Annotated in this window: 230 protein-coding genes, 2 pseudogenes and 1 other annotated feature (2 of these 233 cut by a window edge); of the genes and pseudogenes, 31 read left to right on the forward strand and 201 right to left on the reverse strand. The window is 42.7% G+C overall.

Annotated features, from left to right (window positions below; all coding sequences use genetic code 11):
• The 6 genes from NST74_RS17320 to NST74_RS17345 form a co-directional block, all read right to left on the reverse strand.
• Positions 1-238, reverse strand: the beginning of a protein-coding gene (locus NST74_RS17320; protein ID WP_341113512.1) for a carbohydrate ABC transporter permease. Its footprint begins 653 nt before the window's first position; 238 of the gene's 891 nt are visible here — the first part of the coding sequence; its start codon is at positions 236-238; its stop codon lies beyond the left edge, outside the window.
• Between the two features lie 103 nt (positions 239-341).
• On the reverse strand, positions 342-1,712 hold the full coding sequence (locus NST74_RS17325; protein WP_341113514.1) for an ABC transporter substrate-binding protein: 1,371 nt from the start codon (positions 1,710-1,712) through the stop codon (positions 342-344).
• A gap of 33 nt (positions 1,713-1,745) precedes the next feature.
• Positions 1,746-2,633 (reverse strand): DUF6923 family protein, encoded by an 888-nt coding sequence (locus tag NST74_RS17330; RefSeq protein WP_341113517.1) that lies wholly within the window; start codon positions 2,631-2,633, stop codon positions 1,746-1,748.
• A gap of 138 nt (positions 2,634-2,771) precedes the next feature.
• The gene (locus NST74_RS17335) at positions 2,772-3,626 is read right to left on the reverse strand and encodes an AraC family transcriptional regulator (RefSeq protein ID WP_341113518.1); all 855 of its coding nucleotides are present in this window, start codon (positions 3,624-3,626) and stop codon (positions 2,772-2,774) included.
• Positions 3,627-3,809: 183 nt separating this feature from the next.
• Positions 3,810-5,591, reverse strand: coding sequence for a methyl-accepting chemotaxis protein (locus tag NST74_RS17340; RefSeq protein ID WP_341113519.1), 1,782 nt, complete (start codon positions 5,589-5,591; stop codon positions 3,810-3,812).
• Positions 5,592-5,753: 162 nt separating this feature from the next.
• Complete coding sequence (locus NST74_RS17345; protein WP_341113520.1) at positions 5,754-7,865, reverse strand: glycoside hydrolase family 52 protein; 2,112 nt, start codon at positions 7,863-7,865, stop codon at positions 5,754-5,756.
• A gap of 173 nt (positions 7,866-8,038) precedes the next feature.
• Here NST74_RS17345 and NST74_RS17350 point away from each other — a divergent pair, with 173 nt between their 5' ends.
• Positions 8,039-8,953, forward strand: coding sequence for an AraC family transcriptional regulator (locus tag NST74_RS17350; RefSeq protein ID WP_341113522.1), 915 nt, complete (start codon positions 8,039-8,041; stop codon positions 8,951-8,953).
• A gap of 99 nt (positions 8,954-9,052) precedes the next feature.
• Here the strand turns inward: NST74_RS17350 and NST74_RS17355 are convergent, their stop codons facing one another.
• The 12 genes from NST74_RS17355 to NST74_RS17410 all read right to left on the reverse strand — a co-directional run bounded on the left by NST74_RS17355 (position 9,053) and on the right by NST74_RS17410 (position 22,839).
• Positions 9,053-9,883 (reverse strand): carbohydrate ABC transporter permease, encoded by an 831-nt coding sequence (locus NST74_RS17355; protein WP_042132262.1) that lies wholly within the window; start codon positions 9,881-9,883, stop codon positions 9,053-9,055.
• A 7-nt stretch (positions 9,884-9,890) separates the two neighbouring features.
• Positions 9,891-10,829 (reverse strand): carbohydrate ABC transporter permease, encoded by a 939-nt coding sequence (locus NST74_RS17360; protein ID WP_341113523.1) that lies wholly within the window; start codon positions 10,827-10,829, stop codon positions 9,891-9,893.
• 81 nt (positions 10,830-10,910) lie between these two features.
• Positions 10,911-12,260, reverse strand: a complete 1,350-nt coding sequence (locus NST74_RS17365; RefSeq protein ID WP_341113524.1) for an ABC transporter substrate-binding protein — start codon at positions 12,258-12,260, stop codon at positions 10,911-10,913.
• A 242-nt stretch (positions 12,261-12,502) separates the two neighbouring features.
• Positions 12,503-14,257: a cache domain-containing sensor histidine kinase gene (locus NST74_RS17370; RefSeq protein WP_341113526.1), complete on the reverse strand. Its 1,755-nt coding sequence runs from the start codon at positions 14,255-14,257 to the stop codon at positions 12,503-12,505.
• A gap of 20 nt (positions 14,258-14,277) precedes the next feature.
• Positions 14,278-15,891, reverse strand: coding sequence for a response regulator (locus NST74_RS17375; protein WP_341113528.1), 1,614 nt, complete (start codon positions 15,889-15,891; stop codon positions 14,278-14,280).
• 298 nt (positions 15,892-16,189) lie between these two features.
• Entirely contained in the window at positions 16,190-16,822 is a 633-nt protein-coding gene (locus tag NST74_RS17380) for a DUF4515 domain-containing protein (RefSeq protein ID WP_341113529.1), read from the reverse strand.
• 187 nt (positions 16,823-17,009) lie between these two features.
• Positions 17,010-17,567, reverse strand: a complete 558-nt coding sequence (locus NST74_RS17385) for an AAA family ATPase (RefSeq protein ID WP_341115918.1) — start codon at positions 17,565-17,567, stop codon at positions 17,010-17,012.
• Positions 17,568-17,860: 293 nt separating this feature from the next.
• Positions 17,861-18,628: a nucleotidyltransferase domain-containing protein gene (locus NST74_RS17390; RefSeq protein WP_341113530.1), complete on the reverse strand. Its 768-nt coding sequence runs from the start codon at positions 18,626-18,628 to the stop codon at positions 17,861-17,863.
• A gap of 213 nt (positions 18,629-18,841) precedes the next feature.
• Positions 18,842-19,348, reverse strand: coding sequence for a GNAT family N-acetyltransferase (locus NST74_RS17395; protein WP_341115919.1), 507 nt, complete (start codon positions 19,346-19,348; stop codon positions 18,842-18,844).
• A gap of 134 nt (positions 19,349-19,482) precedes the next feature.
• The gene (locus NST74_RS17400; protein ID WP_341113531.1) at positions 19,483-20,070 is read right to left on the reverse strand and encodes a chloramphenicol phosphotransferase CPT family protein; all 588 of its coding nucleotides are present in this window, start codon (positions 20,068-20,070) and stop codon (positions 19,483-19,485) included.
• Between the two features lie 650 nt (positions 20,071-20,720).
• Positions 20,721-21,461: a class I SAM-dependent methyltransferase gene (locus NST74_RS17405; protein WP_341113534.1), complete on the reverse strand. Its 741-nt coding sequence runs from the start codon at positions 21,459-21,461 to the stop codon at positions 20,721-20,723.
• An 802-nt stretch (positions 21,462-22,263) separates the two neighbouring features.
• Positions 22,264-22,839, reverse strand: coding sequence for a dihydrofolate reductase family protein (locus NST74_RS17410; RefSeq protein ID WP_341113535.1), 576 nt, complete (start codon positions 22,837-22,839; stop codon positions 22,264-22,266).
• A 362-nt stretch (positions 22,840-23,201) separates the two neighbouring features.
• Here NST74_RS17410 and NST74_RS17415 point away from each other — a divergent pair, with 362 nt between their 5' ends.
• Together NST74_RS17415 and map are read left to right on the forward strand one after the other, a co-directional pair.
• The gene (locus NST74_RS17415; RefSeq protein WP_341113536.1) at positions 23,202-23,963 is read left to right on the forward strand and encodes a TetR/AcrR family transcriptional regulator; all 762 of its coding nucleotides are present in this window, start codon (positions 23,202-23,204) and stop codon (positions 23,961-23,963) included.
• Between the two features lie 7 nt (positions 23,964-23,970).
• Positions 23,971-24,717, forward strand: coding sequence for a type I methionyl aminopeptidase (gene map / locus NST74_RS17420; RefSeq protein WP_341113537.1), 747 nt, complete (start codon positions 23,971-23,973; stop codon positions 24,715-24,717).
• 172 nt (positions 24,718-24,889) lie between these two features.
• Here the strand turns inward: map and NST74_RS17425 are convergent, their stop codons facing one another.
• From NST74_RS17425 to NST74_RS17435, 3 genes are all read right to left on the reverse strand, one after another.
• Complete coding sequence (locus NST74_RS17425; protein ID WP_341113540.1) at positions 24,890-25,090, reverse strand: integrase; 201 nt, start codon at positions 25,088-25,090, stop codon at positions 24,890-24,892.
• Positions 25,091-25,209: 119 nt separating this feature from the next.
• On the reverse strand, positions 25,210-25,638 hold the full coding sequence (locus NST74_RS17430; protein WP_341113541.1) for an SRPBCC family protein: 429 nt from the start codon (positions 25,636-25,638) through the stop codon (positions 25,210-25,212).
• A 176-nt stretch (positions 25,639-25,814) separates the two neighbouring features.
• On the reverse strand, positions 25,815-26,162 hold the full coding sequence (locus tag NST74_RS17435) for a VOC family protein (RefSeq protein ID WP_341113544.1): 348 nt from the start codon (positions 26,160-26,162) through the stop codon (positions 25,815-25,817).
• 348 nt (positions 26,163-26,510) lie between these two features.
• On the opposite strand from NST74_RS17435, the gene NST74_RS17440 reads away from it, so the two are divergent.
• Complete coding sequence (locus NST74_RS17440; RefSeq protein WP_341113547.1) at positions 26,511-27,323, forward strand: class I SAM-dependent methyltransferase; 813 nt, start codon at positions 26,511-26,513, stop codon at positions 27,321-27,323.
• A 155-nt stretch (positions 27,324-27,478) separates the two neighbouring features.
• On the opposite strand, the gene NST74_RS17445 is transcribed toward NST74_RS17440, so the two are convergent.
• The 6 genes from NST74_RS17445 to NST74_RS17470 form a co-directional block, all read right to left on the reverse strand.
• The gene (locus tag NST74_RS17445; RefSeq protein WP_042128665.1) at positions 27,479-27,733 is read right to left on the reverse strand and encodes a cold-shock protein; all 255 of its coding nucleotides are present in this window, start codon (positions 27,731-27,733) and stop codon (positions 27,479-27,481) included.
• Positions 27,734-27,900: 167 nt separating this feature from the next.
• A complete protein-coding gene (locus tag NST74_RS17450; protein WP_341113549.1) occupies positions 27,901-28,149 on the reverse strand; it encodes a hypothetical protein in 249 nt (82 codons plus the stop codon).
• 357 nt (positions 28,150-28,506) lie between these two features.
• Positions 28,507-29,421, reverse strand: coding sequence for a phosphotransferase (locus tag NST74_RS17455; protein ID WP_341113551.1), 915 nt, complete (start codon positions 29,419-29,421; stop codon positions 28,507-28,509).
• A gap of 234 nt (positions 29,422-29,655) precedes the next feature.
• Complete coding sequence (locus NST74_RS17460) at positions 29,656-29,883, reverse strand: hypothetical protein (RefSeq protein WP_341113552.1); 228 nt, start codon at positions 29,881-29,883, stop codon at positions 29,656-29,658.
• 563 nt (positions 29,884-30,446) lie between these two features.
• A complete protein-coding gene (locus NST74_RS17465) occupies positions 30,447-30,740 on the reverse strand; it encodes a hypothetical protein (RefSeq protein WP_341113553.1) in 294 nt (97 codons plus the stop codon).
• A gap of 39 nt (positions 30,741-30,779) precedes the next feature.
• A complete protein-coding gene (locus NST74_RS17470; RefSeq protein ID WP_341113554.1) occupies positions 30,780-31,508 on the reverse strand; it encodes a hypothetical protein in 729 nt (242 codons plus the stop codon).
• A gap of 760 nt (positions 31,509-32,268) precedes the next feature.
• Here NST74_RS17470 and NST74_RS17475 point away from each other — a divergent pair.
• Together NST74_RS17475 and NST74_RS17480 are read left to right on the forward strand one after the other, a co-directional pair.
• Positions 32,269-32,706 (forward strand): protein kinase, encoded by a 438-nt coding sequence (locus NST74_RS17475; RefSeq protein WP_341115920.1) that lies wholly within the window; start codon positions 32,269-32,271, stop codon positions 32,704-32,706.
• 27 nt (positions 32,707-32,733) lie between these two features.
• Entirely contained in the window at positions 32,734-33,171 is a 438-nt protein-coding gene (locus NST74_RS17480; protein WP_341113556.1) for a hypothetical protein, read from the forward strand.
• A 229-nt stretch (positions 33,172-33,400) separates the two neighbouring features.
• On the opposite strand, the gene NST74_RS17485 is transcribed toward NST74_RS17480, so the two are convergent.
• The 14 genes and pseudogenes from NST74_RS17485 to NST74_RS17550 form a co-directional block, all read right to left on the reverse strand.
• The gene (locus tag NST74_RS17485; protein ID WP_341113558.1) at positions 33,401-33,829 is read right to left on the reverse strand and encodes a hypothetical protein; all 429 of its coding nucleotides are present in this window, start codon (positions 33,827-33,829) and stop codon (positions 33,401-33,403) included.
• A 52-nt stretch (positions 33,830-33,881) separates the two neighbouring features.
• Positions 33,882-34,517, reverse strand: coding sequence for a hypothetical protein (locus NST74_RS17490; RefSeq protein WP_341113561.1), 636 nt, complete (start codon positions 34,515-34,517; stop codon positions 33,882-33,884).
• Between the two features lie 238 nt (positions 34,518-34,755).
• Entirely contained in the window at positions 34,756-35,208 is a 453-nt protein-coding gene (locus NST74_RS17495) for a hypothetical protein (protein WP_341113563.1), read from the reverse strand.
• A gap of 235 nt (positions 35,209-35,443) precedes the next feature.
• Positions 35,444-36,220, reverse strand: a complete 777-nt coding sequence (locus tag NST74_RS17500; protein ID WP_341113564.1) for a Cof-type HAD-IIB family hydrolase — start codon at positions 36,218-36,220, stop codon at positions 35,444-35,446.
• 56 nt (positions 36,221-36,276) lie between these two features.
• On the reverse strand, positions 36,277-36,501 hold the full coding sequence (locus NST74_RS17505) for a hypothetical protein (RefSeq protein WP_341113566.1): 225 nt from the start codon (positions 36,499-36,501) through the stop codon (positions 36,277-36,279).
• 408 nt (positions 36,502-36,909) lie between these two features.
• On the reverse strand, positions 36,910-38,070 hold the full coding sequence (locus NST74_RS17510; RefSeq protein ID WP_341113568.1) for a copper amine oxidase N-terminal domain-containing protein: 1,161 nt from the start codon (positions 38,068-38,070) through the stop codon (positions 36,910-36,912).
• A 208-nt stretch (positions 38,071-38,278) separates the two neighbouring features.
• Positions 38,279-38,620, reverse strand: coding sequence for a RidA family protein (locus NST74_RS17515; protein WP_341113570.1), 342 nt, complete (start codon positions 38,618-38,620; stop codon positions 38,279-38,281).
• 303 nt (positions 38,621-38,923) lie between these two features.
• The gene (locus tag NST74_RS17520; RefSeq protein WP_341113571.1) at positions 38,924-39,196 is read right to left on the reverse strand and encodes a hypothetical protein; all 273 of its coding nucleotides are present in this window, start codon (positions 39,194-39,196) and stop codon (positions 38,924-38,926) included.
• Between the two features lie 213 nt (positions 39,197-39,409).
• Positions 39,410-40,273, reverse strand: a pseudogene (locus NST74_RS17525) (phosphotransferase enzyme family protein); the annotation flags it as partial.
• Between the two features lie 204 nt (positions 40,274-40,477).
• Positions 40,478-41,278 carry an aminoglycoside 6-adenylyltransferase gene (locus tag NST74_RS17530; protein ID WP_341113572.1) on the reverse strand — a complete coding sequence of 267 codons (801 nt, stop codon included), beginning with the start codon at positions 41,276-41,278 and terminating at the stop codon, positions 40,478-40,480.
• 357 nt (positions 41,279-41,635) lie between these two features.
• Positions 41,636-42,157 carry a phosphotransferase-like protein gene (locus tag NST74_RS17535; RefSeq protein ID WP_341113573.1) on the reverse strand — a complete coding sequence of 174 codons (522 nt, stop codon included), beginning with the start codon at positions 42,155-42,157 and terminating at the stop codon, positions 41,636-41,638.
• A gap of 180 nt (positions 42,158-42,337) precedes the next feature.
• Positions 42,338-42,787, reverse strand: a complete 450-nt coding sequence (locus tag NST74_RS17540) for a DUF1569 domain-containing protein (protein ID WP_341113575.1) — start codon at positions 42,785-42,787, stop codon at positions 42,338-42,340.
• A 186-nt stretch (positions 42,788-42,973) separates the two neighbouring features.
• On the reverse strand, positions 42,974-43,420 hold the full coding sequence (locus tag NST74_RS17545) for a GNAT family N-acetyltransferase (protein WP_341113576.1): 447 nt from the start codon (positions 43,418-43,420) through the stop codon (positions 42,974-42,976).
• A 238-nt stretch (positions 43,421-43,658) separates the two neighbouring features.
• Positions 43,659-44,195, reverse strand: a complete 537-nt coding sequence (locus NST74_RS17550; protein WP_341113577.1) for a hypothetical protein — start codon at positions 44,193-44,195, stop codon at positions 43,659-43,661.
• Between the two features lie 288 nt (positions 44,196-44,483).
• Between NST74_RS17550 and NST74_RS17555 the strand changes: the two genes are divergently transcribed.
• A complete protein-coding gene (locus tag NST74_RS17555; protein WP_341113579.1) occupies positions 44,484-45,119 on the forward strand; it encodes a DUF3238 domain-containing protein in 636 nt (211 codons plus the stop codon).
• 927 nt (positions 45,120-46,046) lie between these two features.
• On the opposite strand, the gene NST74_RS17560 is transcribed toward NST74_RS17555, so the two are convergent.
• The 9 genes from NST74_RS17560 to NST74_RS17600 all read right to left on the reverse strand — a co-directional run bounded on the left by NST74_RS17560 (position 46,047) and on the right by NST74_RS17600 (position 55,530).
• Entirely contained in the window at positions 46,047-46,466 is a 420-nt protein-coding gene (locus tag NST74_RS17560) for a hypothetical protein (RefSeq protein ID WP_341113581.1), read from the reverse strand.
• 935 nt (positions 46,467-47,401) lie between these two features.
• Complete coding sequence (locus NST74_RS17565; RefSeq protein ID WP_341113584.1) at positions 47,402-47,536, reverse strand: hypothetical protein; 135 nt, start codon at positions 47,534-47,536, stop codon at positions 47,402-47,404.
• Positions 47,526-47,861 (reverse strand): hypothetical protein, encoded by a 336-nt coding sequence (locus tag NST74_RS17570; protein WP_341113587.1) that lies wholly within the window; start codon positions 47,859-47,861, stop codon positions 47,526-47,528. Before NST74_RS17570 ends, NST74_RS17565 begins: the two co-directional genes overlap by 11 nt.
• A gap of 262 nt (positions 47,862-48,123) precedes the next feature.
• Positions 48,124-48,996: an AraC family transcriptional regulator gene (locus NST74_RS17575; RefSeq protein WP_042128711.1), complete on the reverse strand. Its 873-nt coding sequence runs from the start codon at positions 48,994-48,996 to the stop codon at positions 48,124-48,126.
• A 369-nt stretch (positions 48,997-49,365) separates the two neighbouring features.
• Positions 49,366-50,931: a histidine kinase N-terminal 7TM domain-containing diguanylate cyclase gene (locus tag NST74_RS17580; protein WP_341113589.1), complete on the reverse strand. Its 1,566-nt coding sequence runs from the start codon at positions 50,929-50,931 to the stop codon at positions 49,366-49,368.
• A gap of 410 nt (positions 50,932-51,341) precedes the next feature.
• The gene (locus NST74_RS17585; protein WP_341113590.1) at positions 51,342-52,331 is read right to left on the reverse strand and encodes a glycoside hydrolase family 43 protein; all 990 of its coding nucleotides are present in this window, start codon (positions 52,329-52,331) and stop codon (positions 51,342-51,344) included.
• A gap of 29 nt (positions 52,332-52,360) precedes the next feature.
• On the reverse strand, positions 52,361-53,194 hold the full coding sequence (locus NST74_RS17590; RefSeq protein WP_042132268.1) for a carbohydrate ABC transporter permease: 834 nt from the start codon (positions 53,192-53,194) through the stop codon (positions 52,361-52,363).
• A 16-nt stretch (positions 53,195-53,210) separates the two neighbouring features.
• Entirely contained in the window at positions 53,211-54,107 is an 897-nt protein-coding gene (locus tag NST74_RS17595; RefSeq protein WP_341113592.1) for a carbohydrate ABC transporter permease, read from the reverse strand.
• An 85-nt stretch (positions 54,108-54,192) separates the two neighbouring features.
• The gene (locus tag NST74_RS17600; RefSeq protein WP_341113593.1) at positions 54,193-55,530 is read right to left on the reverse strand and encodes an ABC transporter substrate-binding protein; all 1,338 of its coding nucleotides are present in this window, start codon (positions 55,528-55,530) and stop codon (positions 54,193-54,195) included.
• 263 nt (positions 55,531-55,793) lie between these two features.
• On the opposite strand from NST74_RS17600, the gene NST74_RS17605 reads away from it, so the two are divergent.
• A complete protein-coding gene (locus NST74_RS17605; RefSeq protein WP_042128721.1) occupies positions 55,794-56,843 on the forward strand; it encodes a GntR family transcriptional regulator in 1,050 nt (349 codons plus the stop codon).
• Between the two features lie 216 nt (positions 56,844-57,059).
• Here NST74_RS17605 and NST74_RS30025 read toward each other — a convergent pair whose 3' ends face one another.
• Entirely contained in the window at positions 57,060-57,389 is a 330-nt protein-coding gene (locus tag NST74_RS30025) for an Ig-like domain-containing protein (protein WP_445668201.1), read from the reverse strand.
• Positions 57,390-57,755: 366 nt separating this feature from the next.
• Between NST74_RS30025 and NST74_RS17610 the strand changes: the two genes are divergently transcribed.
• Positions 57,756-58,508 (forward strand): YdcF family protein, encoded by a 753-nt coding sequence (locus tag NST74_RS17610; protein WP_341113595.1) that lies wholly within the window; start codon positions 57,756-57,758, stop codon positions 58,506-58,508.
• Here the strand turns inward: NST74_RS17610 and ybaK are convergent.
• From ybaK to NST74_RS17635, 5 genes are all read right to left on the reverse strand, one after another.
• Entirely contained in the window at positions 58,497-58,970 is a 474-nt protein-coding gene (gene ybaK / locus NST74_RS17615) for a Cys-tRNA(Pro) deacylase (RefSeq protein ID WP_339287053.1), read from the reverse strand. The genes NST74_RS17610 and ybaK overlap by 12 nt on opposite strands.
• Positions 58,971-59,066: 96 nt before the next feature.
• A complete protein-coding gene (locus NST74_RS17620; protein WP_042128738.1) occupies positions 59,067-59,318 on the reverse strand; it encodes a YolD-like family protein in 252 nt (83 codons plus the stop codon).
• A gap of 184 nt (positions 59,319-59,502) precedes the next feature.
• Entirely contained in the window at positions 59,503-60,321 is an 819-nt protein-coding gene (locus tag NST74_RS17625; RefSeq protein ID WP_341113598.1) for an SPL family radical SAM protein, read from the reverse strand.
• Positions 60,318-60,851 carry a methylated-DNA--[protein]-cysteine S-methyltransferase gene (locus NST74_RS17630; protein ID WP_341113599.1) on the reverse strand — a complete coding sequence of 178 codons (534 nt, stop codon included), beginning with the start codon at positions 60,849-60,851 and terminating at the stop codon, positions 60,318-60,320. The genes NST74_RS17625 and NST74_RS17630 overlap by 4 nt, the downstream gene beginning before the upstream one ends.
• A complete protein-coding gene (locus NST74_RS17635; protein WP_341113601.1) occupies positions 60,841-61,461 on the reverse strand; it encodes a bifunctional transcriptional activator/DNA repair enzyme AdaA in 621 nt (206 codons plus the stop codon). The genes NST74_RS17630 and NST74_RS17635 overlap by 11 nt, the downstream gene beginning before the upstream one ends.
• 212 nt (positions 61,462-61,673) lie before the next feature.
• Here NST74_RS17635 and NST74_RS17640 point away from each other — a divergent pair, with 212 nt between their 5' ends.
• Positions 61,674-62,213: a MerR family transcriptional regulator gene (locus tag NST74_RS17640; protein ID WP_341113602.1), complete on the forward strand. Its 540-nt coding sequence runs from the start codon at positions 61,674-61,676 to the stop codon at positions 62,211-62,213.
• A 111-nt stretch (positions 62,214-62,324) separates the two neighbouring features.
• On the opposite strand, the gene aspA is transcribed toward NST74_RS17640, so the two are convergent.
• Positions 62,325-63,749, reverse strand: a complete 1,425-nt coding sequence (gene aspA, locus NST74_RS17645; RefSeq protein ID WP_076119604.1) for an aspartate ammonia-lyase — start codon at positions 63,747-63,749, stop codon at positions 62,325-62,327.
• A 344-nt stretch (positions 63,750-64,093) separates the two neighbouring features.
• Positions 64,094-65,770, reverse strand: a complete 1,677-nt coding sequence (locus NST74_RS17650) for a hypothetical protein (protein WP_341113606.1) — start codon at positions 65,768-65,770, stop codon at positions 64,094-64,096.
• Positions 65,771-66,006: 236 nt separating this feature from the next.
• On the opposite strand from NST74_RS17650, the gene kduI reads away from it, so the two are divergent.
• The 3 genes from kduI to kduD are packed head-to-tail and all read left to right on the forward strand — an operon-like array spanning position 66,007 to position 68,430.
• Positions 66,007-66,840 carry a 5-dehydro-4-deoxy-D-glucuronate isomerase gene (gene kduI, locus NST74_RS17655; RefSeq protein WP_341113607.1) on the forward strand — a complete coding sequence of 278 codons (834 nt, stop codon included), beginning with the start codon at positions 66,007-66,009 and terminating at the stop codon, positions 66,838-66,840.
• Positions 66,841-66,874: 34 nt separating this feature from the next.
• A complete protein-coding gene (locus tag NST74_RS17660; protein ID WP_042128753.1) occupies positions 66,875-67,630 on the forward strand; it encodes a DeoR/GlpR family DNA-binding transcription regulator in 756 nt (251 codons plus the stop codon).
• A gap of 41 nt (positions 67,631-67,671) precedes the next feature.
• A complete protein-coding gene (gene kduD / locus NST74_RS17665; RefSeq protein WP_042128755.1) occupies positions 67,672-68,430 on the forward strand; it encodes a 2-dehydro-3-deoxy-D-gluconate 5-dehydrogenase KduD in 759 nt (252 codons plus the stop codon).
• A gap of 45 nt (positions 68,431-68,475) precedes the next feature.
• Here kduD and NST74_RS30030 read toward each other — a convergent pair whose 3' ends face one another.
• Both NST74_RS30030 and NST74_RS17670 read right to left on the reverse strand, forming a co-directional pair.
• A complete protein-coding gene (locus NST74_RS30030) occupies positions 68,476-68,784 on the reverse strand; it encodes a DUF5301 domain-containing protein (RefSeq protein ID WP_445668202.1) in 309 nt (102 codons plus the stop codon).
• Positions 68,785-68,861: 77 nt separating this feature from the next.
• Positions 68,862-69,383 (reverse strand): hypothetical protein, encoded by a 522-nt coding sequence (locus tag NST74_RS17670; RefSeq protein WP_341113608.1) that lies wholly within the window; start codon positions 69,381-69,383, stop codon positions 68,862-68,864.
• Between the two features lie 142 nt (positions 69,384-69,525).
• Here NST74_RS17670 and NST74_RS17675 point away from each other — a divergent pair, with 142 nt between their 5' ends.
• Both NST74_RS17675 and NST74_RS17680 read left to right on the forward strand, forming a co-directional pair.
• A complete protein-coding gene (locus tag NST74_RS17675) occupies positions 69,526-70,176 on the forward strand; it encodes an NUDIX hydrolase (RefSeq protein ID WP_341113610.1) in 651 nt (216 codons plus the stop codon).
• Entirely contained in the window at positions 70,173-70,718 is a 546-nt protein-coding gene (locus NST74_RS17680) for a GNAT family N-acetyltransferase (RefSeq protein WP_341113611.1), read from the forward strand. Before NST74_RS17675 ends, NST74_RS17680 begins: the two co-directional genes overlap by 4 nt.
• A 44-nt stretch (positions 70,719-70,762) precedes the next feature.
• On the opposite strand, the gene NST74_RS17685 is transcribed toward NST74_RS17680, so the two are convergent.
• Positions 70,763-72,838 (reverse strand): beta-galactosidase, encoded by a 2,076-nt coding sequence (locus NST74_RS17685; RefSeq protein WP_341113612.1) that lies wholly within the window; start codon positions 72,836-72,838, stop codon positions 70,763-70,765.
• 207 nt (positions 72,839-73,045) lie between these two features.
• On the opposite strand from NST74_RS17685, the gene NST74_RS17690 reads away from it, so the two are divergent.
• The 4 genes from NST74_RS17690 (at position 73,046) to NST74_RS17705 (ending at position 76,262) form a co-directional block, all read left to right on the forward strand.
• On the forward strand, positions 73,046-73,894 hold the full coding sequence (locus NST74_RS17690; protein WP_341115921.1) for an AraC family transcriptional regulator: 849 nt from the start codon (positions 73,046-73,048) through the stop codon (positions 73,892-73,894).
• A gap of 343 nt (positions 73,895-74,237) precedes the next feature.
• Positions 74,238-75,071 (forward strand): class I SAM-dependent methyltransferase, encoded by an 834-nt coding sequence (locus NST74_RS17695; protein ID WP_341113613.1) that lies wholly within the window; start codon positions 74,238-74,240, stop codon positions 75,069-75,071.
• 194 nt (positions 75,072-75,265) lie between these two features.
• Positions 75,266-75,718, forward strand: coding sequence for a MarR family winged helix-turn-helix transcriptional regulator (locus NST74_RS17700; RefSeq protein WP_341113614.1), 453 nt, complete (start codon positions 75,266-75,268; stop codon positions 75,716-75,718).
• A 25-nt stretch (positions 75,719-75,743) separates the two neighbouring features.
• Positions 75,744-76,262 (forward strand): GNAT family N-acetyltransferase, encoded by a 519-nt coding sequence (locus NST74_RS17705; protein ID WP_341113615.1) that lies wholly within the window; start codon positions 75,744-75,746, stop codon positions 76,260-76,262.
• A 64-nt stretch (positions 76,263-76,326) separates the two neighbouring features.
• Here NST74_RS17705 and NST74_RS17710 read toward each other — a convergent pair whose 3' ends face one another.
• The 8 genes from NST74_RS17710 to NST74_RS17745 form a co-directional block, all read right to left on the reverse strand.
• Positions 76,327-77,934 (reverse strand): S-layer homology domain-containing protein, encoded by a 1,608-nt coding sequence (locus NST74_RS17710; RefSeq protein ID WP_341113617.1) that lies wholly within the window; start codon positions 77,932-77,934, stop codon positions 76,327-76,329.
• 148 nt (positions 77,935-78,082) lie between these two features.
• A complete protein-coding gene (locus NST74_RS17715) occupies positions 78,083-80,650 on the reverse strand; it encodes a diadenylate cyclase (RefSeq protein WP_339287079.1) in 2,568 nt (855 codons plus the stop codon).
• 79 nt (positions 80,651-80,729) lie between these two features.
• The gene (locus NST74_RS17720; RefSeq protein ID WP_339287081.1) at positions 80,730-81,254 is read right to left on the reverse strand and encodes a YfiT family bacillithiol transferase; all 525 of its coding nucleotides are present in this window, start codon (positions 81,252-81,254) and stop codon (positions 80,730-80,732) included.
• Between the two features lie 217 nt (positions 81,255-81,471).
• The gene (locus NST74_RS17725; RefSeq protein WP_341113618.1) at positions 81,472-83,073 is read right to left on the reverse strand and encodes a putative ABC transporter permease subunit; all 1,602 of its coding nucleotides are present in this window, start codon (positions 83,071-83,073) and stop codon (positions 81,472-81,474) included.
• Positions 83,066-83,779, reverse strand: a complete 714-nt coding sequence (locus tag NST74_RS17730) for an ABC transporter ATP-binding protein (RefSeq protein ID WP_313642038.1) — start codon at positions 83,777-83,779, stop codon at positions 83,066-83,068. The genes NST74_RS17725 and NST74_RS17730 overlap by 8 nt, the downstream gene beginning before the upstream one ends.
• Positions 83,780-84,156: 377 nt before the next feature.
• The gene (locus tag NST74_RS17735) at positions 84,157-87,060 is read right to left on the reverse strand and encodes a glycoside hydrolase family 3 C-terminal domain-containing protein (RefSeq protein ID WP_341113621.1); all 2,904 of its coding nucleotides are present in this window, start codon (positions 87,058-87,060) and stop codon (positions 84,157-84,159) included.
• 559 nt (positions 87,061-87,619) lie between these two features.
• A complete protein-coding gene (locus tag NST74_RS17740) occupies positions 87,620-89,359 on the reverse strand; it encodes an ABC transporter ATP-binding protein (RefSeq protein ID WP_341113622.1) in 1,740 nt (579 codons plus the stop codon).
• Complete coding sequence (locus tag NST74_RS17745) at positions 89,356-91,092, reverse strand: ABC transporter ATP-binding protein (RefSeq protein WP_341115922.1); 1,737 nt, start codon at positions 91,090-91,092, stop codon at positions 89,356-89,358. Before NST74_RS17745 ends, NST74_RS17740 begins: the two co-directional genes overlap by 4 nt.
• 150 nt (positions 91,093-91,242) lie before the next feature.
• Here NST74_RS17745 and NST74_RS17750 point away from each other — a divergent pair, with 150 nt between their 5' ends.
• Complete coding sequence (locus tag NST74_RS17750) at positions 91,243-92,112, forward strand: LysR family transcriptional regulator (RefSeq protein WP_341113623.1); 870 nt, start codon at positions 91,243-91,245, stop codon at positions 92,110-92,112.
• On the opposite strand, the gene metG is transcribed toward NST74_RS17750, so the two are convergent.
• Entirely contained in the window at positions 92,109-93,752 is a 1,644-nt protein-coding gene (metG, locus tag NST74_RS17755; RefSeq protein WP_341113625.1) for a methionine--tRNA ligase, read from the reverse strand. The genes NST74_RS17750 and metG overlap by 4 nt on opposite strands.
• A 44-nt stretch (positions 93,753-93,796) precedes the next feature.
• Positions 93,797-94,058 (reverse strand) — a binding site (T-box leader).
• Positions 94,059-94,183: 125 nt separating this feature from the next.
• Between metG and NST74_RS17760 the strand changes: the two genes are divergently transcribed.
• Positions 94,184-94,648 (forward strand): DUF4362 domain-containing protein, encoded by a 465-nt coding sequence (locus tag NST74_RS17760; protein WP_341113626.1) that lies wholly within the window; start codon positions 94,184-94,186, stop codon positions 94,646-94,648.
• Positions 94,649-94,709: 61 nt separating this feature from the next.
• Here NST74_RS17760 and htpG read toward each other — a convergent pair whose 3' ends face one another.
• Entirely contained in the window at positions 94,710-96,590 is a 1,881-nt protein-coding gene (gene htpG, locus NST74_RS17765; protein WP_076119584.1) for a molecular chaperone HtpG, read from the reverse strand.
• A 283-nt stretch (positions 96,591-96,873) separates the two neighbouring features.
• On the opposite strand from htpG, the gene NST74_RS17770 reads away from it, so the two are divergent.
• Positions 96,874-97,284, forward strand: coding sequence for a VOC family protein (locus NST74_RS17770; RefSeq protein ID WP_341113628.1), 411 nt, complete (start codon positions 96,874-96,876; stop codon positions 97,282-97,284).
• Here NST74_RS17770 and NST74_RS17775 read toward each other — a convergent pair.
• Positions 97,267-98,142, reverse strand: coding sequence for a LysR family transcriptional regulator (locus NST74_RS17775; protein WP_341113630.1), 876 nt, complete (start codon positions 98,140-98,142; stop codon positions 97,267-97,269). The two genes, NST74_RS17770 and NST74_RS17775, sit on opposite strands and share 18 nt — an antisense overlap.
• Before the next feature lie 121 nt (positions 98,143-98,263).
• On the opposite strand from NST74_RS17775, the gene dapA (NST74_RS17780) reads away from it, so the two are divergent.
• Positions 98,264-99,160, forward strand: a complete 897-nt coding sequence (dapA, locus tag NST74_RS17780) for a 4-hydroxy-tetrahydrodipicolinate synthase (RefSeq protein ID WP_341113631.1) — start codon at positions 98,264-98,266, stop codon at positions 99,158-99,160.
• Positions 99,161-99,371: 211 nt separating this feature from the next.
• On the opposite strand, the gene NST74_RS17785 is transcribed toward dapA (NST74_RS17780), so the two are convergent.
• From NST74_RS17785 to NST74_RS18260, 96 genes and pseudogenes are all read right to left on the reverse strand, one after another.
• A complete protein-coding gene (locus NST74_RS17785) occupies positions 99,372-100,727 on the reverse strand; it encodes a DEAD/DEAH box helicase (protein WP_341113632.1) in 1,356 nt (451 codons plus the stop codon).
• Positions 100,728-101,005: 278 nt separating this feature from the next.
• Positions 101,006-101,578: a phosphate propanoyltransferase gene (pduL, locus tag NST74_RS17790; protein WP_042128797.1), complete on the reverse strand. Its 573-nt coding sequence runs from the start codon at positions 101,576-101,578 to the stop codon at positions 101,006-101,008.
• Between the two features lie 138 nt (positions 101,579-101,716).
• Positions 101,717-102,682: a dipeptidase gene (locus NST74_RS17795; RefSeq protein ID WP_341113633.1), complete on the reverse strand. Its 966-nt coding sequence runs from the start codon at positions 102,680-102,682 to the stop codon at positions 101,717-101,719.
• 148 nt (positions 102,683-102,830) lie between these two features.
• Positions 102,831-103,091 carry a stage V sporulation protein S gene (locus NST74_RS17800; RefSeq protein ID WP_019910496.1) on the reverse strand — a complete coding sequence of 87 codons (261 nt, stop codon included), beginning with the start codon at positions 103,089-103,091 and terminating at the stop codon, positions 102,831-102,833.
• Between the two features lie 200 nt (positions 103,092-103,291).
• Positions 103,292-104,086, reverse strand: a complete 795-nt coding sequence (locus NST74_RS17805) for a TIGR00282 family metallophosphoesterase (RefSeq protein ID WP_341115923.1) — start codon at positions 104,084-104,086, stop codon at positions 103,292-103,294.
• 142 nt (positions 104,087-104,228) lie between these two features.
• Complete coding sequence (rny, locus tag NST74_RS17810) at positions 104,229-105,770, reverse strand: ribonuclease Y (protein ID WP_042128807.1); 1,542 nt, start codon at positions 105,768-105,770, stop codon at positions 104,229-104,231.
• Positions 105,771-106,086: 316 nt separating this feature from the next.
• Entirely contained in the window at positions 106,087-106,818 is a 732-nt protein-coding gene (locus NST74_RS17815; protein ID WP_156114826.1) for a regulatory protein RecX, read from the reverse strand.
• A gap of 163 nt (positions 106,819-106,981) precedes the next feature.
• Positions 106,982-108,049: a recombinase RecA gene (recA, locus tag NST74_RS17820; RefSeq protein WP_042128809.1), complete on the reverse strand. Its 1,068-nt coding sequence runs from the start codon at positions 108,047-108,049 to the stop codon at positions 106,982-106,984.
• A gap of 300 nt (positions 108,050-108,349) precedes the next feature.
• Positions 108,350-109,636, reverse strand: a complete 1,287-nt coding sequence (locus tag NST74_RS17825; RefSeq protein ID WP_076119579.1) for a competence/damage-inducible protein A — start codon at positions 109,634-109,636, stop codon at positions 108,350-108,352.
• Positions 109,637-109,745: 109 nt separating this feature from the next.
• Positions 109,746-110,333, reverse strand: coding sequence for a CDP-diacylglycerol--glycerol-3-phosphate 3-phosphatidyltransferase (gene pgsA, locus NST74_RS17830; RefSeq protein ID WP_042128813.1), 588 nt, complete (start codon positions 110,331-110,333; stop codon positions 109,746-109,748).
• Positions 110,334-110,486: 153 nt separating this feature from the next.
• Entirely contained in the window at positions 110,487-110,978 is a 492-nt protein-coding gene (locus NST74_RS17835) for a YajQ family cyclic di-GMP-binding protein (RefSeq protein ID WP_042128814.1), read from the reverse strand.
• 204 nt (positions 110,979-111,182) lie between these two features.
• Positions 111,183-111,344: a hypothetical protein gene (locus tag NST74_RS17840; protein WP_341113634.1), complete on the reverse strand. Its 162-nt coding sequence runs from the start codon at positions 111,342-111,344 to the stop codon at positions 111,183-111,185.
• 80 nt (positions 111,345-111,424) lie between these two features.
• The gene (locus NST74_RS17845) at positions 111,425-112,381 is read right to left on the reverse strand and encodes a helix-turn-helix domain-containing protein (RefSeq protein ID WP_341113635.1); all 957 of its coding nucleotides are present in this window, start codon (positions 112,379-112,381) and stop codon (positions 111,425-111,427) included.
• Between the two features lie 42 nt (positions 112,382-112,423).
• Complete coding sequence (locus tag NST74_RS17850; protein ID WP_042128818.1) at positions 112,424-113,191, reverse strand: DUF3388 domain-containing protein; 768 nt, start codon at positions 113,189-113,191, stop codon at positions 112,424-112,426.
• A gap of 177 nt (positions 113,192-113,368) precedes the next feature.
• Positions 113,369-113,632, reverse strand: a complete 264-nt coding sequence (locus tag NST74_RS17855) for a DUF3243 domain-containing protein (RefSeq protein ID WP_042128820.1) — start codon at positions 113,630-113,632, stop codon at positions 113,369-113,371.
• A 137-nt stretch (positions 113,633-113,769) separates the two neighbouring features.
• Positions 113,770-114,498, reverse strand: coding sequence for an elongation factor P 5-aminopentanone reductase (gene ymfI / locus NST74_RS17860; protein ID WP_042132274.1), 729 nt, complete (start codon positions 114,496-114,498; stop codon positions 113,770-113,772).
• 39 nt (positions 114,499-114,537) lie between these two features.
• Entirely contained in the window at positions 114,538-115,818 is a 1,281-nt protein-coding gene (yfmH, locus tag NST74_RS17865; RefSeq protein WP_341113638.1) for an EF-P 5-aminopentanol modification-associated protein YfmH, read from the reverse strand.
• Positions 115,819-115,820: 2 nt separating this feature from the next.
• Positions 115,821-117,098: an EF-P 5-aminopentanol modification-associated protein YfmF gene (gene yfmF, locus NST74_RS17870; protein WP_076119577.1), complete on the reverse strand. Its 1,278-nt coding sequence runs from the start codon at positions 117,096-117,098 to the stop codon at positions 115,821-115,823.
• Between the two features lie 137 nt (positions 117,099-117,235).
• Entirely contained in the window at positions 117,236-118,102 is an 867-nt protein-coding gene (gene sleB, locus NST74_RS17875) for a spore cortex-lytic enzyme (protein ID WP_341113639.1), read from the reverse strand.
• Positions 118,103-118,730: 628 nt separating this feature from the next.
• A complete protein-coding gene (locus NST74_RS17880; RefSeq protein ID WP_341113640.1) occupies positions 118,731-121,391 on the reverse strand; it encodes an FtsK/SpoIIIE family DNA translocase in 2,661 nt (886 codons plus the stop codon).
• A gap of 78 nt (positions 121,392-121,469) precedes the next feature.
• Entirely contained in the window at positions 121,470-121,682 is a 213-nt protein-coding gene (locus tag NST74_RS17885) for a YlzJ-like family protein (protein WP_042128829.1), read from the reverse strand.
• Entirely contained in the window at positions 121,679-122,458 is a 780-nt protein-coding gene (locus tag NST74_RS17890; RefSeq protein ID WP_375103285.1) for a ClpP family protease, read from the reverse strand. Before NST74_RS17890 ends, NST74_RS17885 begins: the two co-directional genes overlap by 4 nt.
• A gap of 214 nt (positions 122,459-122,672) precedes the next feature.
• Positions 122,673-124,352 carry a ribonuclease J gene (locus tag NST74_RS17895; RefSeq protein ID WP_341113643.1) on the reverse strand — a complete coding sequence of 560 codons (1,680 nt, stop codon included), beginning with the start codon at positions 124,350-124,352 and terminating at the stop codon, positions 122,673-122,675.
• Between the two features lie 510 nt (positions 124,353-124,862).
• Positions 124,863-125,738 carry a 4-hydroxy-tetrahydrodipicolinate synthase gene (gene dapA / locus NST74_RS17900; protein ID WP_341113644.1) on the reverse strand — a complete coding sequence of 292 codons (876 nt, stop codon included), beginning with the start codon at positions 125,736-125,738 and terminating at the stop codon, positions 124,863-124,865.
• Positions 125,739-125,754: 16 nt separating this feature from the next.
• Positions 125,755-126,978, reverse strand: coding sequence for an aspartate kinase (gene dapG, locus NST74_RS17905; protein ID WP_042128835.1), 1,224 nt, complete (start codon positions 126,976-126,978; stop codon positions 125,755-125,757).
• Between the two features lie 357 nt (positions 126,979-127,335).
• Positions 127,336-127,932 carry a dipicolinate synthase subunit B gene (locus tag NST74_RS17910; RefSeq protein ID WP_042128837.1) on the reverse strand — a complete coding sequence of 199 codons (597 nt, stop codon included), beginning with the start codon at positions 127,930-127,932 and terminating at the stop codon, positions 127,336-127,338.
• A gap of 1 nt (position 127,933) precedes the next feature.
• Positions 127,934-128,830: a dipicolinate synthase subunit DpsA gene (dpsA, locus tag NST74_RS17915; protein ID WP_042128839.1), complete on the reverse strand. Its 897-nt coding sequence runs from the start codon at positions 128,828-128,830 to the stop codon at positions 127,934-127,936.
• Between the two features lie 194 nt (positions 128,831-129,024).
• A complete protein-coding gene (dut, locus tag NST74_RS17920) occupies positions 129,025-129,477 on the reverse strand; it encodes a dUTP diphosphatase (protein ID WP_445668145.1) in 453 nt (150 codons plus the stop codon).
• The gene (locus NST74_RS17925; protein WP_341113646.1) at positions 129,446-130,714 is read right to left on the reverse strand and encodes a M16 family metallopeptidase; all 1,269 of its coding nucleotides are present in this window, start codon (positions 130,712-130,714) and stop codon (positions 129,446-129,448) included. Before NST74_RS17925 ends, dut begins: the two co-directional genes overlap by 32 nt.
• A gap of 76 nt (positions 130,715-130,790) precedes the next feature.
• On the reverse strand, positions 130,791-131,774 hold the full coding sequence (locus NST74_RS17930) for a polysaccharide deacetylase family protein (protein WP_341113647.1): 984 nt from the start codon (positions 131,772-131,774) through the stop codon (positions 130,791-130,793).
• A gap of 246 nt (positions 131,775-132,020) precedes the next feature.
• Positions 132,021-134,123 carry a polyribonucleotide nucleotidyltransferase gene (gene pnp, locus NST74_RS17935; protein ID WP_341113648.1) on the reverse strand — a complete coding sequence of 701 codons (2,103 nt, stop codon included), beginning with the start codon at positions 134,121-134,123 and terminating at the stop codon, positions 132,021-132,023.
• Positions 134,124-134,508: 385 nt separating this feature from the next.
• Entirely contained in the window at positions 134,509-134,778 is a 270-nt protein-coding gene (gene rpsO, locus NST74_RS17940) for a 30S ribosomal protein S15 (RefSeq protein ID WP_036656390.1), read from the reverse strand.
• A gap of 148 nt (positions 134,779-134,926) precedes the next feature.
• A complete protein-coding gene (locus tag NST74_RS17945) occupies positions 134,927-135,874 on the reverse strand; it encodes a bifunctional riboflavin kinase/FAD synthetase (RefSeq protein ID WP_042128851.1) in 948 nt (315 codons plus the stop codon).
• 37 nt (positions 135,875-135,911) lie between these two features.
• Positions 135,912-136,826 (reverse strand): tRNA pseudouridine(55) synthase TruB, encoded by a 915-nt coding sequence (gene truB, locus NST74_RS17950; RefSeq protein WP_341113651.1) that lies wholly within the window; start codon positions 136,824-136,826, stop codon positions 135,912-135,914.
• Positions 136,823-137,800 carry a DHH family phosphoesterase gene (locus NST74_RS17955; RefSeq protein WP_341113652.1) on the reverse strand — a complete coding sequence of 326 codons (978 nt, stop codon included), beginning with the start codon at positions 137,798-137,800 and terminating at the stop codon, positions 136,823-136,825. Before NST74_RS17955 ends, truB begins: the two co-directional genes overlap by 4 nt.
• A 70-nt stretch (positions 137,801-137,870) precedes the next feature.
• On the reverse strand, positions 137,871-138,218 hold the full coding sequence (gene rbfA / locus NST74_RS17960) for a 30S ribosome-binding factor RbfA (protein WP_042128856.1): 348 nt from the start codon (positions 138,216-138,218) through the stop codon (positions 137,871-137,873).
• An 18-nt stretch (positions 138,219-138,236) separates the two neighbouring features.
• The gene (gene infB, locus NST74_RS17965; protein ID WP_341113654.1) at positions 138,237-140,882 is read right to left on the reverse strand and encodes a translation initiation factor IF-2; all 2,646 of its coding nucleotides are present in this window, start codon (positions 140,880-140,882) and stop codon (positions 138,237-138,239) included.
• Positions 140,877-141,198, reverse strand: a pseudogene (locus NST74_RS17970) (YlxQ family RNA-binding protein); the annotation flags it as partial. The pseudogene NST74_RS17970 and the gene infB, both read right to left, overlap by 6 nt.
• Entirely contained in the window at positions 141,191-141,499 is a 309-nt protein-coding gene (gene rnpM, locus NST74_RS17975; protein WP_042128861.1) for an RNase P modulator RnpM, read from the reverse strand. The gene rnpM and the pseudogene NST74_RS17970, both read right to left, overlap by 8 nt.
• A 28-nt stretch (positions 141,500-141,527) precedes the next feature.
• On the reverse strand, positions 141,528-142,625 hold the full coding sequence (gene nusA, locus NST74_RS17980) for a transcription termination factor NusA (protein ID WP_042128862.1): 1,098 nt from the start codon (positions 142,623-142,625) through the stop codon (positions 141,528-141,530).
• A 26-nt stretch (positions 142,626-142,651) separates the two neighbouring features.
• Entirely contained in the window at positions 142,652-143,119 is a 468-nt protein-coding gene (gene rimP / locus NST74_RS17985; RefSeq protein ID WP_042128863.1) for a ribosome maturation factor RimP, read from the reverse strand.
• Positions 143,120-143,318: 199 nt separating this feature from the next.
• Positions 143,319-147,647: a PolC-type DNA polymerase III gene (locus tag NST74_RS17990; RefSeq protein WP_341113655.1), complete on the reverse strand. Its 4,329-nt coding sequence runs from the start codon at positions 147,645-147,647 to the stop codon at positions 143,319-143,321.
• Between the two features lie 269 nt (positions 147,648-147,916).
• Entirely contained in the window at positions 147,917-149,365 is a 1,449-nt protein-coding gene (proS, locus tag NST74_RS17995; RefSeq protein ID WP_341113656.1) for a proline--tRNA ligase, read from the reverse strand.
• Between the two features lie 25 nt (positions 149,366-149,390).
• On the reverse strand, positions 149,391-150,665 hold the full coding sequence (rseP, locus tag NST74_RS18000) for an RIP metalloprotease RseP (RefSeq protein ID WP_076119569.1): 1,275 nt from the start codon (positions 150,663-150,665) through the stop codon (positions 149,391-149,393).
• A 247-nt stretch (positions 150,666-150,912) separates the two neighbouring features.
• Positions 150,913-152,052 carry a 1-deoxy-D-xylulose-5-phosphate reductoisomerase gene (locus NST74_RS18005; RefSeq protein ID WP_341113657.1) on the reverse strand — a complete coding sequence of 380 codons (1,140 nt, stop codon included), beginning with the start codon at positions 152,050-152,052 and terminating at the stop codon, positions 150,913-150,915.
• 20 nt (positions 152,053-152,072) lie between these two features.
• Positions 152,073-152,876 carry a phosphatidate cytidylyltransferase gene (locus NST74_RS18010; RefSeq protein ID WP_341113658.1) on the reverse strand — a complete coding sequence of 268 codons (804 nt, stop codon included), beginning with the start codon at positions 152,874-152,876 and terminating at the stop codon, positions 152,073-152,075.
• A 21-nt stretch (positions 152,877-152,897) separates the two neighbouring features.
• Positions 152,898-153,665, reverse strand: a complete 768-nt coding sequence (locus tag NST74_RS18015; RefSeq protein WP_042128874.1) for an isoprenyl transferase — start codon at positions 153,663-153,665, stop codon at positions 152,898-152,900.
• A gap of 78 nt (positions 153,666-153,743) precedes the next feature.
• A complete protein-coding gene (gene frr, locus NST74_RS18020; RefSeq protein WP_042128876.1) occupies positions 153,744-154,298 on the reverse strand; it encodes a ribosome recycling factor in 555 nt (184 codons plus the stop codon).
• Positions 154,298-155,026: a UMP kinase gene (pyrH, locus tag NST74_RS18025; protein WP_036688491.1), complete on the reverse strand. Its 729-nt coding sequence runs from the start codon at positions 155,024-155,026 to the stop codon at positions 154,298-154,300. Before pyrH ends, frr begins: the two co-directional genes overlap by 1 nt.
• 105 nt (positions 155,027-155,131) lie before the next feature.
• On the reverse strand, positions 155,132-155,782 hold the full coding sequence (gene tsf, locus NST74_RS18030; protein ID WP_042128879.1) for a translation elongation factor Ts: 651 nt from the start codon (positions 155,780-155,782) through the stop codon (positions 155,132-155,134).
• A 132-nt stretch (positions 155,783-155,914) separates the two neighbouring features.
• A complete protein-coding gene (gene rpsB / locus NST74_RS18035) occupies positions 155,915-156,616 on the reverse strand; it encodes a 30S ribosomal protein S2 (RefSeq protein ID WP_036688493.1) in 702 nt (233 codons plus the stop codon).
• A 161-nt stretch (positions 156,617-156,777) separates the two neighbouring features.
• Positions 156,778-157,422: an endolytic transglycosylase MltG gene (locus NST74_RS18040; RefSeq protein WP_341113665.1), complete on the reverse strand. Its 645-nt coding sequence runs from the start codon at positions 157,420-157,422 to the stop codon at positions 156,778-156,780.
• Complete coding sequence (locus NST74_RS18045; protein WP_341113667.1) at positions 157,419-157,997, reverse strand: hypothetical protein; 579 nt, start codon at positions 157,995-157,997, stop codon at positions 157,419-157,421. Before NST74_RS18045 ends, NST74_RS18040 begins: the two co-directional genes overlap by 4 nt.
• A gap of 46 nt (positions 157,998-158,043) precedes the next feature.
• Positions 158,044-158,358: a hypothetical protein gene (locus NST74_RS18050; protein ID WP_339287128.1), complete on the reverse strand. Its 315-nt coding sequence runs from the start codon at positions 158,356-158,358 to the stop codon at positions 158,044-158,046.
• 145 nt (positions 158,359-158,503) lie between these two features.
• A complete protein-coding gene (locus NST74_RS18055; RefSeq protein WP_042128888.1) occupies positions 158,504-159,907 on the reverse strand; it encodes a DUF342 domain-containing protein in 1,404 nt (467 codons plus the stop codon).
• Between the two features lie 28 nt (positions 159,908-159,935).
• Positions 159,936-160,724 carry a FliA/WhiG family RNA polymerase sigma factor gene (locus NST74_RS18060; protein ID WP_042128890.1) on the reverse strand — a complete coding sequence of 263 codons (789 nt, stop codon included), beginning with the start codon at positions 160,722-160,724 and terminating at the stop codon, positions 159,936-159,938.
• 188 nt (positions 160,725-160,912) lie between these two features.
• Positions 160,913-161,323 (reverse strand): hypothetical protein, encoded by a 411-nt coding sequence (locus NST74_RS18065; RefSeq protein WP_341113671.1) that lies wholly within the window; start codon positions 161,321-161,323, stop codon positions 160,913-160,915.
• Between the two features lie 2 nt (positions 161,324-161,325).
• Entirely contained in the window at positions 161,326-161,823 is a 498-nt protein-coding gene (locus tag NST74_RS18070; protein ID WP_042128892.1) for a chemotaxis protein CheD, read from the reverse strand.
• Entirely contained in the window at positions 161,816-162,409 is a 594-nt protein-coding gene (locus tag NST74_RS18075) for a chemotaxis protein CheC (protein WP_375105424.1), read from the reverse strand. The genes NST74_RS18070 and NST74_RS18075 overlap by 8 nt, the downstream gene beginning before the upstream one ends.
• Positions 162,410-162,445: 36 nt before the next feature.
• The gene (locus NST74_RS18080; protein ID WP_042128895.1) at positions 162,446-162,907 is read right to left on the reverse strand and encodes a chemotaxis protein CheW; all 462 of its coding nucleotides are present in this window, start codon (positions 162,905-162,907) and stop codon (positions 162,446-162,448) included.
• Positions 162,908-162,934: 27 nt separating this feature from the next.
• A complete protein-coding gene (locus NST74_RS18085; RefSeq protein WP_341113673.1) occupies positions 162,935-165,007 on the reverse strand; it encodes a chemotaxis protein CheA in 2,073 nt (690 codons plus the stop codon).
• 34 nt (positions 165,008-165,041) lie between these two features.
• Positions 165,042-166,373: a protein-glutamate methylesterase/protein-glutamine glutaminase gene (locus NST74_RS18090; RefSeq protein ID WP_341113675.1), complete on the reverse strand. Its 1,332-nt coding sequence runs from the start codon at positions 166,371-166,373 to the stop codon at positions 165,042-165,044.
• A gap of 33 nt (positions 166,374-166,406) precedes the next feature.
• Positions 166,407-167,288: a MinD/ParA family protein gene (locus tag NST74_RS18095; RefSeq protein ID WP_042128902.1), complete on the reverse strand. Its 882-nt coding sequence runs from the start codon at positions 167,286-167,288 to the stop codon at positions 166,407-166,409.
• Positions 167,285-168,676: a flagellar biosynthesis protein FlhF gene (flhF, locus tag NST74_RS18100; protein WP_341113677.1), complete on the reverse strand. Its 1,392-nt coding sequence runs from the start codon at positions 168,674-168,676 to the stop codon at positions 167,285-167,287. Before flhF ends, NST74_RS18095 begins: the two co-directional genes overlap by 4 nt.
• On the reverse strand, positions 168,673-170,706 hold the full coding sequence (flhA, locus tag NST74_RS18105) for a flagellar biosynthesis protein FlhA (protein WP_042128906.1): 2,034 nt from the start codon (positions 170,704-170,706) through the stop codon (positions 168,673-168,675). The genes flhF and flhA overlap by 4 nt, the downstream gene beginning before the upstream one ends.
• Before the next feature lie 18 nt (positions 170,707-170,724).
• The gene (gene flhB / locus NST74_RS18110) at positions 170,725-171,819 is read right to left on the reverse strand and encodes a flagellar biosynthesis protein FlhB (protein ID WP_042128908.1); all 1,095 of its coding nucleotides are present in this window, start codon (positions 171,817-171,819) and stop codon (positions 170,725-170,727) included.
• 22 nt (positions 171,820-171,841) lie between these two features.
• A complete protein-coding gene (fliR, locus tag NST74_RS18115) occupies positions 171,842-172,627 on the reverse strand; it encodes a flagellar biosynthetic protein FliR (RefSeq protein WP_042132278.1) in 786 nt (261 codons plus the stop codon).
• A 9-nt stretch (positions 172,628-172,636) separates the two neighbouring features.
• Complete coding sequence (gene fliQ / locus NST74_RS18120; protein ID WP_036688516.1) at positions 172,637-172,906, reverse strand: flagellar biosynthesis protein FliQ; 270 nt, start codon at positions 172,904-172,906, stop codon at positions 172,637-172,639.
• A gap of 21 nt (positions 172,907-172,927) precedes the next feature.
• The gene (gene fliP, locus NST74_RS18125; protein ID WP_341113681.1) at positions 172,928-173,689 is read right to left on the reverse strand and encodes a flagellar type III secretion system pore protein FliP; all 762 of its coding nucleotides are present in this window, start codon (positions 173,687-173,689) and stop codon (positions 172,928-172,930) included.
• Positions 173,686-174,213, reverse strand: coding sequence for a flagellar biosynthetic protein FliO (locus NST74_RS18130; protein WP_341113682.1), 528 nt, complete (start codon positions 174,211-174,213; stop codon positions 173,686-173,688). Before NST74_RS18130 ends, fliP begins: the two co-directional genes overlap by 4 nt.
• Before the next feature lie 9 nt (positions 174,214-174,222).
• Positions 174,223-174,588 (reverse strand): response regulator, encoded by a 366-nt coding sequence (locus NST74_RS18135; protein ID WP_036688523.1) that lies wholly within the window; start codon positions 174,586-174,588, stop codon positions 174,223-174,225.
• A 26-nt stretch (positions 174,589-174,614) separates the two neighbouring features.
• On the reverse strand, positions 174,615-175,916 hold the full coding sequence (gene fliY / locus NST74_RS18140) for a flagellar motor switch phosphatase FliY (protein WP_341113685.1): 1,302 nt from the start codon (positions 175,914-175,916) through the stop codon (positions 174,615-174,617).
• Positions 175,906-176,904, reverse strand: coding sequence for a flagellar motor switch protein FliM (gene fliM, locus NST74_RS18145; protein WP_042128918.1), 999 nt, complete (start codon positions 176,902-176,904; stop codon positions 175,906-175,908). The genes fliY and fliM overlap by 11 nt, the downstream gene beginning before the upstream one ends.
• Before the next feature lie 39 nt (positions 176,905-176,943).
• On the reverse strand, positions 176,944-177,411 hold the full coding sequence (locus NST74_RS18150; protein ID WP_042128920.1) for a flagellar basal body-associated FliL family protein: 468 nt from the start codon (positions 177,409-177,411) through the stop codon (positions 176,944-176,946).
• Complete coding sequence (locus tag NST74_RS18155; protein ID WP_042128923.1) at positions 177,408-177,632, reverse strand: flagellar FlbD family protein; 225 nt, start codon at positions 177,630-177,632, stop codon at positions 177,408-177,410. The genes NST74_RS18150 and NST74_RS18155 overlap by 4 nt, the downstream gene beginning before the upstream one ends.
• Before the next feature lie 88 nt (positions 177,633-177,720).
• Entirely contained in the window at positions 177,721-178,539 is an 819-nt protein-coding gene (gene flgG, locus NST74_RS18160; protein WP_042128925.1) for a flagellar basal body rod protein FlgG, read from the reverse strand.
• 104 nt (positions 178,540-178,643) lie between these two features.
• A complete protein-coding gene (locus NST74_RS18165; protein WP_042128927.1) occupies positions 178,644-179,027 on the reverse strand; it encodes a TIGR02530 family flagellar biosynthesis protein in 384 nt (127 codons plus the stop codon).
• Complete coding sequence (locus NST74_RS18170) at positions 179,024-179,518, reverse strand: flagellar hook capping FlgD N-terminal domain-containing protein (protein ID WP_341113688.1); 495 nt, start codon at positions 179,516-179,518, stop codon at positions 179,024-179,026. Before NST74_RS18170 ends, NST74_RS18165 begins: the two co-directional genes overlap by 4 nt.
• Positions 179,519-179,550: 32 nt before the next feature.
• Positions 179,551-181,029, reverse strand: a complete 1,479-nt coding sequence (locus NST74_RS18175) for a flagellar hook-length control protein FliK (protein WP_341113689.1) — start codon at positions 181,027-181,029, stop codon at positions 179,551-179,553.
• Between the two features lie 24 nt (positions 181,030-181,053).
• Positions 181,054-181,989, reverse strand: coding sequence for a MotE family protein (locus tag NST74_RS18180; RefSeq protein WP_341113690.1), 936 nt, complete (start codon positions 181,987-181,989; stop codon positions 181,054-181,056).
• 18 nt (positions 181,990-182,007) lie between these two features.
• On the reverse strand, positions 182,008-182,451 hold the full coding sequence (gene fliJ / locus NST74_RS18185) for a flagellar export protein FliJ (RefSeq protein WP_341113691.1): 444 nt from the start codon (positions 182,449-182,451) through the stop codon (positions 182,008-182,010).
• Between the two features lie 9 nt (positions 182,452-182,460).
• Positions 182,461-183,774 carry a flagellar protein export ATPase FliI gene (gene fliI / locus NST74_RS18190; RefSeq protein WP_179085815.1) on the reverse strand — a complete coding sequence of 438 codons (1,314 nt, stop codon included), beginning with the start codon at positions 183,772-183,774 and terminating at the stop codon, positions 182,461-182,463.
• Entirely contained in the window at positions 183,767-184,615 is an 849-nt protein-coding gene (locus NST74_RS18195; protein WP_042128933.1) for a FliH/SctL family protein, read from the reverse strand. The genes fliI and NST74_RS18195 overlap by 8 nt, the downstream gene beginning before the upstream one ends.
• A complete protein-coding gene (gene fliG / locus NST74_RS18200; protein WP_042128934.1) occupies positions 184,608-185,624 on the reverse strand; it encodes a flagellar motor switch protein FliG in 1,017 nt (338 codons plus the stop codon). Before fliG ends, NST74_RS18195 begins: the two co-directional genes overlap by 8 nt.
• 4 nt (positions 185,625-185,628) lie before the next feature.
• Complete coding sequence (gene fliF, locus NST74_RS18205; protein ID WP_042128936.1) at positions 185,629-187,215, reverse strand: flagellar basal-body MS-ring/collar protein FliF; 1,587 nt, start codon at positions 187,213-187,215, stop codon at positions 185,629-185,631.
• Between the two features lie 35 nt (positions 187,216-187,250).
• Positions 187,251-187,562, reverse strand: coding sequence for a flagellar hook-basal body complex protein FliE (gene fliE, locus NST74_RS18210; RefSeq protein ID WP_339287152.1), 312 nt, complete (start codon positions 187,560-187,562; stop codon positions 187,251-187,253).
• A gap of 90 nt (positions 187,563-187,652) precedes the next feature.
• Entirely contained in the window at positions 187,653-188,102 is a 450-nt protein-coding gene (gene flgC, locus NST74_RS18215; RefSeq protein ID WP_042128940.1) for a flagellar basal body rod protein FlgC, read from the reverse strand.
• Positions 188,103-188,108: 6 nt separating this feature from the next.
• Positions 188,109-188,516 (reverse strand): flagellar basal body rod protein FlgB, encoded by a 408-nt coding sequence (gene flgB, locus NST74_RS18220; RefSeq protein ID WP_042128942.1) that lies wholly within the window; start codon positions 188,514-188,516, stop codon positions 188,109-188,111.
• Positions 188,517-188,894: 378 nt separating this feature from the next.
• The gene (gene hslU / locus NST74_RS18225) at positions 188,895-190,295 is read right to left on the reverse strand and encodes an ATP-dependent protease ATPase subunit HslU (protein ID WP_076119549.1); all 1,401 of its coding nucleotides are present in this window, start codon (positions 190,293-190,295) and stop codon (positions 188,895-188,897) included.
• Positions 190,296-190,328: 33 nt separating this feature from the next.
• Positions 190,329-190,871 carry an ATP-dependent protease subunit HslV gene (gene hslV / locus NST74_RS18230; RefSeq protein ID WP_042128945.1) on the reverse strand — a complete coding sequence of 181 codons (543 nt, stop codon included), beginning with the start codon at positions 190,869-190,871 and terminating at the stop codon, positions 190,329-190,331.
• 16 nt (positions 190,872-190,887) lie between these two features.
• Complete coding sequence (gene trmFO, locus NST74_RS18235) at positions 190,888-192,279, reverse strand: FADH(2)-oxidizing methylenetetrahydrofolate--tRNA-(uracil(54)-C(5))-methyltransferase TrmFO (RefSeq protein ID WP_283936250.1); 1,392 nt, start codon at positions 192,277-192,279, stop codon at positions 190,888-190,890.
• Positions 192,279-194,378 carry a type I DNA topoisomerase gene (gene topA, locus NST74_RS18240; protein WP_042128949.1) on the reverse strand — a complete coding sequence of 700 codons (2,100 nt, stop codon included), beginning with the start codon at positions 194,376-194,378 and terminating at the stop codon, positions 192,279-192,281. Before topA ends, trmFO begins: the two co-directional genes overlap by 1 nt.
• Before the next feature lie 36 nt (positions 194,379-194,414).
• A complete protein-coding gene (gene dprA, locus NST74_RS18245; protein WP_341113692.1) occupies positions 194,415-195,533 on the reverse strand; it encodes a DNA-processing protein DprA in 1,119 nt (372 codons plus the stop codon).
• A gap of 221 nt (positions 195,534-195,754) precedes the next feature.
• Positions 195,755-196,684, reverse strand: a complete 930-nt coding sequence (gene sucD, locus NST74_RS18250; protein ID WP_042128953.1) for a succinate--CoA ligase subunit alpha — start codon at positions 196,682-196,684, stop codon at positions 195,755-195,757.
• A gap of 62 nt (positions 196,685-196,746) precedes the next feature.
• Entirely contained in the window at positions 196,747-197,907 is a 1,161-nt protein-coding gene (sucC, locus tag NST74_RS18255) for an ADP-forming succinate--CoA ligase subunit beta (protein WP_042128955.1), read from the reverse strand.
• Positions 197,908-198,258: 351 nt separating this feature from the next.
• Positions 198,259-198,747 (reverse strand): MarR family winged helix-turn-helix transcriptional regulator, encoded by a 489-nt coding sequence (locus NST74_RS18260; protein ID WP_212567874.1) that lies wholly within the window; start codon positions 198,745-198,747, stop codon positions 198,259-198,261.
• Between the two features lie 143 nt (positions 198,748-198,890).
• On the opposite strand from NST74_RS18260, the gene NST74_RS18265 reads away from it, so the two are divergent.
• Positions 198,891-199,319 carry an organic hydroperoxide resistance protein gene (locus NST74_RS18265; RefSeq protein ID WP_042128957.1) on the forward strand — a complete coding sequence of 143 codons (429 nt, stop codon included), beginning with the start codon at positions 198,891-198,893 and terminating at the stop codon, positions 199,317-199,319.
• 90 nt (positions 199,320-199,409) lie between these two features.
• Here the strand turns inward: NST74_RS18265 and NST74_RS18270 are convergent, their stop codons facing one another.
• The 11 genes from NST74_RS18270 to NST74_RS18320 form a co-directional block, all read right to left on the reverse strand.
• Positions 199,410-201,116 carry a YifB family Mg chelatase-like AAA ATPase gene (locus NST74_RS18270; protein ID WP_341113694.1) on the reverse strand — a complete coding sequence of 569 codons (1,707 nt, stop codon included), beginning with the start codon at positions 201,114-201,116 and terminating at the stop codon, positions 199,410-199,412.
• Positions 201,117-201,318: 202 nt separating this feature from the next.
• Positions 201,319-201,828, reverse strand: a complete 510-nt coding sequence (locus NST74_RS18275; protein ID WP_341113696.1) for a phosphoesterase — start codon at positions 201,826-201,828, stop codon at positions 201,319-201,321.
• A 38-nt stretch (positions 201,829-201,866) separates the two neighbouring features.
• On the reverse strand, positions 201,867-202,280 hold the full coding sequence (locus NST74_RS18280; protein ID WP_139328534.1) for a hypothetical protein: 414 nt from the start codon (positions 202,278-202,280) through the stop codon (positions 201,867-201,869).
• Between the two features lie 154 nt (positions 202,281-202,434).
• Entirely contained in the window at positions 202,435-202,821 is a 387-nt protein-coding gene (locus NST74_RS18285) for a YraN family protein (RefSeq protein WP_042128962.1), read from the reverse strand.
• A complete protein-coding gene (locus tag NST74_RS18290; RefSeq protein ID WP_341113697.1) occupies positions 202,818-203,126 on the reverse strand; it encodes an EscU/YscU/HrcU family type III secretion system export apparatus switch protein in 309 nt (102 codons plus the stop codon). The genes NST74_RS18285 and NST74_RS18290 overlap by 4 nt, the downstream gene beginning before the upstream one ends.
• Positions 203,123-205,303, reverse strand: a complete 2,181-nt coding sequence (locus tag NST74_RS18295) for a DNA ligase (protein WP_341113698.1) — start codon at positions 205,301-205,303, stop codon at positions 203,123-203,125. Before NST74_RS18295 ends, NST74_RS18290 begins: the two co-directional genes overlap by 4 nt.
• Before the next feature lie 72 nt (positions 205,304-205,375).
• Positions 205,376-205,987 carry a ribonuclease HII gene (locus tag NST74_RS18300; protein ID WP_339287169.1) on the reverse strand — a complete coding sequence of 204 codons (612 nt, stop codon included), beginning with the start codon at positions 205,985-205,987 and terminating at the stop codon, positions 205,376-205,378.
• A gap of 196 nt (positions 205,988-206,183) precedes the next feature.
• On the reverse strand, positions 206,184-207,044 hold the full coding sequence (ylqF, locus tag NST74_RS18305) for a ribosome biogenesis GTPase YlqF (protein ID WP_042128970.1): 861 nt from the start codon (positions 207,042-207,044) through the stop codon (positions 206,184-206,186).
• A 29-nt stretch (positions 207,045-207,073) separates the two neighbouring features.
• Positions 207,074-207,682, reverse strand: a complete 609-nt coding sequence (gene lepB, locus NST74_RS18310; RefSeq protein WP_042128972.1) for a signal peptidase I — start codon at positions 207,680-207,682, stop codon at positions 207,074-207,076.
• Positions 207,683-207,980: 298 nt separating this feature from the next.
• Entirely contained in the window at positions 207,981-208,325 is a 345-nt protein-coding gene (gene rplS / locus NST74_RS18315; protein WP_042128973.1) for a 50S ribosomal protein L19, read from the reverse strand.
• A gap of 156 nt (positions 208,326-208,481) precedes the next feature.
• Positions 208,482-208,772 carry a hypothetical protein gene (locus NST74_RS18320; protein WP_042128975.1) on the reverse strand — a complete coding sequence of 97 codons (291 nt, stop codon included), beginning with the start codon at positions 208,770-208,772 and terminating at the stop codon, positions 208,482-208,484.
• Between the two features lie 411 nt (positions 208,773-209,183).
• Between NST74_RS18320 and NST74_RS18325 the strand changes: the two genes are divergently transcribed.
• Positions 209,184-210,134: a hypothetical protein gene (locus tag NST74_RS18325; RefSeq protein WP_341113700.1), complete on the forward strand. Its 951-nt coding sequence runs from the start codon at positions 209,184-209,186 to the stop codon at positions 210,132-210,134.
• A gap of 55 nt (positions 210,135-210,189) precedes the next feature.
• Here the strand turns inward: NST74_RS18325 and NST74_RS18330 are convergent, their stop codons facing one another.
• Positions 210,190-210,417 carry an LSm family protein gene (locus NST74_RS18330; protein ID WP_042128979.1) on the reverse strand — a complete coding sequence of 76 codons (228 nt, stop codon included), beginning with the start codon at positions 210,415-210,417 and terminating at the stop codon, positions 210,190-210,192.
• A 178-nt stretch (positions 210,418-210,595) separates the two neighbouring features.
• On the opposite strand from NST74_RS18330, the gene NST74_RS18335 reads away from it, so the two are divergent.
• Positions 210,596-210,772 carry a hypothetical protein gene (locus NST74_RS18335; protein WP_156113147.1) on the forward strand — a complete coding sequence of 59 codons (177 nt, stop codon included), beginning with the start codon at positions 210,596-210,598 and terminating at the stop codon, positions 210,770-210,772.
• 321 nt (positions 210,773-211,093) lie between these two features.
• Here the strand turns inward: NST74_RS18335 and NST74_RS18340 are convergent, their stop codons facing one another.
• The 9 genes from NST74_RS18340 to NST74_RS18380 all read right to left on the reverse strand — a co-directional run bounded on the left by NST74_RS18340 (position 211,094) and on the right by NST74_RS18380 (position 217,656).
• Entirely contained in the window at positions 211,094-211,228 is a 135-nt protein-coding gene (locus NST74_RS18340; protein ID WP_269321964.1) for a hypothetical protein, read from the reverse strand.
• A 221-nt stretch (positions 211,229-211,449) separates the two neighbouring features.
• The gene (trmD, locus tag NST74_RS18345) at positions 211,450-212,232 is read right to left on the reverse strand and encodes a tRNA (guanosine(37)-N1)-methyltransferase TrmD (RefSeq protein ID WP_341115926.1); all 783 of its coding nucleotides are present in this window, start codon (positions 212,230-212,232) and stop codon (positions 211,450-211,452) included.
• Positions 212,232-212,756, reverse strand: coding sequence for a ribosome maturation factor RimM (gene rimM, locus NST74_RS18350; RefSeq protein WP_341113701.1), 525 nt, complete (start codon positions 212,754-212,756; stop codon positions 212,232-212,234). The genes trmD and rimM overlap by 1 nt, the downstream gene beginning before the upstream one ends.
• Positions 212,757-212,948: 192 nt before the next feature.
• Complete coding sequence (locus tag NST74_RS18355) at positions 212,949-213,179, reverse strand: KH domain-containing protein (RefSeq protein WP_042128982.1); 231 nt, start codon at positions 213,177-213,179, stop codon at positions 212,949-212,951.
• A 22-nt stretch (positions 213,180-213,201) separates the two neighbouring features.
• Positions 213,202-213,474, reverse strand: coding sequence for a 30S ribosomal protein S16 (rpsP, locus tag NST74_RS18360; protein WP_036688604.1), 273 nt, complete (start codon positions 213,472-213,474; stop codon positions 213,202-213,204).
• A 47-nt stretch (positions 213,475-213,521) separates the two neighbouring features.
• Complete coding sequence (ffh, locus tag NST74_RS18365; protein ID WP_042128985.1) at positions 213,522-214,907, reverse strand: signal recognition particle protein; 1,386 nt, start codon at positions 214,905-214,907, stop codon at positions 213,522-213,524.
• 21 nt (positions 214,908-214,928) lie between these two features.
• Positions 214,929-215,285, reverse strand: coding sequence for a putative DNA-binding protein (locus tag NST74_RS18370; RefSeq protein ID WP_341113702.1), 357 nt, complete (start codon positions 215,283-215,285; stop codon positions 214,929-214,931).
• A 149-nt stretch (positions 215,286-215,434) separates the two neighbouring features.
• A complete protein-coding gene (gene trhA / locus NST74_RS18375; RefSeq protein ID WP_042128988.1) occupies positions 215,435-216,082 on the reverse strand; it encodes a PAQR family membrane homeostasis protein TrhA in 648 nt (215 codons plus the stop codon).
• A 56-nt stretch (positions 216,083-216,138) separates the two neighbouring features.
• Positions 216,139-217,656, reverse strand: coding sequence for a carboxypeptidase M32 (locus tag NST74_RS18380; RefSeq protein ID WP_042128990.1), 1,518 nt, complete (start codon positions 217,654-217,656; stop codon positions 216,139-216,141).
• A gap of 163 nt (positions 217,657-217,819) precedes the next feature.
• Here NST74_RS18380 and NST74_RS18385 point away from each other — a divergent pair, with 163 nt between their 5' ends.
• The 4 genes from NST74_RS18385 to NST74_RS18400 all read left to right on the forward strand — a co-directional run bounded on the left by NST74_RS18385 (position 217,820) and on the right by NST74_RS18400 (position 219,661).
• Complete coding sequence (locus NST74_RS18385) at positions 217,820-218,155, forward strand: iron-sulfur cluster biosynthesis family protein (protein WP_341113704.1); 336 nt, start codon at positions 217,820-217,822, stop codon at positions 218,153-218,155.
• 21 nt (positions 218,156-218,176) lie between these two features.
• Positions 218,177-218,737: a beta-class carbonic anhydrase gene (locus NST74_RS18390; protein WP_042128995.1), complete on the forward strand. Its 561-nt coding sequence runs from the start codon at positions 218,177-218,179 to the stop codon at positions 218,735-218,737.
• Between the two features lie 199 nt (positions 218,738-218,936).
• Positions 218,937-219,368 (forward strand): hypothetical protein, encoded by a 432-nt coding sequence (locus NST74_RS18395; RefSeq protein WP_076119612.1) that lies wholly within the window; start codon positions 218,937-218,939, stop codon positions 219,366-219,368.
• Positions 219,369-219,376: 8 nt separating this feature from the next.
• Positions 219,377-219,661, forward strand: coding sequence for a YxcD family protein (locus NST74_RS18400; RefSeq protein ID WP_042132285.1), 285 nt, complete (start codon positions 219,377-219,379; stop codon positions 219,659-219,661).
• A gap of 63 nt (positions 219,662-219,724) precedes the next feature.
• Here the strand turns inward: NST74_RS18400 and NST74_RS18405 are convergent, their stop codons facing one another.
• From NST74_RS18405 to NST74_RS18435, 7 genes are all read right to left on the reverse strand, one after another.
• Positions 219,725-220,741 carry a S66 family peptidase gene (locus NST74_RS18405; protein WP_341113705.1) on the reverse strand — a complete coding sequence of 339 codons (1,017 nt, stop codon included), beginning with the start codon at positions 220,739-220,741 and terminating at the stop codon, positions 219,725-219,727.
• A gap of 128 nt (positions 220,742-220,869) precedes the next feature.
• The gene (locus NST74_RS18410; protein WP_341113706.1) at positions 220,870-221,226 is read right to left on the reverse strand and encodes a hypothetical protein; all 357 of its coding nucleotides are present in this window, start codon (positions 221,224-221,226) and stop codon (positions 220,870-220,872) included.
• A 79-nt stretch (positions 221,227-221,305) separates the two neighbouring features.
• Entirely contained in the window at positions 221,306-221,656 is a 351-nt protein-coding gene (locus NST74_RS18415) for an Asp23/Gls24 family envelope stress response protein (RefSeq protein WP_042129003.1), read from the reverse strand.
• Between the two features lie 38 nt (positions 221,657-221,694).
• Positions 221,695-222,798 carry an AI-2E family transporter gene (locus NST74_RS18420; RefSeq protein ID WP_341113707.1) on the reverse strand — a complete coding sequence of 368 codons (1,104 nt, stop codon included), beginning with the start codon at positions 222,796-222,798 and terminating at the stop codon, positions 221,695-221,697.
• A gap of 41 nt (positions 222,799-222,839) precedes the next feature.
• Positions 222,840-224,165, reverse strand: coding sequence for a sensor histidine kinase (locus NST74_RS18425; protein ID WP_341113708.1), 1,326 nt, complete (start codon positions 224,163-224,165; stop codon positions 222,840-222,842).
• A 70-nt stretch (positions 224,166-224,235) separates the two neighbouring features.
• Positions 224,236-224,940 carry a response regulator transcription factor gene (locus NST74_RS18430; RefSeq protein ID WP_341113709.1) on the reverse strand — a complete coding sequence of 235 codons (705 nt, stop codon included), beginning with the start codon at positions 224,938-224,940 and terminating at the stop codon, positions 224,236-224,238.
• A gap of 182 nt (positions 224,941-225,122) precedes the next feature.
• Positions 225,123-225,962, reverse strand: a complete 840-nt coding sequence (locus NST74_RS18435; RefSeq protein ID WP_341113710.1) for a DegV family protein — start codon at positions 225,960-225,962, stop codon at positions 225,123-225,125.
• Between the two features lie 171 nt (positions 225,963-226,133).
• Here NST74_RS18435 and NST74_RS18440 point away from each other — a divergent pair, with 171 nt between their 5' ends.
• Positions 226,134-226,358, forward strand: coding sequence for a hypothetical protein (locus tag NST74_RS18440; RefSeq protein WP_341113711.1), 225 nt, complete (start codon positions 226,134-226,136; stop codon positions 226,356-226,358).
• A 48-nt stretch (positions 226,359-226,406) separates the two neighbouring features.
• Here the strand turns inward: NST74_RS18440 and NST74_RS18445 are convergent, their stop codons facing one another.
• The 5 genes from NST74_RS18445 to NST74_RS18465 all read right to left on the reverse strand — a co-directional run.
• Complete coding sequence (locus NST74_RS18445) at positions 226,407-227,054, reverse strand: FusB/FusC family EF-G-binding protein (RefSeq protein WP_341113712.1); 648 nt, start codon at positions 227,052-227,054, stop codon at positions 226,407-226,409.
• A 228-nt stretch (positions 227,055-227,282) separates the two neighbouring features.
• Positions 227,283-228,077, reverse strand: a complete 795-nt coding sequence (locus NST74_RS18450) for a PHP domain-containing protein (RefSeq protein ID WP_341113713.1) — start codon at positions 228,075-228,077, stop codon at positions 227,283-227,285.
• Between the two features lie 34 nt (positions 228,078-228,111).
• A complete protein-coding gene (locus tag NST74_RS18455) occupies positions 228,112-228,945 on the reverse strand; it encodes an energy-coupling factor transporter transmembrane component T family protein (protein ID WP_339287189.1) in 834 nt (277 codons plus the stop codon).
• On the reverse strand, positions 228,932-230,677 hold the full coding sequence (locus tag NST74_RS18460; RefSeq protein ID WP_341113714.1) for an ABC transporter ATP-binding protein: 1,746 nt from the start codon (positions 230,675-230,677) through the stop codon (positions 228,932-228,934). Before NST74_RS18460 ends, NST74_RS18455 begins: the two co-directional genes overlap by 14 nt.
• Positions 230,670-230,686: the end of a cell division protein FtsQ gene (locus tag NST74_RS18465; RefSeq protein WP_341113715.1), read on the reverse strand. Its footprint extends 862 nt past the window's final position; only the last 17 of its 879 coding nucleotides appear in the window; the start codon falls outside the window, past its right edge; the stop codon is at positions 230,670-230,672. Before NST74_RS18465 ends, NST74_RS18460 begins: the two co-directional genes overlap by 8 nt.

The following is a 230,686-nucleotide window of genomic DNA, read 5'->3' on the forward strand; positions in this document are numbered from 1 at the left end:
CGAACCATATATTGTTGCTGAACACCTTCATAAATACATTGTCATGCAATAGATTAATGTAGTTGTCAAAACCGACGAACAAAGGCTCAGGAGTCGCTAAATTTTTCTCATAAAAGCTAAGCCAAAGCGATTTAAACATAGGGTAATAAGTAAACAAGCAAAGGAAGAGCAGCGAAGGCAACACAAGTCCCCAGCCGAATCCGTTTCGTCTAAGCCTCTCACTCCATCCGGCATTCATACCATTCAATCCTTCCATGATTAAGGTTTCTACGATTATTGAATAAAGGAAGGACGCCAGGACAAGCTATCAAGCTGTCCTGGCGTATCCCATACCTCAAAGACTACTTATTGAAGGGAGCAAGTGCCTGTTCTGCTTCTGCTTGCGCTTTTTTGAGCGCACCTGCTGCAACAATCTCTCCTGCCAATGCCGCTTGAATCTGATTCGTAATTGCCGTCGATACTTTACCATGATTATGAGTGGACAATTCTCGGAACGCGTATTCCAATTGATCTCTCGCCACCAAAGCTTGCGGGAAATCCGCCGTATATTTCTTCATTTCATCTGTATCGTAAGCGGATTTTCTTACACCAACATAACCGGATGAGCTGCTAAAGAGGGCAGCCTGTTCTGAAGCCGTCATGTATTTGGCGAATTCCCAAGCTGCGGCTTGTTTCTCTGGAGATGTTCCCTTAAAAATATACAAGTTACCACCGCCTGTAGGTGATCCAAATTGCTTTTGTGCGGGCGGGAACGCTACCCCGAATTCGAACTTCGCGTTATTTTTTACGTTGGTTAAGTTGCCGCTTGTATGCATCATCATGGCTGTTTTGCCTTGAATGAAATCTGTCGGAACCGTGGCCCAATCAATAACACCTTCCGGCATCGCCTTATATTTATGGGACAAATCTAACCAGAATTGCAATGCCTCCACATTCTCCGGCGTATCGAACATCGCTTTTTTGCCCTCGGAGGACATTATGTTTTGCTTCGGATCGGAAGCATTTTGCCGAGCAAGCATTTGGAACATCCAATACGAATCATCATTGCCCGGAATTTCCAGTCCTACATGACCGTCTTTGTTCAGCTTCTTAGCATAGGTTACAAGCTCACCCCATGTAGTGGGTGGTTTCTCTGGATCAAGTCCTGCGGCTTTGAACATTTCTTTGTTGTAATACATAACAATCGTGCTCCGCTGAAAAGGCAAGCTGTACGTTTTACCTTCAGACTGTGTATCCTCTACAAAGGCGGGATAAAAATCAGCCATCTGAATATCCGTGTCCTTTGCAATAAAATCATCCAACGGAATGATTGCATTCATATCGAGCATACTGTACAGCTCTGTTGACATCATGACCGCCACATCCGGTGGCTGTTTGGCCTGCACACCCGCTTGAATTTTTACGGTATTGTCACCGTAATTACCTGTGTACACGGGATTAACCTTAATTTCCGGGTGCTGCTCCATGAATGCACTAGCCATCCCATCGATTACTTTAGTAAGAGGGCCACCCACATTAACTGGATAATAAAATGTAATCTCCACAGGCTTAGCGGCTGGAGTCTCTGTGGATTCCGGAGTTGCAGCGATTGCTGTGGGTTGAGCGCTATTTTCTTTGGCTTCAGCCGTACTGTTATTAGATTGTCCACAGCCCGCTAATGCCAGCACTGAGATGGATAGTAGTGTTAGAATAGTTTTGGTTTGCTTAAGCATTTCTGTTAACCCCTTTTTTCGCTTGGATTTAAATTAAAATGCATAATGGCGAAAGTTCACACTAATGCGATTCGAGCCTACATCAAGAATATGGAGCTGTGCACCATCAGCGGTAGGCAATACAGCAATTCCTTGGGCTTCAGTACCACTAGGCAGATTGCGATCAAAGGCAACAGATACGTTTCCAGTCTCAGGATCAATCTGATAAACCGTTTGGGTTGCATTATCCGTAGAGGCATACAGAACACCGTTGTACACTTCGGCACCTTGAATTCGATCAATACTTTGGGAAAGTGGAACGGTTGTGATCACATGCATATCGTCAAGACTTAGTACATTCAAGACGCTTGCATTACTCCACTGAGCTGTGTAGACCTGACCACGAGCGGCATCAACAGCTACCCAAGGCACACCGCCAATATGCAGATTTAGCGGCAAAGCATAGGATGTACCCGTATATTTCAAAGTGTTCACATCATAGAGAGCGATGTAAGGATGCTGATAGTTTTTGCCGTCTTCAATAGGAGCGTATATTTTACCGTTATAGTAGGAAATATCACCGATATGGTCTCCACCTTGGGAAGCAATCTCCTGTGGAATAGCCAATTCATTTCGTGCTTTTACGGATTTCCCATCAAGTCCAGTCCGTAAGAGCCCATACGAGGAATTAAAGATCCATGAATACCCATCTGTAGCCACCCCTTGTCCCCGTTCCAGGGCATCAAGTAACCAGAAGGTTTGCTTGGATACTTCATGCCATCCAGCAGTGATCGCTGAAGCTGAAGTTGACTCTGCACTGAATTCTACCTCGGTGCTTACTAGGGTATCCGGCCCGACAGGTGTGGCAGATGCTACTAAAGATAAAGAACTGGTCGTAAGTACCCCCGCGCAAATCAGACTGAATAATCTCTTTAATCTCATGTTTTCTCTCCTCCTAATAAGGTTGTAGTTCGGCATTTGTGCGCCTTACTTCAACCTTATTATAGGAGCTGGCTCCAGTCCTCTAATTGAACAAAACACTTCTTTCCTTGAACAAAACTCTCATTTGCAAGAATAAAATCAATAAATCATATGATTAGGTTTGGAGGAGCTTTGATTCGCATACAGCTTTGGGGTTAGGCCGGTTTCCCGCTTGAACAATCTAGTAAAATGACCTTGATCGGCAAAACCAACCTGAGATGCAATTTCCTTCAAACCAATTTTTCCGGAACGAATAAGAAATTTAGAACGTTCGATTCTCAGGCGAATTAAATAATTATGGGGTGTATATCCTGTCTGTTGTTTAAAAATCCGAATAAAATGCGACTGGCTCATATTAGCCATGCCAGCGAGATCAGTCAGTTGAATCTCATCTTCTAAACGCTCACGCATAAATTGAATGACCTGAAATATTTCTTGATTGGCTGGCGTTTTACTGTTTGAATGCTGGGGAATCACTGAAGAATAGTGTTGTAACAAGTGAATAATTAACATGTTGGATAAAGAGTCGCTATATATTTTTCCTTTGGCACCGCCATTCTGTAATTCCTCCAGCATCCAAAGCCCTAATTGCAATAGCTTAGAATCCTTGACATGAAATTTGCGGTCCAACTGAATATGGCCTTCCTTCAGATAACCAGATTCACGGGCAATCTCTTCGAGGACTGATGGCGTAATTTCAATTTTCAAAAAATAGAGCGAGGTTCTGCCCCATGGGCACAGAAGGCTCTCATTACAAGGGGTAATATGAATGGTGTAATAATTTTCGTAGTAGGCTGTGCAGTGAATTCCTATTAAATATTTAGACTCCGAGGATGGGGTGAAGGCTTGCTGCGGGCTATACCATTGCGAAACTTGAAGCTTATCCCAACCAAAAGCATCGCTTGCAAGAACAGGCTGGGAAGCTCTAAAGGACAATTCTTCCATTTCTTTCATATTCATCCCCCTTTTTTCCCCTTCAATATAGCAAGCCTGTATACGCTCCGCGTCAATGAACTGTAAAAGCTATATTAACTTCCAAGTAGAGTCAGAAGGTGTACGTCAAAACAGCAAAAAAAGAGGGGGGTCCCCTCTTTAGTAATTTGCATATTCTGTTACTGCAACGTTATGTATGAATATCTATTCCAATTTAAACTGATTTACTAAAACACGCATCTCATTCGAACCCTCTTGCAGCTTGCGAGCAGATGCGGCAATTTCCTCCATAGATGCAAGCTGCTCTTCGACGGCAGCAGATACAGTCTGTGCAGCTGAAGCTGAGTGCAATGAAACCTGTTCGACCTCCATCACCGAAGCAGATATTTGTTCAGAACCAGTGTACATCAGTTGTGCAGCGGTCGAGGATTGTTCCACCTGATCAACGATGGTCCGGGTGGCCTGCAAAATGCGTTCAAATGCTTTACCCGAATCATCAATCGCTTGAACCCCTGCTGCGACTTCATTTTGCCCCTTACTCATCGAATGATGGGCATGGCCAATACTCGCAATAATTTCTTCTACCATGACTGAAACCCGCTCGGCTGCTTCACTTGTTTGTCCCGCCAGCTTACGGACTTCACTAGCTACCACTGCAAATCCTCTGCCTTGTTCCCCTGATCGGGCAGCTTCAATTGCCGCATTAAGCGCTAATAAGTTCGTTTGCTCAGATATTCCTTTAATGGTGCTAACGATAGTACCGATTTGTTGAGACTGCTCATTTAGACTAGTAACAGTGCTCCCTAAATCATCAACAGTGTTACTTACAGCGTTCATTTGTGCGGAAGAGTTAATGATTAGGTTGTTTCCTCTATCCGCCTCTTCCAGTGTTTGCATGGACAGCTGATAGGCATGGGTAGAAGCTTCAGCTACTCGATGAATCTCTTTTACCATCTCCTCCATCGACTGAGAAGTCTCTTGTGTTGAAATAGCTTGTTTCTCACTATTATTCGCCACTTCAGTCATTGAGGATGAAGTCTGAACAAGTGCTGCATGGGTTTCACCTAACGTCAAAGACAACTGTTTGGAGGAAGAAGCTAATAACTCCGAACTTACGGTTAGATTCCCGACTAATTGCCGAATATTTCCTGATAACTGATTGAAGCTGGTTCCCAGTTGTCCGATCTCATCCCGATTGCGCACAGTCAATGCTTTACCACTTAGATCCCCTTGAGCGATTCGTTCAGCTTCACGGGCTATGCGGACAATTGGCTTAGAAATATGTTGCGCAAAGATAAGAATGACCGCTATCCCAAGAACTAGACATAGGATTAATGTGATGATAATTCCCTTGAGTATGTTCTGTTGTCCGGTGTTATAGTCTTGCATATAAGAACCTGCCGCAACCACCCAACCCCAAGAGGGTGAGAGCTTGGCATATGATATTTTCAGCGCTTCGCCAACCTCATGCTTGGACGAATCGTCCGGCTTAGGTAAGGGCCATTTGTAGTATGTAGCCCCGCCGCCGTTCTGTGCAGCTTTAATCAAATCTTGTATGTAAAAGAAGCCGTTAGAGGTTTGTTTGTCCCAAATATTATCTCCCTCTAGTCTGGGATGAGCAAGTAATTCTCCTTTCTGATCTAAGATGAAAAAGTAACCATTAGGTCCCAAATCGATGGCTGGATTAATCGGGCGTGTCCCATCTTCATTTTTGGATCCAAGTAGTAAAGTTCTTGCCTGCTCCTGTGCTTCCAGTTCTGACAACATCCCTGCTTGAACCGAGCTTTCCAAATTCTCAATCATAGCAACTGCTAGATTTACACTGGAACTCAGTTTACTCTCAATAAGCTGATTCGTTTCTTTCATAGAGATCTGATAGGCAACCACTCCTAATATTCCGATAGGAAGAATTAGTAAGGTCAGTGACATCAACAGCAGTTTCTTCCGAATCGTCAGTCGCAACCCTTTTTCCGCAGATTTTAGCATCTGTTCCTCCATATCCCAATAATATAAATTACAAATTAATACTATAGTACTAGTTTTGGGAATATAAATCAAAAAAAGATATTCGTGTTTTTACATAAAAAAGCAAACGGCCCCTGCATCGAAGGTCCGTTTGCTTTTCATTTCTATATAAAACTGTCTTCCTTATTTCTCATCCAGCCACAAAATCGCCGTTACTCCACGTGGATAATATTTACTGCCCGTAATTTCACCGGAAATAATCTGATCACTCCAGCTGAAGATCGATAACTCTGGATGGGTAAGCCAAGCCACGTGAGCGCGATCCGCTGCCGCTCCGCGTTCATCCCATTTCAGCCCCAAAATGTTGCGGGCGATGAACTGCGAGAGATAGATTTTGCTAAGCCAGCTGTTGTTGCTAGTGGAGGAGATTTTCCAACCACCATCCTCAAATAAGCAAACGCCCGGCTTCAACACCGCCTGTAAGTGATTATCAAGCGCACCGATATATGCGGCGAACCGTCCATTGCGATCAAGCGCTTCCTTACAACCCGTATAGTAAGGGAATACAAGGCCTTCTATAGCCGGAATGATTTTGGAGTCATTCCCCTCTCCTATGACAGCCGGAATATATCCGTCTGCTGTAACACTTTCCACCATCGTTGCAGCGCATTTCTCTGCTTGAATCCCTGCTGTTGTGGACAACTCCGCACGCCCATACGCTGCAAATATTTTCTCCATGGCCAAGTAAGCCGCCCAGCATTTTCCTGCTAAATAAATATTATTGCGAGCCTGACCTAAGGAGACATCCAGACTGTCATACGTAGTAATCTCTGCGCCACCCATCGTACGAGAACTATCAAGCCCCATAACGCCATTTCTTTGTTCAGGATCTGGATGATCCCGATTTAACATACTATCCAGACACTTCTCCAGGATAGTCAGATTTCGTTCCATCCAGCTCCGGTCGCCAGTATGCTCCAGATAAGTTGCCGCACTCAGCACCCAGTTTACCAATTGTTCATGTGTCATATGTGAGAAGCAACCATCAATGCCATATAACTCATAAGCGGAATAGCCCGGACGTGAAATTACGTTGGCCACACCCATATCATGCGTGAAGCTGATTCCGCCCGGATACACTGTATCATCCCCAGGGAAACGCACCGTATCTTCATAGCTGAATCTTTCCACGAACATATCCAGCTCATTACGTACAGTCCAAGGATTCAGACGCAGCTCGTAGAATAACTGATCGACGGTAAGATCAAAGGTATTCATCATCCGGTATTCGCCTTCGTTGACGATCCAAAATGGCTTATTCTTATAATCCAGCAGTTGCGTGGAACCATAATAACTACGAATTGCATGCGCTAGCATAAAGGTTTGATCTTCGGATAGATTTGCATGATTAAACATCTCGTTAGCTTTCTCCGCTTCTTGTTTAAGAACGTCGAATTTAGCTAATGCATATTCGGCCACTGCCTCAACATTGTTGAAATAGCGATTATAGTAATAGGTAGCATCCATACCAGAGGTAACATAACCCGAACGGTGAAAACAAATTGCAAACCGGTACGTTTCTTTTACTCCGGCTGGAACATCCATGATCAAAGCACCCACGCGCCCCAGTCCAAAGGTCCAATTCTCCTGTAGCTCCTCACTTAGAATATCCTCCATCGTGAAATGAAGTGCGGACTTTGTAGTTCCTTTCTCGGCAGCAATCGCAATAAATCTTCCTTGTCCAACGCCTGTAATTTCAGATGATACATCATCCAGTCTTCTCATTCCGCTATAAACATCTGTTCCCTGAAAACCAAAGAACGCGCGACGTGAGGTAGCTGATGAGGTGTTATCCACTTCGAGCTCAACCAGTACTGCCGGCAGCAACACTTCCTTCATTTCTTCCACAGACGCAGTTTCAGGATCCGGTACTGATCGAACTGGCGAGAGAATTCGGAAGGTCAGATCCCCCGCACTCCAGCTGTCAGTGGCTACTCGGAAATCTCGAGAAATCTCATTTTCTTGAAAAGGGAACAGAATATTCTCCTTATCTGGATTAGGGTCTGGATTCTCGATGTCATAGCGTTTGCTCTCGTCATCTCCGCCTATCTCATGAAATGGTAGTGTGTCATACCCTTTCCCATCCGTGCGTTCTAATCCTATGAATATATTCTGTCTAGGAGGTTTGGCCATCTCCAAATCGAAACCACCACTAGCTCCTTTAAATCCTAAAGTAAAACTCGCAAATGCACCGATCGGTGAATGATGAGCATTAAAAAATTTATTATGTGACATAAATAAATGCACTCCCTCCAACATGATCCCGGATACCTCCGGGCTATATTTCCATGTTATCGATATTTCTAGAAGTGCAACAGGGTTAAAGCCTTCTATTATTTGGGCAAATCAAACATCGCTAACAACCTATGATATAATTAAGCCAAATTATATTGTAAAAGAGGATTGAAATGATTTCGAATGATCCCGCCTTCCATAATTCAATTGACGGACAGATGTCACCAGACATTCAAGCAGCCTTCCATATCTTTGCCGCGCATTGGAGAAAAGTAAATTCGGATTGGCAATATCCTGTACACACTCATCCGATGTTTGAGATTAATATTGTCCTTCAAGGTGAGCAGCAGATGACGGTCGGCAATAAGTGTTTTGTCCAACAAAGCGGCGATATTTTATTCATTCGTCCCGGTGTTGAGCATAGTAGTATGGGCTCAAATGCTGACTGTGACATGACTTATTACTGCTTGCATTTTGATATCGATGATCTGATTTTGCGGCGTGCCTTACTAACAGCAGATGCTGTTAGTCTCAGCGGGAACACCCCCGAACTGCTGGCCATCCGTTCCGCTCTAGATGTAATTATTAACTCTTCCATCTTATCCGAGTCTAAAGACACACATAGAAATCGCTTGATCACACTCCATGCTTCACTGCAGCTTCTGACCGCGCTCAGCGGTTGGGTGCTTTCGGAAATGCCTCTCCCAGCAGATACAGAAGCTACAGAAAATACAGTTGCCCTAGCTAACGCTATTGAAGGACTATTGCAAGAATCCGTCTCCACCGCTGACAGCACAGGCGAAAGAGGTGGCGGTATTGAGAATATTGCGGCAAAGCTTGGATACAGTACAACGCATTGCAATCGTGCTTTTCACCAAATCTATGGGATGTCACCAAGGCAATATTTATCCCGCTTAATCATTCGACACGCCAAACTGCTGCTGATGGATAATAGTCTGTCTGTCGAATCTATCGCCCACCGACTGGGGTACCGGGATGTTTCCCATTTCAGTAAGCAATTCAAACGTTGGACAGGTCTTCCACCCATGGGATACCGCCGTTTAACAGAAAATCCGAGCACGCATTAAGATCTTTACAGAAACAAAAAAGGATGTATCCCGCAACCCACCAGTTGGTTACAGGATATATCCTTTTTAAACGAATTTCATTTCTACCTTCACACGCCCTTAACCTTTCGTCGCACCTGATGCAATCCCCTTAACAAAATACTTCTGCAAGGCGATAAACACAATCAACACAGGTACAACCGACATCGCTGTTCCCGCAAAAATCATATCCCAACGTGAAGAGAATTCTCCGATATAACGGTAAATTTCAACAACCATAGTCTTAGCCTGTCCAGAGGGTAATACCAGCATCGGCATCAAGAAATCATTCCAGATTCCTAGCCCATTTAGAACAACCATACTTGCCGTAACAGGCCCTAATAAAGGAAAAACTATTCGCCAGAATATCCCGTAACGCGAGCAGCCATCAATCTCTGCCGCCTCTTCAATTTCTCTAGGGATTCCTTTGACAAAACTGGTATACAGCAGACATCCGAAACCTACCGCACCGGCTACATAAATAAGAATAGGTCCCGCAAGGCTACCGTACAACCCTAGCATTCTAAGTTCCTTGAACAAAGGAATCATGTACGCTTGAAAAGGAATCATCATTCCGGCCAAAAAGTATACGAACATGAAGCGGGTCCATCTAACATTTCTACGCTCAATCGCATACCCTGCCATCGGAATAATCAAGACCTGCGCAGCGATGGATACTGCTGTTAGAATCAGACTGTTCAGAATTGCCCTTGGAAACTCAGTTTCAGTTAACAGGTACTTAAAACTCTCCAAATAAAGGGTTTTCGGAAAAGCAATGGCATCCTTCATGATCTCTGCATTGCTCTTGAATGCTGACATCAAATTAAAGAAAATAGGAAAGAAAAATAGAATAGCCACTAATAATGTAACTATAAAAAGTGCGATTTGCCCAACTCTTCTGCGTGTCTGCATCGTCATTTTAGAGCTGCACCTCCCGCTTCTGGAGCACCTTCACTTGGAAGACTGTAATGATCAGTATGATTAAGAACAGAACCATCGCCAGCGCAGTACCAAAGCCTTGTCTTAATTCACCAAACCCAACTTTATAAATGATATACGTTAAAGTCTCCGTCTCAAAGCCCGGGCCGCCATCGGTCATAACCGCAATTTGATCAAAAATCTTCAGAGCACTGATCATAGAAAGCACCATACACACTGTCATCGCCCCTGCAAGCAGCGGGAAGGTGATATGCCGGAACTGCTGCCACCCCCCTGCTCCATCAATGCTGGCTGCTTCATTCAATTCCTGCGGAATCCCCTGCAATCCAGCGAGATAAATGATCATATAATAGCCCGCACCTTTCCAAACAGTAGACAATATAATCGACAGCATCGCATATTTAGGATTGCCCAGCCAGTCCACAATCCAGCTTCCAAGTCCGACAGACTCTAGGATCTGATTGAATACACCAAAGTTGTAATTCAAGATCATCGCCCACACAAAACCCATTACAATCCCACTAAGCAGTGTAGGGAAATAAAATACACTTCTGAATAAATTCCGGAACCAGCGTACCTTATCAACCATCATAGCCATTGCAATAGCAGCAATATTCTCTAGTACAACAAGTGAAATGGTCAGGATCATCGTATTTTTCAACGCATTATGCACCCTAGGACTATTCCATATTTCCACAAAGTTAGCAAAGCCGATATATCTCACGTCATCGCTGATGCCATCCCATGAAGTAAAGCTTAAATAAACACTCCCTACCGTAGGGACGATAACGAACAAGGTATATAGAATAAATGATGGCAGTATAAACAGCAGAGCATAAGACTGCCATTTCTTCTTTTTCTTTTTCTGCTGCACAGTGGCTATCAGTGACTTGTCAGTATTAACTGCGGATGTAGCCATAGCTGCTCTCCCTCCCCTGAGACAGGCTTGTTAAAAAGAGAACCTCTGCAGCAGCAGAGGTCGCTCTAACAGGCGCTGCTCTTACATCTGATTAGCCTTCACTTGGTTGTCATATTCTTTATCAGCATCTTGCATATATTTAGTTACGTCTCCATCTTTCACAACAAGATCCTGCAGCAATTTGTAATACCAGTTACGGAACTGTGGAGGAATCAAGTTATCACCCCACCAGTTGTTGATCGCTAAGGATTTTACTACATTCGTGTCAGCAATAAGATCCAATGCCACTTGCATTTGTTCGCTAGTATCATATGCTACTTTTTCTTTAGTAGAAGGAATTGCATTTATCGTCGCTAAATAATTCGAATATTGTTCTGGGGCGAAGAAGAAACGGATAAAATCTTTGATGGCTTCTGTTTTGTCTGCGTCTTTAACGGCTTCAGTGGATAAGGACCAGCCTGCTGGAGATGGAAGACCAATCACATTGGTTTTCCCTTCACGGTCAGGAAGACCATAGAATCCAAATTCAAAATTCGGGTCTGCTTCTGCAATTTGTGTAAACATCCACGTACCGGAGTACAATTGTGCTGCTTTCCCGGAAACAAGAATTGAAGCAGTTTGATTGTCGCCCGTACTCAGCCAGCCCTTATCTACATAATTCTTGAATAGCTCTTTGAAATCAGTAATGCCTTGAACAACATTAGCATCTGTGAAGCTGACTGTTTTTGCTGTACGCTTGGAGTTCCAATCCGGATCTTTCGAGTAGACATCATCGATCAGGAATTTATTCACCCAGAAGCCCATATGGAAAATATCTTTTCCGCCTACTACAATCGGAGTAATACCCGAAGTTTTTAACTTCTCTTGGATGGCTATGAATTCGTCATAGGTTTTAGGAAGCTCGGTAATCCCTGCATCCGCATATGCTTTTTTGCTGTAAATAATTCCTTGTGGTGCGTTGACCTGCAGTGGTGCATTCCACACTTTGCCATCCACTTGAGGTGGGGCTTCGAACAAATCTAGTAGATCGGAAGGCAGCTCTACAATTTTACCTGCATCAGCAAAGACTTCTGTATCACGCATTTCCACCAAATCCGGGAATTCTCCCACTGCATCCTTGGTTTTGAGCCAGTCAAGATAAGCTGCCGAGGAGGTTTCACTCAAATCTTTGATGGTAACGTTAGGATTTGCTTCTGTAAACTTTTTGACCGTATCTGCGATAGCTTTTTTGGTAGCCGGATCACCGGATGCGTAACCTATCGTAAAGGCAACCTCCTTCTTCGTCTCCTGCGGTGCATTTGCAGGTGCTTCGGATGCCGGTGTATTGCCTGCATTATTGCTGGCACTGTTATTATTGCCGCCGCAAGCAGTCAAAGCTGTCGTTGTGGCAAGCAGCAATACGGATAATTTCATCATTGTTTTTGTATACATCAGTTAGTAGCCTCCCCTTTTGTGTTTCACTGTGGAAACTGAAGCAAGATGTGCGCATCATCTCTCGAAAGCGTTTCCGTTGGTATTAGAATAGCATTCATTATTGATGGGTTGAATGAACTTTTTTAAGCGCGATATGCGGTGAATTTAAGATGTGTTCAAGTAATATTCCAAAAAAAGAACGAAAGACCTCAGTCTTCCGCTCATCACTTATCCCTTTTATATTCCTTCACCATCTGCGTCTATAACTTCTCGACAATTGGAAACGACAACAGAATCGATGTCCCAATATGCTCCCGACTGCTGATGGACAGTCCGTACTCTTTACCATACACTGTACGAATCCGCTCATGAACATTTTTTAAGCCGACATTTTTGCTTGGCGAACTAGCTTCTTCTAGATTTTCAGATAGCTGCTGAACCTTTTCCTTGCTCATTCCGATTCCATCATCATAGATCGTAACTAGCAACTTATCCTCTCGCTTCTCGATGGTTAACCCGACTGTACCTCTTCCTTGACTACGTAGTCCATGCTGAATAGCATTTTCAACAATCGGCTGAAGAGACAATTTCAGAATGTACCCATTCAAATTCACTTCCGGCGAGACGTCCGCGACAAGCTCAAACTTATTCTCATACCGTACAGAAATGATATAGAAATAATCCTGCAGATGATCCAATTCCTCTCGGATGCTTACTTTATCCTCCCCATAATCAATCACATATTTCAACTGGTTGGAGAGCGATAGAATCATATCAGCAACCTCGTCATTATCTTTATCCACTGCATTCATTCGAATAACTTCCAGGGTGTTGTATAAATAATGCGGACGAATCTGACTCTTCAAAGCATTCAGCTCCGTTTGCTTCTGCTTGATCTGGGCCACATAAGCTTCATCGATATAGGCCTGTAAACGCTCGACCATTCGGTTAAAGCCATGGCTAAGTCTACCCATTTCATCATTGCTGCTCACTACCATCTGAGTATCTAGATTACCGGATTCTACGATAGCCATTTGCTTAATTAAGTTTCGAATCGGGGCAGCCAATCGTCTAGAAAACCAGACTCCCATAAGGATCATTACCATCGCACAAATAAACATCGCAATAAACACGGTCGTACGGGCTGAAAAAAGCTGATCGAATAAATTCGCGCGATGAATTCTTGCAGTCACCTTACCGTTAAGAAAAGGAATATCTTCGCTAAGAACAATCATTTCCTCTTCTTTCCGAGCATGTAGACCCTCACCGTTCGCTGCTGCGCTCTCATTCGCGAAATATATTTTCCCCTCACCATCTTGAAGAAACAGATCATCTTGTTCGCCGAGATTCAGCTCCCTAAAAAACTGGTTGAATAGTGATGCATCTACGTCCATGAACAGGGTCCCTACGACTTTTGGCTCCTTAGCAACACGCCCAGAAATATCAATCAATGTACGGCCAATCGTGAACACGTTACGTTTTGATCCTATGAAATATTCCTCGGAGTGAGTCGGAAAAATAGCCACATGTGATGGGTTCGGAGCCATTACCGTCAACCATTCTTTATAGGGCAGCAGATCGAAGTTAATCCCTTTGTTCTCTTTTTCCTGATAATAAAGCTTATCGTCTGACTCCCTGTGAAAATAAACACTAGTAATGAAAGAGTCGCTGTACAGAACCGTTTTTAGAAAAGATTCTATAGGGATCGTATTGATTTGTTCTAGCTCATTTACGTTATAGGTTTGGTTCTGTGAATAGCTCTCGATAAAGCCTTCATAACGCCCTGTATACATCAGTTTGGATATCTCATTGTACTGATTAAACGCCGAATTCAAGTTATAACTCATATATAACACCATTTGCTGCAAGTTCCTTGTAGTATAACGCTCGACATACCCAGAGAAAGTCTGAACAGAGATATAGCTAAGCGCAAATAACGGAATCAGGCCGACTAGTAAAAATGAAGCGGAGAACTTAACAAATAGGCTTTTGGATCTTCGGCCCCAGATAAACATGAATGAAGGCATCTCCTTTGCTATCCATCTGACGATAGGCTTTTGAAGGATTGCTTATACTCTTGTGGCAGTTTCCCATATTTTTTCTTAAACATGTCGCTAAAATGCCGTGCATTGTTATATCCTACGCTGTCAGCAATCTCATAAACCATCATATCGCTTTGCAGCAACAGACGGAGGGCGTGATTCATTCGGACCTCAGTTACATAATTCTTAAAGTTCTGTCCGGTATGCTTTTTGAAGAAGCTACTGAAATAATAGGAGTTCATAAACATCATCCCCGCTATAGACTCCAGCGTAATATTTTCCGGATAATGCTCATCAATATAAGTCTTCACCTGAGACAGTAGCTTCAGTTCCTTGTTACCCATACGGCTGCTGATTTGCTCAGACATTTTGGTTAGAAGCATTTGGAAATCCTCCACCACCTCTTGGAAGGTAGAATGACTCGCCATTCGTTCCAGAATAGGACAAGTATCCGGTACGAAAGGATCTGCCTCCACACCAAATTGCATAAGCTCCTGTTCAAGTTGGAGGATCGTATTATAAACAGTAGACACTGCTTGATTTCTATTCCCGTCAGCCATGACTCGAATCTTCTGAAGCAGGCGCGCGCTCTCATGTGCTATTTGCTCTCTGTTCTGAGACTTCAAGGCAATGATTAGAGCAGATTGTATTTCTTGCAAAGGCGTTACGATTAACGATTCCTTTTCACACTCATTCTTTTTATAAGGAATGACTTGATTTAGACCTACGAAATATTTACAGTGTAGCGCTTTCAAAGCGTTGCGATATGAAATATCAGCTTCATCCATTCCGTCTACGATGTTGCCCACGCCGATGGAGACCTTCAATTTGAGAAAGCTATTAATCTTCCCGTGCAGATCCACAGCAAGTCTTTCCGGTTCCTCCGCATGTTCATGCTGGAGTAGAATACAAAAACGTTCACCTTTACGAAACATATAACTGTTTTCTCTTTGCTCTACGGTTTCTTTAATAATGTTGGAGAGCGCAAAATCAATCAGCTTACGTTCGCGTTCCTCCCATCTGGATGGCTGCCCTGAGGATTCATCCGTCTCTACAATACAAATACTAACGTAGCGGCTGAGCGCAATAATCCCCATATCTTGCAGGGTATCCGCTGTTCCCTTGTTCCCGTCCGTCAGCTTGTCGAGCAATTCTTCGATGGTTAATCTGTGGTTCCTCAATTCATAATGGTTCAGCTTTTCTTTGTTACGTTCACCTTCCGTCTCTTGACGAATAAGAGAAACAGCTTTAGTTACCACCTGCTCCAGCTGGTTCTTGTTCACTGGTTTCACCAAGTAATCCAGTGCACCATATTGCAATGCCTGCTGAGCGTATGTAAACTCCTGATAAGCGCTTATAAAAATAACCTTTACCGACCTGCCAGCTTCATGAATCTCGCGGATAATATCGATTCCTGTATAGCCAGGCATACTTATATCACTAATAATCAAGTCAGGATTATGTTCTTCGATCTGTTGCTTCAGTTCAAGACCGTCGTTGGCTTCTCCAACTATAGTAGTTCCAAGATTCTCCCATGAAATCAGTTTTTTTAAGCCGCGTAATATCACCGGTTCATCATCGGCGAGCAGTACCCGAATTGTCTTCATTCTGCAGTCCTCCTACCCTAGAAAAATCATCTCACAGCAGTACAATAAACTTATTCTAATGATAACAGACAAACAATCTTTAGTGCATCACCATGAGAATGAACTTTCTTAAGGAGAAAGTGCAGTTATTTAAGAATCTGATTTAAAGAAATATTATACGGTGACGGTCGTAACTTATTCTTTTTAGTGTCTGTAGAAAATAAAGTGTTAGACTGCCCGAATATAAAAACCAGCGGCAGTTTTGGACTTAAAAATAAAGCCCTAGACTGCCGCTGGTTTATTGAGCTCTCGTATCCCGTTAGCTTAATAAATCCAACACTTTGTTTGCATATGTAATCCATTCTTTTTTATCAGTATTTATTTCTATGGTCGGCAGGATAGATAAACTAGATTGTTTACGTAATTCCGTTTGGGTTTGGATAAAATCATCAGCTGAATTTCTGATTTCTTCTACTGTTTTGTTCGTCCATTCGTGGGGTGTTCGACTTTGGATTCTTTGCTCTACGTTGCCAGAAGATACGGTTAGTAAAACACACTTTGCACCGAGGTTAAACAATTCATTTTCAAGCGATTCGATTTCATGTGAAAGCTCGGTGGGAAATGCTACTCTATGATTCAAATGAAATCTTTCCAATATAAAAAAAATACCTCTTGATGCCTGTGATGCATCTGGACCCAGATAAGCTGCCCATTCGTTTAATTGTCGTAACATGTTTACCCGTTCCTTCAGCAACTGAAGGTGTTCATCACGATTTAAACGTTGAAAATCTCCTTGAACATTGTTTAACACTTGAGAATAATGTTCACTTAGAACAATGATACTGCGCTCAGATGATTCATTTTGTGCATGAACTTGCTTCAGCGCTTTTAAAACAGACGTTTTTCCAGCATGTGAAAAACCCTCTAGAATTACTCCTCTTATATGGCTCACTTAACACCCCGATCTTACAATTATTTGAAATAAATTATATCAAAGATCACTGAACAAAAGCTCGGAAAGTAGCCGGAACTTTCGAAAGAAACTACCACGCTAAACTGCCCGTTAGTTGAACAAAAAAAAGCAGCTGCCGAAGCAACCGCTATTCTACTAACGTGTCCCGTTAGTTAAACAAGAATCGTTATAAAGCGAATCTATTTTTTATGATTTCAGCAACTTCACGAGCGTTGATTTTCGTATTGTTTATTCTCAAATAGTTTTCTTTTTTAATTTCTCCCTCTAACGAGTTCAATCGATGTTGCTCCATTGTCTGTTTTAGATCCTGTTCAGAGAATGTGATATCTCTCTTTGTCGGTTTATGTTCAAGTCTATGGGGAGTCTTGTTACGCTCTATTCTCTCCTCAAGATCGGCTTCAAGTTCAACAAAATAGACATCCGCACCTTGAGCCTCAAATATTCCACAAATTTTATCGACATAATCCCAATCGCTCTGCAAATCGAATCCCCATACATATGTGAATATCATTCCATACAATTTACTGGCGGCGGTTGCTTCAAATATATCCTGACGGAATTTATCCGATAATCCCCACATTTCACTACTGAAGCCAAAATAAGGAGCCAGCAATTCTATCGTCATATGGTTATGGAACAATTTCAAATCAGAAATCATTTCCAGTTCATGCCCCACTGTCATTTTACCTACTGCCTGCGGACCAAATATCAAAACAAATTTCATGATTTCACCACTTTTGGAAGTTATTTTAATCATAGTACCACAATTGATCAAGTTATATTGCACTAACCTGCCCTTTAGCTTAAAGATAAAGCAGCCGATCGATCTGGACGGCTGCCTCTCTGTATTTATTGAACTATCGTTTCCCATTAGCTCAATAGTCTTATGTTTTAATTAGAGTCTCTGCTTATAGTTGTGAGGCTTGCCGAACACCTAACGCAGTGACGTCCCGACGGGCTTAGGGGGCTGGATGTGGTCACTCGCTTCTCAGAGTGACCCGGAGCGTCAATATGGTGTTATCCGAAGGAAGTTCTGGAAGCAGCCATTGCATTTATGGCGTTCTCAAAATAACTATATACTTCATCTGCAATTCCCAGAAACTCTTCAACAAGTACATTACTATCCAAGTAACAAGCATACAGATAATCAACTAAAGCGGAGTCAATCTCACAATAGTTTAAAATGGCATTCTTCATCTTAATAATGTCATCTTGCCATACACCTGTATCTTCTAAAACCAAAGAGTATAATGCACGAATTAATCTCTTAGAGTAACCTTTAATATATCTAGTTTTCATTGTGTTATCACTAGCATTAGAAAGTAAACTATGTATATGATCTACTTCCTCCTTGGTCTCTGTATTTAAGTCTAAAATGAACTTTGGAGAAATAATTATCGGTGGTACTTGTTCACCAACGTCATGACCATATATGCAAACACAAATTATCTTTACCCAAAACCCCCACTCATTTGGTTTACTTAATACATCGTCAATCGAGCAAATTATCGTATCTATCTTAGTTACTACTGGATATTCTTCCAAAAGCCTATCTTTAATATTTGACAATCTTTCGTAATCAATATCTTTGGGATTTACACATACAATAGTAAAGTCTGCATCTGACTTAAAAGGTTTAGCAGTTCCTTTTGGAATCGAGCCACACATATAAATGCTATGAATCTTACCTTTAAATTCGGTAAGTATATTATCTATGTACTTATCAACAAAATCCTTATATTCACTTTGTATTACAATTCTATTTATAACTTTTTCTAATATCATATAGACTCCTCCTAAACGAAGAACTTCTTTCGGCTGACGTCTTTTTGCCAACTTCGTAAATTCGTCATGACTTGACTTAAGTTATTCGCGAAATCATTCAACTATCCTGCCCGTTAGTAGAACGAGTTCCTGACTAATGAGTTACTTTCATTTCGTTTCGGATCCTTGGATCCAAATAATATATTGTTGTATTCGAGAATCGTCTCTATTCGCTTATGGAACTGGGATTTCTTTTTCCATAATAAAATCATCCATGACAAATCCATTCCCGATATCCGCAATTTGTTCCCGCACGGTTCGGAAGCCTTTTTTCTCATATACCGCAATACTGGCTTCATTATAACGATTGACCGTCAGCCAAATATGGCTTAGGTTTCGGTCTTTGCACAACTTCTCCAAGAATGCCAACGCTTGGCTGGCATAGCTGCGTCCTCTGTACTCCTTGCCAATATAAAACTTGCTCAGGAAGAGCTTCCCTTCTTCTTGTCTAGCTGAAATATATCCGACTGCGGAGCTATCGTTATGGATCAAGTAATATTCGTAGCCCTGTTGAAGGATCTGATCCTTAATCGCTGATACCGATTGGAACTTGCCAATCATGTATTCAATCTGCTCGATTGTAATAATGGAAACATAATATTCGCGCCATATTTCTGCCGCCAATCGAGCAACTTCAGCGGTTTCTTCCGCTGTATTCACGTGTGGAAACATAAGCCTCATGACATGTGCCTGCCTTTCTTGCATCTCTCGCTTCATCCTGTTTCAATAGAATATCATAAATTATTATAGAAGCTTAGTCGCATGTTAAACTGCCTGTTATGCTGGAATCTGGTGTTATCTGATGAATACGTCTTCTAGGAAACGCTAACCGTTCTTTTACTTAATTTCTTAAATACCGAGTATTCCTTATTGGACTTAATATAACTTAATATCTCTTCGGCACATTCTATTGGATTCATCTCTTCAGTATTTACTTCCAGGTCATATTCATCAATGCAATATACATTGCTGAACTGTGAAGCCGCAAGTCCAATTACTCTATCTCCTCTTGTTTGCTCTCTTCTTATGAGTTCTTCTTTCGAGCATAATACACCTACAAATAATGTAGGCTGATCGAAAAATATATCAAGACACTCATTAAACCACTTGTCATTTTCGATTACGGTATCTACTATTACATTCAAACCCATTTCTGAGTACAATTTAATTGTCGAAAAGTACATAGAGATTAAGGGATCAAACATTATCTGTGCGATAACTTGCTCATCGACTTCTCTCGCAGGTTCAATATCTGAGAATTTATTTTTAAAGAAATCCTTAACAAAATCATCTATTGATAAATGATGAAAAAGAATCTCTTTCTGATTCATCAGTTCAGTAGAAATACTAGTCTTTCCTGAACTTGAAGTTCCGTTCATCAACACAATAATTCCTTGCTTCAAACGAATCACCCTCACCTATAAGATTTACATATCTTTCAGATAACGTTACATTCACAAAGTTCATAAAATTATCCAACTTTTATAACATTCGAGAAACGATTGAACTATCCTTCCCGTTAGCTGCAACGATTCACTGTAATTAAAGGTCATACATCAAGTTATCCTGACCCAATAATCTTAAGAAAAGAACAAGAGGTTTTGTATGGAAAAGAAGATACCCAATTTCCTAATTGGATTTTCTGTAAATCAATTGCTACAAGCAAAGAGGGATGGGCTCCAACTTTTTGTTTATCTGAAATATAAATTCAATTATATAAATCAGGTTAAATACCTGATTTTTTGTTAATATTTTGTTTCGCACCTCCATTACATGCTTCTACTTCGTCTAATCTGTTAGGAGAGGAGGGATATTTGAAACAACATGAAAATAAGGAAGTATATTTGGCAGTAGACTGTAAGTCCTCAACAATATTCCTCAAATTCTATTACCTCGCTTTAGTATTACAAATTATACAATATTTTCAGGCAGGCTATTACGCTATCTTGCCGTCTAGTTGAATAAAGGCGGACTTTATGGGGGAATCTGCTTAGGATCACCAAAAATCCCCTCGACTTGAGGGGATTTCTTATTGCAATGCATTACGTCTCTCCTAACATTTCCTACAAACGCTAATGATAGATGAAGATGACGGAGAGAACGGCGTTTTATCCCAGTCAGCATATTGATGTTCGACGCGAAAGCCGTGACGGGTTAATAAAGATTGCAGTGTAGCCTGATCTGTAAACCGACAAGCAATTCGGGAAGTCGTTCGTATATCCCCCCAATCACGCATCGTGACCCAATGCATGATATGCTGGCTAGCATCGTAACATTGTGTACCTGATACCTTGACGTTTTTCCCATCCTTATCAATAAAGGATCCCCATTCTGTCTCCTCTTGATCGGATAAATCCGTTCCCTCTGGATTACGGGTCTCGAATACAAAGATTCCATGGAGTTGTAAATGTTTGTGAACGGTAGTAAGCAAATCGTTTTGATCTTGATCACTTAAGAATGCCTGAAATGCATTTCCAGTCAAATGGATCATCGAATATCGCTTGTCCAATTCGAGGGTACGGGCATCGCCTTCCATAAAAGTAACAGTCAACCCTTCCGCCTTCAGCCGCGCATATGCGAGCATCGCCGAAGAGATATCTACACCAGTCATCTTTACGCCGGCTTTCGACAGGGGTATCGTTGTTAAGCCTGTTCCACAAGCAAGTTCTAACACTTCGCCAGGACTCGATCTTGCAAGCTCAAGATAGAACTGATATTTGTCCATTTCACCGTCAAATTCAAGATCATAATTTACCGGATCCAAATATTCTTCAAGATTGCTATGTTCAATCAACGCCACTGCCCCCATTTCATTTCAATGTTACATTGGAGAAAAAATAATTTTCAAAAACAAAACATGTGCTTATATAAACGCAGAAAGGATAATCTAAATAAAAATCCTATCGAAAATCCTCGTACTTAACAGTATTATTTTACTATTTTTTCGATTTACCATTTGGTAATTCATAGTTATAATCAATTTTTATCGAACCTTACATAACTACTCTTTAAGTTGATAATCACTACTTTATCCTGCCACGCGGAGCTCGACAACTGGCGCGTCGATTCGGACTGGTGCTATACTGTCGGGAAGATCTCGCTGACGGCCGAGAAGCTGATTGACTTCTCTATCTCGCAGACGCAGCCCGGAAATGGCATCCCCAACAAGGAAGGCATGGTGTTCACACCAAGCATACGATCACCATCACGGTTGAAAGTCCACAAATCCTGACTGAGCAATAGAAAAATTAGAGGCCGACCAACAAAATGACCGTCTTTTTTTCATATTCGGCATAGCATCTTTCTTTATTCGATACAGGTGATCGAGTAAATGATATCTCATTCCCATCTTCAAACCAAAACTGATTCGCGGACAGCGTGTTGGGTCAATAACCGGGCCAGATGCCGCAATACAGTTCTCCTCCAGGATAGCCACGGGTGTCGTTAATCGAACAATTTTGTCCTTTATTTCGACTGCGGTCCCATTCCGATAACCTGCCCATAGATGAACAAAGGCAGCCGATCCATTGGCCGGCTGCCTTTGTGTCGTTATTAAGCTATCGTTCCCGTTAGTTTAATCACCTTAAGTGACAAGTTCATCTTACCGTCTGGTAAACGAGACCAATGGCTCCAGAATCAAAGGTCTTGTTTTCGATTAGCTTAAGATTGATCTTCTCCTTAAGACCTTGGAATAGCGGCAATCCCTTACCGAGCAAGACGGGAGAAACCGTAATTTTATACTCATCAATTAAATTAAGCTGCATAAGGTAGTGTGCGAACCTAGGACTGCCGAGGATGACCATATCCTTGCCTGGCTGCTGTTTGAGGTTATTAATCTCTTCCTCGACATCTTCTTTTACGAGTCTGGAATTATTCCATTCGACATTCTCCAGCGTCGTGGAAAAAACGATTTTAGCTGTCTTTTCGATCCACTCGGCATGATTCCGTTCATGCTGCGAAGCTGATGGGTCCGAAGGCACAGATGGCCAGTAACTGTGCATCATTTGATAAGTCCCTCGTCCCCAAATGACAGTGTCGGCAGTACTCAGAATTTCTTTCGCATGTTTCTCCAAATCAGCATCGTAGGAAACCCAGCCAATGTCCATTTCACCATTCGGCCCTTCTACAAAACCGTCAAGCGATGTGTGCAGAAAAAGAACGAGTTTTCTCATTTTCAGTTCTCCTTTTTTCATGAGAGATATCTACATTTTACATTAACTACATTTTAACAGAATTCAACTTGGGTTGTCTCTTATGGATTGCTAATCCCAAAACCTGCCCGTTATTTGATCAAATAAAAAACGGCTGCCGAAACAACCGATATTCCACTAACGTTCTCCGTTAGCGTAACTAACTACTATACGCCCAATGCTTAATTTATTAGTCTAAATGCTTATAAATTCCTTACTCCATTCTTCGGAAGTTAGTTGAACAACAAAGGGAAGCAGATTTTCTATTATCAAACTCTTTCTAAAAAAGTTGCAATTTTCAGTTTGTGTTTTTTTCAGTTTATAATTCCTTACTGGTTCGAATTATGAATATATTTTACGCCAGCGCCCAGTTTACAACTTTATTATTACGGTTTGATCCTTTATTTTTCAGTACTTTTGTCTCATCGAACACCTACAAACCTTTTGCATTTCTACACCCCAAGCGTTATTATCTTTATATCGACAAATTTGCAGGTCTATACAAGGAGGTTCACGCATCGATGTGCCCCCGTACTAAAGAACAAAATGAGCTTATTCGTATGCAGCGAAGAGAACATATCCTGGACGTCGCCGCTCGCGCCTACTTTCGCACAGGTGGCAGCTTTGATATTCGCGAAGTCGCCCGCGAGGCCGAGCTTGGTTACGGCACAGTATACCATTATTACCCTAACCGGCATTTATTAATAGAAGATGTATTGGGCAGCGGCTTCGAGCAGTGCGAGCAAGTTCTTGCCGATTGGGCGAATACCAGAGGCGGCCTCCCGGATAAGGGGCAACTGTTAACGTATTGCAAGGCACTGCTCCAGCTGTGGCTGTCAGACGCCCGCGCATATCTCGTCTACAAAATGGCGGCGGAACATTATGCAGGCCTGCCTGAGAAGGATCGATACTCCGCCAAGAGACGATTCATGGAACGCCTGTATGTTCCACTACAATCGATCGCTCAGTGCGAAGACGACAGCGTCGACCATATGTTTGCCGTGCTGGTCGGCTGCTGTGGGCTGCACTACTATGCGGGTAATTCCGACCTCGACGTCGACCGAATCGCCCAACTCGCTATGCAAGCAATTACGAAGGAGACCTGATACAAACATGATCATCTTAAAAAGCAAGCATGAAATCGAGGCCATCCGAAAGGCATGCCAAGTGGTGGCCGAATGCCATCGCACGATCGCCCCGCTCATTAAACCGGGCATCACGACTAACGAGATTGAGCGCATATTCGAGGACATTATTTTGAAGCAAGGCGCCAAGCCATACACTAAGGGATACAATGGCTATCAATATGCGACCTGTGCCTCCGTTAATGATGTAATTGCGCATGGCTTCCCTAGCAATAAGCCACTTGAGGAAGGCGATATCGTGACAATCGACACGGTCGCGGAGCTTGACGGTTGGCTCGGCGATTCGGCATGGAGCTATGCTGTCGGGAAGATCTCGCCGACGGCCGAGAAGCTGATACGCGTCACGAAGGAATGCCTTGACCTCGGTATCAAGCAAGCGCAGCCCGGCAATCGACTCGGCGATGTGACGAACGCGATTCAGCGGCATGCGGAAGCGCATGGCTTCGGCGTCGTGCGCGACCTTCTCGCCCATGGCATCGGCCGGGACCTGCATGAGGAGCCGACTTATATGCATGTCGGCAAGCCCGGAAAAGGGATCCGCATCAAGGAAGGCATGGTGTTCACGATCGAGCCCATGATCACCGAAGGCACCTATAACATGACAATCGATCCAGACGGCTGGACCGCACGGACGATGGACCGCAAGCTCGCCGCCCAATACGAGCATACGATTGCCATCACAGCTGAAGGTCCACAAATCCTGACCGCGCAATAGAACAAATAGAAGCCGACCATCGAAATGGCCGACTTCTTTTTTCGCATCACGTTCCATCTATACGCCGAAACAGTTCCGCGGACAGCATGTTCGGACAATAACCGGACCAGAGACGCGATACAGTTCTCTTCCACGATAGCCACAGGTATCGTTAATCGAGCGAGTTTGTCCTTTAGTTGCTAGGCTTCAAATGATTAGAGTGCTTCGCTAAGTACTCCTTAAGCAAGGTTAAAGTTATCTTGGTTATGTCCAGGTCACCGAGTGCCTTCATCAGCATTTTGTGCTGGAGAGCGTATACTTTTAATGTTTTCGGACTAGATCCTTGGATCCGTTTATCAGTCTCATACAGTCGCCACAACTCACTTAAGATCATAACAAAACCTCCTATTAGAGCTATTAAATCTGGTTTGCTGCTTATAGAAGGTTTTAAACTATCTAATTTTAACTAGTTTCCGTTACTTGAACGAATGATAGTCCGTGTCTTTAATGGTTCTAAAACTTCCGTTTATGATACGGAAGACCCTCGCCTTCTTCGCAATACTGTTTAAGACTGTACAAAAAAATAGCCCAGTTATAATTACATGCGCGATAAAATGGGGTCACTTCCTCCCAATTCATTTGACGGAAAACGATCGAAGTCTTCTTGTTTTTTTCCTCTATATCAAAAGAAATTGTCGTACCTATCCATTCTGGATCTGAATCAACACAATGCCACAAAATCTTTTTATCGGTAACAAGCTCATCAACTCGCATCTTTGTTAAGCCTTTGCCGCCGAATCGGAACTCATTTATACAACCGATCTGGTTATTGACTATTAGTTCAGTTGTCCATATTTCTGAAAGTCCTTTTGCAGTGGTCAATGCTTCGTATACCGTTGAAGCTGGAACATTTACGGTCTGTAAGTGCTCGATATTTGCCATATTACACATTCTCCTTCTTTATAAGGATTTAATTTATGTAATTATTTGTATACGAATATTATACCATGGACGATTGGAGTGATCTCTTTTCAATTGCTCACTTTTGAAATAACCTATTAAGGAAGATTGTTTAATTATGCCGCCCGTTTACTTCAATAGAAAAGAATTACAACTCGTTATTTTTCCCAAAGCTCGACCAGGCGACCTTCAGGATCTTCAATCCAAATAAACTTTCCATATTCACTAATCTCTTTTTTCTTTGCAAGAGGTACACCAATATGGTCAAGATGCTTAATAGTCTCGTCTATATTCTGCACTTGGAAATTTAACATCACTTGTTGTTCTGTTGGAAAATAATTATCATCCACTGTAAAGAAAGAAAAGATAGTCTCATTTCCCAGTTGGGGTGTTATCACAGTCCCGTTCCAATTTTCTATGTCAATTTTTAACGCCTCACTATACCATTTTTTCACAGCCTCAAGATTCTTAGTTCTCCAAAATATTCCTCCGAAACCTTGTATCATCGTATCTACTCCTGTCTATCCTCAAATTTTTAACTATCCGGTTACATTAGATATTCGAGATTTAAATTTAAGTTCCTTTTTCAACTATCCTGCCCAAAATTTGAACAAATAAAAAACGACTGCCGATGAAGCCGCTATTCCACTATCGTTCTCCGTTAGCACATTGATTCTGCGAGATCAACTGGAATCTGTCTGGAAGATTTTAGGTGGATGTATTCATAGAAAAATGGTACATTATTTTGAGATCAATAGCACAGCGTGTTCGTATTCGATATGTGTTATTGGTATAACTTGCAAGTCGGGATATATGATTAGACTCATATTTTTATATTGGGGGATGATACCGGCATGAACAAGAATTCTATTTATAGACCAAATATTATAGGTGCTGGCGAGGTTGGTAGCGCTATCTCGGTCGAAATGGACAAGAATGTTATTCATGAAACAAACAGCTTATTTTGGGATACAAAAGGAAATGATATTTTAGGAGCAACTGCACTTCCTTTATATGGAGCATTCGTCTCAGAAGAAAAATGCCAGCTTTTTGGCGATGTTTCAGGAAAAAAGGTGTTGGAGGTAGGCTGCGGAAGCGGTCAATCATTGCAATATCTCGGAGAACGTAAAGCATCTGAACTATGGGGTATGGATATTTCAGAAAACCAAATCGAAAAAACAAGAGAATATTTATCAAATCACGGACTTTCCGCAAAATTAATCTGTTCTCCCATGGAAGAAAAATGTGGCCTACCTGAGGATTATTTTGACTTTATTTATTCGGTTTATGCTATAGGCTGGACAACCGACCTTGAGGGTACTTTTAGCAGGATTGCTTCTTACCTAAAAAAAGATGGCGTATTTATTTTCAGTTGGTCTCACCCTATACATAAATGTGTGGTTGCAGAAAATGATATGCTTGTTTTTAAAAAATGTTATTTCGATGAATCCTGGTATTCGGTAACTCTTGACGAAAGTACGCTAACATTATCTGACCGTAAACTATCAACCTATGTAAATGCCCTTTCAAAAGCGGGATTTGTTATTGAGCAAATGATTGAGGAATCTGATGATGAAATCATTCAATCGCGGGACGATAACGACGATTTTGCAAAAAAAGCAAAGATGCTTCCTGTAACTTTTGTAATCAAAGCTAGAAAACTATAATTAGTAGTTGAAGATAAATGCCCGTTAATTGAACAAAGGCAGCTGATCATGTTGAATGATTGGCTGCCTTATCATGTTTATTGAACTATCCTCTCCTGTTAGCTTAATTATGATTTCCGAAAGTCCATACATTCATCAAGTACGGCTCTATTCCTTCATTCCTCTATTATTTGCACATTCTTAGCTGTCCTACGCTGAGAATCAACTATATTCGGAAACTCGAATAGGTCGAATTCAACTTTTTGACCTTCTTTAAGAAACCGAAAGCCGTTCGGTGACCTAATAGGATCTGGTAGTATTTCGCTAAAGTGTACAAAAACATGGTTACCTTCCTGCCCGTCTAACATTATCCGTCCGTAACCTTCATCTTCTTTGTACCATTTGACAATACCACATCTTCTTTCCGCCATCTAAGAACCTCCTCTATAACTTTATTAAGTATGATTGAGCTTTTGGGCCCCAGCGGTAAAAACATTAAAAACTTCTGAAGTGACCACTTTTTTCATTAACATTCTCCATTAGCATAGTGCTTCGCGGTACAATCCAAAGTGTGCTACATCGTGTTGAATGAGTTACCTCATTTGATTTTTTTCGGAAACCCATATACGAAAAGTATCATGCCGAGGAGCGCAAGGATTGGCACAAAGATATTATCGAAGAAGCTTGTAATATGAGTTTTAGGTAGGGCATTGAACATGTTTGCTTCATGCAACGCTGCAATTTCATGGCTGCGAGCTATCAAAGAGCCCACTCGTTCGATCGCATAGATTACTCCAGCGGAAATTAGAAAGGCTGCACCTAGTTTTCTATAAAAATCATTGCCCATGAAAGATTTGTCTCCTCTTCTATTTTTTGTTGAGTACATCTCCCATCATTCTATTTTACCACATTGTTCCAATTTTTCAGGTATCAAAATATCATTATTTAACCTAATTCTGATGATGTAACGCTATAGCGCCACAAATTGTAAGTATTTTGCCGGCTAATTGAACAATAAAAACGGTTGCCAAAGCAACCGCTATTCTACTAACGTGTCTCGTTAGCGCAACGACTTACTCTGTTGAATTTCGTGTTCCTCAACATAAAGCGGCATCAGAGAAGGCGGATCGTACCTTATCGCGGCCTTTAAACGACAAAATGGTGCCGATAGCCATAGCCCCATAGCCGCAATGAAATAATGAGCCTAATCCGACAGTGCCCGCATGATGTTGGATTTCGCCTCTGCCGCAATGGCTTCATTCCCGTCATCGACCGCTTGCATTAAGATCAGTATGGGGATGTATACCGCGATCAGCCGCGCCAGCAGCTTCGTTTCCTCGTCCGCTCCTCCGTACATTTCGAAAAACACGCCACGAGCGTAAGGTGGTAAAAAGCTATAAGCAACGCTCAAATCGCAAGCCGGATGGCCTACGCTCAGATCGCCCCAATCAATGATGCCGGAAACGATCCCGTTCTCATTCACAAGCATATTTTTGAAATGAAGATCGCCATGTAGCAGTGCATTCACCGCCTCGACACGGTCCTTTTGCAGCCCGCTAATATACGCTTCGATCACACCGGACTCCTCCGGCGACAAGTGTTCAACCACCTTCGATAGAAAGCCCTTCAATTTCACTTTGCGCGATGCTATGTCCGTCAAGTTTCGATGATCTTGCTGAACTCCGCACTTCAGCGCCGCCTGCACCGGAAACTCATGCAATCTCCGCAAAAATTTCGCCAGCGTCTCTGCCGATAAAGCCCGGTGTTCTTCCGTCAAACCGATTGGGAAATCTCCTGGCACGTAGGCATAGCCAAGAAATGGTGCCGGGTATTCGTCACTTGCTTCGCCATAAAACAACGGTTTTGGATAGGGGATGGTCATATATGCCTCCAGCTTCGGCAGCAGCTTCCCTTCCATACGAATCGAGCCAACTGCAATCGTTCTTCTTGGAAACCGGAATACGTAATCGTCACCGATGAGAAAAACCGTATTGTCCCAGCCCCAGCCCAATCGCTTCACTTGCTTCGATGACAGCTGAGGGAATTGTCTGCCGATCAGCGTCCGCGCCTGCTCTTCGTTAACCTCCCACTCCGCATCCCATACATTCGTTCCTCCCATAAATTGTCTGCCTCCTCGTTCCTTACGTTATTTAGATGTTTACATTCCCTGGAAGTTACGCATAACTGCCCGTTAGTTGAACAAAGGGCTACCTCTCGGCAGCCCTCTCATTATTGAACTATAGTGTCCCGTTAGGTTAACCGCTTTTTGCTTACTATTGAGAACAACCCTAGATATTATTTAAACAAGATTGAGGTATCACGAGAATCAAAAAAGTACAAACGGATGTTGATGCTAACTAAATATTAGGACTCCAAATATAATAGTCAGTACCACAATAACTGTCAATGAGGCTACTTTTGCATAACGAATTGCCCCCTCAGATACTTCAGGTTCTTCTTTATACATCCATCGTTTCCCCCATAATAAACTATCCTCAGGACAAAAATAAGTCCATATTAATACTCCATACATAGGAATCATAAAAAAAAAAAACAAAAAAATTCCAGCTATCTTTTCCACTACATCACGCTCCCTCTGCCATACCCCAATAATGGATTGGACAATTCTTATGGCCTCCAATAAGTAGGATTTCGTCTTATTTAAATATACCATATATTGGAACCGTCCTGCCCGTTCAATGAAAAAAGCAGGATACCGTAGCTCTTGCTCATCAATTTGTATTATTGAACTATCGTGTCTCGTTAGTTCAATGATTCGTGCTTCTACTTATGATAGGGCTCACCGCAATGTATCTAAACACAAAGTAAAGTTTGACCATAAGATTTACATTAGCATATAAGGGTAAAACCACTCCGATTCATGGAGTGGTTTCTTTGATACTTTTTCCTTACTAGTAACTCTTCATCCTAAGAAAATTCCTAGACTGACAATTGGGACAAGAAATACACCGTTCAATTTCAATTGGATTCAAAGCATTAGGCACGTCAGTAATTTCAAGATGTTCGTGTTCGCACTCTGGACACTTAACGCATTCATTGGAGTCTGCCCCTAAAATCTTTCCTACCTCGACCCACTTCAATACCTTATCTTTATTCACTATGAACACCTCGAAATTGCCCTCTTCAAATAATTGTTACAACTGCAATATCCTTTCCTGCCCAGAGATTAAAGCTATAGCCTATTACGAGCAATTGCCAAGGTGCTTCGTCAACTATAAAAGCAACATCAGCATATGTATCCCACGTATCATCAATATGTCTTGTTATCCTAACTAACACAGTCCATGTATCACCATAAAATGTCTTATCCTTGATTTCACCATAGTTTACAACAATGTCACGCATCCATTCGTTTACTGGAAACTTGCTCGGGTCTTTATTCCATTTAATGAGTGCTTTAATAAACCTACTCTCCACAATTCTCCCCCTATTGTACAGATTATGCGATCACATATTTTATTTATACGACTTTATCGCCCATTCTTCTTTTTTATACACAAGCCAATATTCTGAATTAGCCTTCGCCTTGTGTCTTTCCATGTTGTTATAAACATCATCAAAGTCCATAATTCTTCCAATTATATTGAAAGGAATTTCTATGCTGTTTCGAGATTTAATAATCCTATAAAAATTAATTAATATTCCATCTTTAGCGAATAACGTTAATTGTTCTCCCATGTCTTGACTTAATGGTGACACATTCTTTCGATAAGACTTCAATCTATCTGAAACCAAACGTCCTAATACATCAATGTATTGATTTTTGTCTTTATAGAAAATTTTATTGAACCAACCGTCATCATGTGCCAAATATGCAAACTTATTATTGAGTTTTTCAAAAAAAGGGCTATTAAGTGGTTGTTTATAATGACCTAAATACAATAACTCCGCTTTCTCATGAGGTGTGAGATCATCAAGGGTAATAATTTCATCAAAATCCACCCAACAAAAATCGCCATAAGAATAGACATTTTCTCTGTATAGGTCATTTAGATTTTCTCTTCTTACAAATTCTAACCTTAGTCCATAATGAAAGTCCTCACCTGTGTATCCAGATGCAAGGAGCAAGATGTTGTTTGGTTCAATGGTAAGACAATTTATAAAGTCAATAAATTCAATTCCCATTGATGTTACTGACTGTTCATTTTCGTTATAGATCATGTAAATAACATCTTTTGTTTTCATATGTAAACCTCCCTAAATTTATTAATTGCTCCTCATTTATTGGTCGTGTTTATCATCCTTGTTAGGATTCCTAACAAATTGTTATCTACAACGTTCTTCTTTTCACTATACCATATCTTGGAATAACTATTCTGTCGTATCGCTTCTAACTTTACTCATGGTCGCTGGCTGGAAGTGCTAACCCCTTTTCTGAGAAGGACAATTAACGAAGTGATGTAAACCACCCCCACCCTCAGAACCTCATCAGACGCACTACAATCCACCCTATCGGCTTGAAGGCTTATACCTAGCCTTTGGTTTAAGGTCAAAGAACAAAAGTATGTACGCTCCCATTCCTCACCCCCACATTGTCAATAACTATACTTTTTGACAAAGAAGTAATAGTAGGAGAAGGCTGTGTGGGATTCTGAACGGGCATTCAAAGGGGTGTGTTATATCGCGCCTTAGCCCCGTGTGATTCAAACATGCCTTAGAAGGCTGTTTAGGAGTTCTGAGGCTGTTATGTATTTAGAGGTGGGGGTGGTTTACATCAAAATGATTTTGTTTGAACGGTGGAAGGAGTATAGCACTTCCAGTCAGCGACCCATGAGTAAAATTTAGCGATACGATAAAGACGGTTGTTACAATTTATGGTATTGTTGCTTTGGTGAAAGAATGATTTTTTAGGAGTAGGTGGGTGATTATGCTAAGTTCCCTAACATCTCTAACTTATATTTATATGCTTGGGCTTGGTTGTGGCATTTGGAGCAAATAAGAAGTCATTGAGTGGTGTGACAAAGTAATTGAGGTAACGGACAATCCGCCATATGAGATTATTGAAGTTTCTTTAATGTCTAATGCAAGAATTGATGATATTGAAGGGAAGTTATTTTACTTTTGCAAGATAGCAAATGATAACCATTCAGCTAAGATATTGCTTGGCGTATTATTTGAAAAAATAAAACAAGAACAAATAGAGATTGAACAAGCGATTAGATGCAGTACCAGATTATTGGTTCAAACTGGACTGTATTTTGAAAAAGAATATTACAACCTATATGGCATTGACGACAGTTTTGATTTGGCTAAAGACAGGATTTTGGGTGATCTAACAGGCGTTGCAGATTCATATGTAAACGAAATCAGCGTATACAGTATTTTTTTTGACGAGTTCCAACGAATGTATTTGGCAGAAATGAAAAATGAATGGGACAGCTAAATATTACAAATATAAAGAGGTGATATTTTGGAAGCTGATTACAAAAAAAATGATGATTTGCAACTATATGATTCAGTAGTTGAAAAATTAGCAATTGACCATAAGTCAAAGACAGTTCAATTTAATATATTAAAGGTTGTTGGGCGTATTGACAGAAATGAAGGACGTAATTTTACCTACAAGGTAAAGGAAGGTTTGTTAAAATTTCATGGAGTGGTTTACGCTAACATTCCTTATGTGATGGAATGGAATGAATGGAGTGAGTTTTATCGTTCTGCAGTAGTTCCATCTTCAAAATTGTTGGAATCATTTAAGCAAAGGGTAAATGATAACGAACTGAAACACATTTATATAGGTATTGATAATGGTAATGAGTACAATGAGTTAGACATTATTTGCAAAGATTATTCAATAGAATTGAAGCCTAAAGAATACATTCTGCATGACGATTTTGATTGGTTATAACGAAGGAAGATAAGTTCTATCCAAAGAAACCACTCCATTGTCAGGAGTGGTTTTGCTTTATATGATAATGTATATTTTATGGTCAAATTGCACTTTGTGCTTAGATACATTACGGTGAACCGTTTCATAAATTCAAAGTATATTGGTTACGTTAAACTGCCCGTTAGTTGAACAAAGGGCTACCTCTCAGCAGCCCTCTCATTTTATTGAACTATAGTTTCCCGTTAGGTTAATGCACCTTTAGAAGAAGTATTGCTTCATGCTTATAATTCTCGAGATCATTTTCTTCATTCAACCAGGCAACTTCCTCCGGTCTTAGCTGATAAAAACGAGCAACAGCTTCTTTACCATCAGGTTCACAAGTAACTACAATATTAAATTCTTCCCCTGCAAAGTTACGACGGAGTGTCTTTTCCCATACGTCAATTAATTCTAATGCTATAGAGAGGTTCTCCAAGTGCAAGTGGTTTATCGATGTCTCGCACTCTGTACGGTCTGAGTAAGTTGTTTTATCGAAACTACTCGGTAAATCTCTTGCAAAACAACTAATTAAAATACAGCCATCCCATTCAACAAAATGGGCGTATTCATCGTTATTACTAGCCCCTGAAGGTTTGGTTTTAAGCAATAGTGTAGACATCGCTTCATTAGTTATCATGGTAATCTCCAAGGTAATTGAATGAATAAGTGTATTGAACAAACGTTCCTCGTTAGTTCAATCGTTGGATATGCCAAGGTTCTGTCCCCCATACGGTTTTTTTGGCAACATACATTACCTTTTCATTCTTATAAATAAAAATATCTTCTGGAAAATCCTTATATAAATCAAACAGGTGCACAGGTAAAATAGCAGCATCAAATGCCCAAAGTCCCTCTTTATTGCCTGACACTATTGCCTCCCAAGGAACTCCATCCATAACTTCATTTGTGAAAAATACTCCAGTTTGTTTAAACTCCTCAGAGAACTTTGTCATAATCCTCCAAATTAAGGATTGATGCTGGCTTCGTAATAGTCCTGTTCTGTAATCGAGTTCTATCTCTTCCGTCCAAAGCAAGATACTAATTTCCAGATATGATTCTTTTAATTCCTCAATAACTTCAGGTGTTAAACCTACTACATATGGCCGTAAATGGAGCTGGAATCCGTTATTATCATACAATTGAGGCTCAGCACCGCCACCAACGTACATGAAACCATTTTCCGAGACTTTCCATTCCAGCTCATCATTGAAGTATTTAGAATCAAGTTCTAACGAGTTTATTACTTCTGAAAAGAGCCTGATAACATCTTGGAAATTGAGATGATCACACTTTATATAAGTTTGGATATGAGAATATTCGGGCATGAGAACACACCTTTTGGGCTCAATTTTTAATCCTATTATACTCTATTTCGTTTGGCTTGCCTTCGCGCTAATCTGCCCGTTAATTGAACAAATAAAAAACGGCTGCCGAAGCAATCGCTATTCCACTATAGTGTCTCGTAAGTTTAATTCCTACCTCTTCGGGCGAACTGAGGAGTCGTCTGGCTTCGAAGCGTGAATGAAGTTCGTAACTTTTCAAATAGCATTCAAATATAGTCTTTCATTTCATATTAATACCACAATTTTTTAAATGATTTATTATGTCTTCATATGAATGATCGTCCCAAATAATAAGATAATATTTTTCCCTGTTTAATTTCTGTAATGCACCGAGTCGATGATTACCGTCATGTAATCCAAAAACTCCCATTCCATTTTCTGCAATCAACGGAGGCATGTCCCATCCAGATTCTAATCTACTGCAAATTTGATCAATGTTATAGTTCCACCATTTAATTTCCTCTACATATTCCAAATGTTCTTCTGGTCCAACTACTCTTTCCAGATATTTTATGTCAATTTCAATAGGTCCTAGCCAATATCGTTTTTTCTTTTTTAAGTCTTCTGACATGACTATATTGTCGCCTTCTCCATTTAAAAAAAATTGAACCCACGTTTCAATATCATTGGCCAGAGCATATTCATTAGCAGCGCTTAATGTAAAAGCATTCATCTGTCTTCCCCCTACCTTCAGTTCAAACTTCTAATGTGCAAATGATTATGCAATATAATCCTAATAAAGGAAGGTTGGTTTTAATTTAAACCGTTCTTTACTGCTCAATATTCATGCGGAGGCATCAGTCTACCACCACGCAATCCTGCCCGTTAATTGAACAAATAAAAAACGGCTGCCGAAGCAACCGCTATTCCACTAACGTGTCCCTTTAGTTGAATGATGGACAGTTGAATTATATTATTCCGAATTGGGTCAGAGCATAGTGTATACCATCTTCGCTTGCTTTTTTGGTGACGAAATCTGCTTTTTGCTTAAGCTTTTCATCACCGTTTCCCATAGCAATCCCCAAACCAACAAACTCTAACATATCCAAGTCGTTTCCACCATCTCCAAATGCAATTGAATTGCAAACGTCAATTTTGTAATAATCCAGCACTCTTTTAATTGCTTGCGATTTAGATACACTTTGAGTTTCAAGGACGTTCATTACATAACCATGGAAACGTACAAACTGAAGTTGCGGAAAGTGATCTATAAATTTTTCAGCTTCACTCTCATCAGCATACAAACATATACAGTAAATCTCCTCTGGAAGTGTGTTTAATTTGCTTGGATAATCAACAAGACCAAGGGTCTCTGTTAGAGCATTTCTAACACGTTTCTCTTCTACTCCGATACCGTTCATTGAAATCGAATCTGTAAAATAGGAAATACCGTGTCCATGTAACTCGGCAAAACTCGACAGTTCATGCAAAGTCTTTTGAGATATTACTGACTTATAAATAACTTCGGTTTGGTTTTTCACAAGAGCCCCATTAGATGAGATTAATGTATCAATACCTAGTGCAACTAGTTCTTCACATAAACTATGCGGTCTCCCTGTTGCAACTACGACCTTAATGCCTTCTTCATGAAGTCTCTTAATCGCCACTTTTGTACTTTTAGGGATTACTCTATCCACTTCACTGTATAACGTACCATCAACATCAAAAAACACTATTTCGTACATTCTGCACGAATCCCCTTTTTTAATTAAACACTTTATTTTACTATGCACACTATACATTACACCCTAGTGTAATTCCACGTTAATCTGCCTCCAGGAGTAGCCACTACAAGCCATTCATCGCCAGTATATCCCAGACCATCACCAACTTGCCAACACTCATATTTCAGATGATGTCCATTTACAAAAAGAGTTTTCCCCGACTCAAACTCAATATGTAAATGCGGGGCAAGCTTGCCAAGCTTAATGTTGGCTACTTTCTCTATGCGTAGTTCGAATATCATTTTATACTTATCCTCTTCCGAAAACTCACTCATTTCATCTTCGGAATTCGGAAAATCATTGTTGTTTTTAGGATATATCCTCCATTTCGACTCAATATTAAGCCAAAGTTGGTCGGGAGAATGGATTCCATAGTGTTAAAAGCATATTAAAAGCGCTGCAGGACCTAATCCGAATTTAATGCCATCTAGTTGACTCCCTATAAAAATATGAGTTAAAACTTTTTCTGCGTACTCTCTACATTCAACCTTCAACTGAATCACCTCGCATTTTATACTACACATAAATTAGGGTTTGCCAAACCAACTAAACTGCCTGATAGTTTAGCCAGTAATACCGACAGCTTGTTCGTCATGATGCTATCGTGTCCCGTTATCATAATCGTTCCTCTCTCAATGCTAAGCATTGATTTATTTAGTATCTAATTGATAGGTGAAAGCAGTCCTTATTTTTTTAGTATCTGTAAATTCGAATTGTAGTTCCGACTTGTTCTTGCCATTACCAGTAAAAATAATACCATCGTATTTGAACCCTGGCATATCGCTAGGATTAATGCCGAACTCTTTGTAGAGAAGTATCGCTTGTTTAGCTTCTATATCAATTAGCGTTAGTAGTCCTTCTTGAGAAGAGCGAGCGATTAAGTAACTCTCGCCTATTGCTTCAATAGAGTAACTAAAATCGGGTTCGCCTACTAACTTTGAGAGGTTCCAAGATTCCTTGACCGAAGCATCTGGTGCAATTAATCGAATAACGTGGCCATCGTTCATAACTGCGTTACCGTTGTAAATCTTCAGATCCTCAGGAGAAAACTGCCAGTAATGTCCTGTAGATTGCCTTAGAATAGCCCCCTTTTTCACAAATAGGTTAATTACAGTTAGGTTCATCGAAGGTTCTCCACTAGAATTTCGTATAGTCACTAAGTCCGTATCTTCTGTAATCTTCACGAAAGAAATTTGTGTATTACCAATATAACCTGGTTCAAGCTTAGCTGTGGATACCCCCAAAGAGCGGACAACTCCTGCTATGTCACGTTTATATAAAGTGCCATTCACACCATTTAAAAAATAAGCGCCATTACTTATTTTTCCTTCACCAACGAATTCAGGATAATTAATAATCGCTTTACGGCTTACTGCATTCCAATTCAATGTGCCTCCAATAGCATCATTCACGAAACGTAAAGGTATGTAGAGATATTTATCAATCAGCTGAGGACCTTCAGAATAGGTGACTACTTTGCCATTAACTGTTGCACTCCGACCCCCAACTTTCATACTTCCCTTCGTGAACATGTTCGCTATGGAAATCATTTTCGTACGTTCATCATATATAACGGTTGCACTACTGATATATAAGCCATCTAGCGGTAGCATGATAGATCCATTTAACAATGTCGGAACCCCAGAAGAAGATGTGATTTGCGTATTGTTTAGGTAGATCTGAATAACGGATGTTTTGGAGGACTGTACACTATCAGACGCGGCTGACACAATAGATGGAGTGATATAAACTAAACCAAGAATGATAAAGCTAAGCCCAATAATTCGAATGATCTTTTTTAATGTATTCAAAATGATCCCTCTTTTTGAGTATATTTTTTAACGTTTAGGCTATTACCTTCCATGTCCAATCGAGAATATACACCTAATTATTGTTAATTATATCAATATATAGAACAACACAGCTGTAACTTTCCTGTCCGTTAGCTTAACAACAGAAGGAGCAGCTGCCGCATAGGCAAACTGCTCACAGGGTATTTGGACTAACGTGTCCGTTTATTCAACCTTTGTAGGCTATTCCGTCAATCATCATAAGACAATCAGAGTCAATGAACTCTGTTGTAGATGTCATCCTAGCAGGGAACTTATCCTTTTCAAAATACTCGTAAAATACCTGTTCCATTTCAGGTAAGTCCTTAATGTATTTTAGGTATACATTCACCTTAACAAGATTATCCAGTGATACATCAAGTTGATTAAGAGTCTCTTTTAAGTGTGAGAAAGTATTGTGGATTTGTTCTGTAAAACTCTGTCCAAAACCCCGATGTAATCCGAGAAACACACAATCACCAACCGCAACAGCAGAGGAATAACTAAATGGTGTTGAAATTCGTTTTATCATATAATCGAACCTCCTATGTAATAAAATCCCAATTATATTCTAGAACTCATGTTCGCAAATGTAAATATATTTTTTCACTCTCTAATCTATCCTGCCCGTTAGTTGAAAAAAGGCAGCCAATCAATGGATTGGCTGCCTTTGTGTCGTTATTGAGCTATCGTTCTCCGTTAGCTTAATAAAAAACTGACTTAAATCCTCGAAATGCTATGGGAGAATCCAATGAATAGAAAGGCGAATATGGTGTTATACGATGTTGTACACTCCTTGAAATACGGGCAAAGCTTCTTAATATGATAACTCTTGTTAGAATAAAAATAGTAAGTGTTTGTTTTCTTTCATCTTCTTTATAAATTTAACGATTCCTCGAATAATAATTATTGATAAAATGATAATAATGATTGGAGCAATTTCTATAACAAAAACAGGAACTAATGCTGATAATGAGACGAAAATCTCGTAAATAAAAAAATAATCAACTATTCCAACAACTAAAAAAGACATTACAATCAATTGAAATTTCTGATAATAATAACTAAGCTTATAATAGGCTCTTCTTAAGTAATCAAAAGCTTTCATAACTTCACCTCAATGCATTTTTTTACAATATGATACGATTATGTTTAAAAATGGTTTCGAGTGTTTGTGTAATTTTGTATACCAATTAATCTGCGAACTCCGCAATTAATTCCATGCTCGTAATTATTCGCAAAGCGTTTGAACTATTCTGCCCGTTAGTTGAGAAACAGCAGCCCATCAACTCGGCTGCCGTTTATTCACGTTTATGCTCTATCAAGTTATAAAATTCAAAATATCATCGGGTTCAACCAGTGAAATATTGTTTTCCATATTATATCGGGCACGCTTTAAGAACTCCCTAGACCAACCATCGAGTGCTTCAATATTCTCGTTTCGATAGAGAGCTGAATAAAGGATTGCTTGTCTCAAATTTATAAATAGTGGTAAGTCTCTTAACAATCTTATATCAATCGTATTTTCCTTTTCGTAACCTTCCAAGAACGAAGTTAGATACCTTTTCACAAAAGTTGGAACATCTTCATCAGGACTAGGCACTGCAATACCATAGAATAAATTAATAGAAATATCTTGCGTGAACCATCCGTATTGACATTCATCAAAGTCAAATACAGTGATGCCTCCATTTGGTTGAACTGTATAGTTACCAAAACAAAAATCACCATGAATAAGTCCGAAATTTTCACTATCACGTGATAATTTATGGATACTCTGCATCAAGGATTCAAAATGAGCGATTACAAGGCTCTGGGAAGAAGGAATATAAGTTATGAATTCTTGAAGATAACTATTTTCGTGCCAGTCGTATCGTGTTATCTCGGCTGTACTAGGAACATATTTTTTAGCTAGTGCGTGCATTCTCCCTGCAATTTCTCCCAATTTATTAAACTCTTCATTTTGAGATATTTCATCACTCCATGAGGCACCAAGCCCTTTTTGGAATGCTACAACAAAAAAACCATCCATCTTTTCAATTAGCTCACCGTTACTTGATTTCACTGGAGTGGATACTGTAACACCGTTTTTCGCAAGATATTGTATCCATTCTAATTCACCATGTATAAGCTCCAGCGTCCTGTGAGATTCATGTATTATCCGAGAGGCTACTTGTCCGTGGGATTTTTGCGTCCAAAAACAACATTAAAGGAGCTAACAAAAAAATGCTTCGCAACTTTCTATTAAGTATGGCTCGGATATCTTCCACAAATATGGACAAAGATTGCTCAAGAGTTCCGTCTTCAAATGATTAGATAAACAATTCAATCGCTCCATTTTGAATTTCTATTTTCAGTAGCGTTCCCGCACACAATAACCCAGGAATGCTTATGGGTTGGTATCCGCTAAACTTTCGCCTTCTTTAGATTGTAATAGCATGACATGAGCATCTGCTACGGCATTACGAAACAACTTGTCTGCCAATTCGATGCGATTTACTATATCATCTACGGTTTTTACACCATATAGCTTTTCCAAGGTTAGTACCACTTCGACAGGAAAATCCCGAGACGCATGAACCAAGAAGCTGTCAGCTTGGAATGGTGTATAGATTATCCGAAGTACATCTACAAGTGGATTCACAACATACTTATGATAGTAAATCAACGACTCTAAAAAAAGCCCGCGTTTTGTATATTTGACAGCTCGGCTCCTTTGACTGTAAATACCCTGAGCACTAAACAATTGTGATTGAAGTTGTGAATGGTGAGTCGTGTGATCAACGTTTTGATACTTTACGATACCTGTCTTATCTATCAATATAACTGGTACGACAGTTTTGTCTTCGTTAATGAATAAAACAGGGACACTCTCACTTTGGATCGTCACGTCAACTAAGAGACTATCTGATGACTCCTGTAGGTGGTAAACCTTGTAGCGGTTATTTGTGGGTCGACCAGTTTCTTCATAGGCAATATCTACTTTTCCTAATCGATGCATACAGGCATCCAACCGGGTGAATGCAGCATCTATGCAGCCTTCTTTCGTATAGCACACCAAATCGATATCAGAATACTCGTCCAAAGTTTTAGTACCATCTGAACCCTCTAGCCAGATAGCTAAAATATAATCTTCAATTCCAAGGTCTGATACAATTGCGTTTAGAATGGTCTCACGGTTAATCGTCATAGCTAAACCTCCCATGTATTTTCATCTAATAATAGTTTTATCACCGGTTCACTCCTGTCATTACTGGAGGTAGGATTTTCGTTGTGATCAACAAACACTTTTCTAGATTGATTTCGCTCAATTATGGAATATGCAAACACAGGTTCATATGCTAGATTTTCCAACAGTGGCAGAACGTGTGCGTAGTTTTCTTTAGATAATTCTATCATTTCATCTCACCTTTCAAATTTCATCTTTATATAAGTTCCTTGTTAAATTAACCTGAACACAGTTGAACAAATAAAAACGGCTGCCGAAGCAACCGCTATTATACTAACCTTCCCCGTTACCGGAATGTGATACCTCGGGCATAGTAATTCAAACTTCATCTTCAAATATACTTTTTAAAATCAAATCTGCGCATTCTTCGGAAGTGTTCAAATGTGTGTTGACTGTACAATTATACTGGATATCTTTTGCCATGATTTTGTGTTGCCAATCAGATTGGTCTTCGGTTCTATTTTCTCGCGCAATATTTCTCTGACGGCAAATGTCTAAAGGGCAAAACACTTCAACAATGTATAATGGGTAACCAGAAAATATATTCTTCACTTTTTCATAATGCGGTTTCAACTCAGGTCTATCTACCATAATACCGTCAATAAGCACATTTTTACCATGGTCAGAAAATAATTTGGCTGTATGATACATCATGATAATTGCTTCACTTAAATACTTCCAATAATCTTCACGAAGATAACGTTCACCTATCATTTCTTCAAAAAGGTCATTGGCAACAACATAAAAAAATTCATGTGATTTTAACTGTAAAGCATCTACTATTGATGTTTTTCCAGAGCTCGTAACACCGTTCAAAAATACAATTCTACCCTTGTTCATCCTGTTAATGCCCCTTATTAATTCAATTAATCTCATTTTAATATTTAAACTGTAAGTCTGGAAATAAAAAACAACTATAATTGAACTATACTACCGTTAGTGAACTATCGAGTCCCGTTAGCACAGCGAAGTGTTGTTACTGCACTAAACTGAACAATTATTAATCATTGCGAAAAAATACTAAGCACCAAATTGTCTTAAATGATGGTCTAGATGTTTATAAATCCCTTTACCCCATTGCTCAGGAGTGAACTTTCCAAAAAAAGGATGGGGATGGGATGAACATTTCTCTGGACCGTTACTTTGGAAAGTTAAAATCTTTTGTTTCAGTTCTTCTTTTTCTGTCATAAAGTCTCTTTCATCTAAAATAAGTATGGTCGGAATAGTTGACATATTATGTGGTACCGGCTTGTCATTATAGAAAATAGAATTCACAAACCTTCCTATTAGCCTTCCTAGCCAATATCTGGGGGGAAAGGAATTTCCTAATGCGATCTCTTGAAATGCTGAGCAGTGAGCCAACATTTGAGCAACATTCATTGTTCCCCATTGTGGTTTTGAATTTGGACTCAAATTCTCGATACGATTCAGTATTTCCGCTGTATGCAATTCATTATATATATTTTTCATGAGCACGCTCCATTAAATTTAATCCTTCATAATCTAGAATCTTCTGGTTTGTCTATTATATTCATGACTGCATCCGCATAACTCGACAATATGCTGTCAAACTAATATTTACCATTTTCCATCATACACAATAAGAAAGGACCAAAGAATGGTCCTTTTGAAATATTCTATCCATCTGTCAATCGATTATATTTTAATAACTGCCATTTCCTTACCGAACCTATCGCCATTATCAATAAATCCCAAACTCGAGTATAAATTATGTGCTCCCAAATTTTCAGGATGATAACCAACAACAATTTTTTTTGAATTCGGTAATTTAACCATCTCTGAAATCATTAATTTAGTTGCAGCTTTACCTATACCCTTGCCTTGGAATTTCTTATCCACCATTATTCTATAAACCCAATAACCATCAAGTTCTTCTTGAACAGAATTGTACATAAAAAAACCAACCACTATCTCTTTAAAATAAATAGCGTATGGCTTTAAAGTAGGCTCAAACTTTGACTGAGCTATTGATATGGCATTGGGTTCCATGTATTCTTTTTGTTCTGTTGATACCTCTAATTTACAACAGTCGTACCAGTTTTCTGCATTTAATTCTACGATTTTTACATTTTCTTCAATCATAATTTTCCCCTTTCAAAATTTGGGGAAACACTAAACAACTTTGTTAATTAGTTGTTATCCCCTTGAAGTCATTAATAATATAAATTCTTTTATCTTTCATAATGAACGCCTCCTCTAACAACTATTTCCTAAAATTATATCAATGAATTTTAGACTTTTTAATTATACCATTTTCCCTATTAAATTCCTTCTTAAAATAATTTATGTATTCTTCAACTATCGTATCTCGTTAGTTCAATCAATTCCTACTTTCCTCTTCAAACTCCTTAATTAACTCTTGAGACCTTTTCATTGCTTCTTGCCTATCATTCGCTGGTGCTGTAATCATATGTCCGTTTGATGGGGACCACTGGTCATTATCATCCATAACTTTAATTGTAAATTCAGAAAATTTATCATCAGTATATACCCAACCGTAAGTGAAAATATTAGGCTCTATTCTACCTTTATCATCTATGATTCGAAAACCGGAGAAAATGGTTGTGAAATTATGCCCATCGTAATGCAATTTTAATTCTGTTCTATCTTTAGGAATTTGAGGAACCTTACTTCCTTCAAAATTAATAACGCCTGTAAAGGTTTTTTTTCCATTTATATGATTTTGCAATTTCCCATCAAGATGTACTTTTATGCGCTCGATTATGCCTTCCGTCCCTAGTTGATAATAAACACCATTTACTGTCTCTGAGTACCGCTTAGGTGTGAAGTACCAAATAGAAAAGATACTAACGAACATTGAAATCATCATAAGTAAAATAGCAATTTTCCGCTTCATTACACACCTCCTTTATCTCCCCAGTATCTTCCTTTAATAAACGTAATCCGACTAACTAAGTTGCACTATCCTGCTCTTTAGCTTAATGCCGTTCCCAATCTAGTTCTATATAAACGACTAAGAGCGTTGAGTGCTTTGCTTAAAAATTAAATTTTCTCGGTTGTATTCTAACCCTTTAAAACTCCTATTTTAGTGAAGGCAAGAATAGAAGGTTTGATTAGGGGTACTCAAATCTTCTCATTTTACCCCCTTGCCTAATAATTTATTTTAGAAAAGGAGTTTATTAATATGGCAGTTAACTTTAACATTCGATTGGTAACATTTATCCCTCATGACAAAGTAGATTCTCCAGTACAGTATGGTTTACCCGCCTACGTTGTATCATTTAAAGGAGATAATCGAGGTTTTGACAAGAATACTGCAAGCACCGAAAACTTTCGTACCGCACAGCAGATAAATGTACAATTTACGAATACTGGTGGAAGCTGGACCTCCTTTAAGAATATCGGAACAACTACTGCATATCACTTTAATAATACGACTTTAACCACAACGACTCACACTGCAAAAGCTTCTGATGCAGGTTTGAATGTCACGCGAACCGATGCAAGCTTGACAGGTAGTAGTAGCGATTACATGAAGTTTGTTTGCTCATGTAGTGTAGGCAATCCCTTCATTCCAAGTCCAGATGTCTTTAACGGTAACATTGATTATGAATTTACTCTCTACGTTTATAAAAATGGCACCATCTCAATTCAGGGAAGCCACGATGGTTTCCCAGCTTACGAAGTGTATGCTGAGGCCAATTCAGGCGGTTACCAAAATATCTATCTTTTCGATCCCCGTGATCACGGAAAAAATCAGCTCTCCTTGTTGCCGCCAATGGATGTTACTGGTGTATACAACTCTCGACAAATCTTATAATAAAAAAAGGCCCTACATCTTGTACAAAATCATTAAGTTAAGATACAGGCCCTAAAACTAAAGAAAAGCGTAGGTTATCAAAAAGATAGCCTGCGCTTTTCTTTGCACGTAACAATAAATAGAGCTTGACAAGAAGGTAGAAATGTATTCCGAAGCCCCTAAAAAATGAGGAGGCTACGCCAATGAATGAGTATGCGAATACTTTGAAAGAAACTCTAATATCACTAATGCGAGAAATGTCACCAACACCAGCACCTATGTCGAAAAGCACAATAAAGCTTTTACATGAACGAAGATGTTGCTCTTTGAGACGGTTAGGCAGTTTCTTATCTCCATGGAAGGTAACAGCATATATAATGAACTCTTGGATTCACAGGGTTACGATGTAAACACTGCAACGACTTCTGCTTTTATCCAGCAGAGAAATAAAATTCTCCCGTCTGCTGTAGAGTCCTTGTTCCACGAATTCACAGTGTCTTATATGAATATCAAGCATGACTGAGGTGATCGATTACTCGCTATTGAGGGTTCTGATCTAAATATTGCTACCGACTTTGTGGATACGGACACTTATTTTCAATGTCGCTTAAACTCAAAAAGAATAAACTTTTACATTTGATTGCAGTATATGACTTATGCAACAGAATCTATGTAGATACCCTTGTTCAGCAACGACGGTTATGCAACGAGGGAAGAACGCTGTCCATGATGATTGATTGTTCCACGCTCAAAGGGAAAATCATGGGTTCACATGAAGATTTTTTTAAGCGAATATTCTATTCGCTTGTTTACTGTACTCTTTTATGTATGCGCTCCCCGAAAAGAGCAAACGCCACTGGGCTTCTCCCCGAGCTGTTTTGAATTCATGTTTAATTTAAGTCTTGTCTTTGAGTTATCTTAATGATATTGACATCCTGTAGGGCCATTTTAAATTAATGAGTTTGCAGATTTTTTTTTGAAGAACAGAAGATTATAAATAAAACCTAGAATAAACGCTGATGGCATGAAGAAGCACAACAACAACTGTCCTTCAAGGGACCATACATGTCCGGCAGTGAATAGTAAAGGGAATATAAGACCTACAATAACGGAAATAAAGGCAGTAAGAAGCCATCTAAATATATTATTTAATGATGTTTCATTGATTACATAAGCGCCTAAAAATATCGCAGGCACCATAATGAGTAAATACAAGCTAAAAAAAGAAATAACAAGTCCTCTATATTCACTTTCATGGATGGTTTGATTGAAAAAAACTTGACTTCCTTTCTGATAAAGCCAAGCCCCCACGCCATAGGCAAGAATGATGCCAATTCCTGCAAGTATATACTTTATTATTTTGATCAAGTGCTTCACCTCAATTAAAGTTTATAGATATTACATAAGACGAAAAATTTGAGAAAAGTTTCTGTTTTCTTAATTTTAGTCTGCTTCAGGAACGAAGTAGCCGTCTTACCCTGAGGCGTATTCAAGCCATGTTTAAGAAAGCCAGCCGACACAAACTCTCCGTGGCGGTTTTCTTATGGTCAGAAATCAACAATAAGATTTAACATGGCCTTATACAAATAGATAGTAATAAGACCGGTCAACTGAGTCTGATCGGTCTTATAACGTATTTAACGCATTAACTTTACACAGTAGCACATCATTAATAACGAGCGAATATTTACAAATAGCCATCTGTGGTGTTTTCCCAACCCCAATATAAATATCATCATAGTAGATACTCCAAAAGAGCCCAGCACCAGAACCGCAAGGAACTAGCCGAGTCTTATCTGCGATAAGGGTATACCCGTGGCTCACAAAGAAGTCTGGAATTCCGCAAGTCCTCCTTATTTATATTTTTTAAGTACTTGGAGCGGGCTAACTCATACGCTTTCTTTTTGTTTTTGAATCTCAGTGTTCATATTTATTGACCCAACAAAGACCAGGGAATTAATCCTGGAGTCTGTCAGGTCACTTCCTCTTCTTTTATTTCGTTCGTTATAGGTGCTTATTCGTTTCCATCACTACGTAAAGGATGGTTCCGTATTTAAGAGCTCTTGTTTTTGTCTCGATTTCCCCCCGCTTCCGCCGCATAAAAAACAGATACCGTTCTGAATATGCATGTATCGAGTTCTCCCCGAACCTTTACATCGTTCACACGGCTCTTCATCAAGAGGAGCGGTACGCACCAGTTGAACACTACTATTCTTCTTATGATTAATTGAGTTAAACGTACTCGGAGAGGTTTTCTTCATAGGCAATGGCTTAGAACGCTGTAAGGCACTCTCTACCACGATCTATGGATCATAAGCTGGTTTCTCAGCGTACTGAAGTGCAGCTCTTCTTCTCTCAATTCTCACAACCACTTCTTGTCCGGCTGCTTCTTTACAGAGCAAACCCCATGCTAACCCTTCATAAGTTCTAAGAAACATCGCTTCCGGAAGATGCAGAGGACCCCTCCTCGAGCAAAGGCAAAATGGTCAGGCCAAAGTCCTCGACATGATTCTGGATCGAAACGATGACCATGTTCCAGAAGGTGCTCCAATCATCGTCCTGCTTGCTCAGTGACACCCATGCAACAAGCTTACCGCTTTGTTTGGCCCATTCGCTTAGCGCCGTCGTTTTCCCATAACCAGATGGAGCGAATAAGAGCGTAAGCTTCGCGTCCATACCCTCATCAAGCAGACGAAGCAGATCCGTACGAGCAACCAAGGTGTGCCGTACATAAGGGATGTGCATTTTAGTTGCGGTAATCATCGAAAGCCCTCCATAAGACAAAAAATGAGTAATTAGGAGTAACTTCGACATTCAAGTCGTAAATTCCTGTGCTTTCGGCTGTACAACACATGCCCCATAGCCGAATTTGCGTGGGATGACAATTGGGAAGAAGGTTGACTCGTTATTAATGACCGTTATAATTCGCCCTACTTGTGATACGGTTCACCGCTCTGTCTATAACGGCAAGTTTTAAGGCCATCCTTTGCGGTACGTCCTTAATTTTATGAACATAGTCTCTATACTATTTTTTCGTAACCGGTATCCAAATCTCGCTCCTGAAATTGGGGGAAGATACATCCTTGCCTTCATTCCATAATATTTCCGGTCCCCTTGCTACCTCATAACTTGCGGAAGGGAACCATTCCGAATAGATACGCCCCCAGACATTTTGTAAAGTATCGGGAAACGGTCCGACAGCTTCGAAAACGGCCCAGGTCAATGCGGGAACCTCTAATTTCGCAAAATTTTCAGGACACTCCTCGGATGTAGCTGCACCTATATAATGGTCAAGCTCTCCCTTCTCCTCCATTCGCCCTTCAGAAAAATTTGTCGATGCTGAAATCAACCCCTGTGGTTCAACATTAGAGAGCTTTTTCAATTGGTCGATGTCTAGGCTGGTTAAGCCTTTCCACATCGATGCAATTTCTGAACTCACGCCATTAAATTGGATAGGCACCTTTTTCGTAATACCTACAATACGGAACGATTCTTTCTCAACGATACGATAATTCATTTCGCTTCCTCCCTGAATAGTTAATTGGAAGGTCATTCGAGGATAGGCTTTTAAAGATGGGGCATGAGACCTAACCGAAGAGGGCGGAACCCCATGCAAGACTTGGAAGGCCCTAGAAAAGGCATCTGCCGAGCTATAACCGTATTTCACTGCCACGTCCACAATTCTTAAATCACCGGCTTGAAGCTCGAATGCCGCAAGGGTCAGGCGTCTCCGGCGGATGTACTCCGATAGCGTAATGCCTGCAAGGAAGGAGAACATTCTTGAAAAATGATAGTCCGAACAACAAGCCAGCCTCGCTGCTTCCTTCAGATCTATGTCTTCATCAAGATTCTCTTCAATATAGTGTAAGGCTCTATTCAGATTTGCAAGCCAATCCATTCAAATGACCTCCCTTCAGGTACAGAATAACAAGATTCGGAAGTACCCATCCGACATCTCATGCACAGTTTTGTTGGGTTACCCAAAAGAAACTTGCCGTTACTTATGATACGGCTCACCGTAACATCTATAGAGCGAAATACAGGTAATTCTCATCCTATACCGTTTACAATTCCTCTTTCTGTAAATTACCTAATAGCATCACTAGCATATGATCCTTCAATATCAGAATAACTGACTGTTATATCCTGTTGAAACAGTCACTCATAAGTATATTTTTTTCTTGATTGATAGGCATCTTGCTCTCAATCCACCAAGTTACTAAACTAAGCACGGCTCCGATGTACGCCTCTATTTTAATTTGCTGTACTATTCCACATATTCGTACTTTTCAATAAAAACCCGCACTTGATTTCGACCAGCTCTTTTGGCAGCATAAAGTGCTTCATCAGCTTTATGAAGAAGTTGATGTATTGTTTCCTCCACAGCTCCTGTCGTTACGGATACCCCAAAACTAGAGGTAATCGTTACCAATTTTTCATTTTCAACTAGAGGCTTCTGTTCAATGCAAAATCTAAGGTAATTAGCGAAGTTTTCCCCTTCCGCTAGTGTATAACCAGGTAAAGCGAGTACAAATTCTTCACCACCATATCTAGCAAATAGTATATGTTCTCCCATCTCAGCCTTACATATTTGAGCCACATGTACTAGTATTTGATCTCCGGTTTGATGCCCATAAGTGTCGTTCACTTTTTTGAAAAAATCAATATCAAATAGAATAATCACAAAGGATGATAATTCACCCTTTGCTTTCATTAAGCTTTGCTCACTTTTCTGGAAAAAGGCACGACGATTGTATATTTGTGTAAGATCATCATAATAGGCTTGATGCTCTAACTTTTGTTGTAATGTATGTAGCTCTGTTATATCCGTAAATATAATTAGTAAGCCAGAGTTATTATTAGATTGTTGAAGCATAGAAATACGTAGCTGATATATATAATTACCTTGATGAATCGTAACATTCAATTTATCTGAGATCGTATCTAATTGAACAGGGAATGATTGATCCGTTAGCATATACCAAACTTGATCAAATGGCTGCCCTAACGTTGATCGATCCAATTCACTAAACATATTTTTACAAGCTTGATTATATTCGATTAATTGATAGGTATCATTAAGCACAATGACACCATCGTTCATACTATTAAAGATCGTTTCCTTCGCAATTGGCATTATTGATAACATTCGAGAGGAGGTAATAGACCAAAGGTACAAAACAGAAGAAAACCAAATAACCATGGGTACAGGATCGATACCATCGGGTGTCACTCCTATGAATAATAAAAATGCAGTCACTATTGGAAGCAATTGACCGCAGATGAGGGCAAATAATTGAGATCGATATACACTAACGGTTTCCTTCCAGCGTGAAAGCAGCAATAAGAGCGCAGCTAACATACAACTGAAAATGTAAATATTATGTACGGCAAACCATGCCCCATACTCAATCTCACTATATGGAGCCCCAAGCACCGAATGGATATCATATATTCTATAGTAAAAATGATGGGATTCATTAGTTACATTGATGAGAAAAGTAATACAAGGCATTGTAAGTAGAGCGATTATTCTTTTTCTCGTTATTTTATAACCCAAATATTGCATGACAAACATTAATCCTAACGGAGGGAAAAAAGGCATCCCTGCATACTGTACAATATTCCAAAATCTAAGCTGTTCTAAGGAAGTCGATGTTAAGCTAAAGGCATAACCAAAGCAATAAATCATTGAAGTTAATGTATTCCACATGAACAAATTAGCGATATTTGTATAATAATGTCTCCTCCAATAAGTAAAGACAAGTATAGACAAATTCAGAACAGCCGAAGTACAAACTAATGTTATATATGCTGCTATCTTCGAATCCAATAGGTATACCCACTTTCATACAATACATATATATTTACGTTAACACGATTAATATAAGATGTTGATTTGTTCCTTGAACCACTACAGGATTCCGTTCACATCACTATTATGTCTGTACTACTCACATCGTATTGATTATTGCTTCATGAAATAGATTGTTTTTAACTTAGCATGACACTCATGACAGTAGCAACACATTTATCCAATCAGTAATGCTATGATTACTATTTCGTCTATACCGATCACCAAATAGTTAGTACAACATTACGTAATTCATCACTTCTATTGCATTGCAAACAAGTACCCATCGATTGGATGGGTACTTGTTTTTATTTCTAATTATAAAGGCTTCCCCGTGTACGACATAAGTTCAACTAATCCATTTAGAATTTTGTAAGGCGCTTGCAGATCTATTCGTATTGTACAGAACGTGCAAGTGCCGCAACAGAGCCGCGAAAATCAGGTCTGCCGTCATCCGTCCACAACAGCTCCGCTACAAATGTATGGCGATTCGGATCGTATAGCGGATCTCCTACAATATGCTTATACGTTCTTGCGTGGAACACAAACAGCGTCTTCTCGCCAGTCTCTGACACCGTGAAACTATTATGACCAGGACCATACATCAAGATGCTCTCATCAGTCGTGAGAACCGGTACTTTCGACTTGCGCCATGAGGCAGCATCGAGCAAATCCGAGTCCGCATCGGCTTCAAGCAAGCCCATGCAATAATTGAAATCAGTAGCGCTAGCAGAGTAAGTGAGGAATACCCGATTATCTTTGCGAACAAATGCCGCGCCTTCGTTCACTTTATACCCGATGATCTCCCAGTCATATTCGGGCATCGTAATCATCGTTTGCGCCCCAATCAACGTCCACGGATTGCTCATTTTAGATATGTAGAGATTAGAGTTGCCTTCGATTTCCGGATCCTTTTGTGCCCATACGTAATAGAGGCTACCATTGTGCTCAAAGGTAGTGGCATCGAGGGAGAAGCTTTCCCACGCGGTACGAACCTGTCCTCTTTCCGTCCAGCTGCCTTCGAGCGGATTTGCATTTTCATTCTCCAGTACATACATCCGATGGTCGAACAAGCCTTCTGTCGTTTCCGACGTATGCGCGGCAGCGAAATATACGTACCATTTTCCATCAATAAAATGCAGCTCTGGCGCCCAAATATTGGCGCTAAGAATGCCAGTCTCTCTCTTTCTCCAGATCACTATAGGAGCTGATGTAATAAGCCCTTCAAGGTCCTGTGCCCTACGGATTTCAATCCGATTATACTCTGGAACCGAGGCCACGAAATAATAATAACCATCTGAATGTCGGCATATAAAAGGATCAGCTCGTTGCTCGATCAATGGTTTAATGACGCGTAACTCCTCTTGTTGGACTCCCATCTTATCACCTATTTCATAAGTAATAGATACTAACCTTTAACAGCACCCGCAGTCATACCATCAATGAAATATTTCTGGAAAGCGATAAACAATATGAAGATTGGAATGATGGAGAAGAAGGAGCCCACGATCAGAAGGTCATAGTTATTCCCATAAGGAGTTAACAATGTTTTTAACCCGATTGGCAGTGTATATTTATTTTGATCTCCCAACACCATGAATGGCCACAATAGATTATTCCAGCTATTCATACCATTCAGAATGGCCATTGCCGCAAAGGAAGGCTTCATAATCGGCATAATCACTCTGAAATATATCGCATATTCGTTTGCTCCATCAACTCGCCCAGATTGAATAATTTCTTTGGGTATGCTTCTGAGATATTGCCTAAAGAAGAATATCGTCCCGGCATTAGCTATACCCGGCATAATGATTGCCGAATAGCTATTCACCATTTGCAAATCATTTATTAAGCTGTACAAAGGAACCAGCAATATTTCAAATGGCACCATCATAATGAGCAATACACATACAAAGAGGAAGTTCTTACCTTTGAAATCATACGCTGCAAAACCATATGCAACAAAAGCGCTTACAAACAGTGTTAAAGCAACCTGAATGATTGTTAACGTCATACTGTTCCAAAACCATACAAAATAATCATGTTGTCCAGTAAATAAATAGATAAAATTATCAAAACTCATTATTTCAAAATTCAAACTTAAGTTAAGACCATATCTTATTAAAGCTTCACCTGGTTTAAAGGAAGAGAGGGCCACTGCATAGAATGGAACCATAATTATAACGAATAGTATAATAAAGGTACTAATTATGACTATTCTAGCAATTAAGTTGTTCTTCATCTGACTAGTGTCCATTTTAATCCTCCTCCTTTTTGAACATTCCACTTAGTTTCAGCTGCGTTAAATTGATAATCATAGCAATGACTAATAGAACGATACCAACTGCAGCAGCGTAACCGAGCTTATTCTTCTCAATCCCTTGTCTATACAGATATCCGACTATAGTTAGGCCAATATTTTTCGGTGAATTGTTACCGTTAAACATCATTAAGCTCTCGGTAAACATTGCCAAGCCTGCATAAACACTAATTGTCGTAACATATATCGTGGTCGGCTTCAATAATGGCATTGTAATCGATCTGAACTTCTGCCAAGCAGATGCCCCGTCAATTGAAGCAGCCTCATAATAATCATTGTCAATGTTTTTCAAACCAGATAGATAGTACAGCATATTAACACCTGTCCATCGCCAACATGCAAGAATTAATAGTGCAGCCATACTCCATTCTGCATCTTTCAAGAATTTAGTAGGCTCTACACCAAATAGACCTAGAAAACTGTTCATTAATGAACCATCCATTTCGCCGAATGTTAGGCGAAAAATAGTACCCGCCACTGCGACAGATGTCAATGCAGGAAGAAAGAACGAAGATTTAAAAAACTCCCTCCCCAGCATTAAATTACTGTTTATCATAACTGCAAATAACATTGGGAAAGGGATTAACAGCACTAAGGTTCCTAGCATGTATACAACGCTATTTTTAATAGCCGTCAAAAACACTTTATCTGTGAATAACTTCGAATAATTCGCTTCACCAACCCATTTTGGATCCTGTCCCAACATCCTATCTTGAAAACTCATTACAAATGAATTTACAAGTGGATAAGACCAGAATATCAAGAATATGATTATGAATGGCAACACAAATACATAAGGTGCAACCTTTTGAGAGTATACAAATTTCTTTATCATAATCCCACTCTCCCTTGACTATGACTAAACCTGCCGAGCACCATTCTTGCCGACAGGCTTAATCATAACCATTTACTTATTATTTTTATTTCAATTCTTGTTCAATTGCTGCCTGTGCTTCATCGAGAGCTTCCTTCACGTCTTGGCCATCTTCAAAGATCGCATTCAGAGTAACCGTATTGAGCACATTGCCGATCGTCGGTGAAGCTTTTACGGATTTGATAGCTCTAATTTCGTCTTTGATTTCATTCAAAGTATCAAATGCATTTGTTTTAAAATACTGGACGTATTCGTTATCTGGGTTTTTCGTTACAGCCTCATCTTTCCATACTTCCATATTGATTGGGTCAAATCCAAGTGTATTCCAGATTTCAGTAGTAGCTTCTTTCGAAAGCTTAGCAAAAGCTACAAACTCTTTTGCCAACTGAACGTCTTTACCAGTCTTAGTAACAACTGTGCCAGTACCGCCTAAGCCAACGGAACGAGGATTACCTTCTTCGAATACAGGCAATGGAGCAATTGCATACTTACCTTTAAGGTCCTTCATTTCGTTTACAAAGCGGGACATGTACCACTCAGGCATCAATGCGCTTGCGTAGTTGCCTTTGTTGTATTCGCCTTTTGCTTCTTCTGTGTCGGGTTGTCCGCCTGGGATCGTATGAATAACATTATTCTTCTGCAGGTCGACTAACATTTCAAAAGCTTTAATCATCTCAGGTGAGTTAACTTTTGGATTGCCATTTTCATCTGTAAAATCAGAGTTTTGCTGAGCAAGTAACAGCGAGGCTTGCCAAGTAGCGGATGTATCAGCAGTACCTAAGTACTTACCAGTCTTTTCATAAACCTTGATACCTGCTTGTTTGTAATCTTCCCAAGTTTTGATTGTCTTGTAGTCAACACCTGCTTGTTCGAGAATTTCCGTGTTGTAGAAAGCAAGCGTAGCACCTACGTGATAATCAAAGCCATAAACCTGGTCAGCTTTGCTGTAAATATCGACACGTGAAGGAACGACAACGTCTTTGTATGGTGCAAATACATCATTCAAAGATTCCAGTGGAACGTTGTCCCCTTCCAAGAATTTAGGGAATTGACCAAGCTCGATATCCGCAATATCAGGAGCACCTTTTCCGCTTGTAACTGCCAATAAGAGCTTGTTGTGCATATCATCGTAAGGCATAACCGTTACATTCAACTTAATCTGTTTGTCTGGATTCTGTTGGTTCCATAACCCCAGCATTTTATCCAAATGCTTGCCATGCAAATCTACGAATGTCCAAAATGACATTTCTGTTGCATTCTCACCGGCATCAGCGCCTAACTGCTGTGTTTCCGTTGATGAACTGGAAGACTTACTACATGCCGACAAAACTAGTGACATCATAAGGATTGTAACGATGGAGATTAATGTAATGCGTTTTTTCATTTGTTCGTCATCCTCTCTTTTTTTGTTACTCATTTGAGATGCTGGGTGACTGGTCACTTCTGTTAATTTAAGCGGTTTCAATACGTCTCGTTACCAACCTTCTTAACATGATTCTAACCTTTCAATGAAAAGACCCCTTCGTGAAAAATTTCCTAATTCTGTATTGTAAGCGCTTTATAAATTGCATTATAATATATACGTAATATATTTTATATAACCAATTGATTATAAAAATCATTAAATTTTAAGGGAGATGTACTTATTTGAAAAAGTTGGTGCTCTACAAGCAAATTCAAGAAGATATTGTACAGAAAATTAAATCTGGGCAGCTCCGGCCAACGGACCGCGTCCCTTCTGAACAAGAATTAATGGACGAATTCAAAGTAAGTAAAATAACCGTCAAAAATGCCTTAACCCAGCTAGCTGATGAAGGATTAATTATACGCGTACAAGGCAAAGGCACATTCGTCTCTTCTAGCATTGATTCTCCATTATCTCCACACAGCGCGTCGTCCTTGCCGCTCATCGGCTTCATTATTCCGACGATGGTAACCCGTGTCATTCAGAAGCTCGTCGACTACACGGAACAATTCCTGTCTGAAGCTGGCCTCAGCATGGTACTAAGCATCACGCGAGAGTCCTCCTCTATCGAATCGAACGCCATTCGTACACTAACGGGGCTCGGTGTGAAGGGACTGATCGTTTTTCCAACAGAAGATGAGAAGTACAACGAATCACTACTGCGTCTGTCGCTCGATAAATTCCCATGTGTGTTCATCGACCGCTACCTGCGCAACATTGAGACATACACGATTACATCAGACAATTACGGCGGTGCGTATAAGGCTGTCTCTCATTTGCTATCCAAGGGTCATCATCAGATTGCGCTCATCTCACCTGAGAATGCCAATACAGCCATCGAGGATCGCACGCTCGGCTTCGAGAAGGCTTACACAGATCGAGGTATATCAATCGACAAGAGCTTGTGGTGTCACATCCCTCTCGACATTCTACGCGGTAAGCAAGCATTGGACTATGTAAGCGACTTCTTGCAGGGGCATAGTGGAATTTCGGCGGCTTTCTCCTTAACCGAAGAAACCGCACGCCTTACATCGGCTGCTATCAGCCGTCTGAACAATCACTCAAATATCGATTTGCTATCTTTCGATAATCCACATCTTTCATTCGTAGCTTATGTACAGCAGGATGAACAGGAAATGGCACGAACAGCCGTAAAGCTGTTACTTGAACAGATAGAGAATATTTATTCACCTAAGAACGCCGTCATTCCCGTGCAGCTCATCTTCCCCTAACTATTTCATTGGACTTTATCGACACTCTAGGAGCACCTTCAGTAGAAGTTGTCTTCTTTTGCGTTCCAGCGCATAGAGTATAACAATATATCATAAAGGTGCTAGCGGCCAAAATGGGAGATTCGCTCCACTTTGTTACGAAAACCGCTGATTCATACGGATGAAACCGATCTTCGGGTCGGGGAGTGAGTGTCAAGGAATCTCAGAGCATGACGATCATGAAGGAATATTCAAATGTCTCCAGGAACTCAATGAGGAAATGAATATGAAAATGTTTATATGAGCAAATAATTTTCTAGGCGCTGGATGGAGTAAGATTGAGTAGGGATGACATGCCGAGTGTACCGACTTGTACATCGACCGAGCCCCCACCATAGTAGATTGTAAGATATTCATACTGATTTGAGACCATATTTTATTCACGTTTTGTAGCCGACTATTTGTAGAATCTTTATAGTGATTATCGCCGCTGTAGCTTGCAGTAATAGTGTGATTACCAACCGTAAGATCTGACGCCTCATAGACCGCTAGTCCCCTAGCATACAGTCCCTAACTCTACTTTTCCGCCATAAAAAGTGATAGTCCCGCTAGGAACAAACGACTTACAGAGGGAACTTCTGCTATAAACGAGACCGTCTTTCCATAATCCGAAAAAAAGTCTTTTCGTTCTACTTGTGGTACGGTTCACCCCGATTTATCTTCACCGCGGTACATCTGTTCCAAGCTCTCAGTGAATGAACCATAACATAATTCTCATCAGTTGTATGGTTGTTATTACCTTCTTTCGAAGGCGTTGATTAGGCTTCTCATCAAATAAAAAAAGACCGTTTCGGTCTTTTGTGCAACTTCGAACACCCCAACTCATGTTACAATACAACCTGAACTCATACTTTACGAAGGCGGTTGATACTGTTGATTTACATCATCAAATTTGTATACAGCTTTGTGCTTCCTCCAGGACTTTTCATCCTACTTCTGCTCGGTCTTGTCATTTGGTTATGGAAAAAGAACCGTCGTCCTGCGCTTGTCTTGCTTGGCATTACACTGCTTATGTATTTCTCAATGACTTCCTTAGTCAGCGATGCGTTAATCGGAGGTTTAGAACGAAAATATCCTCAACCGGATACATTGCAAGGAGATGTCATCGTTGTGCTTGGTGGAGGTGCAAGCTCCGGGACACCGGATATTGATGGCGAGGGCAACTTATATGGATCAGCAGCGAATCGGCTAATTACAGCTGTACGACTACATAATGCGAGTGGTTTACCCATCCTATTCTCTGGTGGACAAGTCTTCTCCGACAGCGGCAATGAAGCGGATATCGCCAAAAGACAACTCCTCGGACTCGGTGTCCCCGAAGAGGATATCCTTACCGACAATCAATCTCTTAACACGGAGCAGAATGCTGAAAATACCGCCGCAATCCTACAAGAGAATGGACTTAAGCGTCCTGTACTAGTCACATCAGGGTTTCATATGCCCCGCTCAATGCAGCACTTCAAGAATGCAGGGCTAACAGCGCAAGCTTTTCCTACAGATTATATCGCCAGCGCTGAATTTTCGTTGCAACCCTCAAAGTTCACTCCTTCGCCAGGAGCCATCTCCACTACAGGCACAGCCTTGAAGGAGTATCTAGGTCTTCTTGTTGCTCATCTATTTCATTAGATCTGTGAATTTTGCATTGGTTACCCCTGCAAGAAGCTGCGGTGATACATCCATTTGTTGACCAATTTTTCCGGCGCTAACGGCTATCGTTTCCTGACTTTCTGCGCTGCTATCAATGAACGTTGGATATAGCTTTTTCATACCGACTGGTGAACATCCACCACGGATATAACCCGTCCACTTCTGCAAATCCTTGACTGGCAGCATCTCAATCTTTTTCTCTCCGGCGGCCTTGGCCGCCTTTTTGAGATCCAGCTCCTCAGCAACCGGTATAACAAATACATAAAGATTGGCTCCGCTATGAGCGACCAAAGTTTTAAAAACCGTCTCTGCCGCCTTTCCAATCTTCTCCGCAACTGCCGTACCATGAATTAGTCCATCCTCATTGTCATACTCAAACACTTCATATCCAATTTTCTTCGCATCTAGCATTCGCATCGCGTTGGTTTTGGTTACTGCCATATCTGATCTACCTCTCTTTAATCTATTCGATACTATATGGTCAAAGAGGCCCCAAAGCCAACATGGCTCACAGGACCTCTTATTGCTGCGTTCCCATTAATCTCTGGGATAATTAATTTGCATAATATCCATAAACGGAACTTTTTCGATACCTTCGTTTTTACTGACGTGTACTTTTCCAGTCCGCGAATCCATTTCTACAATCGTTCCGCGCACCTGTTCTTCTTTTCCCCATACAGTCAATAAGATCTCAGAACCTTCTTGCTTGGCTTCAACTAACTGATTGCCTAGCTCCTCAAGTACAAACTCATCTCTCGTGGGCCGTTTGGCCACTTTTGCTTTTGCCACTCTACTCCTCCAATAAGCAATTACGGGTATTAAGTATACAAGCATAAACGCCTTCGATGTCCTTATAAGGACACCATGCGTATATGCGAGAAATATAAGACATAAAGTATTGCGTGAATCTTATACGTTCTTATATTTTTAATACTAAGTATGAATGCTCCCGTTTATTATAACATGTTTCAGTTTAAGGCTCGAACCCCTTCTGACTCAAGAACAGCTCATCTTCAGAAAAAACATTCCGGAGTCCATCGTACACCCTACGATATGCCGCTGGATCATACCAATCTTCCAGTTGCAGCTCTTCATAAAGGGAATAAATACCTAATCTCCGTGTACGTTTCCCTCCACTGCCATCTCCCATAAAATAATCGTCGATACAGACTCTATCCACGAGTTCCCTAAGAATCTCAGGAAAAGACAGACTGCTTGGCAATACCGGAGCGATGGTAGCTTGAACAGGAATGCCCGCATTACGCAGTAATTTCAGTGTCTTTAATCTCGCAGAAATGGGCGGAGCACTTGGTGTGAATTTTTTGCGAATATCTTCACGATCTGTCTCTACAGTCATACTCACACGAACTTTATCTCCTAAGCGTATTAGCAAATCCATATCTCTGCTTACGAGCGGACTACGCGTCTGTACGAATAAAAAATCAGGCGGATTCTCAACCATAACCTCTAGTAAAGCTCTTGTTACTTGCTCCTTGTATTCTATCGGTTGGTAAGGATCTGTACTAGAAGACATAAAGATGGAGACCGGTCCTTTGGACTTTGCTTTTTGGAGTTCTTTGCGTAGGATAGCTGCAGCTTCTTGTTTGACATCTACCCACATCCCCCATTCCTCTTTACGGAACAGTGAAACGGGCATTTGACGCACATAACAATATGAACAGCCATAAGTACATCCGGTATATGGATTCAAAGAATGACTGTATCCATTCAGATAACCCGTCCCTTTATTAAGTAAGGTCTTTGGGGTTTTGTACTGGATCTCATTCTTCATAGTTCTTGAGCAAGCTTCCCGCTCTCCAAATGAAGCAGCCTCGTCTTCATCTCTAATCCCCCGCGGTATCCGGTTAATGTCCCATTCTTGCCAATGACTCGGTGACAGGGCACCGTAATTAATATCGGATTCGCACCAATCGCCGTCCCTACCGCTCGTACTGCAGCCGGTTTTTGGATATATGTGGCAATGTCCGAATAAGACCACGTTTGTCCATATGGAATTTCACATAACGCTTTCCACACCGCAAGTTGAAATGGAGTCCCACGATAGTCAAAAGGAATGTTGAATGCCTGCCGTTCCCCTTGCAAATATTCGATCAGTTCCTGTACAAATGGAACCATTTTCTCATCGTCCTGCACCAGTTCACTTCCAGGAAATCTTCGTCTGATCCAGTCACTCATTTCTTCGAATGGCTTCTGCTGCGACCCCACATAACTTAATCCTTTCTCCGATGCTGCGATATAGAAGCTCCATTCCTTATAAGCTAGCAATGTCCAGTATATGATTGCATTTGGTCTACTCTCCATTTTTCTGTACCTCCATGAATAATTCAGAATGATTCGTTAATTCTACTTTGTTAAGCTGTCGATACTGCGTTGGGGTGTGCCCCGTCTTTTTCTTAAATAAGGTAATAAAATACGACGAATTTGGCAGACCCACATGTGTTCCAATATCAGCTACAGCCCGATCCGTGGTAACCAAATATTCAGATGCCTGATCGATTCTCTTTTGCTGTATATAATCCACAGGAGTGATTCCCGTTACTTTCTTGAAGGTTCGATGCAGATGATAAGGGCTTCCATGACAGACTTCTGCCAGCATTTCAAGAGTAAGAGGTTCCTGATAATGCTTGTCGATATATTCAGTCATTACAGCCACCCATTCCTTATCCGGCAGCCGCTCACCCGTCGGTTTGCATCTTTTACAGGGACGAAATCCAGATTCTATCGCTTGTTCTGCATTTTGAAAGATACGTGTATTCTCTCGATTAGGTGCTTTGGACTTACAGGAAGGTCGGCAAAAGATTCCCGTAGTCTTCACAGCATAAAAGAATTTATCGTTATAAGCTGCATCATTTTGCAAAATCGCCTGCCATTGCTCCTCGGTCATCTTTTCCACATCTCCACTCCTATCCATACGCTTCACCTCTAAACCAAGTATACCCTGCTTCAGGGTCATCTGTACTCATTCTAGAATGTAAAAGCAAGATAGTGAAATACAAAAGTGGTGAGAATGCTCGTAATAACACTTTGTTTATCGAATCCGCACTTCCTTTGTCAACCGTGCAGGGAGCAGCAATTGAACAACGAATTACTCATAACAAGTCTACCTGAACTGGAGGAATCGAAATGGAAATTCTGAAAACAAAGGATGCCGCAGAGCTGTTGTCTGTTAGCCAAACAACGATCAAACGTTGGGCTGCTATGTTCCCTGACTTTTTTCCAAAGGACCGATTTGGCCACTATACATTCTCAGAGCAGCAAATTAGCTTGCTCAATCATATTAAAGATTGCATTAATCACGGAGAAGCACTAGAGGGTATTCAATTAACTGTCTCGAATGAGCATCAATTGTCGTCGTCACCGCAAGACCCAATTCATCCCACTGACGCTGAGCCTATGCAAGATATATTGTCCCGGATTCATTATATCGAACGTACACTCGATCAAAAAGCCGACGAAGTAGTCATGATACAGCTGCTTCAGCAGCGTGAAGAGCTTGAGGATCTACGGGTAATGATTAAGCAATTAGCGGCATCCCTTGAACCCATGCAAGTTACAAAAGGAAAAACCTTCACACCAAATGAAGCATCCTATCCCGTTACCACTTCAAGATTACCCTCTCCGCCAAGAAAGCGCGGGCTATTACGCTCATTCTTTTTCCTATAAGCCTGAAACGCAACGCAAAAGAACCTACTTCTAACTATCGTTGAAGTAGGTTCTAATTAAATAACGTAGAATACGGATGACAAAGGCAGTGACTAATGGTTAGGAAATCCCCTACTGTTTCTGCAATAAAGCTGAGCCTGCGATTCCCGGATGTGTCATTTCGTATGGGTCCAGAATCAGATTGAGCTCTTCCTCGGATAACACATTATACTTAAGGCACAATTCACGAACAGATTCTCCTGTCAAAATCGCCTCACGAGCAATACGAGAAACCACTTCGTAGCCCAAATGTGGGTTAACCGCAGTAATGATTCCGACACTCCGTTCCACATCCCGCTCCAGCTTCTCTTTATTGGCTTCAATACCAGCCAGACAGAAGTCTGTGAACACTTGGAAGGAGTTGTTCATGATGCTGATGGACTGAATGAGATTAAATACTAGAACTGGCTCCATAACATTCAGTTCCAGTTGACCCGCTTGGGAAGCCAGACAGATCGTATGATCATTCCCTATGACTTGAAAAGCTACCTGATTGATGACCTCTGCCATAACCGGATTGACTTTACCTGGCATAATGGAGGAACCAGGCTGGCGAGCAGGTAGTGAAATTTCATTAAACCCAGTTCGCGGGCCGGAGGCCATGAGCCGAAGATCATTAGCAATCTTAGACATGTTCATCATGCAGACTTTTAGGGCAGCAGATACTTCGGTGTATGCATCTGTATTTTGCGTAGCATCCACAAGATGATCTGCAGTAACTAGCGGCAATCCACTTATTTCAGCCAAATGCTCAACAACCACTTCGATATATCGAGGGTCAGCATTTAATCCAGTTCCTACAGCCGTTGCCCCCATATTCACTTCATATAAATGATGACGTGTATGTTCAATACGTTTGATATCTCTCTCAAGTACTCTGCGATAAGCCTCGAACTCTTGGCCCAGACGAATCGGCACTGCATCTTGTAGATGCGTGCGTCCCATTTTTATAACCGGATCGAATTCCTTGGCTTTAACTGCAAACACCTCATGCATTCTGCGCATAGTTACAAGTAGTTGTTCCAATAGAGAAAGCGTCGCAATATGAATAGCCGTCGGGAATGCATCATTTGTAGACTGCGCCATGTTCACATGAGAGTTGGGACTTAAATGACGATAGTCTCCTTTTTCATGACCAAGCAGCTCTAAGGCTCGGTTAGCAATGACTTCATTGGCATTCATATTTAATGAGGTACCTGCACCACCCTGTATAGGGTCTACAATAAATTGTTCGTGCCATTGACCTTCGATGATCTCATCTGCTGCTTTCACAACCACTTCTCCAAGCCCACGATAGAGCCTGCCGATTTCCATATTTGCAAGCGCAGCGGCTTTCTTTACGATCCCCATCGCTTTGATTAATTCATTGTGCACTCTATAACCCGTAATTGGAAAATTCTCTACTGCGCGTAATGTCTGAATCCCATAGTATGCGTTCTTATCTACTTGTTTGCTGCCTAGAAAATCATTCTCTACACGAAATTCAGTTCCTGTCACAGTAAATCCCTCGCATTCTTTGAGTTAGGTTTGATCGGATTTAAGAAAGCGCATTCATTCATATGTCTCACTTAGATATTAACCTTTATTGTGACAAATGTCTCTCATAAAATTAGAGATTAATGTAATTAATTTCAAATAAGATTACGAAAGCCTTGCCCTTAAAGGAAAGGTGGTTTTTATTAGGAGTAAATTTCCAAATGAAGCTACAGCATAGTATGTACATTAATTAAATTCTATTGCACTTCATGCCATCAAATCTCATCACATATTTACAAATTAAAAAAAGCCGACCTTAAGGTCGACTCCATCCAAACATTACTCACAACTATGTTGAGTTATTATTAAACCGTATAGTTCTCCAAGGAAATCTTCACATCATTCAATACAGCTCGCGGTCGCTCTAACTCACTCTCGATACTTAATTGCAATCTATCGCCATTACTGGTCGTATAATGAGCCGCCAATCCGTCTTCCATCTCGAACTGCGGTTCATTGTGGGCCATAGCTATAACGAAAGCATCTAGTCCGATGATTCCAAGCTCCGCAGACTCCTTAACACCTATCGCTTCAACGATTACCCCACCCGGCTTTCCTTGAACGGTTACCTCAATATATCCCGGCCGTTCCTGCAGTTGGTATGAATGTGATAAATAAATTGCGAAAAAGACATCCCCAACCTGACCAAACAAGGCGTTCGGGTCTTGCATCCACTCCCCATGAGGAAGAACACCGATGATCGTATTCTTTTCACCTTGAGGGATGGGAAATAAAGAAATAACAACATTCTTGTGATAGAGGACCTCCATATAACGACTCTGATGGCGAGGATCTCCCTCATTGTAGCCTTGACCTGGGTGGAAGAAATATAACTGGTTGGACCCTCCTTCTCCATTCACAGGCAGGGAGAACGCCCAACGGAGCTGCTCATTATCGAATTCCTCTACTCGCTCCCACATCCCGCCTGCGGCGAATTCCTCTGTAATATAGGCATAGGAATGAAGCAGCGGTTGAACGTTCGGATCTGCAGGAACTACTTTACGTGTAAGCTTGGTAGCTTCCACTGGTGTCTGGTGATTCATTGCAGCTGTTAAAGCCTCTTCGGGTGCTTTATAGAAAAGGAGTCCAGCATATTCCGTGCGTGGCATTGCCTCTGGAAGCTTGAAGTCCCCGAACTGAACATAGTCATGCAGCACATTAGCGTCACCTGGTACGTCATGAGGCCAACCTCTTGAATGTGCCCCTACCCAAGCTCCACGCAAATAAAATGCTGCTCTGACATTCCAAAGATGATCAAGCATTTCTTTAAGAGTAGTTATTAAATCCGTATCCTCTGTTGGGACAAGCTCCAAAGCGCAGGTAAACGCTTGCACCCAATGCCAGAACCACGGAAGACTGCCGTATTCAGGCATACCTTTGGAGCGAATATACGCTAGCGTACTCTTCAGACTTTGCCGACCATCTTCAAGCAATATTTCGTCTGCGAACATAGTACCAAAAATCAGCTTTGCTGCTGTATATTTCGCTTCATGATGTCCAAAGGTTACTACCGGCTTACGGAAGAAATCACTCCGATAAATGTGTCCAAATGCTGTATTCAGGACAATACGGAGTTGCGCATTTAGTGATCCGCCATATTTTTTGCAAAAGTAAGCCATCAGACTCCCCATAATTTCCACAGGTAACTCATGCGGAGATGCTTCACGTGGAATCGGATTCAAACCAAGTGGCCAGTGCCCGTAAAGCTCCGTGCCTGCTTGCCGATTCTGAAGCAATAAAGTCTCCAGCAGCACATCCTGTGCTTTCTGCTTCGCTAGTTCACGATCGAAAGGTAACACCAGAGAATCATCTACTGCTGCTGCAAAAAGATACGAGCCATAATAAAAGTTATTTCGCACATCATCGTGGAACCAGAGTCCACTCTCCAGGAGAGGTCGCCGCTCCGCTTCCAATGCGATTTTAAAAATAATTTCTTGCTGACGCTCCTTATAACTACTCTGAATACCATTTGACTCCAGCATTCAAGTTCGACCTCCCATATCTCAATTCTCAATAGTATGACAATAACCCTACGAATGAGAACAAAGCATTTTAGCTCTATTGTGCACACTTTTTGTTCATTTTGCAATTACAAAAACCTAATAATAAACTAAAATGAACATCAATAATAAAAATTACACTTGTAAAATGAACTTAAATGGAGTAAATTGTACCTATACGAACGAAAAATATGCTTGTTAAGGAGATTGAATATTCCATGGAAAGACGTTTCGCATCCCATCCTAATGAAGTTAAGCAGTTTGATACTGAGCGCCTCCGTAAGGAATTCCACATTCCTGTCATTTTTGCACCTGATGAGCTGAAGCTTGTGCTTACACATGAAGATCGTATGATCGTCGGTGGTGCTAATCCTGTTAAAGAAGAAGTAGTTCTTACTACAGACCTTAAAGAGCTTGGGGTTACTTACTTCCTCGAACGCCGTGAGCTGGGGATCATCAACGTTGGCGGTAAAGGGACGGTTGTTGTCGATGGTACAGAATATGAAGTAGATTTCAAAGAATGTCTGTATGTCGGTCAAGGTTCTAAAGATGTTATCTTCAAAAGTGCAGACGCTTCCAAGCCCGCCAAATTCTATTTGAATTCTGCACCTGCTCACCAGTCCTATCCAACTACCAAAACCACACTGGCCGAATCCGAATCCGGTGCGATGGGCGGTTTGGAGAACTCCAACGAGCGTACCATTCACCGATTCATTCATACAAATGGCGTACAAAGTGCTCAGCTAGTTATGGGTATGACTCAACTGAAGCCAGGTAGCATGTGGAATACGATGCCAGCACATACACATCCACGCCGGATGGAAGCTTATTTCTATTTCGATCTACCAGACGATTCCGTTGTGTTCCACTTGATGGGAGAGCCTAATGAAACTCGCCATATCGTAATGCAAAACGAACAAGCCGTTATTTCTCCAAGCTGGTCCATCCATAGTGGTGTCGGCACTCATAACTATACTTTTATCTGGAGTATGGCTGGTGATAATAAAAGATATGATGATATGGACCCCGTATCCATGAAAGAACTACAATAGAGATAAATCAATTACGGAAAGCTGAGGCAAGCGGATGAACCCGATACGAAGACACGAGATGATTATGGAAGTTATGCTGAACCAAAAAGATGTAACGGTGAATGAACTGAGCGATAAGCTGCAGGTTACCGGAAAAACAATTCGTGAGGATTTAAGCAAGCTGGAGGAACAAGGACTGATCGTTCGTGTTCATGGCGGAGCTGTGCTGGCACAAAGTGACCAGTTTGGTATTTTACCCTCCAAGGATCCCCTGGATAAGTATTCCGACGAGAAAACGGAAATCGCCTTGCGTGCGCTTGCTCATATTGAACAGGACGATATTATAGCTCTTGACGGTGGGAGCACAACGCTTGAAATTGCTCGACGCCTGGACAATATGCCTCTGACGGTAGTCACCAATGATGTATACATCATCAGCGAACTGGTTCCCAAAGATCATATTCGCCTGGTCGTTCCCGGGGGTTACCGTGTCCGCAATATGTTGGCCGGCCCTGAAGCCGTCTCCTATGTGCAACAGCTTAATATTCAAAAAGCATTTGTGTCCTCTACAGCTGTTCATATTGAACATGGACTTTCCATATATACAGGAGATTTAATTGAGTTTAAGCAAGCCCTTGTGTCTACAGCCCGTAAGGTGTTCGCGGTTGTCGATCATCATAAATTCGGTCAAACTGCGCTACGTACATTTGCTTCTCTGCAGGAGGTTGACGTTATCTTGACAGATAATGGACTCTCCCCCGAGACGACAAAACAGTTCCGCAATGCCGGCGTTATCATTGAATGTGAGTAATAACGGAATCATATCCATTTAAATCAAAGGAGCGTAATTATATGTCATCATCATTATTCAGCTTGGCAGGTAAAACAGCACTCGTAACCGGTGCAGCGCAAGGTCTTGGACAAGGGATTGCCCTTGCCTTCGCAGAAGCAGGTGCAGATATCGCATCCGTATCTCTTAATACAAGTGAAGAAACCGTAAACGCTGCAAAAGCTTTTGGCGTAAAAGCGGTTAGCATTGAATCTGACCTAAGTGATCATAGCAACCTGCAAAACACATTTGACCAAGCCCTTGAACTGACCGGTCATGTTGACATTCTCGTGAACTGTGCAGGAATGATCCGCCGTACTCCAGCAAAAGACCATAGTGAAAAAGACTGGTTCGATGTAATCAACTTGAACCTGAACACAGTGTTCCTTCTGTCTCAGATCGCTGGCCGTCACTTCCTGGAAAGAGGATCCGGTAAAATCATTAACATCGCCTCTATGCTCTCCTATCAAGGCGGTATCAATGTTCCTGGGTACACCGCAAGTAAGCACGGGGTTGCTGGTCTTACTAAAGCTTTTGCCAATGAATGGGCAGGCTCCGGTCTAAACATCAACGCGATTGCACCAGGCTACATGGCTACTGAAAATACAGCTCCAATCCGTGCCGACCAAAGTCGTTCGGATGCCATCTTAGATCGTATCCCTGCTGCACGTTGGGGAACACCTGATGATCTTAAAGGTCCTGCTGTATTCTTGGCTTCCGCGGCTTCTGACTACTTGAACGGCCACATTCTTAACGTTGACGGCGGATGGATGGCTAGATAAATAACCTGAAATATTTAACCCGCTGCCTGTGGCAGCGGGTTATTTTTACTTAAACAAGCATGTAATGGATTCCCCATCAAACTTACTTGTAATCTTAAAATTTCCAGAGTGATACTTACTTTTACTAGATTGATCGCTAAAATACAAGTAATCTGTGCCATAGAGTGTCATTCCAAAGCGCTGATCTTTATTTACATATATTCTTATCCAATAAGTCTCCGCAGGTCGTTCTGATGCATCACTTCTTTTTAATTTCACGTCAGAAAACTCATGTATGATCTTTTCAATTTCTTTTGGGCCATCCACTTTAATGTCTTGTTCATCAGAACTCTTAAGAACTCTAATGGAGGTGATTTAAGCAGCATCTATTCGATCCAGTACAAGATTTTGAAATGAATTATAACTATGATATTTACTTTTTTCCATAATGATTAGCCCTCTATCTGCACAAATTCTCCCGGATGTGCCCGAATATACTCGCCAATCAATCTGTGGCTATCTTCGGCTATGTTCTTAAATCGTTCAAATAAACCACTCATCTCTCTCAACAACTCAGGGTCACGATCAAGATCCGTGATGGTAACATCAACCCACTGTATTCCAAGATGATTGTTTCTTTCTTCGAGAAATGCCTTTGTCTCCTGAAGCAAAAGAATCATCGGATCATCGCCAAAAAATCGTATGCCTCCCATCACCCCTGTCCAATAGCCCGGCAGGTCTTGCATGTAAGAAATCCAAGCATAATATTCCCCTTCGGAATTACGGCTGTGATCATGCATTACTCTGAACATACAAAGAGCTTTCTGTCCATCTGTGAGCTTGGAGATCACTTCGGATTTGATCGATGGTGATTTTGCACGAATCTGCTGAAAGGTAGGCTCCATACAGGCCCATCCTAGTCTTTCATCACTTAAAGTGTCCAAATCCTTCTGCTTCATGGTTACTAAATTCATTTAACTCCTCCTTTGATTAACATCCAAAAATATACATTTCATTCTATCTGTTGTCAATAAGAACCACCCTAACATTTAGGGTAATTCGAACGGTTTTATGATAGGCTTTAAAAAGAAGAAATCATCACAAAGGAGCTTTTCTATGCATAATGAGATACTTACCATTTTTGATGAAGCAGGCAGCCGAACAGGTACGGCTCCACGTGAAGAGGTACATCGGTTAGGGCATTGGCATGAGACTTTCCACTGCTGGTTCATAAGCAAAGATCAGGAAATACCCTGTATCTATTTACAACTTCGGAGTGAACAGAAACATGATTATGCAGGACTACTGGACATCACGGCCGCCGGACATTTGCTAGCAAATGAAACTGTAGAAGATGGAATACGCGAGGTTCAAGAAGAACTGGGACTGGAGATTTCTTTTGAAGAACTGATCCCGCTAGGAACAATTCCTTACAGTATGAAAAAAGAAAACCTTATCGATAATGAACGAGCGCATGTCTTTATTTATATCAATTCCTATCGACTAGAAGATTTTCAGTTACAACAAGAAGAGGTCGCCGGCATTGTCAAAGCTAAGTTCTCTGATTTCCGCAGATTTTGGCAGGGAGAAATACATAGTCTACAAGTCAACGGTTTTCAAATCGATCCGCATGGACATAGAATTGCCATTGAGCAGGATGTAGACAAGACCCATTTTGTACCCCACGATACGGATTATTATTCTCGTATTATTGAGGGCATCGAAACAATATTTCTAAAATCACCAGAAGTAACGGAGGACAAATGATTATTGATCAACAAATATTTAGTGTGAGAGGAATCCAATACATCATTCGATCTGCAATCCCAACAGATGCTATGACATTGTCCAAATTAAGAGTACAAATTGATGGTGAGACCGAGAATTTAGACAGAGAACCAGGGGAAGCGTTCATTGACCAATTAGGCTTCAAGGAGCTTATTCAATCTGATTCGAAGGAACCCAGAAATTTGTTTCTTGTAGCGGTAGTTGAGGATCAAATCGTTGGGTTCTCCCGATGTGAAGGCTCTACTTTAAAAAGATTCGCTCATAAAATAGAGTTTGGAGTATGTGTGTTGCAGAATTATTGGGGATATGGAATCGGAAAGAATCTTCTAACAGAATCAATTGCCTGGGCCGACGCTAATGGTATCCAGAAAATCGCTTTAAATGTCCTGGAAACGAACGACAAAGCAATTAAACTTTATCAAAAGCTTGGCTTTGAGATCGAAGGCACATTAAAGAACGACAAGATCCTTTCGGATGGCAAATTCTATAACACGATTATGATGGGACGACTTATGAATTGATAGTAAAAAGGCAGAACCTGAATCCCTCAGGTCCTGCCTTCTTGTTATACTAGCGATTTACGCTTCAACATTACGAGATCATTTACCGCTAGATTCAACACAGCCGGAGCTGCAGAACCTGAGCTCAAATCTGTATAATCCGCTCCATCTATTTTGACCGCTTGAGGACTGCCACTGTAGTTTTGCACAAAGATATAATCGCTTTCTCCATCGGTACGAAGCTGCGCTGTCACACCAGTTGGAAGCTCACTATCAAGTGCACGCGTAATTCCTGCTTTAGCAGTGATCGCGGCATACAATTCAACGTAGAAAGAAGCGTCTTTCACACGAGTAGCGAGGTGATATGCATTTCCTTCACCGAAACGATTTACCGTAAGCGCTGGATGGCCAGCATAGAAATCACTGCGATAAGTGCCTAATGCTTCCGCACCTTCCAAATGGATCAGCTCAGCAATTTCATGCGCATCATACTCTCCACTAAGATTAAGTGCATTGCTCGCCTGCATGACAACACCATTCAAATCACGGCTATGCAGTCCTTCTGTCTCCTCCGCCCAGATACCGAGCGTTCTGCGCAGTGGTCCAGGGAATCCACCCAAATGGCATAAATCCGTTTCGTTAACGACACCAGACCAATAGGTTGCCAGGAAATTCCCACCCTGCTCCACAAACTTCTCGATGCGCTTTCCATTCTCTTCGCTGATCAGGTATAACATAGGTGCAATGACCAGCTTGTAGGAGGACAGATCATCTCCCGATCCGATCATATCAACCGGAATACCCAGCTCCCAAAGTGCCCGATAATGCTGGAGTACAGTCTCCTCATAACGTAATCCGGAATTACGAATACCTTGTGCATCTTTGATCGCCCAGCGGTTGTCCCAATCGAAAATAATCGCTGTTTTTACTGGAGTTGATGTACCTACTACTTCTGTCATTCCCGCCAGCGTCTTTCCTACCTCTGTAACGTCTTTAAACACACGAGTCTCGGAATGTCCGCTATGGTCAACAACCGCACCGTGGAACTTCTCACTAGAGCCCCGGCTTTTACGCCATTGGAAATATTGTACAGAATCCGAACCATGCGCTACCGCTTGAAGTGAAGACAGCTTGTGCATACCAGGACGCTTCAGCTTACTGACCGATTGCCAGTTCGTAAGAGATGGCGTGCTTTCCATGAGGAGGAATGGTTTCTTTTTAAAAGAACGCATTAAATCGTAGTGCATCGCCGTCCATGCCGCCAGTCTAGCATCGTCACCGTCTTCAGTATAATGCCATTCTGGATAAGCGTCCCATGAGACAACATCCAGAATTTTGGCTAGTTCGCGATAATCAATGCCATCGATCATATGCATATTCGTTGTAATTGGCAGCGCTGGATTGTAAGGACGTACAACATTAATCTCATGCTGACAGAAATCAATCGTCCGTTCGCTGACAAAACGCCGCCAGTCGAGGTTCAAGCCGTGTACTTGTGTTTCTCCATGTGGCGCTGGGGATTCAATCTGTGTCCATGAAGTGTAGTTATGACTCCAAAAAGTAGCCCACCAAGCATGATTCACCTCATCTAGACTGTTATTGTATTTGACCTTTAACCAATCTCTAAAAGCATTCTGACAAAGATCACAGTGGCATTCACCACCGAACTCATTCGAAATATGCCAACCGATAACAGCCGGATGCTGGCTATAACGTTCCGCAAGCTTCGCATTTAAAATCGCAGTTTTCTCCCGATATACAGGTGAGGTGAAGCAATGATTATGACGGAAGCCATGTAAATTGTGAACCCGATTACGTTCCACTCTTAGAACTTCAGGGTACTTCTCAGACATCCAAGCAGGCCGTGCTCCACTAGGTGTTGCTAGAAATGCGTAAATCCCATTCTCAGCAAAAGAATCCAATACACTATCTAGCCAATCAAAAGTGAATACACCTTCTTCAGGCTCTAGGGATACCCAAGAAAAAATTCCGACAGACATCACATTACAGTTTGCAAGCTTCATCAGACGAATATCTTCACGCAAAATTTCTGGATACTTCAGCCATTGTTCAGGATTATAATCAGCACCGTGCAGCATCACTGGAGCTTTGCTACTAATCGGGGAATGTTTTTTACTCATTGTGTAAGATCATCCTCTCAATTCTGCCCATTTTTGGAATGGGACTATTCTCTGATGAGACGTTAGATGCCGAAGCTATCTAAATCAAGAATCATCATTTATACTATTTATAATAAAAGAAAACTCACCTAGAACAGTAGGAATATACTCTCGAAGTGATAGTACAAAATGAATATGAGGTGAATCATCCTGCTTCCATTTTCTCTGATAGAGTTACCGCGTGACGCTGAGACGCTTCCCTTATATCCTTACTCTGTTGGACGTCATATCCAATTTCATCATGTGCGGCCTGCCGGCTTCCCTGTGCACCAGATTTTTCTGATTCGTACCGGAACTGGGCTCTTTCGTGATCTGGAGAGCGGTACTGAAATCATACTAGAACCTGGAATGGCTTTCGCCTTCCCACCGGATCGAGGACACGAATATTATCCTACCTCACATGAACCATGGCATGTGGGTTTCATCGGAATCGAAGGGAGTCAATCGCAAGGAATGCTGGAGGGGATTGGCCTTCTCCCTTCTCTCCCCTATCATCCTGATCGTTTTGAACAATGTTGGGAGGAAATCGGAAAGATCTGGCATACGGTGAACACTCAGACATCTAGTCGTCAAGACGAGCATGGGATGGAAGATCTATCTATAACCCTTTATCGTTTACTTCTGATGTTGCGTCGTTCCGAATCCACTCACACCTCAGGCAGTCGTTTAGAACTTGAGTCTGTGCGTAATGGAGCGTTGGCTAAAGCGGTTGGACTTATTAACGAACATTATACTGAGCCGCTCCTTATCTCCAATTTAGCAGCTGCTGTAGGGTATTCCGTCCAGCACTTCCAGCGCCTATTCGTACATGAATACGGCATAACTCCGCATAAGTATCTTCAAAATCTGCGACTAGAACGTGCGGTACAGTTAATGACGGAGAATGATGAGATTCTCGTTCAAGATATTGCGCTTCAGCTTGGCATGGAAACGAATTATTTTATACGGATTTTTCGAAATACTTATGGCTGTACGCCTGGGGTGATGAAGGAGAGACTGTTAGAGGGGAACAAATAAAATCACGTACCCTAAGCGACCTCACTGCTTCGATTGGCAGACCATTATTATCTTAGCATCAGTAGTACTCTGCAAATTCAAGAACTTTCCACATGCATTGTCTTTATCACAAAACCCACAGTCATCACTGTGGGTTTTATGTTCTTCATACAAATCCATTTTTGCATACATGAGATTGATATGCCGTTACTCTATCCTAACTTCATAAAATACGTCACACGAAGCTGAATTAATCCAACGAAGTAATAATTTATAATTATATCTATTCTTTAAATTGTGAAGGAAACATGTATTGGTTAGAGTAAAACGTGAGGACTTCAGAATCTCTAAATGAGGTGTTAATGTGCTAAATACTCTATTCCAATATCTAGTCAGACCTGTCATCTACACGCCAAGCACTACCGAATTTTGGAATCATCCACATATATCAAAAGGAATGCTAGAGGCGCATCTGGATAAGAATTGGGACGCGGCTAGTCGTAAAGAAGAATTCATTAATGAATCCGTGAACTGGATTTCAACAATGCTTCCCTCAAACCGCTATCCAGATCTACTTGATATAGGCTGTGGCCCTGGGTTATACGCAGAGAAATTTCATAATGCTGGATATTTGGTAACAGGAATAGATTTTTCACAGAGATCAATAGCCTATGCACAAGAGCAATCTATTCTTAATCGTTCCAATATTCAATATCTTTATCAAAACTACTTAGATATGAATTACTCTGAAAGCTTTGATATAGTTACTCTTATTTATTGCGATTATGGTGTATTATCTTCTAGAGACAGATCTCTATTATTAGACAAGATTTATAAAGCAATGAAACCGAATGGAAAACTTATTTTAGATGTATTTACACCCAGACAGCATGAAGGCAAGAATGAACAGAAAGAATGGGAAAATAATATTTCCGGCGGTTTTTGGGATGAGAATCCACATTTATGCCTGAACTCTTTTTATCGTTATGACGAAGATCTGACAGTTCTAAATCAAACCATTGTTGTTAGTGAACACTCGACTCAATGCTATAACATATGGGAGCATTGTTTCACAGAACATACCTTAATTAATGAAATAAGAAATGCAGGCTTTGGCCAGATCGAATTGTTTGCTGATGTAGCAGGAAAACCTTTCAATAATGAGGGGACTACCCTTTGTACGGTAATAACCAAATAAAAAGGACTGGATAAAAACATAGCTTCTTGGCTATGAGCATCCAGTCTCTTTTATTAGGGCTTCGAATAGTGAAGTACCAAAGAGATTCACTACTACCTCACCAATATTTTTATTGCAAATGCAATGAAAATAAGATAAATTAATACATATTATTTTATTGCATTTACAACAAAATACGCACTAAGGAGTTAACTATGAAGGAAATTCTTCGTGAAATTGGAATGATAGCAAGGGCATTAGATTCAATAAGCAATATAGAATTTATTGAACATAACCTTACAAAAGGACAATATTTATACCTTGTGCGAATATGTGAAAACCCTGGAATAATTCAAGAAAAGTTAGCTGAGATGATAAAAGTAGATCGAACAACAGCTTCACGTGCAATTAAGAAATTAGAAACTAATGGATTTATTGAAAAGAAAGATGACCGTCAAAATAAAAAAATAAAAAAACTATTTCCTACTGCAAAAGGGAATACTGTGTACCCTTATATAAAAAAAGAAAACGATCATTCCAATAAGGTCGCTTTAACTGGATTCTCTGAGAGTGAAGTAGAAACTATGTTTACCTTGCTGCAGAGAGTCAGAAAAAATGTAGAAAAAGACTGGGAGTTAGTAAAAAAAGGAAAGAAAAGAGATTATTGATTTAGTAAACGGAGGACAAATAAAAATGACCATTAATATAAAAAAGTGTACGTTTGAAGATCTGGACTTACTCCAAAAAATTAGTATAGAAACATTTAAAGATACATTTCAGAATCAAAACTCACCTGCAGCTATGAATGATTACTTAGATTCTGCCTATAATTTGAAACAATTAGAAAAAGAATTATTAAATAATTGTTCAGAATTCTATTTTATTTATTTGCATAAAGAAATTGCAGGGTATTTAAAGCTAAACCTTAATGATGCCCAATCAGAAAAAATGGGTAATGATTCGCTTGAAATCGAGAGGATTTATATCAGGGGGAAGTTTCATAAACAGGGACTAGGTAAATACCTATTAAATAAAGCTATAGGCATAGCAAGAGATCATAATAAAGAGAAAATTTGGTTAGGTGTATGGGAGAAAAATGAGAATGCAATTCACTTTTATGAAAAAATGAACTTCGTTCAAACAGGAGCTCACTCTTTCTATATGGGTAATGAGGAACAAATAGATTTTATAATGACTAAAACTCTTATTTAACCGGCAAACAAAAAAGACTAGATAAAAACATAGCTTCGTGGCTATGAGCATCCAGTCTTTCTTTTTAAAAAGTATAATCGTAAAATCTCTCTGCATTACTTAGGCTAGTCCATATATCAGAGCTTTCCCCACCTATATACCAATAGGCAACTCCAGCTAAATTGTTCTTAACGCTTAAATTGTATTTGGCTATTAGTGAACGGCCATCCTCAATCCAGATGGTGTGCTTTATGGACTGCTTTGTATAATTGGCAACATATTGTCCCAAAGACTCATTCCATACGGGCTTCATCCCATAGCTACTAATAATCTGATTTTGCTCCGAAAGCGACATGTACTTTGATGATGAAACCGTACCATTCTGATTCAACGTCCAGTCCCGATTATATAAAGGCAATGCCAATATAACTTTTTGGCTTGGTACTACTTTTAATACAGTATTCACAGCCTGTTGATCAAAAGGAATTGAGGCATTCGGCCCAGGAAGCTTACTCCCATCATAATGCTCGTCATAACCCATCATCACCATATAGTTCACTTGCTTACCTAGTGCAGCATAGTCAAAAGCATCTGTCCAATCTGTTCCAAGATCAGGAGAAACGTCTATCGACAGCTTAGCGTTAAGTGAATGCATTTTCTCCGCTAATAAAGTAATAAATGAGGTCAAATACGCACGATCATCAGGCCCAACATTTTCAAAATCAATATTTAGTCCATCTAATCCATATTTACTCACTATAGCAGCTAATTGATTTACTGCCGTAGTCCTTGTGCTTACACTCGACAACATTTGATGCGTTGCTTCTTGATCTGAACGATTGCCAACCATCGCCCATATTTTCTTATTATTCTTCTTTGCCCATGTAATCAGCGAAGCATCCGTTGAATCCGTTACTGCACCTGTTTTTCCTACATAATACCATCGTGGCGATAAGGTATTCACGTTGGATTTCAGAACCGTATTCTCATATTGTGCCGTCGTCTGCCCATATTGCCAGCCTATAACGATCTGATCCTCTGGCTTCTCCTCAAGCTCTGCTGCCCAGCTGTCATTTTGCAGAACCCGGTCAATGAGGACAGCTGTTTCCTGTCTAGTAATAGGATCAGAAGGACGGAAATTCCTGCTATTGTCCCCCATCATTAAACCTAGATCATTTACTTTAACAACAGCTGATCTTGCCCAACTAGCAATTTCATTTCGATCATTAAACGAAGTTAGAGCGGAAGTATGGTTTGTTTGCTTTAAAGCTTTGGCCATCCATACAGCCGCTTCCTGCCTAGTAACTGCTTTTACTGGCGCGAAAGTAGTTGCCGATGTGCCGTTAGCCAGCTCAAGCTGAACAGCTGCCTGTATCCAGCCGTAATACCAAGCTTTTTTAGCTACATCTGTATAAGGAGATACTGGACTAACTGCAGGATCTAGCTTTAGCAGACGATCAAGTACCGTTATGAATTCTGCTCTAGTAATCGATTTAGTAGGTGAAAAGCTTGTCTCCGATGTGCCAGTTAATATGTTTCGATGATATAAATCTATGATTTCTTTTTTAGCATAACTGTTACTTATATCTTTAAAAGGGGCTCCATCATCAGCCCATATATGTTGAATAAATACCCCAGCTACAAACAATACTACAAGTATAGTAATAACAAACCTACCAAATCTGTTGTTCACGAGATGATCCTCCTCGGATATAATCTTCGAATTATACCAAGGATAGAGCCAATAAACATTGCTAAAATATTGGTAGAGTGCGAAAAGATGTACTTTGTGAATCTCATCCATTTTCGAAATTATCTGTTACATTACAGCATAGAATCTCTTATTCCCCTTCAATATTAGGATCTTTTGGAGGGCTATTGTCCCCTTTTAATTCTTCAATAGCTGCGGCTACCTCTGGGTGCGCTGTAGCCCATTGCTCACCTAGCTCAATTAGCTGTTTGCCTAGTTTACTTTCTTCCCAATCATCCCCTATACGCTCGGAATAACGGGTAATGGCATGGATCAAGAGCTCCGAGCTCTTATCGGCCAATTTCATTATGCTTTTCAAATGGTTATCTGAAGATTTTTCGAGCTCGGCACTGATAAAGTCATCTAAAGCATCTTCAAACCTACCCATGGAGTTATTAAGACCACCTCTATTAGAGTACAACACCCATTTTTGGGAAGTTTTAAGAATGATTGATTGAGTATAGTCCTCTAGTGCTCTTTTATAATACCCATCCTTTTTTTTAGAATCCTCGCAATATATTCCTAAAGTATACTGGGCGATACCGCGCAGATTATAATCTTCATGCGTCAACTCCGTGCCACCGTAGTCAACAATGTAATTCGAAGTGTCCAGCATATTTTCTAACATAGGAATTCTTTCTTTTCCTTCCAACTCGAGGATGCATTTGTAATTTGCAGAGATTAGCTTTCTACGGTAAACAATATTTAACTGATTGCTCAGTTGAATTCCGTCTTGATAATACTCCACCGATTTAAAATAATCTTCATGCTCAAACCACGCATCACCCAAATGATACAAATAATCATCATCTATATCGACAGCACCTCGAGCTTGCTGCAAGCGTTCTTCGTAATCCTTCACTTTATTTTCCGTTGTGTTACCTTTCTCCGTCTCTTTTATGTAATCTACATATTCTTTGACGATCTGCCGTACCGTTCTATCAGTAATAGGCTCAGGAATCAGGTTCACCATCCCGTCTTCGGAAATGATAGCGATCACACAGGGTGCTTTATCTATTTTTAGCTTTTCCAGATACTTGTAAGCCGAATTGAACCTAGCCCCACGACTGGCATCACCCAAATGCTCTTGGGAAAGTCCATCCAGAATCACACCGATCGCATGGCAATTAGCGTCTGTATCACAATATAAGGCTCCATCGATGGCGGTCAAATGCTTAATGAACATAGGGTTAAGCTGGGTCTTAAGGATAGGTGTGGATTGCTTCTTCAGTCGCCTTACCTCATCCTTAGCCGTATCCGGTTCCGTAATGACAACCATGGTCCCGCTCTGCTGCTTAGTAGCCTCTTTGATCATTTTTCCCAGTTTGTCCAGGTTCTCCCCCAGAACAGTTATATCTTTGAACGTTGCTAAAGTAATGCGTTTGAATAGATCGAGATCGAACCTCTCCTGCCCAATTTCCGGATTCTTAAAAGAGACTCCTAGTAGTTTATCAGAGACAATACAAAGATTGGTGGTCATTTTGAAAATCTTCTTATCTTCATCCGACTCTACTCGCTTATCAGTGGGTTCCTCTTCTTTCATTCTGATCAGCATCAGATCGTATCGGGACAACCCTTTGAATTCCAGCTTAAATACGCTATCCGTCCCCAATAAGCTCCAATCGACTTCTCCGATTCCATAGATGATATGCTCATCGGCAATCAGGAACAAATCATTTTCATTGTTAGTCATCTCCAGTAATTTGCGGATCCGTCGACCGTCATCCAGAGATATCCCGTTTTCTCCTTCGAATTGAATAGCATACTTCACTAGTCCGGTCCGATCGTTCAGCAGCTTAGGGCTCATAAGCAGCATGCAGCCAAATGGGCTTTCTCCTTCGTACGTCTTGGTGGCAATACCTTCAATTTTCTCCATTAACATATTGATATAATATTGCTGGTTCATCTCTCTTTCTACTCCAGAAAAGGCTTGAGCTCCTTCTCCACCGTCGTCATTAATACACTGCTGAATCTTCCCCATGAACATGCGTGCCATACGCTGTAAAAAACCGGATACGTTCTCCTTATATTTGGATTCAAGCTCCTCGTTGATTCTATTATCCTTATCTTCTTTATAGTAATCAGAAAAATAGTAATCCAGTGTCATTCGTAAAAAGGATATTTGTGGCATTTCATAGAACATCTGGCTGACCTGAAGACTTGCGTAATCGATCGCTAGAATATAGATCAGTTCAAATTTTTCCCCCTTCAGCACCAGGTTTAACCTGTTCGGATATAAGATACTGGTTGTTGTATGCACCTGAGTAACCGTCAAATCCGCTTGATCTGTAGAACTTTCCCCTGTAGAAACCACTAGTGATTTCGCTGATGCAACTTCAGCAGATGTGCCATGGTCGCTCACCCTATTCCGAATATATCTATCCAGGTATTCTACATTGCCATCCCACTGCCAACCAGACAAACCAAGCTTAGAAAGCGCATCCTTAGGATCTTTCAGGTTCTCTAGTTTAACCTCTGTCTCTTCTCCTCGTTGCCTAGTTAGAACCCGCTTGATTCTTGATGTCGCCAAACAGCTATGATCTTCTTGCATTACGATAGCATACAGCTTGAGTTCCAGCCGTTCATCCAGCTTACGCACCATTTCCTCCAGTTGAGGATAAACGACTTTGTGGATATTCTCGATAAGTTTCAATGACATTTAGAAGGTCCATCTCCCGCTTGAATTATTTCCCATAATATTCTTAGCTTATCATATATTTCTTATGATCATAGTGACATTACTGCAAACTCTCACGTTCTTTAAGCGAAGCAATTTGTACGGTATGATGGCGACCATGCCAAGCGTATCTTTGGGTAGCAACATCAAGATTCATTTCACCGTGAGTGAGACTCATGAATTTCTTTTGAAAATCTGATAGATGTAGTGAACGAAGTAAGGCAACAAACCGACTGTGAATCGAATCTATGAGAACCAAAGAAGGTTCTATAGGTGTTCTATAATCACTTAATTCTGCCCACAAATCTTCACGGTAGGAACTTGCTATTGGATTATCCTCTGTTAGCGCTCTCTTAAATCGAATATATGCATTCATATCGTTATCTGCCATATGGTGAACTACCTGACATACAGTCCAACCTCCAGGACGATAAGGTCTATTTAGTTGCTCCTCCGATAGATCGTGCACTGTCCGGCGTAGAATTTGAGGCAAGTCCCGGATTTCCCCTATCCATCTGTTTCGATCTTCTGGTGTTGGATGCTCGATGCGTTGAAATTGCCCTATAGGATATCGAATCTGGTCCATTCCTTCACACTCCAAAGCGTATTTTTATCAAATTGAATTCGTTAGCTATCAGTTTATATCCTTCCATCGGTGTTGTAATATTGATGTTTTCAAAATATAAGTCCCCACTTATAACAAAAGACACCCCTAAAGGAGTGTCTGACAACAGTTATGATATTCGAAATTCATATTTATGAAGTTACGTTCTGATTGAATCAGAAGATAGTACTTTACTTATTCAAAGCGCCCGAAATAAAAGCTCACCTTTGGACTGAATATATTTATACATCGCACCACACACCACTAATATTAGTAACCCAATACCTAACAATACAAGATTACCATTCAGATCAGATAGCAGCAGACTCAAACCAAATGGGATCAGTAAGCTTATTAAGCCTATCAACATCGTCACTAAGACGGATGCGCTTTGTTTGATTACCGATACTTCATTTGTCCACTCCAGTTTAGGTAGCTTCAAGTTAACGATTACACCAGTCATTGCTGTAAGACAAGCATATAAGACGGGAATAACCAGTAATAGCAAGCTTTCGATCCACCCTGTGCCAAGAGATATCATGAGGAGCACACTACTGACAACTACAATCGGCACGGTAATCGTAAGATTCACTGCGATTTTACTTAGCAATATCGTTAATGTCGGCACAGGTGCGCTTTTTAAAATCCAAATATTATTACCTTCGAGCGAAATGGAACTGGATGTTGTGCAGCTTAACGTTACAAAAACAGAAACAAACAGCGGTGCCAATCGGCTTAAATAATTTGAAAGCTCTGGGACCTCAAGAATTTGTCCTAGTTGCTCTGCATTAACGAATAGCAAGGTGACAGCCATCACAAGTAACATCACCATACCAATACTAGTATTGAGCACATATAAAGTAGAACTGAAATAGCGGCGAAGCTCTTTTTTATACAGTGTATACAAGGGTGACGATACTTCAAGCGACTTCATTTGATACTTATTACTGGAAAAAGAGGTCGTCAGACCCGTGTGTATCGCTTTATATTTATTGCCAAGCAACATGGTAAACAGCACAAAAGAAATCAGTGAAATCGCAACAAACAATACTAGGGAATCCATCTGAAACGAGCAAACCGCATTTACATACATAAGCGTCAGAGGATACAAGTTGTATATTTGATCAGCGATTTGTGTGCTCATATCCGCAAGTAATTGTGGATTGTTCCCATTGATTTGACCGGAACCAACAATTATCCCGATAATCACAATAAAAGTTAGAATGAGAGTTATTATACGGCTTCCTTTAAATCTTGAGGAAAACCAGCTGATCAGCGCACCAATAATCGTTGCAGCAATGATCGGCACTAATGGAATAAATAACAATGTGATCAAGAAATACAAATAATATAATGCTCCTGGATTCACTTTTATAGCATAAACTATGCCTGCTGGTACCATCACCATCAATGAGAAAAACAGGTTTAACACATAGAGCTGAGCCACTCGACTTGCAACAATATGACTCGTTTTGATGGGTAAGGACATTACGAGATCATAGTCTTTGGAGCCAAATAATACACCACTTGCCTTATAGATCGTTGTAAAAAATCCGATTAAGCAAGTAACAGCCATCATAATCGCTAGCAACAGCTCAGGCCGGCCTATCTGTTCAAGGGTCTCTGCAATAATAAAGCTATATCCAAATGAAACGACTGCCATCATGACTATGCCTATTAAGATACCGAAGCTAAGCCAAAGCATTTTGCGTCTTTCTTTCACACCACGTGTGTGCAACGCTTTATTTAACCCAAAGGATGAGATCAGCTGAATCTTTGTCAATCTCCAGATATTAATCATGCTTAATCAACTCCAAAAACACATCTTCAAGGCTGCTGTCACCCTTCACCTCTTCTGTTTTCCCATGCGTAATCAATTCCCCAGCTTTGATAATGGCAATCTTGTTGCAAAGTTTCTCGGCTACATCCAGTACATGCGTCGAAAAAAAGATCGCACTGCCTTGACTGCAAATCTCCGTCATGATTCTTTTAAGCGTATGTGCCGCTTTTGGATCTAGTCCCACAAAGGGCTCATCCAGCACTAACAGCTTCGGTTTATGTATGAGTGCTGAGATGATCGCGAGTTTCTGTTTCATCCCATGAGAATACGAGGAGATTAAATCCCCCAAATGAGAGGTAATCTCAAATTCATCGCCATATTTCTTAATCAGTAATTCACGATCCGCTTTCGATACGCTAAAAAGATCACCAATAAAATTCAAGTACTGAATGCCTGTCAGATGATCGTATAGATCCGGATTATCCGGTATATACGCAGTAATTGCTTTGCAGGCTAAGGGATCTTTTTTAATGGAATATCCACCAATCTCGATGTCCCCCTCCTCAAAATCAAGAACACCCACCACTGCCCGAATCGTCGTTGTTTTTCCCGCACCGTTATGTCCGATAAAGCCGTAAATATCGCCCTTCTCTACCACTAAATTCAAATCATTTACTGCCTTCTTACCACCCTTATAGCTCTTCGTAAAATGCTTTATTGTCAACATCTTGGCACTTCCCTTCCGTTCCTATAAGTAATTTCCATCTTGTCGTGCGTACCGATTCATACGTTGTTAGGATAGTTTTACTATAGTACGTTTATCCTGTCCATTTAGTTCATTCCTTCATAGAAATTAGTCAATTTAAAAAAACTCGCCCCGATCTAAATCAGTTTCACTTCGAATGACTCTCTGATTCTTTCAAAATTCTGTGTCCATTTAAACATCATCTTTAGCATCCTCCACCGGGCTTATTCGAACAATGTTCGATGCCAAGCCTTTGTTTCAGGAGGCATTGCAATCTATTATTAAATTCGATGCAAGAGAAAAAGGACCTGTCCCCCGTGGGGAATCAGGTCCTTCCTCATCTATTTACCTCAGCCGGCTTACATAAACTGAAGCGTGCTAAGCGAAGCCTTACCGTTAAGTACAATGTACACGTCCTGACATCCGCTAACGCCGCTCAATTCAGCAGTGAAATCATGCCATATATGAGCACCGGTGCCTGCCAGCGTAAGCTGTGCTGCCAGCGGGCCTTCCGGGCTTTGCAGTCGGATTTCTGCTGTAGCAGCACCCGGACTTGCTGCACGCAGTTTGATGCTGTGCGCACCTGCTCCGAACTCGGCATCCTTGAAGGAGATCCAGCCGGACTGCTCCTTCACTTCTACGGCGCTGCCGCCTTCACGGCACTCGCCAATCAATACGCCTTCATATCCGTCATAGTTGATTGCCTTCACCAATTGCTTCAGGTCACGAGGTGGAATGACTTCACCTTGCACCTCAAGTGCTGCGCTTACTGGCAGATTGGATGATGAAGCCCCTGCCATTAAGGTGAACACGCCGTTTTCAATACAGAAGCGCTCACGGGTGACATCCCAGATTGCCAACTCGGAGAGTGGCAATCTGAAGCTTACGTCAACCGACTCGCCTGGCTGCACATGCACCCGGCGGAACGCAAGCAGTTGCTTCAGTGGACGTTTCACTCGTGACTCTTCCGCGTGTCCGTACAATTGTACCACTTCATCTCCTGCAAGATGACCCGTATTGGTGACACGAACCGTCAAGCTGATCTCATTATCCTTCGCTGCAGAAACCAGCTGCTGGTCGAGGGTCAGGCCATCATATCGGAATGTGCTATAGGATAGGCCATGTCCGAATGGATAGAGCGGTTCGCCGGTGAAATACTGATACGTTCTACCACTCTGGATCACGTCATAGTCCATAAATTCCGGCAATTGATCAACCGACTTGTACCAGGTCATATTCAGGCGTCCTGCTGGATTCACGTCACCGAACAATACATCAGCAACAGCATTTCCTAGCTCCTGACCGGCATGCGTAGTGTACATGATAGCCGGCACATGTGCATCTGTCCAGTTCAGGGCAAAAGGATAACTCCCCACAACTACTACGACCGTGTTCGGATTCACCGACATAACTTCCTTAATTAGTTGCTCCTGAGATTCCGGCAAAGTGATGTCTGGGCGGTCCATCGTTTCCTTGCCGTTGATTAACGGATGATTACCGACGAAGACAACCGCCAGATCCGCATCGCTGGCAATTTCCTTCGCAGCCTGGAATTTGTCCGTAACCGTCTCTACTTCAAATACATCGGCAGCAATCGCTTCTGCTTCCCCACCAGTGACCGATGCAGCCCCACTCACATTGATCTCATTGGCCGTCTCTTCAGCACTACCAGTACCGACAAGCAGCTCACCATTTTCGCTGCCCACTGTTACCGGTGTATCATTCCACGTCGAGAAAGTCACCTGATCCGCGCCTTCTTCGGATGGGCGAACTAGGAATACTTCTTTCGTGAACCATTCCCAGATTTGGTCCGCTGAAGCTTTCACAACGCGGTCATCTGTCGTCAGGTAACGACCATTGTCTTCGGCGATCAGGGTCTTGTTGTGCCAGCCCCAGTCCGTTGACTCAAACACCGCTGCATCCTCCGCAGCTTCGCCGATTGCAGCCAGCGCCGCTTGTTCGCCTTCAAGCAGCTGCACATAGCGGCCTGTGCGTTTGGACTTCAGTTTAATCCGGTTTGTGCCGCCGGCAAACGTAGTTTTACCGCCATGTGCATCAAGCTTCTCTTGAATCCCCTGAAGAGGTGTAATCGCATAAGGCAGTGAGCCGCTGTACCAGTCGCGATATACCGTTCCGCCCAGCGGTCCGATAACAGCAACCTTCTTCAGCTTGTCCGCTTGCAGCGGAAGCATGTTGTCTTCATTCTTCAGCAGGACAATCGCTTTACCCGCCGCTTCACGTGACAGCTTCGTATGCTCTGGATGCAGAATCGCTGACTCGTCAATCGCAGCATATGGATTTTCGGAATCGGGATCGAATTCGCCAAGACGGAAACGGACACGGAACGTATTGCAGAGTGCCACATCCAAGTCACTTTCAGTTAGCATGCCTTCTTCCAACGCTTCGCACAGTGACTGCTTCATCAGCTCATTATCGTCGGTAAGGCTGTCTATGCCGCCCTCACGTACAGAGCGGGCGACCGCTTCCTTATGTGTTTCCAAATAGCCATGATCACGCACCGTGCCGGATACATCAAACGCATCGCTGACAACAAAACCGTCCATCCCCCACTCCTGCTTAACGATGGCATTAACATCTGGGCTCAGGTTAGCCGGTACGCCGTTAATGGCGTTATACGCCGTCATCATCGACTGGGCGCCGCCTTCCTTAAACGGAATTTCAAATGCTTTCAAATAATACTCTCGCATATTGCGGGGATCGATACTGACCGATTGATCACCGCGGCCTACCTCATTGTTGTTGCCAATAAAATGCTTCAGTGTAGCAACCGCTTTCAAATACTTCGGATGATCACCTTGGATTCCTTTAACAAGAGCAGCTGAAAGTTTGCCCGTCAGTACTGGATCTTCGCCATAGGCTTCCTCAGTACGCCCCCAACGTGGATCACGCTCCATATCAACGGTTGGTGCCCATAACGTTAATCCGTTAATCTCTGGATTACGTTTATAAAATCCTCTGGCCTCGTCGCCAATAGCATCGCCAATTCGCTGCATCAGTTCAGTGTCCCAAGTACAACCAAGACCGATTGGCTGCGGATAACCTGTGGCTTCACCAAGCCAAGCCATACCATGTGCGGCTTCTGTGCCATGTTTATATGCTTTTACCCCAAGCCGTTCAACGGCTGCCTGATATTGCACCATTTGTTGAACCTTTTCCTCTAGTGTGAAGCGAGATACGAGATCATTGACCCGTTCATCAAGCGGAAGCTGTGTATTCTGGAATGGATAGTTAGTAGATGACATGTAAGAACCTCCTTGTAAACGTTTTCTCTGGCTTATTATAATGTAGATTGTCTTTGCCCGATACCCGTAAAATTAGAGGTATTTTCATATATAATTTGCACTTTCATTTGACTTAATTAAACATTTCAACCAGAAACAGCGTTCGTATGTCCTACCAAGCAGTCAAGCCACCAGCGAATACAGATTGTAATCGTCCGGTAAATGCTTGCAAATCCGCTTCGAAGAGCGCTCCGCTGCTTCCACTTCCATCTTCTTATCGTTCAACTCATTCAAGTTACGTATCTTAACGAATGCATATACGTCTTCAACCTACTGATCTACAACGGCCCCCCCTGAATTCGGACGCTACCACTGATCGTATCACCTGCATTCACAACATCTTAATGGAGCATGAGATCCACCTTGGCCGCTCCAATTCCAGCACTCGCGAGCATTCGTTTAAACGAGGGGAGCTATCTGAGATTTCATTTTCGGAACAGTAAATACCTTGCTACGGACAACAAAAAAGAAGCATCCTCACCCAAAATGGGATCGATTGCTTCTTTTTTACTCACTAAGTCTACGCTGTCGCGAACTGACTATTATACAATCTGGAGTAATATCCACCGCTAGCTAGGAGTTGATCATGCGTACCGCTTTCCACAATATCGCCATCCTTCATGAATAGAATGAGATCCGATTCACGAATCGTTGACAATCGATGGGCAATTACAAAGCTGGTTCGACCCGCGATCATAGTCAGGATAGCTTTCTGAATCCGCACCTCTGTTAGCGTGTCAATACTGCTCGTAGCTTCGTCTAAGATGAGCATAGGTGGATCTACGAGCATTACTCTTGCTATGGTAAGAAGCTGCTTTTGTCCTTGCGAAAGATTATCTCCTGAGCCGCTGATCTTCGTGTCATATCCTTCAGGCAGACGTTTAATGAAGCTATGTGCATTAGCAGCTTTAGCAGCAGCGATGACCTCTTCATCTGTAGCATCAGGCTTGCCGTAAGCAATATTTTCTCTAATCGTGCCGCCAAAAAGCCAAGTGTCCTGCAGCACCATCCCAAAATTACGTCGCAAGCTGTCTTGAGTAATGGTCTTAATGTCCACACCATCAATCTTAATGGATCCACTGTCTACGTCATAGAAACGCATAAGCAGATTAACCAGCGTCGTCTTCCCCGCTCCGGTCTGCCCAACAATCGCAACTCGAGTCCCCGGCTTCACTTCCAAGCTGAAATCATTAATCAGAGGACGTTCTGGATTATAAGCAAAGGATACCTTCTCGAAGATAATAGTTCCTTGGCTTGTATGCATGATTTTGGCATCCTTTGAATCAACCGGTTCTGGAGTCAAATCAAGAATGGCGAAGATCCGCTGTGCAGAGGCAGTTGCCGATTGCAGCTGCGTAATTACACCTGTAATTTCATTAAAAGGTTTAGCGAACAAGTTGGAGAAAATCAAGAAACTAGACAGATCCCCTACCGTGAAATGACCCCGAATGACCATAACACTACCGATCATTGCAATGACTGAGAACGTAACATTATTGACCAGCCGTGTTGTCGGGTTGGACAAGGAACCATAGAATTGTGACTTCACACCGGTCTGATATAATGTCTCGTTTTGTTTTTCAAACTGTGTCATTGCACGTTCTTCATAATGATAAGCAGTGACCACTTTTTGTCCGCCTATCATTTCCTCCACATACCCATTGAGACCACCCAGAATCTTCGCTTGCTCTTTGAACATCTTCTGAGACCGCATCGTAATAAATCTTGCTACAAAAAAGGTAACAGGTGCTGACAGAAGAACTACCAAGGTCATCACAGGACTTATGTACAGCATTAGCACAATTGCCCCAACAATGGTGATGATCCCTGTAAGCAGTGTGGAGAAACCTTGCAGCAGTCCATCAGAGACGGCATCCATATCGTTAACAAACCGGCTGATACTGTCTCCCTGCGGGTGGTTGTCATGAAACTTTAAAGGCAAAACATTTAATTTATCAAAAAGCTCTCTCCGTAAGTCGTATACCGTCCGGTATGCAATTCGGTTCGTTAAATAAGTAAGAAGCCATCCAAAAAAGCTGCCGACAATATATACCGCTGCCAGAATCAAAAGCAGTCTAAGTACAGCGTCAAAATCAACCTTTCCCGGTCCGATCATAAAATCAATGGCTTTACCAATAAGTAGTGGTCCGATTAAACTGGCGATCACACTGAGTAATGCGCATATAACCGCCCCTATAGCTATTTTTCTATAATGTCCTGTATATACAATTAGTCTTTTCCAAATGTTGTTTTTGTTCATTGGCCCGACTCCTCACTCGATAGCTGGGACAGGCAGATTTCTTTATACTCTTCACAACCACGCATCAGCTCCTCATGGGTTCCGACACCGGCAATCCGCCCTTCCTCAAATACCATAATTTTATCCGCTTGCCTTACAGTGCTTACCCTCTGCGAGACAACGAGTACGGTCACTTCCTGACTGCTATTTTTGAGTGCCTTACGAAGTGCCGCATCAGTAGCAAAATCCAGCGCGCTGGAAGAGTCATCCAGAATAAGAATCGACGGCTTACCTACCACTGCACGAGCTATGGTCAAGCGCTGCTTCTGTCCCCCGGATAAATTAAGTCCACCACGGGATACCTGCGTATTCAACCCTTCCGGCAATTTACGAATAAACTCTTCTGCTTGAGCAACAGAGGCAGCTTGCATGATTTCTTCCTCGGTGGCGTCTTCCTTCCCCCAACGAATATTCTCAGCGATTGTTCCTGTGAACAGCACTGCTTTTTGCGGGACAATCCCTATTTTCTCACGAAGCTGATGCAGCTTATAATCTCTGACATTCACTCCATCCACTTTAACTTCACCTTGCACCGCATCATAAAAACGTGGAATCAGGTTCACAAAAGTAGATTTACCAGAACCCGTACTGCCAATCAGCCCTACAGTCTCTCCGCGGTTAATGACTACCGATATATCCTCTAATGCCAATTCACCAGTTGTATTATAACCAAACGATACACGTTCGAATGAAATAGCAGGAGCGGTATGATTAGATTCAGCCATCATAACATTTCCTTCCTCAGACACGGATGCTTTGACACTCAGCACTTCATTCACGCGATTGGCAGAGGATGAGGCTTTTGTAAAAATAATAACCAGGTTAGAGACCACTATAAGTGCCAGCAAGATTTGAGTGACATAATTGATGAAGGCAATGATCTCTCCCTGAGACAACCGGCCCCCGTCAATATGAATTCCACCTACCCATAAAATAGCTATGATCGCCGCGTTTACTACAAGTGTCGTCATCGGTCCAAGTAAAGCGGAAATCCGCGAGACTCTGATCGCTGTAGTGGTTAAATCCTCAGACGAGGCATCAAAACGTTCTTTTTCCGTACGTCTCTTGGCAAAAGCACGAATGACCCGAATTCCTGACAAATTCTCACTAAGTACGAGTGCAAGTGCATCCAGCTTCTGTTGATACAATCGATACAAAGGAGCGCTTCGAGTGATAATGAAATATAAAATAATCCCAAAAATCGGCGTTGCCGCTATTAGGATCAGCGATAACCTAAAATCCAAGATCATCGACATTATGATAGCTCCGATGCAGATAAACGGCGCACGAATAACCAGGCGAATCAGCATGGCAACAGCAATCTGCAGCTGGTTTACATCATTAGTAATCCGGTTAATCAGCGTAGGCGTACCGAACGTATCCAGCTCAGCGTACGATAAGGATGTAATATGATTGAACATTTTATTACGAAGCGTCGTGCCGAATCCCTGAGATGCTCGTGCCGCATAGTATTGACATACCATAGAGCAGCCGAAGCCAAGTAGAGACATCAGCACCATCAAGCCACCCATGCGGTATACATAAGCACTGTCATGATTTCCTACCCCATTATTGATGATTAATGCGACAATGGTTGGCAGAATCAGCTCCAGAATCGCTTCCATCAGCTTAAAGATTGGACCGATGATGGCTTCTTTTTTGTACGATTTTAAATAAACTGCAATTTTGAACAACGTCATCCACACCCAACATAAGAAGTATTTAAGCATTTGAAATATGTATAATAACAGTTATGATTATGGCATATCTACTCACATATTAATAATATTTGATTCGTATCGCTCCCATACGATAAACATATCTCAATTTCGGAGGATTCTTTTATGGATATTAGACAACTTAAATATTTTATGGCTATCGCTGAGGAAGGGCAGATTACTTCCGCGGCCAGAAAGCTGCAAATGGCCCAGCCTCCGCTCAGTCAGCAGCTTAAGCTGCTTGAGGAAGAACTAGGCGTCAAGCTTGTAGATCGAGGTCCGCGCAGTGTGCAGCTTACCGAAGCAGGAGCCATTTTGCGTGACCGGGCTCAACAAATTCTGGAGCTGGCTGATTCCACTGCCCGAGAGCTCAATGATTTTGTCAAAGGCTTAAAAGGAACGCTCGCCATTGGTACGGTGTCTTCCTCAGGAGCGACCCTGCTCCAAGATCGACTTTGTGAGTTCCACAAAACTTATAAAGGCGTTAAATTTGAAATCCATGAAGGGAATACCTTCAGAATCATCGACCTTTTGAACAAGGGTATTGTCGAGATTGGCATTGTCCGGACACCCTTTAATGCTACAAATTTAGAATGTCTTTACACACAGGCTGAGCCTATGATTGCCGTAATGACTCCAGAGTATGACTGGAAAACAGATGAAAACTTCGCTGAGATCGGTGAGTTAAAAGATAAGCCGCTCATTATCTACCGCCGTTTTGAGCAGCTTATCCGGGAAACCTGTCTTGAGAACGGCTTTGATCCGCTAATTTTCTGCATGAATGATGATGCGCGAACAACACTGCTCTGGGCAAACGCTGGTCTTGGCATTGGAATCATCCCCAAATCCGCTTTCGAATTAACGAGTAATCGTAATTTAATCTATAAAGAAATCAGTAGTGAATCGCTTCGCACGCGTGTCGCCGCCGTCTGGATCAAGGATAAATACTTATCATCATTGGCTTCTAAGTTTATTGAGAGCTTCAAGAATGGTTAATTCACTTGTTGTTGAATGAGTCTTTCCTCTTCTTCTTTAATACGACTAATATCAATTCGTTCAAACAACAATTGTAAATCAGTTATTTGTTGATAAGGGGGAACTGCGCAGGGCTGCCAATTCGGTTGTTCAAGCGATAAGAACCCCCTGATCTTCTCACAAGAAAAAGGTAGAAACGGATGCAGCAAACTCGCCAAATTAGCGATAATCTGCACGCAAGTAAATATTGTAGAATCACAGGCTTCCCGATCCTCTTTTACCTGAATCCAAGGCTTTTGCCGATCAAAATATTGATTTGCCTTACGTACATAAGAGAAAATATACTCCAGCGCATCCTTTAAATCTCCCGCTTCAATTAGGCGCCCTGACTCCAGATACAAGAGATCAATGTTGTCCCTCCACCCCTGATCTAATCCTCCATTCGGCACTTTCCCTTCATAAAACTTATCCACAAAAGCCAATGAACGATTCACAAAGTTACCAAATGCTCCAAGCAGCTCACCATTATGACTATAAATAAACTCTCTCCAGGAAAAATCCGTATCCCGCTTCTCAGGCCCGTTGGCGATTAAAAAATAACGAATAGAGTCAGGATGATACCTTTCTAGAATATCAGGTACCCAGACCGCCCAATTACGGCTAGTGGAGAACTTCTGCCCTTCAAGGGTTAAATATTCGCTAGATATAATCCGGTCCGGTAAATGTAGCTCTTTTGCTCCTAATAAGACGGCTGGCCATATCAAGGTATGAAAAGGAATATTGTCTTTACCATGCACATAATAAGCGGTAATATCCTCATTTTCCTCTGACCAAAATTCCTCCCAGCCCCCCCCAGATTGAACGGCCCACTGCTTGCTGGCTGATAAATAACCACTTACCGCCTCAACCCAGACATAAATCTTCTTATCTTCAAATCCAGCTACGGGAACATTTACACCCCAAGATAAGTCTCTGGTTACTGCCCGATCCTGAAGCTTCTCCTTTAAATATCGTTTGGTCAGTTTTATTGCATTTTCTCTCCAGTGTACTGCTACGTCTACATAATCCGTTAATTCAGATTGAAATTTAGATAAGCTAAGATAAAAATGTTCTGTCGGCCGTTCTGTCGGTGTATTCCCACATAATTTACAGACTCTGTCCAATAAATCGGCAGGGTCTAGAATCGTAGAACAATAATCGCATTGATCTCCACGCGCCCGCTGTCCACATACCGGACAAGTCCCTTCCACGAATCTATCTGGTAAAAAGCGCTGATCCGCCTCACAGTAACATTGCGCAATGGTTTTTTTATATAAATGACCATTCTCTAGCAGCTTCGCAAACAACTCTTGCACGACCTTATGATGCTGCTGTTGATCCGTTCGAGTATATAGATCATAACTAAATCCCAGCTGTTCAAAACACTTCAGAAACTCTTCGTGGTATCGACTTGCAAAAGCTTCGGGTGTGATCCCTTCATTAGCAGCCTGAACCGCTACAGGTGTGCCATGACAATCGCTCCCCGACACATATAAAACGTTATCCCCCTTGCTGCGAAAATAGCGTGCCAGCACATCCCCAGGCAACACACTTGATAATCTTCCAAGATGTAAAGATCCATTCGCATACGGCCAAGCTCCGCCTATAAACACATTACTCATTAACCTTCTCCTCCTTTTTTTAGACAACAAAAAAACTCCCATCCACAAAGGACGAGAGTTCTACTCACGTGTTACCACCTAATTTTATAAATGCCTCATGACATTTACCTCTTCAGGTACGACGTTAATAAACGTTTATACCCTAGCACTGTAACGGATGCAGGTTCCGGCGCAGCCTACAACCCAAAAGGTTTCGATGCGCAGCTCTGAGACCATATTCCCAAGGTTTTTCTTTACTCCTTTTCAGCGACCGGAGCTCTCTGTAGAAAGAATTGCCGTGGTACTCTTTCTCTTCTTTGCTTTTACATATTCAAGTTACAGGAAATAATACTCAATTTGTTGTTTATTGTCAATGCGAAACATCAAGCTCACTGTAACTTTTCCAGTTAATCTCCGTCTTTTATATAAATAAGTTACAAGGAGGTCCCTCAGTGAAAAAAGTAAATTTACTTGTACTCTCTATTCTTTTACTAACAGGAGTATGGGGTTGTTCCGATAGTAAAGTTAATTCTGTTCCCAAAAGTGAACCCTATACTTCCAAAGAAGCCATCCGTAGAGGGGATATTGTTTCATTTGAAAAAGTGTACAACCTAGAAAAATTCGAGCAATTTATAACTAATCTCTCCAGCAAAAAAGCAGACAATATACGCGTTACAAGTTACACAGATGAAGGTGATCCCATATTTAAGGATTTGAAGTTTGATGGCAGCATAATTAATTACAGCTATGATACTTCTAATGATGCATTCGGTGGAAGCAACACAGGTGTCAGAACCGATACCTGCTCCGAAGTGACGAGTAAAAAAAGCACACAAGGTGAAATTATCTATTCGATCAGCGGTTGCACAAATAATGATTCTGAAATTGATTACTATCTTTTTCGCACAACAAAATGAAATACTGAAATAAAAAAGACCACCCAATCATAATACAATTGGATGGTCTCTGTACTTCATATTATTTCATGATTTTGCAAATATCATTGGTGAATTGAACAGGATCACTAACCTGTAGACCTTCGATCAACAGGGCTTGGTTGTACAGCAGGTTCGTGTATAAACCGAGCTTTTCTTTGTCGTTCTCTGCTGCCGCCTTCAAGGATTGGAACACTTCGTGATGAATGTTGATTTCGAGTACCTTGTCCGCTTGAACCTCTTGGCCATTCGGCATCGATTTCAAGATTTTTTCCATCTCGATGGTCAGTTCGCCTTCAGCAGAGAGACATACCGGATGAGTCTTCAAACGTTTGGAGGCTTTAACATTTTTCACTTTGCCGGACAGGATGTCCTTCATCGCTTCAAAAAGCTCCTTGTTTTCGTTCTCTTCCGCTTCCGTTGGCTTGTCCGCTTCGTCAGCTTCAATACCAAGATCTCCGCTGGATACAGACTTAAATTCTTTTTCCTTATAAGACATGATCATCTTGATTGCAAATTCATCAATATCATCAGTGAAGTAGAGAATTTCATATCCTTTATCCGAAACAAGCTCAGTTTGCGGGAGTTTCTCGATTCTGTCGATCGACTCTCCGGAAGCATAGTAGATGTACTTCTGATCTTCTGGCATTCTAGACACGTATTCGTCCAGCGTTACCAGCTTTTTCTCCTTGGAGGAGTAGAACATCAGCAGATCTTGAAGGGTATCTTTGTGCATACCATAATCGTTGTACACACCAAACTTAAGCTGTCTGCCAAAAGCATTATAGAACTGCTCATACTTCTCTCTTTCATCCTTCAGCAAGCTTTGCAGTTGGCTCTTCACTTTATTCTTAATGTTCTTAGCAATCAAAGTCAGCTGACGGTCATGCTGGAGCATCTCTCTGGAGATGTTCAAGGAAAGATCCTCTGAATCCACCATACCTTTTACAAAACTGAAGTAATCAGGCAAGAGATCCGCACATTTGTTCATGATTAACACACCGTTGGAATACAGCTCAAGACCTTTTTCATATTCCTTTGTGTAATAGTCAAACGGTGTATTTTCTGGGATGAACAAAATCGCATTGTACACTACAGCACCATCGGCACTGATATGAATATGTTTAAGCGGCTTGTCGAAGCCGTAACGCTTTTCTGCATAGAAGTTATCGTAATCTTCCGTAGTCAGCTCGCTTTTGTTCTTACGCCAGATTGGAACCATGCTGTTCACGGTTTGTTCTTGAATTACTTCTTCGAACTCGTTCTCCGTACCTTCTTTTGGCTTTGACTCCTTCACGTCCATCTTGATTGGGAAACGGATGAAGTCGGAGTATTTTTTAATGATGGATTTCAGGCGGTATTCTTCCAAATATTCATCATATTGGTCTTCTTCAGTATTGTCTTTAATTTTCAAAATTACATCAGTACCCACAGAATCCTTCTCGACAGACTCGATAGTATAGCCGTCAGCGCCCTTAGACTCCCATTTAAACGCTTCCTCGCTGCCTAGAGCCTTACTGATCACCGTTACATCATCTGCCACCATAAAAGCAGCATAGAAGCCAACACCGAACTGTCCGATGATATTATGACCATCTTTAGCTTCATTCTCTTTCTTAAAAGCAAGAGATCCGCTCTTCGCGATCGTTCCCAGGTTATTCTCCAGTTCCTCTTGCGTCATACCGATACCAGTATCGGAGATCGTCAGAGTTCTGTTCGCCTTATCGGCAGTCACTTTAATATAATAATCTTCTTTATTGAAGACCAGGCTTTCGTCAGATAATGCTTTGTAATAGATCTTATCAATCGCATCACTTGCATTGGAAATTAGCTCGCGCAGGAAAATTTCCCGTTGTGTATAAATGGAGTTAATCATCATTTCCAGCAATCTTTTCGATTCGGCTTTAAACTCTTTTTTGGCCATGAATAAATAGATCTCCTTTCAAAATAAACATCTTGTCCAACATTTCGTGATTAGCACTCTTGTTAGATGAGTGCTAATTCTTCTTTTTATATAACATAAACTGATTTTGAATGTCAATATTTACAGCGACTTTCTTTAAAGAATGCTATCTTTTACATACAAATTTAAGAATTTATTGATCATTAATGACCCACTTGCGCGCAGGCTGATTCTATGTTTTAAATAGACTAGATGCATAAGTTCCAAATAAAGGTTATCATTATCAGACCTAGGAGGAATTCGAATGAATAAACAAGCACAGTCCATTGTAAATCCCATAGCAAAAAGCCCCGTAAAAAACCTTATTGGCAGTGTATTTATTCCCGTATACGATATTGAAAAAGCCCGTAGCTGGTATTGCCATGTCCTAGGACTCCAGGAAGCAGATCATCCGATTATGAACGATCATTTATGCCCGTTAACTATGCAAGGAAGCACTGGGATCATTCTGGACACCATGCCCATGTGGGGAGGTTTAGAGCCTGAAGGGGCTCCTCCAATTCAAACACCTGCTCTTATGCTTATAACCGATGATTTGCAAGCCTCTTTCAACTATATGAAGGAGCTCGGTGTAGAGATAGTAACCGAAATTCAAGATCAACAATGGTTTGTGGTGAAAGACCCTGATGGGAATAAACTAATGATTTGCAAGTAACATTTGCGTTAGAAATTGCAATGGCTGAGACTTCCACTTCTTAGGATGCATCAAAAGCTGCAGATCAAAATGAATTTCTTGATGTGCGAAGGGCAGCTCAGCCAAGTTCCCCCGCTCAATTTCTTCCTCTGCAACAATTTTAGGTAATAATGCAATCCCTAAACCATTCATAACACATCGTTTTATCGCTTCTAGATTCGAAAGCTCAAAACCAATACGGAATATAATCCCGTGCTCTTTTAACAAGTTCTCGAACAGACTCCGGTAAATACAGCTCTCTTCAGAAACAATTAATTCACAGTTATTTAGATCCTGTAGCGTTACCGTTTCCATCTGGGCAAGAGGATGATTAACGGGGGCTATCAAGACGAGCGGTTCATCTCTAATGATCGTACGATCCAGCAAAGAATCCGTTGTGGTACGATCGAGCATCAGACCGATGTCTACTTCCCCATCTTTTATTTTGGCCACAAGGTTAGCTTCCTGCATCGTTTGTAGATGGATATCAAGTTTCGGGAATTTCGTCCTCAGCTGCTGTAGGTAGGGTGGCAAGTAGAATGCAGCTAAAGAATCAATCGTACCAATCGTTAGCGTACCTCCTATTTGCTGAGCGATGGTTTCTTTTGAACGGTCATACAGATCCAAAATCTCCACGAATAGCTTCAAAAGCTCTTCTCCAGGCGGGGTTAGACGCAGCACTCGACCATGCCTTTCTATTAAAGGCACTCCGTATTCCTTCTCTATCTTCTGTATTTGCATCGTAACACTCGACTGCGCGTAACCCAGCTCTTCAGCAGCCCGTGTAAAGCTCTGACGTTTAGCCACCTCGCGGAATGTTCGTAAATAGGTTAAATCCATAACCTCACCCTAACATCAATATTTTTGATGATACACATCATTTATTATAGCTAACGACGATGCAACATTCCATGGTAAAGTGTATGTAGAGGAATTAAAATATTATGGAGGCCGATAATTTATGCTTACAGAACAACAGATTTATGGAATTTATGTCCCCGTGGTCACCCCGTTCAATGCTGCTGATGAAGTCGATTTGGATTCGTATCAGCGTTATGTAAAGAACATTATTAACAACAGCATACAAGGTCTGGTCGTTAATGGAACCACCGGTGAATCGCCAACTGTAACCGTAAATGAAATGCAGCTTCTAGTAAACACTTCTCGTGAGCTTATACAATCCACATCTATCCCCTTAGTAGTCGGTACAGGAACCAATGACACAGCTTCTACGGTAGCACGCACAGAGATCGCAGCTAACCTTGGTGCTGATTGCGTGCTAGTAGTCGTCCCTTATTATAGTCGTCCTTCGCAAGAGGGCATCATTGCCCATTTCCGTAAAGCAGCAGAAGTAGGCATTCCAATCATGGCTTATGACATTCCAAGTCGTACGGGTACTGCTATGACCGTAGATACTGCACGTACAATCCTAGAAATGAATAATGTTGTCGGATTAAAAGACTGCTCAGGCAGCACCAAATTGGTTACTGAGCTAGTTCGTACGGGTACCAAACCGGTGCTCGGCGGCGACGATTCACTCTTTTACGAAATGCTTAGCTGCGGAGCAACTGGAGGTATGCTTGCTACTGCGAACGTTTATCCAGCAGAATGTATCCGCATATACGAAGCTTTCAAATCCGGACAATTAGACTTAGCTAAAGAAAACTTTGAACAACTGCTGCCGATCATCCGCCTCTTGTTCAAGGAATCGAATCCCGCACCAATCAAATGGATGCTTAGCCAGAATGGCCTAATCGATTCGGATACGCTTCGCCTCCCTATGACTTCCATCAGCACAGCGCTTCAACAAGAGCTTGGTTCTTATGTTCAGGACAACGCGATTGAAGCCACCGCATAAGAGAATATAACAGCCGTTATACAGTGAGGAACTGTTTAGCGGCTGTTTTTTTTGCCTCTCTCCATTTTAAAGGTGACGAATACATCTTTATCTGTGTCAAAAACTATACCCTCTCTTGTATTCACCTTATCATCAAATAACAAAAAAACCATCAGATTTCTTTGATGGTTTTGAAGTCTTACTATAAAATACGTCCAGCGTTCAAAATAACTTATCTGCTGCTCGTTTGTCTTCCTTTAGTGAACCACTCGGACTTTGGCTTTAGTGGAGGGTTAGACTTTGGCTTTGCTTTGGCTGGTTTAGATGCCGCTGGTTTTGAAGCTGATGGTTTAGCTGATGACGGTTTACCAGATGACGGTCTGGAATTCGCTGGTCTCGAACCTGACGTTTTCGAAGATCGTTCTGTCTTCATCTGCGTTTTACGAGACATCGGATACGGGTGATCCTTCACTTCTGGAATCGATTTCCCGATCAATTTCTCGATATCTTTAAGGAACGGAAGCTCTTCAGATTCGCAAAAAGAAATTGCAGTTCCACTCAGCCCCGCTCTACCCGTACGACCGATTCGGTGTACATAAGTTTCCGGAATATTCGGCAAGTTGAAGTTGATTACATGAGATAACTCATCAATATCAATTCCTCGCGCGGCGATATCCGTAGCGACTAGAACGCGGGTTGCACCACTTTTAAAATTCCGCAATGCATTCTGACGATCATTCTGTGATTTATTGCCGTGAATGGCTTGTGCAGAAATGTTCACCTTCGCTAGGTCACGTGTAACACGGTCAGCACCACGTTTGGTCCGAGTAAACACCAGAGCAGAGACAATCGATTTATCCTGTAACAAAAGATTCAATTGATTCTGTTTATTTCCGTTTTCTAATAAATAGATCGATTGTTCGATTCTATCCGCAGTAGAAGATACGGGAGTGATTTCAACTTTCACTGGGTTCACAAGCAAGGTTTTGATCAATTTTGAGATCTCAGTAGGCATCGTTGCAGAGAAGAATAATGTTTGTTTCTTCGTAGGCATTTTAGCGATTATTCGTTTCACGTCATGGATAAAGCCCATATCTAGCATACGGTCAGCTTCATCCAAGACAAGAATTTGGACATGCTGCAAATCCACACGTTTTTGATTGATCAGGTCGATAAGTCTACCTGGTGTAGCTATTAGAATATCAGCACCTTGATTCAGGGCACGCTCTTGCACTTTCTGTGATACACCGCCAACGATGGCAGCAGAGCGGATATCTGTATATTGGCTATACGCTTTTATGTTATCAGCAATTTGGATCGCTAGTTCTCTTGTCGGTGTTAAGATCAGCGAGCGAATGCGTCGCACATTGTTTGTTTTGTTGGAATTGGTTTGTTCGCTTAATAATTGAATAATAGGTACAGAAAATGCAGCTGTCTTTCCTGTTCCCGTTTGAGCACATCCAAGTAAATCTCTGCCTGCTAATACAGCTGGGATCGATTGTTCCTGTATAGGTGTAGGTGATGTATAGTTTTCTTTGGTTAAAGCCTTTAAAATCGCAGGCATAATATTCAGTTCGTTAAATGTCATTCTAGTCTCCTTAATTTCTAATACATATATTCTTAACATTAAATCCATTTTTCACGTCATAAACAATAATCATAACACAATTAGTCACATAATAATAGATATTCTTTATCATCACACCAATTTTCATTAAAAATCCATTTCAGGATACGATCCACTTTGCTATTCAAACAGTTTAGACATCTGCCAGTTTATCGGGCGTATCAGCCACATAACGGTTCTAGGCACACAACAAAAAAAGCGGAGGATTTCTCCCCCGCTTCCTATGATTGTTATGAAGACTAGTCTACGATTTCAGCAGTGTCGCCATTGTTGGCACCAGCAGCATTAGCTTCATCAGTATCAATATGCATATCAAGTTTGAAGCTGTCGGATACACGAGCAATTACGTTCTCCAATACAAGACCGCGGTCGCCACCGAGACGAACTTTAAGCAATTGCTTATCCGCAATGCCCCAAGCTTCAGCTTCGGAAGTGTGGAAGTGAATGTGACGAGCTGCGATAATAACGCCTTGTTCTAATTCAACTTCACCAGCAGGTCCTTTAAGCGTAATGCCAGGTGTTCCTTCAATATTTCCAGATTCGCGAACTGGAGCTTTCACGCCAAGTGCGAAGGAGTCAGTACGGGAAATTTCCAATTGGGAAGCCGGACGAGCAGGTCCCAAGATTCTTACTTTGTCAAATTTACCTTTGCTACCGATAACTGCTACTTGTTCATTTGCTGCAAATTGTCCTGGTTGGGAAAGTGGTTTGAACTCAGTTAATTGATATCCTGGGCCAAACAGAGCCTCCACGTGCTCTTGCGTAAGGTGAATATGTCTAGCCGACACACCTACGGGTACAGTCTTACTCATTGTAAAGTCACTCCTTGTATTTTCTCTAGTATCTGTACAAGCCATTAACCATTATACATCTTATTTCACCAAAATAAAAAGGGCTGTATCATAACGAAGGCCCTTTTTTCGACAATTTATGTTTTTTGGACAAGATTGTCATGGTTTAGACACCTGAGAGGGCAAGTTTACGCTTAAAAAAGATGTCGCATTCTCATACATCCAGCCTTTTACAGTATCCTCAGGATAATAACGAAGCAGTTGTTCAATAAGATCAGGGTATTTTCCCGGATGCTCCAACTTCTCAACCCAAGTATCAATGCCATCAAAATCTGAGCCAAACATCAGATGCTTCTCTCCGCCGAGACTGCATACCTGTTCAATATGCTTTAACAAATCATCCATACGAGCCTTTCCATGATCACATACAAACCACGGATAAAAGGTAAGCCCCATTCTCCCGTCCATCGCAATAAGAGCTTTTATCTGTTCATCATTCAAATTTCTAACGTGACCGCATATGGCTGCGGCATTCGAATGAGAAGCTATAAACGGACGAGAGCTTAAATCTGCCAGTTCCCAAAAACCTGCTTGCGACAAATGCGACACATCCAGCAGCATTCCACTGTGGTTGCACCATTCTACCAGCTTTCTCCCTTTCTCCGTAAATCCACCATTACGCTTCTCTAGCACACCATCTGCTGCCCAATTCGCATAATTCCAAGTGACACCTAGAAACCGCACTCCAAGTTCGAAACAGAGCTGAGCATAAAACAAGTTCCCTTCTAAGCCATCTACGCCCTCCAGAGAGAGCATTGCTTGCGGAGGTGCTCCAACTAATCGATTCCCCACTTCCTCCTTCCAGCGCAACCACTGAAGCCCATCTGTGCTCACTATCTTTTGCCTAAAGAGATCAATTTGTCCTAGAACATGTTCAAAGCTAGGTTTACCTCTCGTAGCTGAAAGATATATCGCAAAACATTGCAACTCCACTCCGCCAGATGCCAACCGTTCTGCAGTAACATCTAATCGAGGGTCATTCTCGAAATTAATATCCGGAGAGGCTTGCATTTTGCTTAGCACATCACAATGAAAATCTGCTACCTTAAACTTTTCAGCTCTCATTTAGCAACCCCACCTCCTCACAGTTCCAGCCGTACATTTTACTTCTAAGTGCCTATTTCAGATACTATGCAGAAAAACTCCTGACTATAAATCAAAAGCAAAAAACCTGTTTACAAAAGTAAACAGGTTCATTCATTCTATAGGTCTATTATCTGGGTTCAACAATCAGCTTAATCGCGGTTCGATCTTCTCCATCAATCACTATATCAGTGAAGGCAGGAATGCAGATCAAATCAACTCCGCTTGGTGCAACAAATCCCCGGGCAATGGCAACTGCTTTGACTGCTTGATTCAGTGCTCCAGCTCCAATAGCTTGTAATTCGGCCGATCCACGTTCACGAAGAACACCCGCTAATGCGCCGGCGACGGAATTTGGATTGGATTTAGCTGATACTTTTAATACATCCATAGTAAGTACCTCCCCTGGGAAAATAATGGTGTTCTTCCACTACTTTAGATGTTATTCGCGAGAGAAGAAATAATTCCTTCTTTTTACGGACCACGTCTTCCAAAAACGGTATTAAAGATACTCTTTTACGATATAAAAAATATCACACTTTACCCTAACTCAGCGAAATTACCCGGATTAAACGATACTCTATTCTACGTTTAGCTCATAACCCATTCATCTTCACGCAACCGTATCTTCTCCAGACGAGTTGCCGCACCAGTAGTTTCATCTAATTCTGCAAATAAACCGTGAAGCTGCCACTTACCTTCATCGACAACAAATCGTGCTGGAAGCTGAGTTGTGAACTTATAAAGTACTGCATCTCTTTCCATACCCAGAATACCTTCGCTTGAACCAACCATACCCGCATCGGTTAAATACGCAGTTCCTCCTGGCAAAATCACATCATCGTTAGTCTGAACATGCGTATGTGTCCCAACAACAATCGATGCACGGCCATCCATGAAATATCCCATGGCGATTTTCTCAGAGGTTACCTCTGCATGAAAATCGACGAGAATACATTTATGATCTCTACGAAGCTCTTCCACAATTTCATCCCCAACACGGAAAGGACAATCAATAGCAGGTAAAAACGTCCGTCCTTGTAAATTTACTATAGCCAGTTCTTTACCATTACCTTTAACAACGGTATAACCTCTTCCCGGTGTTCCTGGCGGAAAATTAGCTGGACGAATAATCCGAGCCTCATCATCGATGAACTCAAAAATATCTTTGTTGTCCCATGTGTGATTCCCCATAGTTATTCCGTGAACGCCCCAGTTAAAAAACTCATTTGCGATCGCCTTAGTGATCCCTCTACCGGCAGCAGAATTTTCGCCATTAACAATAATGATATGTGGCTGATATTTACTTTTTAGTGAAGGTAGCATCTCACGAAGAGCCTTTCTGCCAACATTTCCAACGATATCTCCAATAAATAGTACTTTAATGATTCTCTCCTCCTAATCTTAACCGCTATATCTAATGGATAAGAGCTCATATTCAAAAGAAAAAAGGCCCTGCTTAGGGGCCAATTCTCAACAAATATAAGAAAGTATAAGTTACATCTTATCCCTTAACCTTATATTCCACCTATTTAGCGTATTCAACAGCCCGTGTCTCACGAATAACGGTAACTTTGATATGTCCTGGATAATCCAGTTCACTTTCAATCATCTTCGTAATATCGCGAGCAAGACGGAATGCCTCTGCATCGTCAATCTTCTCTGGCTGTACCATCACGCGTACCTCACGGCCCGCCTGAATAGCAAATGATTTCTCAACGCCTTCGAACGACTCTGAGATTTCTTCCAGTTTTTCTAGACGCTTAATATACGTTTCCAGTGTTTCACGGCGAGCGCCAGGTCTTGCTGCTGACAATGCATCAGCGGCACCAACCAACATAGCAATAACCGAGGTAGCTTCGCAATCTCCATGATGAGACGCGATACTGTTGATAACAACCGGATGTTCCTTATATTTCTTCGCTAGTTCAACGCCGATCTCAACATGCGAGCCTTCTACTTCATGATCCAGCGCTTTGCCGATATCATGGAGCAATCCTGCACGTTTTGCAAGCACGATGTCTTCCCCAAGCTCACCGGCCATCAGTCCAGTCAAATAAGCAACCTCCATGGAGTGCTTCAATACATTTTGACCATAGCTTGTACGGAATTTCAGACGACCCAGAATCTTGATCAAGTCTGGATGCAATCCATGAACACCCACTTCGAAAGTAGCTTGTTCACCATATTCGCGAATTCTTTCATCCACTTCTTTGCGGGATTTTTCCACCATCTCTTCAATACGAGCAGGGTGGATACGTCCATCTGCCACAAGTTTCTCAAGTGCCGTACGGGCCACTTCGCGACGGATTGGATCAAATCCCGACAAAATAACTGCTTCCGGCGTATCATCAATAATGAGGTCGATACCTGTAAGAGTTTCGAGTGCACGAATGTTACGGCCTTCACGACCGATAATCCGACCTTTCATCTCTTCGTTCGGCAGGGTAACAACTGAAACTGTTGTCTCGGCTACGTGATCAGCTGCACAGCGTTGGATAGCGAGTGTGATGATTTCGCGGGATTTCTTATCCGCTTCCTCTTTCGCCTGCTGTTCAATTTCTTTGATCATTTGAGCCGTTTCATGGCGAACTTCTTGCTCAACATTGCTAAGAATAATACTTCTTGCATCTTCGATGCTTAAATTGGAAATGCGCTCCAATTCAGTGACTTGGTTTTTGTAAATAACATCAATTTGCTGTTGGGTTTCATCAATTCGTTTCTCTTTGTTAGCTACTTGTTCTTCTTTTCTTTCAAGCGATTCCATTTTTTTATCCAGAGATTCTTCCTTTTGCAGCAAACGTCTCTCTTGCCGTTGGATTTCATTCCGACGTTCACGAGTTTCTTTCTCAGCTTCAGTACGGATTCTATGGACTTCGTCCTTAGCTTCCAATACCGTTTCTTTCTTCAGCGCCTCTGCGTCCTTCTTCGCGTTCTCCACGATGACTACGGCTTCTCTTTCTGCGCTTTGAATTTTAGCTTCTGCAAGGGATTTACGAATAAAATAACCGAACCCAAAGAATAATGCAGCTACAACGAGAACGATAATGACCCAGATCCATGCTTGCATCTGTTCACCTCCTCGTTGGTTCCTCTCCAAGGTATACCCCTGGGAATTGTGCAGTTGTTAAACTATCCGTTCATCACCATACAAAAAACCGGTAAACAACCGATTGCCATACTGCACATGCTGCACATGCACACTGCCCGCCTTATCCGGCGATTACATTTCATATGAGTTGTACGCGAACCGTTTTAAAAAGTCCCCTTTTTGGGAAGGAAAAAGGATTCTTACTTTATGCCGATTCATGTTATATTTTATTATTTATAAAAAGACATTGTCAAGAGAGTCGATATGCGCATTAATGTCAAGAGAATCAGTGAGTCTAGTAAAATTCCTCATCTTCACCCTCATAATTGTCTTCTTCAAGTAAAGTATTGATCACTTGACGCACCATATCTCCTGAGAATCCACGCCGCATTAAGAAGGCACCAGTCTTTCTTCTCTTATCTGCAGCTTCACCTCGGATGAGATTCCATTTCTTACGCCCGGTCTGAAGTGCACTCTCAAGTTCTTGTTCTGGGCTGATATTCTCCAAGGCTTCCGAGATTAAAGATTTGTCGATTCCTTTCTCACGTAGCTCTTGGCGAATCCACATCTTTCCTTTGCGCTGGTTTGTAATGCGTTGCTCTGCCCATTGCTTTGCATACAAAGGGTCATCAAGAAGTCTTTCCTGCTGTAGCCGTTGCACCACTTCCGCAATAATAGTCTCCCCTATTTCCTTCTGCCGTAAACGGCGAGTCATTTCCATAGCGGTTCGTGGCTTTCGTTCTAGATAACGAAGTCCTTCTACATAAGCTCGTTGTCGCTCATCAGCAACAACAATTTCCTCCAGATCGGCTTTCATAAAAGAATTCCCAGTAATCATCCGATATTTAATCATGACGTCTTCGTGTACAGTCATGTTATAAGCTCCGAAATGTATGATATAGCGGTGATCCGATTTCTTCTGACGTTCTACCTTAGTGATTTCTAAAAGTTCTCCATCAGGAAAATCCGCCAGAACTTGTAAGTCCTGCTCATCCGATTCAAAATCCATATCCAGCTGTATTACCATAGTTGCTTGTCACCTCATAGCAATAAAATATCCCCACAAAGTGTAGCTTAAATTCGATGCGTACTCAGGTACTTTGCGGGGACCCCAAATAAATATTTCTGATGCGTTAAGAAAAGACACCCTGCAACAATGAATCACAGGGCGTCCTATTCCTTAATAAATTCTATTGTTCGATTTCGAGAAGTAGCTTTTCTTCTTCCTCTTGCTCTGCAATGATTTCCGCTTCATTTGGTGCAGCAACAATAGTGGAGAGATTACTTGCTTCACGAATCTTGTTCTCAATGATGAGCGCAATATCTTGATGTTCCTTCAAGAACTGTTTGGCATTCTCACGTCCTTGGCCGAGACGCTCGCCCTCATAGGAATACCACGCACCACTCTTATTCACGATGTCCATTTCAGTACCGATGTCTACAAGACTTCCTTCTCTGGAAATCCCTTCACCATACATGATATCAACATCAGCTTGTTTAAATGGAGGTGCTACCTTATTCTTCACAATCTTGATCTTGGTGCGGTTACCTACAACGTCGTTACCCATTTTGATACTTTCGACACGACGAACATCCAACCGTACGGAAGAGTAGAATTTCAGCGCTCGTCCACCCGGAGTTGTCTCAGGGTTACCGAACATAACACCAATTTTCTCACGAAGCTGGTTAATAAAGATAGCAATTGTATTTGATTTACTAATGGCACCAGAAAGCTTCCGAAGCGCTTGAGACATCAAACGAGCCTGTAGGCCGACGTGTGAATCACCCATATCGCCTTCAATTTCCGCTTTAGGAACCAAAGCAGCTACGGAGTCAACGACAATAATGTCTACTGCGCCACTTCGTACAAGTGCTTCAGCAATCTCAAGTGCCTGTTCACCCGTATCTGGCTGAGATAGTAACAATTCATCAATGTTTACGCCCAAGTTACGTGCATACTTCGGATCGAGCGCATGCTCAGCATCGATAAATGCAGCTTGTCCTCCTTGTTTTTGCACTTCTGCAATAGCATGAAGAGCAACAGTTGTTTTACCGGAGGATTCAGGTCCGTATACTTCAATAATACGTCCCTTTGGAAGTCCGCCTATACCTAACGCAATATCAAGTGCCAAAGATCCGCTAGGTACAACTTCCACTTGCATATGAGTGGATTCTCCCAGTTTCATGATCGAACCTTTACCAAATTGTTTTTCTATTTGACGAAGCGCCATATCAAGCGCTGCACGACGATCTGACAATCAGACCACTTCCTTCACTGTTTATAATAATATAATAACGTGTTTTTGAGGTCTTGCCAAGCTTTTTTTCGAACATACATTCGTTTTTTTTGTCTCAAGCGTTAATTATCCCTTTTATTGTAAGCCTCCCTCCGGATATAGAAGTTAACTGATTTCTCTACTTCACCGGACATCAACGACTTATGATCATAACCAAAAACATTGATCAAAATCTCTGCAGATATACAAAAAACCGCAGCAAAGAAATCTCAGTGCCACGGTTCTTCCGTATGTTCCAATTATAACTGGGCTAATCTCCCATTACAAGTCTGAACCCTCAAGTGGTGTCTCCACCTTGCGTTCCTCAAGTCTACGCCAAAGTCGATACAGTAGAGCTTTAACAGTACGCAGTCGTATATTCTCACGTGTCCCTTTAAGATTAAGCTCATATACCTCTGTCTTACGCCCGCGTTCAGCTAAACCAATAAATACAAGTCCAACTGGTTTACGTTCAGAATATCCTGGTCCTGCTACACCAGTTACAGATAAACCGAAATCACTGTCCGCAATCATTCTTACTTGATCGGCCAACACCTCGGCAACTTCACGACTTACCGCCCCAGGGGCATCAGGCCCCTCCAAATAAGCACTTGGCACATTCAGAAGTTTTTTCTTTAGATCGTTGGAGTAACAGACGATTCCTCCCGCAAACATCGAAGCGCTACCTGGTATGTTGGTTATACTCTCCATCAGCAAGCCTCCGGTACAGCTCTCCGCCGCACTTAAAGTCAGACCTGCATCCGCCATCCAATCTACAATTAGCTGTTCTAGCGGTACATCAATATTCGCATATAAATGCTCTGGTAAAATCTCTTTGATCTGCTTCTCCAGAATCTCCAGCTTCTTGAAAGCTTCATGCTCGGAAGGCGCCTTTGTCGAAATACGAACGGTTACCTCTCCCTCTTTAGCGTAAGGAGCTATGGTTGGGTCTGTCTGGCTGTGAATCAGATCTATGAGCTTATCCTCAAGCAGTGATTCTCCGATACCTGCAAATTTTAGCATTTTAGAATAAAGTGGCATTTCTGTCGTTAGAGCGTGCTGTTGGAGCCACGGTACAGCTTTATCTACGAACATTGGTTTCATCTCGCGAGGCGGACCAGGAAGCACAATATAATATTTCTTTTCATGCTCAAAAGCAATACCCACAGCAAGACCAATCTCATTTGGCAAAGGTGTGGTTCCCTCAATTATAAGTGCCTGTTTACGATTATTCTCTGTCATTACAATCTTACGATCATCAAAGAAACGTTGTACATGATCCATTGCCAAACGATCTATATGGAGTGTTCGACCCAATGAAGCAGCCAATGCATCTTTCGTAAGATCATCTTCTGTCGGACCAATACCACCTGTAAAAATGATAACATCAGCTCTGTTTTGAGCGATTTCAATAGCTTGCTGCAAGCGACTGCTGTTATCGCCAACTACGGTTTGAAAATATACATCAATCCCAATAGCAGCTAACTCTATAGATAGAAACTGGGCATTACTATTCACGATTTGACCGAGCAAAAGCTCCGTGCCTACTGCAATAATCTCCGCTTTCATCCCTGGCTTTCGCCTCCTTGTTATAATGTAGACACACTGCCTTTAGGGTTTAAAAAAGGTAATAGGTACTTTACCTATTACCTCTCCTATATGTAGCTACCTAAAATGCTTAAGCATTATGCAGCTGTAGCAGCTCTTTATTCTTCACAAAATAATCAATTCCAGAGTAAATAGTAATCAAAGCTGCAGCCCAAATGGCAATATCGTCTACAGGAATGCTGACGAATTGAAACGGGAAATTGTTTAACAACAGCAGTGAGATCGCTACAATTTGTACAACCGTCTTTATCTTGCCCCATTTGCTGGCGGCAACCACTTTCCCCTCTAACAATGCGATCTGGCGAAGTCCGGTTACTGCGAACTCACGACTTATGATAACAATTGCGATCCATGAATCACATCTGCCCAGTTCGACAAGTGAAATCAGAACAGCGGAAACTAACAGCTTGTCCGCTAACGGATCAAGGAGCTTACCGAGGTTGGTCACCATATTATATTTCCTAGCTATGTAGCCGTCTATTCCATCTGTGCTGGCTGCAAGCAAAAAGATTACAGCGGCTACCAAATGATTAACAGATAGCTGGAAAGAGCCCCAATGTATTGGTTCTGGGTAAAAGCTAAAATCCACCAGTAAGAAAAACATCATAATCGGGATCAGGCAAATACGTGCTAGCGTGATGCGGTTGGGCAAATTCACTGAAGTTCCTCCCCTAAATCGTTCATACAAATGACCTGAGTCAGGCTCATCTATTTCTACTTAAGCAAGTATATTATAGCTATAAATAGGTGTCAAAAAAAATACAAAGCACCCCGCATCATGGTGCTGATAAGCACTGCGGGGTACAAAACTCTATTTTAAGTTGTTGAACTGCAGGTCCAGCGGCAAATCAGCTTTACGCAAAATCTGGATAATTTGCTGTAAATCATCGCGACTCTTACCGGTTACGCGGATCTGATCTCCTTGAATCTGGCTCTTCACCTTCAATTTCGAATCACGAATCAGGATGTTAATTTTTTTTGCGTTCTCCTGATCTATCCCTTGCTTAAGACCTAAGCGCTGACGAACACTTCCCAGGGAAGCAGGCTCCACTTTGCCAAAATCCAAGTTCTTCAGCGTGATACCTCTCTTCACCATCTTCGATTGTAAAATATCGATAACAGCATTTAGCTTATATTCGTCCTCAGAGGCGATAATAAGTGCGTCTTTCTCAAGCTTCAGACTGCTTTTACTGTTCTTAAAGTCAAATCGGTTATCAATTTCTTTCTCTGTTTGGTGGATCGCATTAGTTAATTCCTGCATATCCATTTTAGATACGATATCAAATGAACTTTCTGAACTCATAACTCCACGTCCTTTGTACTTTTTAGTCTGCTACTATTATAAAAGAATGATCCCCTTAAGTCTAATTTTGGATAATATGTACCCCACCCGACACAGAAAACAGCCCCACAGAGTGGAGCTTTTCCTTCGAAATGAGTTCTGTTCAATGGTAGAAATACGTCTCCACAGGGAGTATCCCCTCGGAGACGCTCATTTCTTAGTTTTCTATCTGCTTCGGAGCGGGCTTCGAAACATATCCAGAATTCCAAGCACAATATGTGCAATACCGAAACCGAGAATTCCATAGCCCCAAGCACTTGGCGTCATATAGTATCCGATGAGACTGACAATAACCCCAAGTCCAGCTACAATCCAGCTAACGATCATAAGAATGTCACCTCACTTTGGCTAAGCACTGGAAACAATCTTATGTTCCCCGCGCAGCCAAAGTCTATACATCATATTTCTTATTGGCCTGTTTCATTAGTCTGGTCAGTAGTATCAGTGGTACCTTCATTCTGGGTCGTTTGACTTCCAGTACCATCATCCAGATTAATTAACAGACGAGATGAGGTCTTTTCATCTGTAATTACTTGTCCATTGACAGTAATCTCAGTAGCTGGTGAATAACCAGATTTAATATACATTCCTTCACTTCCGAGAACAAAGCTCATATGATCTCCTGCCGCTGTGTTACCAAATGAGAGCTTCTCACCTTTAGAGTTCTCACCTTTATACACCTCAAGCCAGCTTACTCCAGTAGCAGAAATCTCAACCTTCACTTCACTTCCAGCCGGAGCTGAAACCTTGAACTTGGTAGTTTTTCCTGATTTCCCATCCGGTGTAACTGTAATGGATTGCGGGGAAGGCGTAGGTGTTGGCGTAGGCTCTGCCGTTGGTTCAGTTGTTGCTTCTGTACCTGCTGAAGCCGTTGGCGCTACAACACCTCCTCCTGAAGCCGGTGGAGATGTCTGTGCTGTCGTAGGATCCTGCTGTTCATTCGTCAGATTCGTCTGATCAATTTGAGCGGGGTCCGGCTTGTTCAAACTGGAAGCATAAATGTAAATCACAACAATAATCAATATTGGAAATGTCCACATTAGCACTGTTGGCAGCCATTTTGCATTCCGTTCGGTTTCTGGTCTACGGCTGCGTTTTTGAATCACCGTTTCCATAGCTGTGTCTTCAGGAGGGGCAGGTACATTCCCATGCTCCTCTAGCAGCTCGTCTGGGCTCATACCTACTGCCTCTGCGTACGTTTTGATAAACGCCCTAACATAAAAACTTCCTGGAAGCACCTTATAGTCTCCAGACTCGATGGCTTCCAAATACTTTTTGCGAATTTTCGTTACTTCCTGGACATCGTCAAGACTCATCCCTTTTTGCAGACGCGCCTCTTTCAATTGCCGGCCCAGTTCCGACATACCATCACCTCCTGTAAGTTTCAATGAATCATCATTGGTGTTTTATAGATCATCACTGTAGCTCGTCGTGAACGACTCGTACAATATTTCTTCATTTGGATTATTGCGAAGCTCAATAATAATATCAAAATCATCAAAGGTGTACTCAGATTCCCGCACAAAAATATCTGGATGCTCGATCACTTTCGTACTTGGCATACTCATAACATTTTGTAATAAATTATAATGCTTCTCATTAGAGCGGATCGTACTAACAATACCATCAATAATAAATACATTATGTGGGTTCATCTCATCTTCTGCTAATTGACTTCGAACCGTCTGACGTAAAAGTGTCGAAGAGACAAATGTCCACCGCTTCATCGCGCAGACACTGCCGGCAATAATCGATTCAGTCTTTCCTACACGGGGCATACCTCGAAGTCCTATTACCTGATTTCCATCTTTTTTAAACAGCTCCCCGAGAAAATCGACCAAAAGACCGAGCTCATCGCGGGTAAAACGAAACGTCTTTCGATCATCTGAATCCCGTTCAATATATCGCCCATGGCGCACAGCCAGCTTGTCTACGAGTCTTGGAGACCGCAGAGCTGAAACTGTAATATTATCAACTTTCTTGAGCATTTCGCCCATCAGCATTATTTTGTCATCGTCATTGGTCTCCAGCAGCATTCCGCGTGTCTTTCCTTCAACGCCATTAATCGTCAGAATGTTGACTTCTAGCATCCCTAACATTGAAGCGATATCACCAAGCAGACCGGGTCTGTTCTTGTGAATCTTGTACTCCATATACCATTGTTTATATTCCACTTGTACACCTCATAGATTCCTTTTCCCTGCACTTTGATATCCATCAAAAAAATGCCGTTCAGACAAAGCGATCTGAAACACGGGTCATGTTAATGATATATAAAATAAAAATGAAAGGCAAGGTCAGTCCTGTAATAATTGCAGAAAAGCTCCCACAAGGGGAGCTTTTCCGCAAGCTTAGGCGTGATTTTTCGCCAATTTGACCATGAGTTTAGCAATCGTCTGCTTTTCTTCATCGTTACCGACGTCCCATAGCTCTTTGATTGCACGGTTTTGAGTGTTTGCTGGATCCACTTTTTCATCGAGGAATTCCCCGATTTCAAAAGCCAGCTTTGAGATTGTGTCTTCACTCATCCCAAGTTTCTCCGCCTGTACAACTCGTTTTCCCAGAAATTTTTTCCAGGTGTCAAAATTTTTGATTACGCTATCGCCTTGTGTCATCTTAAATCCTCCTTCATATTTACGGTCAAACACCTGCATACAGGCTGTAAGCCGTCTTACGTGAGATTTAAAAACAACACTTATAATATGTCTCAGACGCTAAGTTCTTATGCTGGTGCTTTTCTCCAACATAATCATCAAGTAATCCATCCACCGTTTGGACTAATAATCTGACCCGTGATATACCCGGACTCAGGCAAAGCCAAAAAATAAATCAGTGAGGATATTTCATTAGGAGTAGCCAAACGTCCTGCCGGAATCTCATCCTCCAACATACGGACTTCATCCTCCTGTAAATTGGATAACATGTTCGTATTAACCGCTCCTGGAGCTACCGCATTAACCGTTACACCAGATGGAGCCAGCTCTTTAGCTAAAGCCTTTGTAAAGGCATTCACTCCACCTTTGCTAGCCGAATAAGCTACTTCACAAGAAGCTCCAGTGATTCCCCATACGGAAGAAACATTGATGATACGACCATAACGCTGAGACACCATGTACGGCATAAAGATCTGACTGCACATAAAGGTTCCCTTCAAGTTAATGGACATAATATCATCCCATTCTTCTTCGGTCACATCAGCTAGCATTCCGTAATGCGATTTACCGGCATTATTGACGAGGATATCCGGCTGCATTCCATTACTCTCCAGCTTTTCAGCCATACGTACAATCTGACTACGGTCCTTCATATCCGCGTTTACTGTCATTACCTTTGCTCCAAGGGCCATACAACGCCGAGCGACATCATTCGCAGCCTCATGTGAGTGCTTGTAATGAATAACTATATTCATCCCGACAGAAGCAAACCGTTCCGCAATGGCGCCGCCGATCCCTCCGCTGCCCCCTGTAACGAGCACTGTCATTTCCCCTAGTGGTTTGCTGCTCTCTCCCAAAACGCTCACCTAAGGACTCACCACCAATGATACGGCAAGTTGATCCCAGTTTACATGGGCTTGCAGACGCTCATTAACTTCTGCCAAAGTAATTGATTCGTAAATAGGCAGAACTTCAAACAGGTCACCACCGCGGAACTGGTAGCGTGTAAATTCATGTGCAATATTCTCAGGGGAGTTCAGCATGCGCAAATATCCGCCTATTTTCTTTTTCCGTGCCCGCTCGAAATCCTTCTCCGCAAAGCCAGTTTTTAAGATTAGATCAATTTCTTCTTTTATTCGTTTTAAAAGCAAATCCGGATCCTTCGTATCCCCACCCATTGCAGAAAAAGCATACTGCGGAGAACTATTAAATTCATGTCCAAAGCTGTCCGAGATCAGTTCCTCATCATATAGTTTTTGATACAATGCTGTGCTGCTACCAACCAACAAATCAAGCATCAGCTTGGTTATCAAATCACGTTTTAGAGAAGCTTCACCCGTTAGACCGTCTACTTTTTCCTTGAAACCAAACATGATTTTGGGCATCGATACGGCAAGCTTGCTTTCTAGACGTTTTGTAGCCACTTGTACTGGTTCATCTTCAAAAATACGCTTGATTTCACCTTGCTTGCCGTAGGTTTTACCCTTTTGGTTACTGCGAATCAAGGAGAATACTTTCTCCGGATCCACGCCTCCAACCACAAACAACAGCATATTGCTTGGATGATAAAAAGCGTTATAACAAGTGTACAGCGTTTCTTTCGTAATCGTACTAATCGATTCTATCGTACCTGCAATGTCAATCCGTACCGGATGCTTTGAATACATCGCTTCAATAAGGCCAAAATACACACGCCAGTCCGGGTTATCAGCATACATATTGATTTCTTGACCAATAATTCCCTTTTCCTTTTCTACATTCTCATCTGTAAAATAAGGTCGTTGAACAAAATCAACGAGCGTACTAAGATTGGTCTCTATATTCTCAGTTGCTGAGAAAAGATAAACTGTCTGATCAAAGCTTGTAAAAGCATTGGCCGATGCTCCATTCGAAGCGAAGGTAGCAAAAATATCGCCTTCTGGCTCTTCGAACATCTTGTGCTCTAAAAAGTGTGCGATACCATCAGGAACAGTGGTCTCTTCTCCGCCTGCGACATGAAAGTGGTTGTCAACAGAACCGTACTTGGTAGCAAATGTTGCATAGGTTTTTTTGAATGTTGGTTTCGGCAGCACGTATACCTGAAGTCCGTTATCCATGACCTCATGATAAATGGTCTCTTCTAGTCTGTCGTAATGAATTTGTTCCATCGTTATTCCTCCTTTCCTGTCAAGAAATAAATCGTATCCAGTTGAAAGGTTTCAGCAGCGGCTTTTACGTCTTCTGCACCGATTTGTTCCACCTGCTGTAATAGCTGATCCGCTGTTCGATCTTTTCCTGACAACTGGCGGTTGAAGTCGTAAGAGATCATTTCAAAAGCTGAATCCGGGATCTCAGAAAGCTGATTGCGGATCATAGCTTTCGTCTGGCTAAGCTCCAGATCACTGATATTGCCAGCTTTCATTTCTTCCAATTGCTTCTCTATAATGTCCACGGCTTTGCCGTAATTTTGCGTTTCGATACCTGATTGAATCGTTCCAATGCCCTTATGTCCGTCGTAACGAGATGAAGCATAGTAAGCAAGACTCGCCTTCTCACGAACGTTAACGAAAAGTTTAGAGTGTGGATACCCTCCTAATATACCGTTGTACATAAGCGCGGAGGCATAGGAATCATCCTTATAAGTAATTGAGGTGCGTAGTCCCAGATTCAGCTTGCCCTGACTGACATCCAGCTTCTCTTCTACTGTCCGTACCTCATTAACCGATACAGGGACGAACTTAGAGCTATATAAGCCCACCTCGGACTGAATGCGACCAAAATGACGCTGTACAAGTTTTTCAACTTCGTCAACTGTTGTGTCTCCCACTACATAGAGATCAAGGATGGCTTCATCCAGCCATGAATTGTAGGATTCATACAAACTTTTCGGAGTGATTCGATCCAGATCTGCTCTTTGCCCCAGAGGGTGAAGACGGTATGGCTCGTTGCGGCACATTTCCTCAATACAACGTTCAGCAGCGTAACGTATCTTGTCATTTACGATGGACTCCAGCTTTTTGCGAACGGTTTCACGCTCCGTTGCAACATACGAAGGTCGGAAGCTTCCGTCTTCAACTAAGGGACGAGTCAGTACTTCTCCTAAGAAAGCGAAGGATTGTTCAAGCAAGTTCTCCTGGTTTTGTACAAAGGAGTCGTTAATGGTATCCATACGGAACTGAACGATTTGGTAATCGCCTCTTTTATAAATATCAAACCCAAATCCAGCGCCATACAGTTCCTCCAAACGCTCGCGGAATTGCGTGGTCTCCGGGTAAGTCGCGGTACCTCTGCGAAGCACGAATGGAGCTAGTGCAGTAGAGGTCACTGTATTCTCGTCCAGAGGAATACCCGCATAAAGTGAGATCGCGTAGGTCTTGAACGCCTTGGTTGGCATAACGTGAATACGCAAGCCTCCAACGGTGCCATGCTGAAATACATTATTAGTCAAGTCCAAAACTCCTTTACGGCGTGGATAGTTGCTCATTATCATGTTTATGAATTATTAACCATTCTAAACCATTCCAAAGTAAGGAAGCAACCGGAAGCCTCTTCCCGGTTGCTCTCTGAAGTTTCTATCCTTCTTATCTACATACAGAAAATATGCTGACCAATCGTCTTGACCTGAGGACGGGTCCAAATCCATTTAGAGGTCGCTGTTTTAGGATTGAAGTAATACAAACATCCTCCGGAAGGGTCCCAGCCATTAAGCGCTTGTTGCACTGCCTTACGTGCTTGTTCATTTGGCTCCAGATAGATTTGTCCATCGGCTACAGCTGTAAAAGCTCCCGGCTGAAAAATAACACCCGACGGCGAATTCGGAAAACTAGGTGATTTCACACGGTTTAAAATAACCGCTGCTACTGCAACCTGACCTTCGAAAGGCTCACCTCTTGCTTCTCCATACACGGCATTGGCCATGATCTTGAGATCATTCTCCGATAAGCCCATCGTATTACCTGAGGACAATCCTGGAGAATTCGTTTTATTGGGCGTATTTGTTTTATTACCAGTGTTATTCTGTGCTGTCTTATTTCCCGTTCCTGAAGAAGGTTCAGTCGGCTTCCAGTTCTTCGTAGCGTTATACAACTTCAGCTTAGTTTTGGCTCCTACAATGCCATCAGACTTCATTCCGAATTTCCATTGAAACCAGGTTACTGCATTCTTCGTTTTTGGCCCAAAATGGCTGTCTATTTTTCCGGCATAATAACCTAAATACTTTAAACGTCCCTGCAATTCATAGACATCCTGACCTGTTGACCCAAGTTTAATGGGTGTTGTACTGAAAGCCGGTAAGGCTTCTTCGTCAGGATTATTTAACTCGTGGACAAATGACGCAGCAGCACTTTGCTTGGTCTGAACAATGCCATTTCCCTTGAAAAACGTTCCTGCAAACGGCGCGGCTGCAAGTGCAAGAGTTAAAGCAGCAAATATCCACATCTTTTGTTTCTTCATAGGGTTCGCTCTACCTTTCTTTTGTTAGTTCTGCATGGATGGCTAAAGTTATTATGACGACTGTCAGTGCATCCTATGCATTTACTAAAAAAGAAGAAATAGCTTTTTATTGTAATTGAGAATTATTATCAACTATAAACAAAATAAGAAAAATATGGAGTTTATATGAATCATGAATTTGAAGGACCACATTTTACTGTGGAACCACGCATTAATAGAAATTATAGATATACGTCATACTTCTCAACATTTTAGTGATATGAATTCACAATAGTCCAAGTAACAGGTTCGCACTTTTAGGGAAAAACTCCCTGAAAATAGTGGATATTCTCTGATAATGAATGGAATCAGGGAATTCCTCCCTAAAAATAAGGCCAATTCCTTTATTTCTTACCAAACTGGATGAATTATAGGGAGCTTTTCCCTAATTGTAAGTCTGAAAACCAATAATCTCAGAATTTCAGGGAGAAATTCCCTAATTATTTTAATGAAGCTTCACTAAAGCCATTATTTGAAGTGTCATTTACATTTCTTCAGCATGAGTAAGGGGTCGACTCCAAGTAGTATGAACTACTTGGAGTCGACCCCCTTTTATTGTCTATTAAAGGCTTAAACTGACTTGTCCAGCTTAAGAACTGATCTTGTTATGCTGATACTGCTCTAGTGATACAAGCACCTCACGCGGCTTACTGCCTTCGTAAGGCCCTATTACCCCACGAGCCTCCATAGAGTCAATCAAACGGGCTGCACGGGTGTAACCAACCCTCATCCGGCGCTGTAACAGCGAGACCGAAGCCTGCTTCGCTTCAAGCACGATCGTTACAGCCTGCTCATATAATTCATCTTGCGGTTCCTGATCTTCAGTAATTGTGTCATCAACCTCTGGAACGATGGACTCATCATATTCTGCTTCTCCTTGACTGCTAACAAATTGAACGATCGTCTCAACCTCTTGATCGCTCATAAACGCACCCTGCACACGAATCGGTTTAGAAGCTCCCATCGGTAAGAAGAGCATGTCCCCTCGACCCAACAGTTTCTCCGCACCTGGCATATCCAGAATGGTACGCGAGTCTACATTGGACGATACACCAAAAGCGATACGAGATGGAATATTAGCTTTAATCAGACCTGTAATGACATCAACAGAAGGACGCTGAGTAGCGATAATTAGATGAATACCAGCTGCACGCGCCATCTGTGCGAGTCGACAGATAGCATCCTCTACATCGTTAGCGGCAACCATCATCAAATCCGCAAGCTCGTCCACAATAACAACAATATACGGAAGTATCGCAGCTGGATTCTCTGCCATCAGCTTATTATAACCTTCCATGTTGCGCGTTCCTGATTTGGAGAAGAGTTCATACCTTTTCTCCATTTCCACAACGATCTTCTTCAAAGCTAAACTCGCCCGCTTCGGATCAGTAACTACTGGAGCCAAGAGATGGGGAATCCCATTATAGACATTCAGCTCTACCATCTTCGGATCTACCATCAAGAATTTGACTTCATTGGGTTTAGCTTTGTATAAAATACTCGTTATAATCCCATTAATACAAACCGATTTACCCGAACCCGTTGCACCAGCCACCAATAGATGGGGCATCTTCGCTAAGTTCCCGATAATCGTCTGACCCGAAATATCACGTCCAAAAGCAATAGATAGTCTGGATTCAGCTTCTTGAAAAATCTGTGTTTCCATAACTTCACGCATAGTTACAACAGACACTTCGGAATTCGGTACCTCTATCCCAATGGCTGATTTACCTGGAATTGGCGCCTCCATACGAATATCTTTGGCTGCAAGAGCAAGTGCAATGTCATCCGTAAGATTAACAATGCGACTAACCTTGACACCAATATCCGGCTGAATCTCATACCGTGTAACTGCTGGACCTCTAACTACTTCAAGAACCTTTGCCCGAACACCAAAGCTCTCAAGTGTAGCTTCTAGCTTACGGGCAGTCTGCATATAATCATTCTGATCCCCCGCTTTACCACTGTTGTTAGGTTTGGCTAGAAGACGGAAAGATGGCAGCTTATAAGGCTTGGGTGGAGGCGGTGCCGGTGGAGCAGGAATGATCTCGCCTTCAGGAGTTGCAGTTAACAATCCATCCAAGTCTATGTTCACATTTTCCTCAGGCTCATTTGAAGGAGGTTGATTAACTTCATTAACCCCAGTAACAGGAACTTTGCCGGTAACGCCACGAGCCGCAGGAGAAAATTCACTCCATTCCTCCCGATCTTCTTCATTCAGACCTTCTGAGCGAATGTGCTCAAAAAAGTCTCGGATAATTGGAGTCACAGGTTCCATATCCATATCAGCATCATCAAAATCATGATGGATATCTTCAAGTGGCGTCACACGACTATTTGCTGAAAGGCCCGAAATGATGGGACCGTGTGAAGCACTTGTTACAATCGACCCCTGATCATCATCCTCAGGATCTACATCTACCTCTGGACGTGTTGATCCTGTGAACCAGCCCGATATTTTTTTCAATAGGACAGGTTGTTTGCGATTAGGCAAATAACGATCATCCTCTTCCTCTTCGTCATCCTCTTCATAGACGGGCTGCTTCACCGGCCGGGTCTTAGCGGGTGCCGCTGCTTTGGAAGGTCTCGCTGCTACTGGGACAGCCTTCGGACGGTTTGCCGCATGAAGACGACTCCCTTCCACAAACTTAACGGTACGCACTCGCAAAAGAGTAATAATCTCCACATAAGAGAGATTTGTAATTAACATAAAACTGATGGCAAGCATGACGATCATTAGCAGCTTAGCTCCCAGACTACCAAAGAGCCACAGGAGTGCAGCATACTCCAAACCCCCGATATATCCACCGCTAATATCCTTACCCAGCATGTAAACATTACTATTGTTAACACCGGGCGAAAGAGATCCCGAAAGATCATTATGTATTTGTGTCATCACGTTGCCAGGATGAAGCAGTGACAACGGGCCAAGCTTCTGCTCCATTGCAGATATCGTGCTCATTAGGCACATGGATAGCAGAAGCAGAAGCACGCCTGTATGCCGACTGTTCCAAGATGAAGGCCATCTTCGGTGGATCATAACCATAAGACCGTAAAAAATACCGACAAGCGGCAACACAAAATAAAATCTCCCTAATAAATAACCCGCCATACTTGAAAGTGATCGCCCTACCGCCGCTTCACCGGACAGAGCAATAACGGATATCGTTATTAGTAAAATTCCATAAATTTCATATTTTAAAACGCTGCCGAGCAGCGCTTTTTTCTTTTTCTTTTTTCGTTTAGCCACGCCAGCCACCCCCGGAACAACATTATACCATATAATGGCGTGGCGTACCTATGTTCTCTTTTGTCAGAAAATGAATCTTTATGTTAACGTAATTATCGCTCCAGGAGAGAACGATGGATCCAAATAACGCTCCAAAGGACAATCCAGCAATCTTACTATGCGAGCGCGTCCTTCCTCCATTGGCTCAACCTGCATTAGCATCCCTTGAACACTAACTTCTCGCGTTGTAGCGTAATTATTAAATGCCCCTTCCCACACCTGTTCCATCGACATTATCGTATAAAGTGTCATTGCGTAAGCCCTCCCGAAATTGCTGCAGTAGGCGCTGCAGAGAAATCTCCACCAATCATGCGGTTAAGATGTGCTAAGGCCGCTCCAATCCCGCCTACCTCATCCATGAGCCCATATTTAACGGCATCGAGTCCCCCAACGGCGGTTCCAATGTCACGATTGAGCTCACCCGTCTTAAACATCAAGTCACGGAACTGATCCTCAGAAATCCGAGAATGGGAAGTAACGAATTTTACTACGCGCTCCTGCATTTTCTCCATATATTCGAACGTTTGTGGTACACCGATTACCAAACCATTCATACGAATCGGATGAATCGTCATCGTTGCACTTTCCGCAATAATCGAATACGTAGAGGATACAGCGATCGGAACGCCAATACTATGTCCTCCTCCAATGACAACTGTTACTGTCGGTTTAGAGAGCGAAGAAATCATTTCGGCAATCGCTAGACCAGCTTCGACATCTCCACCTACAGTATTTAAAATAATAAGCAGACCCTTAATATTCTTATTTTGTTCAGCTGCCACCAGCTGCGGAATGATATGCTCATATTTTGTTGTTTTGTTCTGAGGAGGCATAACAATATGACCCTCAATTTGACCGATAATCGTTATGCAAAAGATATCCGGTTCACCACTAGGAACCGCTGTTTGTCCAAGCTCTTTTATTGCACCCATTGTAGTGGGCGGCATATTCTCATTTGTACTCGGATTTCCCTCTTGTGGTATAACTTCCTCATTCTTTGCTCCATTTGATCCATCCATGTAGTTCATCTTCGCAGCTCTCCCTTTTCTTATGCAGCTCTGGTCTGCTATAGCCTTACTAACTTTCATTAGTATGACATTTCAGGGCCCCGCATTATGCAACCCTCTCCTTATGATGTGAATATAAACAATACAAAAACCCCTTTTCCCGTAGAAACCGTCCAATATTTCCGGGGAAAAGGGGCAATGCCCTAGCTATATATTTATTTAAGGAGAATTCTCCTTACACTTCCATGATAATTGGCAAAATCATCGGTCTACGACGCGTTTGCTCATATAAGAAACGACCGAGCGAATCTTTTACGCTTGTTTTAAGCGAAGCCCACTCATTTACTTTCTCACTCATCAGGCGTTGCAATGTACTGGAAACAATTCGGTTCGCTTCGTCGAGCAGTCCTTCGGACTCACGAACATAAACGAAACCACGGGAAATGATGTCAGGTCCGGAGACAATCGCACCATTTTGTTTGCTAAGTGTAACTACGACAACCAAAATACCATCTTGAGACAGCAGTTTACGGTCACGCAATACAATATTACCTACATCACCTACACCCAGACCGTCAATCAATACGTTACCAGCCGTTACTTTACCAGCTTTACGAGCGGCACCGCCTTGAATTTCCACAATCTCACCGATTTCAGTAATGAAAATGTTCTGAGAATCTACGCCAACAAATTCTGCCAAAAGGGCATGTTTGCGCTGCATACGATATTCACCGTGAATTGGAATGAAATATTTCGGTTTCATCAGGTTGAGCATAAGTTTAAGCTCTTCCTGGCTACCGTGACCCGATACGTGAACGCCGGAATTGGAACCGCTATAAATAACGTTAGCGCCAAGACGGAACAATTCATCAATGGTACGGCCTACATATTTCTCGTTACCTGGTACAGGTGTTGCCGCAATGATAACAGTATCACCAGGCAAAATATCTACTTTACGATGACTGGAACGTGCCATACGGGTCAATGCAGACATTGGCTCGCCTTGGCTGCCTGTGCAAAGAACAACGACACGGTTCGCTGCCATTCTGTTCATTTCTTCAGGCTCAATCAGCATACCATCTGGTACGTTCAAATATCCAAGCTCAGAAGCGATGGATACAACGTTTACCATACTACGGCCAATTACTGTAATCTTACGGCCTGTGGATTCTGCTGCATTAACCACTTGTTGAATACGGTGCACGTTGGAAGCAAAAGTTGCTACAACGACACGTTGTTCAGCCTTGCGGAAAATGTCTTCCAGAACGATACCGACATTCTTCTCAGATGGGGTAAAGCCTGGTTTCTCAGCATTCGTACTATCCGACAAAAGAGCAAGTACACCCTTTTGACCAATTTCAGCCATCCGATGCAGATTTGCAAATTGACCGTTGACTGGAGTGTGGTCAAATTTGAAATCTCCCGTATGAACTACGTTTCCTTCCGGTGTTTCTATGCACACACCGACGGAATCCGGAATACTGTGATTTGTTCTGAAGAAAGTAACTTTGAGCGAGCTTCCAAGTTGAATTTCTGAATCTTCATTGATCAGAATTCGTTTGGTGTCACCAAGCAAGTTTGCTTCCTTCAATTTGTTCTCTACAAGGCCTAATGTAAGTCTTGTTCCATAAACAGGAACATTCAAGTTCTTCAGGACATATGGGAGACCACCGATGTGATCCTCGTGTCCGTGGGTAAGCACAATCCCTCTTACCTTGTCACGGTTCTCTGTCAAATAAGAGATATCAGGAATTACAATATCAATACCGAGCATATCTTCTTCCGGGAACTTGAGTCCCGAATCCACGACTACTATGTCAGCTCCATATTGAATGACATACATGTTTTTCCCGATTTCTCCGACTCCGCCCAATGCGAAAATCATCAATTTATCGTTGTTGTTTTTTTTGGACAAATGAATCTAACCCTCCTATGATGTTGGACGTCATACTTTTATTGGTAAATATTGAACTTCGATTATTTCAGCGGCGCTGAACACATTCTTCAAACAGCTGATAGCTTCCTTAATTAACAAGGATATTCCTGATATCTGTAAAATGCGCAATGCGAAAGCTCCCGATTCCGGGCAGTAAAGTTCATATTGAAGCGGACAAATGCCGTCAAAATTCACCGTCGCGCCCCTCGCGCGAAGACATGTCAATCATTTACACAGACTCATCTTGGGACCTATCCTGTCTCACAATGTATACCATTGACGGAAGATTACCGCATATTTAATTTTAACCGCACCCAGTCACTTAAGAACATTATACATGATTTTTTTGGCAAAAGACAAGTCACCCTGTCGCGTATCCAAATTCTTTCCTTAAATGTGACCCAATATTTCAGCAAAATATTATAAAAATAAAAACCGGCTCTCCAAAGGAGAAGCCGGTGTAAATACTAAAATATCACTGGTCAGCTCTTATTGAAATAATGCCTCAATAAAAGCCGCTTCAGCTTCTGTAGGTGAAATAAGCGGCAATCTGACGCCTCCAACAGGCAGCCCCTTCAGACCTAAAGCATATTTAACCGCAGAAGGATTCGGTAGAGGTTGAGGACATTCGAACAATCCTTTGAAAATTGGGAACAATTGCCGATGAATCTCTCCTGCTCGTAGAACGTTTCCTGAGCTATATGCGTAGATCATTTCTGACATCTGTGCACCAACGACGTGACTAGCTACACTGATAATTCCGTATCCTCCAACGGCTAGACTAGCTAATCCTGCTGAATCATCACCAGTATATACGCGAAAGTCATCGGAACACGAAGAAGCAATAAGTGTAATTTGATCGACAGATGCACATTCTTTTGTCGCAACAATATTCGGAATTTCAGCAAGTCGTAGGGTTGTGTCTACGCTCATACTTACACCCGTGCGACCTGGAACGTTATACAACATGACTGGCAATGAAGTCTCCGAAGCAATTGCGGAAAAATGCTGATAAAGCCCTTCCTGATTAGGCTTATTATAATACGGGACGACCAATAGCACGCCATCCACACCAATTTTCTCAGCTTCCTTCGTAAGGTGAATCGAATGTTTCGTATTATTGCTACCTGTCCCAGCGATGATTTTGCAGCGACCATTCGCCTTCTCAAGTACAAAAGAAAACAGCTGCAATTTCTCCTCATCACTTAACGTTGGAGATTCTCCGGTCGTGCCACAGACAACCAAAGCCTCTGTTTTCTGTTCCTCAATTAAATAATCGACAAGCTCTGAAGTTACATCCCAGTTGATTTCTCCATCCCCGTCAAAGGGGGTTACCATGGCTGTTATTAATCTTCCGAAATCCACTTTGAATTCCTCCTTGTCAGCGGTGCAATTCAAACATAGCATGCAGCGAACGCAGGGACTGCACCATGTCCTCTTTCTTCACCAGCACCCAAATCGTTGTATTCGAATCTGCGGATTGGAGAATCTGAATATTTTGTGAGCTAAGTGCCTCAACAATGCGAGCCATAATACCTGGCACACCGTTAATTCCGCCTCCGATAACGGAAACTTTTGCACAACCTGATAAGCTCTTAGGACGCAAACCCAATTGCTGGAGTACCGAGATGGCCTTTTCTGATTTGTCATCGAACACAGTATAAAGTGCTTCCGTAGGTGTTACATTAATAAAATCAACGCTTATTCCGTTGTCCGCCATACTTTTAAAAATTTGCAGTTGAACGCCCGTACCATTTCCGTCTGGACACTCCACAGAAATTTGGGTAACGTTGCTAACGTAAGCAATACCTGTTACGAAGCGATCTACAATGCCACCAGACTGGATGTCGTTGAATCCTTCTGGATTTGTAACCAGTGTACCTTCAGCCTCTGAAAAGGTTGAACGAACTCGCACTGGAATTTGTGCCTGCATAGCAATCTCAACCGCACGTGGATGGATTACTTTTGCTCCTTGATGAGCCATGTTACAAATTTCTGTATAACTAACATACGTTAGCGGTTTTGCATCTTCAACGATCCGCGGATCTGCTGTAAGAATTCCGTTCACATCTGTATAGATATCAACCATATCTGCATGAAGAGCAGCACCCAAAGCAGTAGCAGAGGTATCACTTCCTCCACGGCCCAAAGTCGTCAAGTCACCAGCTTCAGTCTGTCCTTGGAACCCCGTCACTATAACCACTTTGTCTTCACGCAGTTCGCGGAGAATTCGTTCAGGACGTACATCTAGGATTCTTGCATTGCCATAGTTACTATCTGTCATAAACCCAGCCTGAGCTCCCGTTAATACGGTAGAAGCAATCCCTTCATTCTCCAGCAGTCCACAAAGTGTAGTCGCAGAGATAATCTCACCACAGCACATCAAGAGATCCTTCTCACGCTCAGGTAATGCATCTCCATTCTGCACAGCCCAATCCAGTAGAGTGTCTGTTGCATAAGGTTCTCCGCGTCGGCCCATAGCCGAAACTACGATGACCAAACTATAGCCGCTTGCGAGCTCCCGTTTGACATTACGAATTACGTGCTCTCTAGCTTGTGGCGTTGAAAGTGATGTTCCTCCGAATTTTTGTACCAGAATACCCATGTATAATTCCTCCATTATTGTTAAAGCAAACACACTAATCATTCGTAAACAGAACTAATATCGTTTCTAAACGAGCAATTCCATTACAGTACGTAAGCTTATTTCTTAAGTAAAGTTCTAATATTTTGAAAAATGGTTGTACCGCCCTCGAAATGAGGACGGTAGCAGTAGTGCTTATATTGTTTTGGTAGCAATGATCTCAGCAATGGGTATGGCAGATCTTGGCTTTGAGCGTTAACGGCCGTGTCTCTTGATTAAGAGGTAACTCTGACCACGGCAGCATGTAACTTCTCATTGCTCATTTGATACATCTCCCCTTTTATTGACCGCAACTAATTCTACCGATTCCGCCCTATTCTAGACAGAGTGAAACTTTTCAACAATCATCGGCTGTAGTTGTTTACCTTGCAAAGCGGCATAGCAAGCTTCTGGGATAAGATCCATACGCGCTACTAACGAGTTAGGTTTGCCCTCAGGGTTATCCTGTCCGAATGGCACAAAATAAATATGTTTGGCCACAAGAAGCTTAGCAATATTTGCTGCATTAAGACCTAAGCCATCATTTGTAGATATCGCCAGAACAAGTGGACGTCCATTGCGCATCTGCGATTTTGCAGCCATGAGCACTGGACTATCGGTCATAGCATTTGCTAATTTACTCGTTGTATTTCCAGTGCATGGTGCTATTGTAAGCACATCCAGCAGCTTGGAAGGACCCAGCGGTTCCGCTTCAACAATTGTAGAAATGATATCATTACCTGTTATATCTTTCAACTGTTTTAGCCAATTTTGCGATGTTCCAAAGCGGGTGTCGGTCCCTAGTACGGATGCTGAAACTATGGGCACTACGTTTGCTCCCCCGTCTACGAAGCGTTGAATTTGCGGCATTACCTCAGCAAACGTGCAGTGAGATCCGGTAATCGCATACCCTACTGTTTTTCCGTGCCAATCCATTTTATTCGTCCCCCTTGATTAAAGCCTCGTCCGATATCGACTGAACCAGCGCATTTGCCATAATAATCCCAGCGCTTTTAGGAGCTACAATGCCAGGGAGTCCAGGTGCCAGCATCGCTTTAATTCCTCTTTTCTCAGCATAACGAAAGTCACATCCACCTGGAGCGGAAGCTAGGTCGACAATTAAGCAATGCGGTGAGATTCGTGAGAGTACTTGTGCGGTGATGATCATACTTGGAATTGTATTAAATATCAGATCAACATCTGGCACATGAAGCAATAGTTCACTGGTCATAAAAGGCTTCCAGCCCATTTCCTCTGCTCGTGCATAATGTTCCTGTTTTCTAACTCCGGCTTTAACACTAGCACCCAGTCCTTGCAGACTTCTTGCCATCGTAAAACCTGTTCTGCCTAAGCCCAGTACCATCGATTTGGAACTGTGAATAGTAAAATCCGTGTTCTGTATGGCCATAACCAGTGCTCCTTCCGCTGTTGGGATGGAGTTATAAATGGCTACATCATCACGATTAAGCAATTCAATTAACTTTAATGAATGCTTGGCGCACATGCTGCGCAAGTAGCTTTTGGCCATACCGCTATACACCAAACAATGGGGTGGCAGAGCAGTAAAATGTTCCTCCAAGAGCATCAAGCGATCAGAAGAAAATAGAGCACTGATATTCCCTTCGTCATCACAACCAACTGTAGGCAACACTAATACATCTGCATTACTAAGCAGCTCTACCGACATCTGTTCCAGGCTAACCCCCGGGCAAGGGGCTTCCCACTTATCGAACCCGGCAGCGCTTACCGTCGCATCCAATTCCACACATTTCCGAATCACTTCAAGCTGTCTCGCGTCCCCGCCCAGGAACACGATCCTGACGCCAGTAAGCATAGGGATGACGCTCCTTTCAACATACACTATCGACTATAGAGCATCTTATGCTGGGCATTCTTAATGGGTGAAAAGCGGAGAAGAATTACTATGCAGACTTAAATGTAAAACTTATAATTTGTCATATTTGAACAAAAAAAGCTTGCAAATCACGCCGATTAGGCATAGATTCGCAAGCTTTATAATGATTTGTATTATTTCCCAGTGTGACCGAAGCCTCCGGCGCCGCGTTCAGTTTCGGATAGAGTATCAACCTCAACCAAAGTTACCACTGGTACCGCTTGAAATACCATTTGGGCAATACGCTCATTACGAGCAATCGCAAACGGCTCCTGGCCTAGATTGATCAACAACACTTTGATCTCTCCACGATAATCAGCATCAATCGTTCCTGGTGTGTTCAAACAAGTAATCCCATGCTTCAAGGCTAGTCCACTTCTTGGACGAATCTGAGCTTCTAATCCGTCTGGCATAGCTAATGATATGCCAGTTGGAATTAATGCACGTTCTCCAGGTGCAAGAACAACTTCGTTTTCAACAGCGGCATAAAGGTCATACCCGGAAGCCTGTTCTGACATTTTACAAGGAAGATTAACATCCTCGTTTCCAGCTAGTTTATTGATTTGTACGTGATAAGACAAGATCATCTCTCCTAACATTTGCAATAGCTTTATCTGTTGAACCTACCATCGCTAAAGAAAGCGGCTCAGCAAACATATTATCAAGCACACTGTTGATATTGTCCATCGTAACTAACTGAATCTTAGCGATCATATCGTCTAATGTGTTGTGTTTTCCGAGCATAAGTTCATTTTTTCCGATACGATTCATCCGGCTACTAGTACTTTCAAGGCTAAGAATGAGGCTACCTTTAAGCTGCTCCTTGCCTTTTCTCAATTCATCTTCACTGAGGCCCTTAGTAGCGAGTTCGTACATCATTTCTTTAATAAGCTCCATTACATCCTTGGTTTGCTTTGGTGCTGTTCCAGCATAGACCGTGAACAATCCAGAATCCGCTTGAGAACTATGATATGAATATACAGAATAGGCTAGGCCTCGTTTTTCACGAATCTCTTGGAACATCCGTGAGCTCATCCCACCGCCAATGGCATTATTAATAAGCACCATAGCATATTGTAATGGATCACCAGAGCGGACCCCTGGTAAGGAAAGACAAATATGATTCTGTTCTGTTTTTTTGCGGTGGAACAACATTTCCCCATAATAATCCGGTGGAGTCAGCGGCGCAGATATGCCATGATTAGCAAAAGAACCAAAATGCTTCTCCAGCAGCTCAATCAGTCCATCGCTGATGTTGCCCGCTACACTTATTACCGTATTCTCAATCGTATACTGCTCTTTCATGTATGCACGAAGATCATCTGGCTTCATCTCCTCTAGCCGTTCCTTTAAGCCAAGGATAGAATACGCAAGCGGATGATCCTTGTAAGCAGCAGCACACATCAAATCATGTACAAGATCGTCTGGTGTGTCCTCGCACATTGAAATTTCTTCAAGGATGACATTCTTTTCTTTCTCCAGCTCTTCAGCATCCATACGTGAACGGAAGAACATATCTGCTAACACATCTACTGCGATGGGCAGATGCTCATCCAGTACTTTTGCATAATAGCAAGTGTATTCCTTAGAGGTAAATGCATTTACATTGCCGCCAATAGCATCGAACTGCTCGGCGATGTCCTTAGCACTATATCGGTCTGTACCTTTAAAAAGCATATGTTCTACAAAATGGGATATCCCGTTGTTTCCAGGGTTTTCATTCCGCGAACCTGTCTTTACCCAGATGCCGAATGAAACGGATCGGCCTGTCGGAATTTTTTCCATTACTACTCGCAATCCATTGGATAATACTATTTTTTCCACTTCAAGTCCTCCTGGCAATAGCCATGTTCTATCTAAATTAATACACGTGCCTATAATCCTACCAGAAATAGATCACTCACTCAACATCAGAGGGGATTAGACGCTCCGCTGAGAGTGTTTGGCTAACTGTACCTAGCTGTAACCCTTTTGCCTTTATCCCGCGTATCATGGCCTTCAGCGCCTTGGAGGATGAGGCAGTCGGATGCATTAGAACAAGTGTGCCGGGTTCAGCTTTACTTGTGATTTTGACAACAATGGATTCAGGAGCAGGATTGCGCCAATCCACTGTATCCACAGTCCAGAGTACAGTCTTTAAGCCCAAACTGCTAGCAATTTCTACTGTCTCTTGATCGAAATCACCTGATGGAGGCGCGAACCATTTATTAGTGACTCCAAGCGATTCCTTTAACAGCTTTTGTGTCTTCTCAATTTCTACGGTGGCCCGCGCTCGACTTAAGGTACTCATATTGGGGTGGGTATACGCGTGATTCTCCATCTCATGACCACGCTTTAGCATTTCTGCAGCTAGCTCCGGATTTTTACTCAACCAGCTTCCGTCCAGAAAAAACGTAACTTTCACGTTCTCTTCATCCAGAATATCCAGCATTGGCACAATGTACTGATTTCCCCAAGCCACATTAATCATCAGTGAAACCATCGGTTTCGCCGGATTTCCGCGATATATAGGTTCTGCTCCCAGTTCATTAAGCGATACTTTTGGTTCGATCTGTCGATACACAAACTTAATGGGTTCTTTTGGCGCCAAAAGAGCATTCCGATAGGTACTCTCTACATCAACCTCAAGTCCGTTATAGCCCGGAATGGCTTTCCAGACCCGGTCAACCACGGCATCCACTGGGGGCGCATTTAGCTTAGCAGCTGCGGTCTCAATCCTCAGACGAAGATCATTGTTCGCCGCCTTAGGAATATCCTTCCACACTGCAAGATCATCCTGCGGTTTCAATTGTGCAAGCATGTCCTTGACCGGCCCCTGTGTGCTGCCAATTCCTATCACGATTGCTACACAAGCAACCACTAATGCCACCTTTTCCGTCTTCATGACGACTTCCTCCCCGATAGAAACGAATTTCAGGTTCGTTCCACACGATTACAAGACACTTTGTCCCAATCTATGAGACAAGGGAGGAATTTATGTCATGAACAGATACAAGACTAATAGATAGGAATGTTTGCTACAGTTTTCCAGCTTCGTTCATATAAAAAAAGAGCCAGAACGTAAATCGCTTCTGTCTCTTTTAATAATGAAATTAGATCCCTTTAATAAAGGTTATTACTAAGATCAAACTTACGCTTTAGCTCCAGTTTCCGAAGTCAACACTGCTTTACGAGACAGGTTAACCCGGCCTTGTGGATCGATCTCAGTAACTTTAACGGTAATGGTGTCACCAATAGCAACAACATCTTCTACCTTAGCTACACGCTCAGTAGACAATTGGGAAATGTGTACCAATCCGTCTTTGCCCGGAATAAGTTCAACAAATGCACCAAATTTCTCAATACGTCTAACTGTACCCACATAGATTTCTCCGACTTGTACTTCACGCACAAGACCTTCGATAATCGAACGAGCCTTTTGGATCATTTCTTCATCTGATGAACCGATAAAGACACGGCCATCTTGTTCGATGTCGATTTTCACGCCGGTTTCTTCAATAATTTTATTGATAATCTTACCACCAGCACCGATAACATCACGGATTTTGTCCGGATTGATGTTGATAATAATGATTTTTGGAGCATATTTGGACAGATTAGGTCTTGGCGCAGAGATCGCTTCATTCATTTTGTCCAAGATGAACAGACGGCCTTCTTTAGCCTGCTGAAGTGCATCTTGAAGAATGTTGCGGTCGATACCGGCAATCTTAATGTCCATTTGAATAGCTGTAACACCTTCTGCTGTACCAGCTACCTTGAAGTCCATATCTCCGAGATGATCTTCCATACCTTGAATATCCGTCAGGATGGAGACATGATCTCCGTCTTTGATCAGACCCATTGCTACTCCGGCTACTGGTGCTTTGATTGGCACACCAGCGTCCATCATAGCCAGAATGCTGGCACAGATACTTGCCTGGGAGGTAGAACCGTTAGATTCAATCGCTTCTGATACTAGACGAATCGTGTACGGGAATTCAGTTTCACTAGGAATTACCTTGGATAATGCACGTTCTCCAAGTGCTCCGTGACCGATTTCACGACGTCCTGGTGCTCTAAGCGGACGAGCTTCCCCTACGCTGAACGGCGGGAAGTTGTAATGGTGCATGAAACGTTTCGTTTCAGTAGGATCGATTCCGTCGAGGATTTGTACATCACCTAGAGCTCCAAGGGTACAAACGCTAAGGATTTGTGTTTGTCCACGTGTGAACAGACCGGAACCGTGTGTACGCGGCATCAGGCTTGTATCACATTCAATCGGACGGATTTCATCAAGTTTACGTCCATCTGGACGAACCTTATCATGCGTGATTAGACGTCTTACTTCATCCTTCACGATATCATGTAGGACTTCTTTAACATCTTTCAGAAGCTCCGGTGCTTCTATGTACTTCTCTACGAAATACGCAACCGCTTCATCATTAACGACATCAATCGCTTCCTGACGAGCATGTTTTTCAGCAATTTTAACGGCTTCCACCAGACGAGCCTCAGCAAATGCACGGACCTCAGTATTCACGTCAGCATTCACTGCATGCAGCTTCACAGCCATTTTTTCTTTACCAGCCACTTTGACCAGTTCTTCAATGGTTGCAACGATCTTACGGATTTCATCATGACCGAACATAATCGCTTCGAGCATCACATCTTCCGTCACTTCGTTCGCTTCTGCTTCAACCATCATGATTGCTTCCTTCGTTCCAGCAACCACTACATAAATATCACTGATTGCTTGCTGAGCCATATCCGGATTGATCACAAACTCTCCATTAATCCGACCTACAGCAACGCCGCCGATGGGTCCATCAAAAGGCACATCGGAAATACTAAGTGCAGCTGAAGTACCGATCATAGCAGCAATATCTGGTGCGCAGTCCTGATCCACACTCATTACCATGTTCAATACCTGAACATCGTTACGGAAACCTTCAGGGAACAGTGGTCTGATTGGACGGTCAGTCAAACGGCTGGACAGAATCGCTTTCTCACTCGGTCTGCCTTCCCGTTTAATAAATCCGCCCGGAATTTTACCTACCGCATATAATCTTTCCTCATAGTTAACTGTAAGCGGGAAAAAATCCAGGTCCTTCGGCTCTTTCGAAGCCGTAACGGTACATAATACCGAAGTATCCCCATAACGCACCATAACGGCTGCGTTTGCTTGTTTAGCTAGTCGGCCCGTTTCCAGCACAAGGCGTCTTCCGCCTAGCTGCATTTCTACACGTTTTTCCATAAATACCTCCTTGAATAGTAGTAGACCCGCAGTCAAATATAGCAGGTTCACATATCGATCTAATGAATCGGAAAGGCTTGTCCCCAAGCTAAAAACGCCTTAGGCGTCCTTATAAGGACGGAAGCGTTTATGCGAGAATTATAAGAATAAAGTATAACGTATACTTTCTTATAATTTAAGGTATGTAGCCTGTTCTGTATGCATATAAGAAGAAACGGCTAAGTCTTACAGATGAAGTACAGTCGCCGTTTTTACGAATAATCTCATCAGTCTTGCTATAAAGTTTTCCCTAAATTTTCAAAAAGCAACCCAGCTGTCCCGCTGTCGCTCCGAGAAGGACATACGGTATACAACCAGGCTGCTTTAAGGGTTATCTTATGGAAAATTAACGACGCAATCCCAGTCTTTCGATCAGGGCGCTGTAACGTCTGATGTCTTTGTTTTTCAAATACGCCAGAAGTTTACGACGTTGTCCAACCATTTTCAACAATCCGCGACGGGAGTGATGATCTTTCTTGTGCGTACGCAAGTGGTCAGTCAAATTAACGATGTTCTCCGTTAGGATAGCAACTTGCACCTCAGGGGATCCAGTATCGGATTCGTGAGTTTTGTGCTCGTCGATCAATTGATGTTTACGTTCTTGAGTCAATGCCATCCTGTTCACCTCCTTCAATATAATCGCCACTAGCCTCGTCACCGTCGGTGAGAACGTGCAACCAAGCTAAGGTTATGATGCTGTAAGCCAGCAACGTTTATTAGTATAGCATCTCCATTAACAAAAGTAAACGGCTTGTCCGGGATGACTATAGATTATACCCCAAAATCTTCTTTGCGGTTTCTGCATCCTCACCAATTTGAGTGATCAACGCATCTATAGATTCGAATTTCCGTTCAGGCCGAATGTAAGATACTAATTCTACCTTGAGCTCTTGATCATACAAGTCTCCTTCGAAGTCAAACAGATGAACCTCAAAGCTTGGAGTCAAAACACCGTCATGAAAAGTAGGTTTAACGCCCACATTCATAACCCCGTAAAGAACTTTATCCTTATAAAAGACTCGGACGGCATAAACACCTTTAGTTGGTATTACAAAATGAGCACTGAGCTTCAAATTCGCCGTTGGAAAACCAATTGTGCGACCTCTCTTCTCACCATGACCCACTTCACCACGAAGATAATAACAACGTCCGAACCAGGAATTTGCCAGCTCTAAATCCCCGTTTTGGAGACTTTTGCGAATGCCTGAGCTGCTGACCTTTTCTCCTTCAAGCAGAAAAGGGGGAGCAACCTCTACATTCATAACACCTTCACCCAGCTTGCGAAGCATCTCAACATCGCCTTCACCTTGATAACCAAAACGAAAGTCAAAGCCGACAACTGCAGTTACAATATGTAGCGGCAAAAGCATAACAGAGACAAAATTTTGTGGACTTACACGGGAAAGCTGCTCATTAAATTCAATAACATATAAGATATCGACACCCATACTAGCTAGAATCTCCTGCTTTTCTACGGGTGGCGTCAAATACCCTTCATAATCACCCTTACCCATAACATCTTTAGGATGGGGATGAAATGTAAGGACTGCGGCCGGTACACCTTGTTTACGGGCTAAGGCCACAGCGGATGTAATGACGCTAGCATGTCCACGATGCAATCCGTCAAACTGCCCTAGAGCAGCCACTTGAGGCTGAGCCCACTCTGCAGCAGTCTCCGGAGACATCGGATAGGTTAACGTTACGGTTCTCACGCTGTTTCTCACCTACAATTCACTTGGTAAAATAGATTTAAGCTTGTGCAAACACCTTCACTGGAGCTATTGCACCTGTATCTTCCAATTCATAAATGCCAAGAAATCCACCTTGAAGATCGTATAGCCGAAATTGACTGTTCGTCTTCACCTCTGGAGCGATAAATCGCGAGGACAAACGCTGCCCCTGCAAAGCTGCCTTCTTTTTCTCATCCATTACAGTGTGCTTTGGCATATGAGAAATGGCTTCGTCTGCAGCGATTAAATGATCTTCCAATGTTCCGGCTTCCTTGTGAGTCGCAATATCCTCTAGCGTAAGACAATGACTAGCAGAAATCCCTGCCGACATCGTTCTCTCAAGCTTTACCATCACACCCGGTAGTCCAAGTGCTCGTCCGATATCAACACAGAGCGTACGAATGTACGTCCCCTTAGAGCAAAGCACCCGGAATGTGATATCGGGATGATTGCCTTCCCAAGTCATATCCGTCATTTCAATTTCATAAATCTCTACTTCACGGCTTTTACGTTCAACGGTTTTACCTTCTCTTGCTAACTCATAAAGACGTTTGCCGTCAACTTTAACCGCAGAATACATCGGTGGAACCTGAGAAATAACCCCTTTAAATGAAGCAAGCACTGATAGAACCTCTTCTTCAGTTACATGCACCTCATCTACAGTTTCTATAATAGTCCCAGTTAAGTCCTCAGTATCACTGGACATCCCCAGTCTCAGTGTTGCCACATATTCTTTGGGCAACTCCTGAATATACTCCACAACACGAGTAGCACGACCCAGACAAAGCGGCAGTACACCTGTCACCTGAGGATCAAGCGTTCCCGTATGTCCGATCCGTTTCATACCGAGAATACGACGCGCCTTGGCTACAACATCATGTGAAGTGAAGCCTGCCGGCTTGTAAACCGCCAGTACACCTTCTAATTCACTCATAAATGACGTCTAACCTCCTCAAGCACCTGAGCTATTGACTCTTCAAGTGTAGCTTCTATACGCGCACCTGCAGCACGGGTATGACCGCCACCTCCAAACGTTTGCGCTAGATCAGCCACGTCCACCTTACCAGCAGAACGCAAACTAACCTTAACCGCATGTTCATGAATGACCTTGAAAAGAATTCCTACTTCCACACCTCGAATATTACGAGGGTAGTTCACAATTCCTTCTAAATCTTCATTCGCAGCAGCACATTCGATCATATCCTCAGGTGTAACATACAGCCAGGCAATATTCCCTTCGGGTGATAATTGAAGAGTATTTAACGCTTTATTTAGAATTTTAATCTGTGGCAATGTCATTTCTTCAAGTAAGGTTTCAGCCAGTTCAGGACCGTTAACACCATATGAAAGCAGTTCGGATACGGCCGCCATTACTTTAGGTGATGTGTTGGTATATCGAAATCCACCAGTATCTGTCAAGAGACCAGTGTATATTGCTGTAGCAATATCGATGTCCCATGTAATCTCGAACGTCTTTAGCAGATCGAACAAAATTTCCGCAGTCGCAGCAGCATCCGGTTTGATTAAATTCACAAGTCCATAACCGTTATTAGTTGGGTGATGGTCAATATTCAGGATTAGAGCATCATTCGCAAAATAGCGATGGGTCAGCCCTACTCGCTGAAAATCAGCACAATCCACACAGATAACATTGCTGTATTGACGGGGCGGTTCACTAGAGGCCATATTGATGATTTCATCCGAATGCCATAAGTATTCCATCCGCTTCGGTATCGGTCCTTCATTCAGCATAGTGTATTTTTTGCCCAGACATGAGAGAAGCCAGCCCACCGCTAGGGTGGAGCTGACTGCATCTCCGTCCGGCTGAACATGCGACACTACAAGGTAATCGTCGTGTTCCAGCAGAAACTCACGGGTCTGCTGGAGACTTTGTTCATAGCTCTGCATTCGCCGTCTCCTTTATAAAGGTTGTTCAAAATAGCCTTAAGCTATTTTGAACTCCTTTTAGTACCGATTTCTAATCGTTCTTGTGAAGCTCTCCGAGAAGTTTCTCAATGTGACTGCCGTAAGCGACAGATTCATCGATCTTGAAGATCAGTTCCGGTGTGTGCCGTAGGCGAATCGCCTTGCCAAGCTCAGAGCGAAGAAAACCATTTGCTTTTTCAATCGCTTTTAGTGAGCCTGACTTCTGTTCTTCATCCCCGAACACGCTTAGGTATACTTTCGCTTGCGAAAGATCGTTAGTCACGTCTACGCCAGTTACAGTTACAAAACCGATTCGAGGGTCTTTCAGTCCACTTTGGATAAGTTGACTAAGCTCTTTCTTGATCTGCTCGCCCACTCGTCCTGCTCTAATTTTAGACATCTATATTCACCTCTTCGCTTAGCGCTCTACAGTTTCCATAAGAAACGCTTCGATAATGTCGCCCTCTTGGACGTCATTATAGCGTTCCAAAGTTATGCCGCATTCATAACCTTGCGCCACTTCTTTGGCATCATCTTTAAAGCGTTTCAAGGTATCAACTTTACCTGTAAATACAACGATTCCGCTACGGATCAAGCGCATTTCAGCATTACGGGTAATTTTACCATCAATAACCATACAACCTGCAATGGTACCCACTTTACTGATTTTGAAGACACTACGTACTTCAGCGTGTCCGATAACGTTCTCTTTATAGATAGGATCAAGCATACCCTTCATTGCACTTTCGATTTCCTCGATTACATTGTAGATGATGTTATGGAGACGAACATCTACTTTTTCTTGTTCAGCAGCTGCCTTGGTTTGAGCGTCCGGACGAACGTTAAAGCCAATAACAATGGCATTAGATGCTGCTGCAAGTGTAATATCGGATTCCGTAATGGCACCAGCACCGCTGTGAATGATCTTCACGCGGACGCCTTCCACTTCGATCTTAGCCAGGGAACCTTTAAGTGCCTCGACTGAACCTTGTACGTCAGCTTTAATGATAACGTTAAGGTCTTTGATCTCGCCATCTTTAATGTGCTGGAACAAATCATCCAATGTTACACGGGTGTTCGTATTCAGCTCAGATTGACGTTGGGATGTGGAACGTCTATCGGCAATCGCACGGGCTTTACGCTCGTCTTCGAAAGCCATAAACGGATCGCCAGCTTGTGGCACCTCAGTCAAACCAGTAATTTCTACTGGAGTGGAAGGTCCAGCTTCCTTGATCTTACGTCCTTTATCATTAACCATCGCACGTACACGTCCGAAGCAGTTACCTGCTACAAAAGCATCGCCGACTTTCAATGTACCGTTCTGTACCAGAACACGTGCAACTGGACCACGGTTTTTATCAAGCTCAGCTTCTATAACTGTACCGCGTGCCCGTTTGTCAGGGTTAGCTTTGTACTCATTAACTTCAGCAACGAGCAAGATCATTTCCAGCAGTTCTTCCAAGTTAATACGTTGTTTTGCAGAAAGGTTAACGAAGATGGTATCTCCGCCCCACTCTTCAGGAACGAGTTCATAGCTTGTAAGCTCTTGCTTCACCTTATCAGGATCTGCACCCGGCTTATCGATTTTGTTGACAGCAACAATGATCGGAAGTCCAGCAGCTTTAGCATGTGCAATAGCTTCAACAGTCTGAGGCATAACACCGTCATCCGCAGCAACTACGATAATTGTCATATCCGTAACCTGTGCACCACGAGCACGCATAGCAGTAAATGCTTCGTGACCTGGTGTATCAAGGAACGTGATTTTCTTCTGATTAATTTCAACTTGATAAGCACCGATATGCTGTGTGATTCCGCCAGCTTCGCCTAGGGACACACTTGTCGAACGAATGGCATCCAGCAAAGTAGTTTTACCGTGGTCAACGTGACCCATGATCGTAACTACTGGAGGACGGGACTGAAGTTCATCTTCAGTATCATTCTCTTCCACAGTTTCGAAGCTATCCTCATCAACAGGAATCTTCACTTCTACTTCTACGCCGAATTCAGCAGCGAGCAGCAGGATGGTGTCGATATCCAGCTCTTGGTTGATGGTTGCCATAACACCCATAGAGATCAGCTTCTTGATTACTTCAGAAGCGTCTTTGTGAAGCAATTTCGCTGTTTCACCAACAGTCATGCTGCCACGAACGATAATCTTCTTAGGTGTGTTATCAATCTTCTCACGGTGAACCATTGGCTGATTCTTACCACGGCCATTCTTACCACCACGACCACGGTAGTTACCGCCCTTACCATCATCAAAACGTCTATTGTTCGTATTTGGTCGACCACCCGTTGTGTTCTTCTTAGGGCCTCTGTCGTCACCGCGTGTGAAACCTCCGCCGGTGTTTGATTGACCTTGTGGGCGGCTGTCAGTGCGAGGCGCACTGCTTTGTCCTTGCGGACGGCTGCCAGTATTACTTCCTTGTGGACGGCTGCCTCCGGTATTGCTACCTTGCGGACGGCTGCCACCAGTATTACTTCCTTGCGGACGGCTACCACCGGTACTGCTACCTTGTGGACGGCTACCAGTATTACTTCCTTGCGGGCGACTGCCACCAGTATTGCTACCTTGTGGACGATTACCGCCTGTGCTGCTTCCTTGCGGACGGCTTCCGCTTGTACTGTTAGTACGTGGAGCTCCGCTTTGTTGCGGACGTGCATTCTGCGTTGAACCTGTTTGTGTTCTGCGGGAATCTTGTCCGCTTTGGGGCCTTGGGGACGTCGTCGATTGGTTGTTGTTTTGGTTACTGTTCATACCTACCTGCTTTTCCTGTTGATTTTTGTTGGCATTCTGAGCACTTTGGGGTTCGGCAGTTGCCGAACCGGTTGTCACCGGACGGCTGCTGGAGCTGGTATCCCGCTTGGCTGCAGCGTTCGACTTGATATCCTTGAAGAATTGTTCTACTTTGTTCACGGAACCGTTCTCCATGACACTCATATGATTATTCACAGGGACATTCAAACGCTTCAGAATTGTAATAATTTCTTTACTGCTCATGTTTAGTGACTTGGCGTATTCGTACACGCGCAATTTATCTTTGTTCTCTTCTTTAGTCAATAAATCCACCTCCGACAGTATCTCCGAGTTGCTTGGAGATCATTTCCGCGAATCCTTTATCCGTAATGGCCAGTACTACACGCTGGTCTTTACCAATACTTGCACCGAGGCTGTCTCGGTGAAATGCGATTACTAGTGGAATATCGTAGGTTCCGCATTTATCACGGAACTTTTTTTGGGTATTATCTGAAGCGTCACCTGCCAGAACGACCAGCTTCGCCTCTGAAGACCGTACAGCTTTGAGTACAGCCTCATCGCCGGTGACTATCTTGCCTGCTCTCATGGCAAGCCCTAAATAAGAAAGCGCCTTACTCATTATCCTCACTATCCTTTGCTGCTAGAAACTGCTCTTCCACGGAAGTAAACTGCCGGGCAAGCTGGTCATAGATTTCAGGACTCACTTGACATTTCAAAGCTCGATCAAGTGCTTTATTCTTCTGTGCCAGCTTAAAGCATTCAAGCTTGCCGCATATGTAAGCACCACGGCCTGACTTCTTACCTGTCAGATCAATCAGCACTTCGCCCTCGGGCGTCCTAACCACTCGAATCAGCTCTTTCTTCGGCATCATCTCTTGGGTAGCAACGCATTTGCGCAGCGGCACCTTTTTTTGTTTCATAACATACGCCTCCCGTCAAGCAGGTTAATTAATCAATGGAGACGGAATCCTGATGCATTTCATCAATAGAAGATCTCGGTCTACCGTATTCCTGCTCCGCTTGACTTTCACTCTTGATATCAATTTTCCAGCCGGTAAGTTTAGCGGCAAGACGTGCATTTTGCCCTTTAATACCGATAGCCAGTGATAATTGATAATCAGGAACGATCACCCGTGCCATTTTCTCTGCTTCAAAGACTTGAACTTCAAGGACCTTAGAAGGACTGAGTGCATTAGCTACATATTCCTGCACCAGATCAGAGTAACGTACGATGTCGATCTTCTCGCCACGAAGCTCAGTAACGATGGTCTGAACGCGTGTTCCTCTTGGGCCCACGCAAGAGCCAACTGGATCTACTTCTGGATTGCGGGAATACACAGCAATCTTCGAACGGAAGCCAGCTTCACGAGCTACGGAACGAATTTCAACTACACCATCAAAAATTTCCGGAACCTCGAGTTCGAACAGACGCTTCAGCAATCCGGGATGACTGCGGGACAGCATAATTTGCGGTCCTTTAGTGGTGTTCTCAACTTTAGTGATATAAGCCTTGATACGCTCGCTTTGCTTAAACTTCTCACCTGGCATCAATTCACTAAGCGGCAAGACCGCTTCGATTTTACCAAGATCAATGTAGATGTTCCGCATATCTTGACGTTGTACAAGTCCTGTTACGATATCATCTTCTTTGTCAATAAAGGCATTATAGATGAGTCCACGCTCTGCTTCGCGAATCCGTTGTGTTACAACCTGCTTTGCAGTCTGTGCAGCAATGCGCCCGAAATCACGTGGTGTCACTTCAAGCTCAGCAATATCTTCAAGCTGGAAATGCGGGTTAATTTCTCTGGCTGCCGGCAATGAGATTTCAGTCCTTGTATCCAGGACCTCCTCAACAATTAGCTTGCGGGCAAACACTTTGATTACGCCTGTGTTGCGGTTCATGTCAACACGTACGTTCTGTGCTGCATTGAAATTACGTTTATAACTAGAGATCAGCGCCGCTTCGATGGCTTCAAACAGCACATCTTTACTGATGCCTCTCTCCCTTTCCAGCTCATTCATTGCTTCAATAAACTCCATACTCATGAATTTCCGGCCCCCCTTTCAAGACGTTAAAAAATAATGGCCAATCTCGCGCTTGCGACTTTGGCGTACGGTACTACATGTTCTTTTTTGCCCGCGGAGATGAGCAGTTCCTCGTTCTCGAACGAGAGCAAACGACCTTCAAATTCTTTGAGTCCTTGAATCGGCTCATAAACAGTCACATACACGTCCTTGCCTACCGCTTTAGCTACATCCGCAGCTTTTTTGAGAGGACGCTCTGCTCCCGGTGAGGAAACCTCAAGGAAATATGCCTCAGGGATAGGATCATTCTCATCCAACTGCTGACTGAAATATTCGCTAATGCTGCCGCAGTCATCAATATCAATGCCGCCTTCTTTATCTACGAATATACGCAGAAACCAATTGGAGCCTTCCTTCACGTATTCAACGTCCACCAGTTCGAAACCATTGTCGTCGAGATAGGGCCCGAGCATCTGCTCTACCGTTTGTTTAATTTTAGATTTGGGTGTGCTCAAAAGAAAATTACCTCCACGAACTTGTCTTTTGCTATATACCAAAGATAAAGAGTGGGTTTCCCCACTCTTTACACAACGGACTTATCTCATTATTACCAAAGAAATTATACCATAGTGAGTCTGGACTGACAAGTGCTAGCCCTTGACTCCCCCTTTGGAGCTCTCTTCTCTAGCCATGAAATAAGTGTTGTTAAAGCCTTTAAAATAGGGAAAGTTGATTGCTTTCCGGTAAGCCGCGGAAGCAGCCCATATTGGTCAGCAACTCAATAACTGTCTTACTCGCCTTGGATTTCTGCTGGAAATCCTCAATAGAAAGGAACTCTCCAGCATCTTTCGCAGCGGCTATATTGATAGCGGCATTCTCACCAATTCCCGCTAATGCGGAAAACGGAGGAATCAAACTGGTTCCATCTACAATAAACTTATTCGCTTCCGAACGGTAAAGATCAATATTTTTGAACGTAAATCCACGTGCCGTCATTTCCAAAGCCATCTCAAGGACAGGCAACATAGCCTTTTCCTTAGGCAAAGCTTGAAATCCTTTTTGCTCAATTTCTACGATCTGACGGTTGATAGCTTCATATCCCTTACAGCACAGTTCAATATCAAAATCCGCTGCGCGTACAGAGAAATAGGTCGCATAATACTCAATAGGATGATACAGCTTGAAGTAGGCGGTACGTACTGCAGAAATAACGTATGCAGCCGCATGCGCCTTCGGGAACATGTATTGAATCTTCAGACAAGAATCAATATACCATTGCGGAACCTTGCACTTTTTCATTTCCTCGATCCATTCGTCAGACAATCCTTTACCTTTACGAACACTCTCGGTAATTTTAAAGGCCAAGCTCGCATCCATTCCCGCTTTATAAATTAAGAAGAGCATGATGTCATCACGACAACCGATAACTGTCTTAATGTTACAAGTGTTATTCTTTATAAGCTCTTGCGCATTCCCAAGCCAAACCCCAGTACCATGTGACAAACCAGATATTTGCAGTAAGTCAGCAAAGCTGGACGGTTTTGACTCAATAAGCATTTGTCGTACAAACTTGGTACCCATTTCGGGCACTCCGTATGTCGCAACCGGCGATCTAATTTCGTCAGGTCTTACGCCAAGTGCATCTGTAGAGTTAAACATGCTCATTACCTTCGGATCATTCATCGGAATTGAGGTTGGATCTACACCTGTCAAATCCTGCAGCATCCGCATCATCGTCGGATCATCATGACCCAGAATATCAAGCTTCAGCAAATTGGCATCAAAAGCGTGATAGTCAAAGTGTGTGGTCTTCCATTCGGCATTGACATCATCCGCCGGGAATTGCACTGGTGTAATATCTTCTACCTCCATATAGTCTGGAACAACGACTATACCGCCGGGATGCTGTCCCGTACTGCGTTTTACACCTGTACAGCCAGCCGCTAGACGTCCAACTTCAGCACCGCGCCAACGTTTCTGGTGCAATTCTTCGTATTTTTTTGCAAAACCGAAGGCAGTCTTCTCAGCTACCGTACCAATCGTTCCGGCACGGAATACATTTTTCTCACCAAACATTTCTTTGGTAAAGTTATGTGCATTCGGCTGATATTCCCCTGAGAAGTTCAAGTCGATATCGGGAACCTTATCCCCTTTAAATCCAAGGAAGGTCTCAAACGGAATATCCTGGCCTTCACCTTTGAGCTTCTCGCCGCAATCCGGACAGTCTTTGTCTGGTAAATCGAACCCGCTTCGCACACTACCGTCCAGGAACCATTCACTATGGCGACACTCGGGGTTTAGGCAAATATAATGCGCAGGCAAAGGATTAACTTCTGAAATCCCAAGAAATGTGGCTACTACAGAGGAGCCTACAGAACCCCGCGAGCCTACGAGATATCCATCTCGATTTGATTTTTTAACGAGACGTTCAGAAATCAAATAGTTGGCAGAGAACCCGAATTTAATAATCGGTGCAAGCTCTTTCTCCAAACGGGCAATAACTACTTCAGGCAGTTCTTCACCGTAAATGGATTTGGCAGTGTTATAACAGGTCTCGCGAATTTCTTCGTCCGCCCCTTCAAGAATTGGTGTAAATAGTTTATCTGGAAATAGCTCCAGCTCTTCAAAACGTTCTGCCAGCTCAACTGTATTCGTAACCACGACTTCCATCGCTTTTTCAGCACCGAGAAATTCGAATTCAGACAGCATTTCATCCGTTGTGCGGAAGTGTGCATCCGGTTTACGTTGGTCTTTAAGCGGACTAAAGCCTGTGATCCCATTAATCGTAATATCACGATACAGCTTGTCCCGGGGTTCAAGATAATGCACATTCCCCGTCGCTATAACAGGTTTATTTAACTGTTCACCTATTTCGCAAACCTTGCGGACTACATCGCGAAGCTCATCAGGACCTGCTACAAAGCCTTTGTCCACCAAATGCATGTACATGGTCAACGGCTGAATCTCCAGCACATCATAAAAATGAGCAACCTCCATGGCTTCCTCAGTCGTTTTGTTGAGTACTGCTTCAAAAAACTCACCACGTTCACAACCGGAAATTACGAGTAGTCCATCTCTATGCTCTTCCAGCTTGGATTTAGGAATACAAGGTACACGTTTGAAATATTCCGTATGAGACATGGAAATGAGCTTATAAAGATTTTTTTTGCCCACCTGATTAAGTGCATAGATATTACAGTGAAACGGTCTTGTATTCGAAAGATCATTACCCACATAATCGTTCAGTCTATCAAGGCGAGTCATGCCCTTCATCTTTTCAGCATCCGCAAGCAAGCCTGTTAAAATACCACCGAGTGCTATGGTATCGTCTATCGCGCGGTGATGGCTTTCCAGAAGAACTTTATATTTATCGGCTAATGTGTTCAGCCTGTGATTCTTCATAGTTGGAAATAGTAACCGTGCGAGCTCAAGTGTATCAAGAGAAGGGTTCGGAAGCACAGGTTCACCTATTTTACGTAATGAGGCCTGAATAAAACCCATATCAAATCTGGCGTTATGAGCGACTAGGATACTGTCACCCACAAACTCAACAAACTTACGCAGCACTGGCTCCAGATCAGGAGCATCCTTAACCATTTCATCCGTAATATTGGTCAATTGCTGAATATGATAAGGGATCTTCTCATGTGGGTTAACAAAAGTAGAATAACGATCTACTTCTTTGCCTTCGCACATTTTAATGGCCGCGAGCTCCGTAATATTATTGCGGGTAATCGATAACCCCGTGGTCTCTATATCAAACACTACATAAGTAGCTGTCTTCAAGTCCAAAGGCTGAGCATTCTCAACAATATTTACAGAGTCATTCACAACATTGGCTTCCACACCATAAATCATTTTTATCTTATGCTTATGAGCTGCATGGTTCGCATCTGGAAAAGCCTGAACCCCGCCATGATCAGAAATAGCAATGGCTGGATGCCCCCACTGGGCAGCTGTTTTGACATAGCTGGTAATCGGAGTGACCGCATCCATCGTACTCATAGTAGTGTGAAGATGGAACTCCACCCGTTTTTTAGGCGCCGTATCTTTCCTTGCAGGTGGTGCCTTAACTTCTGTTAAGTCCGAAGGGATCATCACTAGCTCAGGAACTTGCATGAACCGGTCATATTCTACCTTCCCGCGTGCTCTTACCCATTTGCCATTAGCAAGCTGACTCATCACCTTAAGATCTTCCTTGGTCTTAGCAAACATCTTCATTTGCAAAGAATCGGTGAAATCTGTCAAGCTGAAGGTGAACAAGGTACTGCCATTGCGAAGCTCCTTACGATCCAGACCAAAAATGGTGCCTTGAATTGTAATTTTCTTCTCTTCATCTTGAATTTCAAGAATCGGTACAGCCTGTTCCTTAATTTCATACCCCACCTGAAGCTTAATCACTTCATTAGGATCACTATCATCAGGAGGTGCTTCTGTTTCTACTGCAGTCATCATTTGCTCAACGATCTCTCGTTGTTCCTGCTGCAGCTTTTGCTGAAATTCTTCGTATGCTTCAATATTGTTATTTTCATTCTCCGCCATTAGCACTTTAACTTTTAGGGAGAGTCCGAAATACTTATCATAAAATTTAATAATTGCCCCATCGATGCCCTTTTTACGAGCAAGCTCCATGGAAGTGGAGTCACTCATTGTCAACATTAAAGTGTCATCTTTAAGCTCTTGGGTAGAGCGTGTCAGCCAGCCGTTAACCGAAGGGATCTCGCGGGTCACCCACTCCAGAAACAATCCCCAATATTCTTGGATTAGCTCTGCCCGACTGACTTTTTCATCATATACAAATAAAAAGCTAACTTTGGCAATATGCTGCAGCTTTTCGCGCATTCTGAGGCAAAATGTCCGGTATACCTGCGCTGGAACCAGACTTTCTTTCGAAATCACAATTTGCCAGTCTCGGTTACCGCGGCTGATCTCTACACGTTCTATATATCCATCTAAAAAGTAGGGATCCATGATTGCAGGTGGAATTTCACCTTGCTTCATCAAGAGCTCGAATCTTTTTCTTCTCTCCTGGTTTTGTTCCATGCTTTCCTCCCACCTTTGATAACTCCGTAAAACCAATCAATGATATTCAGTGAAAGTACAATATTTTAAGAAGAAACGACATTGTCGTCTTTTCAAGACGACAATGGTTTCTGGTAAAAATAAAAGGATAATTTATAGCGTAAGCCTATAAATTCATATATTTTAAAAAGCTTCTGGATTCAAAAAGCATTGGGTTCTTTCGGCCCGCTGACTCCTCTCTCCAGAAGCTAGATTAAAATACTACAAGACTGTTAATCGGTGCCAAAAGATTAATATGCCTTTGCAAAAACTACAGTATGCTCAGCTGGTTTACCACAGCAAATGCAGACTTGCTTTTTCTCCGCCGGATCGAAAGGGATGTTACGGCTGCCCGCACCTGTCTCTTCCTTCACTTTGGACTCGCATTCTTCGGAACCACACCAGCCAGCTAGTGCAAATCCGCGTTTTTCTTCCATCGAAGCTTTCATTTCATCCAAGGAATCCACAGAATAGAAATGGTCCTCGCGGAATTTCAGGGCACGTTCGAACATTTCATTATGAACCTGCTCGAGCATTGCTTGTACCTCTTCAACAAGGTTCTCCTGCTGAATAATCTTCTTCTCACCAGTGACACGTGAGACTATAACGCAAACGCCATTCTCCATGTCGCGTGGTCCAAGCTCCAAGCGAACAGGTACACCGCGCATTTCATATTCATTGAACTTCCAGCCTGGTGTTACATCTGAACGGTCGTCCACACGTACACGAACGCCGGCGTTCTTCAGCTCCTTGAACAGCTCGTCTGTCCGTCCAATCACGGCTTCGCGAGTTTTAGGTGGTCCAATAGGAATCATAATCACTTGAGTCGGTGCTACCTTAGGCGGCAGAACAAGACCACGGTCATCGCCATGCACCATAATAAGCGAACCAATCAAGCGTGTAGTGGATCCCCATGAAGTGGTATGCACATATTCCAGATTATTGTCGCGACTCAAATATTGGATTTCAAAAGCTGTTGCAAACTTGGTACCTAAGTAATGTGAGGTAGCAGCCTGAACAGCACGTCCATCTTTCATCATCGCTTCAATTGAATACGTATCTACTGCACCGGCAAAGCGTTCGGAAGGTGTCTTCTGTCCAGTGATTACCGGAATGGCAAGAAAAGTCTCGGCAAAATCACGGTAGTTATCCAGCATCTTCATAGTTTCTTCACGAGCTTCTGCTTCATTCTCATGCGCAGTATGCCCTTCTTGCCAAAGAAACTCAGTAGTTCGGATAAATGGTAAAGTACGCTTCTCCCAACGAACCACATTCGCCCATTGATTGATTAGAACTGGAAGGTCACGATAGGACTGAATCCATTTAGAATACATATGCCCGAACATGGTCTCAGAAGTAGGACGGACTGCCAAACGTTCCTCAAGCACGTCACCACCAGCCTCAGTTACCCATGGCAGCTCGGGATTAAAGCCTTCAATATGATCCTTTTCCTTTTGAAAGAAACTCTCTGGAATGAACACTGGAAAATAAGCATTACGATGCCCAGTTTCCTTGAGGCGACGGTTCATTTCCTCCTGAATATGCTCCCATATTTCATAGCCTTCTGGCTTAAATACGATACAGCCACGTACAGGAGAGTAATCCATCAAGTCTCCTTTTTTAATAACATCAATATACCAGCGTGAGAAATCCTCGCTTTGCGGCGTGATTTCCGTAACGAATTGCTTATCTTTTGCCATGTAATGGAATGCCTCCCGAAGAAAATTAGCCGCTGATCAAACGTAATATATCATTATACGTAACAGCAATCATTAATAAGAATAACAGTGCAAATCCAACAAAGTGAACCATGCCTTCACGACTCGGATCTACAGGTTTACCACGTAAAGCTTCCACGCCTAGGAACGCCAAACGGCTTCCATCAAGTGCCGGAATCGGTAGTAGGTTAAAAATCCCCAGATATAGACTTAGGATAGCAGCCCAATAGGTAAGATACTGAATGCCTTGTTGAGCAATTTGACCGGTTACTTCAAAGGTTCGTACCGGACCTCCAATATCATCCATATTGAATTTATTGATCAATTGTTTAAAGCCCAGAAAGATAGCTTCAGTCGTATCGACCATCGCTTTACCTGAACCTGTCAACGTCTCGCCAACCCCTGCTTTACGGGTAGGCAGCTCAGGTGTAATCCCTATTTTTCCGCCTTCTTGTCCCTCCATACTGCGAGGAACGAGAGTCACGTTAAGGGTCTCATCACCACGTTGGAGCGTCCATTTCATTTCTTTCCCTTTGGACTCCGAGGTTAAATCAATCATTTTTTGGTAATCGGCACCAATCTTCTCACCGTTAATGGAGACAATAATGTCACCCTTCTGCAATCCCGCCTCTTGAGCTGGCATTCCTGCAGAAACGTCGCCAATCTTAACATAAGTTGGATTCTCGACCGGAATGCCAACCATTTGCAAATGGATAGCAAACAGAACAAAAGCTAAAAGGAAGTTCATTACAGGACCCGCAACAATAGCCAATGCACGCTGACCCACGGTTTTGCTGCCGAATTGACGATCTTTAGGAGCAATCTGAGTCTGCTGCGTGCCTTTAATCATCATCGCTTGCGGATGAACGTCATAAGTAGTAACTTCGCCATCCACATCCAAGCGGATTTGCAGATCATTTTCGAGATCGGTATGCAGGGCCTCACCACGGATAACATTTTTACGTGTATCCAGTGCGTCCAGATAAATATTTTTTACTTTGTTATCCTGGCCGAGTCTTACCGCAATGGTCTGTCCTGAGCCAATTTCAATAATCTCCGGATCTTCACCAGCCATCCGGGCATAACCGCCAAAAGGCAGTAAACGCAGAGTGAACTGTGTCTCATTCCGTTTATAAGAAAACAGTTTCGGACCGAAACCGATAGCAAATTCCCTCACGAGAATACCGGCGCGTTTGGCAAAATAATAGTGACCCCATTCATGTACAGTCACCAGGACAAAAAACATGAGCACCGTTAATAAAACGACTTGAACCATTTCCAAACGTATCATCCCCCTTTAGGTGTAAGACCGAAGTATGTCCTCTTAATTTATCATTATTCTCCGATCAGGCACAAGAGAATCAACTGTCCCAACCTATTTTTAGGGCAAAGTAAGTATTTCCAGTCAAGCAATAACGCCATCGGCGTCCCTTAAGGAGACAGTACACGTTTACGCGAGAAATATAAGGATAATGTATAAAGTGAAACTTATACTTTCTTATATTTTTAACAAGAGAGTTTCCTACGTTCTACAGCGATGCTGCCAGCTCACGAACACGTTTATCACAGCATTCAATTTGTTCCAAATTCGGATGGTCTTCGTTAACATGACGATGCAGCACTTCACCAATGATTTCCTCAATGCGCAGAAATGGGATCTCATGGCTCAAGAAACGAGCAACAGCGATTTCATTTGCCGCATTAAAAGCAGTAGTTGCAGTCCCTCCAGCTTTTCCACAATCCATGGCTAACTTAAGTGCAGGGAACCGTTCAAAGTCCATTTCTCGGAAAGTCAAACGCCCAATTTCAGCTAACGATAAACGCTGAGCCGGTGACTCCCAGCGTTCAGGATACGTGAGTGCATATTGAATGGGGACACGCATATCGGGATTCCCAAGCTGAGCAATAATGCTGCTATCGCGGAACTCCACATAAGAATGAATGATACTCTCTGGATGCAAAAGTACATTTACTTGTTCATAAGGTAGACCGAATAGCCAATGCGCTTCAATTACCTCAAGCCCCTTATTCACCATTGTAGCAGAATCAATCGTGATTTTCGCGCCCATGCTCCAATTCGGATGACGAAGTGCATCTTCTACGGTTACATTTTTGAGTTGATCACGAGTGAAATCTCGGAAAGATCCACCAGAAGCTGTTAAAGTGATACACGCAATATCAGAAAGATTCTCACCATTTATGCACTGAAAAATAGCGGAATGCTCACTATCAATAGGTAGCAACTTAACGCCCTTACGATTAGCCAGTTCAGTGACGAGATGTCCTGCGGTAACCAAAGTCTCTTTATTGGCTAGTCCAATATGTTTTCCTGCTTCGATAGCAGCTAATGTGGATTGGAGGCCTACACTACCCATAACAGCCGTTACGACCATTTCGGCGTCTCCACCCGCCGCTACCTCAACTAGGCCTTCATTTCCGCTGAATAGCTGTATGCCAGCAGGCAGACTGGATCTAATCTCATCTGCCAATTCCTTTGTCGCAACAGAAACTCGACGTGGCTTAAAAAGGCGAACTTGTTCCAGCAATAATGCTGTATTCGTTCCAGCCGCCAAGCCATCTACTTGAAAAGAGTCCGGGTGCATAGCGATGACATCTAGAGTCTGAGTGCCGATAGAGCCGGTGGAACCAAGAACACTTATTTTTTTCATAGTTATACCCTCTCCTCCCGTTAATAGTAAGGCATTAGCGTTACGATATGTACGAATGGAAATACGATAATCCAGCTGTCACATCGATCAAGAATACCGCCGTGACCAGGTAGAAGTGTGCCAGAATCTTTGATACCATACGCACGTTTATAGGCTGATTGCACAAGATCACCAAGCTGACCCATCACTGCACAAGAAAGCCCTATAAGAAGCGCTCGTCCTATCGCTAAATGCTCAGGAGCAAATATTGAAAAAATGATAGCAATCAGCATCGAGATCAGCACTCCACCTACCGCACCTTCCACCGTTTTGTTAGGACTGATGGCAGGCCAAAGCTTGTTTTTCCCCATGCTTTTCCCAACAAAGTAAGCCCCCGCATCAGAACCCCAAATGCAGAAAAGTAGCAAAAAAGTCCAGAACAAACCATGTCCGTCATCCGATGCACGAGCCATGGCCATATAAGAAAAACCCATTCCAATGTATACTATACCAGTAAACAGCAAGGCTGTTACTCGAATATCTAATTTATTTTTAGTAAAAACTGTAACTAAAAGGAACAACAGCAGCAGAATCCAAATTCCTTGTTCCCACGAAAACGGCGCAGAGACTCCTAGTAAATTCCAAGGGATCATGAAACTTAGGATGGCTGCATAACCAAGAACGGTAGAACCGGAAAGCGCAGGTATCCCTATCATTTTCACAAATTCATACAACCCGATAAAAGCCATGGCAGTAAGTAACAACTGATATGGCCAATTTCCTAATACGCATAAGCCTAAAAATAGTGCTCCGGCAACAATTCCGGTAATCAATCGCTGCTTCAAAGGTTTCCATCTCCTATCAAGCTACTTCAGTCCACCATAACGGCGTGTACGGCGTTGATATTCAGCAACTGCCTGATGCAAATGCTCCTTATCAAACTCAGGCCAATACACATCAGTAAACCACAGCTCAGAATAAGCAAGCTGCCATAGCATGAAATTGCTAAGTCGTATTTCTCCGCTTGTACGTATAAGCAAATCCGGATCTGGTAACCCACCTGATAACATCCGGCTATCGATTAGATCAGTCGTAATATCGTCCGGTGATAAGGCCCCTGATTGGATGTCCTTACCAATGCTGCGCATGCAGTCCTCAATTTCTTTGCGTCCCCCATAATTAAGAGCAAAATTCAATATAAGTCCAGTATTGCCCTGTGTCCGGGAAATCGCTTCTTCCATAGCTTTACGGGTGTATGAAGGCAATGCATCAGTATCCCCCATCATACGTACTTGAACATTCTTCTCAATCAGCTCATCAAGCTCAATGGCTAGAAACTCCACTGGCAAGCGCATCAGATAATCGACTTCTTCCTTTGGTCGTTTCCAATTTTCTGTCGAGAACGCATACATCGTCAAAAACTCAACACCCAGTTCGTCTGCAGCGATTGTAGCACGTTTAACAGCCTTCATGCCATTCTGATGACCCACAACGCGCGGCAACCCGCGTCGCTTAGCCCAACGCCCATTGCCGTCCATAATAACAGCCACATGCCGGGGAATGTTATCCGGTGAAATCTCGACTGGCTGTTGCCTGTCTTTACGGCTCAGCCACGCTTGAACCCGTTTGATCATTTCCGTTTCCTCCAAGCTCTTATCAGAAAGAGACAAACCCCACCATTAACGGAGGGGCCTTAAGTCTCTAGAATATCTTTATACTTCCATAATCTCTTTTTCTTTGGATACAAGCACTTTATCGACTTCGGCTATGAACTTATCCGTTGTCTTTTGAATGTCTTCCTGATGGCCACGGGACTCATCTTCTGAGATACCGTTTTTCTCCATCTTCTTGATATCATCGTTAGCATCGCGGCGAATGTTGCGGATTGCTACTTTCGCTTCTTCACCAAATTTCTTCGTCAGTTTCACCAAATCCGTCCGACGTTCTTCAGTCAGCGGTGGGATAGAAAGACGAATAATTGTACCGTCATTGGCAGGTGTTAAACCGATATCCGATTTCATGATCGCCCGTTCAATGTCAGACATCGATGTTTTGTCCCAAGGTTGGATTAACAGTGTCCGGGTATCCGGAGTACTGATATTCGCCAACTGATTGATTGGGGTAGGGGAACCGTAATATTCAACTTGAATACGATCCAGCAGTGATGTTGTAGCGCGTCCTGCACGCAATGTTGCCAAATCACGTTTCAGCGATGAAATCGCTTTTTCCATACGTTCTTCGGCATTTTTTTTGACCGATTGTGGCATTAATCTACACTCCCTTTAACAATCGTCCCGATCTTCTCACCGAGAACGACACGTTTGATATTGCCTTGTTCAGTAATGGCAAATACAATGAGCGGTATATTATTATCCATGCAAAGAGATGATGCTGTTGAATCCATAACACCAAGGTTTTTGTTCAGAACATCCATGTAAGTGAGCTGTTCAAATTTCTCGGCTGTGCTGTCTTTAAACGGATCTGCTGAATATACACCATCAACCTTATTCTTCGCCATCAGAATCACTTCTGCTTCGATCTCTGCCGCTCTAAGTGCTGCAGTAGTATCTGTAGAGAAGAACGGGTTACCTGTGCCTGCTGCAAAAATAACGACGCGACCCTTCTCCAAGTGGCGAATCGCACGACGACGAATGTACGGTTCAGCAATTTGCTGCATCGAGATCGAAGTCTGCACTCTAGTAGGCACATCGATTTGCTCTAATGCATCCTGCAGAGCAAGTGAATTCATTACTGTTGCCAGCATGCCCATATAATCTGCAGTAGCGCGATCGATGCCGCTTGCGCTGCCGGCGATCCCACGCCAAATGTTACCTCCGCCACAAACAATCGCAACCTGAACGCCAAGCTCAACAACTTCCTTGATCTGTTCAGCGATGGAAATAATCATGTCGGCATCAATACCATATCCGTTTTGTCCTGCCAAAGACTCTCCACTTACCTTAAGGACTACTCTCTTAAATACCGGCTGTTCCAAATGTATACCCTCACTTTCTGCAAAAGACGGAACACTACGTGTACGTGTTCCGCTCTTCTGATGCTTGCCTTTATTCAATTCTTCACATTTATGATGAAGCTATTATTAATTATTAACTTGTGCCATAACTTCTTCAACAAAGTTATCCACTTTCTTTTCCAAACCTTCGCCTAGTTCAAAACGAGCAAAACGACGGATCGAGATGTTTTCTCCGATAGTGCTGATTTTTTCGTTCAGCAATTGGGAGATTGTTTTGTCAGGGTCTTTAACGAAGGTTTGCTCAAGCAAGCAATATTCTTCGTAATATTTTCCAATACGTCCTTCAACCATTTTTTCAATGATTTTCTCAGGCTTACCTTCGTTCAAAGCTTGAGCTTTCAGGATTTCTTTTTCTTTTTCTACATCTTCTTGTGGAACTTCTTCACGACGAACATAACGCGGATTTGCTGCAGCGATTTGCATAGCGATATCGCGAGCAAATTCCTTAAAGGAATCTGTTTTACCAACAAAGTCAGTTTCGCAGTTGATTTCTACAAGTACACCAATGCGGCCGCCAGCGTGGATGTAAGATTCTACAACGCCTTCAGTAGCAATACGTCCTGCTTTGTTTGCTGCTGCGGACAGACCTTTTTCACGAAGCAATTCTGCTGCTTTAGTGATATCGTTATTAGCTTCTTCAAGCGCTTTTTTACAATCAAGCATACCAGCGCCTGTTCTTTCACGAAGTTCTTTTACTGCTTTTGCATCAACTGCCATTGTTTATTCCCTCCAGGTAATTGTCGTTTTCTTACATTATTTAAGGCCTTTATCCTAAAAAAAGGGCAGTGAGAGGTTATCCACCTGCCAACCACCCTTTTCATTTAAGTTCTTGTATGTGTTAGTCGCTACTTAAGCAGTAGTTGTGTCTTCGCCTTGGTGAGCTTCAACAACAGCGTCTGCCATTTTACCAGTCAACAATTTCACGGCGCGGATAGCGTCGTCGTTACCTGGAATTACGTAGTCGATTTCGTCTGGATCACAGTTAGTATCAACGATAGCTACGATTGGAATACCCAATTTGCGAGCTTCTGCAACTGCGATACGCTCTTTACGCGGGTCAATGATGAACAACGCGCTTGGTAGACCTTTCATGTTCTTGATACCGCCCAAGAATTTCTCAAGACGATCTTTCTCTTTGCGAAGAAGGATAACTTCTTTCTTAGGTAGAACTTCGAAAGTACCGTCTTCTTCCCAAGATTCCAATTTCTTCAAACGATCAATACGTTTTTGGATAGTTTGGAAGTTAGTAAGAGTTCCACCCAACCAACGTTGGTTAATGAAGAACATACCTGAACGTTCTGCTTCTTCTTTTACGGAATCTTGTGCTTGTTTCTTTGTTCCTACGAATAGGATCGTGCCGTTGTCACCAGCGACGCTTTTCACAAAGTTGTAAGCTTCTTCTACCTTCTTGACTGTTTTTTGCAAGTCAATAATGTAAATTCCGTTTCTTTCAGTGAAGATATAACGATCCATCTTTGGGTTCCAACGACGAGTCTGGTGACCGAAGTGTACCCCAGCTTCTAGAAGCTGTTTCATGGAGATTACTGCCATCTTCACACACCTCCTAAGTTTGGTTTATTGTGTGTCTCCTCCGCCGTGCGTCATCTTTCAGCAAGACTTTCTTCAGAAGAAAGCACCCCTTGTCGAAATCAACCGGCGTGTGTTTTAACACCGTCAATTACTATACCATATTTTATTAGTGTATGCAACGATCATTGAAAACTAATTAATTTTTCTAATATAGAGTCTAGAGTCTCGCCTTTATTAAAGTTGTAAGAACCCGATTGTATTTTCTTGTTGATCCCGCGTTGATTGGCGGCTTTAAGAAAATCAGCCTTATCCTTAATGACCTCAGCCTTCTCCAAAATATCTGCTGTTTTTGTCAGTGTGCTTCCTGAAGGTATACGAACAAATACCCCTGTATTCGCAGTGACTTTAGGCTCAACAGGTGTAACAGCAGACGGTGCTGTAGTGACCCCTGGCTTCTCAACAGTACCTTCTTTAGGCGTTGATGGCTCTTGTGGAGGGATAACCTTATTGGGGTTATCAGATACTGTAGGAGTTACTACAGGAGCGGGAGAAGCCGCCACTGCAGGCTCAGAAGGTGTCACATTCTCCTGACTTCCATCAGTTAGTCCGACATTCTCCTGATCTTGATCAGCCTCTTCCAAAGAAGCCTCATCTGAAGGGGATTCAGTAGCTTCGTCGATAACCTTCAAGTTCAATTTCTCGGCTCCTTGTAATACTTGTTCCTTGGTCAGTGGAGCTGCCCCGCCGGATATCATTAATTGAAGCAGTAATGCTCCTGCTATAAGCCCTGTGCCAAGTCCAAACAAAAAAGAACGGTTCTTCATCATACCGATTCCTCCTGTTTGGCGAGTTGCAGAATCAGTTGCACTTCTCCCCGCTGAAGTCCAGCCGTCTTGGCAATGGAGTCTATCGATTTCCCCTGCTCATGCAGTTCAAACAATCGTGGATATCGCAATTTAATAGAACTAATAGGTTTTGCTTTCACCTCGGATTGTTTTGAACTCATTTCAGCCCCGACAGACGGAGCCCCGCTCGCCGTAACCTTAATATACGAGCCCTTCTCAACCGAAGCTTCCAACTCTCTTAACCGTTTTTCTTCGTCAGTTACCCGGCCTTCTAGTAGTACAGAGCTTTGCTGTAATTCTTTTAATTGAAGCTGCAAATCGCTAATCTGCCCTTGCATTGCACTATGATTAGTTTGAGATTGCTGTTTAATACTGCTGACTAACTGTACTAGCTCTTCATTCTCGCGCTCTATGTCAGCCATATATAGCTCAAGCGCAGCCTCCGTTTCTTTGAGGCTCTGCTGTTCGGCTTTTCCTTCCTTCATACGTGCTGGAAGTAGAAGGGCATAAAGAATAGCGGCGACACCTACTAGCACAATATACACCCATGGTTGCAAGTGCCTTATCTCCTTTTACAAATCAAATATAATTTATACTTACTAATTAAAGACTCAGATCAATGCGTTGTCCTTTGTAAGGATGTTCCGCATCACGAGTTCCTGGCTTCGAACGTTTCTCAGAGGATGGATTCCCTCCGGAATGATGATTGCCTTTATCTCCGCCATCACGCAAAGCGGATTCAGAGGATTCATCCACTTCAGAGCTTCGCATGGTCATTTCCTGGCTTTGCTTCACATTTTGTCCGGCCAGTTGATGCTGATCAATCGCGGGGCGCTGCTGAGATTCATTCTGAATCTTCCCCGCCTCCGTAGTCCGAGGTAGCGCAATTTGCAGTTCCACTGGTTTTAGGCTCATCATAACCCTCTTCTCATAAGAAGAAACGATGTTGTCGTCTTTTAGAGACGATAACCATTTCTCGTAAAAATATAAGGATAATGTATAACGTGAAACCTATACTTTCTTAAATCTCAAGAATGGCCGGCCGCTAATGCTGCCCGCCTAATTAATTGTATGGCGTTAAGGATATATCACCTTCACTATAGGCAAACACAACTCGTTCGGTAGGGTCCTTTACAAATCGGGTATATCTGCCGATCATAATCTTGGATCCACCATAGATTGTCTTGATCACTTCAACTCTAGCTCTACCTGTATCTTCCAGCATTCTTTCAATCTCCAGCACGCGTTCTTTAATTCTTTTTTCCTCACGTTGATGAGATTGTTTAGTAGCATTCAATTTAACACGAAGCGCCACTTTATCCGCAGGTAGTTGACCGTTGGTTGCCAGTTGATTTAAGAGATACAGCGCTTTAGAAGTTTTGTCCTCATTTTCAAGCAACTGTCGTAGCGATTGGCGTAATTCATTAATCTCATTTCTGAGTTCAGGCACTACACCTACCTCAATCGCAGTCGCCGTGGACATGGTATTGCCTATTGTGCGTGCCACAACTCTTTCCCCTGACTGAACAGTTCCGCCTACGATTAAACCCTTAGCACCGTTACAAAGCACATCCCTGCCCGCACGTATATTGGAATGCATAATACTCTGGGATACAATGACATCTTCACCAGCGGTAACATTGCCATCTTGAATGAATGAGACCTTTACATTCTTCCCAGCGGTTACATGTCCTTTGTTATAGCCGATAATTCCACCCGTGATTTCAATGGATCCACCAGAGATTAATTCTGCTCCCTCTACTCCACCAACTACACGAATATCACCAGCTGACTTTACAGAAAAGCCGGAAAGTACGTTTCCTCGAATAACAACAGTACCTACAAAATCTATGTTCCCAGTACTGTAATCCACATCACCATTCACTTCATATACAGGAAAAACATTGATTTTACCGCTATCGGTTAAAGTAACAAGACCGTCAATTGCGGCATACATCGATGTTCCATTGTTATCAACAAGTACATTCTTTCCGACTTTAAAATGAGCTTCTTTTCCAGCTCTGAAAGCAAGCTGATCCCCAGTTACAGTCTTTCCATGTTTACCAGGCTGAGCAGGGATAATTCTAGCGATCAATTTTCCTTTCAGTACGTTACGAAGCCGAACTAAATCCTTATAATCTACCTTACCATCCGCTTTTTCAAGCGGCTTGCGATCCTCTTCCAGATCAACAGTGAGCATTATACTTCCGTCGACTCCATTAACTGCAGGTTCACCCGTAGCAATAGCGACTTTGCTCCAAAAAAACTCCTCCGGATGACTACAAATACGTTCAACAACATCTCGCTGGATCCCGTAGCGAATATTGTGACTGTTCAGGAAGCTTTCCAATTCTGTAGGTGAGCAGGAAAATTTCTCATCTTTTTTGGAGAACTGCAAATACGCGATCCCTTTGTCATCCGAAAAAGTAATACTTAAGTACTGATCCAAAGCATTTTGACCGATCAATTTTGCTCCCCCTTGTCACCGCTAACGGTTAATCGTTCTGCATAAGTAGATCGCGATTTTTCTCAAGCGTTCCCCTCAGCCGTAAAATGGCTTTGGAATGAAGCTGCGAAATCCGTGAAGGAGATAATGACATGACCTCTGCGATTTCGCTCAATGATAAATCTTCATAATATAAAAGGGACACGACGGTCCGTTCTTTCACCGTTAATTTCTCAATACCTTTGGTGAGCGCTTCGCGTAAGTAGAACTCATTTACCTTGCTATCCGGATTCTTAGCTTTATCGTCCACCAGTATGGACATTCGGGTCTCTGATTCCTCTTCACGGATCGGGTCTTCTAGTGAACATAGTGACATAACAGCCACATCCTGCAACATATTTTGAAATTCTGTTACACTTATATCCAGGTATAGACTCATTTCCTCATCACTAACGGATCTTAGATACTTCTGTTCCAGTTGCTGATAAGCGTCCTCGATTTTTTTAGCTTTTTCTCGCACAGATCTAGGAACCCAATCACTTTGGCGTAAGGAATCTAAAATTGCACCGCGTACTCGCCAGGAAGCATATGTCTGAAACTGTAATCCTCGTTTGTAGTCGAATTTTTCAATCGCATCAATTAGTCCCATTACTCCATTGCTCGCTAGATCATCTTTAGAAACATTCTTGGGTAATCCTACAGCCAAACGGCTGGATACATAATCAACAATATGGAGGTAACTCTCTATCAGCTTCTTTTTGGCTTCAGGGTTATTGTGTTCTTTCCACTGTTCCCATAGCTCGTCAGTTTCCAATTGAGAAGCTTTACGCTCGTTCAATAGCTTTCACCCTTCCCAAAGTTTAGTCAGAGAGCTTGTCGCGGCGAAACCTGCCTTGTCACAAGCATAAACGCCTTCGATGTCCTCGTAAGGACGGCAGCGTTTAAGCGAGAAATATAAGGATAATGTATAGCGGAAGCTTATACACCCTTATATTTTAAGATAACCGATTCCGCCACAGCGCTCGCTTATTCTTCTTTCAGGTGACGAACGGCCTTGGCCAATTCTTCAGGATCTTTCATAGAGACTAGTTTTGGGGGTGTAAGAGGCTTGAACCCCTCACTGTTCCCGCTTCCTTGTCCTGGCTTCGGTTTGAGCAAGTTGATTAACTCTTCATCCTCATCAGGGGTACTGATGTCTAGTTTCGCACCAAGTTCTTCTCCGTCCACATCCTGTTCAACTGGAGGCGAAGATTGATACATAATAAAACCCAATACCCATCTTAGGAGGAATGCAAGCAGAAACCATATGATAAATCCTAATAGGCTTCGTAATAAACTAGTGCCGAGAACATTATTACTGTAGGTTACAAAAAATGTGAATACAAAACCTATCAAACCAAACAGCAAGTTTATTAAAATGTTTCCTATCATCTTCATATTTATATTTCCTTAGCGCCTTTTTGCACACTGCGGATGAACAATACACCAGTGTTGCAGGCAATTTCTATCGTACGGCCATAATTACCGCCCGTGTCTTCCGCAATTAACGGAATTTTCAAGAGCTCAAGAGCAAGTTTACAAGATTCAACATTACGAGGCCCGATCCTCATGGTGTCGCTCCCCCCGGCAAAGGCAAACATTTGAGATCCTCCTGCCATCTTGGCCACAATCCGACTTCGAACCGCACCAAGTTCCAACAAACGGGATAAGAGCTCCGGCACTGCAGTATCTGCAAACTTAGCGATGTTTAATTGCCCTTCCCTAGCAATCTCAGAAGTAGGGAGCATTACATGCGCCATACCAGCGAGTTTTTTTCCAGGGTCAAACAATGTCAATCCTACGCAGGAGCCAAGACCCGTTGTACGAATCAAACTATCCTGGCTTCCAATGTTAAGATCTGCCATCCCTACCTTAATGATGCTTTGTTCTTCAATCATTTTCGAACGGGACTCCTAGCGATTTGAAGATTTTCGGGAATGATTCCGGATCGGGAATAAGGAAAAATTGCCCTTCAATTTCGTTTTTCCCCTCAAAAAAGGTAGTATCGATCAACAATGCATCGTCGCCCATTTGCCCAAATTGCAGCAAACCGTAGCTTAGGATGGCTCCAGCCATATCCATGGCAAGTGCAGGAACTGTTGGATACATAGAAAGTGAGGTGAAGTCTGCAAGAGAAGATAGGTACGACCCGGCCAAAATATTACCAATTTCACTCAGCGCAGAAAGCTCCATTTCTCCAAGCTCTTGGTCACTCAAAATCTCAATGCCTGCGATGCGACTAAGTAAGTTCAAAGCCGCTTCCGGTGAAAGAATGAAAAACAGGTTGCCCGGAGCTTCTCCCTCTACACGTAAGAAAACTGCATATACAAATTCTTCAGCTCCACCAACTTTGTCCGTAATCTCTTCAAAGTTGAGAAGCTGTACCTTGGGAACTGCCATATCAATCGGCTTATTCAAAAGCTGTGATAATGCGGTGGCTGCATTTCCAGCTCCAATATTCCCGACTTCCTTAAGCACATCCATTTTGAAATCCTTATAGTGCTTAAATAATTCCACAGGTTAGCCCTCTAGGCTTTCTAATTGAACGATTTCGCCTTTGTTAAGCACTTCTGACAAATTAAGCATGATCAGCAAGCGCTCTTCGCCTATCTTGGCCACCCCATCTAAATACTTTGCTTTGATGCCGCCAACAACATCTGGAGGTGTATCGATAGAATCTCTGTTCAAATCTATTACATCATTTGCTGAATCTACAATGAAACCTACTTCCATTTCATTAACAGATACGATAATTACACGAGTCTGATCCGTGTGCTCCGCCTCTTCAATCCCAAAGCGGCCCCGAAGGTCAATCACGGGAATAACAACTCCACGTAAATTAATTACACCTTTGATAAAAGAATACGTTTTAGGTACGCGTGTAATTGGCATCATACGCTCAATAGTCTGTACCTTCTCAACTTCGATACCGTATTCCTCTGAGCCTAATTTGAACACTATCACTTTAATATCTTCAGCCATGGAATGAACCTCCCTGTTCTATCCTAGTTATTTAATAAAAGCGTTCGGATCGATAATAAGTGCTACTTGACCATCTCCAAGTATCGTTGCACCAGATATCCCTTGAATTTCAGGTAAATATTTACCCAAATTCTTGATAACTATTTCGTTCTGACCAATGAAATCCTGTACAGCTAAAGCCACAAGACGTTCTCCCTTACGAACAACTACGATCTCTGTCTCTTCTTCAGTACTCTCGTCATAATCAGGTACCGAAAATAGACGACTAAGTGAAACCAGTGGAATATGAGAATTCCGGAATTCTAACATTTTGTTGCCATGAATCGTACGAATCTGAGTGTTCTTCACGATTCCAGTTTCCACAATGGAGGATAATGGAATGGCATACTTCTCAGAGCCCAATCGAATAAGCATGGCCGCAATAATGGATAGCGTAAGTGGCAGCTGAACTGAGAAATTGGTTCCTTTTCCTGGAGAAGAATAGATCGTTACATTACCACCCAGAGAAGAAATCTTAGCTTTTACAACATCCAGCCCTACGCCACGACCAGAGACATCAGAAATAACTTCTGCTGTACTGAAACCTGGTGCAAATAACAATTGATAAGCTTCCTCATCCGTCATATTCGCTGCTTGCTCTTGCGTAATCACGCCTTTTTTCACAGCAGACTTCAGGACCTTCTCTGGATAAATACCTGTTCCATCTTCCTCGATTTCAATGAAAACATGATTTCCACTGTGGAAAGCTCGAAGATGAACGGTTCCAGTCTCCGGTTTACCTGCAGCAATGCGGTCAGAAATGGATTCAATCCCGTGATCCACCGCGTTACGCAATAAATGCACTAGCGGATCACCAATTTCATCGATTACCGTCCGGTCAAGCTCAGTTTCGGCACCCGTTACGATTAGATCTACTTTCTTGTCCAGCGACTTAGCTAGATCACGAACCATACGTGGGAACCGGTTAAATACGGTATCTACTGGAACCATTCGAAGCTTCATGACGATATTCTGTAGATCCCCACTTACTCTGCCCATATGCTCTACGGTTTCCGTAAGATCACTATTCTGGACCTCTGAAGCCAGCTGCTCCAAACGAACTCGGTCAATCAGAAGCTCACTAAATAGATTCATGAGCACGTCTAAACGTTCGATATCTACACGAATTGTACGGGAAGGTGCCCCTCCTGTTTTGGCTGCTACCGGCTTATTACTTTCATCTTTGGTAGGTGATGGCTTAGCCGATGCTACTGGAGCAGGAGCTGTTTCCACCTCGACGGCTGTTGCGGCCACCTCTGACACAGCGGATGCTGATTCTTGACCAAGCATTTTCAAGGATTCTTGATCTAGTGCTACTGCCGTTACTTTATCAATTTCAGACAAATTCATAATCATCGCCTGAATTTGATCCGCGGTTTTTTGGGTTATGTAGTAGAGTGAGAAGCTTTGGTCAAATTTCTCTTGTTCAATATCTTGAACGGATGGGAAGGATTTAACCACTTCACCCGAACGTTCAAGTAGATCGAACACCATGTATGCACGGACAGCCTTAAGTTGACAATCCTTACGGATTGTTACGTCCACATACAATGCATGATGCCCTTCCTGAATCGATTGCTCTAGAACAGAAAATTGGAACTCGTCCAAATGAATCGGAGTTTCACCTGCTTGTGCAGCTGGAGTTGCAGCAGCAGATGCTCCGCCGCCTTCAACAGGAATCTCTCCTCGAACAATAGCCTGCAGGGATGAAACAATGGCCGATACATCTGCTTTACCTTCGCCACCGCCAGTAATGTCCTCAACCATAGACTCTAAGGCATCCAAACTTTTGAATAACGTATCAAAAATAAAATCCTGCATGCGCAGCTTGTTATTACGTACAAGATCTAACACATTTTCCATTTGGTGTGTAAGTGAAGCCAAATCTTCAAAACCCATAGTTGCTGCCATACCTTTTAAGGTGTGCGCAGAGCGGAATATTACCTGTACGATACTAAGATCCTCAGGATTCGCCTCTAACCCCATCATGCTCTCGTTCAATGACTGCAGATGATCATTCGACTCATCAATAAACATGGATAAATATTGGTTCATGTCCATAGTAGAGCACCTCCCCTTCGAGTTCGCTTTTCCGTTATTTAACGGCTTGCACTAGCCTTGGAGCAATTTCTTGCAAAGGTAGTACATATTTGACGCACTGCAATTCCACCGCAGATCGCGGCATCCCGTATACGACACAGGTCTCTTCACTTTCAGCAAAAGTTGAGGTTACGCCTGAGTCATAGAGAGATTTCATCATCCTTGCCCCATCACTGCCCATCCCTGTCATCAGCAACACATGCCGATCTAGCGATGTGAGTGGAAGCAATGATTCGAATAAAACATCCACTGAAGGTCGGTGGCCATTTCGCGCCTCCTCCTTCGTGAGTACAACTGCATATTGCCCTTTAGCTGATGGGGTAACTTGTAAATGATAACCTCCAGGCGCAATGTAAGCAGTCCCTTTTCGTAATATCATCCCCTGCTCTGCCTCTAACACTTCTAGCGGACTGAATGTATTCAGTCGCTGGGCCAGTGATTTCGTGAAGTTAGGCGGCATATGCTGCACAATGACTATCGGAGCAGGAAAATCTGCGGGAATCTTCTCCAGAAGCACCTTTAATGCACGGGGGCCGCCTGTAGAACAACCGACAGCAACTAATTTTTGCAAATTTTTGCTACCAACCATTCGATCCGGAGGAAGTACCGGAGGATCAGAGGATACCTCCACTAAAGATTCTATCACCGGTTTGCGGGGAGTTGGTTTATTCTCTACTTTAGACTTTGGTTTGGTCTTTTCAGATACCGGTGTTTTAGCAGAGATTATTGGTTTAGTTGCTACTTTAGGGATAGTACTATCTACTGGCTGTTTTCCCCGAGGTTTCCTTACCCCTTCATTTTTGAGAGAAGATTTAAGCGTAGCCTTGGGTTTGTCTGGTATCGATCTTGCAGCAGTCGGCATTAATGGCTCTAAAGGTGCAATGTCAGGCATCTTAAATGCAGATGCTCGCGCTTCTCGCTGCTCCCGAGCCAACATAGCTTCTTTCATTTGTTCTCTTAGGGATTCCCCTACTCCCGTTATATCCTGAGAGTTTGATATCGAAGGTTTACGAATGAAATCAAAAGCGCCCCATTCCAGTGCAAGAATGGTTTCCTTCATACCCTCTTCATTGATACCTGACAGCATAATCACTGGCAGCGGATCTGACGCCATTATTATTTTCAGCGCTTCCAGGCCATTCATCTCCGGCATTTCCACATCCATCGTAACTAGATCCGGACGCAGCTTGTTAATTTTCTCGATAGCTTCACGCCCGTTTGTGGCTGTTGCCGTCACCTGAAAGTCAGCGTCATTTTCAATTAAATCGGAAATGATCTTGCGCATAAATGCAGAATCATCAACAACCAAAACTTTATATGGCTTCATATCATTTCCACCTCTGTTCCAGATTCAGAACAATTATTTACTTCGCTTTAACCATTTATGGATAAAGCCTTTAATACCTTGAACTTTTGTATCCTTTTTACCATCTATGGTCAAATAACTTAGGGCTAGCCGATGTATATCTCTTGCAGCAACGCTGTTTGGAAAAGCCAATGAGAATGGCGTTTGCCTTTTGACGGCCTGCACTACATGGGCATCTGAGCTTATATGACCAAGATAGGAAACATCTAATTGTAAAAAACGACTGGCAGCCATACGAATCTTATCACTTGTCACTGACGCTTCTCTTTCATCACCTGCTTGATTCACGATCAGTTTAAATGAAATTTCCGGATGCGTCCGATTCACAACCTTCATTAAAGCATAGGCGTCTGTAATAGCAGTCGGTTCTGGCGTAGTAACTACTAGGCAATCGTCCGCAGAGGTTATAAATTTCATCGTTTCCTTAGATAATCCAGCACCTGTATCAAATAAAATATAATCCATGCTGTCCGCTATATGAGCTATCTGGGCTGTGAAATAATTAAGATCCGATTCCGAAAGGGAGAACAACTCATCCATGCCCGATCCACCAGCTATAAAAGGAAGGCCGTTCGGTCCTAACTGAATAATCTGCTCAATATCCGCTTCTCTTTTTAACAGATGATATAGGTTATACTTCGCCGACACGCCCATTAACACGTCTATGTTAGCCATGCCAATATCTGCATCGAACAGCAATACTCTCTTTCCCATTGCTTTTAAGGTTAAAGCGAAATTAAGTGTAAAATTCGATTTACCTACGCCACCTTTACCGCTACAAACAGTAATGATACGGGCGGATGTTTCCCCTTTTTCAGCTAGCTTAGGCTCCTGACTGGATACAAGCTGTCTCAAGGATTGTGCCTGATCCATCATGATTCACCTGTTCCAAGAAGCATTTCACTAAGTTGTTCTTTGGAAGCCATCAATAAATCGTCAGGTACATTTTGACCATTGGTCATATAAGATAATGTGAGAGGGAAATCATTCAGGACGTTAAAGAGTGGTCCATAACTTCCCGTCTCATCTAGCTTGGTAAAAATAACTTTATCCAGCCTGTACCTGCCGAAATGCTCTGCAATCAATTTCATATCACGGCTTTTCGAGGTCAAGCTGAGCACAAGATAAGTCTCACTTCTTAATTCCTTCGCTAACAAGCTTTGCAGTTCTGCTACAAGCATATCATTGCGATAATTCCGTCCAGCTGTATCCATAATTACAAGATCACAACTCTCTAATCGAAAAAGTGCTCTTTGTAGATCACCTGGCGACTGAACCACCTCTAACGGAACATTTAGGATAGATGCGTATGTACGCAACTGCTCCACAGCTGAAATTCGATACGTATCAGAGGTGATAAAACCAACCTTGCGTCCGTATTTGAAAAGCTGTTCAGCCGCAAGCTTGGCTATAGTAGTTGTTTTCCCTACTCCGGTGGGCCCTGCAATATATACAATTTGGGTATCCTGTGCAATTCCATCAGCGATTCGACCTGCCAGAAATCCATCGAGTTGTTCTTTCAAGGACTCCTGAAATTTCTCTGGCCCCCAAGTACGTCCTTCATCTGCCCAACGTTCTGAGATATTACTAATCCATTCTTCAACAAGTACAGTATCCATCTCCTGCTCAATCAAAAGATCTCTAAGCTGCTGAAGACTGTCCGGCAACTCCCTAGCCCCCGAAGATTGTCTAGCAATTCGTTCCATCCACAGCTTCATATCTCTAATCTCACGAAGAACATCATTATCAATAGCCGAAGCAACGGCGGGTGTCTGTTCCAGTCCAAGTGACTCATAAAGTGCAGATACAGATGTCATATCATCTTGATTTGTTTCAGACGCTTTGTGATGATCCTTGCTAACATTCGGAGATTCTTGTAAGGGCTCTGGATGCTTTATCGTCGATTGCTCTACATCGATTGCTTCAGACAAGGCTGCGGCGATCTCAGCAAAGGACCTAGGTTCTTCGGGCTTTTCCAACGTAACAGTAGCTGTAGATGTTGTAGATGATGCTTTTTGGTAAGCCTGCGGGACAGCGCTGCGCGGAATGTTCATCGCAGGCTTGACAGGCTTTTCAGGAGTACTCCCCTGTTGAGCTTTTTCAACAGCCGCTACAACCTCTATTTTTTTCTTTTTAAACAATCCTAAAAATCCGCCAATCTTGATTTCTTTTGTACTCAAAATGACGGCCTCGCTTCCAAGCTCACTGCGAATGGAATGCATGGCGTCAGGCATCGTATCGACAACATAACGCTTCACTCTCATAAATTCACCACTCCGACGCTTTGTATTTCAATGTTAGGCTCTAGTTCGCTATAAGACAGTACAGGAATATCCTGCATTGTCCGTTCAATCACCTGTCGCAAATACATACGAATGGTTGGTGATGTGAGTACGATGGGCTGTTGTCCAGACTGTAGCAGTCGATTGATCTGTTCGCTTAACCGCTGATAGATCGTTTGAGTCGAAGCTGGATCCAGTGCCAAGTAACTGCCCTGTTCTGATTGCTGTACACTCTCAGAAATTTTCTTCTCCAGATTAGGTCCCACCGTGATAACTTTCAGAGTCTCTCCTACTTGCGAGAATTGCTGAGTAATCTGTCTGGACAAGGACTGACGAACATATTCGGTAAGAATATCAGGATCCTTGGTGTACGTCCCATAGTCTGCTAACGTCTCAAAGATAGTGACCAAATCCCTGATCGATATCTTCTCGCGCAGCAACTTGGCAAGTACCTTCTGCACATCCCCAATCGCCAATACGGAAGGAATTAGATCGTCGACAAGCACTGGATAATTATCTCTTAGGTTATCCACCAGCATCTTAGTTTCTTGTCGTCCTATCAACTCATGTCCGTGCCGCTTAATGAGCTCCGTCAAATGTGTTGCAACAACGGATGGTGGATCTACGACGGTATACCCGGACAATTCAGCCCGCTCTTTAACCGACTCATCAATCCATAGCGCAGGAAGTCCAAACGATGGTTCAATGGTTTCAATACCGTTTATAGATTCATCATCATAACCTGGACTCATAGCCAAGTAGTGATTAAGTAATAATTCACCGCCGCCGACAGTATTTCCTTTAATTTTTATGACATATTCATTCGGTTTTAGTTGAATATTGTCGCGAATGCGAATAACAGGCACTACAAGACCCATTTCAAGGGCACATTGCCGTCGAATCATGATGATACGATCTAGCAAATCGCCACCTTGACCTGTATCTGCCAAAGGTATAAGACCATAACCGAACTCGAATTCAATTGGATCTACAGAGAGTAAATTGATTACACTTTCCGGACTTCGTACCTCTTCTATCTGCTTCTCTTCAACAAGCTGCTCTTCGGCAATCTGTTTTCGATTTAAATTCTGTCCCATACTATAGGCTGCAAAAGCCAGCAAACCTGCTAGTGGGAGCGTAGTAATCATATGTATAGGTGTGAAGAGACCTAGAAAAGCAACAGTAACTGCAACAATGTATAACAGCTTTGGATAGGACAGCAATTGCCCAGTTAGTTCTTCTGCCAGATTTCCTTCCGATGAAGCTCTAGTAACGATAAGACCCGCTGCAGTCGAAATGAGCAAAGCAGGAATTTGGCTGACTAGACCGTCCCCGATCGTCAATACGGAATAAGTAGATAACGCAGTGGAAAAATCCATTCCGTGTACAACCATACCGATAATAAATCCACCAATAAGATTGATCAACAGGATAATGATACTCGCAATCGCGTCTCCTTTAACGAATTTACTCGCACCATCCATGGCTCCGAAAAAATCCGCTTCCCGCTCAACATTACGGCGCCGTTCACGTGCCTGCGTTTCGTTAATCATACCTGCATTAAGATCGGCATCAATACTCATCTGCTTGCCGGGCATCGCATCCAGGGTAAATCTCGCCCCTACCTCAGCTACACGTTCTGACCCTTTGGTAATAACAATAAACTGAACCACTACCAAAATTAGAAACACGATAAATCCAACGGCAATTTGTCCGCCGGCGATCCAGCTACCGAAAGTAGATACCACCGAACCGGCATCTGCGTAGGTCAGGATCAGTTTTGTTGTCGAAATGTTTAGTGACAGACGAAACAATGTCGTAACCAGCAATAATGAAGGGAAAATTGAAAACTCGAGTGCATTCTTCGTGTTCATAGCCACTAATATGATAATTAATGCTATAGAGATATTAATGACAAGCAAAACGTCCAAAAGCCAGGACGGGATAGGCAGAATCATCATAAGCACGATACCGATGATGCCTAGCAAAACTGTTAAATCTTTAGCTTTCAATGTCCTAACCCCCCCGCCTTATTTCCTCTTACCTTTTAGCTTATATACATATGCCAGCACTTCAGCCACAGCCTGAAACAGATCATTTGGAACGACATCTCCAATTTCTGCTCTTTGGAATAATGCCCGTGCCAGCGGTTTATTTTCCATAGTCACGACGCCATGTTCTTTAGCCAGCTCCCGAATACGAAGTGCTACATAATCCTGCCCTTTTGCAATAATCTGAGGCGCTTCCATCTTGGAACCGTCATATTTTAGTGCAACAGCAAAGTGCGTTGGATTTGTAATAATTACATCCGCGTTAGGAACCTCCTGCATCATGCGCTGCATGGCCATTCTACGTTGGCGTTCCCTGATCTTGCCTTTGATTAGAGGGTCACCCTCCATTTTTTTGTATTCATCCTTGATATCCTGCTTAGACATTTTCAGACTTTTTTCGTGTTCGTACTTCTGATACATAAAGTCAAGAAAAGCCATAACTAGCAAAGCAACCCCGATTTTCAAACCAAGACTCATCGTCAGCTTGGCCGCAAACTTAAAAATCCCCTCCGCACTGATATGCGACAGGGATGCAAAGTTCTTCTTTTCTCCCCATAATGTGCTATATACCAGATAAGAAATAATTAGAAGCTTGAATATTGATTTCAGGAATTCTACAAAAGAACGCATAGAGAAAATATTTTTGAAACCTTTTATAGGATTAATCTTACTGAATTTAGGAGTAATCCCCTCTCCCGTAGCCATAAAGCCTACCTGCGCCAAGTTGGAGACAAGCGCCATAACAAACGTAATTCCAAGTAATGGAGCTAGCAAAATCAAGATTTGCAAGCCATACTGATTAAATAGCAGCGTTATATTCTCAGGCGTAACGTCCAGCATCATTCGATTCTGAAATACGTCCGTGTATAGCTTCATAAAACGCTCTTTCATAAAACCGCCAAACATCATCAAGCTAACTACCGCAGCTAACAATACAACCGCACCAGACAGCTCAGCACTTTTGGCGACTTGGCCTTTTTTACGAGCATCCTGCCGTTTCTTCGGGGTTGCTTTTTCCGTCTTTTCACCGGCGAAGAGTTGAAGATCTAGTCTATAACGCTTCGTCTTAGGCATAATACTCTCCCCTTACGGTCACCTACGGCTTCTTCCCCATGAGACCCAGTAAATTCTCCATGGATTCGAACATAATTTCGAAGAGATTCTGAAACAGCACAGCCAGACCTGGCATCAGCACTAAAAGAAGTGCAAGACCTATAATGATTTTGAGCGGAACCCCTATAACGAATACATTATATTGCGGAGCCGTTCTCGCCAAAAAGGCAAGGCCAACATCAGTCAGAAACAGTGCGGTTACTAATGGTGCAGACATTTGAAAAGCTAATACAAACGACTGCGCAAATGTTCGGACCAGAAACTCTGATAAACTACCATCTACCATGCGTAGAAATAAATCATTATTCATAGGAATCCATTTATAGCTGTATACAATGGCATCTAGCAGATGGTGATGTCCATTCATACTCAGAAACATTAGCAGGGCTATCATATATTTGAAATTACCGAGAATAGGTGCTGACGTTCCAGTCATAGGATCAATGACGTTCGCAATACCGAAGCCAATCTGAATATCAATAAAAGAACCCGCTGTCTGAATCGCCATAAACATCAAATATCCAATGAAACCTAGTAAAAGACCTATTAATACCTCTCTCATAATCAGCAAAATATAACTAAAATCCTGCGGAATCGTAATTCCGGTTCCACTAGCACTAAAGACTACCAAAGCTACAAAAAAAGAAATGCCGATCTTAAAAGTTGTCGGTACCCCTTGAGAAGAAAACACTGGAACGACAACAAAAAAAGCGGTAATTCGACAAAAAATAAGCAAAAAGACGGGTAAACTTTGCAATAGGGTATCCATGTTCATTGCTTAACCAATATACATATAAAGATTTCCTAGAATTTGGCTAGTAAAGTCAATTAGCTTCGTGATGATCCACGGACCAAATAGCAATAAAGCCAGCAGTACTGCGACGATTTTGGGAACAAACGCTAGCGTCTGTTCCTGAATCTGTGTCGTAGCTTGAAAAATACTGATTATTAGCCCTACCACCAGACCAAGAATCAGCATGGGAGCGCTGACTTCCAGCACTAAATATACGGCTTGGCTTGCTAGACCGATTATAAACTCCGTACTCAATCCTCATGCCTCCTCTTAAGGTCAGGTGTTAAAACTAAGAAGTAGTGATTTAATGACTAAGTACCAGCCGTCTACCAGTACAAAGAGCATTATTTTAAAAGGTAATGAAATCATGACCGGGGGAAGCATCATCATCCCCATGGCCATCAGCGTACTCGCCACAACAATATCAATAATCAAAAATGGAATAAAAATTAAGAAGCCCATTGTAAAAGCTTTTTTCAATTCCCCAATTGCGAAAGCAGGCACCATCACCGTCAGTGGAATATCACTGTATGTAGCAGGTTTAGCCGATCCCGTATAACCGGTATACTTCATAAATAACAAAAGGTCTTTGGAATTGGTCTGTTTAAACATAAACTCTTTCATCGGATCAGCAGCTTTATCAAAAGCCTCAGTCTGTGTAATTGTCCCCTTCATATACGGCTGTAACGCCGTTTCATTCACTTGTGCCAAAGTTGGCGACATAACGAACAGGGTCAAAAATAGAGCAAGCCCTACCAGCACCTGATTCGGAGGCATGGACTGAGTACCAAGTGAGGTTCTGACAAAGCCGAGCACGATTACAATTCTAGTAAAACTGGTCATAAGAACTAGAAACGCCGGAGCAATACTCAGAACCGTAACGAGAAGAAGAATTGATATGGAACTGGTACCACCACTTGAACCATCATTACCGACCTGAATATTAACATTAGGTATAGGATCAGCATGTATCGGCCGCATCATAACTATACTAATGAACCCGAACAGCAGAATAGCAAGAATCAGCTTTTTTTTCATAAATTCCTCGACACATCCTTAGTAGCATCATCCCGGAACAACTCTTCCATTTTCTCTTTACGCTCTGGTGCAGAACGAAGCTTGGATTGCAGTGTCTCGTAAAAAGATGATGTTTCACTAAGTTCGATTTCCTCTGATGGAACCTCCCCACGCAGCTTAACCTTAACCTTGGCAATAAGCGGTGCGAGAAAATTATTCTGGTTAGAGGATTGATCCTCAAATGCTGCAATGATCAAAGCCACCTCATCTGGATCAGTGACTTTATCCAAGATGGATATGTTCTCACCAATCCCGATTAAGTAAAGGCTGCTTCCCAGTTCAATAACCTGCATCGACTTGTTAGGTCCCAACCCTACTGCACCAAGCGTCCGAATGGAGCGCCCGCTCATAAAGGTCTGATTACGACGTCCAAGAAAACGGATCAGCAGCACAATAAGTACAATGATTACCGCAAGGACAATAATAACGTTAAGCAAATTCAGCAGGGTGTTATTGCTACCGAGCGGTTCTGAATTGACGGGCATGTCTCTTTCCTACACACCCAACGTTTTGTTGATAGCTTCGATAACACGGTCTGCTTGGAAAGGCTTCACAATAAAGTCTTTTGCTCCCGCTTGAATAGCATCGATAACCATAGCCTGCTGGCCCATGGCTGAACACATGATAACCTTAGCAGCCGGATCTACTTTCTTGATTTCTTTCAGGGCGGCGATTCCGTCCATCTCAGGCATAGTAATATCCATCGTGATGAGGTCCGGACGCAGTTCTTTAAATTTCTCTATAGCTTGAGAACCGTCCTGAGCTTCGCCCACTACTTCAAATCCGTTTTTCGACAAAATGTCACGGATCATCATTCTCATAAATGCTGCATCGTCCACGATTAGAATTCGGTTAGCCATTTTTACAAAATCCTCCCTAAGTATGCTTATTGTAATTTCTGAATTCGGTCCCACTGGCTGACGATATCCGTAACGCGTACGCCGAAGTTTTCGTCGATAACTACGACTTCGCCTTTGGCAATAAGCTTGTTGTTAACCAAAATATCTACAGGCTCACCGGCGAGCTTGTCCAGCTCAATGATCGAGCCTTGAGACATTTCCAAAATATCTTTAATCTGCTTCTGGGTCCTTCCTAATTCTACGGTTACTCTAAGCGGTATGTCCATCAATAAATTTAAATTATTTTCATCAATATGACCAAAAGCTCCACCGTTAAGGTTAGCAAATTGTACAGGCTGTACATTTACATTGCGATTAGCTTCAGGACTAAGCGGTGGTGTCTGCCCATAAGGCATGCCTTGTGGCGGCATTCCGTATGGCGGCATCCCCGGCATGCCATACGCCGGCATGCCTGCTGGAGGATAATAATATCCGCCTTCCGGCATTCCAGGATAACCAGGCATCCCCTGCGGCGGATATGGCGGAGGCGTTTCTCCTGCGGGCTGTGAAGGTGCCTGCTGCACTGGAGGAGCCACAGGCGGCGTCTCATGCACTGGCTTAGCAGGAGTCTCTGTTGACGTAACTGCAGCCTCCTGTGCTGCAGGGCTTACATCACCCAGAAGCATCGTTACCATATCCTTAGCAAACTGGACAGGCAAGAGCTGCATAATGGTAGAGTCTATTAAATCTCCTATTTTAAGACGGAACGAAATGCGAATTAAGGTTTCGTCATTCGGCAAGCTGCCTACGCCTTCACCGCTGGACATATTCAGGATGTCTATACCGGGAGGTGAAATATTAACAAAGCGATTGAAAATAGTAGACATTGATGTGGCAGAAGAACCCATCATTTGGTTCATAGCTTCCTGCACAGCACTAATGTGAATTTCATTCAATTCTTCATCCTTAGGTTCACCTTCCCCGCCTAGCATTAAATCGGCGATGACCTGTGCATCTCTAATCTTAATAACAAGTGAATTAATACCTTGAAATCCGTCTACATATTCCACGTGTACTGCTACATGTGGTTTTGGAAAGGCTACTTCAAACTCCCCGCGTGTAATGATGGAAACTTGAGGGGTTGTAATATCAACCTTTTTCCCAAGTAAAGTGGAAAGTGCTGTCGCAGCACTACCGAATGTTATATTACCGATTTCACCCAAAGCATCCTGTTCAAACGGTGTTAAATAGTCATTTACCGTTTTCTCTGTAGGAGCCAATGAGCCTTCCGCAGATTGTCTCAGAAGGGCGTCGATTTCTTCTTGGGATAAATAATCTTTACTCGTCAAATTCTTCAACTCCTTCACTGACAATCTCGTCTATTTGCACGGCTACCCGGTCTTTCACCATTCCAGGACTTCCGATGAACTTAAGTTTCTCCCCTACCTTAATCGAGAGTCCGGAATCTACATTCCTGTTAAGAGAGATCACGTCACCGACGCTAAGCCCAAGAAACTCAGATATTGATAAGCGTGATTCTCCAAGTTCAGCGACAATCGGCAATTTCGCCTTATGAACTCTGGCCTTAATGGCTTCAAGTTCATCTGCATCCCGCGTCTTCTTCTCTGTTACAAACCATTGGTGAACAGATAGTCTAGACATGATTGGTTCCAGAACGACGTGCGGTATGCAAAGATTGATCATGCCTGTTGTATCTCCAATTTTGGTGCTTAACGAGATTAATGCAATGGTCTCGTTGGGGGATACAATTTGCATGAACTGCGGATTCGTTTCGAGCGCTTCCATGCGCGGATGGATATCCAGCACAGTCTTCCAAGCTTCCTGCAAGCTCTCAAAGCATCTGCTGAAGATACGCTCCATGATCGTTGTTTCAATCTCAGTTAAGGCATTAATTTTGGAAGGCGCTGTCCCAAAACCTCCCAGCAATCTGTCCAGCATAGCGAAAGCAATGTTTGGATGAACCTCCATTACCATTCGACCTTCTAAAGGTTCAGCTTCAAAAATGTTCAGTATTGTCATTTTTGGAATGGAACGTATGAATTCATCATAAGGGAGCTGCTCTACTTGAACGACATTAATCTGCACGAAGGTGCGTAATTGGGCTGAAAAGTACGTTGTAAGATAGCGGGCGAAATTGTCATGAATCCTTGTAAGACTACGGATATGATCTTTAGAAAAGCGAACAGCCCGTTTAAAGTCATAAGATCGGATCTTCTTCTGAGTTTCTTCCTTTTTAAGTTCATCGGCATCCATCTCACCTGAAGAAAGTGCAGCAAGTAGAGCATCTATTTCGTTTTGTGATAGTACATCAACCAATTCAATCACCCCCCCATCAAAGAATTATCAGGCCTGAAGCTACATAGAAGCCAAAAGGTATTTGGTGACTTCGATCTGAGTGATTTTGCCTTCGGTCAATGTCTTATTGATCAAATTAACAAGCTTGCTGCTAAGCTGATCTTTGCCATTTGCTCCGTTAAGTTCCTCAGGTTTGGTATCTGCAAGCGTTTTGATAATAATTGGCTTGATTTTGATCTCTTTTATTTTCTCGAATGCTTCCTTTGATTTCGCAGAATTCAATTGGAAAGCGAAATCTATTTGAACGATATAATCGGGATCAGCAAGATTTGTTTTGATGTCTTTGATCTCTGCCGTTAGTTCGACGATTTCATCTGCAGTTAAATGTTTGGTTTCCACACTTTGTACCGCAGCATTTACATCATTCGTATCTTTCGGAAAGATCTTGTCCATTAATAAAAATGCGGCTATCACAATAAGTGTAATCGCAAGCAAAATCGTAAGTAACCACGGCAGCATCTTCTTCATGTTAGCTCCTCCATTGACTGGACTTTAATGGTGGCAGCATATGTGCCTATGTCCCTGTTATAATCCCGGATCTTCGTAATAACTTCATCCGCTTTTTCAAGCACGATCAGTCTTTTTCCGGTTACGAGCGTAATATATGTATCCGGGCTTTCTTCTACCATTTCTACCAGTAGGGCATTGATCCACATCGGTGTTCCATTTAATCTCGTTACCGATATCATAACAGGCCTCCTAACAAAAATAGGGGGAGGAGTATCTCCCCCACGACTTCGCGTTAACCATTAAATAAATACTAAATTATTGATAAAATTAACGCTTCAGGTTTACTACTTCCTGCAGCACTTCATCAGAAGTCGTAATGATACGAGAGTTCGCCTGGAATCCACGTTGCGATACGATCATTTCTGTAAATTCATTCGTAAGATCCACATTGGACATTTCGAGTTGACCAGATATGATCGACCCAGTACCATCTTCTGTATTATTCGCTGTAGTCGGTACAAGTTCGCCTTCTGCATTCGCATTAAGCGTCATACGGTACAGATTACCACCGATTTTCTCTAGACCAGATGGATTAGTAACCTTGGCTACTCCAATCTGTACACCTGCTTCAGTCGTTCCATCTGCCATAGTCTGAACAATTGTTCCATCATTGGAAATGGAGAATGCTGTTACATCATCACCCAGTTGAATCAGTCCACCTCCGGAATCTAGCACATGTAATCCGTCAGAAGTAACAAGGTTACGCGCAGCATCTATGTGGAAATCTCCTGCACGAGTCAAGAATGGTGTTTCTTGGTCTTCTGATAGCTTCACTAGGAAAAAACCATCGCCGTCAATACGCAAATCTGTCGGATTATTAGTAGTTTGAGCGCTACCAGCCAAATGGAGTGTATCAATAGAAGCGATGCTTACACCCAGTCCGACTTGTTTAGCATTCACACCACCAGCGCCATCATCACTTGGAGCTGTTACTCCAGAAACCGTTTGACTCATAATGTCCTTAAACATAACGCGTCCGGATTTAAAGCCAATTGTATTGACATTGGCAATGTTATTACCGATTACATCGAGCTTAGTCTGAAAGCCTCTCATCCCTGAAACCCCTGAATACATAGATCTTAACATGTTTGTTGTCCTCCCAGATTATAGAGTCCTAATAACTTACTAAGTGGATTGGGACCGCGTCAGTCGGTCAGCGGCCACCTCGGCTTTCCGTTAGGACCAGCCGTTTATGAAATTACAATGGCACTGTCTATTTGTGTAAACACATTATCTTTTATCGAATTTCCATCCATAGCTGTTACAACCGTGCGATTTGGAACACTTACGATAAATGCCAAGTCCTTCATTAATATCAAGGATTCTTTACTGCCTTTGGCAGCAGCTTTATCTACAGCAGAAGAAATCTCATCCAGTTGTCTGCTTCCAAGCTCAATTCCTCTTTGTTCAAGTCGCTTAGCGGCATGATTGCTGAATTTTAGAAGCTTTTGTTGCAGAACACTCTCAAAGGTTGCTTCTCCAGTCAAAGTCTGCTTCGGTAATGAAGATCGCTGTAATGTGGCGGAATGAAGGGACGCAGGATACATTTGGCCAATAGTTAGCCTGTCACTCATACTGTCTCCCCGCTTCCTCCGTTATTCTCCGGAGTATTACTATCTGTACCAGAACCATTCTCTGTTGTTGAGGGATTCTGAATTTGTGTAATATCGGTTAAAGCAATTCTGTCTTTCCCCACAACCGCATATTGAATCCCCTTGCTGACAACGATTGATTCAACATTCCCTGTCTTAGGTAGATTTGTGGCGGTATCCGTCCATGTGATATCTTTACCAATCAAGCCGGATACTGAGCCAAGAGACTGATTCATGGATGTAAGCTGTGTCGAGATATTCATCAGCTGCTCAACAGATGTAAACTGTGCCATTTGGGCAATAAATTCTTTATCTTGCATCGGCTGCATCGGATCTTGATTCTGCAGCTGGGTGATCAATATCTTCAAAAACTGATCCTTACCCAACACAGAATTCCCTGTCGTTTTAGTAGATTCAGGAGTTGTATAATTCCACTGGTCTTTGGTAGAAACAGGAGGAGTTGTTGTTGTCATAACCGTTCACCTCTCTTTCAATTGTGATAAGTTTAAGCTTTGGCAGAGAAGGAGTTCCCTTGATTATCATCTTCTTGCCCTGCGTTTGAAACCCAATCTTTCCATTCACCATTTAGCTCTGCGGCAAGAATGGCATCATTAGCTTCCTCACGACTTTCTTTGGAGCGTCTTCCCTGCTGACCACTTCCAGAACCAGGTTGGCGTCCTTCTTGACCCCATTGTGAATTGAGAGGGGTATTATTTTGTGTGACTTCCAACTTTTCTACTTGGAGGCCCTGGGACTGCAATGCCGCTCTAAGCTGGTTCATTTGCTGTTCCAACATATCCTTAGCTCCAGAATGTTCAGTCATAAACTGAGCAACCAGATGGCCGTTTTGCATAGTAATCTTAACATCTACTTGTCCGAGATTTTCTGGAAAGAGTGATATCGTAGCCTCAGCTACTCCGCCTTTTTGCACAATCTCCAATTTACCTGTAATAAAACCAGTCATTTCCTGTGCAAATTGATGAACGGGTACAGGTGCTACTGGAACCTCAGCCTTCAGCGGAGCTGTAATTCCTCCCCGAAGAGCTAGTTGACCGGCAGTTACAACCTCATGATCCCCTTCAATGGTGGTAGTCCCTGATGTGAAGTCTTGTGCTGATTCGACCAGCTTCGTTTCTCCGGCTGTACTGCTCTTCATCACTGGAGTATTCGCAGGCTCTGCTTCAGGATCTTGAATAGTCCCTGAGGTCACAGTCGAAGTTAGGACTCCCTCATTCTTACTTACAGCAGCTTCTCCAGCACGGTTACTTAGATTTTGAATGGTCTTGTCCACCGTTTTACCGTTGCTTTCAGTTACAATAGGTTGTTGTACAGATACACCAGAACTATCATTCAAACTGGAGACCTTCCCCTTACCCTTATTACTGTTAGCCGAGGTCTGTTCTAGCAGTGCCGTGAAGTTATTTAATAAACTTACTCCCTTACTTGCAACTTCATCGTTACCACTTACTGCAGCTTCCTGAATCATAGTAACTAAACTCTGTAAATCATCTTGAACAGCAAATCTCAGCGTATCTGCATTCTGTGCTAACGGTGACAAGCTTCCTGCCGACTCCGTCTCTGATGCAGCATCGCCCTCTGTCGCTTGACTTCCTGATAGAAGAGCAGAGACCTGAAGTAGCCAAGCTTGCAAAGCTACCAAAATAGCAGGATCGCTATGGATGGTATCATCCAGATTTTCAACATCAGCAGTAAGCTTCTCGATGAGATCAGAATTCTGAGTGTCTTGTCCCCCTTGATCTTCTCCAGTCGTTTGAACTTCCTTTAGAAGACCTTGCAATAAAGAGGCTATGTTTCCCAGTAAAGGATCAGTGGGCACCGATGTGTTGTTCGCTGTAGTTCCTCCCATTGTTTGCACTAATGTCTGAGCGAAAGGTACAGCAGTTGATGTTCCAGTAGATGTTGATGAACTACCACTTGCAGCTGTTGTATTTGCACTCACAAGCGATTGAACAACTAAACTCATGTTATTTTCACCTCCTTTCAATATTTATTTAGCGCCCATCAAACGATTAACAATCTTCGCAGTTTGCGCACTATCATTTTTAGTCATTTCCCCCAAAATCGAAGAACGAGCACTATCACTTACGGTATTCATAATCGTTACTACTTTATCAGGGCTAATCTTGTACATTTCTCCTAGTAGAGAAGCTGCATTGGCAGGCGTCATTGAACTAAAGGTTTGGTTCAACTTTTCCTTATCCAGATTTGTACTGGTTTTAGTCGTTGGAGCAGTGCCTGCTTCTTTTTTCAATCTAGATTGAAGAGCGGCAATAGCCATATCACTCGAAGAGGTAGTTTCTTTCAACTTAATCGTGACATCGGCCGCTTTTTGAGGATCCATTTTTTCCAGAATCGCAGTCTTACTTGCTTTATTCATTACGCTGAATATTTGCACCATTTCTTCTGTAGTCAAATTCTCCATAATCGGCGCAGCTTTGGAAGCTTTCATACCCGCGTAGAGCTTTGCCAGATCAGCAACCTGCTTTTGATATGGGTCTTCTGTTTCCTCCGCGTTTACCTCAGCAGCTGCAGCAGCTTCTGTCTTCATTCCATCGATCTGCGACTCTAGCGCCTGAACCTTGGTATCCTGGGCTGTTTTTTCATCAGTGACCTTCTTCAGGTTCTCTTCCTGTTGGGCGAGCTGAGCCTTAAGCTCCTTAATCGTTGTCGCTGAGCTCACTTCCTGCTTTTTGCTTTCTTCCTTCGGTTTAGAAGGATCTCCAGGCGGATCAGGAACCCATTTTTCCAGGATAGGAATTTTATTCGCAACCTCAAGCACATTATTACGAATGTCCATATTAAAAAGCGTCAACAGTACTCCAAGCAGTACTAGCGTGAAGATAATCGGTATCATTAAAAATAAGAACCGCTCAAATTTCCCCGCTGACCCTTCATTTTCAAGTTCCATATCATTGTTAGCCACTAGCGGAAACCTCCCGGGTTAGAGGGATTTCATCGCGAAGCGGACGGTTGCCATCTCATCCAGTTCGTTTTGTTCCCGTAAAATCATACTTTGCTGAAACTGTGTCTCAGCCTTATCTTTTGCCTTTAACCATACTTTTTCGTCTAATACCTTTGTGCTTAACTGGTCTTGCTTCTTCAAGACTTCCTGATGTGCACTTCTAATGTCCGTATGCTTACGGGCAATGCATATATCCAGGTATTCTACATACTCTTGCATTTCACGAATCTTCGCCATAGGTGTCCTTTGTTCTGCGGCATTTTGTAAGGATAACATGATAGCGCTCCGCTGAAAGGTGAGTTCATCCAGGCTTCTTTCTTGTGCCTGCAATTCTCCAAGCGCGCTTGAGAGCATCCATTCTGCCTGTGTCTTCTCATTGCCCTTCAAGTCAACGACTTTTTGAAAAGTATAATGAAATCTCATAATACTGAATCAACTCCTCGAGAAGTGTGAAATTAAAGACTGTTGAACTTCAGCCAGCGTAACTTTTTCATTCACCCTTTGTTTGGTGAATTCCCATATACTGTCTATATACTCCATCGACTCATCGATTTGAGCATTCGAGCCTCTTTGATACGCTCCGATATTAATTAAATCCTCTGAATCCTTGTATACAGCCATTAGTCGCTTCACATTCTCTGCTGCAGCGATCTGTTCTTCTGGCGCAATATCCTTCATTACACGACTAATGCTGGAAAGCACATCTATTGCTGGAAAATGCCCTTTGTTCGCAATACTTCGATTAAGGACGATATGACCATCGAGTATCCCTCTAACAGCATCAGCGATCGGTTCATTCATGTCATCGCCATCAACCAGTACAGTGTAAAAGGCTGTTATAGACCCCGTAGGACCTGTTCCGGCACGTTCTAGTAGTTTGGGCAAGCTTGCAAACACCGATGGTGTGTAACCCCTCATAGCTGGCGGTTCCCCTACTGCAAGTCCAACTTCACGTTGAGCCATAGCATACCGAGTCACAGAATCCATCATCAGCATTACATTAAGCCCTCGATCCCGAAAATACTCAGCAATCGTTGTAGCAATAAGAGCTCCCTTAATTCGAATTAATGCGGGCTGATCTGATGTAGCAACGATAACGACTGACCGCTGCAAACCCTCAGGTCCCAGATCGCGTTCTATAAAATCCAGCACTTCCCTGCCACGTTCACCTATCAAAGCGATAACATTAACGTCTGCCGATGTATTACGTGCAATCATCCCCATGAGCGTGCTTTTGCCCACCCCTGAACCGGCGAAAATCCCCACCCGCTGACCTTTACCGATCGTTAGCAAGCCATCTATCGCTCTTACTCCGATGCTAATTGGTTCTTGGACTCGTGGTCTATTGAGTGGATTGGACGGAATGTTAAAGGTAGAACTATGTGGCATTCGAGCTGGGATTAGAGAACCATCAAGCGGTTGTCCAAGTCCATCCAGTACCTTGCCCAACAATTCTGAACCCACTTGCACACTAAGCGGCTTGCCTGTACCCACTACATCACAGCCAGGTCCAATAGCTTGCAGTTCTCCAAGTGGCATTAATAGCACCTTGTTGTCACGGAAACCAACGACTTCAGCTTGCAGCGGCTTATTTCCTTTAGAAGGATAGATGTAGCAGACATCTCCAATGCTAGCATCAGGTCCTTCCGATTCAACCATAAGACCGATAACCTGCGTCACTTTCCCATTGATCCTTACCGGATCGAGATTACGAAGTTGCTCCTTATAACGGTTACTATCAAGCATCTTCTTCCCCATTTCTCTGCTCATCGGTGTCCAGCGCGATTCTAACCAGCTCTTTCTTGATTTCTGCAAGCTGAGTATCAATTCGGGCATCTATGCTGCCAAAGGAGGAGCGGATTACACAACCTTGATCTTTCACAGTCGAGTCAGGCAAGATCTGTAATTCAGCCTGTGAGTCAACCGCTAATGACAGTTCTTCCCTTGCTGCGTTTACGAAAGCGAACTGCGCAGGTGATACGCACAGTGAGATCAACCCCTGCTCACGTTTACGAGCCAGATTCTTCCGAATCAAATCCATTGCAAACTGCGGTTCTACCGTTAACTGCTTGTCCACAATTTTCTCGGCAATATCACAGCTTAACTCTACTAAGAAAGGTTCAGCTTCCTGAATAATGACATCTCTTGCCTTATATGCCTCAGCCAAAACAGCACGTGCTTCATCCATCATCGCTGCAACCTTGAGCTTCATCTCTTGTTCAGCTTGAGAGACACCCTCCTGATACCCTAGCTGATAAGCCTCGGCTTTGACAGCCTCTACCAGATGTTCATCCTGCTCACGCCGCTTCTTCCACCACTCTTCAGCCTCCGCTTTTGAGGATTCAACAATCTGTTCCGCTTCTAGAGAGGCATTTCGAACCTGCTCTTCAGCAAATTCTTGGGCGTCTTTAAGCATTTGCTTACGTGCTACTTCTGCCTCTTCACGAGCAGGATCATGATAGTGAGTCTCGCTTACAGTCTCCTCTGGAACGGGCTCCTCAGTTAGGCCCGCATAGTGCCGGGCCTGCTCCAATCTTTTCAGTACATCAACTGGAACATACTGAGAATGCTTAATCAGCTTAGACAATGATGTCATCTCCTCCGCCACGAGCGATGATAATTTCTCCAGACTCTTCGAGTCTGCGAATCGTACCTACAATGCGCGTTTGTGCTTCTTCTACATCACGCAACCGCACCGGGCCCATGTACTCCATTTCTTCTCGGAATGTCTCTGCCATACGTTTGGACATATTCCGGAAAATGACATCTCGTACTTCTTCACTTGCAACCTTAAGGGCAAGCTGCAGGTCCGCATTATCAATATCACGAATAATACGCTGAATCGAACGATTGTCCACATTGACGATATCCTCGAATACGAACATCCGCTTCTTGATTTCCTCGGCGAGCTCTGGATCTTGAATTTCGAGAGAATCCAGAATTGTGCGCTCTGTCCCCCGGTCAACTCCATTCAAGATTTGTACGATTGATTCGATACCGCCAGCATTTGTATAATCCTGAGTTACAGTAGCAGAAAGCTTCTGCTCCAGCACTCGTTCAATTTGTGTAATGACCTCTGGAGAGGTGCTGTCCATTACAGCAATTCTTCTAGCTACCTCTGCCTGCTTCTCTTGAGGTAACGAGGAGAGAATGGCTGCTGCTTGTTCGAATTGCAGATAAGACAATACAAGTGCGATAGTCTGAACATTCTCATTCTGGATAAAGTTCAAAATCTGGTTTGGATCAGCTTTGCGTGCAAAATCGAAGGGTCTTACCTGTAAAGTTGCGGTCAGACGGTTAATGACCTCCATCGCTTTTGCTGAACCAAGTGCTTTCTCCAAAATCTCTTTGGCGTAGTTAATACCGCCTTGTGAAATATATTCCTGAGCGAGGCATATCTGATGGAACTCAGACATGATTGACTCTTTCTCACTGCTGTCCACTTTACGGACATTGGCGATTTCAAGAGTGAGTTGTTCAATCTCCTCGTCTCTTAAATGTTTGAATATTTGCGCCGATACCTCGGGCCCTAGTGTGATAAGCAGGATCGCGGCCTTTTGACGACCACTAAGCCCCTGCTGACTAGCCTTTGCCATTAGTTCACCTCTGTTCGTCTGCAAGCCATGTACGTAGCAAATTCACGAATTCGTCTGGCTTCTTCTTCGCCAAACTTTCCAATTGCTTACGAACTTGACTGTCATTCGTCACACTTTCCAAATTAATAGATGGAAATTCGGTAGGAACCTGCAATGGAATGTCTTCATCTTCCTCTTCCACAGTCTTCTTACGACTCCGATAGATTAGATATCCTCCACCTGCTCCAACCAGCAATGCAGCTGCTCCGATAGCCCATAACATCCATGTGGCAAGACCACCTGGTGCGGTATTAGCAGCATTACCACCAAATTGTTGAGAATACACCGAAACCTTTTTGGTTAAATCAGCGTCTGTATATGTAGTACCTGAATCTGCAAGAGAAGCACGAACAATATTTACCAAAATGTTTTGAATCGCTGCCGATGTAGCAGCATCCAAAGTATTTTGTCCTGTAGGTGGTTCAACCGCAACATTTATGGTTAAATCTTTTACAGTAAAGGGACTAGCGATAACATCCTTAGTAATTCGGTTAACTTCATAGTTCCTCGTCTCAGAAGATTCCTCTGAAGTAGAAGTATCCGTGCCGGCTTGTGAAGGGTAGCCCGTTACATCTTGTGAACCAGTGCCTGCCACTCCGCCAGTTGTATTTCCCTGACCCGAATACGAATTACTGATAATTTGTGAACTGATCTCAATCCCCTTCATGTTCTCTGTATCCACAGGGGTTACAAGATTTTCCTTCCGATTTTCCTTGTCAAAGTTCAGCTTCGAAAACACAAGAACATCAACTTTATCTGGACCCGTAAGAGTGCTAAGGAATTGTTTCACATCTTTCTTGACTTCTTCTTCGAATTTCTTCTGTAGAGCGAAGTTCTCTTCGACCTGGTTAGAAACTCCTGCTTGTCCACCTTTGGCCGTTGGCATTAACTCAACTTCATTATTAGCAATCGTAATGTTATCAATTGGTAGATTTGGAACCGCAGTCTTTACAAGGTTGAAGTACCCATCGATATTATCTTGACTGGGTCTGAATCCCGGATTAAATGAAAGCACAACGGATGCAGATGCTTGTTCTTGATCCGCCTGAGATGCAAAAACTGTCTCTTTAGGCAGATTAATCAGTACTTTAGCATCCTTAATTCCTTGCATACGTCTCATTAGCTGTTCTACTTCACCGTTTAATGCATTATTATACTTCACATTAAACTCACTATCTGTCGTTCCTATCATTGACGAATTTTCATTAAAGACCTTATAACCGATAGAGCCCCCCTGAACAATCCCCTGAGAACCGATATCCACCTTTATTCGAGCCGCTTCTGTGCTTGGCACTGAGATGCTCTTTCCATCTTGGCTTAATCGGTATGAAACACCTGCTGTATCCAAGTAGTTCATTACTCCCGCTGAATCTGTGCTGTCCAAATCTTGAAACGCCACTTCATATTCTGTCTTTGAAAGCTGCATGGTTAATACTACGATTATTATTAGAATGATAAACAATGTTGAAAAGAATAAAATCTTCTGTTTACCACTAAATCTGTTCCAATACAGGGTAACCTTCTCCCGATATTGGGCAAATCTTTCATTCACAGTGTCACCCCATCCGGAACTAAGCTAGGATTTAATTAAATTTGAGTTCTCATAATTTCTTGATAGGCTTCAATCACTTTGTTCCGGACTTGTGTAGTCAACTGCAAACTCAGTAAAGCCTGTTGGGAAGAAATCATTACTTCGTCTATATTCACTTCTCCCAATACAAATTTATTACTCATATCCTTTGCTTGTTGTTCCTGATCTGCTACTTGATTGAGTGCATTCTCAAGATAAGAACCAAAGCTCTCCATGGAATTAGCAGGAGTGGACGAAGCTTCGGTAGATGTTGGTTTCATGGCAAGCTGCTGTACAGCTTGAACTCCATTAGTGATATTCTGTATCAACTGTTTCCCTCCTAAAAGTTTTGTAAGCCTATGCTTCCTAAATTCACTTCGTACAAAACTCACTTTGGAAGCGACCCTTGTGAATTACGTTTAGCGACCAATTTCTAACGCTTTACTCACCATAGCTTTAGATGCATTCAGCATCGTTACATTAGCTTCATATGAACGTGATGCAGATAACATATCTACCATTTCTTTGGTAATATCCACATTTGGCATATAAACATAACCTTCGGCATCCGCATCAGGATGACTTGGATTGTATACCGGCTTTAACGGAGAATCATCTTCAATAATGGACTGAACCTTTACGCCTTCACTGCTACTACCGTTCATTTTCGAATTTAGTATATTTGAGAACTTATTACTTTCTGTAGCCTCCATAACAACAAGCTTACGCCGGTAAGGAACGGCTTTGCCATCAACCACCGATGCTCTGGTAGTTTCCGCATTGGCCACGTTGGAGGAGATTACGTCCATCCGTAATCGTTGAGCTGTTAATGCTGATGCACTTATTCCAAAACTACTCCCAAAGTTCATGCAATCTTATCCTCCTTGAATTACAGCTCGCATCATCGAAATCTGACTGTTAATCTGTTCGACATAAGAACTATACCTGAGTTGGTTCTCAGCGCTTAACGCCATTTCTCGTTCTACATCCACATTGTTCTCGTTATTATTCATAGAGGTAGTCTCATCCGTACTAACGACAGCAGCCGGTACAATAGTGTTGGTACCAAATTGAAAATGTCGGGAGTCCGTTACCTTCGCGTTAAGTGTAGGTTTTATTCCACTTTCCTGTTGCTGAAGGAAACTTTCGAATGAAACATCAGAACGTTTGAAATTTGGCGTATCTTCGTTAGCCACGTTATTTGCTAGAACATTTTGTCGTTTGTAGGCAGCATCAATGCCTCCCTGCAATCGTTGAAAACTGACACTATTCAGCAATCCCAAGATAATTCCTCCTTTCAAAGCTATCATAATGAAATGAATTCCACAACTTTCCTTAAAAAACCTGCTTGATTTCGACAAATAAAGTATAAAAGTCCTCTATTTATCAACTTTCACGTCGAACCTTGTCGCAAAGTATAACTTATTAGTATTTTCACATACATTGATTTTCATTTAATTTGTATATTATTACAATAAGAAATAAGCCCTATCTTTTTAAAAAAGACAGGGCTTTAAGCACTTTATTGCTATTTTATTCCTTTTTTCATTCAAAAATATCTTTTTAATTGCATATTTTTACATTTATTTCCCTTTAACTGACACTATATTGTAATTTTCTAATTCCTTATGCCCAAATTCCAATGAATAAATTTTGTCGCTTTAGAGAATATACTGACTTAAATCACGATCCTGTGCAATACTTGCCAATTTCTCACGCACATACTCAGGTGTAATTACCATTTTGTCCAAAGTCAACTCTGGTGCTTCAAATGATAAATCCTCTAATAACTTCTCCAAAATGGTATGAAGTCGCCGAGCACCTATATTCTCCATATTTTGGTTCACTGAAGCCGCTATTTTGGCGATTTCATAAATAGCATCCTTCTGGAACTCCACTTCAATGTCCTCAGTCTTTAACAAATTAACATATTGTTTTGTCAAAGCATTCTCTGGCTCTGTTAAAATGGATACAAAATCCTCCAGCGTCAGACTGCTCAGTTCTACGCGAATCGGAAAACGACCCTGAAGCTCAGGAATCAGATCAGAAGGTTTAGCAACATGAAATGCCCCGGCAGCCATGAATAGCACATAATCCGTCTTTACAGGACCGTATTTTGTCATGATTGTAGAACCCTCTACTATTGGAAGAATATCTCTTTGCACACCTTCACGTGATACATCGGGACCGGAACCCTTGCCTTGACTTGCAACCTTATCAATCTCATCGATAAAAATAATACCCGATTGTTCAGCGCGTGTCACAGATTCCTGAATGACATCGTCCATATCAATTAGTTTGGTCGCTTCATCCTGAATCAGTACTTTACGAGCCTCACGGATAGGAAGCTTGCGCTTCTTCGTCCGCTTCGGAAGTAAACTACCAAACATTTCTTGCATATTCATCCCCATCTGGTCGTTCCCTTGCCCCGCAAACATATCCAGCATAGATGGCGCTGTATCCTCAACGTCTATTTCAATGATATCGTCTTCCAATTGACCAGCTAGCAGCTTAAATCTAACCCCGCGACGGCGTTCACTTAAGCTTCCATCCGGTTCGGAATCTTCTTTAGAATCCTCTTGCGAAGAGTTCCCGCCAAAAATCATCTCAAAAGGATTCTTCTGAGATTTATTTTTTGAAGACGAAGGCACTAAAATAGAGACAATCCGCTCGTTAGCCAGTTCTTCTGCACGGTCCTTGACCTTTTCCGTACGTTCAAGCTTCACCATACGAATAGAGGTCTCTACCAGATCACGCACCATAGACTCCACATCTCGCCCTACATAACCCACCTCTGTGAATTTGGTTGCCTCCACCTTGATGAACGGAGCATTAACAAGCTTAGCAAGACGCCGGGCAATCTCGGTTTTCCCTACACCAGTAGGTCCGATCATCAAGATGTTCTTAGGAACAACTTCATCACGCAGTTCCTCAGCGAGTAGACTGCGCCGATAACGATTACGAAGCGCGACAGCTACCGATTTCTTAGCTTGTTTCTGACCTACAATATATTTATCCAATTCGGCTACAATCTGACGGGGTGTTAGCGATTGATTCACCATCGTGAATTCCTCCTTGTCTCTATGGCACTGAGCCTATAATTGCTCAACAATAATATTGGAGTTAGTGTACACACATATTTCAGATGCAATCTGAAGAGCCTCTCGAGCTATATCCGCAGCAGCAAGTGCTGGAGCATGACGTTTAAGCGCACGACCGGAAGCAAGTGCAAAATTACCACCTGAACCAATAGCAAGCACATCATCATCCGGCTCGATAATTTCACCGTTTCCGGAGATTAATAGCATGCCTTCCTTGTCCATAACAATCATCAATGCCTCAAGTTTTCGAAGAATACGATCTTGACGCCAGTCTTTCGCTAATTCTACGGCTGCGCGCTGCAGGTTTCCATGATGCTCCTCCAGCTTGCCTTCAAATTTTTCGAACAAGGTGATCGCATCCGCCACAGAACCTGCAAACCCTGCTATTACTTGTCCCCGGTATAAGCGACGAACCTTTCTAGCCGTCGTCTTCATAATTACACTCTCTCCGAATGTAACCTGACCATCACCTGCTATAGCTGCCTGTCCGTTATGTCTTACAGCACAAATTGTAGTCGCATGAAAGCTGGGTACCATGATTGTAGTTACCTCCTTAAGATGATGGACTTTCGTTATCGACAGCCTCCGGCTCTGTATAAGCGAGACCCGTACGATTAGCATACTCCGCAAGACTGTCAAGTGCACGATGCGCTAGCATCTCATTCTTTTCTTTTTTATTACGGATTTTCTTCTCTACCTTCGGCAAAAGGCCAAAGTTGGCATTCATAGGCTGAAAATGCTCCGGATCAGCAGAAGTGATATAAGCAGGCATACTGCCAAGCACCGTGTCCTGAGGGAAGATCAGTCCTTCTTGACCGAGTGCGGCTCTAGCAGCATTAATGCCGGCAATCAAGCCTGAGGCCGCTGATTCTACATAACCTTCTACACCTGTCATCTGTCCAGCAAAGTACAGCCTTTCCTTGCCCTTCATTTGATAAGTAGGATGCAAGAGTTTAGGGGAATTAATAAAGGTATTTCTATGCATTACGCCATACCGAACGTACTCAGCGTTCTCAAGACCCGGAATCAACGAGAATACACGCTTCTGTTCGCCCCATTTCAAATGCGTTTGAAAGCCAACAAGATTGTAAAGCGTTCCAGCAGCGTTATCCTGACGAAGCTGAACTACCGCATATGGAAGCTTACCTGTGTGCGGATTAATAAGCCCTACAGGTTTCATCGGTCCAAATAATGCCGTTTGCTTACCGCGCTTCATCATGATTTCAATAGGCATACAGCCCTCGAAGTATATCTCTTTCTCAAAATCCTTGAGCGCTGCCGTCTCCGCAGAAATCAACGCATCATAAAACACGTCAAACTCCTCTTCAGTCATTGGACAGTTCAGATATGCCGCTTCTCCTTTGTCATAACGGGAAGCCAGATATACTTTATTCATATCAATACTGTCTTTCTCAACAATCGGTGCAGCAGCATCATAAAAATAGAAATACTCTTCACCTAACAGTCCCTTAATTTCTGCAGATAAAGCGGGGGAGGTAAGTGGACCTGTTGCAATAACAACAATCCCTTCCTCCGGTATATGCGTAAGTTCTTCATTTATGACTTCCACGAGCGGATGATTATGCAATGTACTAGTAATTTCTCCCGAAAAACCGTCCCTATCTACGGCAAGTGCGCCGCCAGCAGGTACAGCGTGGCGATCAGCTGCACCTAATACAAGGGAATTCAAACGTCGCATTTCTTCCTTTAATACACCTACCGCATTGCCTAGACCATTTGCACGCAAAGAGTTACTACACACTAGCTCTGCGAATTGATTCGTGTGGTGTGCCGGTGTCTTCACCACTGGTCTCATTTCATACAATCTTACCGGTACGCCTTGAGAAGCTATTTGCCAGGCCGCTTCACTTCCTGCTAGACCTGCTCCAATTACTGTTACCTTTGCTGTATCTGTCACTGTCTTCTTTCCTCCTGTGGAGACTATTATTCTGCTAACTCTTCTTCGTTGTCTAAAACTGCCTCTGTATGATCACAAGACGTACATTGCAGCTTAGTGCCTTGCTTATTGCGTTTCTCAATCATCCAAGCCCCGCAAGATGGACATGGCTTAGTAGAAGGTCTATCCCAAGAGACGAAATCACAGCCGGGATATTGATCGCAGCCATAGAAGACACGTCCTTTTTTGCTACGACGCTCTACAACTTTACCTTCATGACACTTAGGACAAGTTACACCGATATCTTTGATGATCGGCTTCGTATTCCGGCAATCTGGAAAGCCGGAGCATGCTAGAAATTTCCCGAAACGCCCTAATTTATATACTAGTGGTTTACCACATTTCTCGCAGATCTCATCAGAGACTTCATCTTCAATCTCAATTTCTTTCATCTCTTCTTCGGCAAACACTAAGCGCTTCTCGAAAGACTCATAGAATTCAGAAAGAACCTTCACCCAATCTTCTGATCCTTCTTCCACATGGTCAAGATCCCCTTCCATATTCGCCGTGAACTCTACGTTCAATATTTCCGGAAAAAATTGTTCCATCTGCTCGATGACTAGTTCTCCAAGCTCTGTAGGCATGAATTTTTTCTCTTCAATAGCTACATAACCACGCTTCTGAATAGTCTCAAGTGTTGGTGCATACGTACTTGGGCGTCCTATTCCTAATTCCTCAAGAGTCTTTACAAGCCTTGCTTCTGTATAACGCGGCGGCGGCTGTGTAAAATGCTGCTTCGGCTCGATCTCTTGCTTATTTAAAGCATCTCCCGCTTGAAGAGGCGGTAAATACTTATCTTCATCTGTAGTCCCATCATCGTTGCCTTCCACATAAACCTTCATGAACCCTGGGAATGAAACCTTCGAACCTACGGCTCTGAATGTTGCCGTACCCGCTTCTATATCAACTGAGAGTGTATCAAGAAGAGCTGAAGCCATTTGACTGGATACAAACCGCTCCCAAACCAGCTTGTAAAGACGGAATTGATCGCGGCTCAAGAACTCTTTAACCATTTCAGGTTCACGAAGTGCTGAAGTTGGTCGAATCGCTTCATGCGCTTCTTGGGCTCCAGCTGCTTTCTTTGAATACTGGCGCGGCGCCTCTGGTAAGAACTTTTCACCATATTTAGCAGTAATCAGCTCTTTAGCTTCATCCTGTGCTGTGACAGATAAGCGTGTCGAGTCCGTACGCATATAAGTGATCAAACCTACGGTTCCCTCTTTGCCTAGTTCCACACCTTCGTATAGTTGCTGGGCAACAGACATTGTCTTAGCTGCTCGGAATCCAAGCTTACGTGCGGCTTCTTGTTGAAGGGAACTTGTTGTAAAAGGAGCCGAAGGATGCCGTTGTCTTTCCTTCTCTTTCACATTACTCACCTTAAAAGCTGCGTTCTTGATTGCCTCAAGGACCTCTTGAACATCGCTCTCTTGATTAAGTTCTTTCTTCACACCGTTCAGCTTATGAAACTTAGCTTCAAAGACGGAATCTCGAATCCCTAGCTTTGCCGTAATGCTCCAATATTCAGTGGGCACAAAAGCGGAGATTTCATTCTCACGATCCATTATGATCTTTACAGCTACTGATTGAACACGTCCAGCCGATAACCCTTTTTTGACTTTCTTCCATAATAGGGGGCTAATCTTGTAACCTACCAGCCGATCCAGTATACGTCTTGCTTGCTGTGCATTCACAAGATCCATGTTAATCTTGCGTGGCGTCTTAAAAGCATCCTTCACCGCTTGTTTGGTGATCTCATTAAATACAACTCGACATTCCTGTGTTTGATCCAAATTTAGTGCATGCGCCAAGTGCCAGGCGATCGCTTCCCCTTCGCGGTCAGGGTCAGCTGCGAGATAAACTTTTTTTACTTTTTTACTGGCGTCTTTCAATTCCTTCAATATAGAACCTTTACCACGAATAGTAATATATTTAGGATTAAAATTATTCTCCACTTCGACACCCGTTTGGCTCTTCGGTAGATCTCTGATGTGTCCCATAGATGCCTTCACAATATACTTACTACCTAGATATTTGCCAATTGTCTTCGCTTTTGCGGGCGATTCGACAATTACTAATGCATCTGCCATAGACTCTTCCTCCTCGTTAACACTCGTACCTCTATATTAAATTACCTTATAAATAGCTCCTGGTAATTGTACTACCGCTTTTTTTATGATTAAAGATAACAGAACTGAATGCAAATGTCCAAAATCCCATCCAGTCTTCACAAGCAGATCGTCCAAAATAAAGGGGCCTTGATGCAGTATATGGTATAGGTGTGACTCCTCATTTGTCAATTTCTTTTCAATTAATAAGTCATCAATCACCTGTTTAGGGGGACCGCTTTCATCCGCTTTTGAACGGTTTATCGGGAGATAAGAAGTATATTCTTCTAAAATATCTAATGCACTGGTTACCAGTTTTGCCCCCTGTTTAATTAGATCAAGAGCACCTCTACTTTTAGGAGATGTTATCGGTCCAGGGACAGCAAAAACATCACGTCCTGCTTCCAAGGCAGCATCAGCAGTAATGAGTGACCCACTTCTACTATCCGCCTCTACAACTACTGTCCCGTATGTGAGACCTGCAATAATACGATTGCGCTGCGGAAATAACCCAGGATGACTTTTGGTTCCAAGGGGATACTCTGTGAGCACTAGCCCATCACGGGAAATCAATCGCTCAAGCTCCTTATTCTCGGGAGGGTAGACCCGATCAAGTCCTGTAGCTACTACCGCTATAGTGCCTCCACCGCGTCTTAGTGCAGCTTCATGACACACACTATCAATCCCCCTAGCTAATCCGCTAACCACTGTTAGACCAGCTGTACAAAGCTCTTCCGCGAGGATCTCCCCTACCTTCCGTCCATAAGCTGTTGGCACACGAGTACCGACCATCGCCACACTGGGTGTCGATAACAGTTCCAAACGCCCACGATAATAAAGAATCCATGGCGGCTGGACTGTCTCCTTCAATAAATTTGGATAGCCTGCATCAAAAACCGTAACCATGTTCACAGCACTTTCTTTCATTAGTAAGCGGCGGTTTGCTATCCACTCCAATGTGTATATGGAAGCAAGATGAATTGACATTTTCTCGGTCAACCCAATCTTTTCCCAGTCTTCTGCGCTACAAGAAAATGCTTTTTCTGACAAAAGCCCAGCTCTGCGAATCTTGTCGATTGTTTTCCATCCAATACCTTCCACTTCATTAAAGCCGAATAGTAGTTCCCGTTCTTCCATATCATTTTTCGCTCCTTAACATGGAAGGCCTAGCCTTCCCTATTTTGTGTTACACATTCTGAAAACGCAAGCATTTCTTTAAATTCTATAAATTTCTATTTAAAATAAAAAAAGCAACCTTTCATCCCTGGATAGGAACAAAAGGTTGCTTACCTCTTAAATTAATTATACACGAAATAACCTCACTACGTAGAGTGATTTACATGTCATAACGTCAATCATTAGTGCGATGTAAAAGCATTGAGAATACCGCGTTCTTCTAGCACACTTACGAGCGTTGAGCCCATTTCAGCAGGTGTAGGGGCTACCTTAATTCCGCAAGCTTCCAGTACGGCAATTTTTTCACTAGCTGTACCTTTACCACCAGAAATGATAGCGCCAGCATGCCCCATACGTTTGCCTGGAGGAGCAGTTGCTCCTCCAATGAAACCTACAACCGGTTTGGTCATATGTTCACGAATCCACTCTGCCGCTTCTTCCTCTGCAGTACCACCGATCTCTCCGATCATGATAACTGCCTTCGTACCCGGATCCTCATTAAACAGCTTCAAAATATCAATAAACTCAGAGCCTTTAACCGGGTCCCCGCCAATACCTACAGCGGACGATTGCCCAATTCCACGTGTGGTTAGCTGATGAACAGCCTCATAGGTTAGCGTTCCGCTACGTGAGACTACTCCAACATAACCAGGCATATGAATATAACCAGGCATGATTCCAATCTTACACTCTCCAGGAGTGATAACACCCGGACAGTTTGGACCGATCAACACTGTAGAACGGCCTTCCATATAACGTGAGACTTTTACCATATCGAGTACGGGAATACCTTCGGTAATACAAATAACCAAATCCAGCTCTGCATCAACAGCCTCCATAATGGAGTCTGCTGCGAATGCTGGTGGTACATAAATTACACTAGCAGTTGCTCCAGTAGCTGCCTTAGCGGCTGCAACAGTATCAAATACCGGAAGACTAACTTCACTGCCATTTTCAAGGGTGATATTAACTGTCGTTCCACCTTTGCCCGGCGTTACTCCTCCAACCATTTGTGTCCCATAATCCAGCGCACCCTTAGTATGGAACAAGCCCGTTGCTCCCGTAATACCTTGCGTGATAACTTTCGTATTTTTATCTACAAGAATGCTCATGCCTTAAGTCACATCCCTACTTATATTGTCAAATACGATAACTGGCTCCTACTTCCAAGCCATTATTGCACAAGAGATACAATCTTACGGGCACCGTCCGCCATAGAATCAGCAGCTACAATGTTAAGTCCCGATCCAGCCAAAATTTGCTTGCCCAATCCAACATTTGTTCCTTCTAGACGCACAACAAGCGGTTTGGTCAATCCCAATTGACTGGCCGCTTCCACAACACCGTTAGCAATAACATCACAGCGCATAATACCGCCGAATATGTTAACGAAAATTCCATTTACCTTTTCATCCGATAGAATGATTTTAAAAGCTTCAGTAACTTTCTCGGTTGTTGCACCGCCCCCTACATCGAGGAAGTTGGCGGGTTCGCCTCCGTAATATTTAATAATATCCATCGTTGCCATCGCTAGGCCTGCACCGTTCACCATACAACCAATATTGCCATCAAGCGCAATATAGCTTAGGTCATACTTCGAGGCTTCGATTTCTTTCAAATCTTCTTCATCTAGATCCCGAAGTTCTTGAATATCCTTGTGGCGGAACAAAGCATTGGGGTCAAAATTCAACTTAGCATCTAGAGCCATCACATTACCATCCGCTGTAACTACCAATGGGTTAATTTCGGCAATAGAGCAATCTTTATCCACAAAAGCTAGATATAGCGCTTGCATAAACTTTACAGTCTTGCCTACCAATTCATTCGGAATAGAGATGCTGTAAGCTAGCTTACGAGCTTGGAAAGTCTGCAAACCTACTGCCGGATCAATGATTTCTTTAAAAATCTTCTCCGGATGTGTTGCTGCAACCTCTTCAATCTCTGTGCCTCCTTCTTCAGAAGCCATCATGACCACTCGACCCGTTCCTCGATCAACAACGATACCGATGTAATACTCTTTAACAATTTGACAGCCCTCTTCTATGAGAAGCCGCTTTACTACCTTACCCTCCGGACCAGTCTGGTGAGTAACCAAGGTCTTGCCTAGAATCTCGGTTGCGTAAGTACGCACCTCATCGATATTCTTAGCAACCTTTACGCCTCCAGCTTTACCGCGTCCACCTGCGTGAATCTGAGCTTTGACTACAACAACCGGTGTACTCAGTGACTCTGCGGCTTCTACCGCTTCCTCCACTGTATAAGCTACTTTTCCATTCGGTACGGCCACACCGTACTTCTTAAGCACTTCTTTTCCCTGATACTCGTGGATATTCATAGCGGTAGCCTCCTAAAGTAGCGTGGTGACCTAACAGGCAGCCTGTTGTCATCTCGCCTTCCGTTTTGATTGCCGCGGGGTTAGGGATAGGCTCATGCTAAACATGCAGCACTATTCCGGAACCAGCAGAAACTGTTCTACCACTCCTATAAGAATGGCCTTGTTTCTGTGAGAGACATTGAGTAAATCTATAAGACTAAGCTTATACTTACCTATATGCCATATAAAGGAACCCAGAATAGTGTAACATGTTTTTAAAACGCTTTCCTTAAATATATTCATGATTTGTACACATTTTTTCGCTTGGTTTCATGCCGGAATGCGAACGATCGCATTGACTGAGGAAGACACTTACTTTTTACTAACTTGAGTATTCGCCTCATGAACACGGTTCAGCAAGCTTTTGAACTGTTCAAGCAGCTCTAAAGTCTCAACACTGGACATCGTTGTTTCTTCCATCATTTTACCTGGAATGCAAGCCGCATTACTTTGAAGAGCCCAGCCCTGTTCCGTTAGTGATATCAGAACTTTTCGCTCATCTTGTGTCGAACGCTCACGCACGATTAAACCTGCAGCCTGCAGACGTTTCAAAAGAGGCGTCAGCGTACCCGAATCCAAAAATAGCGCCTCACCGATTTCCTTAACTGTACATTGCTGCCGTTCCCATAATACAAGCATTACTAGATATTGCGAGTATGTTAAACCGATCTTATCCAAATAAGGTTGATACAGCTTTGTCATCTCACGAGAGCAAGCATAAATGGTAAAACAAAGTTGATTCTCAATCAGCAGCTCAGGTGTGGTCGTCATCTTTTGCGTATCTTCTTCATTCATTTTCATATCTTATTCACCTGCCTTATTCCTTTATTTTATCATAATTCACTCATAACATCATGTTAATAGCGAAAAATCAATTTGACTTTTACATTAATTGTGTTAAATTAGATTGTACACAAACTAATATGGAATTGGAGAGATACAATATGATGACTATTCAGCAAAAAATGTATGAAACAACTGTTAAAGCCGTAGGAGGAAGAAACGGTTATATCGAATCAGAAAGCCCTAAGCTCAATCTTACAATCAGTACACCACGCGAAATGGGAGGTGCCGGCGGCGAAGGTACAAACCCTGAACAACTATTTGCAGCGGGATATTCCGCTTGTTTCGATAGCGCGCTAAACATGGTTGCTCGACTCGGAAAGGTGAAAATTGAAGGTAGTGAAGTAACGGCTACGGTCAGCTTCGGTAAAGTTGAAGATGGAGGTTTCGGCATCGCAGTTAAGCTTGATGTGCTGGTTAAAGGTGTTGACAGAGAAACTGCAACTTCTTTAGTAGAAGCAGCTCATGGCGCTTGCCCATACTCCCGCGCAACTCGTGGCAATATCGCTGTTGAATTGAATGTACTGTAAGCAGCTATAAAAACATCCTCGGGCGGAATCATTGGCCCAAAATACCAGAGCAGCCATTCGCCATTATCGGGAATCGCTGCTCTATTTACTTTATTCTTCTGTCATCACTTGCCGGTCTAAATTACGGTACTGAACAGCCTCCGCAAGATGAGCAGAAGTAATATCCTGTACGCCTTCCAGATCAGCTATTGTACGGGATAGCTTAATTATTCGATCATGCGCTCGCATACTTAGACCTAAATTCTCCAGAATATCATACAGCAATTCGGCACCTTCACGGCTTAGACTTGCATAGCGCCGAAGTGAAGCGCCAGAAAGTTCACTGTTCCAAGAAATAGGCAAGCGTTTAAACCGTTTAGCTTGTATCGCCTGTGCCGCCATCACCTCTGCATACATCTCAGCCGAAGATAAAGCATGCCCCTGTCGATCCCACTCCTTGGGGCGAGGAACATCCACTTGTAAATCAATACGATCCAATAAGGGGCCAGATATCTTTGCGCGATATTGAGCAATCCTAGCGGGACTGCAAGTACAATGTTGTTGGGAAAGCCCACTCCCAAAATAACCACAGCTACAAGGATTCATCGATGCAGCGAGCATGAATTTTGCAGGATAGGTAAAGGAAGCACGAGCACGACTTATAGTAACAACCCCATCTTCGAGCGGTTGACGCAATACTTCTAGTACATTCCGAGAAAATTCGGGCAATTCATCTAGAAAGAGAATACCTCGATGGGCGAGACTGACTTCACCCGGCTTCGGAATTCCCCCACCCCCAATAAGGCCTGCGGCCGATATCGTATGATGAGGAGAGCGAAAAGGACGACTACGCAGCAAGCCGTTGTGGGCATCTTTTAAAGTTCCTGCTGCGCTAAAAATTTTGGTTACCTCAAGTGCCTCACTCTCAGTCAATTTTGGAAGTATGCCCGGGAGTCGTTTAATCAGCATTGTCTTCCCTGTACCGGGTGGACCCATGAGCAAAATATTATGCATGCCCGCTGCCGCAATGGTTAGTGCTCTTTTTACATGCTGTTGGCCAAGCACATCACTGTAATCATCCATCATCTCATTTTTTGCACACGAGGAGACCTCAGAAGTACCGTAAATCGGGGTATATTTAAGATGTTCCAAAGAAAGGACAATTACCGGAGGTCGTTCATTTAGATCCATCCCCTTGCTTACAGATACAGGAAAAGGAAGAGTTGATATAGACGGTTTTTCTACCGAATCTCTCCCATTCAATTGATACTGCTCGTCGCTCCCTTTTATATCCATTGCTGAGTTGGACTGCTGTTCTTCTGGGCTCGCTAAAGCTCGCAAATGGTCGATTGCGTAGATGTTAATCCCACTGATCAAAGCTGCCTCGACTGCATTGCCTTCCGGGAGCAGAACAGCCTTAAATCCATTCTTGCGGGCAGCTTCCACCATCGGCAGTACTCCCGATACTGGCCTCAGACTGCCATCGAGCGCAAGCTCTCCAATGAAGAGTACCTCTTTAGCTGAGGGCATAACCACCTGACCACTAGTAATCAGTATTCCCAGAGCAATCGCAAGATCAAAGGCGGAGCCTTCTTTTCGTAGGTCGGCTGGAGCTAGATTTATCGTGATGCGCTGCTGAGGATAGCGATAACCGCAGTTCTTAACGGCGGCTCTTACTCGTTCTACCGCCTCACGAATCGCTGAATCCGGTAAGCCAATGATATTCGTCTGCGGTAATCCATTCGCAAGATCAATTTCAACACCAATCATTACCCCTTCAATTCCATACAAGCACGCACTATGCATTTTTCCATACATAAAAACACCTCATCTCCTGAAATACACCCCTGATTGGGTGTTAAATCTTCAAGAAAAAAGGTGCTTCCTTATTTTCCGACTATAAAATAGCTATTATATCTCATTATATAGAGAAAATCTTATCGTAATCAACAATTATTCAATAATTATCAGCAAAAAACTAGATTGCATAAACGCGCATTTTTAACCTTTTAGACCTAAATCATCCTTCTTCACTGACTACGACAGAGTCTCTGATCTGTTCAAAGGTCAACGGTTTATAGTTCCAATGCTCCACACAAATATTAAAATAATTATTCCCCTCATATTTTTGACCGTGAATATGACCGTGCACATTTACGTAAGGGATATGCTTATTCATATACATTGGCTCATGGGAGAGAAAAAAGAAGTCTTTATAAATCAACGGATATTCACTAACCTCGTCAAAGCCTGCTTCAAGCCACCACCTACGGCTGCGCCCGCGATCATGATTGCCGAGAATCAGAGTCTTATAACCATGTAACCTCTGCACAATAGCACGTGTCGCTTCCTTGTTAAGAAACGAAAAGTCACCCAAATGAAACACTTTATCATCCGGATCCACTACTGAATTCCAACTCTCAATCATGGCTTCATTCATTTGCTCAACATCTATAAAGGGTCTGGATTCAAAATCAATAATCAACTTATGTCCAAAATGATGGTCGGATGTAAAAAAAACGTTAGCCATGTTCACCCTTCTTTCTTTTTTGATCATAGTTTGTATGATTATCTCCAGTCACGCCGCTTATGTGATCTTTTTTTATTATCGCTCTGGATCAGTTCAGCTAGAGGAGGAGTCTCTTCATTCTCAATGAGCCAGCCACGCATCTCTTTAATCGCTTCCACCTGTCCATTTCCTTTATCACGCCATGTAAGAAGCTCTATGACTTTTATAACAAGCGCTAAGAGACTGCTATTGCTGTTTTGTGATTTATCAGCACGGATTTTTTGAAATAGCGCCTCATTTTTCCAATCGATTAATATTTCCTCAGCTATAGTGGGCCGCATAACCGTGAAGTTCTTATTGCAATTTGCACAACAGACAACGGATACTGGTTCTGCGGTAAATTTCACTTCAATCTTCTGCTGGCAATATTGGCAAGCAAAACTAACCTGCATTTCAAAAGGTTTATTCTTCACTTAAACAGCCCTCCTCATGATGACATTAAAAAGTTACTCTAATGTTTACCCATTTCTTTTGAGAAATGACCCACTGTGCGGAGGCTATTGTAAAGACTTTTTTCACAAGAATGCTAGTGCCCATAATGAATGGCGTGAGAATATGGGGTACAGCTTAAAAAGCCTCACGTATATGCCCCAAAGAAGCGATGCTTAAATCTTCATTCAGTAAAATGCTAATGACGTCAAAGGTTACTCTTCGATCATCATAACCTTTCATGTGCAAATAAACCTGTGCTGTATTTCGCACTTGATGTATTTTTCGAGTATTCACTGATTCCTCCGGAGTCCCCTGATATAGCTCTCCACTACGACTGCGAACTTCAACAATAATAATACAGCCTTCGTTCTCCGCAATAATATCAAGTTCTCCAGTTCGACAACGCCAATTTCGTTCTAAGATCTTGTATCCGCAAGTAGATAAGTACTGCACAGCCCCGTCTTCAGCAGCGGCTCCCTTCTGTTTGCGGTTGTAGCGTTCTCTTGTGTATCGCTCTTTCATTCCGGTCTCCGTTCACCGGCGGTACGGTCGCTCTGATACACAAAGCTGAGGATTTCAGCCACTAGCTGATAAAGTTCAGATGGAATCTGTTGATCTAGATCGAGCTTTGAAAGAACTTCTACGAGAGCTGCGTCCTCTTGGACAGCAACCCCACTCTCTTTAGCTTTTTGCAGAATCAGATCCGCTATCGCCCCTTGTCCTTTGGCAACAACGACAGGCGCCTCGCTTTGTCCTGGGCTATATTTGAGAGCGACCGCTTTTTTGAGCCCTTGTGAAATTGGAGGTACAGGCTCATTTTCGTTCATATACGGTAATCCACTCCTTTATAAGCATCAGGAACATAATCAACAAGCTTGCTATGGGGATTGGCAAGTTCTGTAGATAGCTTTAGTTCTGGTAAAGGTTCAGTTCTTAATCCCGACAACTGATAACCAATAGATTCCACTGCCGTTTTAATATCATCACGCCGCTGTTCCAGCAGCTCAAGCACCCAAGGATGATCATTATGCAGCTTAAGACTAACGATTCGATCAACAACCTGCACATCAACCAGCGTCTGGCCGATCTGCTTCATGTCCAAATCAAACCAGAGACGGCAATTAGCTGCATCCAATTCACCCTTGCGTCCCCGACGCGACTGAATATGAACGGAAGCTGTCTCCTGCCCATCTGGACCTTGCAACGGCAAAAATAAAGTCACTTGCGCGAAAGGAGCCGTTCGATCTGTATTGAGCAGCAGCTGTTGTCCAGTCAGCTGCTGCACTAATCCGCTCGCGGCTTCTTTGACCGCGGGCGGCACCTCGCTGCTGCTCATGATCTGCAGCAGCACGCCCTTCAGGGTGTCGGCGGCTTGATCGCTGCCGACACCTGCACTGCCAAGCGCGGCCGTACCTGCCGCCGCGCGGGCCGTCTCAGCGGCGGCTGCTGCGCCGCCGCGCACCGCCTGCTGCTCGTGCTCCGCACCGAGCAGCTTCAGCACCCGCCCCACCCACGACTCCGCGTCCGCGGGTGGGGCGGTGTCCGGCTGTATCGGCGAAGCCGTCACAGCCGGGGTCTCCCCGCGCGGCGCAGCAGCCGCGGGGGCAGGGCTTGCTCCCGCCGCGTCAGCGGGCGGGAGCATGGGGAGCTGCGGCAGGGAACCACGCAGCTCGGTGAGCACGCCCTGCAGCTTCGCTAGCAGGGCGGCACCGCTAGGCGCAGCTGCCTGGGGCGCAGCACCAGCAGCAGTGCCTTCGGCGCTCACACTCGCGCCACCAACCCCTGCCCCGCTCTTATCAATATTCATTGTCAAGCTCTTTTCTGCAAGAATAGCACTATCCAGTGCTCCATCCTTATTCAAATTTAAGGCATTACCTTGAATCTCACCTTTACTGGAGCTGATGAGATTGCTCGCCGCAACATCAGCTTGAGCGCTTAAAGCATTATTCAGAACGCTAGAAGCCGTAGCAGCTGTCGTTTTACCAGCCGCAGGTTCCGTAACCAGTGTACCCTTGGAAATCTGTGCACCTTCAGCCGCTTCATCAAGAGCTACTGGTTTACCAGTTGCAACACCCGTTTCATTATCAGTAACTATGTTAAGATCCGCTTTAACTGGTGCAACTTGTTCATCCGATGTCATAGTAGCCGTAAGGCCGGAGGCATCTACAGCGGCTCCTCCCGAAAGAGAAGTACTTCCGCTTGTGACAGTACCATCAGTAGCTTTACTCACAGCTTGTGCATTTCCTCTGGCTGCCAATTGGATGGCAGCCGCCTCTGTAGTGTCACTCTCCACAACACCCACGTTATTCCCACTTGTTGCACTTGTATTTACAGAAGGATCGAGCTTTCCAGTACTGGTGCCCATTCCAGCTTTAGGTTCCGCGGTTATTGTTTCTTCACTAACGATTTGCCCTGCCCATATCGTAATCTGGTCTTCTAGTGCTGACAAAAGCTGATGCAGCTGCGGACCAAATACAGCCTGCTGCAATCCTTTCACACTCTCAGCTGTAACAGGGAGTCCACGCTTTACAGAAATGACTGCCGCGTCAAGCCACTCTGATGTAGGCACACCAGCTGGCTTGGCATTCATTACCGCATTCAGCGCAGCCGCTGTCTCTTTGGTCAGCGGGACGCCCCCTGATTGCATCGATAATACGATTTCTCTACCTGCCTTGGAATCAGCTAGCCCTAGTGATTCCAAGGCTTCCCCCATGCTTTGAGGGGTGACTAACGCCGTTTCACCGAGGGAGACCGGCTTCAATACGGGTAATCCGCCTTCTCCGGGTGGTCCGACCTGTAAATTCATGGTTTCTCCAGGCAGCAGCGGTGTTTCTAATTCCGCACGAACAGGTGTACCTTGGATTTGTACAACCGCTTCTTTTCCTGAATCCGATACAGAGAGAACAACACCCCGAACAACTTGCCCTTCTTTTAACTCTAAAGACTTGGCCGCGCCCGGTTTTTGATCTCCAAGTAATCCACGGATCAATGTTCCGATATTCATACCGTTTCTCCTCCCTCCATTTTCTCTCTTCTTACTATATCGGTATTCATCCTACTTTTTTAAGCATGGCTTCTAGAATAACGTTTGCTGCTCCGCGAGAATCCGCCCAATAAAACTGCGCCGATGCATAGGTGTTGGACCTAGAGCCGTAATTTGTTCCCGGTGAAGCTTGGTCGCGTAACCTTTATGTATCGCAATCCCATACTCAGGGTATAATTCCTCCCACAGACCTTCACACAGCCTGTCTCGTGTCACTTTCGCAATAATCGAAGCTGCTGCAATAGACTGACTATTTGCATCCCCCTTAATAATTGCCCGTTGCGGCAAAGGGAGGTCTACCTTTTCAGCATCGATCAGCATATAGTCAGGAACGTGTTCCAGACTCTCTACCGCTTTTTTCATGGCTAAGCGTGAAGCTTGCTTGATATTAATTTCGTCAATGACAGTAGAATCCACATACCCCACACCTACCGCCAGCGCTTGCTCCATAATAATCTCGTATAAAGCGTCTCTCTTTTTAGCTGTAAGCTTTTTGGAATCATTTACACCATCAATAATAAGCCCCTCTGGCAAAATCACCGCTGCTGCTACGACATCCCCAAACAAGCAGCCTCTTCCCACTTCATCTACGCCTGCTATACGGCGATAAGACTGTTCCCAGCCCTCTTTTTCATAGGCTAACATATCTAACGAACTCACTATTTTGTCACCGCCAATTATGAATTATTCAATGATCTATATAAGTCAGCTTATCACAGTAAAGCTTACATGGTCATCTTAAAATAGACGTTCCAATTTGATCCATTCCCATAAAAAAAGAGCCTCCGAAATTTCGGATGGCTCTTCCATACCTAGTCATTAAACACTGAATTCAATGCACTTAAGGCGTTTCCAGCGTAAAACGTCCAAGCTTACCTGCCCGCAGCTCATGCAACAAGGCTCGGGAAGCTTTTTCCAGATCTACACGTCCACCGCTAATCAGACAACCGCGCTTACGACCCACGGCTTCCATAACAGCTACGATCTCATCTGGATTCTCCAGATCCTCAGGAAGCTTCTCAATGCCAAAGCGTTCTTGAAATCTAGATCCGTAGTCTTTCACCAAATATTTCACCGCGTAAAAGGCGATGTCCTCAACATTCAGAATTTCTTCTTTTATTGCACCCGTTACCGCTAGGCGATAACCTACATCCTGGTCCTCAAACTTCGGCCAAAGAATACCCGGGGTATCCAGAAGCTCCAAATTACCGGCTGTCTTAATCCACTGTTGACCCTTGGTTACCCCAGGGCGGTCACCAGTAGCAGCGATACTCTTACCAGCCATCCGATTAATGAGTGTTGATTTACCAACGTTAGGAATACCGACAATCAATGCACGCATAGCTCGCGGATTCATTCCCCTTGCGATCTGCCGGTCAATCTTTTCTTTTAGCAGCAGTTTGACCTGCTCTGGTATTTCCTTAATACCCGTTCCAGTAGATGCATCAACAGGATAAGCAACATGCCCTTGTCCCTTGAAGTACGCCAGCCACTTCCGTGTAATCTCCGGATCTGCCAGATCCGCCTTGTTCAAAATAATCAATCTTGGCTTGTCCCGCAAAATATCGTCAATCATCGGATTGCGGCTGGAAAGCGGCAGACGGGAATCGAGCAATTCTATTACAACATCAATCAGCTTCAGCTTATCCTCGATTTGCCGCCTAGCCTTCGTCATATGACCAGGAAACCATTGAATGGCCATTGCCGTCACCTCCTTTGACTTCTGTCAACTTAATGGTTAATCAGTGTAATATCCTTTAAAGGCCAGAAGATTAAATCTGCACGACCCACTATATCCCCCAGTGGTACATAACCGATCATTCGGCTATCCGTACTATCCGAGCGATTATCCCCCATAACAAATACATGTCCTTCAGGTACGGTACCATCCGTAAACTTTTCATTAGGGAAGTCTTTATTATTATACAGAGCGTTGTTACTATGCGCAGCATCAATAGCGCCTTGGATATATGTCTCGTTAACAACCTCTCCGTTAACTGTAACTACATCCCCTTCTACTTTCACGGTATCTCCAGCCACACCAATTACACGTTTAATAAAATCTCTACCCTCAGAAGGCACGTGGAATACTATAACCTCGCCCCGTTGCGGAGATCTAATATCGTACAAAATCTCATTTACGATAACTCGTTCACCCGTATGGAAATTAGGCTGCATGGAAGGTCCATCTACAATAAAAGGCTTGAACAAAAGCCAGCGGATCAGAAAAACCAATACTAAAGCAATCGCAATGGCTTTAATCCATTCCAAAACTTCATTTTTGGGTTTACGTGGGTTCTGCGCGCTTGATTCCAAAGTTTCACTTTGTTCCTGCTGCATAGTTCACCGTCCTCTCTAAAATACTACTCTTACTATACAACACAAAAAAACTCCTGCCAAAAACCCCTCCACAGATACTCCTTCAGGAGGCCTTTTCGGAGAAGCTGATCCCCAAGCGTATATGTCGTACGCATTGTATACCAAGTTAAAACGCCATTGCGTCCTTTAAGGACAGAAAGCGTTTATGCGAGAAATATAAGAATAATGTATAACGTGAAACTTATACTTTCTTATATTTTCAAAAAAAATAATAAAACGAAAGGGGCTTGAACTCAAGCCCCTTTCCTTTGTCACTATTCTAGCGACGAATTTCTTTAATTCTCGCTGCTTTACCACGTAGTTCACGAAGGTAATAAAGTTTAGCACGACGCACTTTACCACGACGAGCCACTTCGATTTTCTCGATTTTAGGCGAGTTGATTGGGAATGTTCTTTCCACACCAACACCGTAAGAAATTTTACGAACCGTAAAAGTCTCACTGATTCCACCGCCACGACGTTTGATTACAACGCCTTCGAACAACTGGATACGCTCACGAGTTCCCTCGATAACTTTTACATGCACCTTCAAAGTGTCACCCGGGCGAAAACTCGGGATATCTTTACGAAGTTGCTCTTGCGTAATAGCTTGTAGGATATTCATTAAGGACTTCCTCCTTCCGTACAGGTGTTCTTGCCTCTTCCGGAGAGATCTTTCTCTCCCTCATTATCCGCAGCGGACCACCGTATTCCACACAACAGAAATAATAATACCATAAAGGACGGGCTAATACAATATATTTTTCTTATTTTTGTCTATTTAAAGCGGCAACATATCTCTTTTTTTCGCCTTCGATTGGCAATCCTTACACAGGCCAACTACAGTTCCATTATCTTGAGCGTAGAAGATTAATTTTCCATTCTTCTTCTTACAAGAAGAACAAGGCTGCTCCCCTGGGCTCTGTTTAGCTTTTCGATGACTGTCCATTGAGATCACGTTACTCCGTGTGGTGTGCGAATGATTGCTTGTCGTATTTATTTTCTGCTTCTTGACTAAAAAATACACGACTGCCAAAACTACTAAGGCAAGCAAAATGGCTACATATTTCATTTGGCTCCCTCCACCCTTCAGGATTTATTAAATGAAAGTAAAAAGACCGCCCTGTTCTTCAAGTGAGGTAACGGTCTATATCTGTATACAAAGTAGCCTTAGCACACCTAAGCACTTCTATCCGAAAAAAGCGGTTTCCAGAAGCTGCTGAAGGTTCTATATGAGGGCTGGCTTCCACGCCCTTTTTATATGTACCTATACCGTATTTCAATAAGAGATCTTTCGTTTATTTTAGCACAATTAAAAATCGAAGTGTAGTGGACACTTTAGTGACCTAGTCTTTGGTCCAGTATAATAACCCGCCTCCAGCCGTTTTTACTGAAAAATTCCATAAGCTATACTTACAGAAGTACATAACGAAGTCACATTGGTAAGATCACATACACCCATATATGAGGAGGAGTTCGTTTCATGAGGAAAAGAAATAGCAATAGCGTATTAGCAGCAGTAGCCGTATTATCTATCGTACTTTTGGCAGGTTGTACAGAATTACCAGGCAGACAATCTGCGAAAAATGAGGTGGAAAAGAGTATTTCTGAGGATGCACACCAGAACTTTGGTGAAGTTGTCAAGCAAGAGCTAGGTAAAGCAGCTGCAACTGTACAGCAAGCCGTTGAGGAAACTGCTACTACGGTAGTTGACGAAGTTAAAGCAGATAGCATTAGCAAAGAACTCTCAGTATCACAAGCGATCGGTACAGCATCCGTACTCAGCATGGACAACGCAGTAGGAGAAATAGAAGTTGCAGCTGTTACAGGAGATCTGATCCATGTAAGTGCAACCATCTCCTCACACAATAGTTCCTTCCATACCTCTGACCGTCAAAAGATTATGGATGATGCTGAAGTTTCAGTTAAGGTGAGTGGCGATACATTAAAGGTGTCTACGCATTCTAAATCAAATCCTAAGAAGGATTTATGGACATGGGCGCAAGACAAATATGGTTATTCCGATTTTAGCATAAGCTATAATATAGAGCTCCCTGCCAGCATGAATAAATATATCATTACAAATAACGTAGGACAAATTCGTCTTCGTAACCTGGAGGGGAATTATCAAATCGTCAGCAACGTTGGAGCGATCAATATTGAAGGGGCTAAATTTACTGGAAAATCTACTGTAAAGTCCGATACGGGTAGCATACGTATGGATATAGCAGGGATGAAGGGTGACAGCAGCCTACAAGCTAAAACAGAGGTTGGCAGCCTTAGCGCTGTCCTAGCCGATGGAATGAAATGCAGCTTGGAAGCCAAAAGTGATCTCGGACAAATCAAAGGGGTAGAAGGCGGAAAGGCCGATATCAATGGAGGCGGTCCTTTGGTATCACTCAGCTCAGATATAGGTGCAATTACAGTACAGTAAATAGACAATAAACAGACCGCCGGGATAACCAGGCGGTCTGTTTTTGATTCCATGATTAGATTAATGCGATGGCCAGCAAAGTGAATAAACTCAAAGTTAAAATCTGATTTGCGGCAAAAGGATTTCCCCAAAAAGCAGAAGTATGCACAGAGCCATTGTCAGTTCTTAAGTAAACATTGTATCTGTCTACATCTGTTATAACGCCTTCGTGCTGTCTACCATCTCTAGTCAGAATCCGCACCCTTTTATCCTTACAACGCAAACAGTTATAATATGCTTCCACTAGTGTACTCCTCCTTGTCAGTAATGATATACTCTATGTGTAGGAGTACAGGTCGGTAACGGCGAAGTTACATAGGTCGGAGTTTGGGTCAATATTTACTTTTTCGTCCCCTGTATCTTTCGTATTCCTCTTTCACCTGTAGTTCGTCTTATTCCATCCATTCGAGGAGGCCAATCTCATGAATGTAGAAAGAAAACAGTTTATTAAGGAAGGCGTACTGCGTATTACCATTTTCGTTATTTTAGCATCGCTTACTTACACCGTTCGCAACTATGCATGGGCTGTTACTGTTCTCGTATGTGTTGCGCTGTACTCCCTCCTTACTGGAGTACACAAAATCTTACGCAAAGAATAACATGTGCCTCCACGAACTCTTATAGCAAGCTAAAACGCCTTAAGCGTCCTTTTAAGGACGGTAAGCGTTTGTGCGAGAATTATAAGAATAAAGTATATCGTGAATCGTGTACTTTCTTATAATTTCACAGAATAACCACTTTCTCTCTAGATCCTAGATCTCGAAGGAAAGTGGTTATTTACAGTTTAATCGGGGTAACAGAGTTCAAACCATGTTACCTTCTAAACAATAAAACCATTAGCGACAGCGAATACAAAATTCACTGTATCTAATGGTTTTATTCAGCCTAACAATCAATCCCTAACGTTCGATCTTATATGTTCACTCTTTATATGGCGAATGGGAATTGCGATTTGTATAAAAATCGATAATATCATTCACGGTGCGGAGCGGCTCCGCTTCCTTGTGGATCGTGTCCACGTTAGGCTTGAATTCTTCATGCGTCTTCGTAGTCACTTCAGTTCATTCCTTTCAATAGTTAAGCTTGCTGCATCATCAGCTGCATATATTAGTGCGGCACCTCTATTCATTACCCTAAAAGGAAGCTTTCAACGCACCAATAAGCATATTAATTTGAAAACTATTATTTTATTTGTTCTCAGGTTCACATAACAAAAACGCCTCCTTAACGTAAGATACGTTAAAAAGACGTCAGATATACCTGTTTCATTAAATTATCACTCCGGCTTGTCCACATTTCTTAGACGTTCCAGTGTCTTCTTGTCTTTCAACGTAAGTTCTGCAGTCTCAAGCAGGTCCGGTCTGCGTTCCAACGTGCGCAGCAGTGCCTGCTCTCTCCGCCATATGTCGATGTTTGCATGATGACCACTCAGTAAAATATCTGGTACCTTCCAGCCACGAAACTCGGCAGGACGTGTGTAGTGTGGATATTCTAGCAGTCCAGTGCTGAACGAGTCAGATATCGCAGAGGTTTCATTTCCCAGTGCTCCTGGTTGAAGCCGGACTACGGAATCTATAACCGTCAAAGCAGGCAACTCTCCGCCAGTTAGCACATAATCACCGATTGAAAGCTCATCTGTTACCAAATACTCACGAATCCGTTCATCATACCCCTCATAATGCCCACAAATGAAGATTAAATGCTGCTCTTGTGCCAGTTCCTCAGCAATTTTCTGATTGTAGGTTTTTCCTTGTGGACACATAAGGATGATACGTGGTTTTACAGAAACCTCTTCATCAGATCGACGTTTATCTTCCTCATTCGATGTACTACCGAGCACATGCTCGACTGCATTAAAAATCGGATCAGGCTTGAGCACCATGCCCCCGCCGCCTCCATACGGAGTATCATCCACACTATTGTGTTTATTCCCTGAAAACTCGCGGAAGTTCACAGCATTTAAGGATACGATTCCTTTTTCACGCGCTTTACCAAGAATACTTGTGCTGAATACGCCTTCGCACATTTCTGGAAACAGCGTAAGCACATCAATTCTCATCATGGCAATAGCCCTTCCATCAAATGAACAGTAATTCTTTTGGCTTCTATGTCTACATTCAGCACTACATCATTGATTACAGGAATAAGGATGTCTTGTCCTTTTGCAGGCTTAACAACCCACACATCATTCGCGCCTGGCTGTAAGATTTCCGTTATTGTACCAAGTGGTGTGTGTTCATCTTCATCCGTGTATACCTCACAACCGACGATTTGGTGGAAGTAGTATTCGTTCTCAGGCAGATCAACCAGATCATTACTTGGAACCTTCAGGAGGCTTCCTTTATACTTTTCCACTTCGTTGATGTTCGTATATCCCTTGAGCTTAACGATGAACATCCCCTTGTGCTCACGAGCGGATTCTACAGTTACTTCGAATTTCGCACCGCCATCTGCAGGGATCACCAGCAGCTTCTTTCCTGCAGCAAAACGAACTTCAGGGAAATCGGTATGTGATAATACTTTAATCTCCCCGCGAATACCATGCGTATTCACAAGTCTGCCTACGGTTAACTCTTCTGTCATACAACCCTCTCCTTTACAAGCTTCATCTAATCTATATTTCAAGCATAAACGCCTTCGGCGTCCTTATAAGGACGGCAAGCGTTAATGCGAGAAATATAAGACATAAAGTATGGTGTGAAACTTATACTTTCTTATATTTGAACAAAAAGGAGCCGGGATATACTATCCCTAGCCCCTCATTGTACGCATCATTTAAGATAAAATATCTACAGTTACGCGTTTATCGCTCTTGACTGCTGCAGATGTGACTACTGTACGGAGCGCCTTAGCGATCCTTCCTTGTTTGCCAATGACCTTTCCTACATCATCAGGATGCACGGACAGTTCATAGACAATTAGGTGATCCTTCTCCACCGCTCGTACCGTCACATCTTCTGGATGATCCACTAAAGCCTTAGCAATTACTCCAACTAATTCTTCCATAGAGGACCCTCGCAATCAGTCATTATTTCTGTTGCTTAAGCTCATGAAACTTCTTCATTACGCCTGCTTTGGAAAGCAAGTTGCGTACTGTATCAGATGCTTGCGCACCTGTTTGAAGCCATTTAAGAGCTTTTTCCTCATCGATCTTAACTACTGCCGGTTGTTCAATCGGATTATAATAACCGATTTCCTCGATAAAACGACCGTCACGAGGGGACCGGGAATCGGAAACCACTACACGATAGAAAGGCGCTTTATGCGCTCCCATTCTTTTCAGACGAATACGTACTGCCACGAAAAATCACCTCCTTATAATAGTTTCGAGATATTAGAACAGCAAGATCATTTAAAAGGGAACTTCATCCCTTTTCCGCCTAGTCCTTTAAGCTGCTTCATGGCATTCTTCTTGGAGGCCTTGCCGCCTCCGCCCATCATGCCGGAGAATTGCTTCATCATCTTACGCATCTCATCAAATTGCTTGATGAGGCGGTTGACCTCAGCGACCGAGGTTCCGCTACCGGCAGCAATACGCTTGCGGCGGTTATGGTTAATGATCTCAGGCTGGCGTTTCTCCGTCTTCGTCATAGAATGAACTATGGCTTCAACGCGACCCATTTGCTTATCATCAACTTTTAAATCTTTAATGCCCTTGGCTTTGTTCATGCCAGGCAGCATATCAAGTATTTGATCGATCGGACCCAGCTTTTTCACCTGATCCATTTGCTCAAGGAAATCATCAAACGTAAATTCTGCATTACGCATCTTACGTTCCATTTCCTTAGCTTTATCCGTATCGATATTCGCTTGGGCTTTCTCAATCAGCGACAGCATGTCACCCATACCTAAAATCCGTGAAGCCATACGTTCCGGATGGAACGGCTCCAGCGCGTCGATCTTCTCACCTAACGCAGCGAATTTGATCGGACAACCAGTAACAGCTTTGACGGATAGTGCAGCACCACCACGGCTATCGCCGTCGAGCTTTGTCAATACAACCCCTGTAAGCTCAAGCTGCTTATTGAAGCTCTCAGCCACGTTCACAGCGTCTTGACCGGTCATTGCATCTACTACTAACAGAACTTCATCTGGATTTACAACATTGTGAATCTGCTTCAGTTCTTCCATCAATTCTTCATCAATATGCAGGCGGCCTGCAGTATCGATAATGACGTAATCAAGTCCGTTATCCTTGGCATGTTGTACAGCTTGTCTGGCAATCTCTACCGGACTAGTCTGATCACCTAGCGAAAATACCGGAACTTTAATTTGTTCTCCCAGCACCTGAAGCTGTTTGATCGCAGCAGGACGGTAAATATCTCCCGCAACGAGTAATGGACGATGATTGCCCTTCTGTAACAGCTTGGCCAGCTTACCCGAAGTGGTTGTCTTACCTGCCCCTTGTAGACCCGCCATCATAATGACAGTCGGTGGCTTGTTCGACTTGGCCAGCTTCGCTTGGCTTCCGCCCATCAGCTCGGTTAGTTCCTTGTTAACGATGTCGATAATGACCATACCTGGTGTAAAGCTGTCCATAACTTCTTTACCAATAGACTTTTCTTTCACCTTGGCCACGAATTCTTTAACTACCTTGAAGTTTACATCGGCTTCCAGAAGGGCCAGCCGTACTTCGCGCATAGCTTCGTTTACGTCATCTTCGGATACTTTACCTTTACCGCGCAGCTTGCTGAACACATTCTGCAATCTTCCGGTTAAACCTTCAAACGCCATATGCAGATTTCTCCCTTCATGCTACTCTAACCTCTGCAAGCGATCCACGATCTCCGCGAACCGAAGTTTATATTGCTCAGGCAGCATCCCATTCTCCGGCAGTCTGCGCAGTTCATCTAAATATTTGGTACGACTCTCATGTTTCTCTAATAAACTAAGTTTTTCTTCATAATTCTCTAAGACTTGCTCCGCCCGTTTAATATGCTCATAAACGGCTTGGCGACTGATTTCAAATTCAGCGGCGATCTCTCCCAAGGAAAAATCATCGTGAAAATAATATTTAAGAAACGTTTGCTGCTTATCTGTAAGCAGTCGTTCATAGAAGGCAAAAAGCAAATTGATACGATTCGTTTTCTCGAGTCTATTCTCCTGACTCATTAAGGGCACTCCCTTCGTCAAGGAAAAACACTTTACACCTTCACAACGTCCCTTATGATACCTAAAAGAAAGAGAGATGTCAAGCATTTTTGCTTGTCATCTCTTTCTTTATTAAAAATCCTTTTTTCATGCAATTTATTCGCTTGAAATTATTGGATCGGCAGTACATAAATCAAGACGGCGAAGAAGTGTGTGACACTACCTGCAAGGACAAATACATGCCAAATCGCATGATGGTACGGAAACCCTCTCCATACATAAAACACCGTACCTAATGTATAGAGCACCCCACCAGCCATCAGCAGGATCATACCACCGTCTGCTACAACAGCCGAAAGAGGGTTCCAGGCGATTACAATCAGCCACCCCATCGCGATGTAGAATATGGTAGACATGAACAGAAACTTTTTCACAAAAAAGGCCTTGAAGAAAACGCCAAACACTGCGATCCCCCAAATAACTCCGAATAAACTCCAACCAAGCGTACCCCGAATGGCGACTAACAAAAAGGGTGTATACGTGCCTGCAATAAACAGATAAATAGCGGAATGATCGAAAAATTCGAACAAATCCTTCGCCTTACCCTCTTTGAGACTATGCACTAGTGTTGAATTTAGATACAGAAGCAGCATTGTCGTTCCATAAATGGAGAAGCTGACCACATGCCATGTCGTTCCTTTTAGACTTGCAAAAACAACAAGCAGGACAAGTGCAGCCACGCTTAATACTGTTCCGATCCCGTGCGTAATAGCATTCGCGACTTCTTCTCTCCGGCTGTAGGTGTGAGTATTTGCCATATCCATATCCTTCCGTCTAAGCTTTCTTTCTATTATACCACGCGTACCCTACTTGATTACAGTTTGTAAATCTCCGTATACTTCGCTTCTAAATAATCAGCCAAATAATCCGGGCTTAGCGGTTCACCTGTTACTTGTTCAATGATTTGGGATGGCGTTAAGCTATTTCCGAAACGATAGATCTTTTCCGTCAGCCATTCTTTAATAGGGAGTAGGTTTCCTGCTGCAATTAATTCATCAAACTCTGGTAATTCTTTGCGAAGTGTATTCAAAATTTGTGCAGCGTACATATTACCTAAGGAGTAGGAAGCGAAGTATCCGAAATCCCCACCAGACCAGTGGACATCTTGCAGCACACCAAGTGCGTTAGATGGTGGGGTAATACCCAAATACTCTTGATACTTAGCATTCCATACTTGAGGCAAGTCTTTTACAGAAAGTCCTTCATTAAAAATAAGCTTCTCGATCTCATAACGCACGATAATGTGCAGATTGTATGTAAGCTCATCTGCTTCGATCCGGATAAATGAGTTCTCCACGCTGTTGATCGCCCGGTAGAAATCTTCCAAATCCACATTTGCAAGCTGCTCTGGGAATTGTTGTTGAAGATCCCCGTAATAACGTTGCCAGAAGGCCCGGCTGCGTCCGATCATGTTCTCCCATAGTCTCGACTGAGATTCATGAATCCCCATCGATGCACCTTGTGCCAGTGGTGTTCCAACAAAATCCTTGCTGATATTTTGCTCATAAAGCGCATGTCCACCTTCATGCAGTGAGCTGAATATGGCGCTAGTCACATTATCAAGCAGGTAAGCGGTCGTAATACGAACGTCGCCTGGATTCAATCCTGTAGCAAAAGGATGCACACTCTCATCTAAACGACCTGCGTCAAAATCGTAGCCCATTTGCTCTAAAATAAAGTTGCCGAACTTTTCCTGCTGCTCTTTAGGGAATATCTGCTGTAAGAAGCTTGTGTCCGGCTTATTAGGCGAAGCTGCGATAGCTTCTACCAATGGAACCAAACGGCTACGTAGCCGGCTGAATACTTCATCCACTTTTTCTACCGTAAGATCGGGCTCATACATATCCAGAAGCGTATCGTACCGTGTTCCTTTTACACCCCAATAATCGATAAATTCTTGTTTCAGAGCAACTATCTTGCTTAGATAAGGCTCAAAAGTGGCAAAATCATCGTTTTCCTTAGCTTCTTCCCAGATCGTTTGGGAATGTGCGGACAGAACAGCATACTCCTCAAATCTTTTGGAAGGGATGCTCTTGCTGCGCTCATATTCTTTACGGCAATCGGTAACGATCTTCTTCTGATCATGTGATAGCTGGGTAATCACTTCAGGACGGGTAAAAAATGCTGTAAAATCTCCCATCTCCTCCGAAATTCCAAGTCTGAACAATTCTCCACTCAGCATCCCTATCGTACCCGAACGAACCTCTACTCCCTTACGCGGCGCACCGGTGCGCAAATCCCAGTGAAGTAATTCTATGGCCTCTGAATATCCACTTATTTTTGATAATAACTCACTAAATTTTTCCCACTGTTCCTTCACTTGCTGTTCCATTTTATTACACCTGCTTTCTCTGTTTTGCCGACTCCTCTTGATGATACTTTTTTGAATGAGTATAATCAACTTCAGAGATTACATCTCTAATTTAAAATATTCAATGGGTTACATAAGAAGCAGGACCTGCTTCGCACAAAATTCGAAGGAGCGTGAACAGGCTATGATGATTCAAGTTACACCTCTCGCAGAAAGGAAGTTAAAGGAAAGGCTTGAAGATCGGCCAGGATTTTTCAAGCTCTTTTATGATACGGAAGGCTGCGGGTGTGACGGAATTAATGTATTACTAATTGTTTCAGAAATGGAGGAGGGCGATTCTAGGATGGAAAGTGATTCCCTTCCCTTTATCGTAAGCCGCCAGCAAGAAATTTTTTATGAAGACAAGATGCGTCTAGATGCCGAGGAACGATTCTCTTCCTTTAAGCTAGACAGTGATTCACAGATTTACGGAAAAAATATCCTGGTCAGAGATATGCGTAATGTAAGTACAATTCAGTAATTTTAGGGAGGAAAAACAGCCATGAGCCATGTATCCGATATTATTAACTTTAATAAGAGTTTTGTAGAGAATAAAGAGTATGAAGCATATTTAACTAGTCGTTATCCAGATAAAAAAATGTTGATTATCACTTGTATGGATACCCGTCTGGTTGAACTATTACCAAAAGCTATGAACTTTAAGAACGGTGATGTCAAAATCATCAAAAATGCCGGAGCGGTTATTTCTCAACCTTTTGGTAGTGTTATGCGTAGTGTCATGGTTGCACTGTATGAGCTTGATGCTGAAGAAGTTATTGTCGTTGGACACTATGAATGTGGTATGGCTTCCCTCAACGCAGACCATATGATCAATTCCATTAAAGAACGTGGAGTATCCGAAGAGGTGCTGAACACGCTGGAGAATTCCGGAATCAAGCTAACCAAATGGCTCCGCGGTTTTGACAACATAGAACAAGGGGTCATTCAGACCGTAGACTTGATTAAACGTCATCCACTGCTTCCTTCTGATGTACCTGTTCATGGCATGATCATTGATCCCGCAACTGGAGCTCTTGAGCTAGTCGCTGACGGGTATAAATGATTTAAGTAACAACCTTATAACAGTTGATTGCGTGGGTCCTGGATCCACGCTTTTTTCGAGTAAAAAAGTATAAGTTATGACAAGCATAAATTTTCTTATATTTTAAATAAAAATTGAAACCTCATGGGACGTGCTGCGTATTACCGAATATGCACACAAATTCATACTCACAGGAGGGTTTTCGTACTAAATGAAACCAATGAAACGCGTAATGATGATTGTAATGGCCTTTACTCTATTTTTCGCCGTAGCTACCCCGAACTTTGTGGATGCGAAGCGAGGTGGTGGCGGATTTAAATCCGGCACTCGCAGCTATTCAACAACTCCAAAAAAATCAACAACCGATAACGTAAGAAAAAGCGATAGCACAAAAAGCTCCACAGCAGGATCTACTGCTGCAAATACGAAACGCGGATTTTTCAGCGGTGGCGGCTTAATGAAAGGTATGATGATCGGCGGTTTGGCTGGGTTAATGTTCGGCGGTATGTTCGCCGGTATGGGTGCCTTCGGTAACATTCTAGGACTCGCCATTAATATGCTTGCTATCTATGTACTCGTAATGCTTGTGATGTCCTTCTTCCGTCGTAGAAAAGAACGTCGCCGCTTAGAGGATCAAGGTGGTCGTTACTAATGTCAACAATGGTTCTAAGCATGGATGAGATCATCAACGCCCTATGTTTACACATGGCTGAACGTAAAGCGGTTCGCCCTGAAGATGTTCAGGTAGAACTGAGCTGGGAAGAAGACACTGGCTACTCTGCTGAGGTTTGGGTACAGGGACGTAGTCAATATCTAGTGGAGTCCAACATGATCGAGGCGATCCTGCGTTACATGCTTAGCGAATATGGCATTCGTGCCTATCGCGAAGATGTAAGGCTAGACCTGGATGAGGAAATCACCGCGATTGTAACTACACAGAACTAAGCCTTCTAGCGACAAATATAAGAAAAGGGACAGCCCAAGTGGTTGTCCTTTTTTTGTATGCACCTATTCATAGAAAAATTGCTTTACCGTTCCTACTCCGTTCGCCACATCAACTTCAGCGTACGCTCCGTTAATCAGCGTAATTTGCGGTGGAATATGACCACAATCAATATCATACACTATGGGCACTTGAAGCTCCTCTGAAAGCTCAGCGTAGATGTCTTCGGCCGTATAGTTCTCTACTGGCCGATTAGCCGGACTTCTGCCAAACATAATGCCAGAACAATTCTCGAACCAACCTGCCAGCTTCATCTGAACTAATGACCTGCGTACATCAACCGTATTCAGTTCGCAATTCTCTAAGTACCATAGGATTGGTTCATTGTTAATCATTTTTTCTTGAAAATGCCGCAGATTGCCAAAAGGTGTGCCTATCAGATGCCTAATTACATCTATGCAGCCCCCTAGTAGACGCCCTTTCATAGTTACAGGGACAGATGTTACAGTCTTCCAACTGGTATCTTCTGTCAAGTGGAATACATAAGGCGTTGGAGCATCATGCTGCCATTCCCCTTGATATTTATCGGATGAACGCTGGACAATAGAATCACCTACTTGCGTCGTAAGTACCGCTTCCCACATCGCTGTGGTATCATCCGAATACTCCCCTCTTAAATCAACAAGGTTTGTCCCATGAGCCGTTGCAATCCCTGTTCTTAACGTAACTGCAAGGAGCAGCACACTAATGTCCGAATACCCTAAGATCCACTTATTCTTCATGGTATCAAAATCAATAAATTCAAGAATCTCAATCAACAACTCCCCGCCCCAAGGCGGAATAATTATATCAATATGCTCACTGCCCATCATCTCGTTAAACTCCTGAGCACGAATTTTAGCGGGTGCGGACTTGGCCTTCTCTTGCGTCCATACGGTCTCCCCACAAATCACTTCAAATCCTTTAGACTCCAAACGGCTTGTAGCTAACTTAATCAACTCCGCATTTTGAGCGCCTACACCAGATGAAGGTGCTGTTACCCCTACTGTCGCATTCTTGTTCAAAATAGGATATCTAATCATATGACACCTCCAGTTTACAGCAATTATATCAAGAGTACACATCATTTACACAAAAAAAGAACATGGCTAGTCGCGTCAACGTGCAATCGCGATTTCAGCACATGCCCTTATTCAATATAAAGTACACTTTAGAGTAAAGAAATAGCTAGTAGCTCGAACAACACAAGCGGCAATATCACATTATTATTAGGAGGACCTGGATATGGGCCAGGACCCGGATGCGGATGATAAGGCTGATATGGATTATAATATCCGCGTGACATTTGCCCATTCACCGCAACGTTCAAATACAAATGTTTATTATCTACTCCGGCAATAGTACCTTCGTGCACTAAGCCATCTAAAGTCTGTACATTCACCCTATGGTTTAAGTAGGGCTTGCAAGATTGATGCAGGGAATCACGAACACCGTGCAGGTGCCGGATCACCGCAGGATCGGCCTGATAAATCACATTCTGCTCTTGCCCAGTGTTATATGTCGACATGGATGCTCTGACCTCCGTAAATGGATTTGCTCCATTCTATGCAGAAGCCTATATCACGGTGCCTATTTGAGAGACATCATTATACTGGGAGGGCTACTTTCTCAACTTTCACATTTACCGAGACAAGGGACAGACCCATCATATTTTCCACTGCATTTCGTACATTTTTCTGCAACATATAACAAACCTCTTGAATTACGCATCCGTAATTAACAATAACCCGCAGGTCGATGGCAACGTCTACTTCTTTTACTTCTACAGACAATCCTTTTTTCACATTTTTACCGCCCAAACGTTTGGCCCAATTGTCCGAAATATTACTTCCTGACATTCCAGCGATACCTGGCGTTTCCAGAACCACCTGTCCAACGATCGATGTGACTACATCATCTGAGATATGAATTAATCCTTGCTCCGTTCCTTCATTCATATAAACAACCTCCATCATATTTGATAATTTATGAGATATTAAAGGCTCTCCTCTACCTCTATTTCTACATCTGCCCTGTGGTTCTTAACAAACAAATTATACACTTTGGTCAAGAGGATTTTCACAATCATATACAGTGGAATAATCAGCAATATCGCAATAATCCCGCCTATATCTCCACCAACCAACACTAAGATGATCGTTGTCAGCGGATGAATATCAAGCTTTTTCCCAAAAATGTAGGGAGCGATCAGATTATCCTGAATTTGCTGAGCTACAAGAACGATGATGATGGACCATACTGCAATGGACGGCGATTGGATGAATCCTATAATAAAGATTGGGATACTGGAGAGAATTGCACCAATGAAAGGTACAAAATTCATCACTACGGCAATCACTGTCAGCAACAATGCATACTGTAGTCCAATAATAAGGAAACCAATATACATCAGAACACCAAGCGCCAGATTGACTAATACCCGCCCAACGATGAATCCACTTAACGCACTGTCAATTTCACTCATCATTGAAGTCCCTTCTCCACGATACTTCTTTGGAAAGAAACTTACAATCTTACGACCAAATTTCCCACCTTCCTTAAGCATGTAAAACAACATGATAGGAAAGGTAAATAAAATAATCGCGAAATTTGAAACAAAGGAGAATAGACCCGTTACGTAATTCGAAATCAGATTAAATCCTTTATTCAAATATTCAGTCAATTGGGAAGCAAGGTCCATATCTGCTGGGATAATAGAAGCCAAAAACCCACTGTCCTCGAGCCTCAATAGCTGCTGATTCACGGCTGCGATCAGATTTGGCATATTATCAACAAAATTAATGAGCTGTGTTCGAAGTGAAGGCCATACTCCAATACTAAAGCCAAACAAAAGCAATGCAATGACCACATATACGATGATGATCGCAACAGAGCGATTTAGTTTATATCTCTCCAAAGTATTGATTAGAGGTCGGAGTAAATAATAGAAAAATCCTGCCAACATTAAGGGCACGATAATAACATTGAACAAAGACAAGATTGGACTGAAAATAAAATTAACTTGTGAGCCTAAAAATACGATGCCTAACACCAAAAGGATCGCTATACAAACTCGAATGAATGTGTTCAGTTTAGCCATATTTCTCTCCCATCTTCTATTTTTGGGTGTCTTTCATCTCGCTATTTGGGAATACGTATGGTGAATACCGTTGGTTCCTTCTTTCCACGACTGAGATGAAGCGTGCCACCCATTTTCTCTGTATTTTTCATAGCAATGGATAAACCAAGTCCCGTTCCACCTGTAGTTGACCGCGCTTTATCTCCACGAACAAACGGATCAAAAAGCGTTGACCAAAGCTCTTCAGGAATGCCTACTCCGGTATCTGCAATTTCAATAGCAACCTCACTCTCTGCCGGTATAACCTCCACGCGCAAATGAGTGCCTGGCGGATTATAGGTCAAAGCATTGGAGATCAAATTATGAACTACACTCGAGAGCAGCTCCGCATCAAAGCTTGCGAATACTTCCTGTTCCGGAACATTCAGCTGCAGGATAAAGTTCTTTTGTTCTATCTCACCATAGGAGTCTGCAACGATTTCACGAATAAATTCACCCAGTTCTTGACGTTCCATCCGTAACAAAAAATCCGGGGAATCTATTTTGAGCAGCTCAACCATATTTTGAATCAGCTTAGTCACTTGCGAGGATTTATTATAGATATAGGTTAAATACCGTTTTTGGCGTTCTTCATCCTCACCACGGCCCTCAACCAATGCCTGTGCAAAACCCTGTATACTCGTAATAGGCGTCTTCAGATCATGGGAAAGATCGACCATCATACGTTTCTTACTTTCCTCTGCTTGGCGTTTCTCTTTGGTCGTCTTCTCAATTACGTCCGCCATATAATTAAAAGTCTCCCCAATTTGAGAAAATTCTTTCTCTGCATATAACGAGATACGAGTATCATAGTTCCCTTCAATCATCTGCTTCAAACCAAGCGTAATGATCCGCAGCGGCTTCCTGATTCTTCGTGCCACCCAATAGCTATACACAATAATAAGCATAAGAACCATGCCGACTCCAAAAAAGACATAGTATGAAATCGAGTGGTTGAAGTAAGCAACCAGTGGGTCACTATTAATTGAAATATCAATCACTTCTCTAGGAACCTTTAGAAGCAGCCATTCTGATTCATTCTGAGTATTACGTGTAGCCAATGAGTAGTAGTACTCCTGGTCTTCTCCGTTTTCCAGACTTTTCAAGAGCTGGTCATCGGTATATTGTGTTACATTATCTTTCTTCTCCCCAACAACCTCAATAACCATCTTGTTTTGATCCAAGACCTCTATCCATCCACTGCTACGCAGAAGGCGTTTGGTTTCTATCCCATGCTCCAGATTATCTCGATAGGCACTTGCTTCAACCTTTAAATCCGGATCAGCGATTTTATTTTTTTCGAACATATGGGTCACATCAAGATTAATGAACAAATAATAAACAATCACAAGAAAAAACAAAATGCAGATGAATAACAAAAAATCCAGCGTCAGCGATGATTGTAATGGTCGTTGATCTCTATTGCTCCATAGGCGCTTCAATTTTGTATCCCAGCCCTCTAATAGTCTTTAAATAAACCGGCTTTTTGGAATCTTGCTCGATCTTTTCACGGATATTACTGATATGCACCATGATACTATTATCTTCGTACACATAGAAATCTTCCCATACAGCCTCATATATTTTTTTTCGTGTAAAGACACGTCCCGGTTGCTTCATCATTAATTCCAGAATTTTGTACTCGGTAGAGGTAAGGACGACGGGTTCCCCTGAACGATAGAGCAGACACTGGCTTTGATCCAGCCTCAATTCTCCCAATACAATCTGTTCAGCAGACTTTTCTTCAATGATTTGTGCGTCAAAATGATGCACCCTCCGCAGCAAAGCTCCTGCACGAGCTACAATTTCCAATGGATTAAACGGTTTAGAAATATAATCATCAGCACCGAGTTCAAGTCCCAGGATTTTATCGTAATGTTCGCTTTTTGCAGATAAAAACAACACCGGAAAATGATGAACCTCACGAATCTTTTTCAATAATTGCAATCCGTCTAAACCAGGCATCATAATGTCAAGAATCGCTAAATCAATTTTATGGTTCTGAACTTGCATTAACGCTTCGGTACCACTGTTCGCTTCCACAATGTTGTACTCTTTCTCTAAATATAATCTCAACAATTCTACAATTTCTGCTTCATCATCTGCGATCAGAATTGTATACATAGTAATCACCCCATCTAACTATAAGCTTCGATTATTAAACCCACCTAAATGCAATCTAAAGAAAAGCTAAATTATCACGTCCATCAACCAAGTCATTTTAATTCATATATTTAAATAAAAATCGCACACAGGAACTCGTCCCATGTACGATCGTAAAATCCCAAAAATCAAAATATCAGGTCTTAAAAAGCTACCCCAATTCCACCTTCACCCGCATAGGTTCCCATTACAGGCCCCATACTTGAGAGTAAAACCTCTTTGAAGGGGTGCTTTTGTAAAATACGCTCTTTAATTTCAAGCGCAAGCTTCTCACAGTTACTGTGTACTATAGCGATAACAGCCTTCTCGTAATCATGCTGCTTCTCATCCAAATGTGCAAGCAGACGGTTTAATGCCTTTGGAAGACCCCGGGTCTTCTCTACTACCTCAACGGTGCCCTCTTCGCTGATTTTGAGCAGTAATTTAATATTTAGCACGGAAGCAACTGCCCCCGATATCCGACTTAGACGTCCGCCTTTCATCACGTTCTCAAGTGTATCTAGTGTGAAATAAGCGCGAACTTCGTCAATTTGCTGAAGCACCTTTCCCTTCAGTTCTTGCAGACTCGTACAAGTCAATGACCACTTGGCTGCGAGACCCACAATCAGTGACAAACCTCCTGAGAAGGTCTTAGAATCTATAACCTCTATCGCATTGGAATGCCCTTCTTCTTGATACATTTCCATAGCGATCATAGCAGTCTGATAAGTGCTACTAATATTAGAGGACATACATATGACCATAATGTCAGTGCCTTCCTCTACTTGCCTGAATGCCTCAAGGAATTGGTTTGGACTTGGACTTGCCGTAGTGGGCAGCTCCTTGGATACAGCCATTTTAGCATAAAAGGTTTTCGTATCCGTATCCTCAGGCATAAGCTCATGCCCAAAGTGAACCGGTAGATGGATGACGGAAACATTATACTTCTCCATGTAGTCAAGGGGTAGGTCAGAACCGCTGTCTGTTATGATCTTGATTGCCATAATATAAGTACTCTCCTTTCAATATCAGTACTATTATAGCTATCATAAAATGAAATCTCCAGTAACCTTTATAACTTGAAAAATCCTTCGATTTGTGCTTATGTCATTCTTCCTTAACTTGTCCTAATATGATATGGTTTATGAATAAGCGTATAGAAATGGAGTGTATGTATGAGTAAGGGAAGAGTATGGAATAGAGGCAAGCATGATGGAACAGGACTATCAAGGAAAAAAAGTGTAGATCAAGAAGTAACAGCATCTACTGAAACAGAGACCAATGAAGCATCGAATGAACTATCAAATTCTAGAATTGATACAGTTAAACCGATGAATCGTACAAACTGGGTAACTCGTCCAACGCGGGTCATCAATAAAGATTCCAAAGATAAACAATAACATTGAAAAAAAGGCTGCCCTCAAGGGCAGCCTTTGCTAATCTAAACCTCATGCACGTGTGGAGAGAACGAATCTCTCAAGTGCTGCTGTATCCGTAATCCTATGATTACATTCTTGGCTTTCTATGCATATATATTGGCCAATAGAAGAGTAATCATCCGGTGAGGATTTCGCAAGCTTGGTCTTGACCGTAAAAAAGGCAAGCTGTTGCTGCCGATTACAGAACAAGCAATACCCCTTCTTGTTCATAGGTGTCATTCTTCCCTCGATACCGATAAACTGCCCTTCGAACGGATATACGATAAATAATTTGTTGGTAGCAATATCTATCCAGCTCAGATATGTCATATATCGAAAGTCAATCACTGATAAATCCGGTACCTTCAGCTTCTTATTCTTAGGAAATAACTTCTGAACTTGTTTCGGCGTAATCTGTGGAAAAGGTTCTAAATAAACTTCTAATCCACTTAGATACTTCTGAAAATCGTCTGCCGTCTCAAAGGTAGATATTTGTTGCAGCATCTGCTGCTGAGTATCATTAAGTGTTGGAAAAGCTTCTATAACGTTCAACGATGAACGATATCTCACTGTCTCCAAGACTCTTCGATCTGCTACAGTTCGCAGTGTTTTCAGAAGAAAATCTGTTTGCTTCTTAATAAAATTATATTGATGGTTTCTAATAAATGGTGTGTTCATTGCTTTTCAGCCCCTTATTTATATTGAAATTCCATAAGGTGCAAAGCCCATTATTAGAAACGATATATTTAGTTTGGGCGATCATCCATCTATCGCACCTCACGCAAAGTATCGCCCTAATTTAGGCTTTGCGTGAGGAACTTCTAGCTAATGGGCAAACCAGCATTAGCACAGTACCACCTCCAAATACATTCACGAAAAAAGTATAACAGGAATGTTTGGAACCGACTAGACCCTATAGCCAACCTCTGCTTCATCTCTGGAGGGAGCTTCACCGATCAACTGCTTCAGTAGTTTCTTCATCATGACCGAGGCCTTCACTTTAGTATGAAGACAAGGTGAGAGCTCAATTTCGTAGTTGCCTTGCTTAATCGTTTCTTTCAATTCCTCAACAGTGGAGCAGTTGGTATTCAACCGATTCAATACGCTCCCATATTGCAGACATTGATGACTATCACTGCCGGCGATCACGGGTACACCCAGCGTCTTCGCAAAGGGTGTAATCAGGTTCTTATAAGTCTCTGCCCCCTGCATGTAAATATCTTTTGCATTGAAATCAAAAGCATCTAATCTCCGAAGCAGCTCTGGGTCCAGTTGATGTAATGGTGTAGAAGTGCGGAAGGGATGTGCTCCGATTTTCCAAAGGTTATGTTCGTCCGCCATATCAAGCAATCTCTTAAAAGCAATAAAATTGCCCTCTTGAGTATGCTCATCCAGTAAAGCTCGGACCGCTAGCACATTCTCCTTAAGTCCGATCAGCAAGATATGACCTGTCTCCGCAATATCCACTTCCATACCCGGAAACAGTTTTAGCCCATTTACATCATAATAATGCCCGTTATAGGGATACGTCTGATCCAGTTCTTCATACATTGCAAAGAAATTCGAAGTGTTAAAATGCTCAGTCAAAGCCACTGCCTGTAATCCATTCGCTTTTGCCTCAAACATCATTTCAGCAAAATATTCTGGGGAAAACGTTGATTTCTTAGATAATTTACCGTGAGTATGCAGATCAATATTCATGACTAATTCGTCTCCTTTGAGCTTGTAAGTTATGTTAATACACCAGTTTAGGGTAGAGATAACCGATCCAGAATAGCAAAATGATATAAGCCGTGGAACCGGATAAAAAATACCAGTCGGACCGCTTCATTTTCAAGTAAGATAGCTTGATCTTCTTCACTTTCTTATTGTTCAAACCGTAGCTAAATCCCCGAGTTTCAAGCGCCTCGATCGTGGTCCGAGAACGTTTAGCTGTGTTCAGCATAAGTGGGTAAAAGGCCAAAATTACAATTCGTAAATAATACGTTGCCGTTCTCCAATACAACAGTCCATGTTGCAGGGGTCTTTGCCCTCTCAGTCTGAAAGACAACAAAATCTGATGAAATTCCTCCAGTAACGTAGGCAAAATACGATAACCATAAGATAAGCTAAATGCAAACGTATCAGGTATTCCTAAAGATAGCAGGCCGTCACTAAGCCTTTCCGGATCGAGACTAGAGAACACCGTAATACTCGCTAGTGAAATCACTGAGAGCTTAAGTGTCAGCGTCAACATGGGCAGCAACGATTCAATCCCTCCGCCGAAAAAGAGCGACAGGATGAACATCCACCCAATTTGGCTGATTAATCCCAAACACAATATGAAAATAATATATGGACTGACGCGGGAGAGGACTGTCGTTAAAACCATAAGTACGAACATCCCCAACAGGACCGTACGGTTATGTACGAACCAGGGTACTATGGCAAAGAACAAATACCAGAGCAGCAGAGTTCGCGGGTCGAGTCTCCCTAGAAAAGTGCTGCTGCTGTTATAAGCCGTCCCTAAGAGTTCCAGTTTGATTTGTTCTACAGATATACGGTCAAGTGCCCGTTTAACGGCTTCCATGAATTGCTGCCACCTCCTTCTGTACTTCCACTAGACTTACGAAGTCCTCCAAGCTGCAAATGCGGGGCAGACCGAGCAACCGACTCAGTTCCATCAATTGTGTCTGAGCCAGACCCGCACGCCGTAATAGAAGTCCGTCCGCGAAAATTTCATCTTTCGTTCCGTCAGCAATAATTTGACCTTGATGCATAACGATAATCCTAGTCGCCCATTCTGATACAAGCTGCATATCATGAGTCGCTATCACAACCGTCTCAACATGGCTGCGAAGCGTATCTAGTACATGTACCATTTCCTGTTTCGTCGAAATATCCAGATTCGCCGTTGGTTCATCGAGCAGCATGACAGCAGGACGAACCGCTGCTCCAATAGCCAGTGATACACGGCGCTGCTGACCTCCACTCAGAAGACGAGCGTCACGTTCTGCTAATTCACTGAGCCGGAATGCTGTGAGCATTTCTTCTACTCTCTCTTCTGCGTCGACTAGCTTTCGCGCTTTCAAATAATAAGCAATTTCTTTACGTACAGAATCCTCAATAAACATTTCCTCTGGGTTCTGAAATACGTAAGCTACGGTACCGGAAAGACGCTCGGGTGGCAGACCGTTCACAACCACCCCCTTCACATTTACCGTTCCTGCTGTAGGTCTGACAATTCCAGCAATCAGCTTCATTAAAGAAGATTTGCCCGCTCCGTTGTTTCCAATAAGAGCAATAGATTCACCTTGCCGCAGCTCTAACTGAACACCATTCAAAACAGGATGCATCGTCTTATGAATCGTGCGATAAGAGAGGTGAACATTCTCCATCTGAACGACATGCTTCACCTCCCCAGCTATAGTAAGGGACTGCTCGTAATTAGGCTCAGATGATTCCGTTCTCACGATCGCATCCTGGCGAAGCACCATGTGGGCGCTCCCTTCCACAGCATTTAAGGGAAGTAAGTGGGTTCGCGGTGCATCAGATTGCAACAGCCAAGCTGCACGGGTGACATCCGGTGGATAGATGCCAAGCTCCAACAGTTCTTTTACAGATGAAAGAGCCTCCCTTACAGGCTTCTGCCATCGAACCTCCCCCTTATCCATCAGGACGACATTCTTACAATAGTCTGCAATAAATTCCGCATGGTGTTCGATTACTATGATGGTCTTCCCCTGCTCCTCGTTCAATCGGCGCAAAATATCATAAATATGGCGGGCATGCTGTGGATCCAACTGAGCTACTGGTTCATCAATAACCAGAATTTCCGGATCCATCGCTAGTGCTCCGGCAAGAGCGAGCAAGTGCTTTTGCCCTCCACTCAATTGCCAGATAAATTCATTTCTTAAATCGCCAAGTCCGGTTAGCGCCAGTGCCCGTTCTCCCCGTTCCTTATAATCGGCAAATCCATAATTGAGCGGTGTAAACGACACATCGTCAAGTACCGTCGGGCGCACCAACTGATTCTCAAAATCCTGATATACATATCCTATATGTTTAGAAAGCTCCGCAACACTTTTCCCATCCGCTGGTTGACCGCAGATCGTCACCTCACCCGCGAAATCACCTGTGTAATAATGAGGAATTAAGCCGTTAAAGCATTTACAGAGCGTGGATTTTCCCGAACCATTACTACCTATAATGGCAATGAAATCTCCTTCATCTAACTGCAGGGATACATCTCGCAGTACTGGTTGTTCGGCTCCCGGATAAGTAAAGGTGACCCCATTCAGTTCGAGTATTGATTTACACATCTACTTGAC

Origin of the sequence: Paenibacillus sp. FSL F4-0125 (assembly GCF_038008565.1) — a bacterium.
In the GTDB taxonomy this organism is placed as follows: Bacteria; Bacillota; Bacilli; order Paenibacillales; family Paenibacillaceae; genus Paenibacillus_AQ.

Bases quoted from the DNA above. Each gene is read 5' to 3' on its own strand.
- NST74_RS17325 (WP_341113514.1), bottom strand. From the start codon at position 1,712: ATGCTTAAGCAAACCAAAACTATTCTAACACTACTATCCATCTCAGTG.
- NST74_RS17330 (WP_341113517.1), bottom strand. From the start codon at position 2,633: ATGAGATTAAAGAGATTATTCAGTCTGATTTGCGCGGGGGTACTTACG.
- NST74_RS17335 (WP_341113518.1), bottom strand. From the start codon at position 3,626: ATGAAAGAAATGGAAGAATTGTCCTTTAGAGCTTCCCAGCCTGTTCTT.
- NST74_RS17340 (WP_341113519.1), bottom strand. From the start codon at position 5,591: ATGCTAAAATCTGCGGAAAAAGGGTTGCGACTGACGATTCGGAAGAAA.
- NST74_RS17345 (WP_341113520.1), bottom strand. From the start codon at position 7,865: ATGTCACATAATAAATTTTTTAATGCTCATCATTCACCGATCGGTGCA.
- NST74_RS17350 (WP_341113522.1), top strand. From the start codon at position 8,039: ATGATTTCGAATGATCCCGCCTTCCATAATTCAATTGACGGACAGATG.
- NST74_RS17355 (WP_042132262.1), bottom strand. From the start codon at position 9,883: ATGCAGACACGCAGAAGAGTTGGGCAAATCGCACTTTTTATAGTTACA.
- NST74_RS17360 (WP_341113523.1), bottom strand. From the start codon at position 10,829: ATGGCTACATCCGCAGTTAATACTGACAAGTCACTGATAGCCACTGTG.
- NST74_RS17365 (WP_341113524.1), bottom strand. From the start codon at position 12,260: ATGTATACAAAAACAATGATGAAATTATCCGTATTGCTGCTTGCCACA.
- NST74_RS17370 (WP_341113526.1), bottom strand. From the start codon at position 14,257: ATGTTTATCTGGGGCCGAAGATCCAAAAGCCTATTTGTTAAGTTCTCC.
- NST74_RS17375 (WP_341113528.1), bottom strand. From the start codon at position 15,891: ATGAAGACAATTCGGGTACTGCTCGCCGATGATGAACCGGTGATATTA.
- NST74_RS17385 (WP_341115918.1), bottom strand. From the start codon at position 17,567: ATGAAATTTGTTTTGATATTTGGTCCGCAGGCAGTAGGTAAAATGACA.
- NST74_RS17390 (WP_341113530.1), bottom strand. From the start codon at position 18,628: ATGATATTAGAAAAAGTTATAAATAGAATTGTAATACAAAGTGAATAT.
- NST74_RS17395 (WP_341115919.1), bottom strand. From the start codon at position 19,348: ATGAGGCTTATGTTTCCACACGTGAATACAGCGGAAGAAACCGCTGAA.
- NST74_RS17410 (WP_341113535.1), bottom strand. From the start codon at position 22,839: ATGAGAAAACTCGTTCTTTTTCTGCACACATCGCTTGACGGTTTTGTA.
- NST74_RS17415 (WP_341113536.1), top strand. From the start codon at position 23,202: ATGAATATATTTTACGCCAGCGCCCAGTTTACAACTTTATTATTACGG.
- map (WP_341113537.1), top strand. From the start codon at position 23,971: ATGATCATCTTAAAAAGCAAGCATGAAATCGAGGCCATCCGAAAGGCA.
- NST74_RS17425 (WP_341113540.1), bottom strand. From the start codon at position 25,090: ATGATCTTAAGTGAGTTGTGGCGACTGTATGAGACTGATAAACGGATC.
- NST74_RS17430 (WP_341113541.1), bottom strand. From the start codon at position 25,638: ATGGCAAATATCGAGCACTTACAGACCGTAAATGTTCCAGCTTCAACG.
- NST74_RS17435 (WP_341113544.1), bottom strand. From the start codon at position 26,162: ATGATACAAGGTTTCGGAGGAATATTTTGGAGAACTAAGAATCTTGAG.
- NST74_RS17440 (WP_341113547.1), top strand. From the start codon at position 26,511: ATGAACAAGAATTCTATTTATAGACCAAATATTATAGGTGCTGGCGAG.
- NST74_RS17445 (WP_042128665.1), bottom strand. From the start codon at position 27,733: ATGGCGGAAAGAAGATGTGGTATTGTCAAATGGTACAAAGAAGATGAA.
- NST74_RS17450 (WP_341113549.1), bottom strand. From the start codon at position 28,149: ATGGGCAATGATTTTTATAGAAAACTAGGTGCAGCCTTTCTAATTTCC.
- NST74_RS17455 (WP_341113551.1), bottom strand. From the start codon at position 29,421: ATGGGAGGAACGAATGTATGGGATGCGGAGTGGGAGGTTAACGAAGAG.
- NST74_RS17470 (WP_341113554.1), bottom strand. From the start codon at position 31,508: ATGAAAACAAAAGATGTTATTTACATGATCTATAACGAAAATGAACAG.
- NST74_RS17485 (WP_341113558.1), bottom strand. From the start codon at position 33,829: ATGATAACTAATGAAGCGATGTCTACACTATTGCTTAAAACCAAACCT.
- NST74_RS17490 (WP_341113561.1), bottom strand. From the start codon at position 34,517: ATGCCCGAATATTCTCATATCCAAACTTATATAAAGTGTGATCATCTC.
- NST74_RS17495 (WP_341113563.1), bottom strand. From the start codon at position 35,208: ATGAATGCTTTTACATTAAGCGCTGCTAATGAATATGCTCTGGCCAAT.
- NST74_RS17500 (WP_341113564.1), bottom strand. From the start codon at position 36,220: ATGTACGAAATAGTGTTTTTTGATGTTGATGGTACGTTATACAGTGAA.
- NST74_RS17505 (WP_341113566.1), bottom strand. From the start codon at position 36,501: ATGATATTCGAACTACGCATAGAGAAAGTAGCCAACATTAAGCTTGGC.
- NST74_RS17515 (WP_341113570.1), bottom strand. From the start codon at position 38,620: ATGATAAAACGAATTTCAACACCATTTAGTTATTCCTCTGCTGTTGCG.
- NST74_RS17520 (WP_341113571.1), bottom strand. From the start codon at position 39,196: ATGAAAGCTTTTGATTACTTAAGAAGAGCCTATTATAAGCTTAGTTAT.
- NST74_RS17530 (WP_341113572.1), bottom strand. From the start codon at position 41,278: ATGACGATTAACCGTGAGACCATTCTAAACGCAATTGTATCAGACCTT.
- NST74_RS17535 (WP_341113573.1), bottom strand. From the start codon at position 42,157: ATGAACAAGGGTAGAATTGTATTTTTGAACGGTGTTACGAGCTCTGGA.
- NST74_RS17540 (WP_341113575.1), bottom strand. From the start codon at position 42,787: ATGAAAAATATATATAATGAATTGCATACAGCGGAAATACTGAATCGT.
- NST74_RS17545 (WP_341113576.1), bottom strand. From the start codon at position 43,420: ATGATTGAAGAAAATGTAAAAATCGTAGAATTAAATGCAGAAAACTGG.
- NST74_RS17550 (WP_341113577.1), bottom strand. From the start codon at position 44,195: ATGAAGCGGAAAATTGCTATTTTACTTATGATGATTTCAATGTTCGTT.
- NST74_RS17555 (WP_341113579.1), top strand. From the start codon at position 44,484: ATGGCAGTTAACTTTAACATTCGATTGGTAACATTTATCCCTCATGAC.
- NST74_RS17565 (WP_341113584.1), bottom strand. From the start codon at position 47,536: ATGTTTCTTAGAACTTATGAAGGGTTAGCATGGGGTTTGCTCTGTAAA.
- NST74_RS17570 (WP_341113587.1), bottom strand. From the start codon at position 47,861: ATGATTACCGCAACTAAAATGCACATCCCTTATGTACGGCACACCTTG.
- NST74_RS17575 (WP_042128711.1), bottom strand. From the start codon at position 48,996: ATGGATTGGCTTGCAAATCTGAATAGAGCCTTACACTATATTGAAGAG.
- NST74_RS17585 (WP_341113590.1), bottom strand. From the start codon at position 52,331: ATGGGAGTCCAACAAGAGGAGTTACGCGTCATTAAACCATTGATCGAG.
- NST74_RS17590 (WP_042132268.1), bottom strand. From the start codon at position 53,194: ATGAAGAACAACTTAATTGCTAGAATAGTCATAATTAGTACCTTTATT.
- NST74_RS17595 (WP_341113592.1), bottom strand. From the start codon at position 54,107: ATGATAAAGAAATTTGTATACTCTCAAAAGGTTGCACCTTATGTATTT.
- NST74_RS17600 (WP_341113593.1), bottom strand. From the start codon at position 55,530: ATGAAAAAACGCATTACATTAATCTCCATCGTTACAATCCTTATGATG.
- ybaK (WP_339287053.1), bottom strand. From the start codon at position 58,970: ATGGCAGTAACCAAAACCAACGCGATGCGAATGCTAGATGCGAAGAAA.
- NST74_RS17625 (WP_341113598.1), bottom strand. From the start codon at position 60,321: ATGAAGAATGAGATCCAGTACAAAACCCCAAAGACCTTACTTAATAAA.
- NST74_RS17630 (WP_341113599.1), bottom strand. From the start codon at position 60,851: ATGGAGAGTAGACCAAATGCAATCATATACTGGACATTGCTAGCTTAT.
- NST74_RS17635 (WP_341113601.1), bottom strand. From the start codon at position 61,461: ATGGATAGGAGTGGAGATGTGGAAAAGATGACCGAGGAGCAATGGCAG.
- NST74_RS17640 (WP_341113602.1), top strand. From the start codon at position 61,674: ATGGAAATTCTGAAAACAAAGGATGCCGCAGAGCTGTTGTCTGTTAGC.
- NST74_RS17650 (WP_341113606.1), bottom strand. From the start codon at position 65,770: ATGCTGGAGTCAAATGGTATTCAGAGTAGTTATAAGGAGCGTCAGCAA.
- kduI (WP_341113607.1), top strand. From the start codon at position 66,007: ATGGAAAGACGTTTCGCATCCCATCCTAATGAAGTTAAGCAGTTTGAT.
- NST74_RS17660 (WP_042128753.1), top strand. From the start codon at position 66,875: ATGAACCCGATACGAAGACACGAGATGATTATGGAAGTTATGCTGAAC.
- kduD (WP_042128755.1), top strand. From the start codon at position 67,672: ATGTCATCATCATTATTCAGCTTGGCAGGTAAAACAGCACTCGTAACC.
- NST74_RS17670 (WP_341113608.1), bottom strand. From the start codon at position 69,383: ATGAATTTAGTAACCATGAAGCAGAAGGATTTGGACACTTTAAGTGAT.
- NST74_RS17675 (WP_341113610.1), top strand. From the start codon at position 69,526: ATGCATAATGAGATACTTACCATTTTTGATGAAGCAGGCAGCCGAACA.
- NST74_RS17680 (WP_341113611.1), top strand. From the start codon at position 70,173: ATGATTATTGATCAACAAATATTTAGTGTGAGAGGAATCCAATACATC.
- NST74_RS17685 (WP_341113612.1), bottom strand. From the start codon at position 72,838: ATGAGTAAAAAACATTCCCCGATTAGTAGCAAAGCTCCAGTGATGCTG.
- NST74_RS17700 (WP_341113614.1), top strand. From the start codon at position 75,266: ATGAAGGAAATTCTTCGTGAAATTGGAATGATAGCAAGGGCATTAGAT.
- NST74_RS17705 (WP_341113615.1), top strand. From the start codon at position 75,744: ATGACCATTAATATAAAAAAGTGTACGTTTGAAGATCTGGACTTACTC.
- NST74_RS17715 (WP_339287079.1), bottom strand. From the start codon at position 80,650: ATGTCATTGAAACTTATCGAGAATATCCACAAAGTCGTTTATCCTCAA.
- NST74_RS17720 (WP_339287081.1), bottom strand. From the start codon at position 81,254: ATGGACCAGATTCGATATCCTATAGGGCAATTTCAACGCATCGAGCAT.
- NST74_RS17725 (WP_341113618.1), bottom strand. From the start codon at position 83,073: ATGATTAATATCTGGAGATTGACAAAGATTCAGCTGATCTCATCCTTT.
- NST74_RS17730 (WP_313642038.1), bottom strand. From the start codon at position 83,779: ATGTTGACAATAAAGCATTTTACGAAGAGCTATAAGGGTGGTAAGAAG.
- NST74_RS17735 (WP_341113621.1), bottom strand. From the start codon at position 87,060: ATGTCATCTACTAACTATCCATTCCAGAATACACAGCTTCCGCTTGAT.
- NST74_RS17740 (WP_341113622.1), bottom strand. From the start codon at position 89,359: ATGAACAAAAACAACATTTGGAAAAGACTAATTGTATATACAGGACAT.
- NST74_RS17750 (WP_341113623.1), top strand. From the start codon at position 91,243: ATGGATATTAGACAACTTAAATATTTTATGGCTATCGCTGAGGAAGGG.
- metG (WP_341113625.1), bottom strand. From the start codon at position 93,752: ATGAGTAATGTGTTTATAGGCGGAGCTTGGCCGTATGCGAATGGATCT.
- htpG (WP_076119584.1), bottom strand. From the start codon at position 96,590: ATGGCCAAAAAAGAGTTTAAAGCCGAATCGAAAAGATTGCTGGAAATG.
- NST74_RS17770 (WP_341113628.1), top strand. From the start codon at position 96,874: ATGAATAAACAAGCACAGTCCATTGTAAATCCCATAGCAAAAAGCCCC.
- NST74_RS17775 (WP_341113630.1), bottom strand. From the start codon at position 98,142: ATGGATTTAACCTATTTACGAACATTCCGCGAGGTGGCTAAACGTCAG.
- dapA (WP_341113631.1), top strand. From the start codon at position 98,264: ATGCTTACAGAACAACAGATTTATGGAATTTATGTCCCCGTGGTCACC.
- NST74_RS17785 (WP_341113632.1), bottom strand. From the start codon at position 100,727: ATGACATTTAACGAACTGAATATTATGCCTGCGATTTTAAAGGCTTTA.
- pduL (WP_042128797.1), bottom strand. From the start codon at position 101,578: ATGAGTAAGACTGTACCCGTAGGTGTGTCGGCTAGACATATTCACCTT.
- NST74_RS17795 (WP_341113633.1), bottom strand. From the start codon at position 102,682: ATGAGAGCTGAAAAGTTTAAGGTAGCAGATTTTCATTGTGATGTGCTA.
- NST74_RS17800 (WP_019910496.1), bottom strand. From the start codon at position 103,091: ATGGATGTATTAAAAGTATCAGCTAAATCCAATCCAAATTCCGTCGCC.
- rny (WP_042128807.1), bottom strand. From the start codon at position 105,770: ATGCAAGCATGGATCTGGGTCATTATCGTTCTCGTTGTAGCTGCATTA.
- NST74_RS17815 (WP_156114826.1), bottom strand. From the start codon at position 106,818: ATGGTAATACAGCTGGATATGGATTTTGAATCGGATGAGCAGGACTTA.
- NST74_RS17825 (WP_076119579.1), bottom strand. From the start codon at position 109,636: ATGAAAGCGGAGATTATTGCAGTAGGCACGGAGCTTTTGCTCGGTCAA.
- NST74_RS17835 (WP_042128814.1), bottom strand. From the start codon at position 110,978: ATGAGTTCAGAAAGTTCATTTGATATCGTATCTAAAATGGATATGCAG.
- NST74_RS17840 (WP_341113634.1), bottom strand. From the start codon at position 111,344: ATGATCGTTAGCTGGATTGTAGCTGGACTTGGGGTTATTGTCAGTCTC.
- NST74_RS17845 (WP_341113635.1), bottom strand. From the start codon at position 112,381: ATGTCGGAACTGGGCCGGCAATTGAAAGAGGCGCGTCTGCAAAAAGGG.
- NST74_RS17855 (WP_042128820.1), bottom strand. From the start codon at position 113,632: ATGACACAAGGCGATAGCGTAATCAAAAATTTTGACACCTGGAAAAAA.
- ymfI (WP_042132274.1), bottom strand. From the start codon at position 114,498: ATGACAGTGCTCGTTACAGGGGGCAGCGGAGGGATCGGCGGCGCCATT.
- yfmH (WP_341113638.1), bottom strand. From the start codon at position 115,818: ATGGAACAAATTCATTACGACAGACTAGAAGAGACCATTTATCATGAG.
- sleB (WP_341113639.1), bottom strand. From the start codon at position 118,102: ATGAAGAAACAAAAGATGTGGATATTTGCTGCTTTAACTCTTGCACTT.
- NST74_RS17885 (WP_042128829.1), bottom strand. From the start codon at position 121,682: ATGACACTTTATACGATAATGTCGATGGAACAGGTGTGGGAAGGGGCA.
- NST74_RS17890 (WP_375103285.1), bottom strand. From the start codon at position 122,458: ATGAACTACATGGATGGATCAAATGGAGCAAAGAATGAGGAAGTTATA.
- dapG (WP_042128835.1), bottom strand. From the start codon at position 126,978: ATGGGTATTCTGGTACAAAAATTCGGAGGAACATCACTTTCAACGCCA.
- NST74_RS17910 (WP_042128837.1), bottom strand. From the start codon at position 127,932: ATGGATTGGCACGGAAAAACAGTAGGGTATGCGATTACCGGATCTCAC.
- dpsA (WP_042128839.1), bottom strand. From the start codon at position 128,830: ATGCTTACTGGCGTCAGGATCGTGTTCCTGGGCGGGGACGCGAGACAG.
- dut (WP_445668145.1), bottom strand. From the start codon at position 129,477: ATGATCTTGTCTTATCACGTACAAATCAATAAACTAGCTGGAAACGAG.
- NST74_RS17930 (WP_341113647.1), bottom strand. From the start codon at position 131,774: ATGAAGACGGAAAAGGTGGCATTAGTGGTTGCTTGTGTAGCAATCGTG.
- pnp (WP_341113648.1), bottom strand. From the start codon at position 134,123: ATGGAAAAACGTGTAGAAATGCAGCTAGGCGGAAGACGCCTTGTGCTG.
- rpsO (WP_036656390.1), bottom strand. From the start codon at position 134,778: ATGGCATTGACTCAAGAACGTAAACATCAATTGATCGACGAGCACAAA.
- truB (WP_341113651.1), bottom strand. From the start codon at position 136,826: ATGAGTGAATTAGAAGGTGTACTGGCGGTTTACAAGCCGGCAGGCTTC.
- NST74_RS17955 (WP_341113652.1), bottom strand. From the start codon at position 137,800: ATGCAGAGCTATGAACAAAGTCTCCAGCAGACCCGTGAGTTTCTGCTG.
- rbfA (WP_042128856.1), bottom strand. From the start codon at position 138,218: ATGTCTAAAATTAGAGCAGGACGAGTGGGCGAGCAGATCAAGAAAGAG.
- rnpM (WP_042128861.1), bottom strand. From the start codon at position 141,499: ATGAAACAAAAAAAGGTGCCGCTGCGCAAATGCGTTGCTACCCAAGAG.
- nusA (WP_042128862.1), bottom strand. From the start codon at position 142,625: ATGAGTATGGAGTTTATTGAAGCAATGAATGAGCTGGAAAGGGAGAGA.
- NST74_RS17990 (WP_341113655.1), bottom strand. From the start codon at position 147,647: ATGGAACAAAACCAGGAGAGAAGAAAAAGATTCGAGCTCTTGATGAAG.
- proS (WP_341113656.1), bottom strand. From the start codon at position 149,365: ATGGCAAAAGATAAGCAATTCGTTACGGAAATCACGCCGCAAAGCGAG.
- NST74_RS18005 (WP_341113657.1), bottom strand. From the start codon at position 152,052: ATGAAAAAAATAAGTGTTCTTGGTTCCACCGGCTCTATCGGCACTCAG.
- NST74_RS18015 (WP_042128874.1), bottom strand. From the start codon at position 153,665: ATGATCAAACGGGTTCAAGCGTGGCTGAGCCGTAAAGACAGGCAACAG.
- frr (WP_042128876.1), bottom strand. From the start codon at position 154,298: ATGCCACAATCGGTCAAAAAAAATGCCGAAGAACGTATGGAAAAAGCG.
- tsf (WP_042128879.1), bottom strand. From the start codon at position 155,782: ATGGCAGTTGATGCAAAAGCAGTAAAAGAACTTCGTGAAAGAACAGGC.
- rpsB (WP_036688493.1), bottom strand. From the start codon at position 156,616: ATGGCAGTAATCTCCATGAAACAGCTTCTAGAAGCTGGGGTACACTTC.
- NST74_RS18040 (WP_341113665.1), bottom strand. From the start codon at position 157,422: ATGATGAAGAACCGTTCTTTTTTGTTTGGACTTGGCACAGGGCTTATA.
- NST74_RS18050 (WP_339287128.1), bottom strand. From the start codon at position 158,358: ATGATGAGCCTAAAACCAGTGGAACTGCAAATTGCGCTACCTCGGACT.
- NST74_RS18065 (WP_341113671.1), bottom strand. From the start codon at position 161,323: ATGAAGATGATAGGAAACATTTTAATAAACTTGCTGTTTGGTTTGATA.
- NST74_RS18070 (WP_042128892.1), bottom strand. From the start codon at position 161,823: ATGATTGAAGAACAAAGCATCATTAAGGTAGGGATGGCAGATCTTAAC.
- NST74_RS18075 (WP_375105424.1), bottom strand. From the start codon at position 162,409: ATGGATGTGCTTAAGGAAGTCGGGAATATTGGAGCTGGAAATGCAGCC.
- NST74_RS18080 (WP_042128895.1), bottom strand. From the start codon at position 162,907: ATGGCTGAAGATATTAAAGTGATAGTGTTCAAATTAGGCTCAGAGGAA.
- NST74_RS18085 (WP_341113673.1), bottom strand. From the start codon at position 165,007: ATGGACATGAACCAATATTTATCCATGTTTATTGATGAGTCGAATGAT.
- NST74_RS18090 (WP_341113675.1), bottom strand. From the start codon at position 166,373: ATGAAGCCATATAAAGTTTTGGTTGTTGATGATTCTGCATTTATGCGC.
- NST74_RS18095 (WP_042128902.1), bottom strand. From the start codon at position 167,288: ATGATGGATCAGGCACAATCCTTGAGACAGCTTGTATCCAGTCAGGAG.
- flhF (WP_341113677.1), bottom strand. From the start codon at position 168,676: ATGAGAGTGAAGCGTTATGTTGTCGATACGATGCCTGACGCCATGCAT.
- flhB (WP_042128908.1), bottom strand. From the start codon at position 171,819: ATGCCTAAGACGAAGCGTTATAGACTAGATCTTCAACTCTTCGCCGGT.
- fliR (WP_042132278.1), bottom strand. From the start codon at position 172,627: ATGGATACCCTATTGCAAAGTTTACCCGTCTTTTTGCTTATTTTTTGT.
- fliP (WP_341113681.1), bottom strand. From the start codon at position 173,689: ATGAAAAAAAAGCTGATTCTTGCTATTCTGCTGTTCGGGTTCATTAGT.
- NST74_RS18130 (WP_341113682.1), bottom strand. From the start codon at position 174,213: ATGCCCGTCAATTCAGAACCGCTCGGTAGCAATAACACCCTGCTGAAT.
- NST74_RS18135 (WP_036688523.1), bottom strand. From the start codon at position 174,588: ATGGCTAACCGAATTCTAATCGTGGACGATGCAGCATTTATGAGAATG.
- NST74_RS18150 (WP_042128920.1), bottom strand. From the start codon at position 177,411: ATGAAGAAGATGCTGCCGTGGTTACTTACGATTTTGCTTGCGATTACA.
- NST74_RS18155 (WP_042128923.1), bottom strand. From the start codon at position 177,632: ATGATATCGGTAACGAGATTAAATGGAACACCGATGTGGATCAATGCC.
- flgG (WP_042128925.1), bottom strand. From the start codon at position 178,539: ATGTTAAGATCTATGTATTCAGGGGTTTCAGGGATGAGAGGCTTTCAG.
- NST74_RS18165 (WP_042128927.1), bottom strand. From the start codon at position 179,027: ATGAGTGACAGGCTAACTATTGGCCAAATGTATCCTGCGTCCCTTCAT.
- NST74_RS18170 (WP_341113688.1), bottom strand. From the start codon at position 179,518: ATGACAACAACAACTCCTCCTGTTTCTACCAAAGACCAGTGGAATTAT.
- NST74_RS18175 (WP_341113689.1), bottom strand. From the start codon at position 181,029: ATGAGTTTAGTTGTTCAATCGCTTGTGAGTGCAAATACAACAGCTGCA.
- fliJ (WP_341113691.1), bottom strand. From the start codon at position 182,451: ATGAGATTTCATTATACTTTTCAAAAAGTCGTTGACTTGAAGGGCAAT.
- fliI (WP_179085815.1), bottom strand. From the start codon at position 183,774: ATGCTTGATAGTAACCGTTATAAGGAGCAACTTCGTAATCTCGATCCG.
- fliG (WP_042128934.1), bottom strand. From the start codon at position 185,624: ATGGCAAAGGCTAGTCAGCAGGGGCTTAGTGGTCGTCAAAAGGCCGCG.
- flgC (WP_042128940.1), bottom strand. From the start codon at position 188,102: ATGAACTTTGGGAGTAGTTTTGGAATAAGTGCATCAGCATTAACAGCT.
- hslU (WP_076119549.1), bottom strand. From the start codon at position 190,295: ATGGTGAATCAATCGCTAACACCCCGTCAGATTGTAGCCGAATTGGAT.
- hslV (WP_042128945.1), bottom strand. From the start codon at position 190,871: ATGGTACCCAGCTTTCATGCGACTACAATTTGTGCTGTAAGACATAAC.
- topA (WP_042128949.1), bottom strand. From the start codon at position 194,378: ATGGCAGATGCATTAGTAATTGTCGAATCGCCCGCAAAAGCGAAGACA.
- dprA (WP_341113692.1), bottom strand. From the start codon at position 195,533: ATGGAAGAACGGGAACTACTATTCGGCTTTAATGAAGTGGAAGGTATT.
- sucD (WP_042128953.1), bottom strand. From the start codon at position 196,684: ATGAGCATTCTTGTAGATAAAAATACGAAAGTTATCACGCAAGGTATT.
- sucC (WP_042128955.1), bottom strand. From the start codon at position 197,907: ATGAATATCCACGAGTATCAGGGAAAAGAAGTGCTTAAGAAGTACGGT.
- NST74_RS18260 (WP_212567874.1), bottom strand. From the start codon at position 198,747: ATGAAAATGAATGAAGAAGATACGCAAAAGATGACGACCACACCTGAG.
- NST74_RS18265 (WP_042128957.1), top strand. From the start codon at position 198,891: ATGATGACTATTCAGCAAAAAATGTATGAAACAACTGTTAAAGCCGTA.
- NST74_RS18270 (WP_341113694.1), bottom strand. From the start codon at position 201,116: ATGTATGGAAAAATGCATAGTGCGTGCTTGTATGGAATTGAAGGGGTA.
- NST74_RS18275 (WP_341113696.1), bottom strand. From the start codon at position 201,828: ATGGCTAACGTTTTTTTTACATCCGACCATCATTTTGGACATAAGTTG.
- NST74_RS18285 (WP_042128962.1), bottom strand. From the start codon at position 202,821: ATGAAAGAGCGATACACAAGAGAACGCTACAACCGCAAACAGAAGGGA.
- NST74_RS18290 (WP_341113697.1), bottom strand. From the start codon at position 203,126: ATGAACGAAAATGAGCCTGTACCTCCAATTTCACAAGGGCTCAAAAAA.
- NST74_RS18295 (WP_341113698.1), bottom strand. From the start codon at position 205,303: ATGAATATCGGAACATTGATCCGTGGATTACTTGGAGATCAAAAACCG.
- NST74_RS18300 (WP_339287169.1), bottom strand. From the start codon at position 205,987: ATGTTAGCCTATGAAAAAGAGGGCTGGGAACAGTCTTATCGCCGTATA.
- ylqF (WP_042128970.1), bottom strand. From the start codon at position 207,044: ATGGCCATTCAATGGTTTCCTGGTCATATGACGAAGGCTAGGCGGCAA.
- lepB (WP_042128972.1), bottom strand. From the start codon at position 207,682: ATGCAGCAGGAACAAAGTGAAACTTTGGAATCAAGCGCGCAGAACCCA.
- rplS (WP_042128973.1), bottom strand. From the start codon at position 208,325: ATGAATATCCTACAAGCTATTACGCAAGAGCAACTTCGTAAAGATATC.
- NST74_RS18320 (WP_042128975.1), bottom strand. From the start codon at position 208,772: ATGAAATATGTAGCCATTTTGCTTGCCTTAGTAGTTTTGGCAGTCGTG.
- NST74_RS18325 (WP_341113700.1), top strand. From the start codon at position 209,184: ATGAGGAAAAGAAATAGCAATAGCGTATTAGCAGCAGTAGCCGTATTA.
- NST74_RS18335 (WP_156113147.1), top strand. From the start codon at position 210,596: ATGAATGTAGAAAGAAAACAGTTTATTAAGGAAGGCGTACTGCGTATT.
- trmD (WP_341115926.1), bottom strand. From the start codon at position 212,232: ATGAGAATTGATGTGCTTACGCTGTTTCCAGAAATGTGCGAAGGCGTA.
- rimM (WP_341113701.1), bottom strand. From the start codon at position 212,756: ATGACAGAAGAGTTAACCGTAGGCAGACTTGTGAATACGCATGGTATT.
- NST74_RS18355 (WP_042128982.1), bottom strand. From the start codon at position 213,179: ATGGAAGAATTAGTTGGAGTAATTGCTAAGGCTTTAGTGGATCATCCA.
- ffh (WP_042128985.1), bottom strand. From the start codon at position 214,907: ATGGCGTTTGAAGGTTTAACCGGAAGATTGCAGAATGTGTTCAGCAAG.
- NST74_RS18370 (WP_341113702.1), bottom strand. From the start codon at position 215,285: ATGAGTCAGGAGAATAGACTCGAGAAAACGAATCGTATCAATTTGCTT.
- trhA (WP_042128988.1), bottom strand. From the start codon at position 216,082: ATGGCAAATACTCACACCTACAGCCGGAGAGAAGAAGTCGCGAATGCT.
- NST74_RS18380 (WP_042128990.1), bottom strand. From the start codon at position 217,656: ATGGAACAGCAAGTGAAGGAACAGTGGGAAAAATTTAGTGAGTTATTA.
- NST74_RS18385 (WP_341113704.1), top strand. From the start codon at position 217,820: ATGATGATTCAAGTTACACCTCTCGCAGAAAGGAAGTTAAAGGAAAGG.
- NST74_RS18390 (WP_042128995.1), top strand. From the start codon at position 218,177: ATGAGCCATGTATCCGATATTATTAACTTTAATAAGAGTTTTGTAGAG.
- NST74_RS18395 (WP_076119612.1), top strand. From the start codon at position 218,937: ATGAAACGCGTAATGATGATTGTAATGGCCTTTACTCTATTTTTCGCC.
- NST74_RS18400 (WP_042132285.1), top strand. From the start codon at position 219,377: ATGGTTCTAAGCATGGATGAGATCATCAACGCCCTATGTTTACACATG.
- NST74_RS18405 (WP_341113705.1), bottom strand. From the start codon at position 220,741: ATGATTAGATATCCTATTTTGAACAAGAATGCGACAGTAGGGGTAACA.
- NST74_RS18410 (WP_341113706.1), bottom strand. From the start codon at position 221,226: ATGTCGACATATAACACTGGGCAAGAGCAGAATGTGATTTATCAGGCC.
- NST74_RS18415 (WP_042129003.1), bottom strand. From the start codon at position 221,656: ATGAATGAAGGAACGGAGCAAGGATTAATTCATATCTCAGATGATGTA.
- NST74_RS18420 (WP_341113707.1), bottom strand. From the start codon at position 222,798: ATGGCTAAACTGAACACATTCATTCGAGTTTGTATAGCGATCCTTTTG.
- NST74_RS18430 (WP_341113709.1), bottom strand. From the start codon at position 224,940: ATGTATACAATTCTGATCGCAGATGATGAAGCAGAAATTGTAGAATTG.
- NST74_RS18435 (WP_341113710.1), bottom strand. From the start codon at position 225,962: ATGGCAATCAAGATCATAACAGACAGCGGTTCTGACCTACCCCTTGAC.
- NST74_RS18440 (WP_341113711.1), top strand. From the start codon at position 226,134: ATGAGTAAGGGAAGAGTATGGAATAGAGGCAAGCATGATGGAACAGGA.
- NST74_RS18445 (WP_341113712.1), bottom strand. From the start codon at position 227,054: ATGAACACACCATTTATTAGAAACCATCAATATAATTTTATTAAGAAG.
- NST74_RS18450 (WP_341113713.1), bottom strand. From the start codon at position 228,077: ATGAATATTGATCTGCATACTCACGGTAAATTATCTAAGAAATCAACG.
- NST74_RS18455 (WP_339287189.1), bottom strand. From the start codon at position 228,945: ATGGAAGCCGTTAAACGGGCACTTGACCGTATATCTGTAGAACAAATC.
- NST74_RS18460 (WP_341113714.1), bottom strand. From the start codon at position 230,677: ATGTGTAAATCAATACTCGAACTGAATGGGGTCACCTTTACTTATCCG.